General features: G+C 71.1%; 201 protein-coding genes, 5 tRNA genes, 4 pseudogenes and 1 riboswitch (2 of these 211 running past the window's edge). Of the genes and pseudogenes, 120 read left to right on the forward strand and 90 right to left on the reverse strand.

What is annotated here, in order from left to right; all coding sequences use genetic code 11:
- The 5 genes from pcaG to OG272_RS41450 form a co-directional block, all read right to left on the reverse strand.
- Positions 1-170 carry the beginning of a protocatechuate 3,4-dioxygenase subunit alpha gene (gene pcaG / locus OG272_RS41430; RefSeq protein WP_405895753.1) on the reverse strand. 436 nt of this gene lie to the left of the window's left edge, so the window shows 170 of its 606 coding nt (coding positions 1-170); its start codon is at positions 168-170; its stop codon lies off the left edge, out of view.
- A gap of 6 nt (positions 171-176) precedes the next feature.
- Positions 177-950: a protocatechuate 3,4-dioxygenase subunit beta gene (gene pcaH / locus OG272_RS41435; RefSeq protein ID WP_328224421.1), complete on the reverse strand. Its 774-nt coding sequence runs from the start codon at positions 948-950 to the stop codon at positions 177-179.
- A 139-nt stretch (positions 951-1,089) separates the two neighbouring features.
- Positions 1,090-2,316 (reverse strand): thiolase family protein, encoded by a 1,227-nt coding sequence (locus OG272_RS41440; RefSeq protein WP_326574589.1) that lies wholly within the window; start codon positions 2,314-2,316, stop codon positions 1,090-1,092.
- Positions 2,313-2,960 (reverse strand): CoA transferase subunit B, encoded by a 648-nt coding sequence (locus tag OG272_RS41445; RefSeq protein ID WP_328224423.1) that lies wholly within the window; start codon positions 2,958-2,960, stop codon positions 2,313-2,315. The genes OG272_RS41440 and OG272_RS41445 overlap by 4 nt, the downstream gene beginning before the upstream one ends.
- Complete coding sequence (locus OG272_RS41450; RefSeq protein ID WP_326574587.1) at positions 2,960-3,742, reverse strand: CoA transferase subunit A; 783 nt, start codon at positions 3,740-3,742, stop codon at positions 2,960-2,962. Before OG272_RS41450 ends, OG272_RS41445 begins: the two co-directional genes overlap by 1 nt.
- Positions 3,743-3,995: 253 nt before the next feature.
- Here OG272_RS41450 and OG272_RS41455 point away from each other — a divergent pair, with 253 nt between their 5' ends.
- Positions 3,996-4,457: a MarR family transcriptional regulator gene (locus tag OG272_RS41455; protein ID WP_326574586.1), complete on the forward strand. Its 462-nt coding sequence runs from the start codon at positions 3,996-3,998 to the stop codon at positions 4,455-4,457.
- Between the two features lie 130 nt (positions 4,458-4,587).
- Here OG272_RS41455 and OG272_RS41460 read toward each other — a convergent pair whose 3' ends face one another.
- A complete protein-coding gene (locus OG272_RS41460; protein WP_326585534.1) occupies positions 4,588-5,583 on the reverse strand; it encodes a DUF3048 domain-containing protein in 996 nt (331 codons plus the stop codon).
- 199 nt (positions 5,584-5,782) lie between these two features.
- On the opposite strand from OG272_RS41460, the gene OG272_RS41465 reads away from it, so the two are divergent.
- Positions 5,783-6,973: a zinc-dependent alcohol dehydrogenase gene (locus OG272_RS41465; protein WP_326574585.1), complete on the forward strand. Its 1,191-nt coding sequence runs from the start codon at positions 5,783-5,785 to the stop codon at positions 6,971-6,973.
- A gap of 128 nt (positions 6,974-7,101) precedes the next feature.
- On the opposite strand, the gene OG272_RS41470 is transcribed toward OG272_RS41465, so the two are convergent.
- On the reverse strand, positions 7,102-8,178 hold the full coding sequence (locus OG272_RS41470) for an ATP-dependent DNA ligase (RefSeq protein ID WP_327726801.1): 1,077 nt from the start codon (positions 8,176-8,178) through the stop codon (positions 7,102-7,104).
- A 74-nt stretch (positions 8,179-8,252) separates the two neighbouring features.
- Here OG272_RS41470 and ligD point away from each other — a divergent pair, with 74 nt between their 5' ends.
- Entirely contained in the window at positions 8,253-9,263 is a 1,011-nt protein-coding gene (ligD, locus tag OG272_RS41475) for a non-homologous end-joining DNA ligase (RefSeq protein WP_326574583.1), read from the forward strand.
- Positions 9,264-9,371: 108 nt separating this feature from the next.
- On the opposite strand, the gene OG272_RS41480 is transcribed toward ligD, so the two are convergent.
- A complete protein-coding gene (locus tag OG272_RS41480; protein WP_326574582.1) occupies positions 9,372-11,579 on the reverse strand; it encodes an OmpL47-type beta-barrel domain-containing protein in 2,208 nt (735 codons plus the stop codon).
- Positions 11,579-14,059 carry a ThuA domain-containing protein gene (locus OG272_RS41485; protein ID WP_327726800.1) on the reverse strand — a complete coding sequence of 827 codons (2,481 nt, stop codon included), beginning with the start codon at positions 14,057-14,059 and terminating at the stop codon, positions 11,579-11,581. Before OG272_RS41485 ends, OG272_RS41480 begins: the two co-directional genes overlap by 1 nt.
- Positions 14,060-14,258: 199 nt before the next feature.
- Between OG272_RS41485 and OG272_RS41490 the strand changes: the two genes are divergently transcribed.
- Positions 14,259-15,302, forward strand: coding sequence for a multicopper oxidase domain-containing protein (locus tag OG272_RS41490; RefSeq protein ID WP_405896124.1), 1,044 nt, complete (start codon positions 14,259-14,261; stop codon positions 15,300-15,302).
- A 144-nt stretch (positions 15,303-15,446) separates the two neighbouring features.
- Here OG272_RS41490 and OG272_RS41495 read toward each other — a convergent pair whose 3' ends face one another.
- Entirely contained in the window at positions 15,447-16,409 is a 963-nt protein-coding gene (locus OG272_RS41495) for an NAD(P)-dependent alcohol dehydrogenase (protein WP_328224427.1), read from the reverse strand.
- A gap of 95 nt (positions 16,410-16,504) precedes the next feature.
- The gene (locus OG272_RS41500) at positions 16,505-17,443 is read right to left on the reverse strand and encodes an NADP-dependent oxidoreductase (protein WP_327726798.1); all 939 of its coding nucleotides are present in this window, start codon (positions 17,441-17,443) and stop codon (positions 16,505-16,507) included.
- Positions 17,444-17,542: 99 nt separating this feature from the next.
- On the opposite strand from OG272_RS41500, the gene OG272_RS41505 reads away from it, so the two are divergent.
- Entirely contained in the window at positions 17,543-18,232 is a 690-nt protein-coding gene (locus OG272_RS41505; RefSeq protein WP_326574578.1) for a helix-turn-helix domain-containing protein, read from the forward strand.
- A 207-nt stretch (positions 18,233-18,439) separates the two neighbouring features.
- Here the strand turns inward: OG272_RS41505 and OG272_RS41510 are convergent, their stop codons facing one another.
- Positions 18,440-19,537: a MerR family transcriptional regulator gene (locus OG272_RS41510; RefSeq protein ID WP_405895754.1), complete on the reverse strand. Its 1,098-nt coding sequence runs from the start codon at positions 19,535-19,537 to the stop codon at positions 18,440-18,442.
- 141 nt (positions 19,538-19,678) lie between these two features.
- Here OG272_RS41510 and OG272_RS41515 point away from each other — a divergent pair, with 141 nt between their 5' ends.
- Positions 19,679-20,698: a LacI family DNA-binding transcriptional regulator gene (locus OG272_RS41515; protein WP_327726795.1), complete on the forward strand. Its 1,020-nt coding sequence runs from the start codon at positions 19,679-19,681 to the stop codon at positions 20,696-20,698.
- 92 nt (positions 20,699-20,790) lie between these two features.
- Here OG272_RS41515 and OG272_RS41520 read toward each other — a convergent pair whose 3' ends face one another.
- Positions 20,791-22,008, reverse strand: a complete 1,218-nt coding sequence (locus tag OG272_RS41520; RefSeq protein WP_405895755.1) for a glycoside hydrolase family 64 protein — start codon at positions 22,006-22,008, stop codon at positions 20,791-20,793.
- A 195-nt stretch (positions 22,009-22,203) separates the two neighbouring features.
- Positions 22,204-22,995: a VOC family protein gene (locus OG272_RS41525; RefSeq protein ID WP_326574574.1), complete on the reverse strand. Its 792-nt coding sequence runs from the start codon at positions 22,993-22,995 to the stop codon at positions 22,204-22,206.
- A gap of 219 nt (positions 22,996-23,214) precedes the next feature.
- On the opposite strand from OG272_RS41525, the gene OG272_RS41530 reads away from it, so the two are divergent.
- The 4 genes from OG272_RS41530 (at position 23,215) to OG272_RS41545 (ending at position 25,314) form a co-directional block, all read left to right on the forward strand.
- Positions 23,215-23,463 carry a WhiB family transcriptional regulator gene (locus OG272_RS41530; RefSeq protein WP_326574573.1) on the forward strand — a complete coding sequence of 83 codons (249 nt, stop codon included), beginning with the start codon at positions 23,215-23,217 and terminating at the stop codon, positions 23,461-23,463.
- Positions 23,464-23,576: 113 nt separating this feature from the next.
- A tRNA-Asp gene (locus OG272_RS41535) sits at positions 23,577-23,648 on the forward strand.
- Positions 23,649-23,762: 114 nt separating this feature from the next.
- Complete coding sequence (locus tag OG272_RS41540; protein WP_328224432.1) at positions 23,763-25,115, forward strand: SDR family oxidoreductase; 1,353 nt, start codon at positions 23,763-23,765, stop codon at positions 25,113-25,115.
- 123 nt (positions 25,116-25,238) lie between these two features.
- Positions 25,239-25,314: transfer RNA gene (locus tag OG272_RS41545), tRNA-Trp, on the forward strand.
- Between the two features lie 31 nt (positions 25,315-25,345).
- Here the strand turns inward: OG272_RS41545 and OG272_RS41550 are convergent.
- The 4 genes from OG272_RS41550 to OG272_RS41565 form a co-directional block, all read right to left on the reverse strand.
- Positions 25,346-26,326: an acyl-ACP desaturase gene (locus OG272_RS41550; protein ID WP_326574571.1), complete on the reverse strand. Its 981-nt coding sequence runs from the start codon at positions 26,324-26,326 to the stop codon at positions 25,346-25,348.
- Positions 26,327-26,549: 223 nt separating this feature from the next.
- Complete coding sequence (gene ddaH / locus OG272_RS41555) at positions 26,550-27,326, reverse strand: dimethylargininase (protein WP_326574570.1); 777 nt, start codon at positions 27,324-27,326, stop codon at positions 26,550-26,552.
- Positions 27,327-27,497: 171 nt separating this feature from the next.
- On the reverse strand, positions 27,498-29,129 hold the full coding sequence (locus tag OG272_RS41560; RefSeq protein WP_405895756.1) for an ABC-F family ATP-binding cassette domain-containing protein: 1,632 nt from the start codon (positions 29,127-29,129) through the stop codon (positions 27,498-27,500).
- 378 nt (positions 29,130-29,507) lie between these two features.
- The gene (locus tag OG272_RS41565; RefSeq protein WP_326574568.1) at positions 29,508-29,924 is read right to left on the reverse strand and encodes an SsgA family sporulation/cell division regulator; all 417 of its coding nucleotides are present in this window, start codon (positions 29,922-29,924) and stop codon (positions 29,508-29,510) included.
- 295 nt (positions 29,925-30,219) lie between these two features.
- Here OG272_RS41565 and OG272_RS41570 point away from each other — a divergent pair, with 295 nt between their 5' ends.
- The 4 genes from OG272_RS41570 (at position 30,220) to mmpA (ending at position 32,687) form a co-directional block, all read left to right on the forward strand.
- The gene (locus OG272_RS41570; protein WP_327726791.1) at positions 30,220-31,266 is read left to right on the forward strand and encodes an oxidoreductase; all 1,047 of its coding nucleotides are present in this window, start codon (positions 30,220-30,222) and stop codon (positions 31,264-31,266) included.
- A 70-nt stretch (positions 31,267-31,336) separates the two neighbouring features.
- Positions 31,337-31,663, forward strand: a complete 327-nt coding sequence (locus OG272_RS41575) for a plasmid stabilization protein (RefSeq protein ID WP_327726790.1) — start codon at positions 31,337-31,339, stop codon at positions 31,661-31,663.
- 46 nt (positions 31,664-31,709) lie between these two features.
- The gene (locus OG272_RS41580; RefSeq protein WP_326574565.1) at positions 31,710-32,399 is read left to right on the forward strand and encodes an endonuclease V; all 690 of its coding nucleotides are present in this window, start codon (positions 31,710-31,712) and stop codon (positions 32,397-32,399) included.
- 141 nt (positions 32,400-32,540) lie between these two features.
- Positions 32,541-32,687 (forward strand): morphogenic membrane protein MmpA, encoded by a 147-nt coding sequence (gene mmpA, locus OG272_RS41585; protein WP_327732390.1) that lies wholly within the window; start codon positions 32,541-32,543, stop codon positions 32,685-32,687.
- Between the two features lie 33 nt (positions 32,688-32,720).
- On the opposite strand, the gene OG272_RS41590 is transcribed toward mmpA, so the two are convergent.
- Positions 32,721-33,902, reverse strand: a complete 1,182-nt coding sequence (locus tag OG272_RS41590) for a saccharopine dehydrogenase NADP-binding domain-containing protein (RefSeq protein WP_327726789.1) — start codon at positions 33,900-33,902, stop codon at positions 32,721-32,723.
- Between the two features lie 163 nt (positions 33,903-34,065).
- On the opposite strand from OG272_RS41590, the gene OG272_RS41595 reads away from it, so the two are divergent.
- From OG272_RS41595 to OG272_RS41610, 4 genes are all read left to right on the forward strand, one after another.
- The gene (locus OG272_RS41595) at positions 34,066-34,386 is read left to right on the forward strand and encodes an MmcQ/YjbR family DNA-binding protein (RefSeq protein ID WP_405896125.1); all 321 of its coding nucleotides are present in this window, start codon (positions 34,066-34,068) and stop codon (positions 34,384-34,386) included.
- 155 nt (positions 34,387-34,541) lie between these two features.
- Entirely contained in the window at positions 34,542-35,819 is a 1,278-nt protein-coding gene (locus OG272_RS41600) for a CaiB/BaiF CoA transferase family protein (RefSeq protein ID WP_405895757.1), read from the forward strand.
- Complete coding sequence (locus OG272_RS41605) at positions 35,816-37,030, forward strand: acetyl-CoA C-acetyltransferase (protein ID WP_326574561.1); 1,215 nt, start codon at positions 35,816-35,818, stop codon at positions 37,028-37,030. The genes OG272_RS41600 and OG272_RS41605 overlap by 4 nt, the downstream gene beginning before the upstream one ends.
- 46 nt (positions 37,031-37,076) lie before the next feature.
- Positions 37,077-39,251, forward strand: coding sequence for a 3-hydroxyacyl-CoA dehydrogenase NAD-binding domain-containing protein (locus OG272_RS41610; RefSeq protein WP_326574560.1), 2,175 nt, complete (start codon positions 37,077-37,079; stop codon positions 39,249-39,251).
- A 276-nt stretch (positions 39,252-39,527) separates the two neighbouring features.
- Here the strand turns inward: OG272_RS41610 and OG272_RS41615 are convergent, their stop codons facing one another.
- Positions 39,528-40,253 (reverse strand): MerR family transcriptional regulator, encoded by a 726-nt coding sequence (locus tag OG272_RS41615; protein WP_405895758.1) that lies wholly within the window; start codon positions 40,251-40,253, stop codon positions 39,528-39,530.
- Positions 40,254-40,333: 80 nt separating this feature from the next.
- On the opposite strand from OG272_RS41615, the gene OG272_RS41620 reads away from it, so the two are divergent.
- Together OG272_RS41620 and OG272_RS41625 are read left to right on the forward strand one after the other, a co-directional pair.
- Positions 40,334-40,813: a macro domain-containing protein gene (locus OG272_RS41620; RefSeq protein WP_327726786.1), complete on the forward strand. Its 480-nt coding sequence runs from the start codon at positions 40,334-40,336 to the stop codon at positions 40,811-40,813.
- 51 nt (positions 40,814-40,864) lie between these two features.
- Positions 40,865-41,341 (forward strand): hypothetical protein, encoded by a 477-nt coding sequence (locus tag OG272_RS41625; protein ID WP_327726785.1) that lies wholly within the window; start codon positions 40,865-40,867, stop codon positions 41,339-41,341.
- Positions 41,342-41,430: 89 nt separating this feature from the next.
- On the opposite strand, the gene OG272_RS41630 is transcribed toward OG272_RS41625, so the two are convergent.
- Positions 41,431-42,990, reverse strand: a complete 1,560-nt coding sequence (locus OG272_RS41630) for a M1 family metallopeptidase (protein ID WP_405895759.1) — start codon at positions 42,988-42,990, stop codon at positions 41,431-41,433.
- Positions 42,991-43,215: 225 nt separating this feature from the next.
- Between OG272_RS41630 and OG272_RS41635 the strand changes: the two genes are divergently transcribed.
- The 3 genes from OG272_RS41635 (at position 43,216) to OG272_RS41645 (ending at position 48,257) form a co-directional block, all read left to right on the forward strand.
- Positions 43,216-45,180 (forward strand): Xaa-Pro dipeptidyl-peptidase, encoded by a 1,965-nt coding sequence (locus tag OG272_RS41635; RefSeq protein WP_327726783.1) that lies wholly within the window; start codon positions 43,216-43,218, stop codon positions 45,178-45,180.
- Positions 45,177-46,448 (forward strand): M14 family metallocarboxypeptidase, encoded by a 1,272-nt coding sequence (locus OG272_RS41640; RefSeq protein ID WP_326574554.1) that lies wholly within the window; start codon positions 45,177-45,179, stop codon positions 46,446-46,448. Before OG272_RS41635 ends, OG272_RS41640 begins: the two co-directional genes overlap by 4 nt.
- An 84-nt stretch (positions 46,449-46,532) precedes the next feature.
- On the forward strand, positions 46,533-48,257 hold the full coding sequence (locus OG272_RS41645; RefSeq protein ID WP_326574553.1) for a BCCT family transporter: 1,725 nt from the start codon (positions 46,533-46,535) through the stop codon (positions 48,255-48,257).
- 150 nt (positions 48,258-48,407) lie between these two features.
- Here the strand turns inward: OG272_RS41645 and OG272_RS41650 are convergent, their stop codons facing one another.
- Positions 48,408-49,358, reverse strand: a complete 951-nt coding sequence (locus tag OG272_RS41650) for an FAD-dependent oxidoreductase (RefSeq protein ID WP_327726782.1) — start codon at positions 49,356-49,358, stop codon at positions 48,408-48,410.
- A gap of 66 nt (positions 49,359-49,424) precedes the next feature.
- Here OG272_RS41650 and OG272_RS41655 point away from each other — a divergent pair, with 66 nt between their 5' ends.
- On the forward strand, positions 49,425-50,453 hold the full coding sequence (locus tag OG272_RS41655) for an oxidoreductase (protein WP_326574551.1): 1,029 nt from the start codon (positions 49,425-49,427) through the stop codon (positions 50,451-50,453).
- A gap of 305 nt (positions 50,454-50,758) precedes the next feature.
- Positions 50,759-52,399 (forward strand): ABC-F family ATP-binding cassette domain-containing protein, encoded by a 1,641-nt coding sequence (locus OG272_RS41660; protein ID WP_326574550.1) that lies wholly within the window; start codon positions 50,759-50,761, stop codon positions 52,397-52,399.
- Between the two features lie 188 nt (positions 52,400-52,587).
- On the opposite strand, the gene OG272_RS41665 is transcribed toward OG272_RS41660, so the two are convergent.
- From OG272_RS41665 to OG272_RS41675, 3 genes are all read right to left on the reverse strand, one after another.
- Positions 52,588-54,981 carry a Tex family protein gene (locus OG272_RS41665; protein ID WP_327726781.1) on the reverse strand — a complete coding sequence of 798 codons (2,394 nt, stop codon included), beginning with the start codon at positions 54,979-54,981 and terminating at the stop codon, positions 52,588-52,590.
- Between the two features lie 157 nt (positions 54,982-55,138).
- Positions 55,139-55,282 (reverse strand): LPFR motif small protein, encoded by a 144-nt coding sequence (locus OG272_RS41670; protein WP_169800313.1) that lies wholly within the window; start codon positions 55,280-55,282, stop codon positions 55,139-55,141.
- An 85-nt stretch (positions 55,283-55,367) separates the two neighbouring features.
- Positions 55,368-56,234, reverse strand: a complete 867-nt coding sequence (locus OG272_RS41675) for an SCO6745 family protein (protein WP_405895760.1) — start codon at positions 56,232-56,234, stop codon at positions 55,368-55,370.
- A 158-nt stretch (positions 56,235-56,392) separates the two neighbouring features.
- Between OG272_RS41675 and OG272_RS41680 the strand changes: the two genes are divergently transcribed.
- A complete protein-coding gene (locus OG272_RS41680) occupies positions 56,393-57,346 on the forward strand; it encodes a GlxA family transcriptional regulator (protein WP_405895761.1) in 954 nt (317 codons plus the stop codon).
- Between the two features lie 42 nt (positions 57,347-57,388).
- Positions 57,389-58,024: a DJ-1/PfpI family protein gene (locus OG272_RS41685; RefSeq protein ID WP_405895762.1), complete on the forward strand. Its 636-nt coding sequence runs from the start codon at positions 57,389-57,391 to the stop codon at positions 58,022-58,024.
- 43 nt (positions 58,025-58,067) lie between these two features.
- On the opposite strand, the gene OG272_RS41690 is transcribed toward OG272_RS41685, so the two are convergent.
- A complete protein-coding gene (locus OG272_RS41690; protein ID WP_326574545.1) occupies positions 58,068-58,811 on the reverse strand; it encodes an enoyl-CoA hydratase-related protein in 744 nt (247 codons plus the stop codon).
- 293 nt (positions 58,812-59,104) lie between these two features.
- Between OG272_RS41690 and OG272_RS41695 the strand changes: the two genes are divergently transcribed.
- Positions 59,105-59,614 carry an ATP-binding protein gene (locus OG272_RS41695; protein WP_327732066.1) on the forward strand — a complete coding sequence of 170 codons (510 nt, stop codon included), beginning with the start codon at positions 59,105-59,107 and terminating at the stop codon, positions 59,612-59,614.
- Positions 59,615-59,662: 48 nt separating this feature from the next.
- Here the strand turns inward: OG272_RS41695 and idi are convergent, their stop codons facing one another.
- The 4 genes from idi to galE all read right to left on the reverse strand — a co-directional run bounded on the left by idi (position 59,663) and on the right by galE (position 62,957).
- Positions 59,663-60,256: an isopentenyl-diphosphate Delta-isomerase gene (gene idi / locus OG272_RS41700; protein ID WP_405895763.1), complete on the reverse strand. Its 594-nt coding sequence runs from the start codon at positions 60,254-60,256 to the stop codon at positions 59,663-59,665.
- A 124-nt stretch (positions 60,257-60,380) separates the two neighbouring features.
- The gene (locus OG272_RS41705; RefSeq protein ID WP_327726777.1) at positions 60,381-60,899 is read right to left on the reverse strand and encodes an N-acetyltransferase; all 519 of its coding nucleotides are present in this window, start codon (positions 60,897-60,899) and stop codon (positions 60,381-60,383) included.
- Positions 60,890-61,828 carry a cation diffusion facilitator family transporter gene (locus tag OG272_RS41710; protein WP_405895764.1) on the reverse strand — a complete coding sequence of 313 codons (939 nt, stop codon included), beginning with the start codon at positions 61,826-61,828 and terminating at the stop codon, positions 60,890-60,892. The genes OG272_RS41705 and OG272_RS41710 overlap by 10 nt, the downstream gene beginning before the upstream one ends.
- Before the next feature lie 157 nt (positions 61,829-61,985).
- Positions 61,986-62,957 (reverse strand): UDP-glucose 4-epimerase GalE, encoded by a 972-nt coding sequence (gene galE, locus OG272_RS41715; protein ID WP_326574541.1) that lies wholly within the window; start codon positions 62,955-62,957, stop codon positions 61,986-61,988.
- A 582-nt stretch (positions 62,958-63,539) separates the two neighbouring features.
- Here galE and OG272_RS41720 point away from each other — a divergent pair.
- From OG272_RS41720 to OG272_RS41815, 20 genes are all read left to right on the forward strand, one after another.
- Positions 63,540-65,360: a DUF5941 domain-containing protein gene (locus OG272_RS41720; protein ID WP_405896126.1), complete on the forward strand. Its 1,821-nt coding sequence runs from the start codon at positions 63,540-63,542 to the stop codon at positions 65,358-65,360.
- Positions 65,357-66,109: a phosphocholine cytidylyltransferase family protein gene (locus tag OG272_RS41725; protein WP_326574540.1), complete on the forward strand. Its 753-nt coding sequence runs from the start codon at positions 65,357-65,359 to the stop codon at positions 66,107-66,109. Before OG272_RS41720 ends, OG272_RS41725 begins: the two co-directional genes overlap by 4 nt.
- Entirely contained in the window at positions 66,097-67,161 is a 1,065-nt protein-coding gene (locus tag OG272_RS41730) for an iron-containing alcohol dehydrogenase family protein (protein WP_326574539.1), read from the forward strand. The genes OG272_RS41725 and OG272_RS41730 overlap by 13 nt, the downstream gene beginning before the upstream one ends.
- 28 nt (positions 67,162-67,189) lie before the next feature.
- On the forward strand, positions 67,190-67,918 hold the full coding sequence (locus tag OG272_RS41735; protein WP_405895765.1) for a CDP-alcohol phosphatidyltransferase family protein: 729 nt from the start codon (positions 67,190-67,192) through the stop codon (positions 67,916-67,918).
- Entirely contained in the window at positions 67,915-68,799 is an 885-nt protein-coding gene (locus tag OG272_RS41740) for a glycosyltransferase (RefSeq protein WP_327726774.1), read from the forward strand. Before OG272_RS41735 ends, OG272_RS41740 begins: the two co-directional genes overlap by 4 nt.
- Before the next feature lie 95 nt (positions 68,800-68,894).
- The gene (locus tag OG272_RS41745; protein ID WP_327726773.1) at positions 68,895-69,824 is read left to right on the forward strand and encodes an ABC transporter permease; all 930 of its coding nucleotides are present in this window, start codon (positions 68,895-68,897) and stop codon (positions 69,822-69,824) included.
- A complete protein-coding gene (locus OG272_RS41750) occupies positions 69,817-70,584 on the forward strand; it encodes an ABC transporter ATP-binding protein (protein WP_327726772.1) in 768 nt (255 codons plus the stop codon). Before OG272_RS41745 ends, OG272_RS41750 begins: the two co-directional genes overlap by 8 nt.
- 414 nt (positions 70,585-70,998) lie before the next feature.
- Positions 70,999-71,901, forward strand: coding sequence for a squalene synthase HpnC (gene hpnC, locus OG272_RS41755; RefSeq protein ID WP_326574534.1), 903 nt, complete (start codon positions 70,999-71,001; stop codon positions 71,899-71,901).
- A complete protein-coding gene (gene hpnD, locus OG272_RS41760) occupies positions 71,898-72,848 on the forward strand; it encodes a presqualene diphosphate synthase HpnD (protein WP_326574533.1) in 951 nt (316 codons plus the stop codon). Before hpnC ends, hpnD begins: the two co-directional genes overlap by 4 nt.
- The gene (locus tag OG272_RS41765) at positions 72,848-72,988 is read left to right on the forward strand and encodes a DUF6380 family protein (protein ID WP_405895766.1); all 141 of its coding nucleotides are present in this window, start codon (positions 72,848-72,850) and stop codon (positions 72,986-72,988) included. The genes hpnD and OG272_RS41765 overlap by 1 nt, the downstream gene beginning before the upstream one ends.
- Positions 72,985-74,412: a hydroxysqualene dehydroxylase HpnE gene (gene hpnE, locus OG272_RS41770; protein ID WP_326574532.1), complete on the forward strand. Its 1,428-nt coding sequence runs from the start codon at positions 72,985-72,987 to the stop codon at positions 74,410-74,412. Before OG272_RS41765 ends, hpnE begins: the two co-directional genes overlap by 4 nt.
- Before the next feature lie 89 nt (positions 74,413-74,501).
- On the forward strand, positions 74,502-75,554 hold the full coding sequence (locus tag OG272_RS41775) for a polyprenyl synthetase family protein (RefSeq protein ID WP_326585530.1): 1,053 nt from the start codon (positions 74,502-74,504) through the stop codon (positions 75,552-75,554).
- Positions 75,555-75,691: 137 nt separating this feature from the next.
- Entirely contained in the window at positions 75,692-77,686 is a 1,995-nt protein-coding gene (shc, locus tag OG272_RS41780) for a squalene--hopene cyclase (protein ID WP_327726771.1), read from the forward strand.
- Complete coding sequence (locus OG272_RS41785) at positions 77,686-78,330, forward strand: 1-hydroxy-2-methyl-2-butenyl 4-diphosphate reductase (protein ID WP_327726770.1); 645 nt, start codon at positions 77,686-77,688, stop codon at positions 78,328-78,330. The genes shc and OG272_RS41785 overlap by 1 nt, the downstream gene beginning before the upstream one ends.
- Positions 78,331-78,335: 5 nt before the next feature.
- Positions 78,336-79,376 carry an adenosyl-hopene transferase HpnH gene (gene hpnH, locus OG272_RS41790; protein WP_327726769.1) on the forward strand — a complete coding sequence of 347 codons (1,041 nt, stop codon included), beginning with the start codon at positions 78,336-78,338 and terminating at the stop codon, positions 79,374-79,376.
- 4 nt (positions 79,377-79,380) lie between these two features.
- Entirely contained in the window at positions 79,381-80,538 is a 1,158-nt protein-coding gene (gene ispG / locus OG272_RS41795) for a flavodoxin-dependent (E)-4-hydroxy-3-methylbut-2-enyl-diphosphate synthase (protein WP_327726768.1), read from the forward strand.
- A gap of 39 nt (positions 80,539-80,577) precedes the next feature.
- A complete protein-coding gene (gene dxs / locus OG272_RS41800; RefSeq protein WP_327726767.1) occupies positions 80,578-82,566 on the forward strand; it encodes a 1-deoxy-D-xylulose-5-phosphate synthase in 1,989 nt (662 codons plus the stop codon).
- A gap of 1 nt (position 82,567) precedes the next feature.
- Entirely contained in the window at positions 82,568-83,977 is a 1,410-nt protein-coding gene (locus tag OG272_RS41805) for an aspartate aminotransferase family protein (RefSeq protein ID WP_327726766.1), read from the forward strand.
- 96 nt (positions 83,978-84,073) lie between these two features.
- A complete protein-coding gene (locus OG272_RS41810) occupies positions 84,074-84,706 on the forward strand; it encodes a helix-turn-helix domain-containing protein (protein WP_405895767.1) in 633 nt (210 codons plus the stop codon).
- Positions 84,703-84,825: a DUF6126 family protein gene (locus OG272_RS41815; RefSeq protein WP_326574524.1), complete on the forward strand. Its 123-nt coding sequence runs from the start codon at positions 84,703-84,705 to the stop codon at positions 84,823-84,825. Before OG272_RS41810 ends, OG272_RS41815 begins: the two co-directional genes overlap by 4 nt.
- An 86-nt stretch (positions 84,826-84,911) precedes the next feature.
- Here OG272_RS41815 and OG272_RS41820 read toward each other — a convergent pair whose 3' ends face one another.
- On the reverse strand, positions 84,912-85,709 hold the full coding sequence (locus tag OG272_RS41820) for a tyrosine-protein phosphatase (protein WP_327726764.1): 798 nt from the start codon (positions 85,707-85,709) through the stop codon (positions 84,912-84,914).
- 257 nt (positions 85,710-85,966) lie between these two features.
- On the opposite strand from OG272_RS41820, the gene OG272_RS41825 reads away from it, so the two are divergent.
- From OG272_RS41825 to OG272_RS41840, 4 genes are all read left to right on the forward strand, one after another.
- Positions 85,967-88,042 carry an alpha-galactosidase gene (locus OG272_RS41825; protein WP_328224444.1) on the forward strand — a complete coding sequence of 692 codons (2,076 nt, stop codon included), beginning with the start codon at positions 85,967-85,969 and terminating at the stop codon, positions 88,040-88,042.
- A gap of 301 nt (positions 88,043-88,343) precedes the next feature.
- A riboswitch (cyclic di-AMP (ydaO/yuaA leader) is annotated at positions 88,344-88,502 on the forward strand.
- Between the two features lie 4 nt (positions 88,503-88,506).
- The gene (locus tag OG272_RS41830; protein WP_326574521.1) at positions 88,507-89,520 is read left to right on the forward strand and encodes a M23 family metallopeptidase; all 1,014 of its coding nucleotides are present in this window, start codon (positions 88,507-88,509) and stop codon (positions 89,518-89,520) included.
- A gap of 417 nt (positions 89,521-89,937) precedes the next feature.
- A complete protein-coding gene (locus tag OG272_RS41835) occupies positions 89,938-90,654 on the forward strand; it encodes a DUF6250 domain-containing protein (protein WP_405895768.1) in 717 nt (238 codons plus the stop codon).
- Between the two features lie 188 nt (positions 90,655-90,842).
- Entirely contained in the window at positions 90,843-91,628 is a 786-nt protein-coding gene (locus OG272_RS41840) for an SGNH/GDSL hydrolase family protein (protein ID WP_326574519.1), read from the forward strand.
- A gap of 35 nt (positions 91,629-91,663) precedes the next feature.
- Here the strand turns inward: OG272_RS41840 and OG272_RS41845 are convergent, their stop codons facing one another.
- A complete protein-coding gene (locus OG272_RS41845; RefSeq protein WP_327726761.1) occupies positions 91,664-92,284 on the reverse strand; it encodes a TetR family transcriptional regulator C-terminal domain-containing protein in 621 nt (206 codons plus the stop codon).
- Positions 92,285-92,388: 104 nt separating this feature from the next.
- On the reverse strand, positions 92,389-93,570 hold the full coding sequence (locus OG272_RS41850; RefSeq protein WP_327726760.1) for a Glu/Leu/Phe/Val dehydrogenase dimerization domain-containing protein: 1,182 nt from the start codon (positions 93,568-93,570) through the stop codon (positions 92,389-92,391).
- A 179-nt stretch (positions 93,571-93,749) separates the two neighbouring features.
- On the opposite strand from OG272_RS41850, the gene OG272_RS41855 reads away from it, so the two are divergent.
- The 17 genes from OG272_RS41855 to OG272_RS41935 all read left to right on the forward strand — a co-directional run bounded on the left by OG272_RS41855 (position 93,750) and on the right by OG272_RS41935 (position 109,716).
- Complete coding sequence (locus OG272_RS41855; protein WP_327726759.1) at positions 93,750-94,928, forward strand: MBL fold metallo-hydrolase; 1,179 nt, start codon at positions 93,750-93,752, stop codon at positions 94,926-94,928.
- Between the two features lie 530 nt (positions 94,929-95,458).
- Positions 95,459-97,609, forward strand: a complete 2,151-nt coding sequence (locus tag OG272_RS41860) for an ATP-binding protein (RefSeq protein WP_327726758.1) — start codon at positions 95,459-95,461, stop codon at positions 97,607-97,609.
- Between the two features lie 80 nt (positions 97,610-97,689).
- Positions 97,690-98,121: a roadblock/LC7 domain-containing protein gene (locus OG272_RS41865; protein WP_327726757.1), complete on the forward strand. Its 432-nt coding sequence runs from the start codon at positions 97,690-97,692 to the stop codon at positions 98,119-98,121.
- Between the two features lie 2 nt (positions 98,122-98,123).
- Positions 98,124-98,495, forward strand: a complete 372-nt coding sequence (locus OG272_RS41870) for a DUF742 domain-containing protein (RefSeq protein ID WP_326585529.1) — start codon at positions 98,124-98,126, stop codon at positions 98,493-98,495.
- Positions 98,473-99,072, forward strand: a complete 600-nt coding sequence (locus OG272_RS41875; protein ID WP_326574513.1) for an ATP/GTP-binding protein — start codon at positions 98,473-98,475, stop codon at positions 99,070-99,072. Before OG272_RS41870 ends, OG272_RS41875 begins: the two co-directional genes overlap by 23 nt.
- Positions 99,069-99,626, forward strand: coding sequence for a GAF domain-containing protein (locus tag OG272_RS41880; protein ID WP_327726756.1), 558 nt, complete (start codon positions 99,069-99,071; stop codon positions 99,624-99,626). Before OG272_RS41875 ends, OG272_RS41880 begins: the two co-directional genes overlap by 4 nt.
- A 205-nt stretch (positions 99,627-99,831) precedes the next feature.
- Positions 99,832-100,860, forward strand: a complete 1,029-nt coding sequence (tdh, locus tag OG272_RS41885) for an L-threonine 3-dehydrogenase (RefSeq protein ID WP_327726755.1) — start codon at positions 99,832-99,834, stop codon at positions 100,858-100,860.
- Between the two features lie 61 nt (positions 100,861-100,921).
- Positions 100,922-102,121, forward strand: coding sequence for a glycine C-acetyltransferase (locus OG272_RS41890; protein WP_327726754.1), 1,200 nt, complete (start codon positions 100,922-100,924; stop codon positions 102,119-102,121).
- 47 nt (positions 102,122-102,168) lie between these two features.
- On the forward strand, positions 102,169-103,068 hold the full coding sequence (locus OG272_RS41895) for a LysR family transcriptional regulator (protein WP_327726753.1): 900 nt from the start codon (positions 102,169-102,171) through the stop codon (positions 103,066-103,068).
- Between the two features lie 51 nt (positions 103,069-103,119).
- Entirely contained in the window at positions 103,120-103,704 is a 585-nt protein-coding gene (locus OG272_RS41900) for a helix-turn-helix domain-containing protein (RefSeq protein WP_405895769.1), read from the forward strand.
- 110 nt (positions 103,705-103,814) lie between these two features.
- The gene (locus OG272_RS41905; protein ID WP_405895770.1) at positions 103,815-104,345 is read left to right on the forward strand and encodes a GNAT family N-acetyltransferase; all 531 of its coding nucleotides are present in this window, start codon (positions 103,815-103,817) and stop codon (positions 104,343-104,345) included.
- A 30-nt stretch (positions 104,346-104,375) separates the two neighbouring features.
- Complete coding sequence (locus tag OG272_RS41910; RefSeq protein WP_327726750.1) at positions 104,376-104,735, forward strand: MmcQ/YjbR family DNA-binding protein; 360 nt, start codon at positions 104,376-104,378, stop codon at positions 104,733-104,735.
- Between the two features lie 212 nt (positions 104,736-104,947).
- Positions 104,948-105,021, forward strand: a tRNA-Pro gene (locus OG272_RS41915).
- Between the two features lie 397 nt (positions 105,022-105,418).
- Positions 105,419-106,639 (forward strand): ABC transporter substrate-binding protein, encoded by a 1,221-nt coding sequence (locus tag OG272_RS41920; protein ID WP_326574506.1) that lies wholly within the window; start codon positions 105,419-105,421, stop codon positions 106,637-106,639.
- A gap of 70 nt (positions 106,640-106,709) precedes the next feature.
- The gene (locus tag OG272_RS41925; protein ID WP_328224448.1) at positions 106,710-107,669 is read left to right on the forward strand and encodes a sugar ABC transporter permease; all 960 of its coding nucleotides are present in this window, start codon (positions 106,710-106,712) and stop codon (positions 107,667-107,669) included.
- A complete protein-coding gene (locus OG272_RS41930; protein WP_326574504.1) occupies positions 107,669-108,502 on the forward strand; it encodes a carbohydrate ABC transporter permease in 834 nt (277 codons plus the stop codon). The genes OG272_RS41925 and OG272_RS41930 overlap by 1 nt, the downstream gene beginning before the upstream one ends.
- Before the next feature lie 26 nt (positions 108,503-108,528).
- Complete coding sequence (locus OG272_RS41935; RefSeq protein ID WP_326574503.1) at positions 108,529-109,716, forward strand: sn-glycerol-3-phosphate ABC transporter ATP-binding protein UgpC; 1,188 nt, start codon at positions 108,529-108,531, stop codon at positions 109,714-109,716.
- Between the two features lie 10 nt (positions 109,717-109,726).
- Here OG272_RS41935 and OG272_RS41940 read toward each other — a convergent pair whose 3' ends face one another.
- The 4 genes from OG272_RS41940 to OG272_RS41955 form a co-directional block, all read right to left on the reverse strand.
- Complete coding sequence (locus OG272_RS41940; protein ID WP_327726748.1) at positions 109,727-110,431, reverse strand: winged helix-turn-helix domain-containing protein; 705 nt, start codon at positions 110,429-110,431, stop codon at positions 109,727-109,729.
- A gap of 497 nt (positions 110,432-110,928) precedes the next feature.
- Positions 110,929-111,720 (reverse strand): peptidoglycan recognition family protein, encoded by a 792-nt coding sequence (locus OG272_RS41945; RefSeq protein WP_327726747.1) that lies wholly within the window; start codon positions 111,718-111,720, stop codon positions 110,929-110,931.
- Between the two features lie 124 nt (positions 111,721-111,844).
- Positions 111,845-112,222: a peptidoglycan-binding protein gene (locus OG272_RS41950; protein WP_405895771.1), complete on the reverse strand. Its 378-nt coding sequence runs from the start codon at positions 112,220-112,222 to the stop codon at positions 111,845-111,847.
- A gap of 186 nt (positions 112,223-112,408) precedes the next feature.
- Positions 112,409-113,302, reverse strand: a complete 894-nt coding sequence (locus OG272_RS41955; protein ID WP_326574501.1) for a LysR family transcriptional regulator — start codon at positions 113,300-113,302, stop codon at positions 112,409-112,411.
- Positions 113,303-113,430: 128 nt separating this feature from the next.
- On the opposite strand from OG272_RS41955, the gene OG272_RS41960 reads away from it, so the two are divergent.
- Together OG272_RS41960 and OG272_RS41965 are read left to right on the forward strand one after the other, a co-directional pair.
- Positions 113,431-114,546: an MBL fold metallo-hydrolase gene (locus tag OG272_RS41960; RefSeq protein WP_405895772.1), complete on the forward strand. Its 1,116-nt coding sequence runs from the start codon at positions 113,431-113,433 to the stop codon at positions 114,544-114,546.
- Positions 114,547-114,683: 137 nt separating this feature from the next.
- Positions 114,684-116,144, forward strand: a complete 1,461-nt coding sequence (locus tag OG272_RS41965) for a tetratricopeptide repeat protein (protein ID WP_327726744.1) — start codon at positions 114,684-114,686, stop codon at positions 116,142-116,144.
- A 27-nt stretch (positions 116,145-116,171) separates the two neighbouring features.
- Here OG272_RS41965 and OG272_RS41970 read toward each other — a convergent pair whose 3' ends face one another.
- The 8 genes from OG272_RS41970 to OG272_RS42005 form a co-directional block, all read right to left on the reverse strand.
- Positions 116,172-117,263 carry an IS630 family transposase gene (locus OG272_RS41970; protein WP_327727918.1) on the reverse strand — a complete coding sequence of 364 codons (1,092 nt, stop codon included), beginning with the start codon at positions 117,261-117,263 and terminating at the stop codon, positions 116,172-116,174.
- A 43-nt stretch (positions 117,264-117,306) separates the two neighbouring features.
- Positions 117,307-117,834: an NUDIX hydrolase family protein gene (locus OG272_RS41975; RefSeq protein ID WP_405896127.1), complete on the reverse strand. Its 528-nt coding sequence runs from the start codon at positions 117,832-117,834 to the stop codon at positions 117,307-117,309.
- 143 nt (positions 117,835-117,977) lie between these two features.
- A complete protein-coding gene (locus tag OG272_RS41980) occupies positions 117,978-118,697 on the reverse strand; it encodes a GntR family transcriptional regulator (RefSeq protein ID WP_405896128.1) in 720 nt (239 codons plus the stop codon).
- 51 nt (positions 118,698-118,748) lie between these two features.
- Complete coding sequence (locus OG272_RS41985; protein WP_405895773.1) at positions 118,749-119,750, reverse strand: proline racemase family protein; 1,002 nt, start codon at positions 119,748-119,750, stop codon at positions 118,749-118,751.
- Positions 119,751-119,775: 25 nt separating this feature from the next.
- Positions 119,776-120,672, reverse strand: coding sequence for a dihydrodipicolinate synthase family protein (locus OG272_RS41990; RefSeq protein WP_326574497.1), 897 nt, complete (start codon positions 120,670-120,672; stop codon positions 119,776-119,778).
- Between the two features lie 78 nt (positions 120,673-120,750).
- On the reverse strand, positions 120,751-122,196 hold the full coding sequence (locus OG272_RS41995) for an NAD(P)/FAD-dependent oxidoreductase (protein WP_327726741.1): 1,446 nt from the start codon (positions 122,194-122,196) through the stop codon (positions 120,751-120,753).
- Entirely contained in the window at positions 122,186-122,485 is a 300-nt protein-coding gene (locus tag OG272_RS42000) for a (2Fe-2S)-binding protein (RefSeq protein WP_327726740.1), read from the reverse strand. Before OG272_RS42000 ends, OG272_RS41995 begins: the two co-directional genes overlap by 11 nt.
- On the reverse strand, positions 122,482-123,648 hold the full coding sequence (locus OG272_RS42005; protein WP_405895774.1) for an NAD(P)/FAD-dependent oxidoreductase: 1,167 nt from the start codon (positions 123,646-123,648) through the stop codon (positions 122,482-122,484). The genes OG272_RS42000 and OG272_RS42005 overlap by 4 nt, the downstream gene beginning before the upstream one ends.
- A gap of 172 nt (positions 123,649-123,820) precedes the next feature.
- Here OG272_RS42005 and OG272_RS42010 point away from each other — a divergent pair, with 172 nt between their 5' ends.
- Positions 123,821-124,783, forward strand: a complete 963-nt coding sequence (locus OG272_RS42010; protein WP_405895775.1) for a formylglycine-generating enzyme family protein — start codon at positions 123,821-123,823, stop codon at positions 124,781-124,783.
- A 103-nt stretch (positions 124,784-124,886) separates the two neighbouring features.
- Here OG272_RS42010 and OG272_RS42015 read toward each other — a convergent pair whose 3' ends face one another.
- Both OG272_RS42015 and OG272_RS42020 read right to left on the reverse strand, forming a co-directional pair.
- Entirely contained in the window at positions 124,887-125,735 is an 849-nt protein-coding gene (locus OG272_RS42015; protein ID WP_327726737.1) for an SDR family oxidoreductase, read from the reverse strand.
- 54 nt (positions 125,736-125,789) lie between these two features.
- Positions 125,790-126,059, reverse strand: a complete 270-nt coding sequence (locus tag OG272_RS42020; protein WP_327726736.1) for a hypothetical protein — start codon at positions 126,057-126,059, stop codon at positions 125,790-125,792.
- Between the two features lie 664 nt (positions 126,060-126,723).
- Here OG272_RS42020 and OG272_RS42025 point away from each other — a divergent pair.
- From OG272_RS42025 to OG272_RS42050, 6 genes and pseudogenes are all read left to right on the forward strand, one after another.
- Entirely contained in the window at positions 126,724-128,589 is a 1,866-nt protein-coding gene (locus tag OG272_RS42025) for a glycoside hydrolase family 15 protein (protein ID WP_327726735.1), read from the forward strand.
- A gap of 3 nt (positions 128,590-128,592) precedes the next feature.
- A pseudogene (locus OG272_RS42030) lies at positions 128,593-128,828 on the forward strand (ion channel); the annotation flags it as partial.
- A 390-nt stretch (positions 128,829-129,218) separates the two neighbouring features.
- On the forward strand, positions 129,219-130,133 hold the full coding sequence (locus OG272_RS42035) for a glutathione S-transferase C-terminal domain-containing protein (protein WP_327726734.1): 915 nt from the start codon (positions 129,219-129,221) through the stop codon (positions 130,131-130,133).
- 320 nt (positions 130,134-130,453) lie between these two features.
- Positions 130,454-131,122, forward strand: a pseudogene (locus tag OG272_RS42040) (LLM class flavin-dependent oxidoreductase); the annotation flags it as partial.
- Positions 131,123-131,317: 195 nt separating this feature from the next.
- Positions 131,318-132,541, forward strand: a pseudogene (locus OG272_RS42045) (NtaA/DmoA family FMN-dependent monooxygenase); the annotation flags it as partial.
- 310 nt (positions 132,542-132,851) lie between these two features.
- A complete protein-coding gene (locus OG272_RS42050; protein WP_405895776.1) occupies positions 132,852-134,213 on the forward strand; it encodes an amidohydrolase family protein in 1,362 nt (453 codons plus the stop codon).
- Between the two features lie 357 nt (positions 134,214-134,570).
- Here OG272_RS42050 and OG272_RS42055 read toward each other — a convergent pair whose 3' ends face one another.
- From OG272_RS42055 to OG272_RS42065, 3 genes are all read right to left on the reverse strand, one after another.
- Entirely contained in the window at positions 134,571-135,053 is a 483-nt protein-coding gene (locus tag OG272_RS42055) for a DNA starvation/stationary phase protection protein (RefSeq protein ID WP_326574482.1), read from the reverse strand.
- A 13-nt stretch (positions 135,054-135,066) separates the two neighbouring features.
- Entirely contained in the window at positions 135,067-135,342 is a 276-nt protein-coding gene (locus OG272_RS42060) for a WhiB family transcriptional regulator (protein ID WP_405896129.1), read from the reverse strand.
- 109 nt (positions 135,343-135,451) lie between these two features.
- Positions 135,452-136,261 carry a lysophospholipase gene (locus OG272_RS42065; RefSeq protein ID WP_326574481.1) on the reverse strand — a complete coding sequence of 270 codons (810 nt, stop codon included), beginning with the start codon at positions 136,259-136,261 and terminating at the stop codon, positions 135,452-135,454.
- 162 nt (positions 136,262-136,423) lie between these two features.
- Between OG272_RS42065 and OG272_RS42070 the strand changes: the two genes are divergently transcribed.
- Complete coding sequence (locus OG272_RS42070; RefSeq protein WP_326574480.1) at positions 136,424-137,197, forward strand: sulfite exporter TauE/SafE family protein; 774 nt, start codon at positions 136,424-136,426, stop codon at positions 137,195-137,197.
- Positions 137,198-137,330: 133 nt separating this feature from the next.
- On the opposite strand, the gene OG272_RS42075 is transcribed toward OG272_RS42070, so the two are convergent.
- Positions 137,331-137,849, reverse strand: a complete 519-nt coding sequence (locus OG272_RS42075; RefSeq protein WP_327726732.1) for a DUF309 domain-containing protein — start codon at positions 137,847-137,849, stop codon at positions 137,331-137,333.
- A 99-nt stretch (positions 137,850-137,948) separates the two neighbouring features.
- Between OG272_RS42075 and OG272_RS42080 the strand changes: the two genes are divergently transcribed.
- Positions 137,949-138,022, forward strand: a tRNA-Pro gene (locus OG272_RS42080).
- A 66-nt stretch (positions 138,023-138,088) separates the two neighbouring features.
- On the opposite strand, the gene OG272_RS42085 is transcribed toward OG272_RS42080, so the two are convergent.
- Together OG272_RS42085 and OG272_RS42090 are read right to left on the reverse strand one after the other, a co-directional pair.
- Entirely contained in the window at positions 138,089-138,922 is an 834-nt protein-coding gene (locus OG272_RS42085) for a class II glutamine amidotransferase (RefSeq protein WP_328224454.1), read from the reverse strand.
- 178 nt (positions 138,923-139,100) lie between these two features.
- Positions 139,101-141,128: a helix-turn-helix domain-containing protein gene (locus OG272_RS42090; RefSeq protein ID WP_405895777.1), complete on the reverse strand. Its 2,028-nt coding sequence runs from the start codon at positions 141,126-141,128 to the stop codon at positions 139,101-139,103.
- Between the two features lie 278 nt (positions 141,129-141,406).
- Between OG272_RS42090 and OG272_RS42095 the strand changes: the two genes are divergently transcribed.
- The 6 genes from OG272_RS42095 (at position 141,407) to OG272_RS42120 (ending at position 147,318) form a co-directional block, all read left to right on the forward strand.
- Entirely contained in the window at positions 141,407-143,164 is a 1,758-nt protein-coding gene (locus OG272_RS42095; protein ID WP_326574476.1) for an FAD-dependent monooxygenase, read from the forward strand.
- Between the two features lie 18 nt (positions 143,165-143,182).
- Positions 143,183-144,079 carry an intradiol ring-cleavage dioxygenase gene (locus OG272_RS42100; RefSeq protein ID WP_327726729.1) on the forward strand — a complete coding sequence of 299 codons (897 nt, stop codon included), beginning with the start codon at positions 143,183-143,185 and terminating at the stop codon, positions 144,077-144,079.
- Positions 144,079-145,146, forward strand: a complete 1,068-nt coding sequence (locus tag OG272_RS42105) for a maleylacetate reductase (protein ID WP_326574474.1) — start codon at positions 144,079-144,081, stop codon at positions 145,144-145,146. Before OG272_RS42100 ends, OG272_RS42105 begins: the two co-directional genes overlap by 1 nt.
- Positions 145,147-145,288: 142 nt before the next feature.
- Positions 145,289-146,200 carry a YceI family protein gene (locus tag OG272_RS42110; protein ID WP_326574473.1) on the forward strand — a complete coding sequence of 304 codons (912 nt, stop codon included), beginning with the start codon at positions 145,289-145,291 and terminating at the stop codon, positions 146,198-146,200.
- Positions 146,201-146,800: 600 nt separating this feature from the next.
- A complete protein-coding gene (locus OG272_RS42115) occupies positions 146,801-147,202 on the forward strand; it encodes a hypothetical protein (protein ID WP_405895778.1) in 402 nt (133 codons plus the stop codon).
- 42 nt (positions 147,203-147,244) lie between these two features.
- Positions 147,245-147,318 (forward strand) — tRNA-Pro (locus OG272_RS42120).
- A gap of 96 nt (positions 147,319-147,414) precedes the next feature.
- On the opposite strand, the gene OG272_RS42125 is transcribed toward OG272_RS42120, so the two are convergent.
- Both OG272_RS42125 and OG272_RS42130 read right to left on the reverse strand, forming a co-directional pair.
- A complete protein-coding gene (locus OG272_RS42125; protein WP_405895779.1) occupies positions 147,415-147,663 on the reverse strand; it encodes a hypothetical protein in 249 nt (82 codons plus the stop codon).
- Positions 147,664-147,882: 219 nt separating this feature from the next.
- On the reverse strand, positions 147,883-148,917 hold the full coding sequence (locus OG272_RS42130) for a glycoside hydrolase family 43 protein (protein WP_326574470.1): 1,035 nt from the start codon (positions 148,915-148,917) through the stop codon (positions 147,883-147,885).
- Positions 148,918-149,016: 99 nt separating this feature from the next.
- Between OG272_RS42130 and OG272_RS42135 the strand changes: the two genes are divergently transcribed.
- Positions 149,017-150,000: an aldo/keto reductase gene (locus OG272_RS42135; protein WP_327726727.1), complete on the forward strand. Its 984-nt coding sequence runs from the start codon at positions 149,017-149,019 to the stop codon at positions 149,998-150,000.
- A 31-nt stretch (positions 150,001-150,031) separates the two neighbouring features.
- Here the strand turns inward: OG272_RS42135 and OG272_RS42140 are convergent, their stop codons facing one another.
- The gene (locus OG272_RS42140; protein WP_326585523.1) at positions 150,032-150,451 is read right to left on the reverse strand and encodes a transcriptional regulator, SarA/Rot family; all 420 of its coding nucleotides are present in this window, start codon (positions 150,449-150,451) and stop codon (positions 150,032-150,034) included.
- Positions 150,452-150,738: 287 nt separating this feature from the next.
- Between OG272_RS42140 and OG272_RS42145 the strand changes: the two genes are divergently transcribed.
- Positions 150,739-151,710, forward strand: a complete 972-nt coding sequence (locus OG272_RS42145; RefSeq protein ID WP_326574468.1) for an alpha/beta hydrolase — start codon at positions 150,739-150,741, stop codon at positions 151,708-151,710.
- Between the two features lie 103 nt (positions 151,711-151,813).
- Here the strand turns inward: OG272_RS42145 and OG272_RS42150 are convergent, their stop codons facing one another.
- From OG272_RS42150 to OG272_RS42160, 3 genes are all read right to left on the reverse strand, one after another.
- Positions 151,814-154,033: an NADP-dependent isocitrate dehydrogenase gene (locus OG272_RS42150; RefSeq protein WP_326574467.1), complete on the reverse strand. Its 2,220-nt coding sequence runs from the start codon at positions 154,031-154,033 to the stop codon at positions 151,814-151,816.
- 350 nt (positions 154,034-154,383) lie between these two features.
- Positions 154,384-155,466: a mechanosensitive ion channel family protein gene (locus OG272_RS42155; RefSeq protein WP_326574466.1), complete on the reverse strand. Its 1,083-nt coding sequence runs from the start codon at positions 155,464-155,466 to the stop codon at positions 154,384-154,386.
- A 286-nt stretch (positions 155,467-155,752) separates the two neighbouring features.
- Entirely contained in the window at positions 155,753-156,670 is a 918-nt protein-coding gene (locus OG272_RS42160; RefSeq protein WP_328224785.1) for a lysylphosphatidylglycerol synthase transmembrane domain-containing protein, read from the reverse strand.
- A gap of 283 nt (positions 156,671-156,953) precedes the next feature.
- Here OG272_RS42160 and OG272_RS42165 point away from each other — a divergent pair, with 283 nt between their 5' ends.
- Positions 156,954-158,852, forward strand: coding sequence for an ABC transporter ATP-binding protein (locus OG272_RS42165; protein WP_326585521.1), 1,899 nt, complete (start codon positions 156,954-156,956; stop codon positions 158,850-158,852).
- Between the two features lie 98 nt (positions 158,853-158,950).
- Here the strand turns inward: OG272_RS42165 and OG272_RS42170 are convergent, their stop codons facing one another.
- The 7 genes from OG272_RS42170 to OG272_RS42200 form a co-directional block, all read right to left on the reverse strand.
- A complete protein-coding gene (locus OG272_RS42170; RefSeq protein ID WP_327726725.1) occupies positions 158,951-159,706 on the reverse strand; it encodes a metallophosphoesterase in 756 nt (251 codons plus the stop codon).
- The gene (locus OG272_RS42175; protein WP_328224460.1) at positions 159,703-160,026 is read right to left on the reverse strand and encodes a BON domain-containing protein; all 324 of its coding nucleotides are present in this window, start codon (positions 160,024-160,026) and stop codon (positions 159,703-159,705) included. The genes OG272_RS42170 and OG272_RS42175 overlap by 4 nt, the downstream gene beginning before the upstream one ends.
- A complete protein-coding gene (locus OG272_RS42180; protein WP_326574463.1) occupies positions 160,010-160,627 on the reverse strand; it encodes a nucleotidyltransferase family protein in 618 nt (205 codons plus the stop codon). Before OG272_RS42180 ends, OG272_RS42175 begins: the two co-directional genes overlap by 17 nt.
- A gap of 244 nt (positions 160,628-160,871) precedes the next feature.
- A complete protein-coding gene (locus OG272_RS42185; protein WP_328224461.1) occupies positions 160,872-161,921 on the reverse strand; it encodes an NAD(P)/FAD-dependent oxidoreductase in 1,050 nt (349 codons plus the stop codon).
- 11 nt (positions 161,922-161,932) lie between these two features.
- The gene (locus tag OG272_RS42190; protein ID WP_326574461.1) at positions 161,933-162,451 is read right to left on the reverse strand and encodes an isoprenylcysteine carboxylmethyltransferase family protein; all 519 of its coding nucleotides are present in this window, start codon (positions 162,449-162,451) and stop codon (positions 161,933-161,935) included.
- Positions 162,448-163,536: a 3-oxoacyl-[acyl-carrier-protein] synthase III C-terminal domain-containing protein gene (locus OG272_RS42195; protein WP_328224462.1), complete on the reverse strand. Its 1,089-nt coding sequence runs from the start codon at positions 163,534-163,536 to the stop codon at positions 162,448-162,450. The genes OG272_RS42190 and OG272_RS42195 overlap by 4 nt, the downstream gene beginning before the upstream one ends.
- Before the next feature lie 338 nt (positions 163,537-163,874).
- On the reverse strand, positions 163,875-164,717 hold the full coding sequence (locus OG272_RS42200) for a UbiA family prenyltransferase (RefSeq protein WP_328224463.1): 843 nt from the start codon (positions 164,715-164,717) through the stop codon (positions 163,875-163,877).
- 393 nt (positions 164,718-165,110) lie between these two features.
- On the opposite strand from OG272_RS42200, the gene OG272_RS42205 reads away from it, so the two are divergent.
- The gene (locus OG272_RS42205) at positions 165,111-166,763 is read left to right on the forward strand and encodes an N-6 DNA methylase (RefSeq protein WP_405895780.1); all 1,653 of its coding nucleotides are present in this window, start codon (positions 165,111-165,113) and stop codon (positions 166,761-166,763) included.
- Positions 166,764-166,969: 206 nt separating this feature from the next.
- Entirely contained in the window at positions 166,970-167,539 is a 570-nt protein-coding gene (locus OG272_RS42210; protein WP_327726719.1) for a hypothetical protein, read from the forward strand.
- A gap of 159 nt (positions 167,540-167,698) precedes the next feature.
- Here the strand turns inward: OG272_RS42210 and OG272_RS42215 are convergent, their stop codons facing one another.
- Genes OG272_RS42215 through OG272_RS42225 form a run of 3 tightly spaced genes read right to left on the reverse strand, consistent with a single transcriptional unit; the run spans position 167,699 to position 172,185 of the window.
- Positions 167,699-169,336, reverse strand: coding sequence for a hypothetical protein (locus OG272_RS42215; RefSeq protein WP_327726718.1), 1,638 nt, complete (start codon positions 169,334-169,336; stop codon positions 167,699-167,701).
- Between the two features lie 39 nt (positions 169,337-169,375).
- A complete protein-coding gene (locus tag OG272_RS42220; protein ID WP_405895781.1) occupies positions 169,376-169,786 on the reverse strand; it encodes a hypothetical protein in 411 nt (136 codons plus the stop codon).
- A complete protein-coding gene (locus OG272_RS42225; RefSeq protein ID WP_405895782.1) occupies positions 169,783-172,185 on the reverse strand; it encodes an AAA family ATPase in 2,403 nt (800 codons plus the stop codon). Before OG272_RS42225 ends, OG272_RS42220 begins: the two co-directional genes overlap by 4 nt.
- 511 nt (positions 172,186-172,696) lie before the next feature.
- Between OG272_RS42225 and OG272_RS42230 the strand changes: the two genes are divergently transcribed.
- Positions 172,697-174,616, forward strand: coding sequence for an ABC transporter ATP-binding protein (locus OG272_RS42230; RefSeq protein ID WP_327726715.1), 1,920 nt, complete (start codon positions 172,697-172,699; stop codon positions 174,614-174,616).
- 542 nt (positions 174,617-175,158) lie between these two features.
- Here the strand turns inward: OG272_RS42230 and OG272_RS42235 are convergent.
- From OG272_RS42235 to OG272_RS42245, 3 genes are all read right to left on the reverse strand, one after another.
- Entirely contained in the window at positions 175,159-175,752 is a 594-nt protein-coding gene (locus OG272_RS42235) for a peptidase inhibitor family I36 protein (RefSeq protein WP_327726714.1), read from the reverse strand.
- A gap of 55 nt (positions 175,753-175,807) precedes the next feature.
- A complete protein-coding gene (locus tag OG272_RS42240) occupies positions 175,808-176,008 on the reverse strand; it encodes a hypothetical protein (RefSeq protein WP_327726713.1) in 201 nt (66 codons plus the stop codon).
- A 122-nt stretch (positions 176,009-176,130) separates the two neighbouring features.
- Positions 176,131-176,265, reverse strand: coding sequence for a hypothetical protein (locus tag OG272_RS42245; protein WP_326574450.1), 135 nt, complete (start codon positions 176,263-176,265; stop codon positions 176,131-176,133).
- Here OG272_RS42245 and OG272_RS42250 point away from each other — a divergent pair.
- Both OG272_RS42250 and OG272_RS42255 read left to right on the forward strand, forming a co-directional pair.
- On the forward strand, positions 176,264-176,848 hold the full coding sequence (locus tag OG272_RS42250; protein WP_327726712.1) for a DinB family protein: 585 nt from the start codon (positions 176,264-176,266) through the stop codon (positions 176,846-176,848). The two genes, OG272_RS42245 and OG272_RS42250, sit on opposite strands and share 2 nt — an antisense overlap.
- 250 nt (positions 176,849-177,098) lie before the next feature.
- Entirely contained in the window at positions 177,099-177,812 is a 714-nt protein-coding gene (locus OG272_RS42255) for a DUF4232 domain-containing protein (protein WP_327726711.1), read from the forward strand.
- Between the two features lie 199 nt (positions 177,813-178,011).
- Here OG272_RS42255 and OG272_RS42260 read toward each other — a convergent pair whose 3' ends face one another.
- Together OG272_RS42260 and OG272_RS42265 are read right to left on the reverse strand one after the other, a co-directional pair.
- Positions 178,012-180,321, reverse strand: a complete 2,310-nt coding sequence (locus OG272_RS42260) for a family 43 glycosylhydrolase (RefSeq protein WP_405895783.1) — start codon at positions 180,319-180,321, stop codon at positions 178,012-178,014.
- A 193-nt stretch (positions 180,322-180,514) separates the two neighbouring features.
- Entirely contained in the window at positions 180,515-181,945 is a 1,431-nt protein-coding gene (locus OG272_RS42265; protein ID WP_327726710.1) for a glycoside hydrolase family 43 protein, read from the reverse strand.
- A 476-nt stretch (positions 181,946-182,421) separates the two neighbouring features.
- Here OG272_RS42265 and OG272_RS42270 point away from each other — a divergent pair.
- The 4 genes and pseudogenes from OG272_RS42270 to OG272_RS42285 all read left to right on the forward strand — a co-directional run.
- Positions 182,422-183,080, forward strand: a pseudogene (locus tag OG272_RS42270) (serine/threonine-protein kinase); the annotation flags it as partial.
- Positions 183,081-183,182: 102 nt separating this feature from the next.
- Positions 183,183-185,246 (forward strand): SpoIIE family protein phosphatase, encoded by a 2,064-nt coding sequence (locus OG272_RS42275; protein ID WP_327726708.1) that lies wholly within the window; start codon positions 183,183-183,185, stop codon positions 185,244-185,246.
- A gap of 331 nt (positions 185,247-185,577) precedes the next feature.
- Positions 185,578-185,997, forward strand: a complete 420-nt coding sequence (gene panD / locus OG272_RS42280; RefSeq protein ID WP_326574446.1) for an aspartate 1-decarboxylase — start codon at positions 185,578-185,580, stop codon at positions 185,995-185,997.
- A gap of 47 nt (positions 185,998-186,044) precedes the next feature.
- Entirely contained in the window at positions 186,045-186,389 is a 345-nt protein-coding gene (locus OG272_RS42285) for a GNAT family N-acetyltransferase (RefSeq protein ID WP_326574445.1), read from the forward strand.
- A gap of 460 nt (positions 186,390-186,849) precedes the next feature.
- Here OG272_RS42285 and gndA read toward each other — a convergent pair whose 3' ends face one another.
- Positions 186,850-188,289, reverse strand: a complete 1,440-nt coding sequence (gndA, locus tag OG272_RS42290; RefSeq protein ID WP_326574444.1) for an NADP-dependent phosphogluconate dehydrogenase — start codon at positions 188,287-188,289, stop codon at positions 186,850-186,852.
- A 337-nt stretch (positions 188,290-188,626) separates the two neighbouring features.
- On the opposite strand from gndA, the gene OG272_RS42295 reads away from it, so the two are divergent.
- A complete protein-coding gene (locus OG272_RS42295; RefSeq protein WP_327726706.1) occupies positions 188,627-189,745 on the forward strand; it encodes a transglycosylase family protein in 1,119 nt (372 codons plus the stop codon).
- Positions 189,746-189,778: 33 nt separating this feature from the next.
- Here OG272_RS42295 and OG272_RS42300 read toward each other — a convergent pair whose 3' ends face one another.
- Entirely contained in the window at positions 189,779-190,927 is a 1,149-nt protein-coding gene (locus OG272_RS42300) for a DMT family transporter (protein ID WP_405895784.1), read from the reverse strand.
- A gap of 229 nt (positions 190,928-191,156) precedes the next feature.
- Here OG272_RS42300 and OG272_RS42305 point away from each other — a divergent pair, with 229 nt between their 5' ends.
- From OG272_RS42305 to OG272_RS42325, 5 genes are all read left to right on the forward strand, one after another.
- Positions 191,157-191,897: a (2Fe-2S)-binding protein gene (locus OG272_RS42305; protein WP_405895785.1), complete on the forward strand. Its 741-nt coding sequence runs from the start codon at positions 191,157-191,159 to the stop codon at positions 191,895-191,897.
- A 107-nt stretch (positions 191,898-192,004) separates the two neighbouring features.
- Complete coding sequence (gene glgA / locus OG272_RS42310) at positions 192,005-193,156, forward strand: glycogen synthase (RefSeq protein ID WP_405895786.1); 1,152 nt, start codon at positions 192,005-192,007, stop codon at positions 193,154-193,156.
- Between the two features lie 62 nt (positions 193,157-193,218).
- On the forward strand, positions 193,219-194,439 hold the full coding sequence (gene glgC, locus OG272_RS42315; protein WP_326574439.1) for a glucose-1-phosphate adenylyltransferase: 1,221 nt from the start codon (positions 193,219-193,221) through the stop codon (positions 194,437-194,439).
- 165 nt (positions 194,440-194,604) lie between these two features.
- Complete coding sequence (locus OG272_RS42320) at positions 194,605-195,951, forward strand: wax ester/triacylglycerol synthase family O-acyltransferase (RefSeq protein WP_405895787.1); 1,347 nt, start codon at positions 194,605-194,607, stop codon at positions 195,949-195,951.
- Positions 195,952-196,297: 346 nt separating this feature from the next.
- Entirely contained in the window at positions 196,298-197,791 is a 1,494-nt protein-coding gene (locus OG272_RS42325) for an SDR family NAD(P)-dependent oxidoreductase (protein ID WP_327726700.1), read from the forward strand.
- Here the strand turns inward: OG272_RS42325 and OG272_RS42330 are convergent.
- Positions 197,770-198,267 (reverse strand): hypothetical protein, encoded by a 498-nt coding sequence (locus OG272_RS42330; protein WP_327726699.1) that lies wholly within the window; start codon positions 198,265-198,267, stop codon positions 197,770-197,772. The two genes, OG272_RS42325 and OG272_RS42330, sit on opposite strands and share 22 nt — an antisense overlap.
- A 495-nt stretch (positions 198,268-198,762) precedes the next feature.
- Here OG272_RS42330 and OG272_RS42335 point away from each other — a divergent pair, with 495 nt between their 5' ends.
- A complete protein-coding gene (locus OG272_RS42335) occupies positions 198,763-198,936 on the forward strand; it encodes a hypothetical protein (RefSeq protein WP_326574435.1) in 174 nt (57 codons plus the stop codon).
- Positions 198,937-199,251: 315 nt separating this feature from the next.
- Here the strand turns inward: OG272_RS42335 and OG272_RS42340 are convergent, their stop codons facing one another.
- On the reverse strand, positions 199,252-200,601 hold the full coding sequence (locus tag OG272_RS42340; RefSeq protein ID WP_405895788.1) for an amidase: 1,350 nt from the start codon (positions 200,599-200,601) through the stop codon (positions 199,252-199,254).
- A gap of 150 nt (positions 200,602-200,751) precedes the next feature.
- Entirely contained in the window at positions 200,752-202,176 is a 1,425-nt protein-coding gene (locus OG272_RS42345) for a lipase maturation factor family protein (RefSeq protein WP_326574434.1), read from the reverse strand.
- 76 nt (positions 202,177-202,252) lie between these two features.
- Here OG272_RS42345 and OG272_RS42350 point away from each other — a divergent pair, with 76 nt between their 5' ends.
- Positions 202,253-204,343, forward strand: coding sequence for a SpoIIE family protein phosphatase (locus OG272_RS42350; protein WP_327726697.1), 2,091 nt, complete (start codon positions 202,253-202,255; stop codon positions 204,341-204,343).
- Positions 204,344-204,475: 132 nt separating this feature from the next.
- The gene (locus OG272_RS42355; RefSeq protein ID WP_327726696.1) at positions 204,476-205,345 is read left to right on the forward strand and encodes a DNA-formamidopyrimidine glycosylase family protein; all 870 of its coding nucleotides are present in this window, start codon (positions 204,476-204,478) and stop codon (positions 205,343-205,345) included.
- A gap of 142 nt (positions 205,346-205,487) precedes the next feature.
- Here OG272_RS42355 and OG272_RS42360 read toward each other — a convergent pair whose 3' ends face one another.
- From OG272_RS42360 to OG272_RS42370, 3 genes are all read right to left on the reverse strand, one after another.
- Complete coding sequence (locus tag OG272_RS42360) at positions 205,488-206,147, reverse strand: hypothetical protein (RefSeq protein ID WP_326574431.1); 660 nt, start codon at positions 206,145-206,147, stop codon at positions 205,488-205,490.
- A gap of 206 nt (positions 206,148-206,353) precedes the next feature.
- Positions 206,354-206,869, reverse strand: a complete 516-nt coding sequence (locus OG272_RS42365) for a hypothetical protein (protein WP_327726695.1) — start codon at positions 206,867-206,869, stop codon at positions 206,354-206,356.
- A 154-nt stretch (positions 206,870-207,023) separates the two neighbouring features.
- Positions 207,024-207,569 (reverse strand): sigma-70 family RNA polymerase sigma factor, encoded by a 546-nt coding sequence (locus OG272_RS42370; RefSeq protein ID WP_326574429.1) that lies wholly within the window; start codon positions 207,567-207,569, stop codon positions 207,024-207,026.
- A gap of 171 nt (positions 207,570-207,740) precedes the next feature.
- On the opposite strand from OG272_RS42370, the gene OG272_RS42375 reads away from it, so the two are divergent.
- On the forward strand, positions 207,741-207,899 hold the full coding sequence (locus OG272_RS42375) for a hypothetical protein (RefSeq protein ID WP_326574428.1): 159 nt from the start codon (positions 207,741-207,743) through the stop codon (positions 207,897-207,899).
- Between the two features lie 207 nt (positions 207,900-208,106).
- On the opposite strand, the gene OG272_RS42380 is transcribed toward OG272_RS42375, so the two are convergent.
- Complete coding sequence (locus OG272_RS42380) at positions 208,107-208,568, reverse strand: universal stress protein (protein ID WP_326574427.1); 462 nt, start codon at positions 208,566-208,568, stop codon at positions 208,107-208,109.
- Positions 208,569-208,736: 168 nt separating this feature from the next.
- Between OG272_RS42380 and OG272_RS42385 the strand changes: the two genes are divergently transcribed.
- A complete protein-coding gene (locus tag OG272_RS42385) occupies positions 208,737-209,591 on the forward strand; it encodes a polysaccharide deacetylase family protein (protein WP_327726694.1) in 855 nt (284 codons plus the stop codon).
- Positions 209,592-209,692: 101 nt separating this feature from the next.
- The gene (locus OG272_RS42390; RefSeq protein ID WP_405895789.1) at positions 209,693-210,778 is read left to right on the forward strand and encodes an IS630 family transposase; all 1,086 of its coding nucleotides are present in this window, start codon (positions 209,693-209,695) and stop codon (positions 210,776-210,778) included.
- 64 nt (positions 210,779-210,842) lie between these two features.
- Here OG272_RS42390 and OG272_RS42395 read toward each other — a convergent pair whose 3' ends face one another.
- The gene (locus OG272_RS42395; protein ID WP_327726692.1) at positions 210,843-211,514 is read right to left on the reverse strand and encodes a class F sortase; all 672 of its coding nucleotides are present in this window, start codon (positions 211,512-211,514) and stop codon (positions 210,843-210,845) included.
- Between the two features lie 333 nt (positions 211,515-211,847).
- Between OG272_RS42395 and OG272_RS42400 the strand changes: the two genes are divergently transcribed.
- Positions 211,848-212,339, forward strand: coding sequence for a hypothetical protein (locus tag OG272_RS42400; RefSeq protein WP_326574424.1), 492 nt, complete (start codon positions 211,848-211,850; stop codon positions 212,337-212,339).
- Positions 212,340-212,534: 195 nt separating this feature from the next.
- Here OG272_RS42400 and OG272_RS42405 read toward each other — a convergent pair whose 3' ends face one another.
- The 3 genes from OG272_RS42405 to OG272_RS42415 all read right to left on the reverse strand — a co-directional run bounded on the left by OG272_RS42405 (position 212,535) and on the right by OG272_RS42415 (position 214,622).
- Entirely contained in the window at positions 212,535-213,047 is a 513-nt protein-coding gene (locus tag OG272_RS42405; protein WP_405895790.1) for a hypothetical protein, read from the reverse strand.
- A gap of 182 nt (positions 213,048-213,229) precedes the next feature.
- Positions 213,230-213,994, reverse strand: a complete 765-nt coding sequence (locus tag OG272_RS42410; RefSeq protein ID WP_326574422.1) for a hypothetical protein — start codon at positions 213,992-213,994, stop codon at positions 213,230-213,232.
- Positions 213,995-214,010: 16 nt separating this feature from the next.
- Entirely contained in the window at positions 214,011-214,622 is a 612-nt protein-coding gene (locus OG272_RS42415; protein WP_328224468.1) for a hypothetical protein, read from the reverse strand.
- A 274-nt stretch (positions 214,623-214,896) separates the two neighbouring features.
- Here OG272_RS42415 and OG272_RS42420 point away from each other — a divergent pair, with 274 nt between their 5' ends.
- From OG272_RS42420 to OG272_RS42430, 3 genes are all read left to right on the forward strand, one after another.
- Complete coding sequence (locus OG272_RS42420; RefSeq protein WP_326574420.1) at positions 214,897-215,910, forward strand: SCO0930 family lipoprotein; 1,014 nt, start codon at positions 214,897-214,899, stop codon at positions 215,908-215,910.
- Positions 215,911-216,291: 381 nt separating this feature from the next.
- A complete protein-coding gene (locus OG272_RS42425; protein WP_326574419.1) occupies positions 216,292-217,104 on the forward strand; it encodes an SAM-dependent methyltransferase in 813 nt (270 codons plus the stop codon).
- A complete protein-coding gene (locus tag OG272_RS42430) occupies positions 217,101-219,245 on the forward strand; it encodes an EAL domain-containing protein (RefSeq protein WP_326574418.1) in 2,145 nt (714 codons plus the stop codon). Before OG272_RS42425 ends, OG272_RS42430 begins: the two co-directional genes overlap by 4 nt.
- A 135-nt stretch (positions 219,246-219,380) precedes the next feature.
- On the opposite strand, the gene OG272_RS42435 is transcribed toward OG272_RS42430, so the two are convergent.
- Positions 219,381-220,265, reverse strand: a complete 885-nt coding sequence (locus OG272_RS42435; RefSeq protein WP_326574417.1) for a LysR substrate-binding domain-containing protein — start codon at positions 220,263-220,265, stop codon at positions 219,381-219,383.
- A 93-nt stretch (positions 220,266-220,358) separates the two neighbouring features.
- Here OG272_RS42435 and OG272_RS42440 point away from each other — a divergent pair, with 93 nt between their 5' ends.
- The 6 genes from OG272_RS42440 to OG272_RS42465 all read left to right on the forward strand — a co-directional run bounded on the left by OG272_RS42440 (position 220,359) and on the right by OG272_RS42465 (position 226,832).
- Positions 220,359-221,066: a succinate dehydrogenase gene (locus OG272_RS42440; RefSeq protein WP_326574416.1), complete on the forward strand. Its 708-nt coding sequence runs from the start codon at positions 220,359-220,361 to the stop codon at positions 221,064-221,066.
- A 2-nt stretch (positions 221,067-221,068) separates the two neighbouring features.
- Positions 221,069-223,027, forward strand: coding sequence for a fumarate reductase/succinate dehydrogenase flavoprotein subunit (locus OG272_RS42445; protein ID WP_326574415.1), 1,959 nt, complete (start codon positions 221,069-221,071; stop codon positions 223,025-223,027).
- Entirely contained in the window at positions 223,024-223,773 is a 750-nt protein-coding gene (locus tag OG272_RS42450; protein WP_405895791.1) for a succinate dehydrogenase/fumarate reductase iron-sulfur subunit, read from the forward strand. The genes OG272_RS42445 and OG272_RS42450 overlap by 4 nt, the downstream gene beginning before the upstream one ends.
- A 175-nt stretch (positions 223,774-223,948) precedes the next feature.
- Positions 223,949-224,974: a hypothetical protein gene (locus tag OG272_RS42455; RefSeq protein WP_327726687.1), complete on the forward strand. Its 1,026-nt coding sequence runs from the start codon at positions 223,949-223,951 to the stop codon at positions 224,972-224,974.
- A gap of 159 nt (positions 224,975-225,133) precedes the next feature.
- Positions 225,134-225,916: a GNAT family N-acyltransferase gene (locus OG272_RS42460; RefSeq protein ID WP_327726686.1), complete on the forward strand. Its 783-nt coding sequence runs from the start codon at positions 225,134-225,136 to the stop codon at positions 225,914-225,916.
- 4 nt (positions 225,917-225,920) lie between these two features.
- On the forward strand, positions 225,921-226,832 hold the full coding sequence (locus tag OG272_RS42465) for a lysophospholipid acyltransferase family protein (RefSeq protein ID WP_327726685.1): 912 nt from the start codon (positions 225,921-225,923) through the stop codon (positions 226,830-226,832).
- A gap of 325 nt (positions 226,833-227,157) precedes the next feature.
- Here the strand turns inward: OG272_RS42465 and OG272_RS42470 are convergent, their stop codons facing one another.
- Both OG272_RS42470 and OG272_RS42475 read right to left on the reverse strand, forming a co-directional pair.
- Positions 227,158-228,159, reverse strand: a complete 1,002-nt coding sequence (locus OG272_RS42470) for an LLM class flavin-dependent oxidoreductase (protein ID WP_405895792.1) — start codon at positions 228,157-228,159, stop codon at positions 227,158-227,160.
- Positions 228,160-228,438: 279 nt separating this feature from the next.
- Positions 228,439-230,686: the 3' portion of a family 43 glycosylhydrolase gene (locus OG272_RS42475; RefSeq protein WP_405895793.1), read on the reverse strand. The gene runs 2,945 nt beyond the window's last position; 2,248 of the gene's 5,193 nt are visible here — the last part of the coding sequence; its start codon lies beyond the right edge, outside the window; the stop codon is at positions 228,439-228,441.

Raw genomic sequence — 230,686 nt, forward strand, 5'->3', positions numbered from 1 at the left:
TTGCCCTCGCCGTCGAGGATGTAGCCCTGGAGGGAGAGGGCGTCGGGGTGGCCGACGGGGGCGATGTCGCCGCCGCCGGGGAAGGGCAGGGCGTGGCCGTAGAAGGGGCCGACGGTGTGCGACGGGGTCGGGAGCACCGTCTCCGGGCGGCTCGTGTCGATCTTCGTCATGGCAGGTCAGCGTCCTTCTTCGATCCAGGTGGCCTTGGGGCCGTCGAGCACGATGTCCCAGACGTACCCCATCGAGAACTCCGGCACGGACAGGTTGTGGTCGTAGGTCGCGACCAGCCGCTGCCGGGCCGCGTCGTCCGTCACCGACTGGATGATCGGGTCGTACGGGAACAGCGGGTCGCTCGGGAAGTACATCTGGGTCACGAGCCGCTGGGTGAAAGCCGAGCCGAAGAGCGAGAAGTGGATGTGGGCCGGGCGCCAGGCGTTGAGGTGCTGCCGCCACGGGTACGGGCCCGGCTGGATCGTCGTGAAGTGGTAGTGGCCGTCGGCGTCGGTCAGGGTGCGGCCGACGCCGGTGAAGTTCGGGTCCAGCGGCGCGTCGTGCTGTTCTCGCTGGTGGGCGTAGCGGCCGGCCGCGTTGGACTGCCAGATCTCGACCAGCTGGCCGCGCAGCGGGCGTCCGTCGCGGTCGAGGAGCCGGCCGGAGACGGTGATGCGCTCACCGATCGGCTCGCCGTTGTGCTGCCGGGTCAGGTCGTTGTCGATCTCGGTGATGTCCCGCTCGCCGAAGGCGGGGGAGGCCAGCTCGACCAGCTCCGGGTCCTTGGTGACGTCGATTCCGATGAGGGGCTGCTTCGGGTGCCGCAGCACCGAGGACCGGTACGGGGCGTAGTCACGGCGCGGCTGATGCTCGACCGGCGCACCGTCGGCCACGCGCTTTTCGTAGGCGGCGTGCTCGGCCGCGATTTCCTGGTCGATGTCGTGCTGGGTGAGTGTCATGGGGATTCCTGAGGGTTCTGACGGTGTCGTCGAAGTCGGGCTCGAATCGCGCCCCGGCAGGGGCGCGGGCCGTGGTCCATGTGAGGCTCCGCCGCGCGGGCGCGACCAGCCACGGACGGCCGGCGGTCTCAAACAGTGCTCAGCGTTCCAGGACGAGTGCGAGTCCTTGCCCCACCCCGATGCACAGCGTGGCGACGCCGACGCCACCACCCCTGCGCGCGAGCTGATGGGCGACCGTGCCGGCCAGCCTCGCACCCGAGGCGCCCAGCGGATGGCCAAGGGCGATCGCGCCGCCCTGCGGGTTGAGGATCGCCGGGTCGAACTCGGGCCACTCGGCGACACAGCCGAGCACCTGCGCGGCGAACGCCTCGTTCAGCTCCAGGACGTCCAGGTCGCCGAACCCCTTGCCCGCCTTCGCGAGCGCGCGGTTGACGGCCTCGACGGGGGCGAGCCCGAAGTAGTGCGGGTCGATCGCGGAGACCCCGGACGCCGAGACCCGGGCGAGCGGTTCGCGCCCGGTGGCCGCGAGCCCCTCCTCGTCCACCAGCAGCAGGGCGGCGGCCCCGTCGTTGAGCGGCGAGGCGTTGCCCGCCGTTACCGTCCCCCCGGAGGTACGGAACGACGGCTTCAGCTTGGCCATGGCGGCGAGGGACGCGTCGGCCCGTACGCACTCGTCCGCGCCGAAGACAACGGGGTCGCCCTTGCGCTGGGGAATCGTGACCGGCGCGATCTCGCCGTCGAACAGCCCCTCGGTCCGCGCCTCGGCGGCCTTCCGGTGGGAGGCGAGGGCGAACTCGTCCTGCTGCTCCCGGCTGATCTTGTGCTTGTCGGCGATGAGTTCGGCCGACTCGCCCAGCGGGATGGTCCACTGCGGGTCCATCCTCGGGTTGACCATGCGCCAGCCCAGCGTGGTCGAGTACAGCTCGGTGTGTCCGGCGGGGAAGGGCCTGTCGCTCTTGGGCAGCACGTACGGGGCGCGGGTCATGGACTCGACACCGCCGGCGACGGCGATCGAGGCGTCGCCGAGCGCGATGGCACGGGCCGCCTGGATGACGGCCTCCAGACCGGAGGCGCACAGCCGGTTGACGGTCACGCCCGGGACGGAGGTGGGGAGTCCGGCCAGCAGTGCGGCCATGCGCCCGACGTTGCGGTTCTCCTCGCCGGCGCCGTTGGCGTTGCCGAAGTACACGTCCTCGATCCGCGCCGGGTCCAGGTCCGGCGTACGGGCCAGCAGCTCACGGATGGCGTGTGCGGCCAGGTCGTCGGGGCGCAGGCCCGCCAGACCGCCGTTGTAGCGGCCGATCGGGGTACGGACCGCGTCGACGAGGTAGACGTCCTTCGGACCGTTGCTCGGACCCTTGCTCATGACGGGATCTCCTCGGGGATGCGAACCTTGGCGGCGGTCCTGGCGACGATCTCCTCGACGGCCACGCCGGGCGCGGTCTCCACCAGCACCAGGCCCTCGTCGGTCACGTCGAGCACGCCCAGATCGGTGATGATCCGGTTCACGCACGCCTTTCCGGTCAGCGGCAGCGCGCACTCCTGAAGGATCTTCGCCGAGCCGTCCTTGGCGGTGTGGGTCATGACCACGATGACCGTACGCGCGCCGTGCACCAGGTCCATGGCACCGCCGATGCCGGTGATCATCTTGCCGGGGACGGCCCAGTTGGCGAGGTCACCGCCGGCGGAGACCTGCATCGCGCCGAGGACGGCCACATCGATGTGGCCGCCGCGGATCATCGAGAAGGACAGCGCCGAGTCGAAGTACGCGGCCCCGGGCAGGACCGTGACGGTCTCCTTGCCGGCGTTGATCAGATCGGGGTCGACCTGGTCCTCGGTCGGGTACGGGCCGGTGCCGAGGATGCCGTTCTCCGACTCCAGGATCACCTCGACGTCGTCCGGGAGGTAGTTCGGGATCAGCGTCGGCAGGCCGATGCCGAGGTTGACGTACTGGCCGTCCTGCAGCTCACGCGCGGCGCGCGCGGCCATCTGCTCGCGGGTCCAGGCCATCACTCGCTCACCGTCTCCCGTGCCGCAGGCGCGGAGACCGTGCGCCGCTCGATCTTCTTGTCGGCCGCCTGCTCGGGGGTGAGGGCGACGACCCGCTGCACGAAGATGCCCGGGAGGTGCACCGCGTCGGGGTCGATCTCGCCGGGCTCGACCAGCTCCTCGACCTCGGCGATGGTCACCTTGCCGGCCATCGCGGAGAGGGGGTTGAAGTTGCGGGAGGACTTGTTGAAGACCAGGTTGCCGTGCCGGTCGCCCCTGGCCGCACGGACGAGCGCGTAGTCGGTGCGGATGCCGCGCTCCAGCACGTACTCGACGCCGTCGAACTCGCGGACCTCCTTCGGCGGCGAGGCGAGCGAGACGCCGCCGTCGCCGTCGTAGCGCCAGGGCAGCCCGCCCTCGGCGACCTGGGTGCCCACGCCGGCCGGGGTGAAGAACGCCGGGATTCCCGCGCCGCCCGCGCGCAGCCGCTCGGCGAGCGTGCCCTGCGGGATCATCTCGACCTCCAGCTCACCGGCGAGGTACTGACGCGCGAACTCCTTGTTCGCCCCGATGTACGAACCGGTCACCCGGGCGATCCGGCCCGCCGCGAGGAGCACCGCGAGGCCGGACTCCATGGCCCCACAGTTGTTCGACACCACGCCGAGGCCCGAGACCCCGCGCTCGTACAGCGCCTGGATCAGTACGTTCGGCACACCGCTCAGCCCGAACCCGCCGACGGCGAGTGTCGCGCCGTCCGGCACATCGGCCACCGCCTCCACGGCCGTGGCGACCACCTTGTCCATGCGTGAGGCCCCATCTCGTCCGAGCACCCGGTGACCAGTTAATCAGGGCACTGAGCATTTCAGTGAAGTTTCCTTCACGCTGCCACTCGTCGGCTTCCTCGTCAAGACCCACGAGAAGGGCGAGGTCAGCTGCGTACGTGGATACCGTGGGTATGGACACGCCGCGGTGGATGGCGCGTATTGTTCAGTGCACGAACGAATCGCCGACGAATCGCCGGCCACGTCCGACACTGTGCCGAGCCGAGGAGCGAACATGACCGCGGTGGACCTCTCCACCCACCCCGGGCACCTGGCCCGACGGCTGCAGCAGGCCCACTACCTGCTGTGGAACGTGATGGTCTCCGAGGAGATCACCTCGCCGCAGTTCGCGGTCCTCAACACGCTCGTCGCCGAGCCGGGGCTCGACCAGCGCACGGTGGGGGAGCGGGTGGGGCTCGACCGGTCGACCATGTCCGAGGTCATCAGCCGGCTCGGGCGCCGGGGGCTCCTCGACAAGGTGCGTGATCCGCAGGACGGCCGACGGTTTCTGCTGCGGCTCACGGAGGACGGGGTGCGGACGCATCGCAGGCTCACGGTGCGGACGGCTCGGATGAACCAGGTGTTCCTCGCGCCCTTGTCGGCGGAGGAACAGGGGGTGTTCTTCGAGTTGATACGGCGGGTCGCCGACGCGGCGGAAGAACTGCGCAGCCCGGCCGAGTCTCTGGGCGCCCGGTAGCTTCGTCGGCGGGTCGTCGTTCGAGGCGGGTCGTCGGCGGTCGTCGCTCGGCCGCGGGTCGTCCGTGGCCGGTCGCGGACGACCCCGCGTCCCTGAGTGGGTGCCCACTTCGGGGCGGGCGGAGGCACGCTCACGCCTTCGCGTACACCACCCATACCTGGCCCTCCGCGAAGTTCATCGGTGTGCCGTCCGTCGTCGTGAAGGCCGTGCCGTCCGTGGGTGTGGGGCGTTTCCAGTTCCCGTCGTAGACCCGGCCGTCCCGTAGGACCTCCGCGCGGCCCGAGCCGACCGTCTCCGTGTACGGGGTGTTGTTGCCCAGGTAGTCGTGGAACCGGGACGCGCGGATGGTCACGTACTGGACGACCACCGTGGCCGGGGCGACTCGGGTGTCGTCGGTGGTGATCGTCGGGGTGCCGTCCATGGAGACCTGCCAGCGGCGGCTGTCGTCGGACCAGGTGAAGGTGAAGCGGGCGGCCGGGTAGCGGACGGTGCGGGAGTCCTCGGGAGTGCCGCCGGCCGGGGCGGCGCCGTAGCGGAAGCCGGTGGTCAGGGCGTCGGCGCCGGGCGGGGAGCCGATCAGTTTCCCGGGGCGCAGGTACAGGTTGTGCGGGGCGGGCTTCTCGTCGCCGCGGAAGTACGCGTCGTCGGCGTCCTCGGGGGTCTTCGCGTGCAGGGGCGCGTTGCCTATCAGCGGAAGGAGCTTGCCCTGCGCGCCGGAGAAGGCGAGGGTCGGCTCGTCGAACTGACGCAGTAGCTCCAGGTCGGACTCGCGGGCGCTGCGCACCGGGCCCACCGTCTCCGGGAACTTCGTCGCGTACACGGCCATCAGCCGGCTGAGACCGCCCTCGACCTGCTCTGCGTAGACGACGTCCGCGGCGTCGAGGCCGGTCTGGGGGCGGGCGGCGGAGACGTTGTCGATCTTCACGGCGAGCACGGATCCGGTGGGCGGCGCACTGCCCCGGTCGTCCCGGCGGCCGTCGCCCCGCCCCCGTTCGTCGTCGCCGTCCGAGCCGGTCACCGTGCAGCCCGCCAGGAGGGCCGCCGCGGTGAGAGCGGCGAGCAGCGCGGTCGTCCTCCCGCGGTGTCGCGCCCGTCGCACCGTCGGTCCCCTGCGTGGCCTGGTCATCTCGTCCATGTGTCTTTGATTGTGCGCTTATAAGTCCATAGATGGCCACACCCGTTTGTTTCTGATCGCGTCCGTTCTGCTGGACCGATCGGGGCGGCGGCCGGTCCCGGGCCCCGGTGGGCCGGGTGGTTCGGGGGTGGGGTGCCGGGTACTCGTGCGGCTCCTGCCGGCCGAGGCGAGGGAACGGAGTGTGGGCGCGATGAAGGCAGTGACATGGCAGGGCAAGCGGGACGTGCGCGTGGAGACCGTGCCCGATCCGGTGATCCAGGAGCCGACGGACGCGGTCATCCGCATCACCTCCACCGGGCTCTGTGGCTCCGACCTGCACCTCTACGAGGTGCTCACGCCGTTCATGACACCGGGCGACATCCTCGGTCACGAACCCATGGGCATCGTCGAGGAGGTCGGCGCCGGGGTGCCCGACCTGGCGGCCGGCGACCGGGTCGTCGTACCGTTCCAGATCGCCTGCGGCAACTGCTGGATGTGTCTCACCGGACTCCCCACCCAGTGCGAGACCACCCAGTGCACCGGCGAGGGCATGGGCGCGGCCCTCTTCGGCTACACCCGGCTGTACGGCGCGGTCCCGGGCGCCCAGGCCGAGTATCTGCGCGTGCCCCAGGCACAGTTCGGGCCGATCAAGGTGCCGGAAGGGCCGCCCGACGACCGGTTCCTCTACCTCTCCGACGTACTCCCCACCGCCTGGCAGGCGGTCGAGTACGCGCACATCCCGCCCGGCGGCAGTGTCGCCGTGCTCGGCCTCGGCCCCATCGGAGACATGGCCTGCCGGGTGGCCCGGCAGCATGGCGCCGAGCAGGTGTTCGGGATCGACCTGGTGCCCGAGCGGTTGCGCCGGGCGCGCGAGCGGGGTGTCGAGACGTTCGACCTCAGGGACTTCGACAGTGAGAAAGAGCTGGTCAGCGCGGTCCAGGACCGGACAGTCGGCCGGGGGCCCGACTCGGTGATCGACGCCGTCGGCACCGAGGCCCACGGCAGTGCGGCCGCCCGGCTCGTCCAGAACGCGGCCGGTCATCTGCCCCGGGCGGTCAGCGCGCGGTTCGCCGAGCACTTCAGCGTGGACCGGCTGGCCGCTCTCCACACGGCCATCGACCTCGTACGACGCGGCGGCACCCTCTCCCTCTCCGGCGTCTACGGCGGCAAGGTCGACCCGCTGCCCCTGCTCACCATGTTCGACAAGCAGATCCGGCTGCGCATGGGCCAGGCCAACGTCCGCACCTGGAGCGACGACATCCTGCCCCTCCTCACGGACGACGACCCCCTGGGCGTCGACGACTTCGCCACGCACCGGGTGCCGCTCACCGAGGCCCCGCACGCCTACGAGATGTTCCAGCGGAAGGAGGACGGGGCGGTCAAGGTGCTGATGGAGCCCTGACCGTCACCGTCCGGATTCCTCGCCGTTCGGCCCTTCACCGGTCGACCGGCCGGATCCCTCACCGTTCGGCCCTTCACCGTACGATCCCTGGCCTGTCCACCGGCCGGATCGCTCACCGGCCGGATCGCTCACCTGCCGCCGGCGGGGCCGAGGATCTCCGCCAGGTCGTAGGTCACCGGCTCCTCCAGTTGCGCGTAGGTGCAGCTCTCCGCCGTGCGGTCCGGGCGCCAGCGGCGGAAGCGGGCCGTGTGGCGGAAGCGGACGCCGTTCTCCATGTGGTCGTAGGCCACCTCGGCGACCTGCTCGGGTCGCAACGGCACCCAGGAGAAGTCCTTCTTCGTCGACCACCGGCTCGGCGCGCCCGGCAGCCGCGCCGTCTCGTGCGCCGCCTCGTCGGACCAGGCCGCCCAGGGATGCTCCCCGACGTCCTCCATCCGCAGCGGCTCCAGCTCCTCCATCAGTTCCGCGCGCCGCTTCATGGGAAAGGCCGCGCACACACCGATGTGCTGGAGGGTGCCCCCGTCGTCGTACAGGCCCAGCAGCAGGGAGCCGACCACCGGCCCGCTCTTGTGGAGGCGGTACCCGGCGACCACCACGTCCGCCGTCCGCTCGTGCTTGATCTTGAACATGGCCCGCTCGTCCTGCCGGTAGAGCAGCTGGAGCGGCTTGGCGATCACCCCGTCCAGGCCCGCCCCCTCGTACTGCTCGAACCACTGCTCGGCCAGTTCGCGATCCGTGGTCGCCGGGGCGATGTGCACCGGGGCCGTGACCTCGGACAGGGCCAGCTCCAGAAGCGCGCGCCGATCGGTGAGCGGGACGTCGAGCAGCGACTCGTCGTTCAGGGCGAGCATGTCGAAGGCGACGAAGGAGGCGGGGGTCGTCCGCGCCAGCATCCGGACGCGGGAGTCGGCGGGGTGGATGCGCTCGGTCAGGGCGTCGAAGTCCAGCCGTCCGTCCCGGACGATCACGACCTCGCCGTCCATCACGCAGCGCTCCGGCAGCCGCTCCCGCAGCGCCTCGGCCAGCTCGGGGAAGTACCTGGTCAGCGTCTTGCCGGTACGGCTGCCGATCTCCACCTCGGGCCCGTCCCGGAACACGATCGCCCGGAACCCGTCCCACTTCGCCTCGTAGTGCATGTCCGGCGGGATCTTGGCCACGGACTTGGCGAGCATCGGTTTCACGGGCGGCATCACCGGAAGATCCATGCTCCGATTCTGCGACCGTGCGCCCGGATTCGCCCGGTGTGCGGCATAAGGGCGTTCCGCCTACCGTGGCTCGCATGGGTGAAGCGGTGGAACTGGAGGCGGCGGGGCGGACGGTACGGCTGTCCAGCCCGGGCAAGGTCTTCTTCCCGGAGCGTGGCTTCACCAAGCTGGACCTCGCCCGGTACTACATCGCCGTCGGCCCCGGCATCCTGCGGGCCCTGCGCGACCGGCCCACCACGCTGGAGCGCTACCCGGAGGGCGTGACCGGTGAGAACTTCTTCCAGAAGCGGGCCCCCAAGAACATGCCCGACTGGATCCCCACCGCCCACATCACCTTCCCCAGCGGCCGCAGCGCCGACGAGATGTGCCCCACCGAGGTCGCCGCCGTCGTATGGGCCGCCCAGTTCGGCACGCTCACCTTCCATCCCTGGCCGGTCCGTCGAGGCGACGTCGACCGCCCCGACGAACTCCGCATCGACCTCGATCCCCAGCCCGGCACCGACTACCACGACGCGGTCCGCGCCGCGCACGAGCTCCGTGAGGTCCTGCACGAGTACGGCGGTCTGCGGGGCTGGCCCAAGACCTCCGGCGGCCGTGGCCTGCACGTCTTCGTGCCGATCCGGCCCGACTGGACCTTCACCCAGGTGCGCCGGGCGGCCATCGCCGTCGCCCGCGAGCTGGAGCGCCGGATGCCGGAGCAGGTGACCACGGCCTGGTGGAAGGAGGAACGGGGCGCGAAGATCTTCGTCGACTACAACCAGACCGCCCGCGACCGCACCATCGCCTCCGCCTACTCCGTGCGACCCCGCCCGCACGCACCCGTCTCCGCGCCCCTCACCTGGGACGAGGTGGGCGTCGCCGTGCCGCGCGACTTCGACCTGGGGACGATGCCGCCGCGCTTCGCCGAGGTCGGTGACGTGCACGCCGACATGGACGACCACGCGTTCTCCCTGGAGGCGCTGCTGGAGCTGGCCGCGCGGGACGAACACGACCATGGGCTCGGTGATCTGCCGTATCCGCCGGAGTATCCGAAGATGCCGGGTGAGCCGAAGCGGGTGCAGCCGAGCCGGGCGAAGAAGGAGTAGCGCTCCGCCGGGTGCGCCACGACGAGACGTGGTGATGACGCCGCGCGCCGGTGGGGCTTGTCGCGCAGTTCCCCGCGCCCCTTTCGGGGCGCGGGGATGCCGGCGGCCCTACAGTTCCTTGATCCGGATGTCCCGGTAGGAGACGACATCCGTCGTGCCGTGCACCTGGAGTCCGACATGGCCGGAGGCGAACCGTCGCCCGTCCGTGCCCGGGTCGTCCGAGCGGGGCGGGGTGAAGTCCTGGCCGCCGATGTTGTCGAACTCGTTGATCAGGACGCCGTTGCGGTAGACCGAGTAGTGCTGGTCGACCACGCGGATCTCGTAGTCGTTCCAGGTGCCCTTCTGGGTGACGCCCGCACCGGCGAGCCCCACCCGGTCGAAGCCGTAGACCGACCCCGTCTTGTACATGTCGCCGTCGGGTCGGTCGAGGACCTGCACCTCATGGCCGTACTTGATGGCCACCCACTCCGGCCGCGACTCCTCCGGGTGGTCGTGGACCCCGGGGAAGCGTACGAACACACCGGAGTTGGCGTTGGACGTGCCGGGCGCGTCGTCACGCCACTGCAGGCGCAGCGAGAAGTCGCCGTACTTCCGCTCGGGGAACCACAGCATGCCGAGCCCGGCCTTCGTCGTACCGGAGGTGATCGAGCCGTCGGGGTTCAGCCCGAACGAACCGCCGCCCACCTGCTGCCACTTGGCGAACGACTCGGCGGTGCCGTCGAGGATCGTCCGGTAGCCCTCCGTCTGCCCGGGCCTGCCGATGCCCGACTCCGCCGCCGCTTCCCGCACGGCGTTGTACTCGCGCAGGTCGACGACCCCTTCCCTGAACAGCTTGTCGAGGACGGTGTCCACGTGCTTCAGGAACAGCGCGTGGGACGTCCATTCCTTCTCGTCCTCGATCAACTCGTTGATGCGGCACCGGTTGTTGGTGACCCGGTTCGGCACACCCGAGTCGACCGTCCCGACGAAGACCGTCAACCGCTCGTCGTACTCGGCGCAGTTGGGCGCGGGAACGCCGCCGCCCGAGACGACCGTGAAGCTGACGGAACGGGCCGCGGCGGTGTTCCCCGCCTTGTCGCTCGCCCGGTACGTCACCGTGTGCGTGCCCGCGCGGTCCACCGACACGGGTGCGGTGTAGGCGAGATAGGGGCCGCCGTCCAGTGAGTACTCGATCGCGGCGACACCCGAGCCGCCGTGGTCCGTGGCGCTGACGGTGACCTTCGCGCTCCTGAGGTACGCGCCGGCGGAGTTCCGGTCGCCCTCGACGGTCACGCCGGTCACCGGGGGAGTCGTGTCGTCGGCCGGCGGGGCGACGACGGTGAAGCCGACGCTCTTCTCGGCCGCGACGTTCCCCGCCTTGTCCGTGGCCCGGTACCGCACCTTGTGGGAGCCGACCTCGTGCACCATCACGGGCGAGGTGTACGGCTGCCAGGCACCCGAGTCACCGAGCGCGTACTCGACGGTGTTGACCCCCGAGCCGGTGTCCGACGCGGAGACGGTGACCGTCGCCATGGACACGTAGTCGCCCTGCGGGTTCCGCTCCCCGGCCACCGTCGCCGAGGTCTCCGGAGCCGTCGTGTCGTCCGTCGGCGGGGCGACGACGGTGAACCCGACGCTCTTCTCGGCCGCCGTGTTGCCCGCCTTGTCGACCGCGCGGTAGCGGACCTTGTGGGCGCCGACCTGATCGATCACCACGGGCGTGGTGTACGGCAGCCAGGCGCCGGTGTCGCCGATCGCGTACTCGATCCGCTCGACACCCGAGCCGCCCGTGTCGGTCGCGCTCACCGCCACGGACGCCGAACCGACGTACGCCCCCTGGGAGTTCTGCACCCCGCTGACCTGGGCCGCCGTCTGAGGCGCGGTGGTGTCCTCGCCGGTGCCCTCGTTCACCACGAGGATGCCCTGCATCTGACCGTGCCCGGGGATCGTGCAGTAGAACCGGTAGCGGCCCGGGGTGAGCGTGACCTCGGCGGTGTGGCGGCCGCCCTGGTCGTCGCCGGGGTTGGCCAGGATGTTGAGCGGGACGTCGTTGTTGTACTCCGGATCGGAGACGTCGAACGTCAACGTGTGCGGCATCCCCATGGTGTTGCCGGTCGCCGTGCTGTTCTCGAAGACGATGGTGGTCGGGCCCGCCACCGCGGTCCGCGGGGCGGTCAGGTACTTGGTGATGTCGTCGCCGGCGGTCCAGGTCAGTACCTGGGCGGCGGCGGCCGGGTCCCGCGCCCCCTCCGTACGGCCGGACGCGGGCGTCGACGTGAGCCCGAGCACCATCAGCAGGGCCGCCAACAAGGCCGCCCACAAGCGTCTCTCCCGCATCACTCCGCCTTCCTCGCCAGCTCGTCGGCGGCCGGCGTCGGACCGCCGCCCGTGTAAGTGACGCGCCACAACGCCGACTTGGCGTCCGAGGTGAAGAAGCCGCGCCCGTAGTCCAGGACGTACAGCGCGCCGTCCGGCCCGAACTTCCAGTCCATGAGGTTCCTGATGCCGTCGGTCCCGACGGGCACGATCTTCTTCAGCGACTCCGCGTGGATCGGGAGACCGCCGCTGCCCTGGTTCTTCGGGTCGGTGAGCACCGCGTGGCGCGGCTGGTCGGCGTCGTAGAAGTCGCCGACGAACCACTTGCCGTCCCAGTAGGCGGGCCACCGGCCGGAGTCGGAACCGGACGCGGAGTACCGGTAGACCGGGCCGTTCATCGTGGCCTGGCCGCCGCCCTTGAGCCACGGCAGCAGGTACGTGGCCTCCTCGTTCTTGTACGAGGGGATGCCGTCCGCGTCCCGGGGGAAGTCGGGGGCGCCGCCCTGCGGGGAGTACCAGATGTTGTTGCCGGTCACCGGGGGCAGGTTGACGAGGCCGTCGTTGTTCGGGGACTCGTTCTTCGGGTGGTCGCAGTCGTACCAGCCCAGCGGCTTCGACGGGTCCGGCAGGTTGCGGTCCCGGTAGGGCTGCTTGTTGCCCATGCAGTACGGCCAACCCCGGTTGCCCGCCTCGGTGATGGCGGCGAACGTGTCGTACTTCGCCGGGCCCCAGGTCGTCGACGGCGCGCTCGCGTCCGGGCCGACCCAGCCGGCGTAGAGGACGTCGGTCTGCCGGTCGACGAAGATCCGTGCGGGGTTCCTGACGCCCATCACATAGATCTCGCCGCGTGTCTTGCCGCCGCCCTCGTCCGTTTCCTCGCCGGTGAAGAGGTTGCCCGCGGGCAGGGTGTAGGTGCCGTCGGGCTCCGGGTGGATGCGCAGGATCTTGCCGTTGAGGTTGTTGGTGTTGCCGGCGGTGCGACGGGCGTCGGCGAACGAGACGCCCTTGTAGTGGGGCTCCGGGTTGTTGCCCGAGTAACCACCGCTGAAGCCACTGGAGTTGTTGTCGCCGGTCGCGATGTACAGATTGCCCCGGGAGTCCCAGGTCATCCCGCCGCCCGCATGGCAGCAACTGTGGATCTGCACCGGCCACTTGAGCAGCACCTTCTCGCTGCCCAGGTCCAGCCTGTTGGTCGCGAGGTCGAGGGTGAAGCGGGAGACCCGGCGCTCGGCCATCCGGGTGTCACGGTTGATCCGCGAGTGCGGTGTGTAGTGCAGGTACACCCAGCCGTTCTGCTGGAAACCCGGATCCAACTCGATCCCCAGCAGGCCCTCTTCGACCTTGATCAGCTCGTCGCCGCCGCCCTTGTTGCCGAAGACCGTGAGCGCGCCCGCGAGAGTGACCCTCTTCGTCCTCGGGTCATAGACGTGGACCTCGCCCTTGCCCTTGCCGATGTCCGGACTGTTCCAGTCGGTGACCACGGGCTGGGACGAGTCGGCGCCGCCCCGGCCGATGTAGAGGACCCGCCCGTCGGGTGCGGTGACCAGGCCGTGCGGCTCGCCGATCTGGTCGTTCTGCCCCGGCTGGTTGGGCTGGGTCAGCCGCTCCGCCTTGTAGTTGGCGTCGATCGTCGCCTTGCAGTCCGCCCGGGTCAGGCGGGACGTCCACAACAGGGCGCCACGCAGATGCGTACGGAAGTCCGTCTCGTCGTACGCCGAGACCGTCCCGCCCATGCCTGTGTAGAAGGAACGCCCGCCGTCGTAGTCTCGGCACCAACTCACCGGGTGGTCCCACCCGTTGGCGCTCGTTCCCGGCTGGTACGTCGACTCGCGCACCCGGGCCACGGTGTGGACGGTGCCGGACGGGTTCTTCGTCCAGTTGAACCACTTGTCGGGCCGCTTCCACTGCACCGGCAGGTCCTTGGTGGCCGGATGCCGCCGGTCACCGACCTCAACGGTCGCACGCTGTACGGTCGTCGGGCTGGACGCGGCCGGGCGGGCACCGATCAGGCCCGTGAACCAGTCCGAGTACGGCTCGGCGCGGGCCGCGTCATGGACACCGACGAAACCGCCCCCCGCCTCCATGTAGGCCTCGAGTCCCGCCTCCTGCTCGGGATCCAGGACGTCACCGCCGCCGGTGAGGAAGACGACGGCGTTGAAGCCGCTCAGCCGGGTCTCGTCGGTGAAGACGGAGGCGTCGCCGGTGGCGACGACCCCGAAGCGTTCGGAAGCCGGCCCGGACAGCCCGATCCGCTCGATCGCCTCGATCCCGGCGTTCACGACGGGCGACTCGTCCCCGGCCGCCGCGGAGCCGTGGAAGATCAGCACCTGAGGACCGGAGCCGCCCGGCGGCGACTTGATCGACATCGTTGTCAGCGGTGGTTCCGGCGCCGGGCGCGCCTGGGCCGCGGGGCCCGACAGCAGTCCCGCCGTGACGACCGAGGCGGTCAGGGTGGCCGCCCAGGCCCGTCTCCTCGCGTCGCTCAACCCTCGTAAGTACATGGGCACCTCCTCGGTCACAGCAACAGCGCCAAGGAAGCTAGCCCCCTTTGATGCGGCTCGCCAATACCTATGACCTGAATGGTCTGAACTTTGTCCTGGGTGTGGATAAACAGTCGGGCGGCCGCTACCGTCTCACAGGTTGATCACAGGTGCGTCTCCGCAAGATCCGTATCAGGGTGGGGAGTTCCGCATGGACGGGATGGACAGACGAGGGTTCAACCGGAGGGTGCTGCTGGGCGGCGCGGCCGCCGCGACATCGTTGTCCGTGGCCATCGAGACCGTCGGTACTCCTGAGGCCGCGAGTGCCGCCACGCGGGCGAGGACGGCCCCGGCGGGCGGCGAGGTCAAGCACCTCAAGATGTACGCCGAGAAGCTGCCCGGCGGGCAGATGGGCTACGGCCTCGAGAAGGGCAAGGCCTCGATCCCGGGCCCGTTGATCGAGCTCAACGAGGGCGACACGCTGCACATCGAGTTCGAGAACACGATGGACGTGGCGGCGAGCCTGCACGTCCACGGCCTCGACTACGAGACCTCCAGCGACGGCACCAGGCTGAACAAGAGCGACGTGGAGCCGGGCGGCACCCGCACCTACACCTGGCGCACCCACGCCCCCGGCGCCCGCAAGGACGGCACCTGGCGCGCCGGCAGCGCCGGCTACTGGCACTACCACGACCATGTCGTCGGCACCGAACACGGCACGGGCGGCCTCCGCAAGGGTCTCTACGGCCCGGTCGTCGTCCGCCGCAAGGGCGATGTCCTCCCCGACAAGACCGTCACCGTCGTCTTCAACGACCTGCTCATCAACAACAAGCCCGCCCACTCCGGCCCCGACTTCGACGCCACCGTGGGCGACCGTGTCGAGTTCGTCGTCATCACGCACGGCGAGTACTACCACACCTTCCACATGCACGGTCATCGCTGGGCCGACAACCGCACCGGCATGCTCACCGGCCCCGACGACCCCAGCCAGGTCGTCGACAACAAGATCGTCGGCCCCGCCGACTCCTTCGGTTTCCAGGTCATCGCGGGCGAGGGCGTCGGAGCCGGCGCCTGGATGTACCACTGCCACGTCCAGAGCCACTCCGACATGGGCATGGTGGGCCTGTTCCTGGTACGCAGGACGGACGGGACGATTCCCGGGTACGAGCCGCATGCGCCGCACGGCTCCGCCGACCCGGACGCGTCCGGCGCGTCCGGCACGTCCGGCACGTCCGGCACGTCCGGGGCGTCCCACGAGCACTGAAGGTCCGATGGTGAGCCCGCGTCCCGGGAAAGCTTCGCGGGGACGGGTGGAACCCCGCGTCAGGGACAGAGCTTGATGTTGCCCGTTGCCCGTTGCCCGTTGCCCGCTGCCCGCTGTCCACGACGCGCGGGCGAGCCCTCGGCGCTACACGAGGCGGATGACGCGCTTGCCGCGGGCGTGGCCGGTTTCGGTGGCTCGGTGGGCGTCCTGGATCTCGTCCAGGGGATACACGCGCTCGATGACCGGGCGCAGGTCTGCCTTGTCGACGTGATCGGCGAGGGTTTTCAGGTCCGCGCGTCGGGGGAGGGCCGCGAGCAGGCGTACGCGGGGGCCGGGCAGGACGACGGACAGCAGGGCGAACGGTATGGCGCTGGAGGACGTCGTGGCGATGCGACCGCCGGGGCGGAGGGCTCGGCGGTAGTCGCGGAGCGAGGAGCCGTGGCAGTCGAGGATGGCGTCGAACTCCTTCTTGAGGGCGTTCGGTGGGGTGGTGGCGTAGTCCAGGGCGACGTCGGCGCCGAGTTCGCGGCAGAACGGGGCGTTGGCGGCGCCGGCGATGGTGGTGACGTGGGCTCCCCGGGCGTGGGCCAGTTGGATCGCCGTGCTGCCGACGCCGCCGCTCGCGCCGACCACGAGCAGTCGTTGGCCCGAGCGCAGGCGCAGGGTGTCCCGCAGGGCGCGCAGTGCGGTGACGCCGACCGAGGGCAGGGCGGCGGCGGCCACCAGGTCGGTGCCGCTGGGTGCCGCGCTGATGGCCTGGGCTTTGGCCAGGATGTACGCGCCGGCCGCGCCCTCCCGTCCGGAGAAGTCGCCGAGAATGCCCCACACGTGTTCGCCCACCGTGAGGTCGGTGACCTCGCTGCCGAGTTCGACCACCTCCCCGGCGAAGTCGAGGCCGGTGCGTTTGGGGAAGCGTCGTCCGGTGATCAGACGCATCGCGCCGGAGCGGATCTTCACGTCGATCGGGTTGACGCTGGTCGCGTGGACCCGAACGAGCACCTGGCCCGGCCCGGGGGACGGACGGGGGACGGTACGGACGGAGAGCACTTCGGGGCCTCCGTAACGGTCGTACTGGACGGCGCGCATCATCAACGGGTCAGGCGACATGGGAGGGCTCCTGGGCCGGGGATTCGGTGGAGTTGAAGGCGGCGAACAGGCCGATGGTGGGCACGATCAGGTCTCTTTCCGTCAGGCGACGGATGTCAGGAGCAGGAGACGGCGACCTTGCCCGGGGTGCTCGCGCCGAAGGCGGCGAACGCCTCCGTGGCCCGCTCCAGCGGGTAGGCGGCGGTGACCGGCACGCGCAGCGCGCCCGAGACGACCTGCTCGGCCAGGAAGGTCAGGGTCTGGGCGTTGGGGCCGGCCATGATCGTGTGGACGGTGATGTCCTGGCCCTTGACGTCGTCCTGGGTCAGGCCGGTGGCGGAGGCGAGCTGTCCGCCCGGCCGCAGCAGACCCGCCAGCGCCGCGCCGTCGCCCGCCAGGTGCAGCACCGCGTCCACGCCGCCCGGGGCGACCGCGCGGACTTGGGCTTCCAGGTCGCCGGTGAAGTCGACCACGTGGACATCGGCGTCGGTCAGGCCGGTGACGAAGTCGGTCTGTGTGCCGGGGCGGGCGGTCGCGATCACCTTCACGCCGCGGGCGGCGGCGAGCTGCACCGCCAGCGCGCCCACCCCGCCGGAGGCTCCCGAGATCAGCAGCGTCCCGCCCTCGGCCGGGGCCACGGCGTTCAGGCTCTCCAGGGCGGTCGCCCCGGCCACGGCCAGCGCACCCGCGTCCTCCGCCTTCAGGCCCGCGGGGATGTGGGCGACGCCGTGTCCCGCGGGCACGGTGACGTACTGGGCCAGCGACCCGGCGCCCAGGTACGGCTTCATCACCGCGCCGAAGACCGCGTCACCGACCGCGAAGCCGTCCGCGTCCTCACCGACGGCCTCGACGGTGCCCGCGAAGTCCTGGCCGAGCACGAGCGGGAACCGATGCTCCATAAACGCTTGCGTGTAGCCGGCGGCGGTGGCGGCGTCGATGCCGTTCAGTGAGGCGGCGGCCACCTTCACCAGTAGTTCCCCGGCCTCCGGGCGAGGCATGTCCACCTCGGTCACGGCCGGGGTCGAGGGAACGGATTCGAGCGTGACAGCGCGCATGACGGCACCCTTCGGTAAGTGAAACGGCCTCCCCGTTTCCACCGCGCACAGCGTAACAACAAAAATGGGGAACACGTTCCACTTGGATAGAGTGAAGGCATGACTTCTTCCCCGACTCCCGGCGACACCCCGGACCGGCAGCCCGGAGCGGGACTGCGCGCCGACGCCGAACGCAACCGCTGCCGCATCCTGGCCGCCGCCCGCAGCCTCTACGCCCGTGCCGGACTCGGCGTGTCCATGGCCTCCATCGCCCGCGAGGCCGGCGTCGGCCAAGCCACCCTCTCCCGCCGCTTCCCCTCCAAGGACGACCTGGTCGCCGCCGTCTTCGCCGAACGCATGGACGCCTACGCCGCCGCCGTCACCGCCGCCCTGGACGACCCCGACCCCTGGCACGGCTTCACCGGCTACCTCCACGCCATCTGCGCCATGCAGGCCGCCGACCGCGGCTTCGCCGACGTCCTGACCATGACCTTCCCCACCGCCAAGACCCTGGAGATCCGCCGCGCCGAGGCGTACGACCGGCTGCTCGAACTCATCACCCGCGCCAAGGACACCGGGCACCTGCGCGACGACTTCACCCACCAGGACGTCGTCATCCTGCTCATCGCCAACGCCGGAGTCGTCACCGCCACCGGAGACGCCGCCCCCGACACCTGGCGCCGCCTCGTCGCCCACATGGTCCGCTCCTACGCCGCGCCCGGCGCCCCGGTCCCCCCGCTGCCCGAAGCGCCCCCGCCCGCCGCCCTCCACCGCGCCATGATCCGCCTCACCCGGGACACCACCGTGTGAGCCTCAGTCCGCCGGGCGCGGTACCGCCCGCCCTGCGGGAAGCAGGCGCCGGGGCGCTTCACCCCCGGCGGCGGCTCCGTGGACCCCGTGCCGATGTTCGGCGACGTCGACGCGGTCGCAGCGGCCCCGCGCTACCGGGTCATCAACCTGCACACGATGCCGGCCGGCACCGGAGTGACGGCGCCCACGGGGCGATCAGCGGCTGGATCAAGGGGCGGTTCCTTGTCGTCGTTGCTCGGACGGGGGATTCGGATGGACGGGCATGACCGAGGTGGTGAGGTCGCCGCGATCGGCCGAGCGGATCGTGACGGGCAGGTCGGGCCCCCGCAGATCGAGCATCACGTCGGGCCCGACGGCGGTGCTCACGGCCGGATAGAGCGTGGTCACCTCGAACCAGATGTCGAGGGCCCGTCCCGTCACGGCGGCCGGCAGCGGCATCGCGGGCTGCTCGTCACCGCCCACCAGGATCTCCGTCCCGTGATCGGCCACGTGCAGGGCGACCTGTTCGCCACCGCACGCCTCCAGCGCCCGCAGGGCCCCGTCCTTCGAGAGCGTCACGCGGGTGGTGACCTCGGGCAGCGACGCGAGCATCAGCCGGAAGTCAGGGAACTCCTGCGGAAGCAACCGGCAGTACTGGTCCTCACGGTCCGCCCTGCGCAGCCAGATCCCGTGCGCCGTCGCTTCGACGCGCACCAGAGCGCTGCGGCGGACCTCGGCGACCGCGGCCCGCAGTTCGTCGCCGCTGACCGTGCCCGCCCACGTGGTCGTCGGCGGCTCGGGCGGCATCAGCGTCCGGGTCGAGAGCCGGTAGCGATCGGTCGCGGTCAGGGTGACCGCCTCGTGATCCGTCTCGATGCGCACACCGCCGAGTACCGGCAGGTCCGGCTCCCGCGTGGTCGCGGTCAGTACCTGCTCGACCGCGTCGGCCAGCACGGGCCCCTTCAGCGTGGCGATCGGCAGCCCCGGCACGTCACCGAGGGACGACTTGATGAGAACGGCCGTACGCCGCGCGGCCGCAGCGTCCCCGAGAACCCGGGCGACATGGTCGTCGATCAGCCGCGTCGCCTCCTCGGGCCCGGCATCGAGGACCGCCTCGACAGTGGTGAGCGGCATGGAGATCTCCCGCAGCCGGCGCAGGGCGGTGGCCCGGTTCACCTGGTCGGCGGTGTAGTAGCGATAACCCGAGGCCGGGTCGACCTCGGCGGGATGCAGCAGCCCGGAGTCGGCGTAGAACCGCAGCGCGCTGGAGGTCAGGCCACTGCGTCGCGCGAAGTCACCGATCGGCATCAGTTCGGAATCTGGCATCCGGCCATCCTTGGGCTTCGACCAACTCGAAGGTCAACACCCACAGCCGGGTCGGCCGCCCGCCGCCGATCCGGGAGCGCTCTCAACGCCGTCGCCCACGGGGCTATCCTGATCGAAACCGCCCCGGAGGAGTGTTCCGAAGTGACCGAGACAGCGTCGCGTCCCACGCTGGAGGCCGTGGCCGCGCGGGCCGGGGTGTCCAGGGCGACGGTCTCGCGGGTCGTCAACGGGGGCGAGGGCGTTCGGGAGCCGCTGGTCGAGCGGGTGCGCAGGGCGGTCGAGGAGCTCGGATACGTGCCGAACCAGGCCGCCCGCAGTCTCGTCACCCGACGGCATGACGCCGTGGCCGTGGTGATCGCCGAGCCGGAGACCAGGGTCTTCGCGGATCCCTTCTTCGCCCTCCAACTCCGGGGAATCAGCAAGGAGTTGACCGCGCACGACTCACAGCTCGTGCTGCTGCTCACCGAAGGGCCCGAGGACTACGCGCGGGTGGGCCGGTATCTCGCCGGCGGGCACGTCGACGGGGCGCTCGTGTTCTCGCTGCACCTCGACGACCCTCTGCCGGGACTGATCCGGGGGGCCGGCGTCCCGACCGTGTTCGGCGGCCGGCCCGGCTGGGCCGACGGCATGCGCGGCGACACGCCCACCGTCTATGTCGACAGCGACAACCGGGGTGGCGCGCGGGACGCCGTACGCCATCTCGTCGGCCTCGGCCGCACCCGGATCGCCCACATCACCGGGCCCCTCGACCAGACCTCCGCCGTGGACCGGCTCGACGGGTTCCGGGACGTCATGGTGGACGCCGATCCCCGGCTGATCGTGGAGGGCGACTTCACCCCGGCGGGCGGGGAGCGCGCCATGCGGGAACTGCTCGACCTCTGCCCGGAGTTGGACGCGGTGTTCGCCGCCAACGACGTATCCGCGTCCGGCGCGCTGAGGGTGCTGCGGGAGAGCGGGCGGCGGATTCCCGAGGACGTCGCCGTGGTGGGCTTCGACGACATGCTGCCGGTGGCCGAGCAGTCCGATCCGCCCCTGACGACGGTCCGTCAGGACATAGAGGAGATGGGGCGGTTGATGGCCCGACTGCTGCTCCGGGGGCTCGCCGACGCGCCGTCCAGTGTCGTCCTGCCGACCACACTGGTACGACGCGCCTCCGCGTAGAACCAGCGCCCCGTAAGGGGCGCGGGGAACTGCGCGACCAGCCACGACGCTGGTGGTGCGGACGGCGATCGCGGCTTTTTTCAGCGGAGCGCTCAGGCGCCCACCGTCACCGTGAACCGGCGAGGGTTGCCGTCGTGGGCCGCCCCGGACACGTCAGGCTGACCGTCGGGGCGTACGTCGTCGTACGGAAAGGCGTACCCGATGGGCGAGTTGGCGTGCACCACGCGCGACCAGTGGTTCGTCACGGTCCCCCGGTAGTAGTCGGCCGCCGTCGCCCCGTTCGGCTGTGTGGGGTGGGTGAGCATGATCGAGCGGTTGAAGCCGGCGGCGAGACGGGCGAGGAGGGCCTTCTTGTCGTCGGGATCGCCGGGGTTGTTGGCGAACGGGCCGTGGTTGCAGGTGAAGATGTCCTTCGAGGTCGGCTTGGCGAAGGAGTGGCCGCCGGTGAAGGTGAGGGTGTCGCCGGAGACCCGGCCGGCGAGGACGCCCCGGCCGCCCTGGAGGTCGATCCTCAGGTCCGTCCCCCGGTACTTCTCCCACACCTGGTCGACGTACGCGTTCCAGTAGGCGCGGAACGGCATCCGGTCGGGCTGCCCGAAGTACGGCGCCATCAGGTTCTGCGGCGAGATGACCCGCAGCACCCTGCCGTCGCCGCCCCGGATGACGAGCTGGTCCCACGGCTGGCCGTCCCGCGCCGACTGCGCCACCAGGTCCGCGGCGATCCGGTCCACCGCCCCGTCGGGCAGCGGGGCGACCGTGTGCGTGGTGTCGCCCTCCAGCGTGAGCCCGATCGGCAGGGCCGTCACCAGGTCGACGTAACTGATGTTGGCGAACAGCTGGGTGGAGTTGAACGTGAATTCGCAGAACGACCACGTCTTGCCGTAGTTGCGGTCGGCGGGCGTCGCGAAGGCGGGCTCGACCAGCGCCGGGCCCGGGTTGAGGAAGAACTCCAGGGTGTTGTCCCGAACGAAGTAGACGCGGGCTCCGAACATATGAGGCAACGTCAGCACAATGGGCGCCGAACCGGCCGCGCCGAGCGGGATCGCGCAGTCGACCGGCAGCGGTGTCTGCGGCGCCGAGGGCGAGGCCGGCCGATAGACGCTTCCGTCGGCCCGCAGCAGCACCCAGGCGCCCGTCGACTCCTCGTGCCCGGTGACGTACGCCCGGACCGTGCCCGGCAACGAGGCGTTGTGGAGGGCGAGTTGACAGGTCGCCGGCGCGGCCTGGGCGGGAGCGCCGAGGGCACCCCCGACGGCGGTGGCGCCGACCGCGGCAGCGGTCGTGGACAGAAACGTACGGCGGGAGATCACGATGGCCTCCTGGGACGTGGGGGAGTGGAGGCACAGCGGATGGGGCCCCTGCTGTGGTGCCCCCACTGTTCCCAGGGGAGGTTGAGGCGTCAAGACTTATGACTGAGAGCGCTCTCAGGAATGTGCCGCGTTCATGAGGTGACGACAGGCCGAACGGCGTCCGGGCACGGCCCCGCGCCGTCGGCCGACTCGGCCTCAGCCCTCCGGCTGCTCGCTCCTGATCACCGCGAACCGCGCCCCGTAAGGGTCGGCGAGCTTGGCGAAGCGCCCCGCACCCGCGAGGTCGGTGGCGGGCAGCCGGACGCTGCCACCCAGCTCCCGCGCCCGGCTCACCACGGCGTCCGGGTCCGGGACCTCGAAGTACGGCAGCCAGTACGGCCCGGATCCGGTCTCGCTCGGGTCCTCGTCGATCGGGACGATGCCGCCGAACATGGACCTCGGTTCGGTCCCCGCCGGGTTCACACAGGTGTAGCTGCCGCCGGCGATGTCGATCGCGGAGGTCTCCCAGCCGAACACGGAGTTGAAGAACCCGGCGGCAGCGGGCAGATCCGGCGTGTACAGCTCCAGCCAGCACAGCGCTCCGGGGTCCGTGACGACGTCCAGGCCCGTGATGCGGTGGGGCTCCCAGACGCCGAAGGGCACGCCCGCCCGGTCGGCGAGGATCGCCATCCGGCCCTCGTCCGCCACGTCCATGGGCTGCGACAGCACCGAGCCGTGGGCCTGCTCGACGGCCTTGGCCGTGGCATCGGCGTCCGGTGTCCGGAAGTAGATGTTCCAGGACGGCGGACCCTGCTCCGGGGGGTTCTGCATGCCGGCCGCGGCCGTGCGGCCGTCGAGCTGGAAGAAGCCGTAGCCGCCCATCTCGGGGCCGGCGGACCGGAACTGCCAGCCGAAGAGGTGGTGGTAGAAGGAGGCGGCGCCTTCGATGTCGGGGGTGCCGAGGTCGATCCAGTTCGGGGCGCCGGTGACATAACGGGTGGTGAGCATTGCTGCGCTCCTCTGCAGGGGTCTGAGGGGCCCGTTGCCCGTACTGCCGAGTCTGGCACCGCCCACGGACCAGCGCCCGCGCATCGGCCGGACCCGGCCGCGCGCGCCGTCGTGCGTTGCCCACCGGCCCGGGGAACACTGAGGGCCGGAGGAGGACCGGGGCGCCGTGTTGATGTCGCGTTGATCGAACGTTTTTCGGCGCGCGGCACGATGCTGTGCATGCACAACGACACGATCACCCCAATCGACAGTGCCTGGCAGGCGCGGGCGCTGTGTGCGCAGACGGGGGCCGACTTCTTCTTTCCGGAGCCCGGCAGCTCGGTGCGTGAGGCGAAGCGCATCTGCGGCATGTGCGAGATGCGGACGGCTTGTCTCGAGTACGCCCTGTCCCACGACGAACGGTTCGGTGTCTGGGGCGGGCTGTCCGAGAAGGAGAGACTGCGGCTCCGGCGCACCGAGAACGGCTGACTCGACCGCGCGGACACCGCTGACCGACCGCGAACCGCCGTGCTCCGCAAGCCGGTTCGATGAAAATGCGTTAGGCGCCGTCCAGGGCGGGCGCATAGGATCCGGCAAGCGGTCCGGACGTAGCGCAGAGGCAGGCGCACCGCCTTGTCAGGGCGGAAACGCCGGTTCGAATCCGGTCGTCCGGACCGCGCTCGACGGTTGCGCACCGAGCACCACGCTCGGCGTTCCGCGGATCCGAAGGCCGCGTGGGTCGCTCGGAGCAGAGGTACACGGCACGGGACACGCGGGGCGGGGCACGTATGGGTGACGGCGGCGAGATCACCGAGAGGATCACCGAGGAAGAGCTGGCGGCCTTCCACCGTACGGTCGGCAGGCTGCGGGCGCTGCCCGTCGACGACCCCGTGCGGCTACGGGCCGAGCAGGTCGCCGCGTCGTTCGCGCGCGACAGCCGACTTCGTCGTCGTAAGGCCCTCGGCGCCGAGAAGTCCGCCGCGGACGCCGCCGTGATGGCCGCGACCGCCACCGGCGCCCTGGAGCGGCGCGAGGACGCGCCGCTGGCCGCCTCCGTGCCGGGCGGGGGCGGAGTCTTCCTGAAGCCGCGCACCTGTTATGTCTGCAAGACGCCCTATCGACAGGTCGACTCCTTCTATCACCGGCTGTGCCCGGAGTGCGCCGTCGACAACACCGCCCGCCGCGCCCTGAGCACCGACCTGAGCGGCCGCCGGGTGCTGCTCACCGGCGGCCGGGTGAAGATCGGCTTCCAGCTGGCGCTGATGATGCTGCGTGACGGCGCCGACCTGCTCGTCACCAGCCGATTCCCGCACGACACCGTGCGGCGCTTCCGCGCCGAGCCTGCCAGCGAGAAGTGGCTCGACCGGCTCACCGTCGTCGCCGTCGACCTGCGGGATCCGCGCCAAGTACTGGGCCTGTGCGAGCAGTTGCGGCAGGAGGGCGTACCGCTCGACATCCTGGTGAACAACGCGGCCCAGACGGTACGGCGGCCACCGGAGTCGTATGCGCTGCTGTCCGCCGGAGAGTACGAGGCGCTGCCCGAAGGGGCGCGGCAGGCACCCGGGTTCACGCCGATGCGGATGCTGGAGGACGGGGCCGCCGCCCTGCCGGTCGCGTTGCGCGAGGCCGACGAGGCAGGGCTGCTGCCCGACCCCTCACCGGAGAACTCCTGGTCGGCGCGGCTGGGCGAACTCGACCCGGCGGAGGTCCTGGAGACCCAGCTGGTCAACTCCCTCGCCCCGGCGCTCCTCTGCGACCGGCTGCTGCCGCTGCTGCTCGCCGCCCCGCATCCTCGCCGTTACGTGGTCAACGTGACCGCCGTCGAGGGCCGGTTCGCGGTGCGCAACAAGACGGCCGGGCATCCGCACACCAATATGGCCAAGGCCGCCCTCAACATGCTCACCCGGACCAGCGCCGCCGAACTCGCGGGCCAGGGTGTCCACATGTGCGCCGTGGACACCGGCTGGATCACCGACGAGAACCCCGCCCCGAAGAAACACCGCATGGCCGGCGCCGGCTTCCGCACCCCGCTCGACATCGTCGACGGCGCGGCCCGCGTCTACGACCCGATCGTGCGCGGTGAGGCGGGCGACCCGGTGTCGGGGGTGTTCCTGAAGGACTACAGGGAGGCGGAATGGTGAGGGGGACGATCGGCCGAAGCGCCGTCATCCAGGGCGCGGGGCTGTGTCGACCTGCGGCTCCGCCGCGTGGGCGCGACCGGCCCCCACGCACCCGCGGACGAACGACTAGGCTTGATTCCCAAGGCGGGGCCGTAGCGCAGAGGCAGGCGCGTCGGTCTCCAAAACCGGAACACGCTGGTTCGAATCCAGCCGCCCCGCCCCCTGCGCCTCACGCCACCCGCGATGAGCGGTTACGCCCCGGCGGCCCGCGCGGCCATCCGCGCCTTGCGCGCCGCGAGCTTCTCGTCGAACTTGCGGGCCTCCGCGTCGAGGCCGCCCATGTAGAGGCCGAGCTCCTCCTGGGCCTTCATGCCCTCGGGGCCGAGGCCGTCGATCTCCATGATCTTCAGGAAGCGGATGACGGGCGCGAGGACGTCGTCGTGGTGGATGCGCATGTTGTAGACCTCGCCGATGGCCATCTGCGCGGCGGCGCGCTCGAAGCCGGGCATGCCGTGGCCGGGCATGCGGAAGTCGACGACGACGTCGCGGACGGCCTGCATGGTGAGGTCGGGGGCGAACTCGAACGCGGCCTTCAGCAGGTTCCGGTAGAAGATCATGTGGAGGTTCTCGTCGGCCGCGATGCGCGCCAGCATGCGGTCGCACACGGGGTCACCGGAGTGGTGACCGGTGTTGCGGTGCGAGACACGGGTGGCGAGCTCCTGGAAGGCGACGTACGCGACCGTGTGGAGCATCGAGTGCCGGTTGTCCGACTCGAAGCCCTCGCCCATGTGGGACATGCGGAACTCTTCGAGCTTGTCCGGGTCCACGGCGCGCGAGGCGAGCAGGTAGTCGCGCATCACGATGCCGTGCCGGCCCTCCTCCGCGGTCCAGCGGTGCACCCAGGTGCCCCAGGCGCCGTCACGGCCGAAGAGGGTGGCGATCTCGTGGTGGTAGCTGGGCAGGTTGTCCTCGGTCAGGAGGTTCACCACGAGGGCGATCCGGCCGACCTCGGTGACCTTCGACTGCCCCTTCTCCCAGGCCTCGCCGTCCTCGAAGAAGCCGGGGAAGTTGCGGCCGTCGCTCCACGGCACGTACTCGTGCGGCATCCAGTCCTTGGTGACCTTCAGGTGCCGGTTGAGTTCCTTCTCGACGACTTCCTCCAGCGCGTACAGCAGCCGCGCGTCGGTCCACTCGTTGGACGGGCTGCCGAGGTGAGGAGAAGTGATCGACACAGACGCTCCAGGGGACAAACAGGGGGCAAGTTCTCGTGGGCGGTCACGGGCGGGTGACCTCAACCTACGGCATCGTAGGCTACGAACCCGTAGGTTACGATGCCGTAGGTTAAGTGCGCTGTAAAGAGCCCTGATCAGCGGGGTCCCGCCGACGATCGGCGGGCACGCCGAAGGCCCCGTTGACCCGCAGGTCCCGGGGTCGACAGGGCTGGGGGATCACCCGTCAGGCGTACAGCTCCCGCAGCCGCACCGAGAGGCATGTCACACAGCCCTCGAGCTTCTCGAACTCGCTGATGTCGACCACGACGGGCTCGTACCCGAGGTCGGAGTACAGCTCCGCCGTCTTCGGCGCGCTCGCCGCCATCAGCAGCTTGTCGCCGCCGAGGAGCACCACGTGCGCCCCGGCCTCCTCGGGCACCGGCAGGAAGCGCCCGAACAACGACGGCGTGTCCATCTTCGGGATGTGCCCGACCACCGTGCCGTCGGGCAGCGCGGTGATCGCCGACTTCAGATGCAGCACCTTGCTCACGGGCGCGGAGACCACCCGCGCCCCGAGAGGCTCGAACGCGGCCCGCAGCTGCTGGACCCCGGCCGCGTTGGTGCGCCCGCCCCGGCCCACGAACACGGTGTCGCCGACCTTGAGGACGTCGCCGCCCTCCAGCGTGCCCGGCGCCCAGACCCAGTTCACCGAGCAGCCGAGCGCGGCCACGGCCTCCTCGATCCCCTCGGTCTCGTCCCGCCGGGACTCGGCGCCGGGGCGCGCGATCAGGGCCACGTTCTTGTACATGACCACGGTGTCCTCGACGAACACCGAGTCCGGGCAGTCGTCGGCCGGGTCCACCTCGATCGTCTCCCAGCCGTGGTCGCGCAGGGCCTCCCCGTACGCCTCCCACTGCTCGACCGCGAGGTCGACGTCCACCTTCGTGCGTGCGACGTGCGTGACGAGGCCTTCGGCCAGGCGGGGGCTGGGGCGGCGGACGAGGGCCTTCTTGCTGGGCACGTGTGGGACTCCGAATCGAACGAGGGCTTTCCGGCGCCCGTGAAGCGACGCCGGTCCGCCATCATGCAGCCCCGGTCCACGCGGACAAAACCCCCGTGGGCAGGCTGTGGCCCTCCTGAGATACTCGGCGGTAGCCAAGCCGGCCCTGGGCGCCCCCGCCGGCCGGCCGGGTCAGCCGGTCGTTCCGATCTCCTCCGGCGTGGTCGCCCGCAGCTCTCCCTCCTCCATCAGCAGCCACCGGGTGATCCCGAGCGACTCCAGGAACGGCAGGTCGTGGCTGGCCACGATCAGCGCGCCCTCGTACGACTCCAGGGCGGTCGTCAGCTGCCGCACGCTCGCCATGTCCAGGTTGTTCGTCGGCTCGTCCAGCATCAGCAGCTGCGGGGCGGGCTCGGCGAGCATCAGGGCGGCCAGGGCCGCCCGGAAGCGCTCCCCGCCGGACAGCGTCGCCGCCGGCTGGTCGGCGCGGGCGCCCCGGAACAGGAAGCGGGCGAGGCGGGCCCGGACCCGGTTGTTGGTGGCGTCCGGCGCGAACCGGGCCACGTTCTCGGCGACCGTGAGCCCGTCGTCGAGGGCGTCGAGCCGCTGCGGCAGGAACCGCATCGGCACATGCGCCCTCGTCTCGCCGCTCACCGGCTGGAGCTCGCCCGCGATCGTCCGCAGCAGCGTGGTCTTGCCCGCGCCGTTGCGGCCGATCAGCGCGATCCGCTCCGGGCCGCGCAGGTCGAATCCACCCCTCACCCGGGCGCCGTACCTCAGCTCCAGGTCCAGCAGGGTCAGGACGGTACGGCCCGGCGGTACGGCCGTGCACGGCAGTTCCACGCGGATCTCGTCCTCGTCCCGTACGGCCTCCACCGCCTCGTCGAGCCGCTCCTTGGCCCCGGCGAGCCGTTCCTCGTGCAGGAGGCGGTGCTTGCCCGCGGACTCCTGGGCCGCGCGCTTGCGGGCCCCCATGACGATCTTCGGCTCGCGCTTCTGCTCGAACATCTTCTGCCCGTACCGCTTGCGTCGGGCCAACTTGACCTGAGCGTCGACGAGTTCACGCTTCTGCTTCTTCAGGTCGGACTCCGCGACCCGCACCATCCGCTCGGCGGCCTCCTGTTCGGCGGCGAGTGCCTCCTCGTACGCGGAGAAGTTGCCGCCGTACCAGGTGACCTCACCGGAGTGCAGATCCGCGATCTGGTCGACCAGGTCCAGGAGTTCACGGTCGTGGCTGACCACGATCATGACTCCGGACCAGGACTCGACGGCGTCGTACAGCCGGCGCCGCGCGTACAGGTCCAGGTTGTTGGTCGGCTCGTCCAGGAGGAGGACGTCGGGGCGGCGCAGCAGCAGCGCGGCCAGGCGCAGCAGTACCGACTCGCCGCCCGAGACCTCCCCGATCGTGCGGTCCAGATCGACGTGACCCAGGCCGAGTTGGCCGAGGGTCGCCAGCGCGCGCTCCTCGACGTCCCAGTCGTCGCCGACCGCCGTGAAGTGCTCCTCGGCCACGTCGCCCGCCTCGATGGCGTGCAGCGCGGAGCGGGCGGCGGCGATACCGAGTGCCTCGTCGACCTTCAGACCGGTGTCGAGCGTGACGTTCTGCGGGAGGTAGCCGACCTCGCCGGCCACGCGAACGGTGCCCTCGGACGGAGTGAGTTCACCGGCGATCAGCTTCAACAGGGTCGATTTTCCCGAGCCGTTGACGCCGACGAGCCCGGTCCGGCCGGGACCGAACGCGATCTGCAGATCGTCGAAGACGGGGGTGCCGTCGGGCCAGGCGAAGGCCAGGGACGTGCAGGTGAGGGAAAGGGGACTAGACATGAGGAACCTCGCGAGTGCGGGAAACGGCCAGGGGCGACGCGTTCGAAACACCGCGAGGGGCGACACGACGAGGGCAGACGGAGGCAAGAGAAAAGCCCGCTGCCGGAGGACGGCTCGTACGCCGAGGTCGCACGCTACGCACACAGCGATGCCGGGAAACGGCAGGGTGTGTGACGCGGTGTCTCAGGACCTCAGACGAGCAACGTCCTTCTCCAATCGACGGCAACAGGACCGTGGAACAACGTACGGACGGGGCCGGAAGGGTGTCAACGCATTAATGCGGCACCCGGCTCAGAGCGGCGCGGATCGGCGCCCGGGCCGGCCGCCCCCGGGCGGAGCCGGGCGGGGCGGAGCGGGGCGGCGTCTGGAGGCACGACCTCAGCAGGCGTCCCGCATCAGCTCCGCGAGGTCGTGGTCCAGGTCGACCTGGTGGTGTTCCAGGCCGAGCGGCACCAGCTCGGTGGAACGCTCCAGGAAGCGCCGTACCTCGGTGGCGTGGACGTGCACCACGGCGGTGCCCTCCGGGGCGTGGAACTCCAGGACCAGCCGCTCGTAGCCGTACGGGCGGACCCGTACGTCCCCGTAGCCGACCGATTCCTCCATGCCGGTCACGAGGAGTTCGCGGGCGAAGGTCCAGCAGACCTCGACACCCTCCAGCGTGGCCGGGGCGGGGAAGGTCATACGGACGGCGAAGGGATCGCGACGGTCGTAGTGGAGCGTTGCGGGAATGCTCGGCATCCGCGGCGCGGCGGCGACGAGACGGGCCTCTACGGGCTGCTCGATGACGGTGGACAACGCCTTGCTCCCTTGTGACGGGTGGACGGACTCCGGATGACTGGGGCCGGGCATTTCAGAAGACGCCGGATCGGGCCGATCCGTGCACATGAGGAGCGAGTGACCTCTGTCACCGAGCCCAATCACTGAGGTGATCCATTTCTCATCCCGTGTACCGGGATATGGGAGAGGACACCGGACACCGTCCGGCGGTTCCCGGCCGAGGGCATCTGGACGGCACCGGATCGGTGCACTAGCTTCGCCCGCCATGAGGGGCTTGGGGCAGTCGAGACGGATGAGTCGGACGAGTCGGACGATGACGACGGGCCTGGCCGCGGCGGCACTCGCCGCCGCCCTGGCGGTGCCCGCACAGGCGCACGGGGAGGGCCGTCCACCCCACTGGGAACTGAAGGAGACCGGCACGGACGTGCGCTTTCGCGGTCTCGCCGCCGTCAGCCGGAACAGCGCGTGGCTGGCGGGTTCCGCGGGGACCGTACTGCGCACCGGCGACGGGGGCAGGACCTGGCGCAACGTCTCACCTCCCGGCGCACAGGATCTGCAGTTCCGGGACATCGAGGCATTCGACGCACGCAGGGCGGTCGTGCTGGCCATCGGTGAGGGCGAGGCCTCCCGCGTGTACCGCACGGGCGACGGCGGCGCGACATGGACCGAGTCGTTCCGCAACACCGATCCGCGCGCCTTCTACGACTGCCTCACCTTCTTCGACCCCCGCCACGGACTCGCCATGAGCGACCCGGTGGACGGGAAGTTCCGCATCCTGTCCACCAAGGACGGCGGCCGCTCCTGGAAGGTCCTGCCGAACGAGGGCATGCCGCCGGCCCTGGAGGGCGAGGCGGGCTTCGCGGCGAGCGGGCAGTGCCTGGTCAACTCCGGCCCCCGTGACGTGTGGCTGGCGACCGGAGGCGCCGCCCGCGCGCGGGTGCTCCACTCCGCCGACCGAGGGCTGACCTGGACGGTCGCCGACACGACCGTCCCGGCAGGCGACCCGGCCCGGGGCGTCTTCGCGCTCGCCTTCCATGACCGGGCGCACGGCATCGCCGTCGGCGGCGACTACCGCGCCGACCAGCCGTCCCCGCGGGCCGCGGCCACCACCGGCGACGCCGGCCGCACCTGGACGACCGCCGCGCAGCCGCCGCCCGCCTACCGCTCCGGCGTCGCCTGGCTCCCGTACAGCCGTACGACCGCCCTCGCCGTCGGCCCCACGGGCACCGACCTCACCGCCGACGGCGGCCGCACCTGGCGCACGGTCGACACCGGCTCGTACGACACCGTCGACTGCACCCCGGACCGGGGCTGCTGGGCGGCGGGGGAGAAGGGGCGCGTGGCCCGCCTGGAGAACTGACCGGCACGGGGTTGGACCGGCCGAAACGGGTACTTGTGGCGTGTTCGAGTCACGAAGGGAGTGAGCGACCATGCCACGCGGTTCGAGCCCCAAGAGGGAACGCCAGTACGAGCACATCAAGGAGAGCGCCGAGGACCGCGGTGAGAGCGAGTCGCGCGCCAAGGAGATCGCCGCCCGGACCGTCAACAAGGAACGCGCCCGGTCCGGCGAGTCCAGGACCGCGAGCCGCACCTCCACGCAGGACATGTCGTCGGGCAGGCGCGGTGGTCAGCGCTCGCACAAGGGACCCGCGGGGCCCACGTACGACCAGCTCTACGAGGAGGCCAAGCGGCGGGGCGTCCAGGGCCGTTCGGGCATGAACAAGAGCCGGCTCAAGCGCGCCCTGGGCGACAAGTAGCCCCGGGCCGCGCCCGCGCGCCGGGATGCGTACGCTCGTCAGCACCATGACGACCGTACGCATCCCCGCGGGCTGGCCCGCCACCGAAGAGCAAGCCCTCGCCGTGCAGGACGAGTTGCGGGGGAGGACGGTCCTCGACGAGACCGGACCGCCGCCCGGTGGCGGGCACGTCACCGGCGTGGACGTGGCGTACGACGACGAGCGGGACGTCGTCGCGGCGGCGGCCGTGGTCCTGGACGCGGCCACGCTCGACGTGGTGGCGCAGGCCACGGCGATCGGGCAGGTCTCCTTCCCGTATGTCCCCGGCCTGCTCGCGTTCCGGGAGATCCCGACCGTGCTGGCCGCGCTCGACGCGCTGCCCTGCGACCCCGGTCTGGTCGTCTGCGACGGCTACGGCCTCGCGCATCCCCGCCGCTTCGGCCTCGCCTCGCACCTGGGCGTCCTCACCGGGCTCCCCACGATCGGCGTCGCCAAGAACCCCTTCACCTTCACGTACGACGACCCCGGCACCCCGCGCGGCAGCGCCTCCCCGCTTCTCGCGGGCTCGGAGGAGGTGGGGCGTGCCCTGCGCACCCGCGACGGCGTCAAGCCGGTCTTCGTCTCCGTCGGCCACCGCGTGAGCCTCGCCAACGCCTGCGCCCACACCCTCGCCCTCACCCCGGCCTACCGCCTGCCGGAAACCACCCGCCACGCCGACTCCCTCTGCCGCCGGGCTCTGAAGGACACGACCGACTGAACCTCCGGGCCGAACGGTCCGCAGGAGGGGCTGTCGGGACGCTCCCGTACGGGCGGGCGGGCGTACCGACCACGTACCTGAGTACGAACTGAGTACGTGTACGGATGCCGGCGCGGCGTCATGATCGGCAGGCTGTGCCGTATGACGACGCACCGAGCCCCGAAGCCCGCCGCCAGCCACACCCAGTCCGTCGAGCGCGCCGTGACGACCGGACTGCTCCTCGCCGTGATCGCCGGACTGGCCTGGATCGCCGGCATGGTCTACACGGTGACGGGGTGGGCCCAGTAGGGCCCGCTCGCGTACGCCGAGCGGGCTCGTTCGTTACTGGGACGCCGCCACCCGGAACGTGATCCCCGCCGCGCGCAGCCGCTCGATCAGCGCGTCGCCCATCGCGACCGCCGTCGTGACCTGCCCCGCCGTGGCCGGGAGGTCGTCGAGGGCCAGGCACAGCGCGGACTCGGCGAACATCTTCGCCGTCTCGCCGTAGCCGGGGTCGCCGCCCGAGACCTCCGTGAAGACCCGGCGCCCGCCGCCCTCGCCGACGAACCGGACCGAGAACCAGCTCTTCGCCCGCTTCTCCGCGCTCGGCCCCTCACCCGGCTTGAGCCGGTCGCCCAACCACCGCCGTACGGGCGGCACTTGGGCTGCGGCGACGACCGCGCCGACGAACGCGACCCCGCCCACCGCGAAGGGGAGGGTCTTGACGGCCGCGTAGTGGCGGTAGCGGAAGTCCGGCCCGTAGCGCTGCAGGGCGCGCGCCGAGCGCTGCACCACCTGCGCGTCGATGGTCGGCAGCGGAAGCGCCCACGCCCCGACCTCCTTGGCGAACCGGGGCGCGCTCACCGGCGCGTACGCCCGTCGCCCCACCATGCGCGGTTCGTGCCGCTTGCGTTCCTGCGCGGCGGCCATCGTCTGCCGGGTGCGCGAGAACCCGGTGAGCGCGGAGTTGAACGTACCGCCGGAGAACATGCCCTCGGCGCGCACGAAGCCGTCCACGGTGATCGGCACGTCCTCCGGGAGCTGCCGCACCGTGAAGTACGCGCCCAGGTCGTGCGGTATCGAGTCGAAGCCCGCCGCGTGCACGATGCGGGCGCCGGTCTCACGCGCCCGGGCGTCGTGTCTGACGAACGTCAGGTCGACGAACTCGGGTTCGCCGGTGAGGTCCAGATAGTCGGTGCCCTCGTCGGCGCAGGCGGCCACCAATTCCTCGCCGTGGGTGATGTACGGGCCGACGGTCGTGGCCACCACCCGTGTCTGCCGGGCGAGTTCGCGCACGGCCCGCGCGTCGGAGCCGTCCGCCTGGAGCACGCCGATCTCCGTGCCGCCGGGCAGCCGCTCGCGCAGCGCCGCGAGCTTCTCCGCGTTGCGCCCGGCGATCGCCCAGCGCAGTCCGTCGGGCGCGTTCTCGGCGAGATACTCCGCGGTGAGCTCCCCGACGAACCCCGTGGCCCCGTAGAGCACGATGTCGTACGCCCGCTCGGCCTTGCCCTGCTCACTGCTCATGGAACCCCTCAGCACTCGCACACGACTCGTCCACGCGCCGTTGTCGGTGGCTGAGGCTAGCGTGAGGGACGAGCAGCCGAGCGCGCGGGATCCGGAGGTGGCCGTGACCGTACCGAAGAGCGCCCTGAAAAAGTGGGAGAAGGTGCGCGAGTTCGCCCTCGGGATGCCCGGTGCGGTGGAGGAGTTCCCGTGGGGCGAGAGCGTCGCGAAGGTCAACAAGAAGGTCTTCGTGTTCCTCGGCACCGATGACGGCGGCTATCCGCTGGGCGTCACCGTCAAGCTCAGGGACGAGGAGACCCATGCCCACGCCCTGACCTGCCCCGGCGCCGAGCCCGCGGGGTACGGCCTGGGCAAGGCCGGGTGGGTGCGCGTCCCGCTGGAGGAGAAGGGCGCTCCGGGCGCGGAGTTGCTGTGCGACTGGGTCGAGGAGAGCTACCGCGTGATCGCACCGAAGAAGCTGATAGCCGAGCTGGAGGCCCGCTGAGATCGGCGACGGAGGCCCGGTGAGGGCGGGCTGACATGTCCCGCGACTCCGGGCACAATGACTAAGCGTTTGCTCATTCGGGGCTTGTGCGGAGTGGAACGCGTTCTTAGCATCACTGGTGTTACATCGTTTGTGTCACAGAGCTTGGGGGCTCGATGGCAGTGGCGAAGACGCCCGGGCACGGTCCGCTCACCGGTGTGCGCGTGGTCGAACTCGCGGGCATCGGCCCGGGACCGTTCGCCGCCATGCTCCTCGGCGACCTCGGTGCCGACGTGGTCCGCGTCGACCGGCCGGGCGGTGCCGGCCTCGCCGTGAATCCCCTGTACGACGTCACCAACCGCAACAAGCGGTCGGTGATCGTCGACCTGAAGTCCCCGGACGGCCCGGACACCGTCCTCGACCTGGCGGAACGCGCCGACATCCTGATCGAGGGCTACCGGCCGGGCGTCGCCGAACGCCTCGGCGTCGGCCCCGAGACCTGCCACGCCCGCAACCCGAGGCTCGTCTACGGCCGGATGACCGGCTGGGGCCAGCAGGGCCCGCTCGCCCAGCGCGCCGGCCACGACATCGCGTACATCGCCCTGACCGGCACCCTCGGCATGACCGGCGCGCCCGGCACCCCGCCCGTCGCTCCCGCCAACCTTCTCGGCGACTACGCGGGCGGCTCCCTCTACCTGGTCGTCGGCGTCCTCGCCGCCCTCCACCACGCCCGCGCGACCGGCGCGGGCCAGGTCGTGGACGCGGCCATCGTCGACGGCACCGCGCACCTCTCCGCGATGATCCACGGCATGCTCGCCGCCGGCGGCTGGCAGGACCGCCGCGCCGCCAACCTCCTCGACGGCGGCTGCCCCTTCTACGGCACGTACGAGACGGCCGACGGCCGGTACATGGCCGTGGGCGCGCTGGAGCAGCAGTTCTACGCGGAGTTCGTCGACCTGCTCGGCATCGGGGACCGGGCCCCGGCCCGCAAGGACACGGCCGCCTGGGGCGAGCTGCGCGAGACGGTCACGGCCCGCTTCAAGACCCGTACGAGGGACGAGTGGACGGCCGTCTTCGAGGGCTCAGACGCCTGTGTGGCCCCCGTCCTCTCGTTGCGCGAGGCCCCGCAGCACCCGCATCTCGCGGCCCGGGGCACCTTCACCGACTTCGGCGGCATCACCCAGCCCGCCCCCGCGCCCCGCTTCTCCGCCACCCACACCTCGGTCCGCGGCGGACCCGCCCAGCCGGGCGCCGACACGGCTGACGTGGCACACGACTGGGGCATATCGGGCCTCCTGAAGGACGCCTCAGGCCAGGACGCCTCCGGCCAGGACGCCTCCCGAAAGGACGGCTTCTCGACAGGCGCACCCCCGCCGGACGCCTCCGTGCCGGACCCCGATCGACATCGGCCCCCGGGCCGCACCCTCCCGCCACTCGAAAGGCCAGACTCGTGAGCACCGAAGCGTACGTGTACGACGCGATCCGCACCCCGCGCGGCCGCGGCAAGGCGAACGGCTCCCTCCACGGCACCAAGCCCATCGACCTCGTCGTCGGGCTGATCCACGAGGTCCGAAGCCGCTTCCCCGGCCTCGACCCGGCCGCCGTCGACGACATCGTGCTCGGTGTGGTGGGCCCGGTGGGCGACCAGGGCTCCGACATCGCCCGGACGGCCGCGATCGCCGCCGGACTGCCGGACACGGTGGCCGGCGTACAGGAGAACCGCTTCTGCGCCTCCGGGCTGGAGGCCGTCAACCTGGCCGCCGCGAAGGTCCGCTCGGGCTGGGAGGACCTGGTGCTCGCGGGGGGCGTCGAGTCGATGTCGCGGGTGCCGATGGCCTCGGACGGCGGAGCCTGGTTCAACGACCCGATGACCAACCTGGCCGTCAACTTCGTGCCCCAGGGCATCGGCGCCGACCTCATCGCCACCGTCGAGGGCTTCTCCCGGCGTGATGTGGACGAGTACGCGGCGCTGTCCCAGGAACGGGCGGCGGCCGCCTGGAAGGACGGCCGGTTCGACAGGTCGGTCGTCCCCGTCAAGGACCGCTCCGGCCTCGTGGTCCTCGACCACGACGAGTACCTGCGGCCCGGTACGACCGCCGACTCGCTCGCCAAGCTGAAGCCGTCGTTCGCGGACATCGGCGAGCTGGGCGGGTTCGACGCGGTGGCGCTCCAGGAGTACCACTGGGTCGAGGAGATCGACCACGTCCACCACGCGGGCAACTCCTCCGGCATCGTGGACGGCGCGGCCCTCGTCGCCATCGGCACCAAGGAGATCGGCGAGCGCTACGGCCTGCGCCCGCGCGCCCGGATCGTCTCGGCCGCCGTTTCCGGATCCGAGCCCACCATCATGCTCACCGGCCCCGCCCCCGCGACCCGCAAGGCCCTCGCCAGGGCGGGGATGACCATCGACGACATCGACCTGGTCGAGATCAACGAGGCGTTCGCGGCCGTCGTCCTGCGTTTCGTGCGGGACATGGGCCTCTCGCTCGACCAGGTCAATGTCAACGGCGGCGCGATCGCGCTCGGCCACCCGCTGGGCGCGACCGGCGCGATGATCCTCGGCACCCTCATCGACGAACTGGAGCGGCAGCACAAGCGGTACGGGCTGGCCACGCTGTGCGTGGGCGGCGGCATGGGAATCGCGACGATCGTCGAACGCCTCTAGACGTTCCCGCAGCGGCACAGACTCTGACACTCACGGAGACCCTCACATGACCGAGAGCACCACCATCCGCTGGGAACAGGACCGCACGGGCCTCGTCACCCTCGTCATCGACGACCCGAACCAGTCCGCGAACACCATGAACCAGGCGTTCCGCGACTCCCTCGCGGTGATCACCGACCGCCTGGAGGCGGAGAAGGACACCGTCCGCGGCGTCATCATCACCTCCGCCAAGAAGACCTTCTTCGCCGGCGGCGACCTCCGCGACCTCATCAGGATCACCCCCGAGACCGCGCAGCAGCTGTTCGACGGCGGCCTGGAGATCAAGCGCAACCTGCGCCGCATCGAGACCCTCGGCAAGCCGGTCGTCGCGGCGATCAACGGCGCGGCCCTGGGCGGCGGTTACGAGCTGGCCCTCGCCTGCCACCACCGCATCGCCCTCGACGCCCCCGGCTCGAAGATCGGCTGCCCCGAGGTCACCCTCGGCCTGCTCCCCGGAGGCGGCGGCGTCGCCCGCACCGTACGGCTGCTGGGCATCGCCGACGCCCTGCTCAAGGTGCTGCTCCAGGGCACCCAGTACACCCCGCAGCGTGCCCTGCAGAACGGCCTCGTGCACGAAGTGGCGGCCACCCACGACGAGTTGATGGACAAGGCCCGCGCCTTCATCGACGCCAACCCCGAGTCGCAGCAGCCCTGGGACAAGCCCGGCTACCGCATCCCCGGCGGTACCCCGGCCAACCCGAAGTTCGCGGCGAACCTGCCCGCCTTCCCGGCGACCCTGCGCAAGCAGACGAACGGCGCGCCCTACCCGGCGCCCCGCAACATCCTCGCCGCCGCCGTCGAGGGCGCCCAGGTCGACTTCGAGACCGCCCAGGTCATCGAGGCCCGCTACTTCGTGGAGCTGGCCGCCGGGCAGACCTCGAAGAACATGATCCAGGCCTTCTTCTTCGACCTCCAGGCGGTCAACTCCGGTGCGAACCGCCCCAAGGGCATCGCACCCCGCCAGGTCCGCAAGGTCGCCGTCCTCGGCGCCGGGATGATGGGCGCGGGCATCGCGTACTCGTGCGCCCGCGCGGGCATCGACGTCGTCCTGAAGGACGTGACCGCCGAAGCGGCCGCGAAGGGCAGGAACTACTCGGAGAAACTCTGCGCCAAGGCGGTGTCCAAGGGCCGCACCACCCAGGAGAAGGCCGACGCCCTCCTCGCCCGCATCACCCCGACCGCGGACCCGGCCGACCTCGCGGGCTGCGACGCCGTCATCGAGGCCGTGTTCGAGAACACCGAGCTCAAGCACAAGGTCTTCCAGGAGATCGAGGGGGTCGTGGCACCGGACGCCCTGCTCTGCTCCAACACCTCCACCCTTCCCATCACCGAGCTGGCCGAGGGCGTCGTCCGCCGGTCCGACTTCATCGGCCTGCACTTCTTCTCGCCCGTCGACAAGATGCCGCTCGTCGAGATCATCAAGGGTGCGCAGACCGGCGACGAGGCCCTGGCCCGCGCCTTCGACCTCGTCCGGCAGATCAAGAAGACCCCCATCGTCGTCAACGACTCACGCGGCTTCTTCACCTCCCGTGTCATCGGCCACTTCATCAACGAGGGTGTCGCGATGGTGGGAGAGGGCATCGAGCCCGCGTCCGTCGAACAGGCGGCGGCCCAGGCGGGCTACCCCGCCAAGGTCCTCTCCCTCATGGACGAGCTGACCCTCACCCTGCCCCGCAAGATCCGCGCCGAGTCCCGACGGGCCGTGGAGGAGGCGGGCGGCACGTGGACCGTCCACCCCGCCGAGGCCGTCATCGACCGCATGGTCGACGAGTTCGGCCGCCCCGGCCGCAGCGGCGGCGCCGGCTTCTACCACTACGCCCCCGACGGCCGCCGCGCCAAGCTCTGGCCCGGCCTCCGCGAGCACTTCACCAAGCCGGGGTACCGGATCCCCTTCGAGGACATGCAGGAACGCATGCTCTTCTCGGAGGCCCTGGACACCGTGCGTCTGGTGGAGGAGGGCGTCCTCACGTCCGTTGCCGACGCCAACATCGGCTCCATCTTCGGCATCGGCTTCCCCGGCTGGACCGGCGGCGTCCTCCAGTACATCAACGGCTACGAGGGCGGACTGCCCGGCTTCGTCGCCCGGGCCCGCGAACTGTCCGCCCGCTACGGCGACCGCTTCACCCCGCCGGCCCTGCTGGTGGAGAAGGCGGAGAAGGGGGAGCGGTTCACGGACGCGTGAAGCCCCGGGCGAGCGGGGGACTTTCACTGGCCCCCGCCGCCCCTACCCGTCCCTTTCCCAGGGGTTGCGCCCCTTCGATCCCACCCGCGGGTCCGTCGTGGTTGCTCGCGCAGTTCCCCGCGCCCCTGAAAAGGGGCGCGGGGAACTGCGCGAGCAACCACGACGGACCCGCAGCCGAACAACTCACCTGGGCGGGGTCAAAGGGGCGACAGCCGGCGGCGGGGGCGAGCGAAGCGCGGGCCCGGGTCCCCGCACGCCGATGATCCGCACCGCCGCTCAGGACTCCGCCAGCCACTCCCTCAGCTCGTCCTTCAGCGACCGCTGAAAGGTCGTCAACAACGCCTGCACGACCAGGGGTTGCATATGGGCCGACAGGGACTTCACGGCCTGCGGATCGCGTTCCGCCATCGCGTCGCGGAAGAGCACCGACAGCTCGTGCGCCGCCGCACGCGAGTGCTCGATCAGTACGGTCCGCGCGGCGAGGATCGACTCCTCGGACAGCGGTACGTCGAGCAGTTCCACGCCGAGCCGCAGCAGCCCGGGGTCCACCCGAAGACCGTCGCCGTCCCGCTCGACCACGCCCATCGCCACGAGCCGTTCCACGTCCTCCTCGCCCAGGGACCGCCCCGCCCGCCGGTCGAGCTCCTCCCGTGTGACCGTCTCCACCGCGTCCGGCACCCAGGAGGCCACCACCGCACGCTGGAGCGCGAGGTCACGCGGGGTGAGGTCCGGCGGCAGTTGTCGCAGATACCGCTCGATGGCCGCGAGGGTCATGCCCTGCCGCTGCAACTCCTCGATCAGCGCGAGCCGCGCGAGATGAACCCGCCCGTAGTGACCGACCCGGCGCGGGCCGATCACCGGCGGCGGCAGCAGACCCCGGGTGCTGTAGAAGCGGACCGTACGCACCGTGACGCCCGCCCGCGCGGCCAGCTCGTCGACGGTGAGAACGATCTCCCCGGAGCCGGAGCCGGAGCCGGAGCTCTCTCCGATGTCGGTCGTCATGCACAGCAGTATCGCTGTCTCACCAGTGCTGTGACACCTCGGGCGAGGGGATTGTCAGTGCCGCCCCGTACGGTGGCGTCATGTCGGGGATCACCTACGTCCGGGGGGACGCCACCGTGCCGCTGGGCAAGGGCGTCAAGGTCATCGCCCATGTCAGCAACGACATGGGCGGCTGGGGCAAGGGCTTCGTCCTCGCGCTGTCCCGCCGCTGGCCGGAGCCGGAGACCGCCTACCGCGCCTGGCACCGCGACCGCGCGCACAACGACTTCGGACTCGGCGCCGCCCAGTTCGTCCGGGTCGGCACCTACCTCTGGGTCGCCAACCTGATAGGCCAGCACGGCACCCGCACCGGCAGCAAGGGCGTGCCCGTCCGCTACGAGGCCATCGACGCGGCCCTCGGCCTGCTCGCCGACAAGGCCCTGGAGCTGGACGCCTCGGTCCACATGCCCCGCATCGGCTGCGGACTCGCGGGCGGCAAGTGGTCCCGCGTGGAGCCCCTGATAGCCGACCGACTGATCCGGCGCGGGATAGCGGTGACGGTGTACGACCACGGGGACTGATCCCGGGCCGAAGCGCGGTACCTCGCGCGGGTGAGCGGGTAAGGCACCCTCATGGACCTTCTCCCGATGGACATCGGACCGTTGAACCCCGTCGTAGGGGAACTCGTCGTCGCGGCGGTGCTGTTCGCGCTCGTGTTCCTCTTCTTCGTCCGGCTCGTCCCCCGGATCCAGCGGGTCCTGGCGGAACGGGAGGCCGCGACCAAGGGAACCGAGGCACAAGCCGAAGCCCTGCGGGAGGAGGCCCGGATCAAGCGGGCCGAGGGGGCGGCGGCCCTGGCCGCCGCCCGCCACGAGGCCGCCCGCATCCGTCAGCGCGCCTTCGAGGAGGGCACCGCCCTGATCGCCGAGGCCCGCGCCGACGCCCACCGCGCGTACACCACCCTCCTCACCGAGGGCCATGCCCGCCTCGCCGCCGACCGCGCCACGGCCGAGGCCGAACTCCGCGTCCACGCAGCGGAGCTGGCCTCGAACCTGGCGAGCAGAATCATCGGCGAACCCATCGAGGCGAAGGTCCACCCGCGCCCCTGAAGGCCGCAGGCCTCCCCAGGGCCGCGGGGAACTGCGCGACAAGCCACGACGAACCCGCGGTCGGGAGCCGGAATCAACCTCCCGAGCTCTCAGCGCCCGTCCCCACCCTCACCCCCACCCTCATGCTCATGCTCATGAACGGAGTTCGTCGCGGCGATCTTCTTCCACGACCTGGGCGCCGCGGGAGCACCGCCCGCCGAAGCCAGGGCCCCCCGCCCCGCCGCGGCAGCACTCGGCTTGACCGGCCGGTACAGCCACGTATCGACCAACGTCCCCAACGACTCCCCGGACACCTTCTCGGCATACGCGACGAAGTCACCGACCGTCGCGTTCCCGTAGGCGTACTTCCCCGGCCACCCCTTCAAGATCTCGAAGAACGCCTCGTCCCCGATCTCGTTGCGCAACGCCTGAAGTGCCAGCGCTCCCCGGTCGTACACGGCGAGATGGAACTGGTTCTCCGGCCCGGGATCACCCGGCCTGACCGTCCAGAAGGGATCGTCGGCCGGATGCGACGCGTACACGTAGTCCGCGATCTCCTGCGCCGTCCCCTCGTTCTCGTGCTCGGACCACAGCCACTGCGCGTACCGCGCGAAACCCTCGTTGATCCAGATGTCCTTCCACCCGGTGACGGAGACGAGGTCGCCGTACCACTGGTGGGCCAGCTCATGGACGACGACGGACACGTTCGACCCGTTCGCGAACTGCCGCGGGCTGTAGAACGGCCGGGTCTGCGTCTCCAGCGCGTAGCCCACCTGGGGGGTGTTCGGCACATACCCGCCGAGCGCGTTGTACGGATACGGCCCGAAGAACTCCGCCAGCCAGTCGGCGACTTCGCCCGTGCGTTCGACGCTGGCCCGGGCAGCGCCGTAGCTGTCGCCGATGTCCTTGCTGTACGCGTTGATGATCGGGATGCCGTTCTCGGTCCGCCCGGTCGTGACGTCGAACCTGCCGACGGCGAGCGTGGCGAGATACGTGGCCTGCGGCTTGTCGGACCGCCAGTTGTAGCGGGTCCAGCCGGCGCGTGAACTCGTCGACTGGAGCGTGCCGTTGGAGATGGCCTGCGAGCCGTCCGGCACGAGCACGGACACGTCGTACGCGGCCTTGTCGAGCGGATGGTCGTTGCTGGGGAACCACCACCAGGCCGCCTCGGGCTCGCCCGCCGCGACACCGCCGTCGGGGGTCCGCAGCCAGCTCGTGAAGCCGTACGCCTCCTTCGACGACGGGACCCCGCTGTAGCGGACCACGACGGTGATCTCCGTACCCTTGGGCAGCGGGTTCCTCGGCGTGATCTCCAGCTCGTGCTCGCCGGAGGAGACGAACGTGGCCCTGGCGCCGTTGACCCGGACCTCGCTCACATCGAGCAGGAAGTCCAGATCGAAGCGGGAGAGGTCCTGGGTGGTCCTGGCGAGCAGGGTCGCCGTGCCCTCCAGTCTGTCGGTCTCCGGCTGGTACTTGAGCCGGAGGTCGTAGTGGGAGACGTCGTATCCGCCGTTGCCGTAGGCCGGGTAGTAGGGATCGCCGATCCCCGGCGCTCCGGGCGCGCTGTGCTGTGTGGGGGATTCCCCCGCACCCCCTGCGTCCGCCGAGGCCGGGATCGCCAGCAGCAGGGAGGCCACGAACGCGCCCGGGGCGATGAGTCTGCGGTGCACGAATCACTCCAAGTCGTCGGTGAACGGTTCCGCGAGAGTCTGTGCGGAGCCTATTCAGTCCCTGTGGACCCGGCCGTGTCCATGGCCGCCTCTGTCACACGATCGCCATTCGGCCGACACGAGTGACCCCGTCCCACACTCCTTTCAGGCCACACCGTGGCCGAAGCCCCGCGAGCCCCAAGAGGGCCTCTTCTCCACGGGAGTTGACCGCAGTACCGTCCGCGCATGCCGATACCTGTGCGACGCATGCGCTTCACGACCTGGAGACCGCTCGCGACGGCGGCCACGGCCGCCGCCCTCACGGCCGCGTTCCTGACCCCGGCGGTCGCCGGCACCCCGACCCCCCGGAAAAGTGAACCGGTCTACTCGTACGACGACGCCATCCGCGAGGCCGTCTGGGTGGACACCGGGCTCGACGGCGACCGCGACGGGAGGACGGACCGGGTCGCCGTCGACATCGTCCGTCCGAGCGAACCCGACCGACGGGGCCGCGAGATCCCCGTGATCATGGACGCCAGCCCGTACTACTCCTGCTGTGGACGGGGCAACGAGAGCCAGCGCAAGACGTACGACGCGAACGGCGACGTCGTCCAGATGCCGCTGTTCTACGACAACTACTTCGTGCCCCGCGGCTACGCCTTCGTCGCCGTCGACCTCGCCGGAACCAACCGCTCCGACGGCTGTGTGGACGTCGGCGGCCGCTCCGACATCCAGTCCGCCAAGGCGGTCGTCGACTGGCTCAACGGACGCGGCAGGGCGTACACCACCCGGACGGGCACCACGCGGGCCAAGGCCGGCTGGACCAACGGCAGGACCGGCATGATCGGCAAGAGCTACGACGGCACGATCGCCAACGGGGTGGCCGCCACCGGCGTCGAGGGCCTGGAGACCATCGTCCCGATCGCCGCGATCTCCTCCTGGTACGACTACTACTTCGCCAAGGGCGCCCCCCTCTACAACTCGGGCCCCGAGTGGCTCTCCGACTACGTCGAGAGTCCCGACGCCCGCGCCAAGTGCGGCCATGTGCAACAGAAACTGGTCGACGGTGCCCCGCGCACCGGCGACCGGACCCCGCTGTGGACCGAGCGCGACTACGTCAAGGACGCCCGGAAGATCGACGCCAGCGTCTTCGTCATCCACGGCCAGCAGGACCTGAACGTCCGCCCCAAGCACTTCGGGCAGTGGTGGGACGCCCTCGCGAAGCACGGCGTCGAGCGCAAAATCTGGCTCTCCCAGACCGGCCACGTGGACCCGTTCGACTTCCGCCGCGCCGAGTGGGTCGACACCCTGCACCGCTGGTTCGACCACGAACTCCTCGGCTACGACAACGGCATCGACGACGAGCCCATGGCCGACATCGAACGCCGTCCGGACCAGTGGGAGACGTCCCGGATCTGGCCGCCGCGCCCCACGCACGCCACGACCCTCCGCCCGGCCGGGGGCAGCGAGCCGGGCGTCGGCACCCTCGGCCTCCGCACGCGGTCCGGCACCGAGACCTTCACCGACGACCCGGCGCTGAACGAGACCGACTGGGCCGCGCACGTCGACCGGTCCACCCCCGACAAGGCGGGCTTCGTCACCCCGCCCCTCACCCAGGGCCTGCGGCTGTCCGGCTCCTCCAAGGTGACCGTCACCGCCACGCCCACCACCTCCACCGCCCACCTCTCGGCGGTCCTCGTGGACCTGGGCCCGGACACCATCCGCGACTACTCCACCGCGGGCGAGGGCATCACCACCCTCACCGAGCGCAGCTGCTGGGGCCCGAGCACCACCGGCGACAGCTCCTGCTTCCGGGAGACCGCGGCCAAGACGGCTGATGTCGACTACACGATCGTCAGCCGCGGCTGGGCCGACCTCGGCAACCACTCCTCCGACACGGGAGCCCCGCTCACACCGGGCACCCCGTACACGATCACCCTCGACCTGCACGCGAGCGACCACGTCGTCCCGGCGGGCCACCGGCTCGCCCTGATCATCGCGGGCACCGACGAGGACCTCATCGACCCGCCCTCCAGCACCCCCACGCTGACCATCGACCTCGCGCGCACCTCCGCGAAGGTCCCGCTGGTCGGCGGTGCCGAGGCCTTCAGGAAGGCGACCTCCGGCTCCATCGGTCACCCGGCGGCCTCGGTCCTCGACGGCGTACGCGACCCGAGCCGGGCCGCCCGCGTCCCGGGCGGTGCCGCATGAGGGCCCGTATCGCGGCGCTGATCGCCGTCGCGCTGGCCGCACCCCTGCTGTCGGCGCCCGCGTACGCGGCGGACACCACCGCGCCGCGCACCGGATTCGAGCGGTCGGGCGGCGCCCGCTGGACCAGTCAGCCGGAGGAGCAGGAGTTCCTCGCCGCCGTCGACCGGGCGAGCTCCCGTGTGTCGACGACGCGTATCGGCACGACCGAGCAGGACCGTCCGCTCCAGCTCGTCCGCATCGGCACCCGCCCCACCACGCGCACGGTCCTGCTCATCTGCAGCCAGCACGGCGACGAGCCCTCCGGCCGTGACGCCTGCCTCACCACGATCCGCGACCTCGCCTTCGCGCAGGACGAACGGACCGAGCGGCTGCTGAGGTCCACCACCGTGCTCGTCGTGCCCACCGCCAACCCCGACGGCCGGGCCGCCGACACCCGGGGCAACGGCGACGGCATCGACATCAACCGCGACCACCTCGCCCTGCGAACGGCAGAGGCGCGGGCGCTCGCCGCCGTCGTGCGCGACCGCAAGCCCGACGTCGTCTACGACCTGCACGAATACGGCGCCACGCCCCAGTACTACGACAAGGACCTCTTCGACCTCTGGCCGCGCAACCTCAACACCGACGCGGCCGTCCACACCGAGGCCCGCAACCTGTCCCTGGACCACGTCCGCCCGGCCGCGTCCGCCGCCGGCCACTCGACCGGCACGTACGGCATCTGGACCGACCCGGTCACCGGCGATCCCATCCGCCAGGTCGCCGGCGACGGCCAGGAACGCATCCTGCGGAACATGTCCGGAATCAAGCACTCTGTCGGGCTGCTGATCGAGAGCCGGGTGGAACCGCTGACGGCCGGCACCGAGGAACCGGCCAACAACCTGCGCCGGGTGAACTCCCAGCTCGCCGCTCTGAAAGGCCTGTTCCGCTTCGCGGGAGAACGCGGCCGGCAGGTCGACCGGGTGACCGGCGCGGCCCGGCTCGCCGGACTTCGCGACACCGGCCCCGTCTACGTGGGTGGCGCCGACAACGACCCGGCCGAACCCGCCGAGGTGATCCAGGACCCACCCTGCGGCTACCGGCTCACCGAACAGCAGTACGAGGAGTTCGCGGACGAGCTGGCCCTGCACGGCGTCCGCGTACGGGCCGGGAAGAACGGCGACGGCGTCCTCGTACCGCTGCGCCAACAGGTGCGCGCGCTCGTGCCGCTGCTGCTCGACGAGCGGGCGCCGTATCGCCTGACGGCGGGGGTGCCCGACACCGCCTGTTGAACAAGAAGGGGTCGGCGTCACATGCGGTAGGGGTTCCTGGGCAGGAGTAGGTCAGTTCCAGCCACCCGCGGAAAGGTTCCACCTGTGACGCACGATCATCGCACCACCCACCACGGGGGAGGCGCGCTTCCAGGATCGGAGGCGGGCCTCTCCGGCGGCGGGCGGCCCCGGACGGACCGCGTCGTGTTCGGCGTGACGGCGGCGCTCACCCTGGCCTTCGTGCTCTGGGGCGCCATCTGGACCGACTCGCTCGAAACCGCCTCCGGCAAGATGCTGAACGGCCTGATCCACAACGGTGGCTGGGCCTTCATGCTGGCCGCCTCCTGTTTCGTCGTCTTCGCCCTGTGGCTCGCGGTCAGCCGCTACGGCCGCATCCACCTCGGGGTCGAGGGCGAGAAGCCCGAGTTCCGCACGGTCTCCTGGGTCGCCATGATGTTCAGCGCCGGCATGGGCATCGGCCTGATGTTCTACGGCGTCAGCGAGCCCCTCGCCCACTACACCTCGCCCCCGCCGGGCACGAACCCCGGGGGCTCCGGCGAGCGCATGGAAACGGCGATGGCGACCACGCTGTTCCACTGGACGCTGCACCCCTGGGCGATCTACGCGGTGGTCGGCCTCGCCATCGCCTACAGCACGTTCCGCAAGCAGCGCCGCCAGACCATCAGCGCCGTCTTCACCCCGCTGATCGGCGAGAAGCACGCGAACGGCACCAGCGGCCGGATCATCGACATCCTGGCCATCGTCGCCACGATCTTCGGCTCGGCGGCCTCCCTCGGCCTCGGCGCCCTCCAGATCGGCTCCGGCTTCCAGGAGCTGGACTGGATGAACAAGGTGAGCACCGGTCTGCTCGTCGCCATCATCGCCGTCCTGACCCTGGCCTTCGTCGCCTCCGCCGTGTCCGGTGTGGAGAAGGGCATCCAGTGGCTGTCCAACACCAACATGGTGCTGGCCCTGGTGCTGGCGGTCTTCGTCTTCGTCGCCGGTCCGACCATCCTGGTCCTGGACCTGCTGCCCACCTCGGCCTTCGCCTACCTCGGCGACCTGCCCCAGCTCGCGGGCCGCACCGAGGCCTCCGGCGGGGAGGGCGTGGCCGACTGGCTCGGCAGCTGGACCGTCTTCTACTGGGCGTGGTGGATCTCCTGGACGCCCTTCGTCGGCATGTTCATCGCCCGCATCAGCCGCGGCCGCACCATCCGTCAGTTCATCGGCGGCGTCATCCTCGTCCCCAGCTCGGTCAGCCTCGTCTGGTTCGCGGTCTTCGGCGGGACGGCGATGAAGCTCCAGGAGCAGGGCCGGCTCGGTGAGGAGGCCACGCCGGAGGGCCAGCTCTTCGCGGTCCTCCACGAGTTCCCCATCGCCACGGTCTCCAGCCTGCTCGTGATGATCCTCGTCGGCATCTTCTTCGTCTCCGGTGCCGATGCCGCGTCCATCGTCATGGGCACGCTCTCCCAGCGCGGCGCCCTCGAACCCGGCCGCTTCGTCGTCGTCTTCTGGGGCGTCGTCACCGGGGCCGTGGCCGCGATCATGCTCCTCGTCGGCAGCGGGCAGGGCGACGCCCTCACGGGCCTGCAGAACCTCACGATCCTGGCGGCCGCGCCGTTCGTCATCGTCATGATCGGCATGTGCGTCGCCCTGATGCGCGACCTGCGTCGGGACCACGTGATCGTCCGCGAGGAGATGGCCTCCGAGGCGGTCGAACTCGCCGTCATCGAGGGCCACAAGCGCTACGACGGCGAGTTCGAGATCAGGGTCGGCCCGGGCCAGGGCACGGAGATCGAGGGAGACCCGATCGGCCAACGCCCCGAGTGAGAACTCCGCGGGGCCGGCGTGCGGCGCCCCCATGAGGGGCGCGGGGCTCTGCCGATGTGCGGCTCCGCCGCGGGGGCGCGACCAGCCCCCGCGCCCCCGCGGCCGACCGACGGCCCGGTCTCGCACAGCCGCGCTCGCACGGCGGCCGGCTCACACGGTGGCCAGTCGCGCAGCGACCCCCGCACACCCCCACGCCACCGTGACCCCGGCCCCGCCGTGACCGTAGTTGTGCACCAACACCCGCCCGCCCGGCAGGACTTCCCGCTCCAGACGGACTGCCGGGCGCGCGGGCCGCAGGCCCACCCGGTGCTCGATGATCCGCGCCCCCGCGATCTCGGGCCGTACCGCCGCACACCGCTTCACGATCCGCTCGGCGATCACGGGGTCCGGCGTCAACGACCACGCGTCCTCCTCCGCCGTACCGCCCAGGATCAACCCACCCGGCTGCGGGATGAAGTACGTGCTCTCGGAACCGGGGTGATCCACCGACGTGAGCCAGGTGGTGACCCCGGGGTTCTCCACGACGACCAACTGCCCCCGCACCGGACGTACGGAAGGATCCGGCACCAGCTCCCGCGCGCCGAGCCCCGTGCAGTTGACGACGACGGGAGCGTCGACCGCCGCGAGGTCCGTGACCGTACGCTCCTCGACCGTCCCGCCCGCCGCGACGAACCGCTCGCGCAGCCACCGCAGATGGACCGGCATGTCGATCAGCGGCAGGCGCGCCCACAGCCCGACTCCGGGATATTCCTCGGCCGTCGCCGGGCGCAGACCGGCCACCCGGGAGGCCCACGCGCCGAGCTCGTCCAGCGCGGTCCCGCCGTGTACGCCCTCGACCATGCGTACGCCCGTCTCGTCGGGCCGGGCCGCCAACTCCTCGTACACGGCCAGGCTGACGAGCGCCCACTCGCCGACGGCTTCCTCCGGCTCGATCCGGTAGGGCCACCACAGCCCGCCCGCGACGGCGGACGTCGTCCGCTCTCCCGGCTCCCGTGCCCAGATCCGGACCCGTCTGCCGCTCTCCGCCAGGACCACGGCCGTCGTCAGACCGACGACTCCGCCACCGACCACGATCAGGTCACTGTTCGATTCCTTGGTCACGCAGGGACGTTAACGGAAAATGTCATGCAGTGCTCACAAGTCTGCCTTTGTGGGGATACTCACACCATGTCTGCCGAGTACGCGACCTTCGGCCTGGCACCGGCGATGCGAGCCGGTGGCGTCCTCGCCGACGGTGCCTACCAAGTGCACCGGGACTTCGTGGACTTCATCGTCGACGGACGCCCGCTGCTGTTCCAGCTCTCCGACCTCGACGCCGTCTCCCCACTCGCCTCCGACGTCCCTCCCTCGATCTTCACCGCCCAGGTGCGCAGCCTGCTCCTGGAAGCCGAAGCACCACTGGCACACGGCCGCTACGTCATCTACGGCTGCCCCGAATGCGCCGACCTCGCCTGCGGTGCCGTGACCGCGGTGATCGAGCGGGACGGCGACGACTACGTGTGGCGGGACTTCGCCTGGCAGACGGAGGAGGAGGCCGACCTCAGACTCAACGGCTACACGGGCATCGGTCCTTTCCGGTTCCACGGTTCCGAGTACCGCGGCGCGCTGCGGTCCCTGCTGCGGGAGTCCGCCGCCGAGCCGTCGGCCCGCCGCCGGGTTCTCCTCATCGGTGCCCGCGTCGCCGTCCTCGCCAAACTCGCGGCAGCCCTGCGCGCCATCGGTATCGGCGCCGACATAGCGCACGACGCCACCGGCGTGCCCGTCGAGGAACTGCGCACCTACGGTGCCGTGGCCTTCGGACGGGCCGTCGGCGCGGCGGACCGCGAGGCCGTACGGCTGGCCTTCGACCGCGCGGGAGTCCAGGTCGCGTACGTCGACGGGCTCGCCCCGATCATCCCGCTCCTCGTCGCCCAGATCGAACACGCCCTCGACCGCAGCCCCGCGGAACAGCGTCGCCTCACCCGCCTCGTCGCCGCCGGGGGACAGGCCGGCATCGAGATCACCTCCACCTGCCGGGTGGAGCTCACCGCCTACCGCCTCGACCGGCTGTACCGCCCCCACACCTACCGCTTCTTCGACGGGATCCTCCCCGCGGGCCGGCACCGCATCGGCCTGGACCCGAAGGCCGTGAAGGGAGAATCGTTCATCGTGGCCCGCACGTCGGGGACCGTGCTGGTGGAGCCGATGGCGCGGTGAGTGACCGCTGCCCCTTCGCCCCCGAGGGACGCATGCGTCGGCTGCGGGCGGGTGGGGCTGCTCGCGCAGTTCCCCGCGCCCCTTCCGGGGGCGCGGGGAACCGCGCGAACGGGGTCCGGGGCGGAGCCCCAGGATGGGGGCACCTCCCGCTCGAGCGAAGCCGAGAGTGGGGGAGGGACGGGTAGGGGCGGCGGGGGCGAGAAAAAGAAGGACACGAACTGACCGGACGCGGCTCGATCGGTGGATGCGGCCCCCGCACGACGCCGCTAGGAGGACCCGCCCCCCTGTCGTTAGGATCGCCCCTCGTGACCGCCACCCTCGTCGTCAAGAATCTCGCCGCCGGCCACGGCGACCGCTCGCTCTTCTCCGGACTCGACCTCGTCGTGGCCCCCGGTGATGTGATCGGGCTGGTCGGTGCCAACGGCGCGGGCAAGTCCACGCTGCTCCGGCTGCTCGCCGGCCTGCTCCCGCCGGAGGAGGGCGAGCTACGGCTGTCCCCGCCCACGGCGACCGTGGGGCACCTGCCGCAGGAGCCGGAGCGCCGGGAGGGCGAGTCCGTACGGGAGTTCCTCGCCCGGCGTACGGGTGTCGCGGAGGCCCAGCGCGTCATGGACGAGGCCACCCAGGCGCTGGTGGACGGTGCGCCGGGCGCCGACGACGCGTACTCGGTGAGCCTGGAGCGCTGGCTCGACCTGGGCGGCGCCGACCTCGACGAGCGGGCGGAGGAGGTCGCCGACTCCCTCGGCCTCGGCGTCGACCTGGACCAGCCGATGACCGGCCTCTCCGGCGGCCAGGCGGCCCGCGCCGGACTCGCCTCCCTCCTCCTCTCCCGCTACGACGTCTTCCTCCTCGACGAGCCCACCAACGACCTCGACCTGGACGGCCTGGAACGACTCGAACGCTTCGTCTCCGGCCTGCGCGCGGGCACGGTCGTCGTCAGCCACGACCGCGAGTTCCTCACCCGCACCGTCACCAAGGTCCTCGAACTCGACCTCGCCCAGAACCAGATCAACCTCTACGGCGGCGGATACGAGGCCTACCTGGAGGAGCGCGAGACGGCGCGCCGGCACGCCCGCGACGACTACGAGGAGTACGCCGACAAGAAGTCCGCCCTCCAGGACCGAGCCCAGATGCAGCGCTCCTGGATGGACAAGGGCGTCAAGAACGCGCGGCGCAAGGCGAACAACGACAACGACAAGATCGGCCGCAAGTTCCGCAGCGAGGCGAGCGAGAAGCAGGCCGCGAAGGCCCGGCAGACCCAGCGCATGATCGAACGGCTGGACACCGTCGAGGAGCCGCGCAAGGAGTGGGAACTGCGGATGGAGATCGCGGCGGCCCCGCGCTCCGGTGCCGTGGTCGCCACGATGCGGGACGCCGAGGTGCGGCGGGGAGACTTCGCCTTCGGACCGGTGTCCCTGCAGATCGACTGGGCGGACCGCATCGCCATCACCGGCGCGAACGGCGCGGGCAAGTCGACGCTCCTGGGCGCGCTGCTCGGCCGGGTCCCCCTGGACGCGGGGCACGCCGCCCTCGGCTCAGGCGTCCTCGTCGGCGAGGTCGACCAGGCCCGCGGCCTCTTCCTCGGCCCCGAGTCGCTCCTCGACGCGTTCTGCGCGGCCGTCCCCGACACCGAACCCGCCGAGGTGCGCACCCTCCTCGCCAAGTTCGGCCTCAAGTCCACCCACGTCCTCCGCCCGGCCGTGACCCTCTCCCCGGGCGAACGCACCCGCGCGGCCCTCGCGCTGCTCCAGGGCCGAGGCGTCAACCTCCTGATCCTCGACGAGCCCACCAACCACCTGGACCTCCCGGCGATCGAACAACTCGAATCCGCCCTCGACTCCTACGAGGGCACACTCCTCCTGGTCACCCACGACCGCCGCATGCTGGACGCGGTACGGGTGACACGCCGCTTCGCGGTGGAGGCGGGCAAGATGACGGAGAGCTGAGAGAAGCGAACGACACCGCTCCGCGCGCCCCTGACGAAAGCAGGGGCGCAGCCCCCTGCTTTCGTCAGGGGCGCGCGGAACTGCGCGAGAAGCCCCACCGGACCCGCGGACGGGGGTCGAAGGGGCGCAGCCCCTGGGGGAGGGGACGGGTAGGGGCGGCGGGGGCGAGAAACCCCCGCCGCAGCGCCTCAGCGGCGCTTCTTGTCCACCAGCCCCGCCCGCCGCAACGCATCCGCCATCGCACTGTTCGAAGGCGCCGGCGCAGAAGCCCCCTGCCGGGAACCGCCCCCACCCCCACGCCCCTGCTGCCGAGGCGGCTGAGTCCCACGCGCCCCCCGCTGAGGCCGAGACCCCCCACCCGACTGCCCCTGCCCTTGTCCCTGCCCCTTGGGCGCGGCCTCGTCGTCCAGCCGCAGCGTCAGGGAGATCCGCTTCCGCGGAATGTCGACGTCGAGAACCTTCACCTTGACGATGTCCCCGGGCTTGACCACATCACGCGGGTCCTTGACGAACGTCTTGGACAGCGCGGAGACATGCGCCAGACCGTCCTGGTGGACACCGACGTCGATGAACGCCCCGAAGGCCGCCACGTTCGTCACGACCCCCTCCAGGATCATCCCGGACACCAGGTCGGAGATCTTCTCGACACCCTCCTTGAACGTGGCGGTCTTGAAGGCGGGCCGAGGGTCACGCCCCGGCTTCTCCAGCTCCTTCAGGATGTCCGACACGGTCGGCAGACCGAACGTCTCGTCCACGAAGTCCCCGGGCCTGAGCGACCGCAGCACCCCCGTGTTGCCGATGAGCGACGCCACCTCCTGACCGGAGGTCTTCACCATCCGCCGGACGACGGGATACGCCTCCGGGTGCACGCTGGACGCGTCCAGCGGGTCGGTGCCGCCCCGGATCCGCAGGAAGCCGGCGCACTGCTCGTACGCCTTGGGGCCGAGCCGCGCCACCCCCTTCAGCTCGGAGCGGGAGGTGAACGGCCCGTTGGCGTCGCGGTGGGTCACGATGTTCTCGGCGAGCCCGGAGGAGATGCCGGAGACACGGGCCAGCAGCGGCGCGGAGGCCGTGTTCACGTCGACGCCGACGCCGTTCACGCAGTCCTCGACCACCGCGTCCAGCGACCGCGACAGCTTCACCTCGGACAGGTCGTGCTGGTACTGCCCGACGCCGATCGACTTCGGGTCGATCTTCACCAGCTCGGCGAGGGGATCCTGCAGGCGGCGGGCGATCGAGACGGCGCCGCGCAGCGACACGTCCATGCCGGGCAGCTCCTGCGAGGCGAACGCGGAGGCCGAGTACACCGACGCGCCCGCCTCGGACACCATCACCTTGGTGAGCTTCAGCTCCGGGTGCTTGGTGATCAGTTCACCGGCGAGCTTGTCGGTCTCCCGGGACGCCGTGCCGTTGCCGATCGCGACCAGCTCGACCGCGTGCTCCCCGGCGAGGCGGGCGAGCTTGGCGACGGCCTCGTCCCACTTGTTGGCCGGGACGTGCGGGTAGATCACGTCGGTGGCGACGACCTTGCCCGTCGCGTCCACCACGGCCACCTTCACGCCCGTACGGAAGCCCGGGTCCAGCCCCAGCGTGGCGCGCGTACCGGCCGGGGCGGCGAGGAGCAGATCGCGCAGGTTCGCCGCGAACACGTTCACCGCCTCGTCCTCGGCGGCCGTCCGCAACCGCAGCCGCAGATCGATGCCGAGGTGGACGAGGATGCGGGTCCGCCAGGCCCAACGGACCGTGTCCGTCAGCCACTTGTCGGCGGGCCGGCCGCGGTCGGCGATCTGGAAGCGATGGGCGACGATCCCCTCGTACGACGAGGGGCCGGGCTGCTCGGAGGGCTCCTCCGGCTCCAGGACGAGATCGAGGACGTCCTCCTTCTCGCCGCGCAGCATGGCCAGGATGCGGTGGGAGGGCAGCTCGGTGAAGGGCTCGGCGAAGTCGAAGTAGTCGGCGAACTTGGCGCCCGCCTCCTCCTTGCCGTCCTTCACCTTGGCGGCCAGCCGGCCCCGCACCCACATACGCTCGCGCAGCTCGCCGATCAGGTCGGCGTCCTCCGAGAACCGCTCGGTGAGGATCGCCCGGGCACCGTCCAGCGCGGCCTGCGGATCGGCGACGCCCTTGTCGGCGTCCACGAACGCCGACGCGGCGGCCAGCGGCTCGACCGTCGGATCGCCGAGCAGGCCCTCGGCCAGCGGCTCCAGACCGGCCTCGCGGGCGATCTGCGCCTTCGTACGCCGCTTCGGCTTGAAGGGGAGGTAGATGTCCTCCAGCCGCGCCTTGGTCTCGGCACCACGGATCCGGGCCTCGACCTCGGGCGTCAACTTGCCCTGCTCGCGCACCGACTCGAGGATCGCCGTCCGCCGCTCCTCCAGCTCCCGCAGATAGCGCAGCCGTTCGTCGAGGGTGCGCAGCTGCGCGTCGTCGAGCATCTCGGTCGCTTCCTTGCGGTAGCGAGCGATGAAGGGCACGGTCGAACCGCCGTCGAGCAGCTCCACCGCGGCCCTGACCTGCCGCTCCCGTACGCCGAGCTCCTCGGCGATCCTGCCTTCGATGGACCCTACGAGGGGTGTCGTCACGATCCCGTACCGCCTTCTCCACTGGGGTTGCGCGGCAATTGTGGCAGGTGGCACCGACAGCGGGGGCCAGGGCGTGAGACTCGTACGGTCGGCTTCGGACAGACGGGGAGCCGGACGCGTGGTCGCGTCCGGCTCCGAAGGTCGCGGCCCGGAGTCCTCAGGCCCGACGGGCCCGTCCGGTGCGGCGCGTCGAACTCGACGCGCCCCCGAAGAGGCGGGCCACGGCCCGGAACGGCAGCGTGACCACGGTCGCGACGGCCCCACCGATCTGCCGCAACACGTCTGCGATCGCACGGAACACGTATTTCCCCTTTCGTCTCCCGGCTGGCTGGGCCAGGAACGATCGGGTACCGCGCCCCGCACCGTTCATACCTGAACCGATCCGATCAGCGCTTGCCGATCATCCCCGCCGGGAACGCCCCCGCGCCGACCATCGTCGTCACCAGGCCCGTCATCAGCTCGGTGAGGCGCTCCACCCCGGCCGAGCCCAGATGCTCGTACGGCGCCAGGTCGAGGCGGTCCGTCGCGTCCTCGATCTCCGCGCGAAGCGCGACACCGGCCCCGGTCAGCTCGCCCTCGGCGTCGAGCAGCCCGCGTGCCCGCAGCCGCGCCCGCGCCGCGTCCCACTCGTCCCGGTTCCAGCCCCGCGTGCCGAGGACCCACTTCGGGGACATGCCCTTGCCGGTCGCGGTGTGGCTGGCCAGCGCCTCGACCGGGTCGAGGCCGGCGTCGAGGAGCGCCGCGAGATGCCCGTCGCCCCGGTGCTCGCGCAGCAGCGTGGTCGCGTGCCAGAGCGCGAGATGGGGGCGCTCGGGTACGGGGAGATCGGAGTGCGCGGCGTACAGGGGGCGTGCGGTCCTCGTGCACGCCTCCGCGGCGCGCAGCGCCAGCTCCGCCGCCTCGGCGACCTCCTCGGAGGCGAGCAGCTCCTCGCCGAGCAAGCGTCGCAGCGTGGCGTCGACGGCCCGCTCCCGGGCCGCCAGCACCACCGACGGGGACGCCGCCTCCCACACGGCGGGCACATGCCTCGCCACCAGTTCGTACCGGAAGTTGAAGAACGTCGCCGTCACCACGCCCGGGCCGACCCCGCCCATCGGCGCGGCCCGCACCGCGAAGTACGCCGCCCCGGAGTCCTCCACCCCCACGGCGGCCAGCTCCGACCCGAGGTCCGGCGAGAAGTAGTGCGCGGAGTGGTACGGATTCAGGAAGCTGTAGCAGCGCCGCCCGGCGCGCTCCGGAAGAGAAGAGGTCATGCCCGGCACGTTACCGACTGGTCGGTTGGTGCGAGGAAGGCGGGCCCCGAGCCGAGCGGGAACCCAACCACCCCAGGCGGCGCCCCGTACGGCTCCGTGGCAGAAAAGGTGGGGTACTCGTCATTGCGGACACGGTCCGGCCGCCCAAGAATCGAGGCATGCGAACCGTCCTGGTCGTCCTCTTCGACGGCGTACAGAGCCTCGACGTCACGGGCCCGATGGAGGTCTTCGCCGGCGCGGAGCAGCACACACCGGGGACGTACCGCATCGGCACGGCCTCCCCGGACGGCTCTCCCGTGCGCACCTCCAGCGGCCTCACCCTCGTCCCGGACCACACCCTCGCCGGCGCCCCCGCCCCGCACACCCTGCTCGTCCCGGGCGGCCAGGGCACCAGGAACCCCGCCCCCGAGATCGTCGACTGGCTGCGTGAGCACGGCCCGCGCGCGGAGCGTCTGGTCTCGGTCTGCACCGGCGCGATCCTGCTCGCCGAGGCGGGCCTCCTGGACGGCCGCAGGGCGACCACGCACTGGGCGTACTGCGACACGCTGGCCCGCCACCACCCGGCGATCGAGGTCGACCCGGACCCGATCTTCATCCGCGACGGGCACATCGCCACCTCCGCCGGGGTCACCTCCGGCATCGACCTGGCCCTCGCGCTCGTCGAGGAGGACATCGGCCGCGAGGCCGCCCTCGCCCTCGCCCGCCATCTCGTCGTCTTCCTGCGCCGCCCGGGGAACCAGGCCCAGTTCAGTGCCCAGCTCGCCGCCCAGACCGCGCGGCGGCGGCCACTGCGCGAGGTCCAGCAGTGGATCACCGAGCACCCCGGCGACGACCTGAGCGTCGAGCACCTGGCAGCCCGCGCCCGGCTCTCGCCCCGCCACTTCGCACGCTCCTTCCAGGCCGAGACGGGCATGACGCCGGGCCGGTACGTCGACCGCGTCCGCCTCGAACACGCCCGCCGTCTCCTGGAGGACACCGCCGCCGGAGTCGAGGAGATCTCCCGCACCTGCGGCTACGGCACCTCCGAGGCCATGCGCCGCGCCTTCGTGAAGGCCCTCGCCACCTCCCCTGCGGAGTACCGCCGCCGCTTCCGCCCGGCTCCGACCCCGTAACACCCGGGCGCCCCGCGCGCCCCCTCCACGGAAGGGAACCCCATGCAGATCGCCGTCGTCCTCTTCGACCGCTTCACCGCCCTCGACGCGGTGGGCCCCTACGAGATCCTCGGCCGCGCCCCGGACGCGGAACTGGTCTTCGTCGCCGAGCGGACCGGCCCGGTCCGTACCGACCAGGGCGCCCTGGCGATCACCGCCGACAAGACCCTGACCGAGGTGCCGAGCCCCGACATCGTGATCGTCCCCGGTGGCCCCGGCCAGAGCGCGCAGATGGAGAACGAGGCCCTCCTGGGCTGGCTGCGCGCGGCCGACATCACCAGCACCTGGACGACCTCCGTGTGCACCGGCTCGCTTCTGCTCGCCTCCGCGGGCCTGCTGGAGGGCCGCCGCGCGACCTCGCACTGGCTGGCCCTCGACGAGCTGAAGCGGTTCGGCGCGGAGTCGACGGGCGAGCGGGTGGTGTTCGACGGCAAGTACGTCACCGCGGCCGGCGTCTCCTCCGGCATCGACATGGGCCTGACGCTGCTCGGCCGGATCGCGGGCGACGACCACGCCCGGGCGATCCAGCTGGCGACGGAGTACGACCCGCGGCCGCCGTACGACGCGGGCTCCCCGGAGAAGGCACCCGCCCACCTCGTCGAGTGGTTCCGCGAGAACAGCCGTTTCGTCCTGCGGTGATCCCTCCGGCCGACGGGCCGGATGTCCGGCCCGGCAAGGAGGTTCAGACGTTCCAGGTGAACTTCGGCTGTCTGCGTTCCAGGAACGCGGCGACGCCCTCCGCGGTGTCGCCGCTGCCGCGCGCCTGCTCGGCCCAGTGGACGTCACGGTCGGTCCGGCCGTTCGCGAACTCCTTGGCGGCCGCCTGTGTCAGCTGGGAGCGCGAGACCAGTACCCGGGTGAACTCCGCCACACGCTCGGCGAGTTCACCCGCGCGCAGCACCTCGTCCACCAGCCCCGTGCGCAGCGCCCGCTCCGCGTCGATCAACTCACCGGAGAACAACAGGTACTTGGCGGTACTCGGCCCCACCAGCGACACCAACCGCCGGGTGGAGGAGGCCGGGTAGACGAGCCCCAGCTTCGCGGGCGTGATCCCGAACAGCGACCCCTCCTCCGCGAACCGCAGATCGCAGGCCGCCGCCAACTGTGAGCCGCCGCCGACGCAGTGCCCGCGGATCGCCGCGAGGGTCGGCTTCGGGAAGGCGGCGAGGGCCTCCTCGGCGGTGCCCGCCCACCTCTGGGCCTCACCCGGGGACTCCCGGAGCGTGGAGATGTCGGCCCCCGCGCAGAACGTCCCGCCCTCCCCGGTGAGCACCAGCGCCCGTACGCCCGGGTCGGCGGCCAGCCGGTCGAGCAGCGGCGGCAGCGCCCGCCACATCCCGGCCGTCATGGCGTTGCGCTTGGCCGGGTGGTGGACGACGACGGTCGCGACCCCGTCGGCGACGGTGTCCAGCAGCTGAGGCTCCATGCACCGGATGCTAGCCACCCCGCGCGTCCCCACGATCAAGAAGGGTCCCGGAACACGGAGAGTGAGCGGCCGGCGGGGGCGGCGGGCGGGTCCGGCGTCAAACCCGTACAACCCGAATAGTTCCGAAAGCGGCACGCCCCGGACAAGGGCGGTCGTACGGCTGGCTGAATCCCTCACGGGCGATCCGAAAGTCGACGATACGCGCTGACTTCTGTTCAGTTCTCCGTGTGCGGAGCTGAGTTACCAACACTCGACATGTGGTGACAATCGAGCGCAAGGGTGGCGACCGGACAATGGACGACCAAGGGCGCGGGAGCGACCCACGCCCTGGAGGCGTCGGGCAGGGGCCCGACGACCCGAGGCCGCCGGAGCCACTGCCCTACGAGGGGGTCTGGCGGTTCACCGCCGCCGCCGTGGAGGCCTCGGTACCGCAGGCGCGGCGCGCCGTCCGGGACCTGCTCGCCCGACAGGGTGTGCCGATCTCGGACGACCTCGTCCAAGGACTTCTGCTGATCGTCTCCGAGCTGGTGACGAACGCCGTGAAACACGCGGCGCTCCTGTCGCCCACACTCGCCGTCGAGGTCGCTGTCGGAGCCGAGTGGGTGCGCGTCTCGGTGGAGGACAACCACCCCTACCGCCCGACCGCGCTGGAGACCGACCACGGCCGACTCGGTGGCCGAGGGCTGCTCCTGGTGCGCGAGATCACCCTGGAGGCGGGCGGGGTCTGCGACGTCGAGCACACCGCGAGCGGCGGCAAGGTGATCTGGGTCGCCCTGCCGCTCAAACCCGCACACCTGATCTGAGGGTGAGATGTCACCGGTCCCGGATCGGGACCACTGATCCGGGGGTCGTCACCAGCCCGCGGCCGGACCCGTCAGCTCCCTGACCGCCGGGCGGGCCGCGTCCAGGACCGTCATGAACCAGGCGGAGAAGGTGTCCCTGGCGTGCCGCTCCGTCAGCTCGGCCGGGGTGACGAACGCGGTGGCCCCGACCTCGTCCGGGTCCGGCCGGAGCGGGGACTGCAGCAGCCCGACGAACAGATGGTTGAACTCCTGCTCCACCAGGCCGGAGTCCGGGTCCGGATGGTTGTAGCGGACCGTGCCGGCCTCTCCGAGCAGCGCCGGGGAGACCCCCAGCTCCTCGTGCGTCCGCCGGGCGGCCGCCGCGAAGGGGGACTCGCCCGGATAGGGGTGGCCGCAGCAGGTGTTCGACCACACACCGGGGGAGTGGTACTTGCCGAGGGCGCGCTGCTGGAGCAGCAGCCGCCCGCGCTCGTCGAAGAGGAAGACGGAGAACGCCCGGTGCAGTCGACCGGGCGGTTGATGAGCGGCCAGCTTCTCCGCGGTGCCGATCGTGGTGCCGTCCTCGTCGACCAGCTCCAGCAGGATCGCTTCCGTGGTGCCGTTCTGCGGACTGTGCATCGCGGTGGCAGGTGTGATCGGCATGCCCATCCTTCGCCTCGTTCTTCGAGCCTCAAGTCTGCCGCACGAAACCGGCACTCCCGGCACTTCGCGCCAACCTGCATGTCCTACCCGGGCACCGCGCCGAGGGACACCCGCCGCTCGCGCGTCACACTCCGAAGGCGGCCGGATACCTGATGGTGCCGGGTGCCACCGACGCGGAACCGTCCAGTACAAGGGCCATCATCGCCGCGTCCGGCACGTCGAAATCCGGCCGGATGCCGTACTCGGATGCACGTACGAAGCCGAAGCGCGGGTAGTACTCGGGATGCCCCAGGACGAGGACGAGCCGCTCCCCACGCGCGCGTGCGGCCTCCAGTGCCGCGCGGACGACCGCGCCTCCCGCCCCTCGCCGCTGATGGTCCGGCAGCACCGCGACGGGTGCCAGCGCCAGCGCGGGGACCTCGTCCACATGACAGCGGGTGATCAGCGCGTACGCCGCGATCGTGCCGTCCGGTGCCTCGGCCACGTACGACAGCTCCGGCAGCCAGGCGTCGGGGTCCTCGCGCAGCGCGTCGACCAGTCTGGCCTCCGCGTCGGTCCCGAAGGCGGCGGCGTTGACGCCGTACACCCCCTCGCGGTCGGCGGACGTCTCCGGTCGCGTGATCCAGTCGGTCGTCAGTGGCACAGCTTCGCCTCGTGTTCCGCGTGGCCGACCGGCTCCAGCTGGAAGGTGCAGTGCTCGACGTCGAAGTGGTCGCCGACGCAGCCCTGGAGGTCGTGCAGCATCTTCTCGTGGCCTATGGAGTCCAGCGTGTCGGAGCTGACCACCACATGGGCGGAGAGCACCGGCATGCCGGAGGTGATGGTCCAGGCGTGCAGATCGTGGACGTCCTCCACGCCCGGCAGCGCCAGTATGTGGGCGCGCACCTCGGCCATGTCGACGTTCTTCGGGGCCGCCTCCAGCAGGACGTCGAGCGTCTCGCGCAGCAGCTTCACCGTGCGCGGGACGATCATCAGACCGATGATCAGCGAGGCGATCGGGTCGGCGGCCTGCCAGCCGGTGAGCAGGATGACCGTCGCGGAGATGATCACCGCCAACGAACCGAGCGCGTCCGCGGCCACCTCCAGGAAGGCGCCCCGTACGTTCAGGCTCTCCTTCTGGCCGCGCATCAGCAGGGTCAGCGAGATCATGTTCGCGACCAGGCCGATCGCGCCGAACACGACGGTCAGGCCGCCCTGGGTCCCGACCGGTGTGACGAACCGCTGGACCGCCTCGTACAGCACATAGCCGCCGACGCCGAGCAGCAGCAGACAGTTCGCCAGCGCCGCGAGTATCTCGGCGCGGGCGTAACCGAAGGTGCGGTTGCCGCTGGCCGGGCGGTTCGCGAAGTGGATCGCGAGGAGCGCCATGCCCAGGCCCACGGCGTCCGTCGCCATGTGCGCCGCGTCCGCGATGAGCGCCAGCGAATCGGCGAGGACACCGCCGACGATCTCGACCACCATGACGGTGAGCGTGATCGACAGCGCGATCCGCAGCCGCCCGTGGTACGCCGCTGCCGCCGTACCACTGGTCGGCGCGTGATGCGCGTGCCCGTGATCGTGCCCAGCCCCCATGGAATCCGCCTTCCAGATGCGTCCGTGTGTTCGGCTCCGGATCACAGTGAACTACGGGTGGGGGGTATCCGGCAACGCGGCACTGAACACCGTTGTCATGTGCTCTGACCTGCGGAAACGATGCGCAGGTCAGAGCGTTGCCATGATCGGGGGCGGGTCAGAGGCCGCGGTGCAGCCGCCAGCCCGCCCAGGCCGACTCGACCATCTCGCGTACCCCGCGCCGGGCCGTCCAGCCGAGCTCCCGCTCGGCCCGCGCGGCCGAGGCGACCGCGCGCGGCGCGTCGCCCGGGCGGCGCGGTTCGACGAGCGCGGGACGGCGGTCGCCGGTCACCTCGCCGACGAGATCGATGAGTTCGCGGACCGAAACGCCTTCGCCGCGGCCGATGTTCACGGTCAGGTCGCCGGTCACGTCACCGGAGGTGAGGCGTCGGGCCGCCGCGAGGTGGGCGTCGGCGAGGTCGGCGACATGGATGTAGTCCCGGACGCAGGTGCCGTCCGGGGTCGGATAGTCGTCGCCGAAGATCCGGGGGGCCTCGTCGCGGGTGAGACGGTCGAAGACCATCGGGATGACGTTGAAGATCCCGGTGTCGGCCAGGGCCGGGTCGGCGGCGCCGGCCACGTTGAAGTACCGCAGGCACACGGTCGCGATGCCGTGCGCCTGCCCCGCGGCCCGGACCAGCCATTCACCGGCGAGCTTGGTCTCGCCGTACGGGCTCATCGGGGCGCACGGGGTGTCCTCGGTGATGAGATCCACGTCCGGGTTGCCGTAGACCGCCGCGGAGGAGGAGAAGAGGAAGCGCTCGACTCCGGCTCCGGCCGCCGCCTCCAGGAGGGTGGCGAGACCGCCGATGTTCTCCTGGTAGTAGCGGGTGGGCTGGGCGACGGATTCGCCGACCTGCTTGCGGGCGGCGAGGTGGACCACGCCGGTCACCGCGTGCTCGGCGAGGACGCGCTTGAGGAGGCCGCCGTCGAGGGCGGAGCCGTGGATCAGGGGAATGCGTTCGGGGAGGCGGCCGCGGACCCCTGCGGAGAGGTCGTCCAGCGCGATGACGTGTTCGCCGGCGTCGGCCATGACCTTCGCCACGTGTGCGCCGATGTAGCCCGCCCCGCCTGTGATCAGCCATGTCATGGGGTCACCTTATTCGGGGTGCGTCGCGGGGGCTGTGTTGTGTCTGTTCGTCGTAGAGGACGTGCAGGGTTGGCGGGTGCGGCCGTGTTCGTGGCTGGTCGCGCGGTACCCCGCGCCCCTTCAGGAGGCGCGGATCGCACCCTCTTCGAAGAAGGCACACGCTCTCACTGTCCCCTATCAACCGATATGCGGACCGGAGTTTGTGGCGCGACCCCCAGATCCCCGATGATGATCGCGGCGGAGGGCCGACGGCTTGAGCAGGTCGAACCGATCAGGCCGTGAACGGGCGGTGAACGCCCGCTTCTCTTCATCCGATAACCTCTGCCGACACGCCGCCGGGCCCCAGGGCCTGTCGTCGGATTCCCGTCTGTCACGCGGCGCCATGCACGCACTCTCGCCGCACCGGGCGCAGACCCGAGTACATCCAGTACAAGGGTCCACGCCCGGCACGCCGAGAGCACGCGCCTGACGCCGCGAGGCCGCCCTCCGGGCGACGGGAGTTCGACGACGGCCCTGGACCTGGGCGTCCCCACCACGCACATGCCCGGCGCGGTCGCGTCGGCACCCAGGGAGTGAGTTCGTCTGTCGACCGCCATCCTCACCGGTCAGCCGGTGCCCGGATCGTCGCTGGAGGGCGATCTGCGGTCGCTCGGCTTCGACGTGCGGGTCGCCTCCGACGCCGGTGACGCCGAGACGTTCCTGGCGACGGTGCCCGCGGACCAGCGGGTCGCGATCGTCGACACCCGGTTCGTGGGCCATGCGCACGCGCTGCGCCTGGGACTCACCGACCCCCGCTTCGAGGCCGCCGCCCTGCCCGGCGCCGTGACCGTGCGGCCCGCCGCCCGCCAGGCGCTGACCCGGGCACTGGCCCGCGAGAGCTCCGCCGCGAGCGGCAGCACCGCGGTCGCCGTCGACAGCCTCGCCGACCGGGTCGTCGCCGCCCTCGACGCGGACGGCGTCAGCCTGTACCGGCCCGAGCTGGGCACCCTGGTCGCCGTCGTACCCGCCGACCCGCAGGCCCGCAACGAGGCCCGCCAGGCGGTCGACGCCGTCGACGACGAGGCCGTACGGCTGCGCACGGCGGTGAAGTCCCGCGACGGCTTCTTCACCACGTACTGCATCAGCCCGTACTCCCGCTACCTCGCCCGCTGGTGCGCACGCCGGGGCCTGACCCCGAACCAGGTCACCACGGCCTCGCTGATCACCGCCCTGATCGCGGCGGGCTGCGCGGCCACCGGCACGCGCGGCGGCTTCGTCGCGGCCGGCCTGCTCCTGATCTTCTCCTTCGTCCTCGACTGCACCGACGGCCAGCTGGCCCGCTACTCGCTGCAGTACTCGACGCTCGGCGCCTGGCTCGACGCCACCTTCGACCGCGCCAAGGAGTACGCCTACTACGCGGGCCTCGCCCTCGGCGCCGCCCGCGGCGGCGATGACGTCTGGGGGCTCGCCCTCGGCGCGATGGTCCTGCAGACCTGCCGCCACGTCGTCGACTTCTCCTTCAACGAGGCGAACCACGACGCCACCGCCAACACCAGCCCCACCGCCGCCCTTTCGGACAAGCTCGACAGCGTCGGCTGGACGGTCTGGATCCGCCGGATGATCGTCCTGCCCATCGGTGAGCGCTGGGCGATGATCGCGATCCTCACGGCGGCCACCACACCCCGTATCACCTTCTACGCGCTGCTCGTCGGCTGCGCCTTCGCCGCCACCTACACCACGGCGGGCCGCGTACTGCGCTCGCTCACGCGCAAGGCGCGGCGGACCGACCGGGCGGCGCTGGCGCTGGCGGACCTCGCGGACAGCGGACCGCTCGCGACGGGCGTGACGCGACTCCTCGGGAAGTTCAAGGCCCATCCTCCGTTCGGCTCCCGCGCTCTGGTCGCGCTGCCCGGCGTGGTGCTCCTCGTCGCGGCGGCCTGGCTCGCCCCGTACGGCAGTTGGTGGCCCGTCGCGGCCGCCGCGTTCTACGCGGTCGTCTCCGGTGCCACCGTCGCGCTGCCCCTCAAGGGCGCCCTCGACTGGCTCGTCCCCCCGTTCTTCCGCGCCGCCGAATACGGCACCGTGCTGTTGCTGGCAGCCAAAGCCGATGTGAACGGAGCCCTTCCCGCGGCTTTCGGGCTGGTGGCCGCGGTCGCCTACCATCACTACGACACGGTGTACCGCATCCGCGGCGACGCCGGCGCGCCACCGCAGTGGCTGGTGCGGGCGATCGGCGGACACGAAGGCAGGACCCTGCTGGTCACCGTCCTGGCCGCGCTGCTCGCGCCCACAGAGTTCAAGGTCGCGCTCACGGCTCTCGCCGTGGCCGTGGCACTGCTGGTGCTCGTCGAGAGCATCCGCTTCTGGGTGTCCGCCCATAAAACCGGCGCACCCGCCGTACACGATGAAGGAGAACCCGCATGATCGGCCTCGTGCTGGCGGCCGGCGCCGGACGGCGTCTTCGCCCCTACACCGACACCCTTCCCAAGGCACTGGTGCCGGTCGGCCCCGAAGGCGACGAGGAGAGCCTCACGGTTCTCGACCTCACCCTCGGCAACTTCGCCGAGATCGGCCTGACCGAGGTCGCGATCATCGTCGGGTACCGCAAGGAGGCCGTCTACGAGCGTCGTGAGGCGCTGGAGGCCAAGTACGGCCTCAAGATCACCCTCATCGACAACGACAAGGCCGAGGAGTGGAACAACGCCTACTCCCTGTGGTGCGGCCGTGACGCCATCAAGCACTCGGTGATCCTCGCCAACGGCGACACCGTGCACCCGGTCTCCGTCGAGAAGACCCTGCTCGCCGCCCGCGGCGACGGCAAGAAGATCATCCTCGCCCTCGACACGGTGAAGTCCCTCGCCGACGAGGAGATGAAGGTCGTCGTCGGCCCCGAGGGCGGCATGACGAAGATCACCAAGCTGATGGACCCCGCCGAGGCGACCGGTGAGTACATCGGCGTCACCCTCATCGAGGGCGAGGCCGCCGACGAGCTGGCCGACGCCCTGAAGACGGTCTTCGAGACGGACCCGCAGCAGTTCTACGAGCACGGCTACCAGGAGCTCGTGAACCGCGGCTTCCGCATCGACGTCGCGCCCATCGGTGACGTCAAGTGGGTCGAGATCGACAACCACGAGGACCTCGCCAAGGGACGTGAGATCGCGTGCCAGTACTGACGAGGCTCATCCCCTCGCCGGTCGTCGTGGACATCCGTCCCGGCGCGCTCGATGATCTGGCGACGATCCTGTCGGACCAGCGCATCGCGCCGTCGGGCCGGCTGGCCTTCGCGATCAGCTCCGGCTCCGGCGCGGCGCTGCGCGACCGGTTCGCCCCCGCCTTTCCGGAGGCGGACTGGTTCTGCGACGCCGACGGCACCATCGACGGAGCGGTACGGCTCGCCGACTCGATCAAGAAGGGCGGTCACTACGACGCCGTGGTCGGGCTCGGCGGCGGCAAGGTCATCGACTGCGCCAAGTACGCCGCCGCGCGCGTCGGTCTGCCGCTGGTCGCCGTGGCCACGAACCTGGCCAACGACGGTCTGTGCTCCCCGGTCGCCACGCTGGACAACGACGCGGGCCGCGGCTCCTACGGTGTGCCGAACCCGATCGGGATCGTCATCGACCTGGACGTCATCCGTGAGGCCCCGGTGCGCTTCGTGCGGGCCGGTATCGGCGATGTGATCTGCAAGATCTCCGCCGTGGCCGACTGGGAGCTGTCCAGCCGGGAGACCGGCGAGAAGGTCGACGGACTGGCCGCCGCCATGGCCCGCCAGGCCGCCGAGGCCGTCCTGCGCCACCCCGGCGGGGTCGGCGACGACGACTTCCTGACCACGCTCTCCGAGTCCCTCGTCCTGTGCGGGATCTCCATGTCCGTGGCCGGCGACAGCCGTCCCGCCTCGGGCGCCTGCCACGAGATCAGCCACGCGTTCGACCTCAGCTTCCCCAAGCGCAACGCCCTGCACGGCGAACAGTGCGGTCTCGGCGGCGCGTTCGCCACGTTCCTGCGGGGCAACCGCGAGGTCGCGGGCCAGATGGTCGAGGTCCTGCGCCACCACGGCCTGCCCGTCCTGCCGGACGAGATCGGCTTCACCGTGGACGAGTTCGTCCAGGTCGTGAACTTCGCCCCGCAGACCCGGCCGGGCCGCTACACCATCCTCGAGCACCTCGAACTGAGCACCGACCAGATCAAGGACGCATACGCCGACTATGCCAAAGCCATCGGTAGCTGAACTCCGCCCGGTCGTTCACCCCCCGGGTGTGAAGGACCGGCGGAGCGGCGAACACTGGGCCGGCCGGCTCTACATGCGCGAGATCTCCCTGCGCATCGACCGGCACCTGGTGAACACCCGGGTCACGCCCAACCAGCTGACCTACCTGATGACCGTCTTCGGCGTCCTCGCCGCCCCGGCGCTGCTGGTGCCGGGCATCACGGGCGCCGTCCTCGGTGTGCTGATGGTCCAGCTGTACCTGCTGTTCGACTGCGTCGACGGCGAGATCGCCCGCTGGCGCAAGCAGTACTCGATCGCCGGCGTCTACGTGGACCGGGTCGGCGCCTACCTGTGCGACGCGGCCGTGCTCGTCGGCTTCGGGCTGCGCGCCGCCGACCTGTGGGGCACCGGGCGGATCGACTGGCTGTGGGCCTTCCTCGGGACCCTGGCCGCCCTCGGCGCCATCCTGATCAAGGCCGAGACGGACCTCGTCGGGGTCGCCCGGCACCAGACCGGCAAGCCGCCGGTCCAGGAGTCGGCCTCCGAGCCGCGCTCCTCCGGCATGGCGCTGGCCCGCAAGGCCGCCGCCGCCCTGAAGTTCCACCGGCTCATCCTCGGCGTCGAGGCCTCCCTGCTGATCCTGGTCCTCGCGATCGTGGACCAGGCTCGGGGCGACCTGTTCTTCTCCCGCCTCGGTGTCGCCGTACTCGCCGGCATCGCGCTGCTCCAGACACTGCTGCACCTGGTGTCCATCCTCGTCTCCAGCAGGCTGAAGTGAGCGGCGGCATGAAGGTCGGCGCGGTGATCATCACCATGGGCAACCGCCCCGACGAACTCCGCGCCCTCCTCGACTCGGTCGCCAAGCAGGAGGGCGACCGGGTCGAGGCGGTCGTCGTCGGCAACGGCTCGCCCGTCCCGGACGTCCCCGAGGGCGTACGGACGGTCGAGCTGCCCGAGAACCTCGGCATCCCCGGCGGCCGCAACATAGGCATAGAGGCGTTCGGCCCCAGCGGCCGGGACGTCGACGTCCTCCTCTTCCTCGACGACGACGGCCTGCTCGCGCACCACGACACCGCCGAACTCTGCCGCCGGGCCTTCGAGGCCGATCCGAAGCTCGGCATAGTCAGCTTCCGCATCGCCGACCCCGACACCGGTGAGACCCAGCGGCGCCATGTGCCCCGGCTGCGGGCCGCCGACCCGATGCGCTCCTCCCGGGTCACCACCTTCCTCGGCGGCGCCAACGCCGTACGCACCCAGGTCTTCGCCGAAGTCGGCGCTCTCCCGGACGAATTCTTCTACGCACACGAGGAAACCGACCTGGCATGGCGGGCCCTCGACGCGGGCTGGATGATCGACTACCGGTCCGACATGGTGCTGTACCACCCCACGACCGCGCCCTCCCGGCACGCGGTCTACCACCGCATGGTCGCGCGCAACCGCGTCTGGCTCGCGCGCCGCAACCTCCCCGGCCTCCTCGTCCCGGTCTATCTGGGCGTCTGGCTGCTCCTGACCCTGCTCCGCAAGCCCTCCGGCCCGGCCCTGAAGGCCTGGTTCGGCGGCTTCAAGGAGGGCTGGACGAGCCCCTGCGGCCCCCGCCGGCCCATGAAGTGGCGTACGGTGTGGCGGCTGACCCGGCTGGGCCGACCGCCCGTCATCTGACAAGCTCGAAATCTGAGAGCATTCGGCCGTACCCGGTCCAGGTTTCCGCCTCGGCCCGACCAGGCTGCGCACTTTGAGGACGAAAGTTTCCATTTGTGAGTGAGACAACGCATGACGGCAGGGTTGTGGTGAGCGACCGTCCGTCGCCCGACGACGGGCTCTCCGCGACGGAACTGGCCACCAAGTACGGGCTCGCCGTGAGCGGCGCCCGGCCCGGACTCGTCGAGTACGTCCGCCAGATGTGGGGGCGGCGGCACTTCATCCTCGCCTTCTCCCAGGCGAAGCTCACCGCGCAGTACAGCCAGGCCAAGCTCGGCCAGCTGTGGCAGGTGGCCACCCCGCTGCTCAACGCGCTCGTGTACTTCCTCATCTTCGGCCTGATCCTCAACGCCGACCGGGGCATGTCGCGCGAGGTGTACATCCCGTTCCTGGTCACGGGTGTGTTCGTGTTCACCTTCACGCAGAGCTCGGTGATGGCGGGCGTGCGCGCGATCTCCGGCAACCTGGGCCTGGTGCGCGCCCTGCACTTCCCGCGTGCCTCGCTGCCCATCTCCTTCGCGCTTCAGCAGCTTCAGCAGCTGCTGTTCTCGATGATCGTGCTGTTCTGCGTGGCGGTCGGCTTCGGCAGCTATCCGCGGCTGTCCTGGCTGCTGATCCTCCCCGTGCTGGCGCTGCAGTTCCTGTTCAACACCGGCCTCGCGCTGATCATGGCCCGCGCGGGTGCCAAGACCCCGGACCTCGCGCAGCTGATGCCGTTCGTGATGCGGACCTGGATGTACGCCTCCGGCGTCATGTTCTCGATCCCGGTGATGCTCGACGGCCACCCCGAGTGGATCGCCGACGTCCTCCAGTGGAACCCGGCGGCGATCTACATGGACCTGATGCGCTTCGCGCTGATCGACGGCTACGGCTCCGAGAACCTGCCCCCGCACGTGTGGGCGGTCGCCGGCGGCTGGGCCGTACTGATCGCGCTCGGCGGCTTCGTGTACTTCTGGAAGGCCGAGGAGAGGTACGGCCGTGGCTGAGTCACTCATCCCCACCGTCATCGCGGACGAACTGCACATCGTCTACCGCGTCAACGGCGCCAAGACCGGCAAGGGCAGCGCGACCGCTGCCCTCAGCCGCATCGTCAAGCGCGGCGAGGAGCGTGGTGTGCGCAAGGTGCACGCCGTCAAGGGCGTCTCCTTCATCGCCTACCGGGGCGAGGCCATCGGCCTGATCGGCTCCAACGGCTCCGGCAAGTCCACCCTGCTGCGTGCGATCGCCGGTCTGCTCCCCGCGGAGCAGGGCAAGGTCTACACGGACGGCCAGCCCTCGCTGCTCGGCGTCAACGCCGCCCTGATGAACGACCTCACGGGCGAACGGAACGTCATATTGGGCGGCCTCGCGATGGGTATGTCCCGCGAGCAGATCAGGGAGCGCTACCAGGGGATCGTCGATTTCTCCGGCATCAACGAGAAGGGCGACTTCATCACCCTGCCGATGCGCACCTACTCCTCCGGCATGGCGGCCCGGCTGCGCTTCTCCATCGCGGCGGCCAAGGACCACGACGTGCTGATGATCGACGAGGCCCTCGCCACCGGTGACCGCGCGTTCCAGAAGCGCTCGGAGGCCCGCATCCGCGAACTGCGCAAGGAGGCCGGCACGGTCTTCCTGGTCAGCCACAACAACAAGTCCATCCGCGACACCTGCGACCGCGTCCTGTGGCTGGAACGCGGCGAACTGCGCATGGACGGCCCGACGGACGAGGTCCTGAAGGAATACGAGAAGTTCACGGGCAAGTAGGACAGGCCCTGTCCCGACATGACCGGCCCCACCGGAACTGTTCCGGTGGGGCCCGGCGTCTGCAAGGGATACCGGGGAGCGCGTCCGCAAAGAGAACGCCGACTTCGGCAGGGAAGCGTCAACTCCGGTTACCCCTGGGAAGCTTGGGTGCAATCGGTGCTTTCTTGTGATGTGCAGGACACCCCGACGGAGCATGGTGCGTTGTACAACGTAAGCTGTACCGGTGCCGAATCGCGGCAAGTGGGTCCATAATGCGCGACACCCGGCATCAGCCGCAGACGCCGCCCACTGGGCGGCGTGTCCGAAATAGTGCGTATTGGGTCGGCAGTGTAGAACGGGAGATGTGACGGCCATGGCTACGGAGACTCCCCAGCTCAACCACGCTTCTGCCGTTCCCGCGCCGGGTGACGAGCGGTGACCGAAGCCGGGACGGCGCGCGCCGGGGACCCGGAGCGCGACACCCTCGACAAGGCCGGGTCCGAGAACTTTCCCGTCGCCCCGTTCTTCCTGCCCAGGGCCTGGCGCGACGACCTCATGGCCGTGTACGGCTTCGCCCGCCTCGTCGACGACATCGGTGACGGCGACCTCGCCCCCGGCGGCGCCGACGCCCGTCTCCTGGGCGTCTCCCCGCAGGACGCCGACGACCGGCTGCTCCTCCTGGACGCCTTCGAGACCGACCTCGCCAAGGTCTTCGACGGCACCCCGAACCACCCGCTGCTGCGCCGACTCCAGCACACCGTCCGCAGCCGCTCCCTCACCCCCGAGCCGTTCCTCGCCCTGATCGCCGCCAACCGCCAGGACCAGCTGGTCAAGCGGTACGAGACCTACGACGACCTGCTCGCCTACTGCGCGCTGTCCGCCAACCCGGTCGGCCACCTGGTCCTCGCCGTCACGGGCGCCAGCACCCCCGAACGGGTCCGGCACTCCGACGCGATCTGCACCGCGCTGCAGATCGTCGAACACCTCCAGGACGTGGCCGAGGACCTGGGCCGCGACCGTGTCTATCTGCCCGCCGCGGACATGAAGCGCTTCCACGTCCAGGAGACGGACCTCGCCGCGCCCACCGCAGGCGCGTCGGTGCGCGCACTGGTCGCGTACGAGACGCGACGCGCCCGGAATCTCCTGAATGACGGCACCCCCCTCGTGGGTAGCGTCCGCGGCAGGCTGAGGCTGCTCCTCGCGGGGTTCGTGGCGGGAGGAAGGGCGGCCGTCCACGCGATCGCCGCCGCCGAATTCGACGTACTTCCCGGCCCGCCCAAGCCCGGCAAGCTCCGGCTGCTGCGCGAGGTGGGCGCGACCCTGCGAGGAGAGGGGTGATCCGGACCGTGGAGTCGGAACCACACGCGTCCGCGCCGGTACTCGCCGCCTACAGCTACTGCGAGGCCGTCACCGGACAGCAGGCCCGTAACTTCGCCTACGGCATCAGGCTGCTGCCGACGCCCAAGCGTCGCGCGATGTCCGCGCTGTACGCGTTCTCGCGGCGCGTCGACGACATCGGTGACGGCGCGCTCGCGGTCGAGGTCAAGGCGGCCCGGCTGGAGGAGACCAGAGCGCTGCTGGCCCGGGTCCGGGTCGGTTCCGTGGACGAGGACGACACGGACCCCGTCGCGGTCGCCCTCGCCCATGCCGCGACGGCCTTCCCGATCCCTCTCGACGCCCTCGACGAACTCATCGACGGCGTCCTCATGGACGTACACGGTGAGCACTACGAGGCCTGGGAGGACCTGAAGGTCTACTGCCGCTGTGTCGCCGGAGCCATCGGACGGCTCTCACTCGGTGTCTTCGGCACGGAACCGGGGGTGCGCGGTGCGGAACGAGCACCGGAGTACGCCGACACCCTCGGGCTCGCGCTCCAACTGACCAACATCCTCAGAGACGTTCGGGAGGACGCGGAGGGTGGGCGTACCTATCTGCCCGCCGACGACCTTGCGAAATTCGGCTGCTCGGCGGGGTTCTCCGGGCCTCTCCCGCCGGCCGACTCCGACTTCGCGGGTCTGGTGCACTTCGAGGTGCGCCGGGCCCGCGCCCTGTTCGCCGAGGGCTACCGGCTGCTGCCGATGCTCGACCGCCGCAGCGGCGCCTGTGTCGCCGCCATGGCCGGCATCTACCGGCGGCTGCTCGACCGCATCGAGCGCGAGCCGGATGCCGTGCTGCGCGGCCGGGTCTCGCTGCCGGGCCGCGAGAAGGCGTATGTCGCCGTACGCGGCCTCTCCGGTCTGGACGCCCGCCATGTGTCGCGCCGTACCGTCAGGAGGCGTGCCTGATGGACAATCCGGTCCAAGGTGAACCCATCGGGGAAAAGTGGTACGCAACCCTCCGCGGCACCAGGGCGTCCCTGACTGCAACGGCCGCCCGCGGACCAGTCCGGCGCCCCGGCGGGCCGGCAGGGGAGGGTGCACGATGACCGACGGCGCGCAGTCCGAGGGACTGCCGGACGCGGACCGTACGGGCCGCCGCCGGAGCACGGCCGTGGTGGTCGGCGGCGGGCTGGCGGGCATCGCCGCCGCGCTCTCGCTCGCCGACGCCGGCGTCCACGTCACCCTTCTGGAAGGGCGGCCCCGCCTCGGCGGACTCGCCTTCTCCTTCCAGCGCGGTGATCTGACCGTCGACAACGGACAGCACGTGTACCTGCGGTGCTGCACCGCCTACCGCTGGTTCCTCGACCGCGTCGACGGGGCCGCGCTCGCGCCGTTGCAGGATCGTCTCGACGTGCCGGTTCTCGACGCCGACGGCCGGCCCGGACGGCGGCTCGGCAGACTGCGGCGCGACGCGCTGCCCGTCCCCCTGCATCTGGGGCGCAGTCTGGCCACGTACACCCATCTCTCGCTCGCCGAGCGCGCCAAGGTGGGGCGCGCCGCACTGGCGCTCAAGGCCCTCGACCTCGCCGATCCCGCGCTGGACGAACGGGACTTCGGCGGCTGGCTGGCCGCGCACGGTCAGTCGGCGCGGGCCGTCGAGGCACTGTGGGACCTCGTGGGGGTCGCCACCCTCAACGCGGTGGCCCAGGACGCCTCTCTCGGGCTCGCCGCGATGGTGTTCAAGACGGGGCTGCTGTCCGACCCGGGCGCGGCCGACATCGGCTGGGCCCATGTCCCGCTGGGTGAACTGCACGACAAGCTGGCCCGCAAGGCGCTCGACTCGGCCGGGGTCCGCACTGGACTCCGCACCCGCGTCACCTCCATCTCCCCCTCGGAGAAGGGGAGTTGGCGGGTCGAGATGCCCGGCGAGAGCCTCGACGTCGACGCGGTCGTCCTCGCCGTACCGCAGCGCGAGACGTACGACCTGCTGCCCGAGGGGGCGCTCGACCGGCCCGGGCGGCTGCTGGAGATCGGCACCGCGCCGATCCTCAACGTCCATGTGGTCTACGACCGGAAGGTGCTGGGCAAGCCGTTCTTCGCGGCGCTCGGCTCGCCGGTGCAGTGGGTCTTCGACCGGACCGAGGCGTCCGGGCTGCGCGAGGGCCAGTACCTGGCGCTGTCGCAGTCGGCCGCGCGGGACGAGATCGACACGCCCGTGTCCGTGCTCCGCGAGCGCTATCTGCCCGAGCTGGAACGGCTGTTGCCCGGCGCGCGCGACGCCGAGGTGAAGGACTTCTTCGTGACCCGGGAGCGCACCGCGACCTTCGCTCCCACCCCCGGCGTCGGACGGCTCAGGCCCGGCGCCCGCACCAAGGCACCCGGCCTGTACCTGGCCGGAGCGTGGACCGCCACCGGGTGGCCCGCGACCATGGAGAGTGCGGTCCGCAGCGGCATCGGCGCGGCGGACGCCGCCCTCGCCGCGCTGGGCCGGCCCCGGGATCACCTCTTCGACTACGAGGAGGCCGCGTGACGCTCGAAGCGCACAGGACCGGTTCCCGCACTCTCGGTACCACGAACACATCGACATCTGGAGAGACTGTGCCCACTGTGCCCCCGGCCGTGACGGCCGCTGCGAGGACCGCGGTGGACGTGACCGCGCTCCTGGAGCGCGGGCGGACCCTGGCCACCCCCGTGCTGCGGGCGGCCGTCGATCGGCTGGCGCCCCCGATGGACACCGTCGCCGCCTACCACTTCGGCTGGATCGACGCCCACGGCAACCCGGCGGACGGCGACGGCGGCAAGGCCGTACGTCCCGCGCTCGCCGTCATGTCCGCCGAGGTCACCGGCGCCGCTCCCGAGGTCGGCATCCCCGGCGCGGTCGCGGTGGAACTGGTGCACAACTTCTCGCTGCTGCACGACGACCTGATGGACGGCGACGAACAGCGCCGCCACCGCGACACCGTCTGGAAGGTCCACGGCCCCGCCCAGGCCATCCTCGTCGGCGACGCCCTGATGGTCCTCGCCAACGAGATCCTCCTCGAACTGGGCACCGCCGAGGCGGCCCGCGCCACCCGCCGCGTCACCACGGCGACCCGCGCCCTCATCGACGGACAGGCCCAGGACATCTCCTACGAGCACCGCGAGCGGGTCACCGTCGAGGAGTGCCTGGAGATGGAGGGCAACAAGACCGGCGCCCTGCTCGCCTGCGCCTGCTCCATCGGCGCGGTCCTCGGCGGCGCGGACGACCGTACCGCCGACACGCTGGAGAAGTACGGCTACCACCTGGGCCTCGCCTTCCAGGCCGTCGACGATCTGCTGGGCATCTGGGGCGACCCGGTCTCCACCGGCAAGCAGACCTGGAGCGATCTGCGCCAGCGCAAGAAGTCCCTGCCGGTCGTGGCCGCGCTCGCCGCGGGCGGCCCGGCCTCCGAGCAACTCGGTGAGCTCCTCGCCGCCGACGCCAAGAGCAGCGACTTCGAGAGCTTCTCCGAGGAGGAGTTCGCCGTGCGCGCCGCCCTCATCGAGGAGGCGGGCGGCCGGGAGTGGACGGCCGAGGAGGCCCGCCGCCAGCACACGATCGCCATCGAGGCCCTGGACTCGATCCGGATGCCCGAACGGGTACGGGACCAGTTCGCGGCGCTCGCCGACTTCGTCGTCGTACGGAAGAGGTGATCGCCATCCCCCAGGAGTCGACCGCCATCGGTCGAATAGCCCTCGCGTAGTCGCCGGCCGGTGCTCGTCACCGGACACGCACCGGCCGACGGCTGACCCACCGCAGAGAGATCCGTCCACTGCACGAAGGGGAAGCCATGACAGCGACGACCGACGGAAGCACCGGGGCACTGCCGCCCCGCGCCCCCTCGGCCAGCGACTCCGACCACGACACCCCGGTGGCGGCCGGGGTCCAGGAAGCCGCCGCGCAGGCCATGGGGCGCGCCACCGACTTCCTGCTCTCCCTGCAGGACGCCCAGGGCTGGTGGAAGGGCGACCTGGAGACCAACGTCACCATGGACGCCGAGGACTTGCTGCTCCGTCAGTTCCTGGGCATCCGCGACGAGAAGACCACCCAGGCCGCCGCGCTCTTCATCAGAGGCGAGCAGCGGCCGGACGGAACCTGGGCCACCTTCCACGGCGGCCCGCCCGAACTCTCCGCCACCGTCGAGGCGTACGTCGCGCTGCGGCTGGCCGGCGACGACCCGGGCGAGCCGCACATGGCGCGGGCGTCCGCGTGGATCCGGGAGCGGGGCGGGATCGCCGCCGCCCGGGTGTTCACCCGGATCTGGCTGGCGTTGTTCGGCTGGTGGAAGTGGGACGACCTGCCGGCGATGCCGCCGGAGATCGTCTACTTCCCGAAGTGGATGCCGCTGAACATCTACGACTTCGGCTGCTGGGCACGCCAGACGATCGTGCCGCTGACCGTCGTCTCGGCCAAGCGTCCGGTGCGGCCCGCGCCGTTCCCGCTCGACGAGCTGCACACCGACCCCGGGCGACCGAACCCGACCAAGCCCCTTGATCCGCTGGGTAGTTGGGAAGGTGCCTTCCAGCGCCTCGACAAGGTCCTGCACGGCTACCACAAGGTGGCGCTGAAGCGGTTGCGCAGGGCCGCGATGAACAGCGCGGCCCGCTGGATCGTCGAGCGGCAGGAGAACGACGGCTGCTGGGGAGGCATCCAGCCCCCGGCCGTGTACTCGATCATCGCGCTGCACCTGCTCGGCTACGACCTCCGGCATCCCGTGATGCGGGCCGGGTTGGAGTCCCTCGACCGGTTCGCCGTGTGGCGTGAGGACGGGGCCCGGATGATCGAGGCGTGCCAGTCCCCGGTGTGGGACACCTGCCTCGCCACCATCGCGCTCGCCGACGCGGGCCTGCCCGCCGACCATCCCCAGCTCGTCAAGGCCGCCGACTGGATGCTCGGCGAGGAGATCGTCCGACCCGGCGACTGGTCGGTGAAACGGCCCCAACTTCCCCCGGGTGGCTGGGCGTTCGAGTTCCACAACGACAACTACCCTGACATCGACGACACCGCCGAGGTCGTCCTCGCGCTGCGCCGGGTCGGACACCACGACCCGGAGCGGGTGGAGAAGGCCGTCCGGCGCGGGGTGCGCTGGACCGTCGGCATGCAGTCGAGGAACGGGGCGTGGGGCGCCTTCGACGTCGACAACACCAGCCCGTTCCCCAACCGACTGCCGTTCTGCGACTTCGGCGAGGTCATCGACCCGCCGTCCGCCGACGTCACCGCGCACGTGGTGGAGATGCTCGCGGTCGAGGGCCTGTCCCGCGATCCGCGCACCCGGCGCGGCATCGAATGGCTGCTCGCCGAACAGAAGCCGAACGGCGCGTGGTTCGGCCGCTGGGGCGTCAACTACGTCTACGGCACCGGGTCGGTGGTCCCCGCGCTGGTCGCCGCCGGCCTGCCGGCCGCGCATCCGGCGATCCGCCGGGCCGTGGCCTGGCTGGAGACCGTGCAGAACGACGACGGCGGCTGGGGCGAGGACCTGCGCTCCTACCGTGACCCCGCCGAGTGGGGCGGCAAGGGCGCCTCCACCGCCTCCCAGACAGCCTGGGCGCTGCTCGCGCTGCTGGCGGCGGGGGAGCGGGACGCCAAGTCCACCGAGCGTGGCGTCGAGTGGCTGGCCCAGACCCAGCGGGAGGACGGGTCCTGGGACGAGCCGCACTTCACCGGGACCGGCTTCCCCTGGGACTTCTCGATCAACTACCACCTCTACCGGCAGGTCTTCCCGCTCACCGCGCTCGGCCGGTACGTGAACGGCGAGCCGGCCGTCCTGAAAGCCAAGGGAAGCTGATGAACACGCCCGCCGCCTCGGCCCCGCTGCTGATCGCCTGCGCGCTCGGCATCGAGCAGCTCGCCCTGCGCAGCGGCGACCGGGGCGGCGCCGGGGGGCCGGTCACCGTCCTGCGCACCGGCATGGGGCCACGGGCCGCCGAGCGGTCCGTCACCCGACTGCTCGCCGACCCGGGGCTGCGCGACGCGGCCGTGCTGGCCACCGGGTTCTGCGCCGGACTCGCCCCGGGCATGCATCCCGGCGACCTGGTCGTCGCCGAGGAGACCCGGGGGCCCGACGGCGTCGTCACACCCTGTGTGGGCACCGAACTGCTGGTCAAGGAGCTGGTGAGGGCCGTGCCCGGGCGTACGGTCCACACCGGCCCGCTCACCGGATCCGATCACGTCGTACGCGGTCAGGAACGGTCCGCCCTGTTCGCGACCGGCGCGCTCGCGGTCGACATGGAGTCCGCGGTCACGCTCCACTGCGCCGTGAGATCGGGCGGCCGCCCGGTTGCGGCCGTCCGGGTGGTCGTGGACGCTCCAGAACATGAACTGGTCCGGATCGGCACGGTACGCGGTGGAATATCAGCCTTCCGCGTCCTTCGTGCCGTCCTTCCCGCTTACTACGAATGGCACCGTTCCTTGCTGCTCCCCAGGAGGTGAGCCAGATGGCCATGCCGCTCCGCCAGTCCATCAAGGTGGCGACGTATCTCGCTGAACAGAAGCTCCGCAAGAGGGACAAGTTCCCGCTGATCGTCGAGCTGGAACCGCTCTACGCCTGCAATCTCAAGTGCGAGGGCTGCGGCAAGATCCAGCACCCGGCGGGCGTGCTCAAGCAGCGCATGCCGGTGGCGCAGGCCGTGGGCGCCGTCCTGGAGTCCGGTGCGCCGATGGTGTCGATCGCCGGGGGCGAGCCCCTGATGCACCCTCAGATCGACGAGATCGTGCGGCAGTTGGTGGCGAAGAAGAAGTACGTCTTCCTCTGCACCAACGCCATGCTGCTGCGCAAGAAGATGGACAAGTTCAAGCCCTCGCCGTACTTCGCGTTCGCCGTGCACATCGACGGGCTGCGGGAGCGGCACGACGAGTCGGTGGCGAAGGAAGGCGTGTTCGACGAGGCGGTGGCGGCCATCAAGGAGGCCAAGCGGCGCGGCTTCCGGGTGACCACCAACTCGACCTTCTTCAACACCGACACCCCGCAGACCATCATCGAGGTCCTCAACTACCTCAACGACGACCTCCAGGTCGACGAGATGATGATCTCGCCCGCCTACGCCTACGAGAAGGCGCCCGACCAGGAACACTTCCTCGGCGTCGAGCAGACCCGTGAGCTGTTCAAGAAGGCCTTCTCCGGCGGCAACCGGGGGCGCTGGCGGCTCAACCACTCGCCCCTGTTCCTCGACTTCCTGGAGGGCAAGGTCGACTTCCCGTGCACGGCGTGGGCGATCCCCAACTACTCGCTCTTCGGCTGGCAGCGGCCCTGCTACCTGATGAGCGACGGGTACGTCACGACGTACCGGGAGCTGATCGAGGACACCGACTGGGACGCGTACGGCCGGGGCAAGGACCCGCGCTGTGCCAACTGCATGGCGCACTGCGGTTACGAGCCGACCGCCGTCCTCGCCACCATGGGATCGCTGAAAGAGTCCCTGCGCGCGATGCGCGAGACCGTCTCCGGCAGCCACGGGAACCACGGGAAGCAGGGGTGATGTGATGACCGCCGTGTCGCTGGGCGTTCCGGAGATGCCCGTCCGACCGGTCGCGGAGCGCCGCCTCTCGCGGCGCATCCAGGTCGGTCCGGTGGCCGTGGGGGGCGGGGCCCCGGTGTCGGTGCAGTCCATGACGACGACCCGTACGTCGGACATCGGCGCCACCTTGCAGCAGATCGCCGAACTCACCGCGTCCGGCTGCCAGATCGTCCGCGTCGCCTGCCCCACGCAGGACGACGCGGACGCCCTCGCCACCATCGCCCGCAAGTCGCAGATCCCGGTGATCGCGGACATCCACTTCCAGCCGAAGTACGTGTTCGCGGCGATCGAGGCCGGCTGTGCGGCGGTGCGGGTGAACCCTGGCAACATCAAGCAGTTCGACGACAAGATCAAGGAGATCGCGCGGGCGGCGAAGGAACACGGGACCCCGATCCGGATCGGGGTCAACGCCGGCTCGCTCGACAAGCGGCTCCTGCAGAAGTACGGCAGGGCGACGCCCGAGGCGCTGGTCGAATCCGCGCTGTGGGAGGCGTCGCTGTTCGAGGAGCACGACTTCCGGGACATCAAGATCTCGGTCAAGCACAACGACCCGGTCGTGATGATCGAGGCGTACCGGCAGTTGGCGGCCCGGTGCGACTACCCGTTGCATCTGGGGGTGACCGAGGCCGGTCCGGCGTTCCAGGGCACGATCAAGTCCGCCGTGGCCTTCGGGGCGCTGCTCAGCGAGGGGATCGGCGACACGATCCGGGTCTCGCTGAGCGCCCCTCCCGTCGAGGAGATCAAGGTCGGCATCCAGATCCTGGAGTCGCTGAACCTGCGGCAACGGCGGCTGGAGATCGTCTCGTGCCCCTCGTGCGGACGGGCGCAGGTCGATGTGTACCGGCTGGCGGACGAGGTGACCGCCGGCCTCGAAGGCATGGAGGTGCCGTTGCGCGTGGCCGTCATGGGCTGCGTCGTCAACGGACCCGGGGAGGCGCGGGAGGCGGACCTGGGGGTCGCCTCCGGCAACGGCAAGGGGCAGATCTTCGTGAAGGGCGAGGTCATCAGGACCGTGCCCGAGTCGAAGATCGTGGAGACCCTCATCGACGAGGCGATGAAGATCGCCGAGCAGATGGAGAAGGACGGCGTCGCGTCGGGGGAGCCGGCGGTCACCGTGAGTTGACAACGGGCTGAGAGAGCACGGATCGAGAGGGGGCCCGACGTGACGATACTGGAGAGCATCCGGCAACCGCGCGACCTGAAGGCGCTGACCGAGGCGGAACTCGGTGAACTGGCCGAAGAGATCCGGGAGTTCCTGGTGCACGCGGTCGCCAGGACAGGTGGTCACCTGGGGCCCAATCTGGGGGTGGTGGAACTCTCCATCGCGCTCCACCGGGTCTTCGAGTCACCCGTCGACCGCATCGTCTGGGACACCGGTCATCAGAGCTATGTGCACAAGCTTCTGACAGGACGTCAGGACTTCTCCAAGCTGCGCGGCAAGGGCGGCCTGTCCGGCTACCCCTCGCGCGAGGAGTCCGAGCACGACATCGTCGAGAACAGCCACGCCTCCACCGCCCTCGGCTGGGCGGACGGCCTCGCCAAGGCCCGCCAGGTGCGGGGGGAGCAGGGCCATGTGGTCGCGGTCATCGGCGACGGCGCCCTGACCGGCGGCATGGCCTGGGAGGCGCTCAACAACATCGCGGCCGCCAAGGACCGGCCGCTGATCATCGTCGTCAACGACAACGAACGCTCGTACTCCCCGACCATAGGCGGCCTCGCCAACCACCTCGCGACCCTGCGCACCACCGACGGCTACGAGCAGGTCCTCGCCTGGGGCAAGGAGGTCCTGCTGCGCACCCCGGTCGTCGGCAGGGAGGTCTACGAGGCGCTGCACGGGGCGAAGAAGGGCTTCAAGGACGCCTTCGCGCCGCAGGGCATGTTCGAGGATCTGGGCCTGAAGTACGTCGGTCCGATCGACGGGCACGACACCAAGGCGGTCGAGTCGGCACTGCGCCGCGCCAAGCGCTTCCACGGGCCGGTCCTGGTGCACTGTCTGACGCAGAAGGGCCGCGGGTACGAGCCCGCGCTCGCCAACGAGGAGGACCACTTCCACACGGTCGGCGTCATGGACCCGCTGACCTGCGAGCCGCTCACCCCTGCCGGCGGACCCTCCTGGACGTCGGTCTTCGGCGACGAGATCGTACGCATCGGGGACGAGCGCGAGGACGTCGTGGCGATCACGGCGGCCATGCTGCACCCGGTGGGGCTCGGCAGGTTCGCGGAGAAGTTCCCGGACCGGGTGTGGGACGTGGGGATCGCCGAGCAGCACGCGGCGGTGTCGGCGGCCGGCCTCGCCACGGGCGGCCTCCACCCGGTCGTGGCGGTCTACGCGACCTTCCTCAACCGGGCCTTCGACCAACTGCTGATGGACGTGGCGCTGCACCGGTGCGGGGTCACCTTCGTCCTGGACCGGGCCGGTGTGACGGGTGTCGACGGAGCGTCGCACAACGGCATGTGGGACATGTCCATCCTCCAGGTCGTGCCGGGGCTGCGGATCGCCGCGCCCCGCGACGCCGACCAGCTGCGGGCCCAGCTGCGGGAGGCGGTCGCCGTGGACGACGCTCCCACGCTGATCCGGTTCCCGAAGGAGTCGGTGGGGCCGGAGATCCCGTCCCTGGAGCGGGTGGGCGGCATGGACGTCCTGCACCGCTCCCCGTCCTCGGAGTTCTCCCCGTCCTCCTCGGAGTCGTCTCCGACCTCGGCGTCCTCCCCGTCCCCGGACCGTCCGAAGGTGCTGCTGGTCGCCGTCGGCGTCATGGCCTCGGTGTGCCTGCAGGCCGCCGAGCTGCTTCAGGCGCGGGGCATCGGCTGCACCGTCGTCGACCCGCGCTGGGTCAAGCCGGTCGATCCGGCGCTGCCGTGGCTCGCCGACGAACACCGGCTGGTGGCCGTCGTGGAGGACAACAGCCGGGCGGCCGGGGTCGGTTCGGCGGTCGCACTGGCGTTGGGGGACGCCGAGGTCGACGTGCCCGTACGACGGTTCGGGATTCCGGAGCAGTTCCTCCCGCACGCCAAGCGCGGGGAAGTGCTGGCGGACATAGGTCTGACGCCGGTCGAGATCGCCGGACGGATCAGCGCGTGTCTGGCCGTCAAGGGCGAGCTCGCCGAGGACGACCTGTCCGAAGCCGTGCCTTCCGAGGGGACACCGTAAAATGACCACCGCGGAACCCGCCGCCGGTGCCGAGGAGTTCGACCTCGGCAGACTCCTGGCCGAGCGCGGCGCCGAGCGCTACGAACTCCACACCCGGCACCTCAACCACCAACTCCCGCGCATGCTGCACACCATCGGCTTCGACAAGGTCTACGAGCGGGCCGAGGGCGCGTACTTCTGGGACGCGGACGGCAACGACTACCTGGACATGCTCGCCGGGTTCGGGGTGATGGGGCTCGGCCGCCACCACCCCGTGGTCCGCAAGGCGCTGCACGACGTGCTCGACGCGCACCTCGCCGACCTGACCCGCTTCGACTGCCAGCCGCTGCCCGGGCTGCTCGCCGAGAAGCTGCTCGGCCACAGCCCGCACCTGGACCGGGTGTTCTTCGGCAACAGCGGCACGGAGGCAGTCGAGACCGCGCTGAAGTTCGCCCGGTACGCCACTGGCAGACCGCGCGTCCTGTACTGCGACCACGCCTTCCACGGGCTCACCACCGGCTCGCTCTCCGTGAACGGCGAGGACGGCTTCCGGGACGGCTTCGCACCGCTGCTGCCCGACACGGCCGTACCGCTCGGTGATCTCGACGCCCTGGCACGGGAGTTGAAGAAGGGGGACGTCGCCGCCCTCGTGGTCGAGCCCATCCAGGGCAAGGGCGTGCACGAGGCGCCGCCCGGCTATCTGCGCGCCGCCCAGGAGCTGCTGCACCGCCACAAGGCCCTGCTGATCGTCGACGAGGTGCAGACCGGGCTCGGGCGGACCGGGGACTTCTACGCCTATCAGCACGAGGACGGGGTCGAGCCGGACCTGGTGTGTGTGGCCAAGGCGCTCTCCGGCGGCTATGTCCCGGTCGGCGCGACCCTCGGCAAGGAGTGGATCTTCAAGAAGGTCTACTCGTCGATGGACCGCGTCCTCGTCCACTCGGCGAGCTTCGGCTCCAACGCCCAGGCCATGGCCGCCGGCCTCGCGGTTCTCTCGGTCATGGAGAACGAGGAGATCGTGGCCCATGCCCGGGCCACGGGGGATCTGCTGAAGGGCCGGCTCGCGGCACTGGTCGACAAGTACGAACTGCTCAGCGACGTACGCGGCCGGGGCCTGATGATCGGCATCGAGTTCGGCCGGCCCAAGTCGCTCAAGCTGCGCAGCCGTTGGGCGATGCTCCAGGCGGCCCGCAAGGGACTCTTCGCCCAGATGGTCGTCGTACCGCTGCTGCAGCGGCACCGCATCCTCACCCAGGTCTCCGGCGACCATCTGGAGGTGATCAAGCTGATCCCGCCGCTGGTCGTCGGGGAGCGGGAGGTGGACCGGTTCGTCGAGGCCTTCACCGAGGTGATGGACGACGCGCACAGCGGGGGCGGGCTGATGTGGGACTTCGGCAGGACGCTGGTGAAACAGGCGGTGGCCAACCGGTAGAGGGGCCTGTCGGGGAGCGACTCCGCGGGCACGGATGGCTTTGCCTCTGAGGCAAGAAATTTGCCGCAGAGGCAAACCTCCGGCTGAATGGAGGGCATGAGCCCCTCCGAGGGTACGGACCCTCCCGAGCCCCCGCTGAGCGGGGAGCTGCCCGCTGTCGCCCCGCAGTTGCGGGCCCTGCGGCGCAGGGCCGCCCTCACCCTGGAGGCCGCGGCCCGTGCCGCCGGGATGTCGCCCGCACACCTCTCCCGGTTGGAGACCGGGCAGCGCCAGCCCTCGCTGCCGATGCTGCTCGCGCTGGCCCGTATCTACGGTACGACCGTCTCCGAACTGCTCGGTGAGACCGTGGCCGAGCGGGACGCCGTGCTGCGCGCGCCCGACATGGAGCCCACCCGGGCCGGCGGCTGGACGTACTGGCAGGCGGGCGCGTCCGGGCGCGGGATGCAGGCGCTGCGCGTCCATGTGCCGTACGGCTCGCAGGGCGACATCGTGCGGGTGCATCCCGGCGAGGAGTGGCTCTACGTCCTCAAGGGGCGGCTGCGGCTGCGCCTCGGTGACACCACGCATCTGCTGGCGCCGGGGGACAGCGCGCACTTCGACTCGCTGACCCCGCACCGCATCGCCGCCGCCGACCACGACGGCGCCGACCTCCTGTTCGTCCACACCCTTCTGCAGAGCCCGACCGCCGCGCTGTGCCTCGGGCCGATCACCCCCGGAGAGACCCCATGACCGACCTGGAAGAGAAGTTCCCCCGCGCCCTGTGGGTGCGGCTCATCATCTACATCGCGGTCGGCCATGTCTTCGCGGCCTTCGTCTACCTGCTGTTCGAGGTGGGCGCCAAGCAGTAGCCGTATGACCGGCGGGTCGGTACTCCGGGTCGGTCCTCCGGGTCGGTCCTCCGGGTCGGCCCTCTGCCGGTCGGGCAGGCGGCGCCCTAGTCGAGCAGGCGGTCGCGCAACCGGCTCCGGACCTCAGGAGTCACCTTCAGGCCCTTGTCCAGATAGGTGTCCACGTCGCCCCAGGTCTCGTCGATCGTTTCGAAGGCCGCCTGGAGGTATTCGGCGCGGGCGTCGAAGAGCGGGCTCAGCAGATCCATGACCTCCGGGGAGTACGCGCTCGCGTGGCTGCTGCTGCGGTGCACCTTGTAGCGGCGGTGCTTGGCGTTCGACTCCAGGTAGTCGGCGACGACGGCCTCGCGCTCGACGCCCAGGGCGAGGAGCGTGATGGCGATGGACAGGCCCGCGCGGTCCTTGCCCGCGGCGCAGTGCATCAGCACGGGCACACTGTCCTCGGCCACCGCGTGCAGCACCCGGGAGTGTTCGGCCGTGCGGTGCTTGATGATCGTCCGGTAGGAGGCGATCATCCGGCCGGCCCCCTTGCCGCCGTCCAGCAGAGCACGCAGCTGGTCCAGGTCGCCGTCGCGGACCATCTTCCAGAACTCGGCGCCGTCCGCCGGGTCGCTCAGCGGCAGGTTCACATTGAGCGTGCCGGGCAACTCGACGTCCGGGCCCTCCAGCTTCTGGTCGGCCGCGTTGCGGAAGTCGAAGATCGTGTGCAGGCCCAGGGAGGTCAGGAACGCGGTGTCCTCGTCGGTCGCGTGCGCGAGATGGCCACTGCGGAACAGCACCCCATGACGCACCCGGCGGCCGTCCACGGTCGGCAGACCGCCCACATCGCGGAAATTGCGCACTCCGGTCAGATCGGGCTCGGTCGACGGGATCTGCTGCGTCACTGGGGCTCCCTCCCATCCGTCCGTCGGCGCCGAACGTCGACGGGCACGCACTCGACACCGAGGCGCGCACTCGACGATACGACATGGGTGCGTACGCCAATGAGTTGTCCACAGGAGGCGCGGTGGAGCCCGTGGTGCTTGTCCACAGGCGGTTCGGCCGACGCGTCGGCAGTTGTCCACAGGCGACACCGAGCGCCTGCGGCGACCTGCGATGATGTTGAAGCCCGATCGCACCTGTTCGAACCTGTGGGGGCTTGATGTTGGAAATCGGCGCAGACAGCCGGACCTGGCTTCTCACGGGGCCCCGGAGCAGCTATGCCCTGCGGCTCACGGAGAACGACGAGCTGCTGCACCTGCACTGGGGTCCCCGGATCGCGCTCGCCGACGCCGAGGACTTGGCCGCCAGGCAGCAGCTGCCGTACTGGCCGTTCGAGGCCCCGGTCGACGGACACGAGGAGTACCCCGTCGAGGGCGGTCCCCGCTTCACCCGTCCCGCTCTCTCCGTGCGCACGGACGAGCGGCGCGGCACCGAGTGGACCTTCCAGGCGTACGAGGCCGAAGGCGACGAGCTGCGGCTGCGGTTCACCGACGGCGGACTCGGGATCACGCTGCACTACCGGATGCGCGACGACGTGGTCGAGCGCTGGGTGACCCTCGCCAACGAAGGGCCGGCGGTGGAGCTGCTGCGGGCCGACTCGGCGACCTGGACGCTGCCGCCGCGCGCGGAGGAGGCCTGGCGGCTGTCCCAGCTGCACGGGCGGTGGGCGGCCGAGTCCCGGCTGGTGCACGGGGACCTCACGTACGGCGAGAAGGTCATCGGCAGCCGGCGCGGGCACACCGGGCACCAGCACCTGCCCTGGGTCGCCCTGGACACCGACGCCACCGAGGAGCGCGGCGAGGTCTACGGCTGTGCCCTCGGCTGGTCGGGGTCCTGGCGGATCGCGGTCGCCCAACTCCCGGACGCGCGCGTGCAGATCACCGGCGGCGCCGGATACGACGAGTCCGGTCTGCTGCGGCTGGAGACGGGCGGGACGTTCACGACGCCCGTCTTCGCCGGCCTGTGGAGCGACGGCGGCTTCGGCGGGGCGAGCCGTGCCTGGCACACGTATCAGCGGACGTACGTCATCCCGGACGCGGAGCAGGACCGGCCGGTGCTCTTCAACTCCTGGGAGGCCACCGAGTTCGACATCTCCGAGGAACAGCAGGGGACGCTCGCGCGGCGGGCGGCAGCCATCGGGGTCGAGCTGTTCGTCGTGGACGACGGCTGGTTCGGGGCGCGCACCAGTGACCGGGCCGGCCTCGGCGACTGGACGCCCAACCCGGACCGCTTCCCGAAGGGGCTGAAGCCGCTCGCCGACTACGTGCATGCCCTCGGGATGCAATTCGGCATCTGGGTCGAGCCCGAGATGATCAACCCGGACAGCGAGCTGTACCGGGCGCACCCCGAATGGGCGCAGTACCAACCGGGGCGAAAGCGGACGGAGCTGCGTAATCAGCTCGTCCTCAATCTCGCGCGCGAGGACGTCCAGGAATACCTCTGGGAGCGGCTCGACGCACTCCTGTCCAGCGCGCCGATCGACTATGTGAAGTGGGACTTCAATCGCTGCTTCACGGACGCCGGCTGGCCCGGTGAGCCGTATCCGCAGAAGCTGTGGGTCGAGCACGTGCACGCCTTCTACGCCCTGCTGGACCGGCTGCGGGCCGCGCACCCCGGGGTGGCGTTCGAGTCGTGCTCGGGTGGCGGCGGCCGTATCGACCTCGGAGTGATGGCGCGGACGGACCAGGTGTGGACGTCCGACAACACCGACCCGCTGGACCGGCTCGCCATCCAGCACGGCTTCAGTCAGGTCCACCCGGCCCGGATCATGGCCGCGTGGGTCACCGACAGCCCGAACAACCAGCTCAACGGCCGGGTCAGCTCGCTGCGGTTCCGGTTCGTCAGCGCCATGGCGGGTGTGCTGGGCGTCGGCGGCGACCTCACCGAGTGGACGGAGGAGGAGCTGGCCGAGGCGCGGGGCTGGGTCGAGCTGTACAAGGAGATCCGGCCGGTCGTGCAGCGCGGCGACCTCTACCGGCTGCGGCCGCCGACGGGCGGGCTGAGTGCCGTGCAGTACGTCCACGGTGACGAGGTCGTCGTCCTGGCCTGGCTCCAGGCCCAGCACTACGGCGAGCCGCTCGCCCCGCTCCGCCTGCGCGGGATCGACCCGACAGAAAAGTATGAATGCCGCGAAACGGGTGAAGTGCACCGGGGTGCCGTGCTGTTGCACCACGGATTGCGGACGGGGCTGCGCGGTGACTTCGATGCGAAGGTTATCCGCCTGCGTCGCACTTGAGTGAACTGTCCGAAATGGAGCTGTAATTCCAACAAGCCCTGGAATAAAGCCTACTGGGTCGTAGGCGCGTGAGCAGCGTCATATTCGTGACGTTCCGCTGTCGCCATGTCCACGTAATTCGTAGGCGATTCCAGGGCGCTTGGAAATACCCAAGACCTGTCTTTTACGGAGCGTGATGGTGGATTGATGTAAGGATCAGGTGGAAAGGCGCACAGGAAGTCCCAATGGTTGTCTCTGTGGGCACAAGTCGCTTACGTTCGGCGTCAATCCGGACGGACGCCCAATCCTGCCGCCGACCGGAGCCGCGTACCGACCTGATCCACGGCAGGAGCGGGGGACCCACAGGTATGACCGCCTGTTCCGGTCTCCGGAACGGCTAGGGGTATAGCCGTGCGTCAGCACGGCCGGACATCTCCAGTCCGCACCCGACAGCTCACCTCGCAGGCGCCGGAGAGGAATTCGCCATGCCCGCGAAGGGTAAGCACCGCCGTCCGAAGTCCCAGCGTTTCACCCGTTCGATCGCCGCCGCGGGGACCGGTGGCGCGGCGCTCGCGCTGCCGCTGATCGGAGCCGCCGGCGCCCATGCCGCGACCCCGACGGCCGCCGTTTCCGGTGTCTCCGAGAAGACGGCCTCGGTCGCCACCGAGAAGGCCGCGGCCGAGGCGGGCGCACGGATCGAGGCGGCCGAGAAGGCCGCGCAGGCGGAGAAGACCGCCACCAAGAAGGCGGCGACCAGGACCTACTCGGTGAAGGTCGGCGACTACCTCGCGAAGATCGCGGACGAGCAGGACGTCGAGGGCGGCTGGAAGCAACTGTACTCGGACAACCGTGAGGCGATCGGCTCCGACCCGTCGCTCATCCACCCGGGCCTCAAGCTCGGCATCGGTGGCCGGGCCACGTCGAGCGGTACGCCGCAGGCGTCGACGAAGCCGCAGCTGTCGCAGTCCTCGAAGTCCGAGGAGTCGTCCCAGTCGTCGAAGTCCTCCGGCTCGTCGACGCAGACGCAGGAGTCGAAGGACACCCAGGCGTCGACCTCCACGTCGAGCGGCCAGTCCTCGTCGTCCAACAGCTCCGGCTTCAGCCTGCCCATCCAGGGCGCCACCGTCGGCACCGCGTACAAGACCGCCGGCAGCATGTGGTCCAGCGGCTACCACACGGGCGTCGACTTCGTGGCCCCGACCGGCACCTCCCTCAAGGCCGTGGGTGCGGGCACCGTCGTCTCCGCCGGCTGGGGCGGCGCGTACGGCAACCAGGTCGTCATCAAGCTCGCCGACGGCTACTACGCCCAGTACGCCCACCTGTCCTCGATCTCCGTCTCCGCGGGCCAGTCCGTGAGCGGCGGCCAGCAGATCGGCCTCTCCGGCGCGACCGGCAACGTCACCGGGCCGCACCTCCACTTCGAGATCCGTACCACCCCCAACTACGGTGCGGACATCGACCCGCTGGCATACCTCCGCTCGAAGGGCGTCAGCGTCTGACGCACCGCCACCGCTCCGCACCGAAGGCCGGACCCCGACATCACGGGGGCCGGCCTTCGGCGTTCCCGGAGGGGGTCCCGATCGTGGCCGTCCACACTGGCAACGGCTCGAAGAGTGCGCCATCCGGCCAGGTTCTCTCCCGCCCCTCCCTCGCTCCCGCCCCGCTCCGGCTTTCGCTCCGCTCCGCTTTCGCTGCCCCCGCCCCCTGTCGATTCGTGATCACCGCATTGCGGTCTTGTGGCATGGCCGATCCAGGACTCGACAGCTGTACGAGGGCGAGTGCACAGTGATCTCAGCAAGCGCTTTCTGCACGTCGTAGGTCTCCGTGTCCGGCGTCCAGCGCCCCAGTTCGACATCCGTGGCGCCCACGCGGACCCCGCCGATGTGGGCCCGCACGGCAACCACAGAAGGAGCGTCATGACCACCCGCAGAGCTTTCGGAGCCCTCGCGGCCGGTGCCGCCCTCGCGGCGCTCGCCCCGGCGGGGACGGCGTCCGCGACCCCGCACCGGCGCCGCGGCCGGCTGATCGCCGCCGACGACTTCCGGCACGGCCTCGGCCAGTGGGCCGTGGAGTTGGAGAGGGGTGGTGCGGTCACGGCCTCGCGCGGTGCGCTGGAGGTCGATGTGCCGGCCGGGGCCACGGTCTGGTTCAAGCGGAAGCTGGCAGGGCCCTACGTCGTCCAGTACACGGCCACCCCGGTCTCCGCGGGTAGGGTCAACGATCGGGTCTCCGACCTCAACAACTTCTGGAACGCCGTCGACGTGCGCTCGCCCGGTGATCTTTTCGCCACTCCGCGTGGGGGTGCGCTCGCCGAGTACGACCATCTGAAGACGTATTACGTCGGGTACGGCGCCAACACCAATACGACGACACGGCTGCGTCGGTATGTCGGCGAGGCGGGTGTGCGGCCGCTGATCTACGACTACACGGCGCCGCTGCTCGTCGCGAACGAGCCGCACCGCGTCCGGATCGTCTCCGACGGGTCGAAGGTGCAGTGGTGGAACAACGGGCGGCTCGTGTTCGACTACATCGATCCCGAGCCGTACACAAGTGGGCATTTCGGTTTCCGGACCACCTGGAGTCACTTCCGGATCGAGGACTTCCGGGTGTGGAGATCCGTCGGCCGCCGCTGAGCGGTCGAGGGGAGAGGGAGGCCGGGGTGGTGGGGTGCCGCCAACCCGACCTGGCCTGTTCCGTGTTGACCAACACTTGACTCGTGGTCTATCTCACCGTCCGTCAACCTCTTATTACGGTCGCGTAGGTCACATCAGAAGGTGAATCATGGGGCGATGTGGCAGACGATTCGAATGACAGCAGAGCAATGATCGGGTCGTACGTGGCGGTGGGGGACAGCTTCACCGAGGGCGTCGGCGATCCAGGCCCCGACGGACGGTTCGTCGGCTGGGCCGACCGATTCGCGGTGCTCCTCGCGGACCGTGTGCCCGAGGGTGCCTTCGACTACACCAACCTGGCGGTACGGGGGAAGCTCCTCGACCAGATCGTGGAGGATCAGGTGCCGCGGGCTCTGGAGCTCGCGCCCGATCTGATCTCCTTCTGTGCGGGCGGCAACGACATCATCCGGCCGGGCACCGATCCCGACGAGGTCGCCGAGCGGTTCGAGCGGGCGGTGTCCCGGCTCACCTCGGCTGTCGGCACGGTCATGGTGACCACCGGCTTCGACACCCGTGACGTCCCGGTGCTGAAGCATCTGCGGGGGAAGATCGCCACGTACAACCTGCATGTGCGGGCCATCGCCGACCGGTACGGGTGTCCCGTGCTGGACCTGTGGTCCCTCAAGACGGTCCAGGACCGGCGGGCCTGGGACCTCGACCGGCTGCACCTGTCGGCGGAGGGGCACACACGGGTCGCGCTGCGGGCCGGGCAGGTGCTGGGCGTCGACGTCCCGGCCGACCCCGATCAGCCGTGGCCCCCGCTGCCGCCGCGCGGCACGCTGGAGATGCGTCGGGACAACATTCAGTGGGCGCGGGAGTATCTGGTGCCGTGGATCGGGCGGCGGCTGCGGGGGGAGTCGTCCGGGGACCATGTGTCGGCGAAGGGGCAACTGTCGCCGTACGACATCAAGCTGCGGATCGAGTCGGTGGCCTGACCGGGGCGCCCTCGGGTGTGCCGGGCGCCGGGCCGTCAGCGGGTTGCCGCTGTCAGGGTTTCGCGGGTCAGGCCCAGTTCGTGGGCCAGGGCCTCGTCGGCCCAGTCCTGGGCTCGGGCGCGGGAGACGGCTCCGTCGTAGGCCGTCATCTGTACGGCCAGGCCGTCCAGGAGGGCGGTGAGGCGGAGGGCGGTGGCCGGGGGATCCGGGCAGTGGAACTCGTCGGCCGCCACGCCTGCCTCGATGACCTCGGTGAGGGCGGCCTTCCACTGTCGGTCCAGGTCACGGGTGACCTCGCGCAGGGCGGGTTCGCGGAGGGAGGCGGCCCAGCCTTCGATCCACAGGCGCCAGCCCTTGGCCTGGCCGGTCGGGGCGTACCAGCGGACGGCCGCCCGGAGCCGGCGCAGGGCCGTGGTGCGGCGGCCCAGCAGTTTGCGGAGGCGGGCGAGGTCGTCCTCGGCGGCGTGGCGGAAGGCCTCGGCCACCAGTCTTTCCTTGGTCGAGAAGTGGTAGAGCACCAAGGCGCTGCTCACCCCGAGGACGGCGGCCACGTCGGAGATCCGTACCGCCGCGACGCCCCGCGCCTCGATCTGCTCGATGGCGGCCCGGAGCAGCTCCGCACGCCGCTCGGCCACACTCAACCGCACCCTGCCCACGCGGCAACCCTACCCAGGCCCACGGACAGCCACCGGAGTCTTCGAGCCACCTCGAATCGGGCCGGTATCCGCCGGATGTGGGATCGCGTGGGGCCGGTCGTCCGTCAGCGGTGCCAGCCGAAGCGCTCCGTGATCGCCGGCAGGCGGTCTGCGGCGAGGGCGTGGGCGGCGGTGCGGGGGGTCGTGCCGTCGGTCTCGGCCCGGGTGAGCATCAGGTCGACGAGGGCGCGCATGGAGTGACGGGTGTGGGTGAACGCCTCGTCGGCGGTGGGGCCGATGTCCCCGAACAGGGTCCACCACCACCAGGCGTTCGTACCGGAGTTGACGACGACGTCGGGCAGGACGGTGACGCCGCGAGCGGTGAGCAGTTCCTCGGCCGCCGGGAGGACGGGCATGTTCGCCGCCTCGGCGATCAGCCGGGCGGTGACGTGGTGGTGGTTGGTGGTGTCGATCGCGTACGAGACCGCCGCCGGGATCAGTACGTCGGCCTCGGTGGTGAGCCAGGCTTCGCCGGACGCCTCGTGGTCGTCGGGGCCGAGTGCGGACCGGTCGACCGTGCCGTGCCGGTCACGGGCGGCGAGCAGTGCTTCGACGTCCAGGCCGGTGGGGTTGGAGATGGTGCCCTTGATGTCGGCCACGGCCACGATCGTGAGTCCGGCACGGGCGAGAAAGCGGGCGGTCGCCCCGCCCATGGTGCCCAGGCCCTGTACGGCGACCCGCGTCCCGGCGTACGGCACCCCGGCCCGGTCCAGGGCCGTGAGCACGGACTCGGCGACGCCGCAGCCGCCGACCAGCTCGTCGAGGCCGATGCCGTCCACCTGGACCGCGAAGGCGTCCGCGAGCCGTCGCCGGGCCGTCCGCTCGTCGTCGAGGAGGGGGTACACCGCCTGGATCGTCGACACGAGGCCCGCCTCGGCCGCCGCGCGCTCCATCAGGTCCTGGGTGAGCCCCAGGTCCTCGCCGGTGGTCCAGAACGTCTCGATGTACGGGCGCATCGCGCGCAGGTAGCGCACCAGGACGCCGTACGCCTCCGGGTCACGGGGATCGCAGTCGATGCCGCCCTTGGCACCGCCGAGCGGGACGTAACGACCCTCGGGGGCATAGTGCAGCGCCTCCTTCATGGTCATGCCTCGGGCGAGTCCGGCCACCTCGTCGAGGGTGCAGCCCGGACGCATCCGCAGACCGCCGCTGGAGACCCCGCGCACCAGCCGGTCCACCACCAGGAAGCCCCGCTGACCTGTGACGTGGTCGGTCCAGGTGAGGGACACGAAGGGGGTGGTGGGCATGGGGCTCCTCGGGGTGGCCTGGGGAGGCCGAGGGGAGAGGCGGAGAGGGGCGAGAGCGGGAACAAGAAGAGCTACTGAAGAGTTGGTCAGTATTGCATCGTGCGGGGTGGGGTTGGACCCGGCGCTGTCGGAGGGGCGGACCATAATGGGATGCCTGAGCGAATCCACCAGGAGGTGCCGTGTCCGGTTCCGGATCCCGTTCTCTCAGCTCGGCGCTGCGCGCAGCGCGGCCCGCCGCCTTCGGCGCGGACCCGAGCGGTGCCCGTCTGGAGCGGATCCGCAGATCCCCGCACTTCGCCGACGGGGTCTTCGTGAATCCCGAGAGTGCCCAGGTCCGCCCCTCCGGCGGCGCCGCCATGGAGATGGCGAAGAGCTACTTCCGCAAGGACGAGCGAGCGCGGCGGGCACCGGCGGGGCTGATTCCCGTGCACTCCACGACCCTCGCCGACCTGGCCAGACCCCCGGTGAGCGGGCTGCGGATCACATGGATGGGCCATTCGAGTGCGCTCGCCGAGATCGACGGGCACCGGGTGCTCTTCGACCCCGTGTGGGGTGAGCGCTGCTCCCCGTTCGCCTTCGCCGGGCCCAAGCGGCTGCACCCCGTGCCGGTGCCGCTGGCCGCGCTCGGCCCGGTCGACGTCGTCGTCATCTCGCACGACCACTACGACCACCTGGACATGCCCTCGATCAAGGAGCTGGCCGGCACGGACACGGTCTTCGCCGTGCCCCTCGGCGTCGGCGCCCATCTGGAGCACTGGGGCGTCTCCGCGGACCGGATCCGCGAGCTGGACTGGCAGGAGGCGACGAAGGTCGGCGGCCTCACGCTGACCGCCACCCCCGCCCGGCACTTCTGCGGACGGGGTCTGCGCAACACCCAGCACACGCTGTGGGCCTCCTGGGTCGTCGCCGGTGACGAGCACCGGATCTACCACAGCGGCGACACCGGGTACTTCGGGGGCTTCAGGGAGATCGGCGCCGAGCACGGACCGTTCGACATCACCATGATCCAGGTCGGTGCCTATTCGGAGTTCTGGCCCGACATCCACATGACTCCCGACGAGGGGCTGCAGACGCACCTCGACCTCCAGGGCGGCGAGCCCGGCGGCGTGATGATGCCGATCCACTGGGCGACGTTCAACCTGGCGATGCACGCCTGGGCCGAGCCGGGCGAGCGCATGATGTGGGCCACGCACGACGCGGGGGTCGCCATGGCCGCACCGCAGCCGGGGGAGCCGTTCGAGCCGAAGAACACACCGCCGGTGAACCCGTGGTGGCGTGCCGTGTCCCAGCAGCCGGTCGGCGGCTGGGCCGCCTGGCCGCCGGTGGGGGAGCGGCTGGACCTGGTGGCGGAGAGCTGACGGGCGCCCACCGTCGGATTCCGGTGGCGGCGGAGACCTCGGGGCAGGGACACGTACTCGAACCGCTGCCTCCGCTGACCATGACCACGGTCGAAGGGAAGGAAGCCGCGGACACCCTCGTCGAGGTGGTGAGCGGCACCGTGAACGGGTCGAGAATTCTCCCGACAGGGTGATTTTTCGATTGACGTCGAGGGCCGGGGAGCGAATTGCTCCCCGGCCCTCGACGTTTGTTATCGACCTATTCTGACCAGCTCTGATCGAAATCCGGACGTAAAAAGAATCCGACAGGAACAAGCGTCCGAAGAATTATCGGACTGTCGCACGAAGCCTCATACCAGAGCGGGACGCAATACGGAGGTCTTTGTCAACTGCGCACCGCACATGACGCGTTGGCGACTACTGTGAGTTGCCGTCGGGCGACGCTGGGCTGAATTCTTCGACTCTCGCGACCGACACGCGAGGGCGCATGCCCAAGTCGCCCGGACGCGACACCCCCCCCACGCCCCAGACGGACCAGTACGAGGACGCTGATGTCTCACCTTCGCGCACCGGCCGCACGCGCAGACCGCCGTGAGGGCGGGCGGCACGGGCGATCGGCCACCCGTGCCGTCCCCTCGCTGCCCGAGATCCACATACGGCCACAACTGGTGCGCCTCGCGGTCCTGCCCCCCACAGCGGTCGCCCTCAGCGCCTGCGCCGCCGTGCTCTTCACCTTCCGCGCCGGCGGCGCCCGTCCCAGCCTCACCCTGTGGGCGGTGCTCGCCGGAGCCGCCGCGGTGGCCCTCACCGGCATCGCGATCGCCACCGTGGCCGCCGGCCGCACCGCCAAGTCCGTCCGCGAACGCCTCGGCGCCCTGCGGCAGGTCAGCACCAAGAGCGAGGACGACCTGCGGGCCCTCGTCGACGCGCTCCGGCGCGGCGACCAGCCGCCCGCGCGCGGGCCCCGCGCCGAACCCGCCGCGGACGCCGACGACTTCGAGCTGCTCACAGCCGACCTGGCCCGCGTCCACGACAGCGCCGTCACCGCCGTCGTCCAGGCCTCCCAGCTCTCCAGCCACGCAGGCAGCGAACAGAAGCTCGAAGTCTTCGTGAACCTGGCGCGCCGGCTCCAGTCCCTGGTCCAGCGGGAGATCTCCATCCTGGACGACCTGGAGAACGAGATCGAGGACCCGGATCTCCTCAAGGGCCTCTTCCACGTCGACCACCTCGCCACCCGCGTCCGCCGCCACGCCGAGAACCTCGCCGTCCTCGGCGGCGCCGTCTCCCGCCGTCAGTGGAGCAAACCCGTCTCCATGACCGAGGTACTGCGCTCCGCGATCGCCGAGGTCGAGCAGTACTCCCGGGTCAAGCTGGTCCCCCCGGTCGACGGCACCCTGCGCGGGCACGCCGTCGCCGACGTCATCCACCTCCTCGCCGAACTCGTCGAGAACGCCACGGTGTTCTCCGCCCCGCACACCCAGGTCCTGCTCCGCGCCAACCTCGTCACCTCCGGGCTCGCCGTCGAGGTCGAGGACCGGGGCCTCGGCATGCCCCTCACCGAGCAGAACAAGATGAACGCCCTGCTCGCCGACCCCGACCAGGTCAACGTCGCCAGCCTCCTCCAGGACGGCCGCATCGGCCTCTTCGTGGTCTCCCAGCTGGCCCGCCGCCACGGCATCCAGGTCCGTCTCCAGAGCAACATCTACGGCGGAGTCCAGGCCGCGTTCGTCGTCCCCCAGGGCCTGCTCGGCACCGAACCGGGCGACCTGCCGCAGACCCAGCCCCACGCCGAGTACACCACCGCCGTACGACGGCCCGCCGGGCCCCAGCACGCCCAACCCGCCGCACCCCGGCGGGCGTCCGCACCCGGGCCCGCCGACCGCCCGGCGACCGACAGGCCGGCACACGCCGGGATCGACCGGCCCGGCCGTCCGGCACCCGCGCAGCCCGCGCGCCCCGAGCCCGGCCACCGGTCCGCCCCGAGCCCGACGCGTGCCTCCGTGCCCCGCCAGCAGGGCCCCGGCCGGGGCAGCGGCCGGCAGGGTCCGGGCAGAGGCAGCGGCGGCCCGACCCCGCTGCCGGTGCGCGGCGCCCGGGACGAGCGGCCCAACCCGGCCGAGGCCGTGCCCGGCGTCCACCCTGACGACCGGGGGACGGTCGCGGAGAACCCCGGGACACCCCCGACCCCCCGCGTCGGCGGAGCCGTGCGCGGCACCATGGGCAAGCCCCAACTGCCCCGTCGCCGCGCCCAGCAGCACATCGTGCCCCAGCTCCGCGGCGGCCCCGCGCCCGCGCCCCGCCAGGACCCCGACCACTACATCGGCCACGACCCCGGGCTGATGGCCGCCTTCCAGCGCGGCATCGGACTCGCCGAGGCCCGCCAGATGGAGAACTCCGACTGGGACACCTCCACGCTGGACACGGCCTCCGCGGACTTCGCGCCCCCCGCCCCCGACGCCGCGTCCCGCATCGACACGGGACAGCCGCACCCGGGCCACCCGGCCCCGACACCGGCCGGCGGCACGGGCCGCATCGACGCACTCCGCATGGAACTGGCCCCCATGGACGCCCCTCACAAGGACGCCGCCCAGCCCCTGGGCGGACACCCCAGGGGCGTCGCCCCCACAGCCGTACCGCCGTCGGCCCTCGACGCGGCACACGACCTCACGCCCCGGCAGGACGGGAGCACACCGGCCGGATGACCAACCCCCTCACCACCCCCACCACGGTCCCCACCCCCTCCGCTCCCGCAGACCAACGCACCCCAAGGAGTCGATCCACCATGGCGAGCGATGCGCCGACCGGCCATGTATCCGATCTCGACTGGCTGATGAGCGGCCTAGTCCAGCGCGTACCGCACACCTCGAGCGCGGTGCTGCTCTCCTGCGACGGGCTCGTGAAGTCGGTCCACGGCCTCGATCCGGACAGCGCCGACCACATGGCGGCCCTGGCCTCCGGCCTGTACTCCCTCGGACGCAGCGCGGGCGTCCGCTTCGGCGACGGCGGCGACGTCCGCCAGGTCGTCGTCGAACTCGACTCGACCCTGCTGTTCGTCTCCACCGCGGGCTCCGGCACCTGTCTCGCCGTGCTCGCCGGCCGCGAGACCGACGCCGCGGTCCTCGGCTACGAGATGGCCATGCTCGTGAAGAGCGTCCGCCCCTACCTGGTCACCCAGCCCCGTCAAGCAGTCGAACCCTCCGCGATGAGGCCTTGAACGTGCCCACGGCCGGCGACGGACCTCTGTACGACGACGCCGCCGGGCGTCTGGTACGCCCCTACACCGTCATCAACGGCCGGACCCGGCCGACCACCGCGCTCGATCTCCTCTCACAGGTGATGGCCACCGGGGCGACCCCCCTCGGCTATCTCGGCCCCGAGCACGCAACCGCACTCGACCTGTGCCGGGCACCCGTCTCGGTCGCCGAGGTCGCCGCCCACCTCACGCTGCCGGCGGCGGTCACCAAGGTGCTGCTGTCCGACCTCGTCGACTGCGGCGCACTCACCACCAAGCCCCCGGTTTTCCACCACAACCCGACAGACCGGTCTCTTCTGGAGGCAGTGCTCGATGGACTACGACGACAGCTCTGACCCCTTTCCCACCGCACTCAAGATCCTGGTGGCGGGAGGGTTCGGGGTCGGCAAGACGACCTTCGTCGGCGCGGTGAGCGAGATCGCGCCGCTGAGCACGGAGGAACTGCTCACCACAGTGAGCGCCGCCACCGACCATCTCGACGGCATCGAGAACAAGGTCGAGACGACCGTCGCGATGGACTTCGGCCGCATCACCCTCGATCCGCGGCATGTGCTCTATCTGTTCGGCACCCCCGGACAACAGCGGTTCTGGTTCATGTGGGACGAACTCTCCGAGGGCGCCCTCGGCGCGGTCATCCTCGCCGACACCCGCCGGCTGGAGGACTGCTTCGCCGCCGTCGACTTCTTCGAGCAGCGCGGCCTCGGCTTCATCGTCGCCGTCAACGAGTTCGACGGGTCCTTCCGCTACGACGCCGACGAGGTGCGCGCCGCCCTCGACCTCGATCCCGAGATCCCCGTCGTCTGCTGCGACGCCCGCATCTCCAGCTCGGGCGTCCAGACCCTGCTCACCCTCGTCCGGCACCTCCTCGCCCACACCCCGGCCCAGCTCCCGAGCCACGGAGCCCACACGTGACGTACGACCCGCCGCGTCCGGTCAGCCGGCTGCTGCTCACCCCCGAGGACCGGGACGCACCCGAGCGCGTGGAACGGCTGCGGCTGCTGGGGCTCGGAGAGTACGCCGAAGCGGCCTTCGACGCCTTCGCGGACCGGCTCGCCGGGATCGCCGCGGTGCCGTACGCGATGGTCAACTTCATCGACGAGAAGCGGCAGTTCTTCGCCGGACTGCATGTCTCGGCGGCGCCGACGGCGGACACCACGGTCCTCGGGGTCGATCGCCACCTCGCCCGTGACCACGGCTTCTGCCCCTATGTGGTGGTCCGCCGCAAAGGGCTCGTCCTCGAAGACGTGAGCGAATACCCGAAGTTCGCCGGAAACCCCGTCGTCGACGACCACGGCATCCGCTCCTACCTCGGTGCCCCGCTGCTCGACCGCACGGGCATCGCCCTCGGCACGGTCTGCGTCCTCGACGTCCAGCCGCGCCCCTGGGGCAGGGCCGGACTGGAGACCATCAAGTCGATGGCGGCGGAACTGGCCGCCGGGATCGAGGGACGGGAGGCGTTCCCGTAACGCCCGCAGGGCCCGCGGGGGAGGGCACATCATGGCGGATCCCGTGGCCCGGCGGGGTGTGAAGGAAAGCTGCGGCCGAGGTTAAGAAAACCTCGATGGACCGGGGTGCCGCCGTAAGGCAGATTGATCGGCGAACCCACCCCTCTCCCCGGTACGGGCCTGTTCGTCATGCCCGGCGCCGGGGCGTACCCACAGGAGCCGTAGCGTGAAGGCGCTGGTCAAGGAGAAGGCGGAGCCAGGGCTGTGGCTCGTCGACGTCCCGGAGCCCGAGATCGGTCCCGGCGACGTACTGATCAAGGTTCTGCGGACCGGGATCTGCGGCACCGACCTGCACATCCGGGCCTGGGACGGCTGGGCCCGGCAGGCGATCCGCACCCCGCTCGTGGCCGGCCACGAGTTCGTCGGCCGGGTTGTGGAGACTGGCCGTGACGTCACCGAGATCCAGGCCGGCGACCGGGTCAGCGGTGAGGGCCACCTGGTGTGCGGCAAGTGCCGCAACTGTCTCGCCGGCCGCCGCCACCTGTGCCGTGCCACCGTCGGCCTCGGGGTCGGGCGCGACGGCGCCTTCGCCGAGTACGTGGCCCTGCCCGCGGCCAACGTCTGGGTGCACCGCGTTCCCGTCGACCTCGACGTGGCCGCGATCTTCGACCCGTTCGGCAACGCCGTGCACACCGCGCTGTCCTTCCCGCTCGTCGGCGAGGACGTCCTGATCACCGGCGCGGGCCCCATCGGCCTGATGGCGGCGGCGGTGGCCCGGCACGCGGGCGCCCGCAACGTCGTGATCACGGACGTCAGCGAGGAACGGCTGGAACTGGCCCGTAAGATCGGGGTCACCCTCGCCCTCGACGTGCGCGAGTCGACCATCTCCGACGGGCAGCGCACCCTCCGCCTGCGTGAGGGCTTCGACATCGGCCTGGAGATGTCCGGCAACCCCGTCGCGATGCGCGACATGGTCGCCAACATGACCCACGGCGGCCGGATCGCCATGCTCGGGCTGCCGTCCGAGGAGTTCTCCGTCGACTGGTCCCGGATCGTCACCTCCATGATCACCATCAAGGGGATCTACGGCCGTGAGATGTTCGAGACCTGGTACGCGATGTCGGTCCTCCTGGAAGGGGGCCTCGACCTCGCTCCCGTGATCACCGGCCGCTACGGCTACCGCGACCACGAGGCGGCCTTCGCCGACGCGGCGAGCGGCACCGGCGGCAAGGTCATCCTCGACTGGACCGCGTGAGCGTAAGCGTTCGCTCGACCGGCGCAACCCCCTTCCGCGTAAGCACTTTAGGAGCTTCCTGATGTTCGACTCCGTGCGCGACGACCTCCGCACCACCCTCGACGAGATCCGCGCCGCCGGTCTGCACAAGCCCGAGCGGGTCATCGGCAGCCCGCAGTCCGCGACCGTCGCCGTCACCGCCGGCGGCCGTCCCGGCGAGGTCCTCAACTTCTGCGCGAACAACTACCTCGGCCTCGCCGACCACCCCGAGGTCGTCACCGCCGCCCACGAGGCCCTCGACCGCTGGGGCTACGGCATGGCCTCCGTCCGCTTCATCTGCGGCACCCAGGAGGTGCACAAGGAGCTGGAGGCGCGGCTGTCCGCCTTCCTCGGCCAGGAGGACACGATCCTGTACTCCTCCTGCTTCGACGCCAACGGCGGTGTGTTCGAGACGCTGCTCGGCCCCGAGGACGCGGTGATCTCCGACGCCCTCAACCACGCCTCGATCATCGACGGCATCCGGCTGTCCAAGGCCCGCCGCTTCCGCTACGCCAACCGCGATCTGGCCGACCTGGAACGGCAGTTGAAGGAAGCCACGGAGGGCGGCGCCCGCCGGAAGCTGATCGTCACCGACGGTGTCTTCTCCATGGACGGCTATGTGGCCCCGCTCGGCGAGATCTGCGACCTCGCCGACCGCCACGACGCCATGGTGATGGTCGACGACTCCCACGCCGTCGGCTTCACCGGCCCCGGCGGCCGCGGCACCCCCGAACTGCACGGCGTGATGGACCGCGTCGACATCATCACCGGCACCCTCGGCAAGGCCCTCGGCGGCGCCTCCGGCGGCTACGTCGCCGCCCGCGCCGAGATCGTCGCCCTGCTGCGCCAGCGCTCCCGCCCGTACCTCTTCTCGAACACGCTCGCCCCGGTGATCGCGGCGGCCTCCCTGAAGGTGCTCGACCTCCTGGAGTCGGCCGACGACCTGCGCGTCCGCCTCGCCGAGAACACCGCGCTGTTCCGCCGCCGGATGACCGAGGAGGGCTTCGACCTCCTCCCCGGCGACCACCCCATCGCCCCCGTCATGATCGGCGACGCCGCGAAGGCCGGCCGCCTGGCCGAGCTGCTCCTGGAGCGCGGTGTCTATGTGATCGGATTCTCCTACCCGGTCGTCCCGCAGGGGCAGGCCCGCATCCGCGTCCAGCTCTCCGCGGCGCACTCGACGGCGGACGTGAACCGCGCGGTGGACGCGTTCGTGGCGGCGCGGGCCGAGCTGGAGGCCTGAGCCAGGACCTCAGCAGGGGAAAGCGCGCATTTGAGAGAATCGGTCACATGATCGAAGCGCGGCGGCTCCACATCCTTCGTGCGGTGGCCGACCACCGCACGGTGACGGCGGCTGCCGCCGCGCTGTACCTCACCCCGTCCGCGGTCTCCCAGCAGCTGACCGCGCTGGAACAGGAGACGGGCCATCGCCTGGTCGAGCGCGGCGCGAAGGGCGTACGGCTGACCCCGGCCGGCGAGATCCTGCTCGGCCACACCAACGTGGTCCTCGCCCAGCTGGAGCAGGCGGCGGCGGAACTGGCCGCGTACAGCTCGGGCCAGGCGGGCACCGTCACGGTCGCCTCCTTCGCCACCGGCATCGCCCAGGTCGTGGCGCCCGCGCTGGCCCGGCTCGCCGGTTCCGCGCCCGGCATCCGCCTCCGCGTCCAGGACGCCGAGGGGGACGCGAGCCTCCCGATGGTCCTGGACCGGCAGGTCGACATCGCCGTCGCGGTCGAGTACCGGGGTGCCCCGGCCGCGGACGACCCCCGCCTCACCCACGTCCCGCTGTACGCCGAGCCCTTCGACGCGGTCGTGCCCGTCAGTCACCGCCTCGCCGACGCGGCCGAGGTGCCGCTCGCCGAACTGGCCAAGGACCCCTGGATCGGCCCCTACCCCGGCAATCCCTGCCATGACGTCGTCGTCCTGGCCTGCGAGAACGCCGGCTTCCAGCCACGCCTCGAACACTCCTCCGACGACTTCCGTGCCGTCGTCGCCCTCGCCTCCGCCGACGCGGGCGTCGCCCTCGTACCCCGCTCGGCCCTGCGCGGCACGGACCTCACCGGCGTGGTCGTACGCCCCGTCGACGGCGTGGCCCCCACGCGCCGCGTCTTCGCCGCCGTACGCCGTGGCGCGGAAGGCCACCCGCTGATCCGGCCGGTGCTGGAGGCGCTGGGGGAGGCGGCGGAGTGAGACGGCGCACATCGTAAACCCGTGCCCCATATCCGGGATAGCATCCCGAATATGGGAAGCGTCGAAGACGTGGCGGCACCGGACCCCGTCGACCTCCGTCTGGCAGCCCGCCTGGCCGAGCTGCGGGCCGAACGCGGTTGGTCCCTAGGGGAGTTGGCGGACCGAAGCGGGGTGAGCCGCTCGACCCTCTCCCGGGCCGAGCGCGCGGAGACCAGCCCCACGGCCGCGCTGCTGAACCGCCTCTGCCGGGTGTACGGCCGGACGATGTCCCAGCTGCTCAGCGAGGTCGAGTCCGAGCCGGTCTCCGTGGTGCGCGCGGGGGAGCAGGCCGTCTGGGAGGACAGGGCCGCCGGATTCGTACGGCGGTCCGTGTCACCGCCGGCGGCCGGCCTGAGCGGTGAACTCGTCGAGGGCCGGCTCACGGCGGGCGCGGACATCGCCTACGACGGGCCGTCCGTCCCCGGCCTCGAACAGCACATCTGGGTCCTGAACGGCACCCTCCACGTCACCGACCGGGATGTGGAGCACCGGTTGGCGGGCGGGGACTGTCTGCGGATGCGGGTGTGGGGGGCGACGCGGTTCCGGTGCCCCGGGCCCGGGGACGTGCGGTACGCGCTGGTGGTGGTGAAGCCGTGAGCGGATCCGTGACCGATCCCGAGTCCGTGACCACATCCGAGTCCGGAGCCGGAGCCGGAGCCGAGACCGGGACTGGGGCCGGAAGCGGGACCGGGACCGGGACCGGGACCGTGATCTTTCGGCTCGTCGACGCGCAACTCCCCTCCCTGATCGAGGAGTTGGCGGACCTCCTGGTCGACACCGTGAACGGCGGGGCCTCGATCGGCTTCCTCGCGCCGCTCGAACGGGCGGCTGCCGTCACCTGGTGGAAGGCGCGCGTCGACGCGGTGCCGGCCGGTGGGCTCGACGTGTGGGTGGCGCGCGACGGCGACCGGGTGCTCGGCACGGTCGGTCTTGTCTTCCCGGACAAGCCCAACAGCCGTCACCGGGCCGAACTCGTCAAGCTGATGGTCCACCGGGACGCCCGAGGACAGGGCCTGGGCCGGACCCTCCTCGCGACCGCCGAGCGGGCCGCCGTCGACGCGGGCATCACCCTGCTCCACCTGGACACCGAGACAGACAGCCCCGCCGAGCGCCTCTACGGCAAGGCCGGCTGGACCCGGATCGGGACCATCCCGGACTACGCGGCGGACCCGCACGGGACGCTGCGCCCGACATCGATCCACTACAAGCAGGTGGGGCCCCTGACGCCCGCCCGCTGAGTGTCAGTGGTGGACGTTACGGTGCCTCTCATGCCGGATGCCGAAGACGTACGACGTGTCGCCCTCTCCCTGCCCGACACCACGGAGAAGGTCGCCTGGAACATGCCCACCTTCCGGGTGGCGGGAAAGATGTTCGCGACCCTGCCGGAGGACGAGACGTCCATCGCCGTGCGCTGCCCGAAGGAGGAGCGCGACGAGTTGGTCCTCGCCGAGCCGGGCAAGTTCTGGATCGCCGACCATGAGGCGGGGTTCGCGTGGGTGAGGGTGCGGCTCTCCGCCCTGGAGGACGAGCCCGAGCTGCGCGACATCCTGGCCGATTCCTGGCGCCAGGCCGCCTCGCCCGGACTCCTCGCCGCCCACCCGGAGTTGGGGCTCCCGGCCGCCGACTGACGAAGCTCGGCCGCCCACGCTGCGGCGCCCCTCGCGCGCGGTGCGGAACCGCTGGCCGCGCACCGGGAGGACCCACCCGCCGGGATGCCGGCACGTGCACGGTCCAGCCGCCGCCCTCTGCTCCCCGATAAACGTGTGCGCGACCACCGGCCCGAGTGCGGTATTGTTTCGGTGCACGTTCAGCCAGGGGAAACCCCAGGTCAGACGGGCAACGGGACGTGGCGCAGCTTGGTAGCGCACTTGACTGGGGGTCAAGGGGTCGCAGGTTCAAATCCTGTCGTCCCGACTTGCTGAGGAGCAGGTCGGAGGTCATTTCCGGGTCACCGGAAATGACCTCTTCGTCGTTCTGGCGCACGCGCGGGGTCCGCGAGAGGCGTGCCGCAACCACCCGACAGAGCCGAAGTCAGCCTGCCCTCCCTCCGCGCCCGCAGGATCCTGGAGTCGGCGAGTCGGCGAGTCGGCCCCGGCAGTCGATGGGTGATTCGGTGCGTTATGTGCTTGATGTTGCCTTATGTGGTCTTTAGTGTTCGCCAGGGAGAAACGCTGCCAGGTCCGAGTCCCGTGCCACCGTCCGGAAGCGAGGTGTGGAGCGCGTGCACGCGAGGTGCGGCTGCCGACCGGTTTCGGGTCGGAGAGGACGTCCCAGAGGGACGCGATGGCTGCGGGCGTTCGCCGTACTGCCGTTGCTGGCGTCGGTGCTCGCCGCCTGTGGCAGTGACGAGGGCTCCGGTAGACCCACCCTCAACTGGTACAACTTCCCGGACGACTCGGGTGCGCTCCAGAAGGCGGCCGACCGGTGCAGCCAGGCGTCGGGTGGCCGCTACAGGATCAGCTACAACAAGCTCCCGCGTGCCGCGGACGGCCAGCGCCAGCAGCTCGTCCGCAGACTCGCCGCCGAGGACGACTCGCTCGACATCCTGGGCCTGGACGTCACCTGGGCGGCGGAGTTCGCCGAGGCACGCTGGATCCGGGAATGGACCGGGGCCGCGAAGCGCCAGGCCGTCGAGGGCACCCTGCGCGTACCGCTGCAGACCTCGACCTGGAAGGGCAGGCTGTACGCCGTCCCGTACAACACCAACACCCAACTCCTCTGGTACCGCAAGGATTTGGTGCCCACCCCACCCAGGACCTGGGCCGAGATGCTGGACATGGCAGGCGCCCTCGCCCAGCAGGGCAAACCGCACTTCGTGGAGATCCAGGGCGCCCAGTACGAGGGCCTGACCGTCTGGTTCAACACGCTGATCAACAGCGCGGGCGGCTCCATCCTCAACGCGAGCGCGACCGAACCCTCCCTCGGTCCTCCGGCCGTACGGGCCGCCGGGGTCATGCGTGATCTGGCGAAGTCGCCGGCCGCGGACCCCTCCCTGCCCAACCAGATGGAGGACCAGAACCGCCTCGCCATGGAGTCGGGGACGGCGGCGTTCGAACTCAACTACCCGTTCGTCTATCCGTCGATGAAGGCGAACAACCCGGAGCTGTTCAAGAACTTCCGCTGGGCGCCGTACCCCCGGGTCGACCCGAACCGCCCGGCACGGCCCACCATCGGCGGCATCGATCTCGCGGTGAGCGCCTACTCGCGCCACCCCGACCTGGCCTTCGAGGCGGCACTGTGCCTGCGCAACCGGGAGAACCAGCTCAGCGCCGCGATCGAGGGCGGTCTGCCGCCCACCCTGCGCGCCCTGTACGACGAGCCCGCGTTCATGAAGGAGTACCCCTTCTCCCAGGACGTGCTGGCCGGCCTGGAGTCGGCGAGCGTGCGCCCGATCACTCCGGTCTACCAGAACGTGTCGATCGCGGTCTCCCACACGCTGTCTCCGCCGTCCGGGATCGAACCGGAGAGCTCCGTCAACACCATCAGGGAGCAGATCGACGATGCCCTGCGATCCGAGGGTGTGATCCCGTGAACCACCTCCTCCCGCACCACTTGGTCGGTCGGCGCCGCGGCGCGCGGGCCGCGTCCACGGACGGCCCGAGATGAGCACGCGGGCGCGACCGGCCGGAACCCCGCCGCCCTCCGACGCGCAGACGGAGCAGGCGGGGCCGGACCGGGCGGCACTCTCGGCGGGCGGCAGGCAGGAGCGGCGGCTCGGCTGGCTGCTCTGCGCACCCGCCGTCGTCGTCATGATCGCCGTGACCGCCTACCCCATCGGGTACGCCGTCTACCTGTCCCTCCAGCGGTACGACCTGCGCTTTCCCGGACGGGCCGAGTTCGTGGGCCTGAGCAACTACGGGGCGGTGCTGTCCTCCCCGTTCTGGTGGGACGCCTTCTGGGTGACGCTGTTCATCACCGCCGTGTCCGTGACGATCGAACTCGTCCTCGGCATGGGGCTCGCCCTGGTGATGCACCGCACGATCTTCTGGCGCGGCGTCGTCCGTACCTCGGTCCTCGTTCCCTATGGGATCGTCACCGTGGTCGCCGCCTTCTCCTGGCAGTACGCCTGGACCCCGGACCTCGGATACCTGGCCGAGTTGTTGCCCAGCGGAGAGGCCCCGTTGACCGAACAGTGGCCCGCCCTCTGGCTGATCATCCTCGCCGAGGTGTGGAAGACGACACCGTTCATGGCGCTGCTGCTGCTCGCGGGCCTCGCGCTGGTCCCCGAGGAGACCCTGAAAGCGGCCATGGTGGACGGTGCCACCGCCTGGCAGCGCTTCGTCAAGATCATGCTGCCGCTGATGAAACCGGCCATCCTGGTGGCACTGCTCTTCCGCACCCTGGACGCGTTCCGGATCTTCGACAACATCTACATCCTGACCGCGGGCGCCCAGGGGACCGGCTCTCTGTCGATCCTCGGGTACGACAACCTGTTCACCGCGCTGAACCTCGGCATCGGGTCGGCGATCTCGGTCCTGATCTTCATCTGCGTCGGGATCATCGCCTTCACCTTCGTCAAACTGTTCGGCGCCGCTGCACCCGGCGCGGAGGTGAAGCGCTGATGGCCGCCGTGGGAAGGACGCATGCCGCCCGCTGGGGTGTCATGAATGTGGTCGTGGTGCTGTACGCCCTGTTCCCGGTGTGGTGGATCGCCGCGCTGTCGTTCAAGGACCCCGCCACCCTGACGGACGGCAACTACATCCCCACGGACTGGACCTGGGAGAACTACCAGGGCATCTTCGAGACCGCCGAGTTCACCCGCGCGCTGGTCAACTCGATCGGTATCGCCCTGATCGCCACGGTGATCGCGGTGGCACTGGGCACCATGGCCGCCTACGCGGTGGCCCGGCTGCGTTTCCCCGGCAAGCGGGTCCTCATCGGCATGTCGCTGCTGATCGCCATGTTCCCCCCGATCTCCCTGGTCTCACCGCTGTTCAACATCGAGCGGATCATCGGGATCTTCGACACCTGGGTCGGGCTGATCATCCCGTACATGACCTTCTCCCTGCCGCTCGCGATCTACACGCTGTCGGCCTTCTTCCGGGAGATCCCCTGGGATCTGGAGAAGGCCGCCAAGGTCGACGGGGCGACGCCCGCGCAGGCCTTCCGGATGGTCATCGTGCCGCTGGCCGCGCCGGGCGTGTTCACCACGGCCATTCTCGTGTTCATCTTCTGCTGGAACGACTTCCTGTTCGCGATCTCGCTGACGTCCACCGAGTCCGCGCGCACCGTGCCCGCCGCGATCGCGTTCTTCACCGGGAGCTCCCAGTTCCAGCAGCCCACCGGGTCGATCGCCGCCGCCGCTGTGGTCATCACCATCCCGATCATCGTTTTCGTCCTGTTCTTCCAGCGGCGCATCGTCGCCGGACTGACCTCCGGGGCAGTCAAGGGCTGAACGGGGAAGGCAAGGAGGCACCATCCATGGCCGAGATCATCCTCGAGGGAGTCACCAAGCGCTTTCCCGACGGGGCCCTCGCCGTGAAGGACGTGGACCTCGAGATCGCCGACGGCGAGTTCGTGATCCTGGTCGGTCCGTCGGGATGCGGCAAGTCCACCACCCTGAACATGATCGCCGGGCTCGAGGACATCACCGAGGGCACCCTGCGCATCGGGGACCGGGTCGTCAACGACCTCGCCCCCAAGGAGCGCGACGTCGCCATGGTGTTCCAGAGCTATGCCCTGTACCCGCACATGAACGTCCGGGAGAACATGGGCTTCCCCCTGCGCCTGGCCAAGGTGGACAAGGCCACCATCGACGCCAAGGTGACGGAGGCCGCCCGGATCCTCGACCTCACCGAGCACCTGGACCGCAAGCCCGCCAACCTCTCGGGCGGTCAGCGCCAGCGGGTGGCCATGGGGCGGGCGATCGTCCGGGATCCCAAGGCGTTCCTGATGGACGAGCCGCTGTCCAACCTGGACGCGAAACTCCGGGTGCAGATGCGCACCCAGATCTCCCGGCTGCAGCGGCGCCTCGGCACGACCACCGTGTACGTCACCCACGACCAGACCGAGGCGATGACGCTCGGCGACCGGGTCGTGGTGATGAGGCAGGGCCTGGTCCAGCAGATCGGCACCCCCGCCGAGTTGTACGACCTGCCGCGCAACATCTTCGTCGCGGGCTTCATCGGCTCCCCGGCGATGAACTTCGTGAACGCCACTCTGGAGGACGGCGCCCTGCGCTCCTCCCTGGGCGACCTGACCCTCGACGACCGTACGAGGCAGGCGCTGGAACGACAGAACGCGCCCCGCGAGGTCATCGTCGGACTGCGGCCGGAGGCATTCGAGGACGCGGCCCTGGCACACGACCGGGACCGGACGGGCCCGGTCTTCACCGCCACCGTGGAGGTACTGGAGTCGCTGGGCTCCGACGTGTACATCTACTTCACCGCGGAGGGCGGGCCCGCGACGACCACCGAACTGGAGGAGCTCGCCAAGGACTCGGGCCTGCGCGACACCGGCGCCGACACCCACCACATCGTGGCCCGGCTGGACGCCGCCACACGTGCCCGCGAGGGCGAACCCGTGGATCTGCGGGTCGACATGGCCAAGGCCCACGTGTTCGACCCGACGACCGGAGCGAACCTCACCCATCCGGTGAGCGCGGCCTGACGACGGTGCGTCAGGCGACCGGGGACCGTCCGCGCCGGTCGGGGCGCAGCAGGGCCGCGCCGGTCGGGGTGAGAGTGTGCAGGACGGTGTTGGGGCGCCGGCTCTCGATGAGGCCCGCGTCGCGCAGGACGGTCGTGTGATGGGTCGCGGTGGCGGGGGAGACGCTGATGGCGCGGGCGAGTTCCGAGTTGGTGACCCCGTGGGCGACGATGCTCAGTACGGCGGCACGGGTACGCCCGAGCAGCGCGGTCAGGGACGCGTCGGACCGGCCGGGCGAGGTCTGGGCATCCGGCCTGCTCACGGGATAGACGAGGACCGGCGGCAGCCCGGGGTCCGCGAAGGAGACCGGGGTGCGCCAGCAGAAGTACGACGGGATGAACAGCAGACCGCGACCGTCGAGATGGAGCTCGCGCGCCTCGCAGTAGTCGACCTCCAGGACGGGAGGGCGCCGGCGCATCGGGGGCGGCAGGCCGCGGAGCATGCTGTCGGTCCCGCCGCTGAGGAAGGCTCGGGCCAGCCGGGCCCGTTCGGCGTCGACGCACGCCTGCATGCGGTCACGGTAGGGGGCGATGACCGCGTCGTCGTACGCTCTGAGAACCCGTACCAGCTCTTCGCGGGCAGCCCTGTCCACCAGGCCGTGGACGGCCGCCGGGGTGTCGGTGGTCTCGGCCAGTCTGCCGATCTCGTGCCGGACCCGCGCGTGGACGCGCAACATCTGTTCCCCCGGTACCGTTCCTGTGGACTGAGCGGGTGTGAGCCCGTTCAGCCGCGCGCCCCGAACGGTCTTGGGCGAGCTGGTCCCCGGCGTACTCGACCCGGGGGCGGCGACACGCATCCTGTGCGTGGTCCGGGCCCCGGAGGCCGGTTCCCTTACGACCTGGCCAATTGGGTACGGCCAGAGGCGACGGGGAGGCCCTGAACCATCCTCTGGTGGAGCAGGGGCCCCGCACGCTGACGCCGTACCCGGTGTCCCAGGTCGCACGATCACGTCAGCCCGATCAGCCCAGGGCACCGCAAGCCCGCAAGCGGACGATCACACGATCGAGCTCATTCGGCCGTGTGGGCACTCCTTGGTGAGCAGTTCCAACCCCCCGGAAGCAGCCGCCTCGTACGGCAGCCGCGTCACGGGTCCGACGATGCCGGACGGCCCCGGTCCGGACAACGCGAAGACCGGCCATGTGCAGGTCGGGAGAACTCAGGTGCGGTACGGCGTCACGCGATCAGGTCGGCGACGTCGGCGCGGATCGCCGGCAACTGCGCGTACAGCACGCCGCCGGGGCAGTCGGTGGCCGCCCAGTCGAGGTGGCCGGAGACGGCGGGCCCGTCCCAGATGGCGCCGTTGACCGGGTTGACGTAGACCACCTTCTCCCGCAGGGGGTCGATGGAGTGCCGTACGGCGAGCTCCGCGAGCAGCTGGACGAGTGCACCGCGCGCGGCGGCCGTGGGCGGGCCGGCGGTGAACGTCCCCAGCAGGGCGATCCCGACGTTGCCGGTGTTGTACGTGCCGATGTGCGCGCCGGTGACCAGCCGTCCTGCCGCGTTGTGCGCGGGATCCCCGTCGGTGCCGGACCAGCGTCCCTCGTAGACCAGTCCGCCCGCGTCGATCAGGTAGTGGTACCCGATGTCGCCCCAGCCGTGGGCGACCGTCTGGTCGCGGTAGATCGTACGGACCCGGGACGCGGGGTTGGCCTCGCCGTTCGCGCTGCCGGTGTGGTGCACCGACAGGGTCTGCACGGGGTGGTATTCGGGCGACCAGGTCTCGGTGCCGTCCGGGCCGAAGCGCAGGCTCTCGTCCGCGCCCCAGGCCTGCCGCGACAGCAGGACGTAGTCGGCGGCGGACCGGGAGCCGGCGGCCGCGGCCGGACGGGCGACGGCACCGGTCACGGCGACGGCGCCGAGAGCCCCCAGCAGCGTGCGCCGGGACAGTACCCCGTCACGACGGCCTGTGTCCGCGGAGCCGGCGGGAGCGGAGGAGCCGGCGGGAGCCGTGTGTCCGAAATTCATGTCAGCCCTTCTGGAGCGGTGGTGCTCGACGGACGAGAGCGGTGGTGCTCGACGGACGACAGTGACGCGCGTCCGTCGCGGGCGGGACCGCGAGGGACGCGCGTCGGCGGTGGTGGGCCGGCGATCAGGGCAGGTCGAGGTTGCAGATGTAGCCCGAGCTGTTCGCCCAGGAGCGGAGCCGCGGCCAGGTGTCCGGGCCTTTGTACCCGTCGTCGTCGATGCGGGCGCACTGCTGGAAGCGCACGGTCGCCCGGTTCGTGTCCGGTCCGAACCTGCCGTCGACCGTCAGGTTGTCGCCCGACATGGAGAGGTTCAGATAACACTGGGCGAGCATGACGGCGGAGGGGCTCGTCGTGTCGACGTCACCCTGATTGACCTCCGGCGGGGGCCGGCTCGTGCCCCAGTATCTGCCGCAGACACCGTCGATGGTGGGTGCGGCACTCGCGGTCTGGACACCGCCGATTCCCCCGGCCAGCAGCATGGCCACGGCGGCGCCGAGCACCGCGATACGGCAGTCCGCTCAGGCGGAGTCGTTCCGGTCTGACTTGATGTTCCGGCGGTCCGCGACGGCTGTCACGCTCGTTCGACCCTGCCGAAAAGACGCAGGCGGGAGCGGGTGAAGGCGGAGGAAGGGGATGCCGCGATTCCATATCGCGGGCCCGGAAGCGGGCCCGGAACCGGCCCTTGATCAGAAGCTGTCGCCTGGCCCCGGCCAGGCGGCCCCGGCCTTTGTCGGGTAGCCCGCCGTGGCGATCCGGACGAACGAGCGGACCAGGGGATCGGTGTCGGCGCTGTTCCAGGCGACCACCAGGCGGCTGGGTGGCATGTCGGTCAGGGGGACGCAGGTGAGGCCCTGGGGGAGGGCATCGACCAAGGGGGCCAGGCCGATCGTCCCGTTCCACAGGACGGCCTGGACACACTCGTGGACGGTGCGTACCACCGGGCCGTCCCGCACGTCGGCGGCGGGCGCCGGAGCGGTCCAGTAGGCGCGCCAGGCCGGGTCGGTTCCTTCGGGCAGGCGGAACCATCGACGGTCGGCGAGGTCGCGCGGGCGGAGGGACGCGCGTCCGGCGAGGGGGTCGTCGGCGCGCAGGACCACACCGACCGGGTCGGAGCGCAGTACGCGGGTACTGATCCCGGTGTCGTCGAACGGGGCCCGGGTGAGCGCCACATCGACGAGGCCGGCCCGCAGACCGGTCGTCGGGTCCGTCAGATCGGCTTCCCGGATGCGGACGTGGACATCGGGATGGCGCTCGCGGAACGTGGCGACCAGCCGCGTACCGGCCTGTTCGGCGAGGGTGCCGAGGACGAGCGTCGCGGTGCGGGCGGCGGCCGCGACCCGGGCGCGGGCCTGCTCGGCCTGCCGCAGCAGCGCCCGTGCCTCGTCGTAGAGCGCCCGGCCCGCCGTGGTGAGCGTGACCCCGGCGGAGGAGCGGTGCAGCAGGACGGCGCCGAGATCGGTCTCCAGCTGTTTGACGGCCCGGCTCAGCGGCGGCTGGGTCATGTGCAGCCGGGCGGCGGCCCGGCCGAAGTGCCGTTCCTCGGCGACGGCCACGAAGTAGCGCAGCGATCGTAAGTCCATGACCGGCGACGATACCCGCGCGGTATCGGGCGTACGGGATGGGTGTTGGACGGTCCGGGGGTGCTCGCACTGGACTGGGAACGATCCGAACCCCCACGCGGGACCGCCCAGTTCGAGGAGCCGTCGACATGCCCGAACGCACGATGTCAGAACGCACGATTCCCGAAATCATGATGTCCGAACGCGCGATGTCCGAACGCGCGATGTCCGAACGCGCGATGTCCGAACGCGCGATGTCCGAACGCGTGATGTCCGGACGCACGATGTCCGATCCCGTCGTGCAGACCGCCGGAGTACGGGAACTCGCCCGCGACCTGGTGGTGATCCCGAACCGTGGGGTGCAGCTGGTGCCCAACATCGGGATCATCGGCGGCACGCACTCCGTGCTCGTGGTCGAGACAGGTCTGGGGCCGGGCAACGCCGAGACCGTACTCGCGTTCGCCGCCGAGTACGCCGAGGGCCGCAAGCTCTATCTGACCACCACGCACTTCCATCCCGAACACGCCTTCGGTGCCCAGGTCTTCGCCGACGAGGCGACCTATCTCGTCAACGGGGCCCAGGCGGAGGACCTGGCCACCAAGGGCACCGGCTACCTGCACATGTTCCGTGGTCTGGGCGAACCGGTCGCGCGGCGACTGGAGGGGGTCGAGCCGGCTGTCCCGGACACGGTCTACGACGACGCCTTCGACCTCGACCTGGGCGGACGGGTGGTGCGAGTGCGGGCCACCGGCCGGGCGCACAGCAAGGGCGACCAGGTGGTGAGCGTTCCCGACGCCGGGGTGATGTTCACCGGCGATCTCGTCGAGGCGGGGCAGTTCGCGATCTTCCCGTGGTTCCCGCCGCACGACACCGACGTCTCCGGCATCCGCTGGATCGAGGTGATGAGGAGGCTGTCGGCGGAGCAGCCCCGGGTGGTCGTGCCCGGCCACGGCGAGGTCGGCGGCGCACGGCTGCTGGACGACGTCCGCGCCTGTCTGGAACTGCTGCGCGACGAGACCTGGCGGCGCCGTGACTCGGCCATGGGCGAGGCGACGATCGTCGAGGAGGTCAGGTCCCTGATGATCGCGCGTCATCCGGAGTGGGCCGGCGAGGAGTGGATCGAGCGGGGCGTCGGGTGCCTGTGCGCCGAGTATGCCGAGCACGCCGAGCACGCCGATCACGTCGGCGTCCCGGATTCCGAGTGGCCGACCGCGGTCGGCACGCGTGCGCCGGGAGGATCGGCTCCTCGCGGCGCACGGTGGTGATTCGGGGTGCGTCGGGGGTGCTCGGTGGACTGGGCGGAGTGCCGGTCGCTTTGATGGGGGGCGCGGGGTGATCCGTGCCGTCACGGGTCGACGACCGCGGGCCGACGACACCCGACACGCGCCGGAGATGAGCTGCCATGGTGACCGACCGGTACGGCAACCGCCTGTACGAGTGCACCGCCGAAGGGGCGGAGTACCTGGACCGGGCCGTGGAGGGGCTGTTGTTCTTCCGGCCCGACTTCCCGACCGCCGTCCAGGACGCCGTGGCCGCGAGCCCGGCGGCGCCGCTGGCCCAGGCGTTCGCGGCCTATCTGGGGGTGCTCGGGACAGAGTCGAGGGACGCCGACGAGGCGGGCCTCCGGTTCGCGGACTTCGGCGCAGGGCTGGACCGTGCCGCGCTGCCCCGGCGGGAGCGTATGCACATGGCGGCGGCGGAGGCCTGGCTCGGCGGTGATCTGGGGCGCGCCGGTCAGATCCTGGAAGAGCTGGTCGTGGAGTGCCCGCGTGATCCGCTCGCCCTGGCGGTGGGGCATCAGCTCGACTTCTTCACCGGCGACGCGACACGGCTGCGGGACCGGATCGGCGGAGCCCTGCCCGCGTGGGACACGGACGACCCCCACCGCGGGCCGCTGCTGGGCATGTACGCGTTCGGCCTGGAGGAGTCGGGACACTACGACCGGGCCCAGGAGGTGGGCCGGGCCGCCGTCGAGCGGAACTCCCGTGACATCTGGGCCATCCACGCCGTCGTCCACGTGCACGAGATGCAGGGGCGCTTCGCCGAGGGGCTCGACTTCCTCGGCGCACGTCTCGACGACTGGGCGAGCGGAAGTCTGCTGACGGTGCACAGCTGGTGGCACTACGCCCTGTACGCGCTGGAGGCGGGTGACACCGCGACGGCCCTGCGGATCTACGACGCCGTACTGCACCACAAGGACTCGACCGGGTTCGTCATGGAACTCCTCGACGCCGCCTCACTGTTGTGGCGGTTCCTCCTGGGCGACCTGGACCAGGAATCCCGCTGGCAGACCCTCGCCGACGCGTGGGCCGCGCGCGAGGACCCGCCGTTCTACGCCTTCAACGACGTGCACGCCGTCATGGCCTTCGCCGGAGCGGGGCGGCTGGATACGGCGGACGAGTTCGTCGCCGACCGGCGGCGCTGGCTGCGGGCGGCGCGGGACGACGGGCGCACCTGCACCAACCGTGTGATGACCGGCGAGGTCGGCCTGCCCGTGTGCGAGGCGCTGGTGGCGTACGTCCGCGAGGACTACGCGGCGGTGGTGGAGCTGCTGTGGCCGGTCCGCCGCCGACTGCACACCTTCGGCGGCAGCCACGCCCAGCGGGACGCGATCCAGCGGACCCTGCTGGAGGCGGCCCTCCGCGCGCGCCGGGCCGACCTGGCCAGGCTCCTGCTCGGCGAACGCGCCGGCCTGAGCCCGCACAGCCCCTACAACTGGCTCGGCCGGGCCCGGCTCGCCGACGCCCTCGGCGAAGCGGGCCGCGCCGCCGTCGCCCGCGACACGGCGGCCGGACTCGCGGCCCCCGCCGCGGCGAGGCTGAGCGGGAACCCGCACGACAGGTATCTCGCCCGCAGGCCCTGAGCCCCGGCCGGCCGGACCCGCTCCCGGCTAGTGTTCTGAGTCGGGAATTCTGTTCAGATAACTGGCGAGGCGTTCGAGGATCTCGTCTGCGGTCTTCGTCCAGACGTAGGGCTTCGGGTCGGTGTTCCAGGCGGCGATCCAGTTGCGGATGTCCTTCTCCAGGGCTTGGACGGACCTGTGAACGCCGCGCCGTATCTGCTTGTTGGTCAGTTCGGCGAACCATCGCTCGACGAGGTTCAGCCAGGACGAGCCGGTCGGTGTGAAGTGCAGGTGGAAGCGGGGGTGGGCCGGCAGCCACTTCTTGATGGCGGGGGTCTTGTGGGTGGCGTAGTTGTCGCAGATGAGGTGGACATCCAGGTCGGCGGGCACCTCTTTGTCGAGCTTGGTGAGGAACTTCTTGAACTCCTCAGCCCGATGTCTGCGGTGCAGGGAGCCGATCACTTTGCCGGTGGCGACCTCGAGGGCGGCGAACAGGGTGGTGGTGCCGGCGCGGACGTGGTCGTGGGTCACCCGCTCGGGAACCCCGGGCATCATTGGCAGCACGGGCTGGGATCGGTCCAGGGCCTGGATCTGCGACTTCTCGTCGACGCAGAACACCAGGGCCCGCTCGGGCGGGTCCAGGTAAAGGCCGACGACATCGTGGACCTTGTCGACGAAGTACGGATCGGTCGACAGTTTGAAGGTCTCCGACCGGTGCGGCTGCAGGCCGAAGGCCCGCCAGATCCGTGAAACCGACGACTGCGAGAGGCCCGTCTCCTTCGCCATCGACCGCGTCGACCAGTGCGTTGCGTTCTTCGGAGTGGATTCCAGCGTCTTGGTGACTACCGCGGCAACCTGCTCGTCCGTCACGGTCCTTGGGCCGCCCGGACGCGGCATGTCACCCAGACCGGCGATCCGGTACTGCACGAACCGGGCCCGCCAGCGGCCCACCGCATGGGGTGTGGAACCGAGCTGAGCAGCCACGTCCTTGTTCGAGGCGCCCTCGGCGCAGGCCAGGATGATCCGACACCGCAACGCCCATGCCTGCGGCGTGGAACGTCGCCGCACCCACTCCTCGAGTGCGGCCCGTTCTTCGTCCGACAGTGTCAACTCGGCCTTCGGCCGCCCCGTCCGTGCCATGGAGCAAGCCTATACATCTGAACAGAATTCCCGACTCAGAACACTAGGACAGACAGCCCACGTGCGCCAGGGCCTGCTTCAGCAGGACTCCCTGGCCGCCCGGCATCTCGTTCTGCACGGAGGCCGACGCCGCTTCCTGGGGGCTGAACCACACCAGGTCGAGCGCGTCCTGCCGGGGGCGGCAGTCGCCGGCCACGGGGACGATGTAGGCGAGGGACACCGCGTGCTGACGCGGGTCGTGGAACGGGGTGATGCCCTGCGTCGGGAAGTACTCGGCGACGGTGAAGGGCTGCAGGGCGGACGGGACGCGGGGCAGCGCCACCGGCCCGAGGTCCTTCTCCAGGTGGCGCAGGAGCGCGTCCCGCACCCGCTCGTGATGCATCACGCGGCCGGAGACCAGATTGCGGCTGACCGTCCCGTCCGGGCCGATGCGCAGCAGCAGCCCGATGCTGGTGACTTCGCCGCTGTCGTCGACGCGCACGGGCACCGCCTCGACGTACAGGATCGGCATCCGGGCGCGCGCCGACTCGAGCTCGTCGGACGGCAGCCAGCCGGGCGTGGTTTCGGTCATGTCAGACATTGGCCGATCATACTTTCAACGTCAGGCGGAGCGCGCGTCGCTCCGATCACACCTGTCAGAGATGCCCCCGTCGCTCCGCTCGCATGCGCCGCGTCGACGATCAGTCGTCCCGCTCGCTCGAGCCGCGTCGACGATCAGTCGTGCGCGGCCCACATTCCGCGCACATGACCGAGGTGGCGGGTCATCACCGCGTGTACGGCGGCCTCGTCGCGGGCGAGGAGGGCGTCCAGGAGTTCCAGGTGCTCCTGCGCCGAGGACAGCAGCCGGCCCGACTCGGCGAGCGCGGTCAGGCCGTAGAGACGGGAGCGTTTGCGCAGGTCGCCGACCACCTCGACGAGGTGCGCGTTGCCCGCGAGGGTGAGCAGACCGAGGTGGAAACGGGTGTCGGCCTCGACGTACGCGATGAGGTCCCCGGCGGCCGCGGCGGCGACGATCTCCCGGGCGGCGGGCCGCAGCGCCTCCAGGGAGACCGGATCGGCGGTCCGGGCCAGGCCGACGGTGGTCGGGATCTCGACGAGCGACCGGACATGGGTGTACTCGTCGAGCTGCTTCTCCGTGACGGCGGTGACCCGGAACCCCTTGTTGGGCACGGTGTCGACCAGGCCCTCCTTGGCCAGATCCAGCATGGCCTCGCGCACCGGCGTCGCCGAGACACCGAAGCGGGCGGCGAGCGCGGGCGCGGAGTACACCTCGCCCGGCCGCAGCTCTCCGGCGATCAGCGCGGCCCGCAACGCGTCCGCGACCCGCTCGCGGTAGCTGCCCTTCTTGCCGCCGAGCACCGGCAGGGCGGGGGCCGGGGGAGCGGCGGCGGAAGCGGCACGGGCGGACGGGCTGCCGGTGCGCTGCGAGGCCATGGGGGGCATGCGGTCTCTCCTGGAGTCCTGAGGTCCTGAAGTCCCGGGATCCTAGAGGACGAATCCGGACGGGAACGGGTCGGACGGGTCGAGCAGATACTGGGCCGTGCCGGTGATCCAGGCACGGCCGGTGAAGCTGGGCAGTACGGCCGGGACACCGGCCACCTCGGTCTCGCCGAGTAGTCGTCCCGTGAACCGGGTGCCGATGAAGGACTCGTTCACGAACTCGGTGTGCAGCGGCAGTTCGCCCCGCGCGTGCAGCTGCGCCATGCGCGCGCTGGTGCCCGTGCCGCAGGGCGAGCGGTCGAACCAGCCGGGATGGATGGCCATCGCGTGCCGCGAGTGCCGGGCGGTCGCGCCGGGCGCGTACAGGTGCACGTGGTGGAGGCCGTGGATCGACGGGTCCTCCGGGTGAACGGGCTCCTCCTCGGCGTTGACGGCCTCCATGAGGGCGAGGCCCGCCCGCAGGATGTCGTCCTTGCGGTCGCGGTCGAAGGGCAGCCCGAACCGCTCCAGCGGCAGGATGGCGTAGAAGTTGCCGCCGTATGCCAGGTCATATGTCACCGTCCGCCCGTCGGCCAGTGTGATCTTACGGTCGAGGCCGGCGGAGAACGACGGCACGTTCTGCAGGGTGACCGCCTTCGCCGCGCCGTCCTCCACCTCCACCTCGGCCACGACGGGACCCGCCGGGGTGTCCAGACGGATGGTGGTCACGGGCTCGACGACCTCGACCATGCCGGTCTCCACGAGCACGGTCGCGACGCCGATCGTGCCGTGGCCGCACATGGGCAGATAGCCCGAGACCTCGATGTAGACGACGCCGTAGTCGCAGTCGGGGCGGGTCGGCGGCTGCAGGATCGCGCCGCTCATCGCCGCGTGGCCGCGCGGCTCGTTCATCAGCAACTGCTTGACGTCGTCGCGGTGTTCACGGAACCACAGCCGGCGTTCGTTCATGGTGGCGCCGGGGATCGTGCCGATCCCGCCGGTGATCACCCGGGTGGGCATGCCCTCGGTGTGCGAGTCGACGGCGTGCAGGACGAGTTTGCTGCGCATGACCGGTCCTCCCTTTCTGAGGTGGTTACGCGAGGCCCGCCGCGACGGCCTTCTCGGTGGCCGCGCGGATCACGGCCTCCTGCTCCGGCAGCAGCTCCACCCGGGGCGGACGGCAGGGTCCGCCGTGCCGGCCCACGAGGTCCATGGACAGCTTGATGGCCTGGACGAACTCGACCTTCGAGTCCCAGCGCAGCAGCGGGTGCAACTGCCGGTACAGCCCCTTGGCCGTCGCGAGGTCGCCGTCCACCGCCGCGTGGTACAGCTCGACCGTCGCGGCGGGCAGCGCGTTCGGATAGCCGGCCACCCAGCCCTTGGCGCCCGCCGTCGCCAGCTCCAGCAGGACGTCGTCCGCGCCGATCAACAGGTCCAGTTCCGGCGCGAGTTCAGCGAGCTGGTAGGCCCGGCGGACATCGCCCGAGAACTCCTTCACGGCCCGGATGCAGCCCTCGCCGTGCAGCTTGGCGAGCAGTTCGGGGACGAGGTCGACCTTGGTGTCGATCGGGTTGTTGTACGCCACGATCGGGACGCCCGCCTTCGCGACCTCCGCGTAGTGCGCGAGCACCGACCGCTCGTCGGCGCGGTACGCGTTCGGCGGCAGCAGCATCACCGAGGCGCAGCCCGCGTCCCGCGCCTGCTCGGCCCAGCGCCGGGACTCGGCGGACCCGTACGCGGCGACCCCCGGCATCACACGCGCGCCGCCGATCGCGGCGACGGCCGTCTCGACGACCTTGGCGCGCTCCTCGGGCGTCAGTACCTGGTACTCGCCGAGCGAGCCGTTCGGCACGACACCGTCACAGCCGTTCTCGACCAGCCAGGCGCAGTGCTCGGCGTAGGTGTCGTGGTCGACGGAGAGGTCGTCGCGGAAGGGGAGTGCGGTGGCGACGAGGACGCCGCGCCAGGGACGGTTCTCGGTGACGGTCATGGTGGGTTCCCTCTCAGTGGGGTGTGACATATTACTGGTGGTCGCAGGGCGTCAGGTCGGCTTCTGGCAGGAGGGGTGTCACCCCGGTGGCGAGCCTTCAGGGCTCGCGGTCTCTCCCGCCCGGGCCAGCACGCCCAGCGGCACCGGTCGGGCGAACGGCCGCCGGGCCACGGCCTCGTCGCACCCGGCGAGCCCCGCGACCGCCGGCCCGCACATCCGGCCCTGGCACCAGCCCATCCCGGCACGGGTGAGCAGCTTCACCGTCCGCACGTCCCCGGCGCCCAGCTCCCCGACGGCCTCACGGACGGCCCCGGCGGTGACCTCCTCGCACCGGCAGACGACCGTGTCGTCGGTGACCTGCTCGGTCCAGTGCGCCGGCGGAACGTACACGTCGTCGAGCACATCGAAGAACTCCCGCAGTCTTCCACGGGACTTGGCGGCTGCCGCCCACTCGGCCGGGTCCGGAACCCGGCCCCGGAGCCGGGCGGCGGCCGACCGCCCGGCGATGTGCCCCTCGGCGAGGGAGAGGGCCGCGCCGCCGATCCCCGTGGTCTCGCCCGCCGCCCAGACCCCCGGCACATCGGTGCGCTGTTCGCCGTCGGCCCACACCCGTGACCTGGCGGACTCGACACGGCAGCCGAGCGTCTCGGCGAGGTCGGTGTGCGGCAGCATGCCGTGGCCGACGGCGAGCGTGTCGCAGGGGATGCGCCGCTCGGTGCCGGGCCGCACGCGCCCCTCGGTGTCGAGCGCGGCGACGGTCACGGCCGCCAACCGGTCGCCGCCCCGCGCCTCGACGACGGTATGGCGGACGAGGGTCCGCACCCGGCGGCGCAGCAACCCCACCGCGTATCCGGCCCCTTCGGCGAGCTTGTCCGCCCGGCCCGCCAGCGCTCCGGTCCGCCGCACCAGGGCCCTCGGGTCCGCGGACTCGACCAGCGCGGCCACCGTGACGCCCGCCGCCGCGAGCCCGGTCGCGACCGGCAGCAGCAGCGGACCGGTCCCGGCGACGACCGCCGTACGGCCGGACACCACGAGCCCGCCCTTCAGCATGGCCTGCGCGCCCCCGGCGGTGACCACGCCCGGCAGGGTCCAGCCGGGGAAGGGCAGCACCTTCTCGTAGCCGCCGGTCGCGAGCAGGACGGCGTCCGCGTGGACCTCGGCGGGCTGCTCCTGACCGGGGCCCAGCAGGGCGTGCACGGTGAAGCGCCCAGGGCCCTCGGGGTGCCGCTCCACGCACCACACGTGGTGGTCCGCGAGGTGGGTCACGCGCCCGGCGGCGACCTGCCGTTCGAGGCCGTCGCGCAGCCGCCGCCAGGTGCGCCACCCGTGGTGCAGGGCCTGCGGGCGCCGCGCGCCGAGCCCGGCCGCGGGCTGCCGGTAGAACTGGCCGCCGGGTGCCTGGGCGGCGTCGACCACCGTGACCCGGACGCCCTGACCGGCCGCCGCCAGCGCCGCGGCGAGCCCGGCCGGGCCCGCGCCGACGACCGCGAGGTGGGGGAGGGGTGGCGTGTGTTCAGTGCTCATGGCCCGTCCCCTCCTGGGTGCGGATCGTGTCGCCCGGTCGGACCGGAACCAGACAAGCCCGTTGATTGGGGCGGTCGTTGACGGTGACCAGGCAGTCGAAGCACACGCCGATGCCGCAGAAGATCCCGCGTGGCCGGCCCTCGCCCCGGGTGGTGCGCCAGGACGTCACCCCGGCGGCCCAGAGGGCGGCCGCGACCGTCTGGCCGGGCAGCGCCTCCATCTCCCGGCCGTCGAGGGTGACGGTGAAGGCGGGGCCCGGTACGGCCCGCGCCCACTCCAGCGGGTTCATGCCGCGTCCCCCTCGTACGCTTCGAACCGGTCCGGACGGAACGGTGTGAGGTCCAGATCGGGTGTCCCGCCCCCGAGCGCCTGGGCGATCAGCTGCCCGGTGCCGGTGGCGAGCCCGATCCCGGCGCCCTCGTGGCCGCAGGCGTGGAACAGGCCCGGGACCCGGGGATCGGGTCCGATCGCGGGCAGATGGTCGGGCATGTACGGCCGGAAGCCGACGTAGGTCCGCAGGGCGCGCACCCGCTCCAGGAACGGGAACAGCCGGGTCGCGCCCGCCGCCAGCGCCCGTACGACGGGCAGCGAGAACGACCGGTCGAAGCCGACCCGTTCGCGGCTCGCGCCGATCAGTACCGGCCCGGCGGCCGTGCCCTCGACGACCGGGGAGGTCTGGAGCGCCGCCGAGTCGCTGGCCACGTCGGCCACGTAGTCGGCGGCGTACACCTTGTGCCGCACCATCGGCGGCAGCGGCTCGGTGACGAGGACGAAGCCGCGCCGGGGGAGGACGGGAAGGGTGACTCCGGCGAGCGCGGCCAGTTCACCGCCCCAGGTGCCCCCGGCGTTCACCACCGCCGGAGCGTGGAGGTCGCCCCGGTCGGTCCGTACGCCGCGGACGGCACCGTCCGGTGTGCGCAGCACCTCGGTCACGGTCCGGCCGGTGAGCAGCCGGGCGCCGGAGGCCCGTACGAGATGGGCGGCGGCCAGGGTGGGCATCACCTGGGCGTCCTGGGGGTAGTGGATGCCGCCCGCGAGGCCGGGCGCCAAGTGCGGTTCCAGGTCGGGGAGTTGGTGCGCGGTGACGGCAATCGCCTTGACGCCGGCGGTGCGTTGCCCGGCCGCGAACCGCTCCAGCGCCGCGAGTCCTTCCGGCGCGGAGGCGACGACGACGCCGCCCTTCGGCTCGTACTCGATCGCCGCCGCCAGACCCGGCTCGGCGGCCAGCTCCGCCCACAAACGGTGGGACAGCAGGGCGAGTTCGAGCTCGGGGCCGGGCTCCTTGTCGGAGACCAGGAGGTTGCCCTCGCCGGCACCGGTCGTGCCGCCGGCCACCGGGCCACGGTCCACCACGACGACGCCCAGACCCGCCCGGGCCGCGTACAGGGCGCAGGCCGCGCCCACCATTCCCGCTCCGACAACCACGACGTCGCAGGTCAGTCGCTCGGTCACCTCAGTACTATGTCACATGGTGCTGAGTCGTGGAATACCTCGGCGAGGCGTTCGGGGCGAGTCGCGGGCTACTCTTCAGCCACCCCGACCCACCCCACCCCCAACCCACCTCGGTCCCACCGCAGTCTCATCCCGCCCACCCCCATCCCCCTTCCTTCCTGAGGACAGTGCGATGTCACACGACAGGTCTTGCTGCGCTCCAGGCCGCGAGCCGGTGGCCGGGGCGCCCGGTGGTCCGGTCGATGTTCCGTCGGACGTGACTCCGGCGGTGCCGACGCGGGACGGCGAACGGTTGACGGCACTGCCCGGCGGGGTGTTCCTGATGGGCACCGAGGACGAGGTGGGGTACCCGGCGGACGGTGAGGGCCCGGTCCGTGAGGTCGAGCTGAGGCCGTTCCGTATCGCCGCGACGACCGTCACCAACGAACAGTTCGCGGCCTTCGTGGACGCGACCGGATACATGACCGAGTCCGAACACTTCGACTTCTCCTTCGTATTCGAGGGCTTCCTCCCCGCCGGGCTGCTCGCCGTCTCCCCGCGCGTCCCGGGCACTCCGTGGTGGCGCGGCGTCCGGGGCGCCACCTGGCGAGAGCCGGCGGGCCCCGGTTCCTCCGTCGACGCGATCCTCGACCACCCGGTGGTGCACGTCTCCTGGAACGACGCGCGGGCCTACTGCGCCTGGTCGGGCACCCGGCTGCCCACCGAGGCGGAATGGGAGTACGCGGCCCGCGGCGGCCTGGAGCAGCGGCGTTATCCCTGGGGTGACGAACTCGCGCCCGACGGCCGTCACGCCTGCAACATCTGGCGCGGCACCTTCCCCACCGACAACACCGCCGCCGACGGCTACCGTGCGACGGCCCCGGCCGACGCCTTCGAGCCCAACGGCTTCGGCCTGTACAACACCGTCGGCAACGTGTGGGAGTGGTGTGCCGACCGGTTCAGCCCGGACTTCCACGTCACCGGGCCGCGCACCGACCCGACGGGGCCGTCCGACGGCCCGGCCCGGGTGATGCGCGGCGGCTCCCACCTGTGCCACGCCTCCTACTGCAACCGCTACCGCGTGGCCGCCCGCTCCTCCAACACCCCCGACAGCGCCGCCGGGAACATCGGCTTCCGGGTCGCGGCGGCGGCCTGAACCACCGGGCCCGGCCGATCCGTTCCGTCCTCGTCCGCTTTCGGCAGCGGAGGCAGCGGAGGCAGCGGAGGCAGTGGTGGGCCCGGTCGGCGGGCCGTCGCGGTCAGGTCCGCGGCGTCGACCGCTGGACCGCCCTGACCCGGCGGTCGAACTCACGGTTGAGCAGCGGCATGAGAACGCTGCCGAAGCGGGCCAGCGCGCGGGTGCCCGTGTCCGGGCAGATCGTGAAGCGCCGCTGATCGATGCCCTTCACGATCGCCGCCGCGACCTTCTCCGCCGTGAGGGGCTTGATGGTGCCGCCGACCACACGGGTCTCCTCCGGTTTCCACAGGTTCTCCTCGGCGAGCTGCGGGGTGTCCACGTCCGGCGGGAACACCACGCCGACATGCACGCCACGCGGGGTCAGCTCGGCCCGCACCGACTCCATCAGGCCGCGTACGGCGAACTTGGCCGGGCCGTACGCGCTGTAGCCGAAGATGCCGAGCAGCCCGGCGGCGGACGACACCGCGACCACGCTGCCGTACCCGCGCTCCACCATGCCGGGGGCGACGGCGCGCAGGGCGTGGAGGGTGCCGAAGTAGTCGACCTCGATCATCTGCCGGAAGACGTCGTCGGGCAGGTCGAGGAAGTGCCCCGGGCGGGCGAGCCCCGCCGAGGTGACCAGGATGTCGCAGGGCTGCGCCTGTTCGTCCTCCAGCTCGGCGATGGCCCTGGTGAGGGCCCGCTGATCGGCCACGTCGGCGGTCCGTGCGGCGACCGACGCTCGTCGTGCGGCGGCTGACACGTCCTTCGCCGCCTCCTCCAGGCGCTCCGCGCCCCGCGCGACGAGCGAGAGTTTCGCTCCGCGTGCAGCCAGCAGCCGGGCGGTGGCCAGACCGATGCCGCTCGACCCGCCGGTGACGATGACATGTGTCGAACCGATGTCCATGGGACGGGTGTTCCGCAGTCTCATGGCGGGGAGCGTAGCGGTCGTCACCGTGGGAGAAGAGGCCTCGGGCCCGGCCGGTCAGAGTCCGAGTCCCTGCACCATCTCGTCCACGACGACGCGGCATCGGGGCAACGGGCGCCGGTCCGCTCGCGAAGGAGCAGTGTCGTCGTCGGCCGCTCGGGCGGCTCGGTCCGTCGGCGCGGCCACCGGGATCTCCCGCAGCCACTGCTGGACCACGCGCAGCGGGAGGTCGTGGCGGCGCGCGGCGTCCCCTGCCGTGAGCCTGCCGGAGAGGATGTCCGCGAGGATGCGGATCCGCTCGGTCGGGGAGAACTCCGAGGCTTTCAAGGGCCGGTCCTTTCCGTGGGCGTTCACCGATGTCGCAGTCGAGCCGTCGGAACCCGGGACGAGGTCGTCGTCCCGTTCCCGGATGACCGTGCGCCGTGAGCAGCTTCGGACCGTGCGCGGGAGCGGCCCTGACCGTGGCGTTGCCCGCGGCCGTCAGGAAGGTGAAGAACCTCGGTCCCCGCCCTCGCTCCCACACCCGGTCACCCTCGCGGCCGAGTACCGGGGTGGCCCCCGGTCAGTCCTCCCGCGCACGGGTGCGACGGGCCCATGACCGATTCCGTCGCCCACCGCCCCGAGCCGCCGCCGCAGGCTCCCGGCCCGACCCCGGTCACCGAGCGGATCGCCGAGAAGCGGATCGCCGAGGAGAAGGCAGCGCCCGTCACCGGCGCGGGGAACCGCGCGATCAGCCACACACCGCCGGCACCGACAACGCGCCGACGCCCTCACCCCCCCACACGCACCCCCACACCCCCACACCCCCATGCCCCCATGCCCCCATGCCCCCATGCCCCCATGCCCCCATGCCCCCATGCCCCCATGCCCCCATGCCCCCATGCCCCCATGCCCCCATGCCCCCATGCCCCCATGCCCCCATGCCCCCATGCCGAGACTCGAACGCCCCACCCGGCATGCCCCCACCCCCCGACCCCCTGAAACTGACCCCATGCCAGGACCCGCCCCCGACCCCCGCACCAAACCCAGCCGCATCGAGGACTACGCCCTCATCGGCGACCTCCTCACCGCCGCCCTCGTCGGCAAGGACGGGAGCGTCGACTGGCTCTGTCTCCCCCGTTTCGACTCGCCCGCCTGCTTCGCCGCCCTGCTCGGCGACGAGGACAACGGCCGCTGGCGCATCGCCCCGGCGGACGAGAACGGTCCGTACGCCCGCCGCCGCTACCGGGACGACACGCTGATCCTGGAGACGGAGTGGGAGACGGCCGGCGGCCAGGTCCTGGTCACCGACTTCATGCCGTGCCGCCAGGGCGCCCCCTGCGTCGTACGGATCGTCGAAGGGCTCTCCGGCACCGTCGACATGCGCATGGACCTGCGGCTCCGCTTCGACTACGGCCGGGTCCTGCCCTGGATGCGCCGCCGGGACGGGCATCTGACGGGGACCGCGGGGCCCGAGTCGGTCTGGCTGCGCACCCCCGTGCGGCCGGTCGCCCACGGCACCGTCCACACCGCCGTCTTCCCCGTCACGGCAGGCGAACGGATCCCCTTCGTACTGACCTGGCACCCCTCCCACCTGCCCGCACCGGAAGAGGTGGACGCGTTCGAGGCGCTGCGCACCACGGAGGCGTACTGGCGCCGCTGGCTGCGCAAGCTGACGTACGACGGGCCGTACCGCGACGCCGTCGCCCGCTCCCTGATCACCCTCAAGGCCCTGACGTACCAGCCGACCGGCGGCATCGTGGCCGCCCCGACCACCTCCCTGCCCGAGGAGATCGGGGGCGTCCGGAACTGGGATTACCGCTTCTGCTGGCTGCGGGACGCGGGCATGACGCTGGAGGCGTTGCTGCGCAGCGGCTTCAAGGCCGAGGCGGACGCCTGGCGGGGCTGGCTGGAGCGGGCGGTGGCGGGGCGGCCCGAGGACGTGCAGATCATGTACGGCATCGCGGGGGAGCGGCGGCTCACCGAGTGGGAGGCCGACTGGCTGCCGGGCTACGAGGGGTCGCGCCCGGTGCGGATCGGCAACGCGGCCGCCGCGCAGCGGCAGCTCGACGTACCCGGTGAGGTGATGGACGCCATCCATCTGGCCATCGGCTGCGGACTGCGCCCACGCCAACACCTGGTCTCCCTGCAGGCGGTCTTCCTGGACCACCTGGAGCAGGTGTGGACCGAGCCGGACCAGGGGCTGTGGGAGATGCGCGGCGCCCCCCGCCACTACACGCACTCCAAGGTGATGTGCTGGGTCGCCTTCGACCGGGCGGTCAAGCTGGCCGAGGCGCACTCCCGCCCCGGCCCGGTGGAGAGATGGCGGGCGGTCCGCGACCGTATCCACCGAGAGGTCTGCGAGCAGGCCTTCGACCCGGCACGGAACACCTTCACCCAGTCGTACGGCTCCCGCGAACTCGACGCCGCGCTGTTGCAGATCCCGCAGACCGGGTTCCTGCCGCCGGACGACCCGCGGGTGATCGGCACCATCGAGGCCGTGCGGCGCGACCTCCTCAACGACGGGCTCGTGGCTCGCTACTCGGCGGGCACCGACGACTCCCCGGACGGCCTGACCGGCGGCGAGGGCGCCTTCCTCGCCTGCTCGTTCTGGCTCGCGGACGCCCTGCGGATGATCGGCCGGGAGGACGAGGCCCGCGCCCTGTACGAGCGGCTGCTGGAGCTGCGCAACGACGTCGGACTGCTCGCCGAGGAGTACGACCCCCGCGCCCGCCGCCAACTGGGCAACTTCCCGCAGGCGTTCACGCACGTCCCGCTGATCCGGGTCGCCTACGAGCTCGACCGTCACGCCTTCCACGCGCGCCGCGGCAACCCCAGGGCGGCGCCCGGGACGCCCCCCGGCACGAAGGAGGGATGAGGAGTGCTGTCCGGGTTCCTCGGCAGGGCCGTCGAGCTCCTGCTCGGCAGGGAAGCCGGGGCCGCCCCCTCCATCTCAAGGCGGCGGGCGGCGCCACCGCCGTACCGGTCGTGGTGATGCTCCTTGGCTCCTGGGCCGTGACCGCCGCCGAGCACGGCGCGCCGCGTGCCAACCTGCCCTCGTACCCGAAGGCCCTGTGGTGGTCCATCGAAACGGCGACCACCGTCGGGTACGGCGACTGACCGGTGTCCACGCCTCGGACGTCGCAACCATTCCTCGGACACCCTCTTGACGCACGGCGTGGGCAGCTCGACACTCCAGGTGGGGTATTTCCTAGTGAACAGGTAGGGAATGATGGGGCGTCTGGAGCCGGTGGTCACTCGTGTGCCGCGCACACGCCGGCAGTCCCTCCTTCTGACCTCCCGCCGTCACATCGATCTGCTGCGCGTCTGCAGCGCGAGAAGCCCCCTGAGCTGAGCTGACCTGAGCCGAGCCGAGCCGAGCCGAGCCGAGCCGAGCCGCGGCGTGGCGCGCCGCAGCGCTCGCGCGTCCGTGTACTCGCGTCATCGCGTCATCGCGTCATCGCCGCGTCATCGTGCAACCGTGCACCAGAACCCCCGGGGAGACACATGTCCGCCATGCCCGTCCACGCCCTGAACGCCGTTCCGTCGCCGCGGCCCCTGCCCTCCTTCCGGGGGCGGATCGGCTGCGACGCCCGCAGTGGCCACTACGCCGTGCCGCGCCGCTACCGGCTCCATCTCTCGCTGTCCTGTCCGGGAGCCCTGCGCATCGCCGTGGTGCACAGCCTCCTCGGGCTCGCCGACGCCTGTCCCGTGACCCTCCTGCCCGCCGTGCCCGACGGCCCGAACGGCGAGCACTCCGCGCTGCGCCCGCTGTACGAGGCGAGCGCCCACCGCTACTCCGGGGCGGCCGTGGCGCCGGTGCTCAGCGACGACTGGTCCGGACGCATCGTCAGCACCCATGCCCCCGACATCATGCGCGACCTCGCCCGACGCTTCGGCGGCGGCCGCCCCGAGCTGTACCCGGAGGGGGCGGAGGCCGAGATCGAGGGTGTCGCGCGCCTCTGCGAGCAGGGCATGGACGCCGCCGCGCAGCGCGCCGGCCGCGCCGACGCCGACGACCCGGAGCGCCGTGAGGCGCTCGGCTCCCTGCTGCGCACCCTGCGCTCGCTGGACGCCCGGCTCGCCGGACAGGAGTACCTCCTCGGCGACGAACTCACCGCTGCCGACGTCGAGTTGTGGGTGGCGCTGGTGCGGCTCGACACCGTGCATCGCTGGCATCTGGACGCCTCCGCCGTGCGCCGCGTCGCCGACCACCCGCACCTGTGGGCGTACGCGCGCCGACTCGCCGCCCACCCCGCCTTCGGCTCCCACCTCGACCTCGACGGCATCGCCCGCCGTCATCACGCGCACTGTCGGGGCCTGGAGGCGGCGGGTGCCGCCGTACAGATCCTGGACTGGGCCTCCCACGTCCCGGACCAGGCCGTATCGACAGGCGGACAGGCGTCCCATGTGCTGGACTGACGTTGACAGCGGCCCGCGGAGCCTGAGTTACTTACGGCCACCCGAAGAGCACGAGGCCCCCTGGGCCGGAAGAGCGATGGTGACGGACATGTACGCAACCCCGAGGCACGCCGCATGGCGCCGCCAAGGTTGCGTACCGCTCTGCGCCGACCGCGCCGTCGATCTGCTCCGGGTCAACAGCGCACTGTGTAGCGCACGCTAGCGCGGTCCGGGCCCGACCCGGCGCCGTGCTCCCGTCGAGGCTGACGGTTCCCCCGAACCTCTGAGGCGCCGCACCAGCGGTCCGTCCTCTTTCGCCAGCCCCGGTGTCGTGCGCATCCGTGTGTCTTCCGTGCCTCCGTACGGCGAGTGGTCCCCGCCCGCCGTACGACCGACGAGCGGTCCCGTCCGCCGTACGGCCGAAAGCGCCCGCGTCGCCTGGGGTTCTCGCCACCCTCGACTACGTGAGCTCCGGCCGCGCCGGCCTCCGGGTGCAGATCACCGCCCGGCCGAACGAGGCCGCCCACTTCGGCCGCCGTACCGTCCCGCGCATCGAGGCCTACGACAGCCCGGACGCGCAGGAGGTGGTGACCGAACTGTTCGACGAGGCCGCCGACTACGTCGAGGTCGTGCGCCGCCTCTGGGACAGCTGGGAGGACGACGCGGAGATCCGGGACGTGAGCACCGGCCGCTTCATCGACCGCGACAAGCTGCACTACATCGACTTCGAGGGCCGCCACTTCAGCGTCAAGGGCCCCTCGATCACGCCACGTCCTCCGCAGGGCCAGCCCGTCGTGAGCGCCCTCGCCCATGACACCGTCCCGTACCGGCTGGTGGCCCGCCAGGCCGACATCGGCTACGTCACCCCGCACGACACCGACCAGGCGCGTGCGATCGTCGCCGAGATCCGCGCGGAGCAGCGGGCCGCCGGGCGCGCCGACGAGCCGCTGCACGTCTTCGGCGACCTGGTGGTCTTCCTCGACGACGACCCGGCCGAGGCGGCGGCCCGACGCGAGCGCCTCGACGCGCTCGCGGGTGAGCCGTACACCGGTGACGCCCGGATCTTCACCGGAACACCGGCCCAACTAACCGTCCTGTTGCAGGAGTTGGCGGCTGTCGGTCTGACGGGCTTCCGGCTGCGGCCCGCCGTCGTGGGCCACGACCTCCCGGCGATCACCCGCGGTCTCGTGCCGGAACTGCAGCGCCGCGGCGTCTTCCGCCGCACCTACGAGGCCGAGACCCTGCGCGGACTGCTGGGCCTGCCCCGCCCCGCCGACCAAATATACGACTTGGATGTCGTCGGCCGTCCCGACACCTTCACCGTCCTCGCCGCGCTCGCCGCCGTCACCGAACGTCTGGGACTGACCGGCACCATCAACTCCACCTTCAACGAGCCGTACGAGGTGGCCCGCCAGTTCGCGAGCCTGGACCACCTCTCCGACGGGCGCGCCGCGTGGAACGTCGTCACCTCCTGGGACGCCTTCACCGGCGAGAACTTCCGCCGGGGCGGCTTCCTGCCGCAGGAGGAGCGTTACTCCCGCGCCAAGGAGTTCCTGGCCACGGCGAACGAACTCTTCGACTCCTGGAACGGGGACGAGATCGTCGCCGACCGGGAGACGGGCGTCTTCCTGCGGGACGCCAAGGCCGGAGCCTTCGTCCACACCGGGCGGCACTTCGACATCGAGGGCCGGTTCAACGTCCCGCGCTCACCGCAGGGCCGCCCGGTCGTCTTCCAGGCGGGCGACTCCGACGAGGGCCGCGAGTTCGCCGCGTCGAGCGCCGACGCCATCTTCAGCCGGTACGCGAGCCCGGACGCGGGCCGGGCCTTCTACACCGACGTCAAGAACCGGCTCGCCCGCTACGGCCGCCGCGACGACCAGCTGCTCATCCTGCCCGCCGCGAGCTTCATTCTTGGCGACACCGACGAGGAGGCGGAGGAGCTCGCCCACGACGTCCGCCGGCAGCAGGTCAGCGGCGCCACCGCGATCAAGCACCTGGAGTTCGTCTGGAACCGGGACCTGTCCTCCTACGACCCGGAAGGCCCGCTCCCCGACATCGACCCGGACGTCAGTGACACCCATATCTCCAAGGACCGTGCCCAGGTCCGCATGTACCGCGATCCGCTCGCCACCGCCCGTGAATGGCGGGAGCTCGCCGCCGCCCACAACTGGTCCATCCGCGACCTGGTCATCGAGACCGGCAACCGGCAGAACTTCATCGGCACCGCCGAGACCGTCGCCCACACCATCGACGCCTACGTCCAGTCCGACGCCGCCGACGGCTTCATCCTCGTCCCGCACATCACTCCCACCGGCCTGGACACCTTCGCCGACAAGGTCGTGCCGCTGCTCCAGGAACGGGGTGTCTTCCGCGCGGACTACGAAGGCACGACGCTCCGCGACCACCTGGGCCTGGACGCGCCTTCCTAGCCGCGCCCGGGTGGTCCCGTTCGGGCGAGGACGTCACCCTCGTGGCGCTCGCCGCCAAGTCCCGTTGCCCTCGAAGCCGCCCGGCGACCGGCCGAGGAGGGCGTCGACGTCGAGGTGATCGACTCGCGCGGCTGGTGCCCCTGGACACGGCCACCATGCTGCGCTCACGTCGTACGAGACCGACCGCCTCCAGCCGCTTGTGCAGCGGGTGCGCCCCACCGTCGGCCGAGTCATGAGGACGGTCCGCGACCTCGCCGCATACTGACTGCCCGTCAGCTTTCAAGCGGACCCACCTCTGGGAGGAACGGCGATGACCAAACGGATGCTCCTGCGCTCGGGCCATGTCGTCACGATGGATCCCGTCATCGGTGACCTGCCCAAGGGTGACGTCCTCGTCGAGGACGGCACGATCACGGCGGTCGAGCGCGAGATCGGCGCGCACGTGGACGCCGAGGTGCTCGACATGGCCGGCCGTATCGTCATCCCCGGCTTCGTCGACACCCACCGGCACACCTGGGAGGCGTCGATCCGCGGCTGCGCCCCCGACGCCACGCTCGACGACTACTTCGTCGATGTTCTCGACACCTTCGCCCCCGTCTACACCCCCGAGGACGTGTACGCCGGCAACCTGGCCGGCACCCTGGAGTGCCTCAACGCGGGCATCACCACCCTCGTCGACTGGTCGCACATCAACAACACGCCCGAGCACCCGGACGCCGCGATCCAGGCGCTGACGGAGACCGGCATCCGGGCCCAGTACGCGTACGGCAGCGCCAACACCTCACTCGCCGACTACTGGTTCGACAGCAGCATCGCGGTACCCGGTGACGACGTACGCCGGATCCGCGACCGTCACTTCGCCTCCGACGGCGGCCTCCTCACCATGGCCCTGGCCACCCGGGGCCCCGGCTTCTGCACCGACGACGTCGTCACCCAGGAGTGGGGACTCGCCCGCGAGCTGGGCATCCCGATCACCGTGCACGTCGCCATGGGGCGCCTGGCCGGACGCTTCGGCATGGTCAAGCAGTTGCACGGACTCGGGCTGCTCGGCTCCGACACGACCTACGTCCACTGCTGCCATCTCAGCGAGGACGAGTGGCGGATGGTGGCCGACAGCGGTGGCACGGTCTCCATCGCCGCCCAGGTGGAGACCCAGATGGGGCACGGCTGGCCGCCCGTGGCACAGGCGATCGAACACGGGCTGCGGCCGTCCTTGAGCATCGACGTCGTCACCACCGTGCCCGGCGACATGTTCACCCAGATCCGGGCGGCCTTCGCCGCCGAACGGGCCCGGGTCAACGCCGACTGCTGGACGGCCAACCTACCCGTACCGGCCACCATGTTGACGGCACGTCAGATGTTGGGGATCGCCACGCTCAACGGGGCCCATGTGGCCGGCGTGGAGGACCGTACCGGCTCCCTCACCCCCGGCAAGCGGGCCGACATCGTCGCTCTCGACGCCACCGCCGTCAACATGGCGCCCGTGCACGACGCGGCGGCGGCCGTGACCCTCAGCGCGGACGTCTCCAACGTGGACACCGTCATCGTCGACGGCGTGGTCCACAAGCGCGACGGCAGGCTGCTCGCGGACGTCGGCCGGGCCCGCCGTCTGGTCGAGGAGTCACGCGACCGGCTGCTGGCGGCCGCGGCGGCGAGGAAGCAGGACGCGTGACGAACCACGCGATACGACGAGCCGCCGAGATCCCCCGACTGCCGTACGGCAGTCGGGGGATCTCGGCGGCTCGCGATCAACGGCGAGGAGGACGGCGTCGTTTGCACCGGCTTCGGCATCCGAGAACTACGGCCGGACGGCGGCCGCTACTGGCTCGCCGCCGACGGCACGATCGGTGCCCCTCCCGGCCCCGCGAACTCGCCGGCGCCGGGAGGGGCGCCGACGGGCCGCCTCTCGACCATGCGGGACGCGGTCGGCGCCGTGGACTTCCTCCCCGGCAACCCGTTCGGTGGACGCGGTGAACGTGAATGCCGACGCGGGGGGCTGCTGCCCTGACACCGCGTGCCCGCCGCGCTCTCAGTCCTGGCGCGGCCAGTTCTCGGCCTCGAACATCCACCGCTGCTTCTCCAGCTCATAGGTCAGGGAGATCAGCAGGTCCTGCGTGACCTTGTCGGCTTCCTCCGTGGCGTCGATACGCTCGCGCAGCCGACCGATCGCCGTCTCCAGCGCCTCCACCAGCAGCCGTACGACCTCGTCGTCCCGCAGCCAGCCCTCCTTCGGCCCCTGCAGGGCGAACCGCGCCGCCACGGTCTCGGGCCGTCCGTCCGGGGCGACCCCGAGCGCCGCCGCGCGTTCGGCGACCTGATCGGCGAACGACCGTGCGGTGGACACCACCTCGTCGAGCTGGAGGTGGATCGAACGGAACCTCGGTCCCACGATGTTCCAGTGGGCCTGCTTCCCGATCAGCGAGAGTCCCAGCAGATCCACCAGGCTCTCCTGCAGCGCGTCGCCCGCGATCCGGCGGGCGGGCTCGGGAAGGGTGCTCCTCACTATCGTCATGACGCGTTACTCCTCATCGCTTCGTACCGGCGAACGCCTCGTGCCGGGCGGCGTCGGCGCTTCCCGCCCTGCGGAGCAGGTCGGTGCGTTCCTCCTCGCCCATGCCGCCCCACACGCCGGCCGTCTGCCCGCTGGCGAGCGCCCAGTTGAGGCACTCGCGGCGTACCGGGCAGCGGGCGCAGACGCGCTTGGCGGCGGCGACGTCGTCGAGCGCCGGTCCTGTAGTGCCCACGGGGAAGAACAGTTCGGGGTCCTCTCCCACGCAGGCCGCTCTCAGCAACCACTCCATGCGGGGCCGGGTGCCCCGGTCGGACAGGGGGAAACGCGGCATACCGCGCGCGTGGAACCAAACGCTCCGCGGACTCGGCGCGTATCGGCGGCCCCGGTGGGAGCGGGTCTCAGCGCCCCAGCACGTCGTCCACGAACTCCTTGACGTCCGCCAGCACTTCGCCCTTGTTCGTCTCGTTGAAGACCTCGTGCCGGGCGCCCGGATAGACGCGTTCGGTCCACTCGGTGCCGCGGAACTCCTCGATCCCCGTGCGGCTGCCGGGCAGCGGCACGATCCGGTCGTCGTCGCCGTGCAGCCACAACAGCGGAAGCGGACCGATGGACCCGCTCTTCGAGATCGTCTCCAGGGCGCGGTCGATGGCCTCCAGCGTCGGCCGTTTGAACGGGCCGTGCCACACCAGCGGATCGTTCGCGTACGTGGCGCCGACGGCCATGTCCCGGGAGAGCAGCTTCGGGTCGAGCGGGACGTCGGGCAGCTCCGGCGCTCCGAGCAGCACCCGCAGGGGCTCCCAGATCCCGATCAGCGGCCCGGACAGCACGACCGCGGCGAGCCCGGCGCCGTACCGCTGGGCGTAGCGCGCGGCGATCAGCCCGCCCATGGAGTGGCCGATCAGCACCAGCGGCAGACCCGGATACGCGGCCCGGGCCAGCCTTTCCACGGCGTGCACATCGGTGACCACGGCCTCGAAGTCCTCGATCAGCACCCGCTCGCCCGCCGATCTGCCGTGCCCCATGTGGTCGGGCCCGAAGACCGCCGCGCCGTGCCGCACCAGGGCGTCGGCGACGTGTTCGTACCGGCCGACGTGCTCGCCGTAGCCGTGCACCAGCAACACGACGTACCGCGCCCCCTCGCACGGCCATTCCCGTGCGGTGACACCGCCCCGCGTACCGGCGAAGCTGTGCTCGCGCGAGTCGGCCATGACTCCTCCAACCACGTCGGGGAAGGTACCCGGGGGATCTTGCCAGCCCGTCGGACGATGGTCCATGGGCCGTCCGGGGCGAAAGGCCGAACCGGACGGCAGGATCAACTGGCGAGACGGTCCTGTCGTGCGCAGATAGGTGCGCATAGCATCGGACCCCGCATGAACACGATGACTCTCTGGCACCTGTCCACGGCCGAGTTCGCGGCCCTCGCCTTCGCCGCCCTGCTCGTCGGCTTCTCGAAGACCGCCGTGAGCGGTGCCAACACGGTCAGCCTCGCGATCTTCGCGGCGGTCCTGCCGGCCCGCGCCTCGACCGGCGTCCTCCTGCCGATCCTCATCGTCGGGGACGTCCTCGCCGTACTCACCTACCGCCGGCACGCCCACTGGCCCACCCTGTGGAAGCTCTTCCCGGCGGTCGGCGCCGGCGTCGTCTTCGGCACCCTGTTCCTGATCTGGGCCGACGACCAGATCGTCCGCACCTCCATCGGCGCGATCCTGCTGCTGATGACGGCCGTCACGATCTGGCGCCGCCGCACGGTCGACAAGGACGACGAACCCGACGCGATCACCACCCGCGCGGGACGCGTGAAAGCCCGTTCGTACGGCGTCCTCGGCGGCTTCACCACGATGGTCGCCAACGCCGGCGGCCCCGTGATGTCCATGTACCTGCTCTCGGCGGGCTTCCGGAAGCTCGGCTTCCTGGGCACGTCGGCCTTCTTCTTCCTCATCGTCAACGTCTCCAAGGTCCCCTTCAGCGTGGGCCTCGGCCTCATCGACGCGCACTCCCTGCTGCTGGACGCCGCACTCGCCCTGTTCGTCGTGCCGGGCGCCTTCCTGGGCAAGTGGGCGGTGAACCGCATCAACCAGAAGCTGTTCGAACAGCTGGTGATCGTCGCGACGATCGCGGGCGGCCTGCAGCTCCTGCTCCGCTGAGGTCGCCGAACTTCCCCCTCCGTGTCCACCGCTGTCCGGCGTGTCGGTGCGCCCCCTCCGTATCCACCGGCGTCCCCACCGGTGTCCGGGACGAGCCGTCGCGTGGCCGCGCCGCCCCAGTCCCCGCGCCGCCCTAGTCCCCGCGCAACCGGGGAGCCCAGGCCTCCGCGTCCACCGCACGCCCGTCCCGCTCCACGACGCCCGCCAGCCGCCGTGCCCAGGCACCCACCCCGGCCAGATCGACGCCGTAGGGACGAGGCCGTCCGTTCCCGGCCCCCCACTCCTCGACGGCCCCCGCACCGCGCCGCAGCAGCCGCGCCCCGCCCCGTACGTTCCCGCGTGCCGAGTGCGTGAGCCCCACCGCGAGCTGGGCGAGCCCCCGCCACAGCGCGCGCTCCTCGTCGGGCCCGGACTTCCAGGCGTCCTCGAAGACCTCGTGCGCGTGGAACGGCTTCCCCGCGTCCAGCAGCGCCTGCGCCTCGACGACCGTGTCCCGGGGATCCCGCACGACTCCCTCGGGCTGCCGCTCCACACCCGGCGCCCCGTACGGCAGCGGGCGCCCCAGCCCGTCCCGGGGCCGTGCGCTCCGCGCCCGCCCCTCCTCGTCCCGGTCCCGCCCCTGCGCCGTCCCGTCATCCGCTGTCCCGCTCATGCCTCGATTGTCCCCCGCCGCTCACCGACTGCGGGGCAGGGGCCGACGTACGGTAAAGTTCTCAGTGCGCGATCACGCGGTTCACCGCGGACAGCGCACCGGGACGTGGCGCAGCTTGGTAGCGCACTTGACTGGGGGTCAAGGGGTCGCAGGTTCAAATCCTGTCGTCCCGACTCGAAGGAGTCGCAGCTCAGGGGCTGTTTCGGAGCTATCCGAGACGGCCCCTTCGCCGTGTGCGCTCACACGGGTTGCGGGGCGAAGGGACGCAGTTCGTCCGCTCCGGACCGGACGACGCCGTAGGTGCTCTCGGGGACCTCGTTCCAGGCGCCGGGCAGATCTCCCAGGGGTTCGGAGACGATGAGGCGGGTCTCGTCGGACACGTCCCGCAGGAACGCCAGGTCGGGGTGGAGCGAGCGCAGTGTCTCCACCCGGGTGCTGTAGAACAGCGAGCGTGACGTCTTCTGGCTGGAGTAGCGGAAGGCCCACAGCGCCTCTCCGTCCGTCACGGCGACCGTCATCTGCAGCGGGAACTCCACCCCGTGCTCGTGACCGGTCCGCTCCACCAGGCCCGCCATCCGCGCGACCGCGCCCGGAGGGTCCTCCTCCAGACCGAGCGTGAGCGCCAGGTAGAACATCAGCTCGGAGTCCGTCTGTCCTTCGATGTCGGCGAAGAGCTCCGGGGCGACGGCCATGGAGAGATCCCGCCGGAGCAGGTGGAAGTCGGTGATCGCGCCGTTGTGCATCCACATCCAGCGGCCGTGCCGGAACGGGTGGCTGTTGGTCTGCTGCACCGCCGTACCGGTCGAGGCCCGGATGTGGGCGAAGAACAGCGGGGAGCGGACGTGGTCGGCGATCTCCCGCAGATTGCGGTTGCTCCATGCCGGACCGGTGTCGCGGACGACCGCGGGCGTCTCCAGGTCACGTGAGTACCAGCCGATGCCGAAGCCGTCACCGTTGGTGGTCTCGACGCCGAGCCGGGAGTGCAGGCTCTGGTCGATCAGGGAGTGCGTCGGCCTGTAGAGGATGGTGTCGAGCAGGACGGGTGTTCCCGAGTAGGCGAGCCACCGGCACATCGGTTACCACCTTCCTGCCGAACGGGCCGTTGTGCACCTTCGGGCCGTTCGGGTCGAGGCGTGAATCGGCCTTCCCATGGTCGTCCGACAGCCCTTTGATCGCCACACGACGAGCACTCCGGTCGGCATCCGCGCAGACGCGCGTCCGTGTGCGAACAGGTACGAACATGTGCGACGGTCAGCTTCGATAACCCCGCAGCTTCCGGTACAGCGTGGCCCGGGCGATGCCCAGGGACGCCGCCGTACGGGCCTTGTTGCCGCCGTTGCGCTGGAGGGCCTCCAGGATGGCGGAGCGCTCGGCGTGCTCCATGGGGCTGAGGCGCCGGGTCGCGGGGCCCTCGCGCACGGGGTCCGGCAGTTCGGTGCGTCGGACGGGGCCGGAGGCCCGTCGGTGTTCGGCCAACGCCCGTACGAGATGGACGAGTTCGGTGACGTTGCCGGGCCACGGATGCCGTTCCAGGGCGCGCAGGGCGTCCAGTGTCCAGGTGAGCGGGGGCTGCCCGGGGACCGGCTTCGGAGCAAGGGCGGTCAGCAACTCCCTTATGTCCTCGGGTCGTTCACGCAGCGCGGGGAGGGTGACCGAGCGGGCGGCCAGGGTGTCCAGGAGCCGTTGGAGGCAGGGGCCCGGCGCTGCTCCGGGGGTGTAGGTGGCCAACAGGGGTGTGCCCGGATGCGTTTCGAGGAGTGAGTTGAGGGTCGCGGTGTCGGGCTGTGCGAGGCGTTCCACATGGCGGATGAGGAGCGCGTGGCCCTCCCTCAACACGTCGATGGAGGAGCCGAGTTCGCCCTCCGCCGCGTCGACGACCAGCAGTTCGGGGGCCAGTTCGTGTGCGAGCGCGGTCTTTCCGGTGCCGCGTTCGCCGACGAGCAGCAGCGGCTCGGACGACCGGGCCAGCTCCGTCGCACGGCCGACCGCGTGCCGCCACGGCACCGAGTGCCCGGCGAGTGTGACGACACCCCGCCCGACCGGCACGGCGGCGCCGGCTCCCAGCGGCTCCAGCACGGCGACCGCGCCGATGACCGACCCCTGGTGCGGCACCAGGGCGACCGTCGCGGAAAACCTCGCCCCGTCCGGCAGCCGGATGCGGTACGCGTGCGAAGCCACGTCGGTCACGGACACCGCTTCAGCCGCCGTCTCAGCTGCGATTTCAGTCACCGCTTCAGCCGCCACTTCAGCCACCGTTTCGGGTCCCGGCGCGGAATCGGCTCCGGTCGTACCCGAGACGCGACGGAACACGGCTTCCGCTTCCGTTCCCGGCTCACCGTCCGGCTCGGCCGTACCCGAGACCGTGTCGGACACCGCTTCGGGTGCCGACTCGGCGTCACGCCCGGCCGTCGTACCCGAGCAGCCAACGCCTTCGGGCCTCCCCTCGCCGTCCGCGTCCCGCAGCAGCGCGACCACGCTCCGCTCCAGGGCGTCCAGCCCCTCCAGTGACAACAGTCGCCCCGCGGCCTCGCTCACCAGACGGTTGCGGCCGTCCAGGGCGACGACGGCCTGCCCCTGCTCCCGCGCGGCCCGCAGATACGCGTCCAGCAGGACCCGCTCGGCCGGTTGTGACCGTGCCAGGAGCTCCGCCTCGACGGCACCGGCCGCGGCCTCGGCGAGGGAGGCCCACGGATGCGGAGCGCACTCGGCGCAGAGACCGGAGGTGACGGTGACGGTGACCGTGCCCAGGGTCCGCCCGGTCTCGGGCGCGAGCACGGGCACGCTGACCGCGGACACGTCCTGCCACAGATCGAGGAAGTGCTCCGGGCCGTGCACCTCGGCGCGGCGGCGGGTACGCAACGCGAGCGCCGCGCTGTTGTTGCCGACCACCTGCTCGGAGAGGTCCTCGCAACAGGGGGCGCCCGGCGCGCACCCGGTCGCCCACAGCACGCGCAGCCGCTCGTCGGTCAGCAGGAGTGCCGTCCGCCCGGTGCCGACGGCGGGAGCGAGCCGTTCGAGCACCGGCCGGGCCGCCGCCAACAGGGCGGACGCGTCCGGTCGTACGGCATCGCGGGGTGTGTCGGAGGAGGCCTGGTGCGGCGCGGCGGTCGCGGAGCCCGGCAGGTCGTGTCGTACGCCGAAGAACCGGGCACGCCGCCAGGCGGCGACGACCTCCTCCGGTACGCCCTCCGGCAGTCGGCGTCCTTCGAGGAACAACTCACGGGCCCTGCGCAGCGACGCCGGGGCAGGGTGGACGGGGAGACGCTCTGCGGTGGTCACGACACCACTCACCGTACCCGGCGAGGTTGAAGAAGCAACGACCACCCCGGGAGCCGTCGGCGGGCCGGTGAGCCCGCATCCACCCGTCCGCTTGAACGGGCCCCGTCCGCTTGAACGGGCCCGGCCCCGGCGCCGTATCCCGTACGACGCCCGCCCGGCAAACGGCGCGCACTGTCTCTTACCGTGCGCACTGTCTCTTATTGAGACACCCACGCTCCCGCGCGGCCCTCCATGATCTTGAACGGTCGGTGCCTGTTCTCATCCCTGGAGCGTCTGCCGTGCACACCGTCGAGCCGGATGTCGTGACCGATGTACTGATCGTGGGCAGTGGCCCCGCGGGCGCCTCCGCCGCGCTCGCCCTGAGCACGTACGGCGTCCCGAACATCGTGGTCACCCGCTACGCGCGTCTCGCCGACACGCCCCGGGCGCACATCACCAACCAGCGCACCATGGAGGTGCTGCGCGACCTCGGCGTCGAGGCCGAGGTCGTCGCGCAGGCCACGCCGCAGCGGCTGATGGGCGACACGACCTTCTGCACCAGCCTCGCGGGGGAGGAGCTGGGCCGGGTCCGCTCCTGGGGCAACGATCCGCTCGTCCAGGCCGCGCACGAACTGGCCAGTCCCACCCGTATGTGCGACATGCCGCAGCACCTCATGGAGCCCGTGCTCGTCGACGCGGCCGTCGCACGCGGCACCCAGCTGCGCTTCAGCACGGTCTACAAGTCCTTCGTCCAGGACGACGAGGGCGTCACGGTCACCGTCGAGGACCGGCTGCGCGGCGACGAGTACACCATCCGCGCCAAGTACCTCATCGGCGCCGACGGCGGCCGCTCCCAGGTCGCCGAGGACGCCGGGCTGCCGATGGGCGGCCAGATGGGCGTGGCCGGCAGCATCAACATCGTCTTCGACATGGACCTGTCCAAGTACACCGCGCACCGGCCGTCCACCCTCTACTGGGTGCTGGCTCCCGGCGCCACCGTCGGCGGCATCGGGGCGGGCCTGGTGCGGTGCGTGCGGCCCTGGAACGAGTGGCTGATCGTCTGGGGCTACGACGTCACCGCGGGCGCCCCCGACCTGACCACCGAGTACGCCGAGTCGATCGTCCGCAGGCTGGTCGGCGACGACGAGATCCCGGTGACCATCAAGTCGTCCGCGGCCTGGACCGTCAACGAGATGTACGCGGAGACCTACGCGAACGGGCGGGTCTTCTGCGCCGGCGACGCCACGCACCGCCACCCGCCGTCCAACGGCCTCGGCTCCAACACCTCCATCCAGGACGCCTACAACCTGGCCTGGAAACTCAAGCTCGTCCTCGACGGCACGGCGGCTCCCAAGCTGCTCGACACCTACACCACCGAACGCGCCCCGATCGGCAGGCAGATCGTCACCCGCGCCAACAAGTCCATCGGCGAGACCGCCCCCGTCTTCGAGGCGCTCGACGGGCTCTCCCCGCAGACCCCCGAGCAGTTGTGGGCCAACATCGCCGCCCGCAAGGACGACACCGAGGCCGCCGAGAAACAGCGGGCCAGGCTCCGCGAGGCGATCGCGTTCAAGGTGTACGAGTTCAACGCGCACGGCGTCGACCTCAACCAGCGGTACGTGTCGGAGGCGATCGTCCCCGACGGCACGCCCGACCCCGGCTTCGACCGCGACCCCGAGCTGTACCACCAGCCCACCTCCCGCCCCGGCGCCAGACTCCCGCACGCCTGGATCACCTCGGGCACCCGCACCCTGTCCACCCTCGACACCGTCGGCCGGGGCCGCTTCACCCTGCTCACCGGCATCGGCGGCGCCGACTGGATCCGGGCCGCCGGGGCCCAGGACCTGGAGATCGCCACCGCCGTCATCGGCCCCGGCCAGGAGTACGAGGACCCGTACGGCGACTGGGCACGGCTCAGCGAGGTGGCGGACGGCGGAGCCCTCCTCGTACGGCCGGACGGGTACGTCGCCTTCCGCCACGCGACGGCGACCGCGTCCCCGGAGGAGGCCGAGCGGTTGCTGACCGGGGCGGTGCGGCGGATCCTCGGCCATGGCTGACCGGAAGGGCCCCCAGACATGACCACCGAATTCACCACCCGTCTCACCGAGGCGGTCGTCGACAGCCTCGACGGCACGGCCGACCCGCGCCTGCGCGAGCTGCTCGCCGCTCTCACCCGCCACCTCCACGCCTTCGTCCGGGAGACCGAGCCCACGATGGCGGAGTGGGAGCGGGCGATCGACTTCCTCACGGCGACCGGACAGACCTGCACGGACACCCGGCAGGAGTTCGTCCTCCTGTCGGACGTCCTCGGCGTGTCGATGCTCGTCGAGACGATCAACAGCGACGAGCGCGCAGGCGTGACGGAGTCGACGGTCCTCGGGCCGTTCCACATGACCGAGTCCCCGGCCCGGGAACTCGGCGCGGACATCGACCTGGTCGGCGGCGGCGAGCCGTGCGTGGTCAGCGGGCGCGTACTGTCCCGGGACGGCACCGCACTGCCCGGCGCGGTCCTCGACGTCTGGCAGGCGAACGCCGAGGGCTACTACGACGTCCAGCAGCCCGACGTCCAGCCGGCGGGCAACGGCCGGGGACTGTTCACGGCGGACGCCGAGGGCCGCTTCTGGTTCCGCACCTGCGTGCCGAGCCCGTACCCCATCCCCACGGACGGCCCCGTCGGTGACCTGCTCCGGGCGACGGCCCGGCACCCCTACCGCCCGGCCCACATCCACTTCATCGCCTCGGCCGAGGGACACACTCCCGTCACCACCCACATCTTCGTGGCCGGCAGCGACCACCTCGACTCGGACGCGGTCTTCGCGGTCAAGGACAGCCTCGTCCAGGACTTCACGGAGACCGACGATCCTTCCCTGGCACGGCGGTTCGGCATCCCGAACCCCTTCCGCCACGCCCGCTTCGACCTCGTACTCAACGCGGCCGGCCCACTCGAACCGCACAACTCGGGGCGGTCGTGATGGAGTTCGTGTACGAGGCCCAGCCCATGCGGGTCGTCATGCGTCCCGGCGCGGCGGTGACGGCGGTGCCGGGGGAGGCCGAACGGCTGGGACTGCGGCGGCTGTTGGTGGTGTGCGGACCGAGGGGGGCCGAGACGGCCCGGGCTGTCGCGGACTCACTCGGTGACCTGTGTGCCGGACTGTTCGCGGAGGCTCGCCAGCACGTACCGGTGGAGGTGGCCGACCGAGCGGTGCGAGCGGCGCGGTCCGTGGACGCGGACGGCTGCGTGGCCGTCGGCGGGGGCTCGGCGATCGGGCTGGGCAAGGCGATCGCGCTCCGCACCGAACTGCCGTTGATCGCCGTGCCGTCGACGTACTCCGGCTCCGAGATGACCCCGGTCTGGGGCCTGACCGAGCACGGTGCCAAGCGCACCGGCCGCGCCCCTGCGGTCCTGCCGCGCAGTGTCGTCTACGACCCCGAACTCACCCTCTCCCTCCCGGTTCCCCTCTCCGTGACCAGCGGCATCAACGCGGTCGCCCACGCCGCCGAGGCCCTGTACGCGCCGGACGCCTCGCCGCTGGTGTCGCTGACGGCACAGGAGGGCGCCCGGGCCATGGTGGGCGCACTGCCCGGTGTGGCGGCCGACCCGGGGGACCTGGAGGCGCGCGGCCGTGCCCTCTACGGTGCCTGGCTCTGCGGTGCCGCGCTCGGCGCGACCACCATGGGCCTGCACCACAAGCTGTGCCACGTCCTCGGTGGCACCTTCGGCCTCCCCCACGCCGAGACCCACACGGTCGTCCTCCCGTACGCCCTCGCCTACAACGCCCCAGCCGCCCCCGACGCCCTGGCGGCACTCGGCCGAGCCCTCGCCACCGACCACGCCGCCCAGGCCCTGTGGGACCTGTCGGGCACCCTCGGCGCGCCCCGATCGCTGGCCGAACTCGGCCTCACACAGGCCGACTTGGCGGCGGCCGCAGCCGAGGTGGCGGGTCAGGCGTACCCCAACCCGCGCGAGATCACCGCGGCGGACGCCCTGGAGGTCCTGCGGGCGGCGTACGGCGGCGACCGGCCTCCGGCGTGGTCCTGAGCGACGCGAACGGAAGACGCGAACCGAAGACGCGAACGAGGACGTGAACCGACGGCGTGAACCGACGGCGTGAACCGACGGCGTGAACCGACGGCGCGAACCGACCACGCGAAGAGAAGACGAGAACCGAAAGGTGAACACCATGCCCCTCGGACTGCTCCGGCGGCGATTCAGGAATGCCCCCGGAGGCGCCGCGGGCGCCACGATTCCGGTCCCGGACGGCGCGGGTGTCGTCCTCCGCGAAGTACTGGACCCGGTGAACCAACCCATGGGCGCGGCCGATGTGATCGTGACGGAACTGCGCAGCCACCGCGTCGCGGCCCGCGGCGCCACGGACCCGTACGGCTTCTTCATGGCCGTGCTGCCGCCGGGCGCCTACAGCATGCTGATCATGGCCGAGGGACTGGAACCGCACCGCGAGACGGTCGAGATCGTCGCGGACGCCGGTGTCTCCCGGGAGCGGGTGTGGCTCCAGTCGGCCCGCGCCCTCGAACTCCCGCCCCCCGGGACCTGGCTCTTCGACCCGCCGCACACCGCGATCCGCTTCATCGCCAAGCACGTCGGAATGGCCCATGTGCACGGCCGTTTCGAACGCTTCGAGGGCGGCCTCGCGGTCGCCCAGGACATGACCCGGTCCCGCGTCCAGGTGCGCATCGACGCGTCCAGCATCAACACCGGCAACAACACCCGCGACACACACCTGCGCTCCGCCGACTTCCTCGACGTCGAACGCTTCCCGTACATCGACTTCACCAGCACCCGCTTCGCCTACCGCGGCGGCAGCAAGTGGACCCTCCAGGGCAGCCTCACCATGCACGGCGTCAGCCGCTCCGTGTCCCTGGACACCACCTACCTCGGCACCGTCAACGGCGGCTACGGCGAGGAACTCCGCTGCGCCGCCCTCGCCAAGTCCGAACTCCACCGCGAGGACTACACCCTCAACTGGCGTTCCATGCTCGCCCGTGGCATCGCGGTCGTCGGCCCGACCATTCAGCTGGAACTGGACGTCCAGGCGATGTACCGCACGCACGACACACCCACGCCGCCGGAGTAGCGGGCAAAGTCCGCGCGATATCCGCTCAATCCCCCTGTCCAAGACCGGCCGGCCATTTCCTGTCATCCACTGCCGAGAACTCGACGGTCATGTATGCCCATTGGGCCACGGTGGCAAGGAATGGCCGAGGGGGCTCCCTGACGCTCCGGAGGGAATACATCCGAGCGGGGCAGCTTCGCCGCGCCCATCGGCTCTCAGGGAGGCGGCAAGGCATGGACGCGCCTCGGAACAGCCACATCAGTACAGAGCTGGCCGACATCCGCGAAGTGTCGCCGGCTCTGCTGGAGGCGGAGGCCGGCAAGGACATGGCGTTCGGCCAGGCCGTACGGCGGCCCTGCTGGCCTCCCGCCCCCCGCGTCGATCTCCTGCTGCCGCACGGCACTTGGGACACCCCACCCCCTGGACTCGCGGATCGGTGGCACCGGATACCCCCCGCCCCGCCGGTGACCGCCCAGGGAACGCCGGCCCGCCCGGGGAAGGCGCCGTACGCCGACTGGCTGCGGCGGGTCTTCGACCGTTGGTACGACGCCCCCGCACGGGAAACGGGAAACGGGAGTCCGGCTCTTCGAAGAGCTGATGGTGGGCGTTCTCGGGAGCTCGATGCGCACCGAGTCCGTGGGGCCGGCCCCGGCCGTCATCGAGACCGACGGTTCCATCGAGCAGTCCGACTCCCTCAAGGTCGCGTACGAAGGCGCGCCGGAGACGGGACTCGACGTCTTCCGCCACAGCTTCGACGACGTTCTCGACGAGCCACTGATCCGTCAACGGCAGGCGGGCGCGGACGGGTTGGGGCCCGCCTGCGGGCGCTGCCCGCTGGTCGCCGTGTGCGGGGGTGGGCTCTTCGCCCACCGGTACGCCGCCGGGAGCGGCTTCCGTAACCCGTCCGGTCTACTGCGCCGACCTGGCCCCGCTCATCCTGCACATCCGGGCCTGGGTCCGGGCCGATCTCGCCGTACCACCGCAGGGCCTGCCCGAACTGGACGTCAGGGGTACGTAGGGTAGGGTTTACCTGCGCGTTCACACACGACATCGTGGACAGCGCGACGGGACGTGGCGCAGCTTGGTAGCGCACTTGACTGGGGGTCAAGGGGTCGCAGGTTCAAATCCTGTCGTCCCGACTTGCGGAGCAGCAGGTTGGAAGCCGTATCGGTGCATGCCGGTACGGCTTTTTCGTCGGTCGCCACGGCCGGGCGCGTCTCGGTGGAGCGACGCTCTCAAGATCTGGTCGGAATCGGAATCGGAATCGGGATCGGGATCGGGATCGGGGTCGGGGCCGGGGTCGCGCTCGTGCCGGGGGAGGGGGAGCCGTTGTACGCGCGCTCGCAGTACGGCCAGTCGTCGAAGTCGCCCGCGCGTTCCCACAGGCGGTGGGCCGCCTGGATGTTCCACTCAGGATCCAGTGCCTTGCGCGGGGTTCCGCCGAGCCTGCCCAGCCGGGCGTCGGAGATCTGGATGGCCACCACGCCGGCCGCCGCGAGTGGGACGTACAGCGGGCTCGCGTACGTCTACGGTGGCGACACCTACCGACGGGGACGGTGCCACGAGGCTCGCCGGCTACAACTACCGCACCTGCTCCTGACACCGCGCGCCCGCCACCGGCGGCGCGTCACGCGGCCGACGTTCCGCGCATGCCTCTCCACGGCCACGGGGAGGGGCATGCGCGGTGGCCGTTCCCGCCGCGCTCAGCCACCGCCGTCGAGGTCGGCCCGTCGGCGCAGCACGCTCAGCTCGTGGCCGAGGAGCCGCATCTCGTAGAGCTTGCCGCGCGCGTTCTCGAAGGGGCGGTGGAGGATCAGCATCAGGCGTCCGTCGAAGGTGTGGAAGAGCATGCCGTGGCCGCTGTCCTCCCGGACCAGGGGCCGCTGTTGCTCCCACGGCCCCGTCAGGTCGCCGGACCTGGAGACCGCGTAGGTCTGCACATAGCCGCCGCTGACGGTGCCGTCGTCGCCGGCCACGTTCTTCTCGTATGTCGACCACAGCATGAGCAGGGAGCCGTCGGGCGTGCGGTACAGCTGGGGGCCGTCGGTGATGTAGGGCGCGAGCTGGTGCGGCACCCCGGCGGGGATCTGCTCGGTGAGCCAGTTCGCGTCCGAGGCCTTGAACAGGAAGACCGGGTCGCCGATGGTCCGGGTCAGGTCCGGGGCCAGCCGGATCGCCTCCATGGTTCCGTCGACGGTCTGCAGCCACTCGTGCGCGTACACCATCCAGGGCTGCCCGGACGGATCGACGTGGAGGGTGCCGTCGAGGGTCATGAGGTTCTCGGGCGGAGTGGGGCGTGCGGGGTCCACGACGGTGAAGGGGCCCAACAGCGAATCGGAGACGGCCGTGATCGTGCCGCGCATGTGGTTCGGGAGCTGGAAGGGCGAGCCCCACCTGTTGGCCGGCGGTACCTTGAGCGGCTTGTCCTGGTCGTGCAGCGTGGTGAACAGGTAGTGCCTGCCGTCCCAGGAGTGCACCTCCGGCGCCCACGCCCCGTCGGTCGCCCAGATCCCCTGCTGCTCGGCCGTCCGGAAGACCACGACCGGGCGCGTCCAGTCCCGCAGGTCGGCGCTGCGGTAGACCATCGTGCCGGTGCCGTCCACGCCCGAGACGGTCGGGTCGTTGGACGTGTAGAGGTAGTAGGTGCGGGTCTCGTCGTCGGCGACTATGAACGGATCATGCAGCGGCATGTCGGGGAGCCGCATGTCGGGTAGCCGTATCGGTTCGGTCTCGGTCACCGTCGAAGAATAGTGAGCGAAGAGCGTTGACTTCGCGTGCACTTCAAGTTGAAGACTGCCGTTCAGGCCCGGGAGCCGGGCGGAACGGGAGGCAACGGCATGAAGTACCGCACGATGGGCAGTGACCCGGCGACCCGTCGCGAGGTGAGCGTGCTCGCGCTCGGCGCGATGCTGTTCGGCTCGCGGACGGACGAGAGGACCTCCTTCGCGATACTCGACCGCTACGTCGAAGCGGGCGGGAACTTCATCGACACGTCCGACAACTACGCCTTCTGGCTCGACGCGGGGCAGGGCGGCCAGAGCGAGGAACTGCTCGGACGGTGGCGGCGCAGCCGGGGCGTCGGGGACGAGATCGTCATGGCCACCAAGCTCGGTGCCCGGCCCCTCGCGCCCGGCACCAGCTATGTCGACAACGCCGAGGGGCTGTCGGCGAAGGTGATCCGGGAGTCGGCGGAGCGCAGCCGCGAGCGGCTCGGGGTGGAGCGGCTCGACCTGCTCTACGCGCACATCGAGGACCGTACGGTGTCGGCGCGGGAGACCGTCGAGGGGTTCGCGGAACTCGTCGCGGAGGGCACGGTCGGACTGCTCGGCGTGAGCAACCACGCCGTGTGGCGGGTGGAGCGGGCCCGCGCCCTCGCCGCCGCGGCGGGGCTGCCCGGCTACGAGGTGCTCCAGTACCACCACAGCTATCTGCGCCCGCGCACCGACGTCCCGAGCGACCTCTGGGCGGACGGCACCCTGGGCGCGGCCACGGCGGACCTGCTGAGCTACCTGGAGGCGGAGCCCGACCTCACCCTGGTCGCCTACTCCCCGCTGCTCAAGGGCGGGTACGTACGGCCGGCGGAGCTGCCCTCCGACTACGACCACCCGGGCACCCCCGCCCGGACGAAGGTGCTGGGCGAGGTGGCGCGGGAGACCGGGGCCACCGTCAACCAGGTGGTCCTCGCCTGGCAGTTGGGCGGGCGGTTCCCGATCGTTCCGCTGGCCGGGGTGTCGTCGGTGGCGCAACTGGAGGAGAACCTGGGTGCGGTGGAGCTGGAGCTGACGGAGGATCAGCGGGCCAGGCTGGACGCCGCGCACTGAACCGCGCGGGTCCGGCGCGCCCGCGCTCGGGTCAGGCCTGACCGACGTTCGTCGTGAGGAGCCGCAGCAACTGCTTGGTCATGGTGTGCTGTTCGGGCGTCAGCCCCATGGCCTCGCCGATGTCCACGGGGACGGTCCGGGCCCGCTCCTCGAGCTGGGCGCCGGACTCGGTGAGCCGGATGGCGACGGAGCGCTCGTCGTCCGTGCGGCGCTCGCGGCGGAGCAGGCCGCCGGCCTCCAGGCGCTTGAGCAGGGGGGAGAGGGTGCTGGACTCCAGCTGGAGCGCGGCGCCCAGGTCGCGTACGGAGATCGAGTCCTGCTCCCAGAGCGCGAGCATGACCAGGTACTGCGGATAGGTCAGCCCCAGCTCGTCGAGCAGCGGCCGGTAGCGGGCCGTGACCGCGCGCGAGGCGGCGTACAGGGCGAAACAGAGCTGGTCGTCCAGGAGCAGGCTGTGTCCCGGTGCCGCCGCCGGGTCCTGTGTCGTCCCGGTCGTGCTCGCGATGTCGCCGGCTGTGCTCACGGTGTCGCTCCTCGGTCCCGCGCTCTGGATGACGATCTCCCACCCTACCTTCGAGTCTCCTCGATTATATCGACCACATAATAATCGGACGTTAGATAGTCGGGCAATAATTAGTTGTGCACGACCTAGTCGCACGCTACTGTTGTGCTGTGCCGCCGACCCGGCGAACGACGCCGAACGAGCCTGCCCGCGGTACCGGATCCGAGGAGATCGCCATGTCCGAGACCACCACCGGCCCCCGTCCCGTCCTGGAACCCGCCGCCGCGGAGTTCGCGGCGGCGACCGCGAATCCGCCGTACCTCTTCGACCTCGGCCCGGTGGAGGGCCGTAAGACCGTCGACGAGGTGCAGTCGGGCGACATCGGGAAGCCGGCCGTGGACGAGGAATGGGTGACCGTGCCGGGCGGCCCCACCGGTGAGGTCAAGGCCCGTATCGTCCGCCCGGTGGGTGCCAAAGGTGTTCTTCCGGTGATCCTCTACATCCACGGGGCCGGCTGGGTCTTCGGCAACGCCCACACCCACGACCGGCTGGTGCGCGAGCTGGCCGTGGGCGCCCGGGCCGCGGTTGTCTTCCCCGAGTACGACCTTTCGCCCGAGGCCCGCTACCCGGTGGCCGTCGAGCAGAACTACGCGGTGGCCCGCTGGATCGTCGCCGAGGGCGCCGGCCACTACCTGGACGCCACCCGCATCGCCGTGGCCGGCGACTCCGTCGGCGGCAACATGGCCGCCGCGCTGACCCTGATGGCCAAGGAGCGGGGTGACGTCCCCCTGGTCCAGCAGGTGCTCTTCTACCCGGTCACCGACGCCGCCTTCGACACCGGTTCCTACCGCCAGTTCGGCGAGGGCTACTTCCTGCGGCGGGACGGCATGCAGTGGTTCTGGGACCAGTACACGACCAGTGAGAAGGAGCGCGCCGAGATCACCGTCTCACCGCTGCGCGCCACCCCCGGGCAGCTCAAGGGCCTGCCCCCGGCCCTCGTGATCACCGCCGAGGCCGATGTCCTGCGCGACGAGGGCGAGGCGTACGCCGCCAAACTGCGGGAGGCCGGGGTGCCGGTGACCGCCGTGCGTTACCAGGGCATCATCCACGACTTCGTCATGCTCGACGCCCTGCGGGGGACGCGTGCCGCCGAGGCCGCGATCGGGCAGGCGGTCGCCACCCTGCGCACGGCCCTCGGCACCGACTGACCGTACGACCCGGGGAAAAGCGCGCCGCCCCGGCCGGGAGTGATCCCGGCCGGGGCGGTGGTGTGCGGGCGTGCGGGCCCGCACGGGGTGTGTGGGGTCAGGCTCAGGCGAAGTTCGCCAGCGCCTCGTTCCACGTGGCCGACGGGCGCATGACCGCGGCGGCCTTGGCGGGGTCGGGCTGGTAGTAGCCGCCGATGTCGGCGGGCTTGCCCTGGACGGCGATCAGCTCGTCGACGATGGTCTGCTCGTTCGCCGAGAGGGTCTCGGCGAGCGGGGCGAAGGCCTTGGCCAGGTCGGCGTCGTCGGTCTGGGCGGCCAGCTCCTGGGCCCAGTACAGGGACAGGTAGAAGTGGCTGCCGCGGTTGTCGATGCCGCCGACGCGACGCGAGGGGGACTTGTCCTCGTTGAGGAAGGTCGCCGTGGCGCGGTCGAGGGTGTCGGCGAGGACCTTGGCGCGGGCGTTGCCGGTGACCGTCGCGTACTGCTCCAGGGACGGGACCAGGGCGAAGAACTCGCCCAGGGAGTCCCAGCGCAGGTAGTCCTCCTTGACCAGCTGCTGGACGTGCTTCGGGGCGGAGCCGCCCGCGCCCGTCTCGAACAGGCCGCCGCCCGCCATCAGCGGGACGACCGACAGCATCTTGGCGCTGGTGCCCAGCTCCAGGATCGGGAACAGGTCGGTGAGGTAGTCACGCAGCACGTTGCCGGTCACCGAGATCGTGTCCTCGCCGCGGCGGATGCGTTCCACCGACAGCTTGGTGGCCTCGACCGGGGCGAGGATACGGATGTCCAGGCCCTCGGTGTCGTGCTCCGCCAGGTACGCGTTGACCTTGGCGATCAGGTTGGCGTCGTGCGCGCGGGTCTCGTCCAGCCAGAACACCGCCGGGTCGCCGGTGGCGCGGGCGCGGGTGACGGCCAGCTTCACCCAGTCGCGGATCGGGGCGTCCTTGGTCTGGCAGGCGCGGAAGATGTCACCGGCGGAGACCGTCTGCTCCAGCACCACGTCGCCGGCCTGGTCGACGAGGCGGACCGTGCCGGTGACCGGGATCTCGAAGGTCTTGTCGTGGGAGCCGTACTCCTCGGCCTTCTGCGCCATGAGGCCGACGTTCGGGACCGAGCCCATCGTCGACGGGTCGTAGGCGCCGTTGGCGCGGCAGTCGTCGACGACGACCTGGTAGACACCGGAGTACGAGGAGTCCGGGAGCACCGCGAGGGTGTCGGCCTCCTGGCCGTCCGGGCCCCACATGTGGCCGGAGGTGCGGATCATGGCCGGCATCGAGGCGTCGACGATGACGTCGGACGGCACGTGCAGGTTGGTGATGCCCTTGTCGGAGTCGACCATCGCCAGCGCCGGGCCCTCGGCGAGCTCGGCGTCGAAGGAGGCCTTGATCTCGGCGCCCTCCGGCAGGGCCTCCAGGCCCTTGTGGATGCCGCCCAGACCGTCGTTCGGGGACAGACCGGCCGCGGCCAGCGTCTCGCCGTACTTCGCGAAGGTCTTCGGGAAGAAGGCGCGCACCACGTGACCGAAGACGATCGGGTCGGAGACCTTCATCATCGTGGCCTTGAGGTGCACCGAGAACAGCACGTCCTCGGCCTTGGCGCGGGCGACCTGCGCGGTCAGGAACTCGCGCAGCGGGGCGACGCGCATGACGGAGGCGTCGACGACCTCGCCGGCCAGGACCGGTACGGACTCGCGCAGCACGGTGGTCGAGCCGTCGTCGCCGACCAGCTCGATCTTCAGCGCGCCGTCCTCGGCGATGACCGCGGACTTCTCGGTGGAGCGGAAGTCGTCCTCACCCATGGTCGCGACGTTCGTCTTCGAGTCGGCGGACCAGGCGCCCATGCGGTGCGGGTGGTTCTTGGCGTAGTTCTTGACCGAGGCGGGGGCGCGGCGGTCGGAGTTGCCCTCACGCAGGACCGGGTTCACGGCGGAACCCTTGATCTTGTCGTAGCGGGCGCGGATCTCGCGCTCCTCGTCGGACTTCGGGTCGTCCGGGTAGTCCGGCAGCGCGTAGCCCTGGCTCTGCAGCTCGGCGACCGCGGCCTTCAGCTGCGGGATCGACGCCGAGATGTTCGGCAGCTTGATGATGTTCGCCGCGGGCGTCTTGGCCAGCTCGCCCAGCTCCGAGAGGGCGTCGGGGATGCGCTGGCCCTCCTCCAGGTACTCCGGGAAGACCGCGATGATGCGCCCGGCCAGCGAGATGTCACGGGTCTCGACGGAGACACCGGCCTGCGAGGCGTACGCCTTGATCACGGGCAGGAACGAGTGGGTCGCCAGGGCGGGCGCCTCGTCAGTGTGCGTGTAGATGATGGTCGAGTCAGTCACCGGGTGCTCCGCTCCACGTCTGCAACATTGCTCGACATCAAGATATCTCGTGACGGGGCCGGACTCGACAGGGGCCGGGGTGTGGGTGTGCGTGGCACCACGGATGTTCTTCGCCCCCGCCGCCCCTACCCGTCCCATCCCCAGGGGGCTGCGCGCCCCTTCGACCCCCGTCCCGTCCTCGGGGCTCCGCCCCGGACCCCGTTCGCGCAGTTCCCCGCGCCCCTGAAAAGGGGCGCGGGGAACTGCGCGAGAAGCCCCACCCACCCGCAGCCGAAGAACCGGCCCGCGCGGGGTCGAAGGGGCGGCAGACCCTGGGGAGGGGACGGGTAGGGGCGGCGGGGGCGAAAATCCTAGGGCGTGACCTCGACCGACGCCTCCCGCTGGTGCGGGATCTCCACGCCGGCCCCGCCGGTCTGGAGCGTGATCGCCCGCCGCGGCACCGGAACACTGATGCCCTCGGCCCGGTACCGCCTGTGCAGCCGCTTGATGAACTCGTGCTTGATCCGGTACTGGTCGCTGAACTCCCCGACCCCGAGGATCACGGTCATCCCGATGCGGGAGTCGCCGAAGGTGTGGAACCGCACGGCGGGCTCGTGGTCGGGGACCGCGCCCTCGACCTCCTTCATGGTCTCGGCGATGACCTCGTTGGTCACCCGCTCGACATGCTCCAGGTCGCTGTCGTAGCCGACACCCACCTGCACGAGCAGGGTCATGTCCTGCTCGGGCTGGTTGAAGTTGGTCATGTTCGTGCCGGCGAGCTGACCGTTGGGGATGATCACCAGGTTGTTGGAGAGTGACTTGATCGTCGTCTGCCGCCAGTTGATGTCGACGACATAGCCCTCCTCGCCGCTGCTCAGCTTGATGTAGTCGCCCGGCTGGACGGTCTTCGAGGCGAGGATGTGGATGCCCGCGAAGAGGTTGGCGAGGGTGTCCTGGAGGGCGAGGGCCACCGCGAGACCGCCGACGCCCAGTGCGGTGACCAGCGGGGCGACCGGAATGCCCAGCGTCTGCAGGATCACCAGACAGCCGATGGCGAGGACCGTGACCCGGGTGATGTTCACGAAGATCGTGACCGAGCCCGCGACCCCGGCCCGGGACTGGGCGAGCGTGCGCACCAGACCGGCGATCACCCTGGCCGCCGTGACCGTGGCGACGAGGATGAACAGCACCGTCAGGGACTGGTTCACGTTGTGCTGCACGGTCTTCGTCAGCGGCAGCACCGCCGCCGCGGCCGCCGCGCCGCCGACGAACGCGCTCCACGGCACCAGGGAGCGCAGCGTGTCGACGATGAAGTCGTCACCGCCCCAGCGGGTCTTCGTCGCGTGGCCGCCGAGCCACCGCAGCAGCAGCCGCAGCAGGAACGCGGCCAACAGGCCCGCGGCCAGAGTGATTCCGGCCACGAGGTAGTCGTCGAGGGTGAGGGCCCGGGTCATCGGTCGCCTCCCGAGGGACGGGGGGAGCGACCGGCGGGCCGTATGTCAGCTCCCGTGGGCCGTATGTGATGTGTCGTCACCTTGCCACCTGCTCGAATCCGGAATGCACGATCACGCCTGCCGGACGTGTGTACGACGTCGGGCGCGACCGCTCATCCTGCCGCATCCGTACGGCTGATCGGCACCGGACCTGCGTGGATCGGCCGACGACCGGCCCCGCGCCCACGGGAATGTCCGGATGTGCACCGCCGGGACGGCTCCCCCGCCCCGACGCCCGACTCCGAGGTCAGATCACCTTCAGCCGGACCAGCGCGCCGAGCGTCAACGCGCCCGGCAGCAGCGGCAGCCAGACCGTGATGATCCGGAACGCCAGCACCACCGCGGTCGCCACGGCCGCCGGACCGCCCGCCGCCACCAGGGCGACCACGAGCGCGGCCTCCACCGACCCGAACCCGCCCGGTGTCGGTACCAGGGCGACCGCGACCGTGGCGGCGAGATAGGCGAGCGCCATGTGCGTCACCGGGATGTCGAGCCCCAACGCCAGCCCCACGGTGACCAGTACGCCCGCCTGGAGCGCCGGGAACGCCAGCGAACCGCCCCAGAGCGCCAGGACCCGCGCCGGCCGCGCGTGCACCGAGCGGGCCTCGCCCAGCGCCGTGCGCACGAAGCCGAACACGGCCGTACGCAGCCGCCGTACGAGGAGAACCACGGCCACGCCCCCGCAGGCGACGGCGACGGCCGTGACCAGCAAGGGCGTTGACGCGCCGTCGGGGAGGAGGGGGCCCGGTCGCAGCGCCCGGGGGAACGCGAGCAGCAGGGCCAGCAGCAGGCCGACCCGGGCGACGGACTCCGCGAGCAGATACAGCGCGAGCGCCGCCGACGAACGGGACAGCGACACCCCGCACACCGTCATGAACCGCAGGTTCACCGCGCTCGCGCCCAGCCCGGTCGGCAGCAGGTGGTTCGCCGCGCCCGCCGCGAACTGGGTGGCCAGCAGCCGCCCCGCCGGCAGCCGCTCCACGAGCGCCCCCTGCCGGGTCACGGCCGCCGCGACCCAGGTCAGACAGGTGACGCCGATCGCCGCGACCAGCCAGGGCCACCGCGCGGTCGCGAGACGGGCGAAGCCCTCGACGAGCACGGAGCGGTGCCGCACGGCGACCACCAGGACCAGGACGAGGGGAAGCAGACAGAGGATCCGCCGCACCGGAACACACCGGCCGAGCCCCCGCCCCCGGCCGTCCCGCTCCGGGACCGGGCCCCGGCCCTCCGCCGCGCCCGGCTCCCGGCTTTCGCCCCGCTCCTGTGTCCGGCTCGCGGGCAGTCGTATCGCGCTCACACCGGGAGAGGTTCTCCGGGCCCGGCCAACGGGGGGTTGCGGGCGCGGGGCGGGCGGTTGACCGGGGAGCGGACTTCACCGCGCCCGGGCGTACGCCGTCTCGCGCCTTGACCTCAAGCTTGGTCGAGGTTCTAACGTCCTCCGCATGAGTATGGAGACCACCGCCTGGACCCAGCTGCAGGGTCTGATGACCGCCCGGCAGCAGAGCCGTCCCTTCGCCCGCGCGACGCTACGCCGTATCGGCGCCTTCGCCCGTCCACATCGTCGCCGTATCGCATGGTTCGTCGCCCTCAGTGTCGTCACCGCGCTGCTCGCCGTGGCGACGCCGGTGCTCGCGGGGCACGTCGTGGACGTGATCGTGTCGGACGGGGACGAGGCGGTCGTCGTCCGCCTTGCCGTGCTCATCGCCCTCATCGCGGTCGCCGAAGCGGCGCTCGGGCTGCTGGGCCGACGCCTGTCTGCGACGCTCGGTGAGGGACTCATCCTCGATCTGCGGACCGCCGTCTTCGATCATGTGCAGCGCATGCCGGTCGCGTTCTTCACACGTACTCGTACGGGAGCGCTCGTCAGTCGTCTCAACAACGACGTCATCGGCGCTCAACGGGCGTTCAGCAACACCCTGTCCGGAGTGGTGAGCAACCTGGTCACCCTGCTGCTCACCCTCGCCGTCATGCTGACCCTCTCCTGGCAGATCACCCTCCTCTCGCTCGTCCTGCTGCCCGTCTTCGTGATCCCCGCCCGGCGCATGGGCAGCCGTATGGCCCGGCTTCAGCGGGAGGCGGCCGACCTCAACGCGGCGATGGGCACCCGGATGACCGAGCGCTTCTCGGCGCCCGGCGCCACCCTGGTCAAGCTCTTCGGACGGCCCGACGACGAGTCCGCCGAGTTCGCCGAACGGGCCCGCCGGGTGCGGGACATCGGCGTCCGTACGGCGATGGCGCAGTCGGCGTTCATCACCGCCCTCACCCTCGTCTCGGCCCTCGCGCTCGCCCTGGTGTACGGCCTCGGCGGCTGGTTCGCGCTGCGCGGCACTCTGGAGGCGGGCGCGGTCGTGTCCCTGGCGCTGCTGCTGACCCGGCTGTACGCACCGCTGACCGCGCTGGCCGGCGCGCGCGTGGAGGTCATGAGCGCCCTGGTGAGCTTCGAGCGCGTCTTCGAGGTGCTGGACCTGAAGCCGCTCATCGAGGAGAAACCGGACGCCCGCGAGGTCCCCGAGGGCCCGGTGGCCGTGGAGTTCGACGACGTCCGCTTCGGCTACCCGTCCGCGGACAAGGTCTCCCTCGCCTCCCTGGAGGAGGTGGCCTCCCTCGACACCCGTGGCGGCACCGAGGTCCTGCACGGTGTCTCCTTCCGCGCCGAACCCGGCCAGACCGTCGCCCTCGTCGGCTCCTCCGGCGCCGGCAAGTCGACCGTCGCCCAACTGCTGCCCCGGCTGTACGACACGGACACGGGCACCGTGCGTATCGGCGGCGTCGACGTGCGCGACCTGAGCGCGGCGTCGCTGCGCGGCACCCTCGGCATGGTCACCCAGGACGGCCACCTCTTCCACGACACCGTCCGCGCCAACCTGCTCCTCGCCCGCCCCGGCGCCACGGACGACGATCTGTGGGACGTCCTGCGCCGGGCCCGCCTGGACGACCTCGTCCGCTCCCTGCCCGACGGCCTCGACACCGTCGTCGGCGAGCGCGGCTACCGCCTCTCCGGCGGCGAACGCCAGCGCATGACCATCGCCCGCCTGCTCCTGGCCCGCCAGCGCGTCGTCATCCTCGACGAGGCCACCGCCCACCTCGACAACACCTCGGAGGCCGCCGTCCAGGAGGCCCTCGCGGAGGCGCTGGAGGGCAGGACCGCCGTGGTCATCGCCCACCGCCTGTCGACCGTACGGACCGCCGACCAGATCCTCGTCGTCGAGGCCGGCCGGATCGTGGAACGCGGCCGGCACGAGGAACTGCTGGCGGCAGGCGGACGGTACGCGGAGCTGTACCGGACCCAGTTCGAGAAGTCGGGGACCGACGAGCCGGCGGTGGCAGCGCCGGTGGCGGCGGTGTAGGAGCCGAGCGGTCCCCGGGGTTCAGTGCTCGACGCCGGTTCCCGGGGTTCAGCCCTCGACGCCGGTCGCCGGGTGGGCGGCTCCGACCCCACCGGGCGCTACGCGCCGCCCACCCCTGAACCGTGGCCCCGGTTCACCGGCAGCTCGTACACCGCGAAGGCACGCCGGATGACGGGCTGGGCGACATTGCGCACCCGCACACCACCGCTCGTGATGCCGTGCTCGGTACCCAGATGGGCGTGGCCGTGGACGGCGAGGTCGGCGCCGGACTCGTCCATCGCCTCCGCCAGGAGGTAGCTGCCGAGGAAGGGGTAGATCTCCAGCGGCTCACCGACGAGTGTGTCCGGTACGGGGGCGAAGTGGGTGAGCGCGATACGGACCGCGCAGCCGTCCTCCGCCAACTCGTCGAGGGCGCGACGCAGTCCGTCCGCGAGCCCCCGGGTGTGACGGACGAAGGCCTTCATCTCGGGTTCGCCGAACTCGCTGCCGCTGCGCCCGGCGAAGCCGCCGCCGAACCCCTTCGTCCCGGCGACCCCGACCCGTACCCCGTCGACCCGGACGACGGTGCCCTCACCCTCCAGGACGGTCACGCCCGCGTCCCGCAGCACGGCCGTCACGTCCTCGGGGCGCTCGGCGTGGTGGTCGTGGTTCCCGAGGACGGCGATCACCGGCACCGGCAGCCCCGCCACCTCCTCGGCGACGACCCGGGCCTCCTCCGGTGTGCCGTGGCGGGTGAGGTCCCCGGCGAGCAGCAGCAGGTCGGCGTGGTCGGGCAGCGTGTCGAACGCCGGGCGGAGCAGACCTCGGCTGTCCGGCCCCAGATGGATGTCCCCGACGGCCGCGACCCGGATCACGACAACTCCTCGGAACGGTCCGGGGCGGTGACGTCGGCCAGCGCGATGTCCGCCCGGACGGCCACGCCCGGCAGTTCCTTCGCCGCGATCCGCAGGATCGCCTCGCGATCGGCCGCCGAGGACGCCGTGCCGGTGATGTGCACGGCGTCGCCGCGCGCCTCGATCCGCATCCCGAGCTCGGCCAGATCGCTCCGGGCGAGCCGCTCTTCGAGGTGGGCTATGCGGTACTCGGTGTGCGCCGACGCCGGCGGGCGGGAGGCGCCGCCGCCCGGTCCGGTCCGCGGTCCGTTCTCATGTTCTGTCTCATGTCCTGTCGCCATCGCCGGTCTCCTCCGGCTCGATCACATGAAGGCGCTCCAGCAGAAAGAGGAAGGCCGCGGGCATCGGTTCGGCTCCGCACTCGTGCCGCACCCGGCTCCAGTCGATCTTCTCGCGCAGGGTGCGGGCGATCGGCAGCACGGCACCGAAGTCGCAGTAGTGCTCGGAGAACGCCAGGAGCCGCCCGACGAGCAGATCCGTCGCCGCGAGCACGGGCATCCACACGGACTGGACCGACAGCACCTCCGCCCGGTCCAGCAGGTCGCGGCTGACCGGCGCCCGGGACGGCCGGAAGATCAGGTCGACCTCCTGGCCCTGGCTCCGGGTCTTCAGCAGCCAGTCCTCGGGCGGTTGGACCACCTTCAGCCCCGCGGCCTCCAGCGTGGAGGTGACCGCGTCGATGTCCTCCGGCAGCACACAGAAGTCGACGTCGTGCTGGAGCGTGCCCGGGCCGCCGTGGGCGTACACCGCGACGCCGCCCGCCAGCGCGAAGGAGTGCCCACCGGCCTTGAGCAGCGAAGCGACCTCCTTGGCCGCTTCGAGGATGGCCTGGGTCCGATCGGGAGGGAGCCCGTCGTCGTCCGGGCCGGCGAGATCGCCCATGCCTTCCACGATAGTGCGGCCCCGGCCGATGGCCAGACGTGCACCGCAGCTCACAGTGACCGGCGAGCGACCCTCAGTAGCGTGGGCAACAGCCCTTGACCTGCAAGAACGCAGGCAGGGAGCCTGGTTTTCGGGAGTGCCCCATGCCGCGCGTCACCAACGACGGATCGAGGACGCCCGCCGCGCCGACCGGGGTGGCGGCTACGCCGCCCACCAGGTGGAGGCACACGTGATCCTGCGCGAACTACGCACGCTGAGCCTCGCGATGCTGCCCGGCCGGGCGGGCCAGCGCGTCGACGGTCGCGGAGAACAGCCACGGCAGCCGCTGTGCCAGAGGAACCAGCGCCGCGCGAACCGGCGGCACCCGCGTCGCGCCGAGCAGCGCGTGGGTCAGCCAGCGGTAGCGCCGTGTGAGCTGCCGCCACTCCCGCTCGTAGCCCGTCACGTCACCGCTGGTGACGGCCCGGACGGCCGCCGGCGCCTGCGCGAGCGCCAGCGCGATGCCCTCACCGGTCAGCGCGTCGACGTAGCCGGCGGCATCGCCGACGAGCAGCACTCGGCCGGCGGTGCGCGCGCTCGTGTCCTGGCGGAGCGGGCCCGCCCCACGCACCGGTCCGGCGTGCCGGGCCCCGGCCAGCCGCTCCCGCAGCTCGGGGAAGTCGGCGAGGTGGTCGTCGAACGATCCGCGGGCCCCGGTGAGCACCGCGACGCCCACGAGGTCGCCGGCGACCGGGGTCACGTAGGCCTCCGCGCGGCGGGCCCAGTGCACCTCGACGTGGTCGCTCCAGGGGGCGAGCTCGTAGTGGCGCCGCAGCCCGTGCCGCGCGCGGGCCCGGCGCGGCCGGTCGAGGCCCAGGGCCCGGCGGATCGGCGAATGCAGGCCGTCGGCCGCGACGAGGTGGCCGGCCCGGGTGCCGTCGACCGACACACCGTCCTCGTCCTGCTGGACGTGGTGCGCCGTGCGCCGCTCGATCGGTACGCCCGCGGCCAGCACCGTCTCGCGCAGAGCCGCGTGCAGTGTCGTGCGGCGTACCCCCCGGCCCGGGCCCGCCCCGAAGTCGGCATCGACCCGGCGCGGTCCGGCGACGTAGCGGATGCCGCGCAGGTCGTGACCCGGCGGGCGCACACCGAGTGCCGTCAGGGCGGTGACGGCACCCGGCATCAGTCCCTCGCCGCAGGCCTTGTCGACGGTACCGGCGCGTCGCTCCCACACGGCGACGTCGAGCCCCGCCCGGGCCGCGTGCAGGGCCGTGGCCAGGCCCGCCGGCCCTCCGCCGACGACGAGCAGGTCCATGTGCGCCTCCTTCAGGCCAGTTGTGCCAGGGCGGTGTCCTCGGTGCGGATGCGAGTGGCGAGCAGGAACCCGTTCAGCGCGGTGAAGACGACCGCCGTGACCCAGGCCGAGTGCACCAGGGGCAGCGCGAGCCCCTCCGCGACGACGGCGACGTAGTTGGGGTGCGGGATCCAGCGGTAGGGGCCGCCCGTCACGCGCGCGGCACCCGGCACGACGATCACCCGGGTGTTCCACTGCCGTCCCAGGGTCGCGATGCACCACCAGCGCAACGCCTGCGAGGCCGCGACGAGGGCGAGCATGCCCCAGGCGAGGACCACTGCCGTGTCCGGTCGGCGCATCCACACCTCCACGACCGCGCCGACGAGCAGGCCGGTGTGCAGCACCACCATGAACGGGTAGTGCCCCCGCCCGGACTCCACGCCGCCCCGCGCGAGGCTGAGGGCGGCGTTGCGCCGGGACACGGCCAGCTCGGCGACCCGCTCCAGACCGACGGCCAGGACCAGGACGGTGAACAGAACCTCGCTGCTCACCGCTCACCACCCGGAGCGCGCAGGAGCACGAACTCCGAACAGAAGCCCGGGCCCATGGCGAGCATGAGCCCGTAGGAGCCGGGCGGGGGCGGACGGTCGGCGAGCGTGTCCGCCAGGACGTGCAGCACCGAGGATGAGGACAGGTTGCCGATCCGGCGCAGCGAGTCCCAGGTCATGCCCAGGGCGTCCCGCTCGACCCCGAGGGCGTCCTGCAGCGCTTCGAGGACCTTGGGGCCGCCGGGGTGCGCGACGTACCAGCCCAGGTCGTCGCGGGTCAGGCGGTGGTCGGCGAGGAAGCCGCGGACGTCGTCGCCGATGTGACGGCGCACCAGGTCGGGGACCGAGGGGTCGAGAACGATCCGCAGCCCGCCGGAGCCGACGTCCCAGCCCATCATGTGTTCCGAGTCGGGGTAGAGACGGCTGCGCGACGCGAGCACCTCGGGACGAGCCGGGTCGTCGGACTGGGCGAGCGCGTGCTCGGGTCCGACGGCGACCACCGCCGCGGCGCCGTCCCCGAACAGGCCGCTGGCCACGAGGTTGGCGGCCGAGGTGTCGTCGCGCTGCAGCGTGAGCGAGCACAGCTCGACCGACATCAGCACCGCGACCCCGTCCGGGCGGCCGCGCAGCAGGTCGTGCAGACGGGCGATACCGGCCACGCCCGCCACGCAGCCGAGGCCGACGAGGGGAAGGCGCACCACATCGGGCCGCAGCCCGATCTCCGCCGCGACGCGAGCCTCGAGGGAGGGGACGGCCAGGCCGGTCACCGTGCACGACACGATGTAGTCGACGTCGGCCGGTGTCAGGCCGACGCCCTTGAGCGCGTCGACGACCGCGCGAGCGCCCAGCTCGACGCCGGCCCGGATGAAGACGTCGTTCGCCTGGCCGAAGCTCTTGAGCCGGGGGTACTCCTCCAGCGGGAGCACGGTGTGCCGGGTCTCGACGCAGACGTTGCGGTGGAACCGTTCCACGATGCCGCGGTTGACCGTGTCCCCGACCAGCGTGGTGGTGAAGGACTCGGTGATCTCCTCCTGCCGATGGCGGTGCTCGGGCAGGGCGCCGCGAACGCTGAGGACGCGCATGGTCATGCTGGCTCCTGTGGTCGGCTGGGCGAGCGGGTGGGCGCGACGAGCGCCCGACCGAGGTCGAGCGCGACGGTCGGGGTGAGCCGACCCCGGGCGAGCCCGAGCCCGGCGAAGCCGTCGAGGACACGCCGGTCGGCGGCCGAGGCGCGCAGTCCGGCCCCCAGGCCCCGCGTGTTGCGGGCGGGGCGGGCAGGGTTGGCGGAGAGAACGGCGTGGCACGACCGGGCAGCGAAGTCCGCCAGGTCCAGGAGGGCGACGTGCGGCCTCGGCGCGGCGCACCTGGCCCAGATCGGTGGCGGCGCCGGCCACCGAGAGGCCCGAGGGGTGAGATGAGGGTGCCATCAGCCGGCCGCCACGAGCAGGACGACGTCGAGCAGGGCGATGGCCACCGCGGCCCGGAAGGGAGCACGACCGCGGGCGACCAGTGAGAGCAGTGCGAGGACGGTCACCAGCGCGACAACCGCCCACGCCCACACCGGGGGCGTTCCCGCGGGGCCGAGCACGGCGAGCAGCGAGGCGGCGGGCAGCAGCACGGCGGCAAGCACGCGCGAGCGGCGTTCGCCGATCCGGTGCGGGAGGCCGCGGACGCCGGTCCGTTCGTCGTCGGCGAGGTCGGGCAGCGTGTTGAGCAGGTGTGCCCCGACACCGAGCGTGGCGCCGGCGCAGGTCATCCACCAGGGTGCCCAGCCCTGGGCGGGGCCGGCGAGGGTGACGACCGAGGGCAGCGTCCCGAAGGCGCAGGCGTACGGCGCCCAGGACCACGCGGTCGCCTTGAGCCCGAGGTTGTAGGCGTGGCCCGCACCGGTGGCAAGGGTGGCGTTGACCAGCGCGCTGCGCCAGCCGGCGAGCGCCGAGAGCACGAGGCAGGCGACCGCGGCCACGACCAGGGCCCGCACTACGAGGCTGACCGGGAGGACCCCGATGGCCAACGGCTTGTCGGTGCGGCCGACGACGCGGTCACGACGGAGGTCCAGCAGGTCGTTGCCCCAGCCGATCGTCAGCTGGCCGGTGAACACCGCCGCCGTGACGGCGACGGCGTCGAACGGGAGCAGGCCGGCGCGGAGGGCGAGCAGGCCCGTGACGGCGGTGACCGCGAGGGTGGGACCGCCGTGGGCGGTGGCGAGCAGCGCGGGCAGGGGCGGCGGTCCGGGGCGCGCCGGGACCGCGCGGGTGGTCACGGGCATCGCCCCACCTCGACCGGCCTACGACGGGTCGTGGCGCCGAGCGCACAGGGCGCGCCGAGCGCCGTGCGCGGGCGCGGCACGGGCGTTCTGCCGTACGCGGCGTCCCTCAGGCGTCGTACGACCGTGGAGCCGGTACTCCCCGTCGCACCTGTGACCACGATGGACATGCAGGATCGCTGCCACGTTGCCCGCCTGCTCACACGAGGCACTCCGGCATCCGGAGGAACGCCGGTGCGCAGCAGATCGGAACGCGCACGGAGCGGGGACGCCTCGGGCGCATGGGAAGGCAGCCATGACAATTCAGTACACGGGCCCCTTGGCCACATCTAGCGTTAACTCCGTCAACGAATGCATGCATTGATAGGGGGGTGGGCCCTGTGTACGGTTGCCCGTATGACGGACACGCCCGCCCCCATGGCCACCCCGCTGGTCACCGGCTCCGAGATCGCCAGGCTCGCGGGCGTCACCCGCGCCGCCGTCTCGAACTGGCGGCGCCGTTACGACGACTTCCCCACGCCGACCGGCGGGGGTGCCAACAGTCCGCTGTTCGACCTGGCTGAGGTGCAGGCCTGGCTGGACAGGCAGCGCAAGGGGCAGGAAGTCTCCGTGGAGGTGCAGCTGTGGCAGGCGCTGCGCGGCGTGTACGGCGACGACATGCTGGGCGGGCTCGTGGATGTGGCCCGTCTCCTCACCGAGGGAGAGGCACCTGAGGAGCTTCCGGCGGAAGTCGCCCGGCTGGCGCGGGATCTGGCCGAGAGCGGTGGCGCGGCAGACGTGGTGAGCGTCCTCGCTGAGCGCTTCACCGACTCCGTGCGCCGGGCCGGATCGGACCAGGTCACCTCACCGCGCGTCATCCGGGCCGTACGCCACTTCGCCGGTGAGGTGGCACCTGACGCGACCCTCTTCGACCCGGCCTGCGGCATCGGCTCCCTCCTGCTCGCCGTCGGTCCGGAGCGAGGCCCTGGGCGCCACGGGCAGGAGTCCGATGCCCGCCGGGCCAAGTTCGCGCAGCTGAGGGCCGACCTCACCGGGCGAATCGGTGTCGGCATCGTCACGGGGGACTCCCTGCGGGACGACCAGTGGACGGACCTCAAGGCCGACCTGGTCGTCTGTGATCCGCCCGTCGGCGAACCCGACTGGGGGCGTGAGGATCTGTTGCTCGACTCGCGCTGGGAGTTCGGCACCCCGTCTCGTGCCGAAGGCGAACTCGCCTGGCTGCAGCACGCCTATGCGCACACCACGCCCGGCGGTCGTGTCCTCATGGTCCTGCCCGCCTCGGTCGCCTACCGCAAGGCCGGCCGCCGTATCCGCGCCGAGCTCGTACGACGGGGCATCCTCACCCAGGTCACCGCCCTTCCGTCCGGCACGGCGGCCTCGCACGCGCTTCCGGTCCACCTGTGGCAGCTGCGTCGCCCGCGGACCCCGGGGGATGCCGTCACCAGTGTCCGCATGGTCGATCTGACGGCGGGCGATCCGGACGGCTCACTGGAACCGGACCCCGAGCAGATGGCGGAAGTCCCCCTGATCGATCTGCTGGACGATGCCGTGGACCTCACGCCCGGCCGTCATGTCGAGGATTCCCATCGCGACTACGCGGTCGAATATCAGACCTTGCGACGGGAGTTGACGGAGCAGGTGAGGCTGTTGGCGGAGTTGCTGCCCGCGTTGGTCGCGGGCGACGGCCCCAGCTCTCTGGACGGACCTACCGTCGGCGTCGCCGACCTCGCGCGTGCCGGGCTCGTCGAGTACGGCGATCCGGAACCGGTCTCGATCAGCGACCAGCTCGACACCGACTACCTCCAGGGCTTCCTGCGCAGCGCGGCCAACACCCGGCGCTCCACGAGCGCCAGCGGCACCTTCCGCCTCGACGGCAAGGGCGCCCGCATCCCGCAGATGGACATCACCGAGCAACGGCGGTACGGGGCAGCCTTCCGCGCGCTTCAGGAGTTCGAGGAGCGAGCGCGGAGAGTGGTGGAGCTGAGCCGGGACGCGGCGACCCTGGCCAGGGACGGGCTCGGCAACGGCGCGCTCGCTCCCGACAGCTGACGGGGAGCGTCACCCTGCCGGTGTCACCTCGCGGGCGAACGGCACCGCGCTCGCCGTCACTCCCAGGACACTGACGCAGCGGAACTCCAGCCCTTCTTGGCATGCATGGGAAGAGGTCATCGCTGCCGGGTGCCACCGCGCCGCGCAGGGCACGCCACCGCGCGGGGTGCGGATCCTGCGCCTCGTCGACCACGACGTGGTCGTGCGTGGGTGCCGACCCGGCCAACGGGAACGTCTGCATCGCCTCGCGTACGCCTGCCGTGCCGGGCTTCTCCAGGACGCTGGACGCCTGGCGGGACGAACGGCTCGGCGCGGATGTCGCACAGCAGGCGCGGGAACGCCATGAACGGGGCGAGACCACCTGGCACGGCATGCTCGGCACGGTCCCCGTCCGGTACCGCGTCGTCACCTCCCGGGAGGAGCGGGCCGCCGCGCCGGCCTACTCCGGGAAGCCGTCGACGTCCGTCGTCCGGGTCAGGACCGGCGCGGCGACCCACAGCCTGCTGACCACCGGTGCCGCCCAGCGGACCGCGAGCGCCGCCGCCGAGAAGGGAAACGAAGCGGACCGGACGGGTGGCCGCAGTGTCGCTCTGGTCCTCGCCGACCGGACGACGGTGGAGGCGCGGCTCGCCGCCCAGTACCCGAAGCTGCACAAGACCCGTCCGACGAGGTTCAAGGGCACCGGCTACTGGCAAGGGGTCTCCGACGGGCGGGGCGCGGACATCGGTGGTCCGGCCTTCGACGAGGAGGCCGAGGCTGCCCGGCTCATCCACTGAGCTCACGGGTGGACGGATGTGGGACGTCGGTGTGGGCCGGGGAGATCCCGGCCCACACCGTCTCGCCGACTGGTCCGGGCCCGGTCCGGGCCTGGACTCGTATGGGCTGGGGGGCGGACTGTCGGCCGGGATGCGGCGGTCGCTGTGGGTGTGGACGCCTCAGGTCATGGTGTTGGTCAGATGCGGGCCCATGTAGCCGACGTAGATTCCGTGATCGGTACAGGCGCCGTCGTAGTAGTGCAGGCGTGGCGCGATGGTGTTGCCTCCGCCGATCCGCAGGTGGGCACCCATGAACAGCCTGCCGTCCGGATGCACGTGGCGGGGTACGGGGAAGGTGCGTGCCCGGCTCCAGTCGCCGTTCGCCTTCACGGACTTCGACTCGTCCCTGACGACCTTGCGGGGCGAGATGACGTGCGCTCCGTCGGGCGCGTCCGCACACCACTGCTTGAAGTCGCTGTTCGCCTTGCCGCTCGCGACGGCTTCCGCGAAGTCCTGGAGTGCCAGCAGGGCGTCCCAGGCCATCCGGACCCAGGACGAGCCGTAGGCCTGGTCGTCGAGTTCCAGGGTGTACTTGCGTCGGCCGCTGAAGTGGACGCGTCGCATGTCGCCGATCCGGTCCAGGATCTCGGCGAAGGACGTGGGCGCGTTCACGGAGGGGTCCACCATCGCGTAGGCCTGCTCGGCGGCGCCCAGCTTCAGGAGTTCTCGCTGCAGTTCCCGTATCTGCGCCTTGGCCCGGTGGAGTTCCTTGTACTGCTCGTCGTAGTCGACGACGACCTGGGCCTCGTTGCTCTCCGCCTGACGCAGTTCCCGCTTGAGGTCACGGATCTCGTCGGCTCTGACGCGCTGTTCGCGTGCCGCCTCCTCCAGGATCTCGTGCAGGGCGTCGTTCTCGTCGCGCAGTCGTTCCTGTTCGGAGCCGCCGACCCCGTCCCTGGCCCGTGTGCGCATGAGCGGCACGGAATCCAGGGCGTCGGGCAGCGGCAGTCGGGTGGCGAGTCCCTGGGGGAGCTGGTTCAGGATGCGGGCGGCCAGTCGGGGGTTCTCAATGATCAGCCGTTTCGACATCACACGGTGCCGCTGGCCGTCGGCGGGCCAGGCCGGGTCGACGCCGGGCAGGTAGGTGCGGATCCCCCCGTTGTACACGCGGTGGTGTTCCAACGCCCGGTTGAAGACCGACTCGGCTCCCGGGGTGAGCACGTAGAGGATCGCCAACCCGACCAGGGGACGGACGAGAGGGTCGACCGTTCCCTCGAGCCAGGCGTCGAAGTCGACGTCGTTCGGTGTGCTCGCCATGACGACGGGAAGGCGTCGGTCGGCGTCGCACAGTTCGTCTATGACCGCCTCGACATCATCCGCCTCGACGACTTGGGGCATGGCCGTCACGTCCGCCAGGCCGTCGTGTGCGTCGAGCGCCTCCAGCAGGTGTTTCGCGAGCCGGGGTGTCTTGGCGGGCACGGGGGCCGCCTCGGCGTCGTCGGGGAGGTGCTCGACGTCGAGCTGGACCCAGGTCGGCCTGTCGGAGATCTGCCGCGTCACGACGGTGGTCTGCCAGGTGCCGCCGGGCGCGGTCTCCCGCAGCCGCCATCGTCCGTAGGCGCCGGTGACACCGGTGACCGAGTCGTGGTCGAGGGTGACTCCGCGGGCTATCTCGTTGCGGCCCTCGGCGAAGGCGTCGACGTTGTAGCGCTTGGGTGGTTGGGCGAGCCAGTGGCGCAGCTGCTCGTCGACGAGTGCACCGGTCCGTACGTAATCGGTCCGGCTGGTGACCACCATGCGGTAGCGGCGGGTGTCCATCGTGCTGTTCCTCACGTGTACGGGGAAGGGCGGCGTGGTTCAGGCGGTGGCGGTGGCGGTGGCGGCGGCCAGGACGCGGAGCAGTTCACTCACGTCCTGGTGCCAGGCCCGTACCTCGGCGGGGGTCGGAGGCAGGTCGTACGTGTGGTGGTGACAGGCGGCGCTGAGGCCGGACCAGACGGTGTACCACTGGCGTGCGACGGAGGGGGTGACGTACCACTGCAGGCAGAGCATGCGGGTGCGGCCGGTGCTGCGGGTCATGCGAGGGCTGACCGACCGCCAGAAGGCGTCGAGGGTCTCGTCGAGGGCCAGCCGGAGCAGGGTGGCCGCGGCGCGCGCCCGGACGCCGGGGGAGAGTGCGGTGTCGTCCGAGGGATTGAGCAACTGGTCTGCTGACGCCAGGAGTTCTTTCGTGGGGAGAACGCGGGTGGAGCGCGGGGGAGTGGTCACCGGGCCAGCACCTCCTTGGCGAGGCGCTGCGTACGGTCGACCAGGGCCACGCGGTCACCGACGGGCGTGGTCGGCGCCTGGTGCGCTGCCTGGTTCAGCCCCTGGATCAACTCCCTGGCCCACGGGCCGTGGTCACGGGCGACGGCGTCCAGCACCTCGCGCCCCTCCTTGCCCCGCATGCCCATCGCGAGGGCCGCGAGGCCGGTGAGAGGTCCCGGCCGGGTGACCCGCTCCTGGATGTCGCGCTGCCCCATGCCGGCCTCGCGCAGGGCACGCCGCGCGGTGTCCTGGTAGGCGGCCTCCAGCGCCAGACGGCACATCGAGGGGAGCACCCGGTCGGCGACCTCCGGCGGCAGGTGCGGATCGAGGGCGACGGCCCGTGCCTCCGCCAGGGCCTGGCTCACCGGGTCGCTGACGGAGGAGACGCGGACGACCGAGTCGGTCTGCCGGGACACCCGCATGACCGTCGCCCGCAGACCGAGGCGCTGGATGGCCTCTTCGAGCCGGGTGTCGTGGGTGAAGACGACGACCTGCCGGTGCCGCGCGTACAGGTCGAGAACCTTGGCGAGGCCGTCGACCTTCTCCGGGTCCATGGACTGCACCGGGTCGTCGATGACCAGGAAACCGAAGGGACTGTCCTGGTGGGTGGCCCGCGGGATGAACAGGGAGAGGGCGAGTGAGTGCAGTTCGCCCTGGCTCATGACGCCGAATGCGGGCGCGTCGGCATCGTCCACGGAGACGGGAAGACTGACCTGCCGCTGCGGACCGACACCGGTGAGTCCGATCGCACCCAGCGAGACGCTGCTGCGCTCGCACAACAGTCGCCAGATCTGCCCGGACTGGTCGGCGAACGGCTGGAACCGGGCGTCCCGCAACTCGTCGGTGAGCGCTCGCACCCAGTCACGTACGGCCTTGACCTGCTTGCGGGCGGGCTTCGCCGCCTGCGCGGCCTCCGCCTGGCCCAACCACCCGGACAGGCGTACGGCCACGGGCTGCCAGCGTCCGTCCTGCGCTGTGACGCGTCGGCGGGCGTCCTCACGGACCTGATCACAGGCATCACCGAGGACCGCCTCGGCACGTTCCGCACGGTCGGCCAGCTCACGCGGGTCACGTACCGTGCGGCAGGCGACCAGATCCCGCCAGAGCGCGGCGAGGGAGGGCTCGTCGGCCTGGAGCCGGGCGGGGGCCGGACGCATCAGGTCGTGCGCCTCCCGCACCGCGTTCACGAGTTCGTGGTGTGCCGCCTCGGCCTCGGCGGCCTCCGTCTGGAGCCTTTCGACCTGCGCGCGCGTCCGTTCCGCCCAGGAGCGGTCCAAGAGATCCGTGCTGCCGCATACGGGGCAGTCGGAGACTTCGGGATGGCGGCGGTGCTGCTCCAGCGCGGCGTCGAGCAGTGTGATCAACTGCCGGGCGTCCTCGGCGGACCCGTGGCGTGCGTCGTCCGCCGCGGCGGACGCCGAGCGCAGCCGGGTCACGGCCTTCGCGATCAACGGCCGGTCCGGGCGCTCCAGATCGGCCAGCCGGCGCAGCCGTGCGAGGTGTGCCGCGTCGGCGGCGCCGTGGCCCTGCAACAGGGCCCGGACGGCGTCCAGGTCGGGGGTCCTGCCGGAGAGAACCGTGATCGCCTCCTCGGCGCGCGGGTCGTCCACCTCCGACAACTCCCGGATCACCGTGGCTGTGAGGGCCTTGGCGGCGTTCTCGGTGTCGGTCAGGGTCTTGGCCCGAGCCCGCGCCGCGGCGTCGGTGTCGCTGAGCAGTTCGAGGCCGAGAATCCGGGAGATCTCGTCGTGCAAGGTGGTCAGCGGCCCGTTGATCAACGCACCGAGCTGGGTGTACGGGAGGAACGGCCGGTACAGCGACAGTTGCTCGGCGTCGATCACCTCGTGCACGGCTTCGCCGGTGGCCTGTCCGGCTTCCTCCACGACGGTGCGGGACTCCTCGAGCCCTTCGCCGTACCAGATCCGGCGTACGGTCACGGGCTCCTTGGCGCCCTCACCGTCACTGCCGGCGTCGAAGCAGAGCTCCACCGCGACCTCGGGGGCGGAGTGCTCGTGGAGGTTGCGCCAGCCCTTCTTCCATACCTGAGTGCGCCCCTGCCAGCGGAAGTTGTCGCCCGTCAAGGCCATCTCCGCGGCCTCGGCGAAGCTCGACTTGCCGGAGCCGTTGCGGCCCGCCACCAGCGTCAGACCGGGGCCGGGATTCAGCCGGACAGTGGCGGCGGGCCCGATACCGCGCCAGCCGGAGGCCGTGATGGACCGCATGTACACGGCCCCGGAACGGCCACCGCTCCGGGGCCGGGCCGCAGGCAGCAGATCGCGCAGCAGCGCCTGCTCCTCGACGGAGAGCCCTGATCCGGGCAACCGGGCGAGGAGCAGGTCACGGAGGCTGGTGTCGCTCATGGCTCGGATTCCTTGGGTGCTCTGGATGGCTGCGGCGGGCGTGCCCAAGGCGACGCGAGGGGACGATGAGCCGTTGTCAAGCCGAGCATGACGGAAGCGTGTTAGCGTCGTCAACAGACTTCAATGAATTCACGAGGCTGGATTTTGTGTACACATGTTCTAGTGTCCTGCCCGGCACGGAAATGTGTTCGGCCAGCGGATCCGCGGGGCGCCGCGGGTGGGTCGGGGCCTGCGGAAAGGTGTCGGTGGCGCCGTGCGGAGCGCGCGAGGTCGGGGCTGGCGGTCAGGGTGAGCGCCGCCTTCGGCGCGCTTCCCGGGTCCGCCGTGCGCTGGGCCCTGAACGGCGACGACGGCTGCACCAGCCGCCGCAAGCGCACCACTGCACCACTGGATACGTCCGCTGCGCACCCTGAATGCGGCGGTGTCCGGTTATCGCCGTTCCGCGTTAAATGCCTGGACTGAGGACTTCCCCGGACGGGACACTTCCGACTTCCGAACCTCCGGGAGTGTGATGGGGACAACAGATACGCAAGGGCCGACGCCGGGCAGGAGCGCGGTCGTTCTGGCACTGCGCCGCTACGGCCGGGAACTACTGCGACTACGACGGCTGGCCCTGCCCGCACTGCTGCTGCCGGCCGTGGGCAACATCGGCATCCGCTACGTCGCCCCCCTCCTGATCGCCAAACTGGCAGGCCAGGCCGCCGACGACGGCGGTCTCACCCTCAGCTCGGCGCTGCCGTACGTGCTGGGCTTCGGCGTCACGCTGCTGCTCGCCGAGGCCGTGTGGCGGGTCGGGCAGCACTGCCTGAACCGCGTGGACGCCCTCGGCATGGAACACCTGTACGTGAGTGGCATGGACGAACTCCTCGCCAAGGACGCGGCGTTCTTCCACGACAACTTCGCCGGCTCTCTGACCAAACGGGTGCTGAGCTTCGGCAAGCGCTTCGAGGACTTCGTCGACACCGTGACGTACCGGATCGTGGGCAGCCTCGTCCCCCTGGTGTTCGGTGCCGTGGTGCTGTGGAGCTACGAACCGATGCTCGTCGCCGGCCTTCTCGTGATGATCGCGCTGACCGTCGTGGCCGCCACGCCTCTGATCCGTCGCCGGCAGCGGCTCGTCAACGCCCGTGAGGCGGCGATCGCCCGGGTCTCCGGCCACGTCGCCGACAGCCTCACGAACATGGAGACCATCCGGGCGTTCGCGGCCGAGGGGCGGGAGGCCGACGAACACCGCAGCCGTGTCGCGGATTCCCGGCGCCTGACGCTGAGGTCGTGGGACTACGGCAACCTGCGCGTCGACACCCTGATCGCCCCCCTGTCCGTGCTGACCAACGTGCTGGGTCTGTTGGTCGCCATCGCCTTCGGTGGCCCGGGCCAGGGAGTGGAGGAGGTCGTCGTCGCTTTCACCTACTACTCCAACGCGACCCAGATCATGTTCGAGTTCAACCAGATCTACCGGCGTCTGGAAAGCTCGATGACCGAGGCCGCGCAGTTCACGGAGCTGCTGCTGGATCCGCCCACCGTGCTCGACCCGACGGAGCCCGAACCGCTCGCACCGCGGGACACCGGCATCCGCTTCGAGGCGGTGACCTTCGCCCACGCGGGCGCGAAGCCGATCTTCCAGGGACTCGACCTGGACGTGCCCGCGGGCGCGCGGATCGGTCTGGTCGGCAGGTCCGGCGGCGGCAAGACCACACTCACCCGGCTCCTGCTGCGGATGTCGGACATCGACGACGGACGCATCCTGATCGGCGGTCAGGACATCAGCCGGCTGCGCCAGACCGACCTGCGCTCACTGATCGCCTACGTCCCGCAGGAACCCGCCATGTTCCACCGCAGCCTGCGGGACAACATCGCCTTCGCCCGGCCCGGCGCCACCGACGAGGAGATCCACGCCGCGGCCGCGGCCGCGCACGTCACGGAGTTCGCCCACCAACTCCCCGACGGCTTCGGCACTCTGGTGGGGGAGCGGGGAGTGAAACTCTCGGGCGGCCAGCGCCAGCGCGTCGCCCTCGCCAGGGCCATCCTGCGCGACGCCCCGATCCTGCTGCTCGACGAGGCCACCAGCGCGCTGGACTCGGAGAGCGAGCTCCTCGTCCAGGACGCCCTGTGGCGGTTGATGGACGGGCGTACGGCCCTCGTGGTCGCCCACCGTCTGAGCACCGTCGCCGGCATGGACCGCCTCGTCGTCCTCGACCACGGAACCGTCGTCGAACAGGGCACCCACGAGGAACTGCTCACGGCGAACGGCGCCTACGCCAAGCTGTGGCAGCACCAGTCGGGCGGCTTCCTCGGCGAGAGCGCCGAGTCGGCCCTCGGACGCCCGCTCCCGGAAGCCGGTCCCAGCGGGCTGCCCGGACCGACCGACCCGGCGCCGGACGGGGACCGCAGGACGTCGTCGCATGTGCGTACGAGCACCGGGTCCGCATGATCGAGTCGGTTTCCGGACATCCTCGACCGCGGGCGGCGTCACGCTGATACGTCCGTCGGATGCGGCAAACCGCGAAGCGTCGGGGGACACGACCGCTGTTTCCCGGACCGGCTGACGCGGTCCGGGAACGGACGGGAGGAAGACCCATCCCTCCCAGTCGATCGGTAGGTCAGGGATCAGGCCGGGGCCCGGTCGGGCGTCACGCCCTCGTACCTTCGGTCATCGACGCATGCGACGTGGGTCGAGAAGCCGTCCCTGCTGGGCGAGGTGAACCAATCCGGTCACAGCCCAGTCCCGCGGCTGAGCTCCTCCCGACGGCGCCGCTCCTGCTCGCCACGGTGAGCCGGCAGATCCCGGTTGATCTGCCGGCTCTTCGCGTACTGCTCGACGAACGTCTCGTCGACGTCGTCGATGCCTTGTCGTCGATGCCTTGCGCATGCCGCCTGTCGAGGGCGGGCCGGAGATCCTGGTGTCGCAGCGGCCCAACGACCCGTCAGCAGGTCGTGGTCACGCCGACCGTCGTCCCCGCACCCGCTCCTCGGCTACGCGTAGAGCTGGATCACATCGGCCTGATTGTCGGCGGCCACCTGCGCCTCGTACGTCCCACCCGGGCCGCCGAAGATCCACTCCAGTTGGCCGCCGCCGCCCGAGGTGACCCAGTTCTTGCCGACCATCCAGGCGCCGCCGGTCTGCGCGTTGTAGTAGGAGCTGACCCGGTCCTGCCAACTGGAGCCGTCGGACAGCGTGTAGTTGGACAGGGTGTAGGAGCCGTAGTAGTAGAAGTCCAGGCGGTAGCCGGTCGCGTCGCGGTACTGCCACACACAGGCATAGCCGGTCCGGCAGTCGCCCGTGCCGGCGGCCCCCGCACGGGCGGACGGTACGACCGACATCTCCACGCCCGGCTCCAACCGCACCCGATCCTTCCCCACCCGCTCCGCACCCTCGTTGTGCCGCAGCAGGCCCTCGATCTGCCGCTCCAGCCGCGTGTCCGCCGTCCGGGCCGACGAGGCGGCCTCCGCCGGCGCGGCGGACGACGGGGTGGCCAGAGCCGTCGTGAGCACGGATGCGGCGACCAGTCCGAGTGCGAGGGAAGTAGGGCGCGTTCTCAGCGGATTCAGCAGCTTCAGCGGATTCATGCGTCTCTCCCGTTGGTGTGTGGCCGGAACCGTTGCTCCTGCGACCACCCCAGGATCAGCGGCGTCGCTCGGCCCGCGCCACGCGTTTCGAGCACGGCCGAATACCGCTGGTCACCCCGCACATCGGCAGGTGTTCGCCGTTGGTCGGTGACCGAGTGCGGGACGGCACCGCCGATCCCACCCACACATCCGGAAGACACCCCTCCCACTCAGGGTCGAAGAAGCCCTTCACTTCATCCCACAGCAGTTCAGACACCAGGCAATGCTGACCGCGGCCCGAACACACAGCACCCGGATTTCCTTGACCCAAACGCATCGGGGGCCCCGCAGAACTGGATTCGCATCGCCGATGTGGACCTGGACCACTATGAGGTTGTCTCACGTGGCAAGTTTCGCGAACTTCTTGTAGCAGGTCAGGGCGGCGGCCATGGCCAGGCCTCGGCTCTGCCAGTCGTTGCGGACCACGTACGGATCTTGAGACCACGAGCAGCCCATGGCAGGCTCATGCCGCATGATCGATGAATTCGCGAAAGTCAACCTGCACGGGAGACTGCGGCGGGACCGCAAGGCGCTGCTCTGGAAACTCGACGGCTTGTCCGAATACGACGCACGCCGACCTTTGACAGCGACCGGGACCAACCTCCTCGGCCTGGTCAAACACGTGGCCACCGTCGAGGCCAGGTACTTCGGCGAGGTCTTCGACCGCCCTTCCCCGGAACGGCTGCCCCGGTGGCAGGACTACAACGGCAGCGATCTGTGGGCGACCGAGGACGAGACCCAAGATCAGATCATCGGGTTCTATCGGCGCACGTGGGAACACTCGGACGCGACGATCAACGAGCTTCCCCTCGACGCCCCCGGCCACGTGCCGTGGTGGCCGGAGCCTTATCCCAACATGAACCTGTTCGCCATCATGGTCCATGTCCTCGGCGAGTCCATCCGGCATGCCGGGCACGCCGATATCCTGCGCGAGGGCCTCGACGGCCGGACCGGGGTGCGCGCCGAAAACGAGAAGCAGATCGACGAGGAAGCCCGTGCAGCCTACTGCGCGAAGATCGAGCAGGCCGCCAGGTCGGCCGCACCAATCAAGGCCTAGAGGCCTCTAAGCACCTCTAAGCAGGGAAAAGCAATGACTACTCAATTCACGTGCTGTGACTGAGTACTTCAGTGGGCCGTTGAGCTGATCAGGCGGCCGCGTCTGCCGTCGTCTGGCGGAACCGTCCCTTCCTCGTGCGCGATCCGTAACAGACGTACGAGGCATACGCGCCCAGGGCGATTCCTGCTGCAGACTCTGCTCGCAATCGAGAGTCGAGCGCGGACGCGTTCGGCCGACCACGGGGGAAACGATGAATGCTGCCGTCCGCAAGAACCACCAGAGCCCCAGGGGCTGGAAGTCCTACGTCCTCGGGACCGCGGCGGTCGCCGCGCTGCTCGCGTCCACGGCGTGCGAGCCCGGCTCGGCCGGGGGCTCGGATGACGCCAAGGGTTCGGACCAGCCCAGCGCGACGAGTTCGGCGAAGCCGGGGGAGACGGCTTCGCCGAAGCCGGGCGGCGGTTCGAGCGCGACCGGCGGAAGCGACGACGACGGCGGCGGGAACGGCGACAGCGGCACCATCGCCGCCTGCACCGCGGACGAACTCGGGGTCTCCGCCACGCTGGAGCAGGCGGACAGCGAGGACGCGAGGCACGTCCTCATCACCGTCCAGAACGCCGGCGACAAGAAGTGCAACGTCTACCACTATCCCTACATAGAGATCGGTGATGCCCAGGCCCCGGCCCCGGTGATCGAGGACAGCCGCGGCCCGGACCCGGTGGAGCCCACGACCATCGCTCCGGGTGAGGAGGCGCACGCCGCCCTGCTCGTCGCCGGCGGCGCCAGGGATGACTACGAGGCGAAGAGCATCACCCTCACGCTCCAGGGCGGCAAGCTCGGCAGCAAGGCGGGCGAGCCGATCGACGTTCCCATGCCCGTCGACACGTTGTACGCGGACGACGGTCAACTTGTCACCTACTGGACGACGGCTTCCGGCGTTGCCCTGGACTTCATCATGTCGAAGTGACGGACCTTGATCGGGACCACGTCCTCGGCCACGTGCGTGCCCTCATGGGGAACTCGCCCTCATGGGGAAGGGAAGAGGACCGGAGTGCTCGTGACGCGGCTGACCGGCCGACGTGAGGCCCGGTGCGCCACGATGCCAGGTGCCCCGCCCGGTGAACCGGTAAAGCCGTGCGGGGCACCTGGCCGGTGAGGGACCGCGGTCAGGCCCAGGGGCTGACCGCCTTGAAGGAACTGTCGGCGCGGAAGGTGGCGGTGTCCTGGAAGGGGTCGACGCGCAGTTCGAAGTTGTAGTGGCGGAGGTAGCGGCCGGGGTAGTTGTAGGACTCCAGGCTGACCGAGCCGGTGGCCGAGCCCGGCCGGGCGCAGTAGGTGGCGTCCTTGTTGAAGACCGCCGTGCCGTTGTTCGCGTCGAAGCGGATCCGGTAGTCCTTGTGGCGCAGGTAGCGGCCGGTCGAGTCACGGAACGAGTAGCAGGTGGAGTCGGCCAGGCCGGGGACGACGGTGAAGGTGGCGCTCTGCTTGACCGCCGTGGTGCTGGAGGAGGTCACCGGGTCGAGGTAGCCGAGGCTGTCGGAGCGGACGGCGGCGTAGCGGCCGGTGAAGTTGACCGACTGGAGCGAGCGGGTGGTGTTCGTCGGCAGAGTGGGGAGCGGGGCGATGCTGCTCAGGGTGGGCACGACCTTCTTCAGCAGGCCGTCGGCGTCGAACTCCAGCTTGTCGATGGTGGTTTCGCGGTGGGTGCCGTCGCCGCCGGGGATGGCGAAGCGGTGGTAGACGATGTACCAGTCGTCGGTGTTCGGGACGTGGACCACCGAGTGGTGGCCGGGGCCCTTGATGCCGAGGGCGAGGTCCTTCTCCAGGATCACGCCTCGCTTGGTCCAGGGGCCGGTGGGCGAGGAGCCGGTGGCGTAGGCGACGCGGTAGTTCTCGTCCCGTGTGTCGTTCTCCGACCACATGAAGTAGTAGGTGCCGTTGCGCTTGATGACGAAGGTGCCCTCGTTGTAGCCGCTCGGGGTGATGTCGGTGACCTTGGAGGCGTCGAAGGAGACCATGTCGTCGTTCAGCGGCACGACGTACGCCCTGCCGTTGCCCCAGTAGAGGTACGTCTTGCCGTCGTCGTCGGTGAAGACCGCCGGGTCGATCATCTGGCCGGTGAAGGCGCCGCGGGCGATCAGCGGCTTGCCCAGGGGGTCCGTGAAGGGGCCGGTGGGAGAGTCGGAGACCGCGACGCCGATGTTCGTGTCGGCGGAGTAGTAGAAGTAGTACTTCCCGTTCCTCTCGGCCGCCGTCGGGGCCCAGGCCCGGGCGTCGGCCCAGCTGACGTCGGGTCCGAGGTCCAGGATGACGCCGTGGTCCGTCCAGTGGACCAGGTCCTTGGAGGAGTACGCCTTGAACTTCGTGCCGCTCCAGCCCGCGAAGCCGTCGGTGGTCGGGTACATGTAGAAGGTGTCGCCGAACCGGACGATGTTCGGGTCGGCGGTGAGCCCCGGAAGCACCGGGCTCCTCATCTCCAGCGCCTCCACCGTCCAGGTGCGCTTCTCGCCGTCCGGGCCGGTCACCTCGTACGTCACGGGCCGGGTGAAGTCGCGTGGGGTGCCGGAGGCGGGACTGATGGCCGCGCCCTGGGCGATGGTGAACTGCGGGGCGAGCGTGGTGAGGTCGGTGCCCTCGGTCAGGGGGAGGGTGACCTTGCTGTTCGCGTCGTCGACGATGGCGTCGATCTTCAGCTTGGGGTGGGTGGCCGCGCCGATGCCCGTGGTGTTCCCGCTGAGATCGAGAACCTCGCCGGGTGCCAGTGCGCGGTCGTAGACCCGGAAGTCGCGGATCTTGCCCTTGAAGAGCTTGTCACTGGTGTAGACCGACTTGCCGATGTAGTTGGCCGTGGTGATGCCGGACCCGATGGAACCGGGGGTGAGGGTGACCGAGGTGTTACGGGCCCTTTCCACGCCGTCCTCGTAGAGGACTCCCGTGTTGCCGGTCTGGGTGTAGGTGACGTGCTTCCAGACCGAGCGCTGCAGCGCGGCGGAGGTCCGGGTGTTCTGTTCGGTGGACGAGTTCCCGGAGGCGATGGCGGCCCGGAACGAGTTGCCGGTGGTGAACAGGTACCCGTTGCCGGTGCCGCTGCTCGCGGTGTTGCCGAAGCCGTAGAGGAAGTAGGGCGTGGCCTGGGTGGCGTCGATCTGCACGTCCATCGAGACGGTGATCGCGTTCATGCCGCTCATGATGTTGTCCGGCACCTTGACGTAGGTGCTGGACCCGTTGAACGTGAGCCCCTCACCGTTGCCCGACCAGCCCGCGGTGCCGTTGACGGTGCCGTTCCGGCCGTGGCCGGAGGAGTCCACCGCCACGGTGCCCGAGGAGGCGTCGAGTTTGTACCAGAGAGCCAGGCCGTCGGTGATCTCCGCCGCCTGGACGGGGGCCGCCGGGCCGACGACGCCGACCATGAACGAGGCGGCGGCCACGACGGCCAGAGCGCCCTGCCGGTATCTCCGGCGGCACTGAAGTCTCACGCTGTGCATGGTTCACATCCCTGAAGAAGACATGCCTGAGGAGGGGGACGCGACGCCTCGGCCGAGGTGCCGCGTGCCGCCCGAATGACATCTGGTGTCGCGTTGCGCTCGCGGGTGGGATGCCGACGCCTTCCTCGCTTGAGGGCGGGCGGCAGCCGGGGCGTCGCCCGAGGGCGCCGGCATCCCCGTCAGGTCAGCTCGTCAGACGGAAGGTCGCGTCGCTGCGTCCCGTCGCGGTGGTGATCGTTTCGAGCTTCAGTTCGTACGCGTAGTGCCGGATGTACCGGTCGGGGTAGTTGTACGACTGGAACGAGGACCAGGCCGAGTCGGCGAGCCCGGCCACCTGACGGAACGTGGCGTCCGCGGCGAACTGGGTGGTGCCGTCATTGTGGACCAGCTGGAAATCGAATCCGGCGTGCCGCAGGTAGTAGCCGGGGAAGTTGACCGACTCGAAGGAGACGGTGCCGGACCCGGCCAGGCCCGGTCGCGGCCGGAACTTGGCGTCGTCGTTGGTGATGTTCTGGTCGATGCGCACGTCGAAGTTGGCGTGCCGCACGTAGCGGTCCTGGAAGTTGAAGGACTGCAGCCGCTTGGCCGGGGTGTTGGCCCAGCGGGCCTGGATCCGGGCGTCCTCGGCGGCCGTCAGGTTCAGGATCGAGCCGTGGCGCTTCTTGGTACCGCCCAGGGAGTAGGTTCCGGACGTCGGGAGCTTGTAGGTGCCGGTGGCGGACGGGTTGGTCGTCGTGACCGGCATGTATCCCTTTCCGGCCGCGTACTGGTCGAGGTAGAGGGTCCATTCGTTGCGGTCCCGGAACTTCATCCACATCGGGCCCTCGACCTGGGAGCCGGTCAGGCCGATGCCGGAGAGGTTGCCGAGGTTGGTCCAGGTGCCGAGGATCGAGTTGCTGCCCTCGAGGGTGATCTGGCCGTCGCCGGAGGCCCGTACGTAGCGGTAGTCGCCGACGCCGGAAGGGACCTCGACGATCTGGGTGTCGATGATTTCCTGGGTGCCGGGGCGGTCGATGTAGAGCTGCGGCGTGGTGATCGTGCGGAAGTCCGTGGTGCGGGCGTAGTAGATGCGGTGCTTCGTCGCGCCGTTGAGGGGCTTGTTCGTCGCCCAGTACAGGACGTAGTCGTTGCTGGCCGGATCCCAGATCGCTTCCGGCGCCCAGGCGTTGCGCCCGTCGGGGATCGCGCCGGCGACGTTGAGCAGCCACGGCGCCGACCAGGTGACCAGGTCACTCGACTCCCACACCACAAGGCTGCGGCTGCCGTCGTTGATGGACGAACTCCACGTCTGGCCGCAGTCGATGCACAGGTCGGTCGCGATGATCCAGTACTTGCTGCCGTCGGGTGAGCGCACCAGCGCGGGGTCGCGCACCCCGCGGGTGCCCACGGTGGAACGCAGGGTCATGCCGCCGCCGTTGAGATCGGTCCAGTTCAGTCCGTCCGCGCTGTACGAGAAGTACATCTGCTGACCGGTCGCCCCCTCCCCGATGAAGTGCGTCATCAGGTAGCCCGGGTCGGCGGCGGCGGCCCGCTGAGGTGTGGTCACGGCTTGGGCTGTGAAGAGCAGGCAGGCGGCGACGAATACCGCCGCCAGCCGGGAGAGAACCGCGGGCATATGCGTTCCTGTCTTTCTGGAGTGCCATGATCAGGTGCAAGTGAGGCCGAGGGTGAGGCCCGGCCTCCGAACCGTTGAGGCAGGACCGGTTCCCGCGCGACGTGGGACGCCGCGTCATGCCAGGTCAGCGGCCGAAGAGCCGCGGTTTCCGCGTGCACATGGCAGCTGTCGGAGACCCCGCGGCGGCGGGCCGGGTGACGAAGGCAGCGGAGAGGGCCGACAGAGCCGGCTCGGGAGTGCGCCGGAGGCGAGTGCGCGACACGGGCTGTCCCCTTTGACGGCCATGGTTCGAAAAATCGAACATTGTTCGCAAGTTCGAGCAGAAGATAGATGTCGGCCAGGAGCACGTCAATGGAACTGGCCAGTTCGATCCCGGACGAGATCGGCATCAAGGAGCACGCCGAGGCCCTTCGGCGGGCGCGAACGATCCTGTGCAGGCGGTCCAACTCCCCTGCCTCTGTGCGAAGACCGCAGCCATGCAGCCACTGGTCCCCGAGGACCCCTCGCACATCGGCCCGTACCGTCTCATCGCCCGTCTGGGCTTGGGTGGGATGGGGCGGGTCTACCTGGCCCGCTCGCAAGGGGGCCGTACGGTCGCGGTGAAGCCGGTGCACGCCGAGTCCGCGCTGCACCCGGCGTTCCGGCGGCGTTTCGCCCGCGAGGTGGCCGCCGCGCGGAGGGTCGGCGGTGAGTGGACCGCGCCCGTGCTGGACGCCGACACCGAGGTCGAGCACCCATGGGTGGCCACCGGTTACGTGCCCGGGCCGCCGCTCGACAAGGTGGTGGACGGGGACTTCGGCCCGCTGCCGCCGGCCTCGGTGCACGTCCTGGCACACCGTCTGACACTCGCGCTGCAGGCGATCCACGAGGAGGGCCTGGTCCACCGGGACCTCAAGCCGGCGAACATCCTGCTGACCGTCGACGGCCCCCGCGTCATCGGCTTCGGCCTCGCCCGCGGCTACACACGGCCTGCCTCGGCGGCAGCCTCACCGAGCCCGGAACGGTGCTCGGCACCCCGGCGTTCATGTCGCCCGAGCAGGTGCGCGGCGAGACGGTGACCAGAGCGAGCGACCTCTTCTCCCTCGGGTCCGTCCTCACGTACGCGGCGACCGGACGGCTCGCATTTCGTGGTACACGCGGCCATGGCGTGCGGTGTTCCGCCGACAGAGGTATGACTGAGGAGTCCGGCGGAAGGGGCAGGAGTGGATCTTGCGCTGCCGCCGGAAGGAGCCCCGGTATGCCTGAGCGAGAGACCCGGACTGGGAACGGCCGGCAGGACCGCATCACTGCTGCGCCTGGTGGGCTGCTGGACGTGCTGCGGGTGGCGGCCCTGGTCCTGGGCAGCGACGGCCGGATCGCGCTGTGGAGCCCCGAAGCCGAGTCGTTGCTCGGGTTCTCCGCCGCGGAAGCGCTGGGCCAGGACGCGGGCGCACTGCTCGTGGCCCCGGAGAACCGGGCACGGGCTCACGAGCTGTTCGATCGCGTGCGCACGGGTGCGCGCTGGGCGGGGGTCTTTCCGGTGCGGCACAAGGACGGCTCCACGCGCCGGGTGGAGTTCCGCACCATGCCACTGCGCGATGCCCGTGGCGACATCCACGCCCTCGGTCTGGGCACCGACGCCGAGACCGTACGGAACGTGGAGCGGGACCTGGCCCTGTCCCACATCCTGGTCAGCCAGTCGCCGGTGGGCATCGCGGTCTTCGACACCGACCTGCGGTGGGTGCGTGTCAATGCGTCACTGGAACGCATCAACGGCGTCCCCGAGGAGGCCGTGCTGGGCCGCCGCGTCGGTGAGGTGCTGCCGGCCCTCGACGTGGAGGCCATCGAGTCGCGGATGCGGCGGGTCCTCCGGACCGGTGAGCCGCTACTGGATCAGCAGACGGTCGGCCGAACGGCCGCCGACAGCGAGGATCACGCGTACTCGGAGTCGTACCACCGGATCGAGGACGCGAACGGGCGTGTGCTGGGCCTGGCGATTTCGGTACTCGACGTCTCCGAGCGGCAGCGGGCGGCGGCCGAGGTCGCGAAAGCGCGGGAGCGTCTGGCGGTGATAGCCGACGCCGGCGTCCGCATCGGTACCACGCTCGACCTGAGCCAGACGGCACATGAGCTCGCGGACGTGGCTGTTCCGGAGCTTGCCGACCTCGCGGCCGTCGACGTACTCGACTCGGTGGCCAACCCCGGAGGCACGGCCCCGGTGCGGGCGGACGACTCCCTCGGCTTCCAGGCGCTCGCCCTCAAAACAAGCCGTCCCACCGATGCGATCAAGGCCGCGGAGCCAGTGGACGCGTCCGCCCTGTACAGCTCCTTCCGGATGATCACCCAGTGTGTACGAGAGGCACGGCCGATCCTGCTGGAACACGTGACCGGCACGGAGATACGGCGTATCGCCGGGGACGACTCGGCCGCCGAGACGCTGCGGCGCGCAGGCGTCCACTCCTATCTGGCCGCTCCCCTCATGGCCCGCGGCGAGGTGCTGGGCACGCTCAGCCTGTGCCGCACGGTGAACCCCCGGCCGTTCGACGACCAGGACCTCACCCTTGCCACCGAACTGGCCGCGCGCGCCGCCATCTGCATCGACAACGCGCGGCTGTACGGACGCGAACGCAACACCGCACTCACTCTCCAGCGCAGCCTGCTGCCCCAGGACCCACCGCACTACGGCGACATCGAGATCGCCTCCCGCTATCTGCCCGCGATCAGCGAGGTCGGCGGGGACTGGTTCGATGTGCTTCCCCTCAAGGACGGCAAGGTCGGCCTCGTCGTCGGCGACGTGATGGGCAAGGGCGTGCACGCCGCGGCGATCATGGGCCAGCTCCGCACCGCCACCCGCGCCCTCGCCCGGCTCGACCTGCCTCCGGCCGAGCTGCTGCACCACCTCGACGACCTCACCGCCTCCCTCGGCGACTCCGACATGCTGGCCACCTGTATCTACGTCGTCTGCGACCCGAGGCACGGCCGATGCGAAGTCTCCCGCGCGGGCCACCTGCCACCGGTACTGGTGGAACCGGACGGGAAAGCCGCGTTCCTCGACATCGCCGGCGGGGTGCCGCTCGGGGTGGGCGGCGTGCCGTTCACCGTCGAGGAGCGCGAACTCGGCGAAGGCGCACTGCTCGCACTGTTCACGGACGGCCTGGTGGAAAGCCACGCAATGCCCGTCGACGTAGGGCTGCAGAACCTGCTACGCCTGCTGGACGGCACCCGCCTCCCCCTGGAAGAGACCTGCGACATGCTGCTCGGCGCCCTGAACCGCGAGCCGGAGGACGACGTGGCGCTGCTCCTCGCCCGGCGCAGGAGTTGACACCCTTCAGGGACAGGTTCCACTCGGCGGTGGTCGGCCCGCGGAACGGGATCGGAGGTCGGCCTCGCTGTGGCGATCGTCACGGAGGTCTTCGGGGGCTGTTGCGTACGCTGATCCCGGTCGTCGGTGAAGGGCGGTCCGGGGGAGTGAAGACGATCCCCGGCGCCCCTCACCCACGTCTGATGCACCGTCGGAAAAGTCGGCAATCGGTCAGCACGAGTCCTGGGGAACCTGAGCGAAGCTGCCCGAACACGCGACTCGCCGACGGTGTGGAAACCGCCCTTGACCCGCAACAACGCGGGCAGGGAGCCTACTTTCCGGGAGTGCACCGATGCTGCGTACCATGTTCAAGTCCAAGATCCACCGTGCCACGGTCACCCAGGCCGACCTGCACTATGTCGGATCCGTGACCATCGACGCCGACCTGCTCGACGCCGCCGACCTGCTGCCGGGCGAGCTCGTGCACATCGTGGACATCACCAACGGCGCCCGGCTGGAGACGTACGTCATCGAGGGCGAGCGCGGCTCGGGGGTCGTCGGGATCAACGGTGCCGCGGCCCATCTCGTGCACCCCGGAGACCTGGTGATCATCATCAGTTACGCTCAGGTCTCCGACGCCGAGGCCCGCACCCTGGAGCCCAGGGTCGTGCACGTGGACCGCGACAACCGGATCGTGGCCCTGGGCTCGGACGCGTCCGAGCCGGTCCCGGGTTCGGACCAGCGGCGCAGCCCGCAGGCCGCCACCGTCTGAGGCCACGCGCGGCCGCCCGGCGTCCCGATCCGCACGCGAGGAGTGCCATGAGCGACGTACAGATCCGCGACGACCGGGCGGCCGGCCGGCTGGAGGCCCTCACCGGCGACGAACTGGCCGGTCACATCCAGTACTTCGTCCTCGAATCCCCGCGGGGCGCGCTCGTACCGGTCCACACGATCGTCGAGCCCGCGCACGAGGGCAAGGGTGTCGCGGGCTCGCTGGCCCGGGAGTTGTACGGCATCGCGGCCCGCGAGGGCATCGTCGTCGCGCCCCTGTGCCCGTACGTCGTCAGGTGGGCCGAACGCCACCCCGAGGAGGCGCCGGCCGCCGATCCGGAGCTGCTGCGGGCCGCGAAGGACTGGCTTCTCGCCCATCCCGAGGGGTTCTGAGGAACCCGTCGCCGAGATGGTCGGTGCAGGCTCGGCCGACCGGGTGACTGCCCGCGCGGGCGACGGGTACCCGTGGCACAAGTCCATGGCCGACGTACCCACTGGCTGGAGGACGCGATGACGCATCCCGACCCGGACCCCGTGAAGCCGGGCCCCACCCCGGGGCCGGGCCCCGACCGCCCGGAACCCTTCCCGCCGACCCCGTTCCCCGACCCCGTCCCCACCCCCGAGCCCCGTCCCACCCCGACCCCGGACCCGGTCCCGAACCCCCCGGGCCCGGACCCGGTGCCGGGGGAGCCGAGGCCGGGACCCTTGTCGTAGCAAGTGGTCAGGTGGCAGAAGAAAGGCCCGGCATGGACGTTTCCATGCCGGGCCACATCTCCAACCTCAGGGGCGCGGGGAACTGCGCGACCAGCCACGAACGACCCGCAGCCGCCAATCGATCCGCACCCCCACCCCTTTAGGCTTCGACCTCACCGCGGCCCTGCCCCCACAGCGTGTGGAACGACCCCTCCCGGTCCACCCGCCGGTACGTGTGCGCCCCGAAGAAGTCCCGCTGCCCCTGCGTGAGCGCCGCAGGCAGCCGCTCGGCACGGAGCGCGTCGTAGTACGCCAGCGCCGCCGCGAACCCGGGCGTCGGGACACCCTGGCGGGTCGCGGCCACCAGCACCTCACGCCAGTCGTCCTGCGCCGCCGCGATCTCCTGGGCGAACGTCTCGTCGGAGAGCAGGCTCGGCAGGTCGGGCCGGGCGTCGTACGCGGCGCGGATGCGGTCGAGGAAGGCCGCCCGGATGATGCAGCCGCCGCGCCAGATCGAGGCGACCTTGCCCAGGTCGATGTTCCAGTCGTACTCGTCGCGGGCCGCGTCGATCTCGTGGAAGCCCTGGGTGTACGACACGATCTTGGAGGCGTACAGCGCCTGCTCGACCCGGTCGGCGAAGGCACCCGCCTCGGCCGCGCTGAGCGGGGTGGCCTTCGGGCCGGCCAGCGAGCGGGAGGCCTCGCGCAGCGACGCGTGGCCGGACAGGGAGCGCGCGAAGACGGCCTCGGCGATGCCGGACACCGGAACGCCCAGGTCCAGCGCGATCTGGACGGTCCAGCGGCCGGTGCCCTTCTGCTCCGCCTGGTCGACGACCACGTCCACGAACGGCTTGCCCGTGGCCTCGTCCACGTGCGCCAGCACCTCGGCCGTGATCTCGATCAGATACGAGTCGAGCCGGCCGGTGTTCCAGGTGCGGAAGATCTCGGCGATCTGCGCGGGGGTGTAACCGGCCACGTCGCGCAGCAGCTGGTAGGCCTCGCCGATCAGCTGCATGTCGGCGTACTCGATGCCGTTGTGGACCATCTTCACGAAGTGCCCGGCTCCGTCCGGCCCCACGTGCGTGACGCACGGCGCGCCGTCGGAGGCCTTCGCGGAGATCTTCTCCAGCATCGGGCCGAGGGAGTCGTAGGACTCGACCGGACCGCCCGGCATGATGCTCGGCCCGTTGAGCGCGCCCTCCTCGCCGCCGGAGATGCCCGCGCCGACGAAGTGGATGCCCTGCTCGCGCAGCGCGGCCTCGCGGCGGCGGGTGTCGGCGAAGTGCGCGTTGCCACCGTCGATGATCATGTCGCCGGGCTCCAGGAGCGGCGCGAACTCCTCGATCACCGCGTCCGTCGGTCCGCCCGCCTTCACCATGACGACCAGGCGCCGGGGCCGCTCCAGTGCCTGTACGAAGTCCTTGGCGGTCTCGGCCGCGATGAAGTCGCCCTCGTGCCCGTGCTCCTTGATCAGCGCGTGGGTCTTCGCCGCGGAGCGGTTGTGGACGGCGACCGTGTAGCCGTTGCGGGCGAAGTTGCGGGCGAGGTTGCTCCCCATGACCGCGAGGCCGGTGACGCCGATCTGGGCTGAAGTGCTCATACGGTTGGCTCCTATGGATCCTGATATCGGTGGTGCCGTTCCTGCCCGCCAGTATTGTCCTTCCGGCCATCCTGACGTGCACCGGCCCCGTCCGCACTGCGCGGCCTGCCGGGCTTGAGTACGCAGGAAGGGCCCTACCTGCCTCAATGGGGCGCGCAACCCGAGGCCTTGCGCGCCGTCCCTGGTCACTCGAGCGCCGGACGGGGGCACTTACGCGCCGGAGCAGGTCGCATACCCGCCACGCGCGGGACGGGAGCGGCTGATTTTTCGTCTTGTCATGGCCGGTTCGCGGCACTTACTTTTGCGGCTCATGGCATAGGGCGAGGGGGGCTTTTCCATGGCCGTACGCGGTCGGCACCGCCGGTACCAGCCGAACAGGATCAACCGCGCCTCACTCACCGTCACGGCGGGCGGCGCGGGAATGGCGCTCCCGCTGATCGGCACCGGGGTCGCGGAGGCGGCCGATGCCGAGACCTGGGACAAGGTCGCGGCCTGCGAGTCCACCAGCGACTGGAACATCAACACCGGGAACGGCTACTACGGCGGCCTGCAGTTCAGCCAGTCCACCTGGGAGGCCTTCGGCGGTACGGCCTACGCCGCCCGCGCGGACCTGGCCACCAAGGAACAGCAGATCGCGATCGCCGAGAAGGTCCTCGACGGACAGGGCCCCGACGCCTGGCCCGTGTGCTCGGCCCGCGCGGGCCTCACGATCGAGGACGTGAAGCCGCAGACCACGCCCCAGTCGCAGGCCGGCAAGGTCGAGATGTACACGGTGGTCCGGGGCGACACCCTCTCCGAGATCGCCGACTCCCGCGAGGTCAGGGGCGGTTGGCGCAAGCTCTACGAGGCCAACCGCAGGACCATCGGCTCCGATCCGGACGTGATAGTCCCCGGACAGAGGCTCAGCCTGAACACGGCGGGCCAGAAGAAGGACCCGAAGAAGGAACAGAAGAAAGAGCAACGGAAAGAGCAGCAGAAAGAACAGCAGAAAGAACAGAAGAAGGTCCAGAAGGAGCAGAAGGAGCAGACGTCCGAGCGGCGGCAGGAGTCGGCGTCCTTCGTCGCCCCCGTCAGCGCCTCCCTCGGCACGCCCTACCGCGCCTCGGGCTCCTCCTGGTCGAAGGGCTACCACACGGGCGTCGACTTCCCCGTGGCGACCGGCAGCACCGTGAAGTCCGTGGCCGCCGGGGAGGTCGTCAGCTCGGGCTGGGGCGGTTCCTTCGGCTACCAGGTGGTGATCCGCCACGGCGACGGCCGCTACACGCAGTACGCCCATCTGTCGGCGATCTCCGTGAAGACCGGCCAGAACGTGGGCGCGGGCCAGCGCATAGGCCGCTCGGGCTCCACGGGCAACAGCTCGGGCCCGCATCTGCACTTCGAGGTGCGGACGGGGCCCGGCTTCGGCAGCGACATCGATCCGATCGCCTATCTGCGGGCGGGAGGGGTTCGGATCTGACGCGGTGCGGGAGGCCCGCTCGGGGCCTCCCGCTCAGGATTTCACGCGGTCGCGGTGCCGGTCGCGATGCCGGTCGAGGAGCGCCCTCGGCACATACAGCTCGTCGTGGAACGGCCGCAGCAGCAGTCCGGGCGGAGCGTCGTCCCCGTCCGTGGCGCCGCTTCCCAGGAACGGGGCCGGGACGACCACGCGCTCGTCCAGGTCGATCGCGTCGCCGACGGTGTCCGGCACCTCGGTGTCCGGCACCTCGGCGGACTGCCGCGGCAGCCCCGCGAGCAGCTTTTCCAGGGCGAGCGACTCCCGGTCGGCGGCCGTGACCGTGACGTCCTCGTCGGTCCGCTCCGCCTGGACCTCGACGCCGAGGCGCTCGGTGGTCAGCAGGATCAGACCGCCCGCCGCGACGACTCCGCAGCCCAGTGCGAGGAGGGTGCCGGTCGTGCCGTAGCGGAACGTCTCGCCGAACATCGTGATGCCGACGGCGGCCGCCACCACCGGGTTCACCACGGTCAGCGTGGCGAGCGGGGCCGCGAGGCCGCCGCCCCGGTAGGCGGCCTGGGACAGCAGCAGACCGGCCGCGGCGAAGACACCGATGACGGCGAGGGTCGGCACGTCGGAGAGGGCGACGCCGTCCGTCCAGTCCACGGCGACCGTCTTCGTGAAGACCGAGGCCATGCCGAACGCGACACCGGAGGCGACCGCCAGCAGGATGCTGCGCACCGCCGGGTGCCGGTGCGCCGCGCGCGCCGTCACCATCAGCGCGGCCACCGCACCGGCGCTGACCACGGCCACCAGCACCCGCTGGGCGTTGTCCAGCGACTGCACGTCGGCCGAGCCGACCAGGGAGAGCAGGCCCGCCAGACCCACCGTCGCCATGATCGCGCCCCGCCAGGCCGTGGCGCCGGCCCTGCGGCCCACGAAGAGCGCCGCCATGGGCAGGGCGAAGACGATGGTCAGCGCGCCCAGCGGCTGCACCAGGCTCAGCGGGCCGTAGGCCAGGGCCACCACGTGCAGCAGCCCGCCGAGGCCGTTCAGCCCGACGGCGGCCCACCAGCCCGGCCGGCGCAGCGGCGCGTAGACCCGGCCGGGGGAGGACACCGCGACTCGCTCCTGGACGATCGCCCCGCCCGCATACGCGACGGCGGAGACGAACGACAGGAGTACGGACAACGCGAGGGCGCTCATATTCGGCTCCTCAGCGCAGCGCGGGGGCTCCTGGCCCGGCGCGGTGAACGCTCGGCTTTCATAATGACCACGATGCCTCGGATGTGCATGCGCCGTCGTCGTCCCTGAGCACTCAATGGGTCCTACTGCCGATGGAGTACGACGGGCCCGCCGTCATACCCAGGGTGGGCGACACGGAGTGCAGGCCTCCAGGTGAGTGCGCCCACCGGCCCTGGTACTACTCGTCCTCGTGGACCACGACCCGGGCCTCTCCGCCCTCTCGGCACTCGGCGGCTTCTTCGTCCTACGCACGGGCGAACCGCCGCACGGGCCGCCGCCCACGCTGGCGGAAGCGTATGCGGCACGCGATGCCGATGTGGAACCGGAGGTTTACGCGAATCCCGTGATTTTCCGTGTCCGGAAAGTCGCGAGGAGTGTGCGGGCTCCCGAGCCGCGGGTGGCCGCCTCCCTCGCCCACCTCGGCTTCGCCGCCCGCCTGTGGTCGGTGGCTCTCGGGGCGGCCGCCCTGTACGGCCGCGTCCCCGATCTCGACCCGCGCCTCCTGCGCTGGGACGCGGACGCGAGCGCCCCGGACGACCTGTGGCTGACCGAGGTGCGGAGCCTGCCCGCAGAGCGGATCGGCGAGGTCGTACGGGACGGCCATCTCGTACCGCTGGCGGCGGCTCTGCGCGCTCAACTGCCCCTGTCCGAGCGCCTGTTGTGGGGCAACGCGGCATCCGCGCTGATGGGTGCCGTGCGCCAGATCGACCGCTGGGCCGCCGCCAACGGCCGCACGCGGGAGGCGAGTCGGGCCCGCGCGCTGGCCGCCGACCTGTTCGCGCAGCCCGACCTGGCCGGCACGCTCGACCCGGCGACCTACCGCCGCCGCAGCTGCTGTCTCTACTACCGACTGCCCGGCGGCGGGCTGTGCGGCGACTGCTGCTTCGACCGGCCGCCCGGCGCGCCACCCTCCCACGGTCCGCGCGCCTGACACCGCGCCCGACACCGGGCGTGCCTCCGCGGGAAAATCGTGGTCTTCCCCATCGGACCCTTCTGGGTGACCATGTGGGAACCAGCCGCTGAGACAGGGGGTTCCGGGTGCGAGTCGGCCTGCTGACCCGGGAGTATCCGCCCGACGTCTACGGTGGCGCGGGCGTCCATGTCGAGTTCCTCGCCCACGAGTTGAGAGCCCTCGTCGACCTGGACGTGCACTGCTGGGGCGAGGGCGCGGGCGGCGGCGTCGTACGCCACCGGCCCTGGTCCACGCTCGACGCCGCCAACGACGCGCTGCGCACCTTCTCCGTGGACCTCTCCATCGCGGCCGGTCTCGAAGGCCGCGAACTGGTCCACTCGCACACCTGGTACGCCAACCTCGCCGGCCACTTCGGCAAGCTGCTGCACGGCATCCCGCATGTGATGACCGCCCACTCGCTGGAGCCGCTGCGCCCCTGGAAGGCCGAGCAGCTGGGCGGCGGCTACGCCCTGTCCAGCTGGGCCGAGCGCACCGCGATCGAGTCCGCCGACGCGGTGATCGCCGTCTCCGGTGCCATGCGCGACGACATCCTCGGCTGCTATCCCGCGCTGGACCCGGCGAAGCTCCACGTCGTGCACAACGGCATCGACACCTCCCTCTACCAGCCGGACCACGGCACGGCCGTCCTCGACCGCCTCGGCGTCGACACCGCCCGGCCGTACGTCCTCTTCGTCGGCCGCATCACCCGGCAGAAGGGCGTGCCCCACCTGCTGCGCGCCGTGCGGGACATCGATCCGGCGGTGCAGGTCGTGCTCTGCGCGGGGGCGCCCGACACTCCGGAGATAGACCAGGAGTTCCGCGATCTGTTCGCGGAGCTGAGCCGTGCGCGCGAGGGCCTGTTCTGGATCCCGCAGATGCTCCCGCGCCCGGACGTGATCCAGCTCCTCACGCACGCCGCCGTGTTCGTCTGTCCGTCGGTGTACGAGCCGCTGGGTATCGTCAACCTGGAGGCCATGGCCTGCGGCACGGCCGTGGTGGCCTCGCGGGTCGGCGGTATCCCGGAGGTGGTGGAGGACGGCGTCACGGGCCTCCTCGTGTCGACGGAGGACGACTTCGAGGCTCAGCTGGCCCGCGCCCTCGACGCGGTGCTCGCCGACCCCGGTGCGGCCGCCCGGATGGGCCAGGCCGGGCGGGAGCGCGCGGTGCGCGAGTTCGGCTGGGACGCGGTCGCCCGGCGGACGGCCCAGCTTTACGAGGAAGTCCTCAAACAGGGGTAGTCGAGACGCAGGGTTCGGCACAACCAGGTGTAGAGCACAAGCAGGTGTAGAGGGGCGGCGGCATGCGGCGCGGTGGACCTTCGGTGCTGGGAATCGTACTGGCGGGCGGTGAGGGCAAGAGGCTGATGCCCCTGACCGCCGACCGCGCGAAACCAGCGGTGACTTTCGGCGGAACATACCGCCTGGTGGACTTCGTCCTCTCCAACCTCGTCAACGCGGACATCCTGCGCATCTGCGTGCTCACGCAGTACAAGTCGCACTCGCTGGACCGGCACATCACCACGACCTGGCGGATGTCGAGCCTGCTGGGCAACTACGTCACGCCGGTCCCGGCCCAGCAGCGGCTCGGCCCGCGCTGGTATCTGGGCAGTGCGGACGCGCTCCTGCAGTCCCTGAACCTGGTGCACGACGAACAGCCGGAGTACGTCGCCGTGTTCGGCGCCGATCACGTCTACCGCATGGACCCCCGCCAGATGCTGACGCAGCACATCGAGGGCGGCGCGGGCGTGACGGTGGCCGGCATCCGCGTACCGCGCACGGAGTCGTCGTCCTTCGGCGTGATCACCCCCGGCTCCGACGGCCGGACCGTGGAGCGCTTCCTGGAGAAGCCGGCCGACCCGCCGGGCCTGGTCGACGACCCCGAAACCGTGTTCGCCTCGATGGGCAACTACCTCTTCACCACCAAGGCCCTGGTGGAGGCGCTCCAGCGGGACGCCGAGGACGAGGACTCCGTCCACGACATGGGCGGCTCGATCCTGCCCCAGCTCACCGAACGGGGCGAGGCCCAGCTCTACGACTTCAGCGCCAACCACGTGCCCGGCGAGACCACCCGCGACCAGGGCTACTGGCGGGACGTCGGCACGCTCGACGCCTACTACGACGCCCATATGGACCTCATCGCCGAGCGCCCCGCCTTCAACCTCTTCAACCGCAGCTGGCCCATCTACACCAGCTCCGGCCAGCTCTCCCCGGCCCGGTTCAACGCGGGCGGCATCGCCAGCGAGTCGATCATCAGTGCGGGCTGTCTGATCCGCGGCCAGGTGACGAGGTCCGTGCTGTCCCCGGGAGTCGTCGTCGACCCGGGCGCCGTCGTCCAGGGCTCGGTCCTGCACGACAACGTCCACATCGGGCGGGGCGCGGTCGTACGGGGCGCCGTGCTCGACAAGAACGTCCAGGTGCCCCCGGGTGCGACCATCGGAGTCAATCCCGAGCGGGACGCCGAGCTCTACACCGTCTCCCGGGGCGGAGTGATCGCCCTGGGCAAGGGGCAGCAGGTGCCGTAGGCCTTCAGGGTGACCACGGTGAACACGGATGTCGCATGAGTCCCGCTTTCGTCATGTGGCGGGACTTAATCTGCTGTTAACTATGCGTAGCTTGATCGTACTTGACCGTAATCGGCCAACAGCGATTGACTGCTGACTCACCCGTCGTCGACGCGAGGCAAGCCATTGAATTCTGACCCGCTCGCCCCACTCGACCTTGCGTTCTGGAACATCGAGACCGCCGAACATCCCATGCACCTGGCCGCCCTCGGCGTCTTCACGGCGAACTCGCCCACCGCGGGAGCGCACGCCGCCGAGCTGCTCGCCACGCGGGCCGCCGCGGTGCCCGGGCTGCGGATGCGGATCCGGGACGTCTGGCTCCCGGACGTACGGCTGCCGCTGGCCTTCGGCGGTGCGACCCGTGAGCCCGTCGCCGACTTCGAGCCCTTCGACCACGTACGGCTGCACGCGCCGACCGCGGACTTCCACGAGGTGGCGGGGCGGCTGATGGAACGCCCGCTGGAGCGCGGCCGACCGCCGTGGGAGGCGCGTGTGCTCCCCGGGGAGGACGGCACGACCTTCGCCGTGCTGTTCAAGTTCCACCACGCCCTCGCCGACGGGCTGCGGGCGCTGACGCTCGCCGCCGCCGTCATGGACCCCATGGACCTGCCCGCGCCCCGGCCGCGCCCCGCGGAGCCGCCGCGCGGCCTCCTCGACGAGGTGCGCAAACTGCCCGACCTGGTCCGGGGCACCTTCTCCGACCTCGGCCGCGCCCTCGACATCGGCGCCTCCGTCGCCCGCACCACGCTCGACGCGACCCTCGGCGCCCGCTCCTCGACCGCGCTCACCTCCGAGGCCAGCGGCACCCGTCGTACCGCCGGGGTGCTCGTGGACCTCGACGACGTGCACCGGATCCGCAAGACCGTCGGCGGCACCGTCAACGACGTCCTCATCGCCGTCGTGGCGGGCGCGCTGCGCCGGTGGCTGGACGAGCGCGGGGACGGCAGCGAGGGGGTCGCGCCCCGGGCGCTGATCCCCGTCTCCAGGCGCCGCCCGCGCACCGCGTACCCCCAGGGCAACCGGCTCTCCGGGTATCTGATGAAACTGCCGGTGGACGACCCGGACCCGCTCGGCCGACTGCGTACGGTGCGCATGGCGATGGACCGCAACAAGGACGCCGGGCCCAACCGGGGCGCCGGCGCGGTCGCCCTCCTCGCCGATCACGTACTGCCCCTCGGCCATCGGCTCGGCGGTCCGCTTGTCAGCCAGGCCGCCCGCCTCTGGTTCGACATCCTCGTCACCAGCGTCCCGCTCCCCAGCCTCGGCCTCCGCCTCGGTGGCTGCCCCCTCGAGGAGATCTATCCGCTGGCCCCGCTCGCCCACGGCCAGTCCCTCGCCGTGGCCGTCTCGACGTACCGGGGGAGCGTCCACTACGGCCTCGTCGCCGACGCGGAGGCCGTGCCGGATCTGGAACTGCTCTCCCGGGCGGTCACCCGGGAGGTCCAGGACCTGCTGGCGGCGTGTGAGCTCTGACACCAGCGGTGACGCCCGACTTTCCTCGCCCCCGCCGCCCCTACCCGTCCCGTCCTCCAGGGGCCGCGCGCCCCTTCGACCCCCGTCACAGACTCGGGGCTCCGCCCCGGACCCCGTTCGCGCAGTTCCCCGCGCCCCTGAAAAGGGGCGCGGGGAACTGCGCGAGAAGCCCCACCGGACCCGCGGATGGGGGTCGAAGGGGCGCAGCCCCTGGAGGACGGGACGGGTAGGGGCGGCGGGGGCGAGGCCTGGTTTTTTGGTGACCGGGGCCGTCGCTCCGTAGAATTCCGCGTTCGGTGGCGGACGCGGTCGGCGTGCCGCGGGTGATCAGGGAAACGGCAGCGCGATGACGGTGACAGAGGACGGCCCGGCGACCACGGACGAGGTCGCGTACGGCCCCGGCATCGACCCGGAGCGGCTCGCCGTGTGTCTCGGCGTGCTGGAAGAGCTGGACAAGCTGGAGGTCGACCACCCCGACGCGATCGCGGTGCGCCGGGCGACCGCCGGTGTCTACCGCACGGTGAAGCAGCGCCGCCGCCAGGAGCGCCGGGCCGCCAAGACCGCGCACGACAAGGCGGTCACGGAGTCCACGGCCACCGGCTCCGCCCAGCGGATCGACGACGAGACCGAGGGCATCCTGCCGTCGTCCGTGACCGAGGAGGGGAAGATCGCGGGGATACTCCAGCGCCCGCGCTCCTGCTACACCTGCAAGGCCCGGTACGTGGAAGTCGACTACTTCTACCACCAGCTCTGTGCCGACTGCGCCCGCCTGAACCGCGGCAAGCGCGACGCCCGCGCCGACCTCACCGGCAAGCGCGCCCTGCTCACCGGCGGCCGCGCCAAGATCGGCATGTACATCGCCCTGCGGCTGCTGCGCGACGGCGCGCACACCACCATCACCACGCGCTTCCCCAAGGACGCCATCCGCCGTTTCAAGGCCATGGACGACTCGGCGGACTGGTTGCACCGCCTGGAGGTCGTCGGCATCGACCTGCGCGACCCGGCCCAGGCCGTCGCCCTCGCCGACCAGGTCGCGGAGGCGGGCCCCCTCGACATCCTGATCAACAACGCCACCCAGACCGTTCGCCGTCTGCCCTCCGCCTACGCCGCCCTGGTCGAGGGGGAGAGCGCCCCGCTGCCCGCCGGCGAGCTCCCCCCGCACCGCGTCATCGGCGCCTTCAACTCCGGCGCGGTCGACGGTCTGACCGCACTGCCCGCGGGCATCAGCGGCCTCGACGCGCAGCAGGTCGCCGACCTCGCCCTGGTCGCGGGCAACGCCAGCGTCGCCCGACACCTCGACGGCACCGCCATCGACGCGGGCGGCCTCGTCCCCGACGTGGTCGACAGCAACACGTGGGTGCAGACCATCGAGCAGATCTCCCCGGTGGAGCTCCTCGAGACCCAGCTGTGCAACTACACGGCGCCCTTCATCCTGATCAGCAAGCTCCGCCCGGCCATGGCCGAGGCCGCGCGGAAGGCGGCCAGCGGCCGCGCGTACGTCGTGAACGTCTCGGCGATGGAAGGTGTCTTCGGCCGCGGGTACAAGGGCGCGGGCCACCCGAACACGAACGCCGCCAAGGCCGCGATGAACATGGTCACGCGGACCAGCGCCCAGGAGATGTTCCAGACCGACGGCATCCTCATGACCTCGGTCGACACCGGCTGGATCACCGACGAGCGCCCCCACTTCGACAAGCTGCGCCTGGCCGACGAGGGATTCCACGCCCCGCTCGACCTCGTCGACGGCGCGGCCCGCGTCTACGACCCCGTGGTGCTCGGCGAGCAGGGCGAGGACCTGTACGGCGTCTTCCTGAAGGACTACGCGCCCGGCAAGTGGTGATCCGCCCTGGCCCGGTCCGACACCAACTCCAGTACCGTCCGCCAGTCCTCCAGGACCCCGGCGTCCACGCCGGGGGTCCGGCCCGCCTCGTCCGCGTGCCGCAGGGCCAGCACGTCCTCGACGAGCGTGGCGTCCGCCCAGCCGCCCGCGTGCAGGCGCACGAGATCGTCCGCGCCGAGGGCGTGCAGCCGTACGAGACGGGCGACCCGCTCGCCGAGCAGCGGGCGTACCGTGTCGGCGGCCAGGTCGGCATGGCTGGTGTCGTCACCCGGACGGAGTAGATGCCCGAGGGTGTGCACCAGGCCGGCCACCTGGAGCTCCTTGTCGGCCGGCCGCCCTCGGCGCAACAGCGCGGCGGTCCGCAGCGCGTGTTCGTACGGATCGACCGGAGTGCCCCCGTGGTGGTCCGCCGCCCCGCCGCCGCCCCGGCGGGCGTGCAGCAGGTCCATCAGCTCCTCGACGCCGCGCAGTTCCATCCGCCGGTCCTCCCGAGTCCGCCCGCGAGAAATGCCGTTGCGACACATGAGCAGATCATGGTCGGCTTGCGATTCGGCCAACGGGACCTGAACTACATGCCGAGGGCAGCGATCCGATGGGTCGTCGGCTCGGTGCGTGGTGCGAGTGCTGAGCCGAACGGGTGATGACAGATCGGGTAAATGGGTCAAATTGCCCTAGGGTGAGGCCTGCTGGGCGCTGAACGACTCAAGACAGTTACCTCTTGTTTTCAGCCCCATCGAGCGGCTGCCCGCTCATTTGGTTACTCTGTACCGGACGGACAGCCTTATATGGGTCCCACCCACACCCACGGTCCGTCCCGGGACAAGCCGGTCACCACGGCCTGCTCTCACATCCAGGTAAACCGGCGCCACCGCGTCCGAACTGACATCGACTCAGACCCGAGCGGACGTCAGGCGCACAGCGGCAGGCTGGGCCGATGTCCCGAGGGTGACCCGACACATAAGGAGTGCGCGGTGACACCAGAGAAGACGAATCGCGATCAACGCCCCGAGGAACACACCGAGGGCGGTGGCCGGTCGAAGAAGGAACTCGGCAGCCTGGACGTGTGGGCCAGGTCCGCCCCGATCCGACTGGCGGGCTACGAGGACGACCTCGCCGAGCCCCACATCCTGCCCAGCGTGGACTGACGGCAGGATCTTCGCGATCGCCCTCTGCATGGGCGTGCCGGACTCGCGCCCATGCAGACCGGAGAAGCCGCGGCCCACGACCGGCCCGGCTCCGGCCGCTCTGGCGCCCCACCGCGGTGGCCCTGCCGCCCGCATCGAGACCCGTACCGCCGTACGGCTGCTGGGCCTCCCTCGGCCTCACCGTCCGCGCACGCCCCGGACCCGTTCGAGCTCCCGAAGGACGGCCGGGTGGGGCAGCACCTCATGGACGAGGCGCTCCGGAAGGGCGCGTCGGCGGTGCGTCGCCGACCGGAGGAGGCCGTCGGTCGTCCCGGGTCAGCCGATCGGCGCCGTCCGGCGCCACGGGTTCAGCTCCTCCAACCGGCCCGCCACCTCCAGGAGTTCGAGCTCCGAACCCGGACGGCCCACCAGTTGCACCGCGCAGGGCACGCCCGACGCGAGCGTGCCGAACGGCACCGACATCGCCGGCCAGCCCGTGAGATTCCACGGCGGGGTCAGCGGCGAGTAGGTGGTGTTCACCAGCAGATTGCGCAGCCACCCCCGCTCGTGCCAGTTCGTGGCGGCGGGCCCGCGCCGGGCGAGCGCCGGGGTGAGGAGCACATCGTGCTCGGCGAAGAACGGCTCCAGGCGTCGGCGCAGTTGCTCCCGGCGGTCGCCCGCGCGGACCCCCTTCACGAAACGTCGCCCCACGGCCGCGTGCACCCGCGTGCGCCGGGTGAGCAGCTCCGGATCGAGGCCCTCCGCGTCCACCGCCGTCCCCGCCGTCCAGTGCGCCAGCGAGGTCGTGCCCAGCCAGACGGGATACGGCGGATCGGCCGGCCGGACCCGAAGGCCGGACCCGGCCAGCGACTCGGCCGCCCGGCGCGCGGCATCGGCGTACGGGCGGGTGACGGTCACGCCGAGAAGGGGGCTGCGTACGGACAGGGCGATGTCCGGTGAGCGCGGGGTGGTCCCGGAGGGTTGTCCGGCGTCCGTTCCCGCCAGTATCCGGAACATCAGCCGGGCGTCCTCGACGGTCGTGGCGAGCGGGCCGTTCTCGGACATGCCGAACCAGTCGCCGTGCCCGATGTCCGCCGGGACGACCCCGAAGCCCGGCTTGAGGCCGAGCAGACCGCAGTTGGCGGCCGGTATGCGCAGCGAGCCCATGCCGTCGTTGCCGAGGGCCAGCGGCACCAGCCCGGCGGCGACCGCGGCGGCGCTGCCGCCCGAGGACCCGCCGGTCGTGCGCGAGGTGTCCCACGGGTTGCGGGCCGTGCCGTGCACGCCGTCCGTGGTGCCGAAGACACACAGCTCGGGCACGTTCGTGAGCCCCACGACCACCGCGCCGGCCGCCCGCAGCCGGGCCACCGTCACATGGTCGTCCCCGGCCGGCGTGTCCGGGGTCGCGGCGGACCCGTTCCGGGTGGACTCGCCCCGCACGGCGAGGTTGTCCTTGATCGCCACCGGCACGCCCGCCAGGGGCAGTTCCGCCAGATCGGTCCGGCCGGCCACCTCGTCGGCCTCCGCCAGGGCGGCCTCCGCCCGGACCTTGCGGAACGCTCCGACCCGCCCGTCCAGCGCCTCGATCCGAGCGAGATGCCCGGCCACGACCTCACGCGGCGTGACCCGCTTCTCCCGCACGGCGGCGGCTATCTCGGCGGCGGTCCGGCCGACCCAGCTGGTCACGGGCGCTCCCTGGCGATGTCGTGCGCGTCGGTGTCGTACGCGACGGAGGGGCGTACTCGTGAGTAACGATCGAGTACGGGAGCACTGTGCCCTGTGTGACGGCCCCGCGTCGAGAGGCCGCCGTGAGGAGACGCGTCCGCGGCCGCCCGGCTACGACGTCCTCGCGGGCGACGTGGCCAGCCGCGTCGGCGGCATGAACTCCCGTACGTACGTCCGCTCCCAGCACGCCCCGGTCTCCCGCAGCTCGCGCCAGGTCGTATAGCGGTAGCGGAAGAGGCGGGCGCGGACGTACCGGGGCGGGGCGTCGGCGGGGAAGGGGGAGCGGCGGAGCAGTCGGAGGGTGTCGCGGTCGTTCTCCAGGAGGCGCTCCATCATGGCCCCGAACCAGGAACCGGCGTACGCGGGGGAGAGCGCGGCGAACCACATCAGCCAGTCGAGCCGCAGATGGTAGGGGGCGAACTGGCGCGGCCAGCGCCTCGGATCGCCCGGCTTGCCCTTGAACTCGTACTCCCGCCACCGCGAGTCCTCGCGCGGCACGTCGTCCGCCGTCCCCTCCACCACCACCTCGTACCGCACCCGGCTGACGCTGCCGAACGCCCCGTAGGTGTTGACCAGGTGCAGCGGGTCGAAGGAGCGGTTCATGACCTGGCGGCGGGAGATCATGTTGCGGACCGGGTGGTAGCTGAGCCAGAGGACCAGCGCGGCGACGGCGAGCACGACGATCGAGTACCAGAGGGGTGCGTCGGGGGTGTCCGGTGCCGCCGTCCCGAAGTCGACCGCCGACAGGGCCAGCACGATCGTGATCCAGTTCAGCCAGGAGAAGTTGCCCGACAGGACCAGCCACAGCTGCGTCAGGATCATCAGCGAGGCGGCGGCCGTGGCGATCGGCTGCGGTGTGAACAGCAGGAACGGGACCACGAGCTGGGTGACGTGGTTGGCGGCCACCTCGACGCGGTGCAACGGCTTCGGGAGGTGGTGGAAGAACCAGCTGAGCGGGCCGGGCATCGGCTGGGTCTCGTGGTGATGGTCGAGGCAGGTCAGCCTCCGCCAGCATTCGTCGCCGCGCAGCTTGATCAGCCCGGCGCCGAACTCGACCCGGAACAGCACCCAGCGCAGCAGGAACAGCACGACGACCGGCGGTGCCACCTCGTCGTTGCCGAGGAAGACGGCCAGGAAGCCGACCTCCAGGAGCAGCGACTCCCAGCCGAACGCGTACCAGGTCTGACCGACGTTCACGATCGACAGGTACATCGCCCACGGCACGAGCCACATCACCAGGCCGGCCCACAGGGGCAGCAGCGAGTCCAGCCCCGCGACGAGCGCCACCGACACCGCGCAGCCCGCCCAGGCCCACACCGCGAAGAAACGGTCCGAGTAGTGGTGGTGGAACACGCTCGGCGACCGCCGGAACGGCACCCGCTCGACGAAGCGGGGCACCGGGAGCATGCCGCGCTCGCCGATCAGCGCCCGGAACTGCAGAGCGGCCCCCAGAAAGGCGACCAGATAGAGGGCGGCCAGGGACCGCTGGAAGAGCAGTCGGCCGAGCCAGTAGTCGGGTGCGGTGAACCAGTCCACGGTACCGACGATAGTGAGCGGATCGACGGCCGTCCCTCCACTCGATTAATCGGGCAATTGCTGGCAAAGTGGCCCCATGGTTGATCGGGGAGCGAGCGGCTCGGACGTCCCGGACGACTGGCTCGCCCACCCGGACCCGGTCCTGGCGCTCAACCTCATGGGCACCTTCGACTGGGACCTCGACGCCGGTGCGTTCCACATGGACGCCACCGCCCACGAGATCTTCGACGTGCGCCCGGACGAATACGACGGCACCCCGGAGAGCCTGTCGCTGCGGGTGCCCCCGATGGAGGGCCGCAGACTCGACACCCTCGTCTCGCAGGCCCTCAAGGACGGCAGCGAGAACTACGGCGCCTACTTCCGCATCCGTATGCGCGACGGCACCATGCGCTGGACCCACACCCAGGGCTACATCCGCCGCGACGAGACGGGCCGCCCGTACCGTGTCATCGGCATCGTCCGCGACGCCACCCGGGAACTCCGCGAGATCCGCTCCCGCACCCAGCGGACCGCGGGCGGCGAGGCCCGCCGCCGGCAGGCCAACGTCGTCCAGATCATCACCGCCGCCCTGGCCCACGCCCGGACCGTCCAGGACGTGATCGACGTCCTGGAGGACACCGACGGCCTCACCCACCTCGGTGCCACCAGCCTGGTCATGGGCCTGGTGGAGGCCGGACGCATCCGGATGGTCGCCGCCGGCCCCCAGGACAGCTACGTGCCCGGCACCCGGATCACCCGCCTCGACGTGAAGTACCCGATGAACGAGGTCGTACGGCAGCTCGTCCCGCACTTCATCGAGTCGCCGGAGGAGTTCGCCGAGTCGTATCCGCTGCTGTGGCCGCACATCACCGACCTCAAGATCACCTCGGCCGCGTATCTGCCGCTGATCGTGCAGGCCCGCCCCATCGGCGCGATGGGGCTCCTGTACAACGACCGGCGGGGCTTCACCTCCGAGGAACGCGACGTCCTCATCGCGCTCGGCAGCAGCATCGCCCAGAGCCTGCAGCGGGCCATGTTCTACGAGCAGGAGAAGGACCTCGCCGAGGGCCTCCAGCAGGCGATGCTGCCCCGGTCCATCCCCAGCTTCCCTGGCGCCGACATCGCCGTCCGCTACCGGGCCGCCTCCTTCGGCGGCTCGCTCGGCCGGGACATCGGCGGCGACTGGTACGACCTCATCCCGCTGCCCGGCGGGCGCGTCGGCGCGGTCATCGGAGACGTCCAGGGCCACGACACGCACGCGGCGGCCGTCATGGGCCAGCTCCGTATCGTCCTCAAGGCCTACGCCACCGAGGGCCACACCCCGGCCACGGTGATGGCCCGCGCCTCCGCCTTCCTCCACGAACTCGACACCGACCGCTTCGCGACCTGCCTGTACGCGGAGGTCGACCTGTCCACCGGAGTGGTCCAGATGGTCCGGGCCGGGCACATCGACCCGCTGATCCGGCACACCGACGGCTCCTGCCACCGGGTGACCGTGGAGGGGGGCCTGCCGCTCGGGCTGTCGGCCGAGTTCGGCGGCCTGGAGTATCCGGTGACCGCCGTCGAGCTGGACTCCGGGCAGACACTGCTCCTGTGCACCGACGGCCTCATCGAGGAGCCGGGCGCCGACCTGGACGACGGCCTGCGGACCCTGCGGGCGCTGATCGCCACCGGGCCGGACGACGTCGACGATCTCGCCGACCGGCTCATCGACGTGGCGGAGGAGAGGGGCGGCGACGACGATGTGGCCCTCCTCCTGCTGCGGCGCCGCAGCAGCAGTGCCGAGCAGCCCGGCGGGCGGCTCCAGCAGCACGTCGGGGCGGGCGACCCGGAGGCACTCACCGAGGCGCGGCACATGATCGGCGCGGCGGTGCGCACGTGGGGCGCGCGGGACCGGGCCGACGAGATCGAGCTCGTCGCCGATGAACTGATCACCAACGCGCTCATGCACACGGAGGGGTCCGCGATCGTGACGCTGCGGGCGCTGGCCGGGTCCGACCGGCGGTTGCGGGTCGAGGTCGAGGACTCCTCCAGCGCGCTGCCGCGACGGCGGGAGGCGGGGGAGGCGGGGGTGTCGGGGCGGGGGTTGCTGCTGGTCGATCGGCTGACGGACGTGTGGGGGGTGGAGGCGCGGGGCGGGGGGAAGTGCGTGTGGTGCGAGTTCGTGCTGCCGGGCGCGCGCCCCTGAAGAGCAGGGGCCGCGCCCCCTGCTTTCGGCCCGTGGGGCCGTGTCGTCGAGGGGCGCGGGGAACTGCTCGACCAGCCCCCACGCACCCGCACTCACCCACCGGCCCGAAGTGCCCCGTGGCACTCTGGATGTATGCCTGAATTGCCCGAAGTGGAGGCGTTGCGGGACTTCCTGGTCGGGAGCCTCGTCGGTCACGAAGTCGTCCGCGTGCTGCCCGTGGCGATCAGTGTGCTGAAGACGTACGACCCCCCGGTCACCGCCTTGGAGGGGCGGCAGGTCACGGGCGTGCGGCGGTACGGCAAGTTTCTGGACATCGAGGCGGACGGCGGGGAACTGCACCTCGTGACGCATCTGGCCCGGGCCGGGTGGCTGCACTGGAAGGACCGGCTGCCGGACGGTCCGCCGAAGCCGGGCGGCAAGAGCCCGCTCGCGCTGCGGGTCGCCCTGGAGACCGGCGAGGGCTTCGACCTCACCGAGGCCGGGACGCAGAAGCGGCTGGCGGTGTACGTCGTACGGGACCCGGCGGAGGTGTCCGGCATCGCCCGGCTCGGCCCGGACCCTCTCGCCGACGAGTTCGACGTGACCCGCTTCGCCGGGCTGCTCGCGGGCGAGCGGCGGCAGATCAAGGGGGCGCTGCGGGACCAGAGCCTGATCGCGGGGATCGGGAACGCGTACAGCGACGAGATCCTGCACGCCGCGAAGATGTCGCCCTTCAAGCTGGCCTCGTCGCTGAAGCCGGAGGAGACCCGGCATCTCCACGAGGCGCTGCGCGCCACGCTCACCGAGGCCGTCGAGCGCTCCCGGGGGCTGGCGGCCGGGAGGCTGAAGGCGGAGAAGAAGAGCGGGCTCCGTGTCCACGGTCGCACCGGCGAGCCCTGCCCGGTGTGCGGCGACACCGTCCGGGAGGTCTCCTTCAGCGACTCCTCGCTGCAGTACTGCCCGACCTGCCAGACGGGTGGCAAACCGCTCGCCGACCGACGGCTGTCGCGGTTGCTCAAGTAGTGCGTCCGCGTGGCCCGGGAGCACCGGAAGCGGCCCGGAACCGAGCCCGACCATGATCCGCAACCATTGAAGGTACGGACCAATCGGGTGGCCGCCTCGGTGTGGAACGGGCGGCGTATCCGGCGGACCTGTTCAGCCCGATTCAGCGCCAGGCCGGGGCTTTGAGGGTCACCAGAAGCTCGCCCTCCTGGCTGCGCACCTCGAAGCGGCTGATGTCCTCGCGCTGCATGGCGGTGCCGCCCACCATCTCGGAGGCCTTGTCGGCGCCCTCGGGAGACTTCCAGTTGGCGACCGTCTCCTCGGAGCCGTCCTTGCCGATGGCGACGAGCCGGCAGGCGTGAGCGCCGTCCGCCTCCTTGACCTTCAGCACGATGTCGCTGCCCCAGTCGTGGTCCTCGGCCTTGACCTCGGCCCACACGCCCGTCTTGGCGTCGGTGGCGGCGACGGTGTCCGGAGCCTCGCCCGGACCTGCGAGAACGGCCACGGCGGGGCCGCCCACGGCGATGACCACGGAGGCGGCCAGCGCGAACAGCCAGCGCCTGCGCTTCGCCCGGTGCCGGGCGGCCACCTCGTCGAGCAGCCGTCCCAGCATGCGGGGACCGGGCGCCGCGAACGGGTGCACGGCACGCGGGGTCGCGTTGCGGTACAGCATCAGCTGCCGGGCTGCCGGACGGAACTCGGTGACCTGTACCGCGCACTGGGGGCAGCCGCGGACATGGTCCTCGAAGTGGAACGAATCCACCTCGTCCAGCACGCCCAGCGCGTACGCGCCGACGTCGTGATGACGATCCTGGGACCACATGGCAATTCCTCGGGCCGGTGTGCGGTGGGGGTTGCTTCCTGCCCCCACCGGTACGGACCAGACCGGCGAATCACTCAAGCCCCACGACCAATGCCAACCAAAAGATTCGGAGCCCTCCACCGCACGGATTGGTCCGGCACCGAAAAAGATGGTTCACCAAGGCCGTGACAGGTGGATGGCCGACACCTGAACACGGGGTGGCGGGGCTAGAAGAGGTGGATCGCCAAGTGTCCCAACGGCAGACCGAGCCGCCAGGCCGGCGTCCAGACCTTTGGGCCGTCGTCCTCACCGAGGACCGCGCCGCCGCCCGGCACCGCGTCCAGGTCGGGTGCGAGCAGCTCCGTCTCCTCCAGCCAGCGCCAGGCCGCGTCCGCCAGCTCCAGGTCCGGCGACGGGTCGCCCGTCTCCAGCGCCTCGGCGGCCAGGTGCGCCATGCGCTCGGACACCCAGTCCTGCCACGGCTGGTCGTACGCGGTCAGCGACAGCCAGGTCTCCAGCTGGGTCACGACCCGGATGCCGGAGAGCTCACCGCCCGCGTCCGAGAGGAAGATGGTCAGCGCCAGGGCGTCCCGCCCCGCACGGAACTCGAAGGACGTCGGCGGCATCAGGTCACCCGTCCGCAGCAGCTCCTCGGCGATGTACTCGGCGTAGAACCACGCCATCGGGACGGCCAGTTCGCCGCCGCCGGCGCCGTCCGTGCTCTCTTGACCTCTGTGCAGCATCCCTTCCTGCCTTCCTCCGGTGCGTGCGCGTCGCCCGACCCCGGGCCTGGAGACCAGGCCCCGGCCCCCATCCGGAACACGGATAGAAGACAGCTGATTGCTCAACTGGGGTCTTAGCAAGGCGCTTTACGGAGGTTTGACTCGGCCATGGGTTTCACCGCAGGTCGGCCGCGTATCCCGGAAGCACCCGGCGTAGGGCGCGCAGCGCGTAGTACGCGCGGGACTTCACCGTACCGGGCGGGATTCCGAGGGCTTGGGCTGCTTCCGCCACACTCGCCCCCTGGAAGTACACCTGCACCAGTACTTCGCGGTGCTCGGGAGTGAGTGTCTTCACAGCTTCCCGCACATCGAGGGTCGCCACCGACCGTTCGGCGTGATCGGCCATCACACGCGCGTTCTCCAGCACCGCGTCCCCCACCTCGGCGGGACGCGCCTGCCGGGCCCGCCGCGCGTCTATGGCGAGCCGCCGCCCGACGGTGAGCAGCCAGGGGCGTACGGAGTCGAAGTCGTCGGCGCGTAGCGCCTCGGGGTGTTGCCAGGCGCGCACGAAGGTCTCCTGCACCAGGTCCTCGGCGCGATGGCGGTCCCCGTCGGAGAGCCGCAGCAGCAGGGCGAAGAGGGGGCGGCCGTGTTCGCGCTGGAGCTCGGCCAGCTCGTGTTCGGCGGTCGTCCCGTGGGTGATCGTGGTTCCGGCCGTCATGGCCGTATGGGAACGCGGGGCGTGTCGCGTGGACAGAGGCCGGTCACGGATGTGCGGCGGGCGGTCGAACCTGTCGACGAACGGTGCGACGAACGGTCTGCCGGTGGCCGGGGGCTCTGCCCTCGGGCCCCCCGCTTCCCCCTCGTCGCCTCCGGCGATGTGTTCCCGCACGTGTCGATCACCGAGAAGCAGCACGGGTACGACGCGTGCTCCGCGGCCTCCGGCCCCACGCTGGACGACGGCGCGCCCGGTATCCGCCGCACGCCGGACGTGCCGCCGTGCGGCCGTCCTGGGCCCGCCCTCGGCCCCGTCCGGCGGCCGGGGGTCTAGGGCGTGTTTCGGAAGTCCCTTCTGCTCTGCGACGCCCGGCACGCTCCCCCACTATCGGCTCCGCTCGAGCGGGAGGGACCCCCACCGCCGCACCGGACGAAAGGCCAAGTACGCCCAGTACGAGGCCTTTCGTCCGGCGCGCCGAGAGCACGCACCGGACGCCGCAGAGCCGCCCTTCGGGCGACGAAGGGACTTCCGAAACACGCCCTACGGGACCACTGTCACCGGCCAGCGGCCCGCCTTCACCAGGCGCAGGGCCACCGAGCCGACGATGCGGTGGCCGGCCTGCTGGGAGGCGCCGACCACGACCGCATCGGCCTTGAGCTGGTCCGCCGCCGTCACGAGGCCGTTGTACGGGTCGCCGCGGAAGGTGTGGAACTCCCAGCGCACCTCGAAGATGCCCTTCACCTGCTCGGCGGCCTGCCGGATCTCCGCGACCAGTTGCGCGGCGATCTCGTCGGTCGTCCCGGCGACGGGCACCCCGAGCGCCGCGCCGGCCGCCAGCACGGGCTGCACGTACACGATGGCCAGCAGCGCGTGCTGGCGGCGGGCGAGGCCCGCGGCGTAGGCCACGGCGCGCAGGGAGGTGTCGGAGCCGTCCAGTCCGACGAGGACGACCTTGGGGCCGTCGGTACCTCGTTCGAACCGGTGTGCTTGCTGATCGGTCACGGTCGCGAGGCTATCCGAGCGCCTTGGCTCCGGCGTGCTCCGGGTTTACTCCGGGCGTGCGCCGGGAGAGCGTCGGGGGCGCGGAGAACTACTCCCATCGAGTGGTTCCCAGCCGCCGCACCGGTGTCGTGGTGGTGCGCCGTCCCCGCCTTGGTCGACTGATCAGTCATGACGAAGGATCAGATGTTCACGCGTCGCCACCTGTTGACCGGCGCCGCCGCCCTGCTGGGCGCGGCCGGTACGGCGGGCACCGCCGCTCTGCTCATCGGCGACGGGGCCTCCGGTCCGGCACCGGGCGCCCTCGCCCCGGCAGGCGGTCCGGGGGCGCGTCCGGCGCTCAAGCCTTCCACGTACCGGCTGCGGCCCATCGCCGGGTACGGCCAACCCGTCAGGCGTCGCACCCTTGTCCCGGCCGCCGTCCGGCGCGAGCCGTTCCTGCGGGTCGACGGGCGCGGCCGGAGCATGGTGCTGAGCTTCGACGACGGCCCCGACCCCCGCTACACCCCGGACATCCTGCGCATCCTCCGCCACCACGACGTCCGGGCGATCTTCTTCGTGTGCGGCGAGATGGCGGTCCAACACAGGGACCTGCTGCGGGAGATGGCCGACGACGGCCATGTGGTCGGCAACCACACCTGGTCCCATCCGCTGCTCACCACCCTGTCAAGGCCGAGGATCCATGCGGAGATGGCCCGCACCAGCGAGATCATCGAGAAGGAGTACGGCGAACCGCCGCTGTGGTTCCGCGCTCCGTACGGAGCCTGGAACCGGGCCGCGTTCCGGTTCGGCGCCGCACTCGGCATGGAGCCGCTGGGGTGGACCGTGGACACCCTGGACTGGCGGACGCCGGGCGCGCGCACCATCGCCGAGCGCGTGGAGGACGGCGCGGGCCCCGGTGTCGTCGTGCTCTCCCACGACGCGGGCGGCGACCGGTCACAGAGCGTGGAGGCCCTGCGCGACTATCTGCCCGAGCTGCTGGAGTCCGGCTATCGCATCACCGTGCCCCAGCGGCGATACGCCTAGTGAGCCGGTCTTGAGGTCTGGTCTCGCCACGTGAGTCGTGTTCCGTTTCAGATCACGGTTCAGCCGGTGACAGTCACTGTGGTCTGCGGTCTGCTGTTGCCATGGGGGACAACAGGCTGGAGCCGCTGGTGTTGTCCGAAGCCGAGCGGCTGACGTTGCAGAGGTGGGCCAAGCGCCGAACTACAGCGCAGGGCCTGGCGAAGCGGGCACGGATCGTGCTCGCGTGTGCCGACGGGCTGAGCAATACCGCGGTGGCCGCCCGGCTGGAGACCGACCGCAAGACGGTGGCCCGGTGGCGGGCCCGGTTCCTGCGTGACCGGCTGGACGGTCTGAGCGACGAGCCGCGCCCGGGGGTGCCACGCACCATCACCGATGCCCAGGTGGAACAAGTGGTGGTGCGCACCTTGGAAGAGGTCCCGGCCGGGGCGACGCACTGGTCGAAGCGTGAGCTGGCCAGGCGGGTGGGGATCTCGCCGTCAAGTGTGCTGCGGATCTGGCGGGCATTCGGGCTACAGCCGTGGCGCACGGAGAACTTCAAGATCTCCCCGGATCCGCTGTTGATCGACAAGATCCGGGACGTGGTGGGCCTGTATCTGGCGCCGCCGGCGAACGCGGTGGTGTTCGCGGTGGACGAGAAGCCGCAGATCCAGGCCCTGGAACGGACAGCGCCTGTGCTGCCGATGGTGCCCGGCACGCCGGAGCGGCGCAGCTTCGACTACGTCCGGCACGGCACCATCGACCTGTTCGCGGCGCTGAACATCGCCACGGGGAAGGTGATCGGGAAGCTGTCCGCACAGCACCGGGCGGTCGACTTCCGCGGCTTCCTCGACGAGATCGACCGCCAGACCGAGCACGGCCTGACGGTCCACGTGATCTGCGACAACCTCTCTGCCCACAAGGCGCCGGCGGTGCACGAGTGGCTGCTCGCGCACCCACGGTTCCATCTGCACTTCACACCCACGTACTCGTCGTGGATCAATCAGGTCGAGCGATGGTTCGCCGAACTGGAGCGGCGCTGCCTCGAACGAGGTGTGTTCTGCTCCCTCGACGAACTCAAGACCGCGCTCGAAGACTGGATCAAGACCTGGAACGAAGACGCCAGGCCGTTCAAGTGGACCAAGACCGCCGACCAGATCATCGACCGGATCTGCCGCTACTGCGACAGGATCTCCGGACCAGCTCACTAGCCCCCATGGACGCCCATCCGGAGCGGCACTCCCGTGGGCTTTCGCCCGCCCGGCCGGGGAACGCTCAGCGAACCTCGACCAGGCGGGCGAACACGACGACGTTGCCGTCGTAGCCGTTCTGCTGGGAGAAACCGCCCCCGCAGGTGATGACCCGCAGTTCGGGAACTCCGCTGTTCCCGTAGACCCGGTCGCCGGGGAAGTCGTTCTTCTCGAACACCTCGATGCCGTAGATCTCGAACACGGCGGTCTTTCGGTCCGCGCGCCGGATCTCGACCTTGGCGCCCTTCTTCAGCGCCCCGAGTCCGTAGAACACGGCGGGTCCCTGGTCGTTGTCGACATGGCCGACGACGACGGCGGTGCCCTTCTCGCCGGGGGAGACCGCTCCGGTGAACCAGCCCGCGAGGTTCGGGTGCCGGGCGGGCGGCGCGTCCACCCAGCCCTGCGCGTCCAGCCCGACGGCCATGGCCGGCGCGTCGACCCGGATCGAGGGGATCCGCACCCGGTCGACCATGGCGTACGGCAGCGGGTCCGGGACATCGGCGAAGGTGCCGCGGGGTGTGCTGCGGCTGTCGGCGGCCGCCGCCGACGCGGGCTGTGGCGGTCCCACGTCGAACTCGCCCGAGCCGTTCCGGATGAGAGCGAGGCCGGTCAGCAGAACAAGCGCTATCACGCCCCACGGAGCGCGCTTCTTGCGCCGCTCCTCCCATTCGGCCTCGGCCGGTCCGGACGAAGACATTCGCCATCCCCTCTCGACCCGGCCGTCGCCGTGTCCGTCGCGCATACGACGAACGCTAAGCGTGCCGCACGGCGACGGCGACGGGGCAGGTGCGAACGGGTGGCGGCGAAGGGGAGTCCTGCGCCATCCGAGTTGCGGACCACAGGAATTTTCTGACGGTGCGTGACCTGCGGCGATATCCGATCATGCGGAGATATCCCGGCGTGTCCCCTCACCAGGACGGACCATCGCCGAAATGCGGCCCCGCGCACGGCATCTGAGGGTCTTTCTGGGAGGCGCTTTCTCGCCGATCGACCGGGGACGGGACCCGGGGCGCCTTCCGCGGAGGATCACATGCGTACTACTCGTGTCCTGGCGGCCTCGGCCGCCGCGGTCGCCCTGGTCGGTGTCGCCGCGCCGACGGCCGCCGCCTGGGACCAACCGAGCTCGGTCACGGCCGCCCCCAATGCCATCGCCCGTGGCGGGCAGCTCGTCCTCACCGTCAGCGGTGGTGACGCGTGCGCGATCGCCGGCAGCACGATCAGCTCGAACGCCTTCCCCACCACCAACCTCACCTCCATGGGCGGCACGACCGCCACGGCCAGGGTGCGGGTCAACTCCGACGCCAGCCCCGGCTCGTACAGCGTCACCACCCACTGCGAGGGCAAGCGGAAGACGTTCACCAGCACCTTCACCGTCATCGGCGGTGTCCGTGGCGGCCTCGGCGGCAGCAGCGCCACCGGGGCCACGACCACCGACATCGCGATCGGCGGCGGACTGGTGACGGCGGCGGTCGTCGGCGGTGGCGTCTTCTGGATGCGCCGCCGCTCCGAGAACAAGATCTGAGCCCGAGAACACGATCTGCCCGAGAACCGGATCCGAGTCCCGAGAAACAGATCAGCGCCCGACAACGGATCAGCGCCCGAGAACGCGATGTGGCCCGCCCCGCGGAGCGCGGATCGTACCCCGCACAGCCCTTCGCCCCGGAACCCGTGAGGGCCCGGGGCGAAGGGCTGTCGACGGTGGCGTGCGGAACGGCGGTCAGGTCTGGCTGCCGTCCTCGGGGCGGCGGCGCGACCAGCGCCAGGCCGCGCACAGCGAACCCGCGACGAGCGCGGCACCCAGGCCGATCTCCTGGAGGTCGAAGCCCGCGAGGGCGCCGCCGGCCCCGGCGTGGGAGCCGCGGGTGGGGTAGTGCGTGGGGTGATGGGTCGGGTGGGCGATGGTGAGATCGGTCCGGCCGCTCTCGTCGCCGCACTGGAACGTCACCTCGTACACCGTGCCGGGCCTGGCGTCCCGGTCGACGGTCGCCGTGGCCGAGGACTGGCCCCTGGAGAGGGTGACGGTGTCGAAGACGCCCGAGGAGACGGTCGTCCTGCGGTGGCATCCGTCGACGCGCAGGGTCACCTGCCCGCCGGGGGCGACCGTCGAGGGCATGACACTGAAACCGAACGACGTGATGTCGCCGGCCCGTGCCGCGTGCGCGGCCGGAGCGGTGAGGGAGAGGGCGGTCACGCCCAGCAGAGCGGCCGAAGCGACGCGTATCGCGCGCATGGATGAGCCTCCGGGTCCCCGAGGAGCTCGCTGCGGACCGTTTCCGCCTGCGCCTGAAATGCACCTCGATGACGGAAACGCTAGGAAGGTGAGCCCGGTGGCGCGATCGCAGTCGCGCGAATGGGGCAAGCGTGTGCTCCGTACGGGGGACCGGCATGCGTACGGCCGGGCTTGAGCGACCGTCACCCGCCCGCGTTCGGGAACAGGGTCAGGAACGGATCCGCCGTGGCTGAGAGCCCCCGGCTGTAGGGCGCGTCGAAGTCCCAGACGAGGAACAGCAGGAACGCGATGAGGGCGGAGAACAGACCGGCGAGGATCAGCTCACGTGGCGTACGCCGGATCTGCAGGGCGAACACCATGCCGACCGTCACGACGGCACCGGTGATCAGGCCGAACCACACCACACCGGGCATCGTCTCGCCGGTGGAGTCGGCGCGGCTGCCGCGCGCGGCGTCGGCCGTGGCCACCTGGTCGAGCAGCGGCTGGTAGGCCTGCGCCTCGAAGTCGTCGCGCGGCTCGTAGTCGGTGACGTCGTGCCGGACCGTCTCGAACAGTTCGGTGCCGCGCTCGGTCACCTCGCCCTTCTCGGCCATGACCTTCCACTCGGTGGTCACGACGTGGCCGACATACGCGTCGATGTCGCCGCGGATGCGGTCGCGCACGTCCTCGGGGTACACCCGCACCCGTTCGCTGATCTCGTGCAGGGCCTGCGCCTCCGTCTGGACCTGGTCCTGGGCGGCGCTGCGGGCCTCCCAGACACCGGCGATGGCCAGACCCAGCACGATGGCGTACACCACGCCGATCATCATGGTGATGTACTCGATGACGTCCGGGGTCTCGGACGGGTCCTCGTCCGCCGGTGCGGCGTGATGCCGTACTACGGCCACGATGAGGACGACCAGACAGGCCGCCCCCATCGCGAGGGTGAGAACAAGCCATTCCGACAAGAGGTTCCTCCAGAGGTCAGCGCGGACGCAGGGCGGCGGCGGCGAACACCGCGGGCACGGTGACGAGCAGGGCGAGCGAGACGAGGGACGGGCCGGAGCGCTTGGCCGCCGAGTGGGACGGGGCCCGGTACGGCGGGTAGCTCACCGGGGTCGGTGACGCCTCCGGACGTGGGCTCGGCGTGGGCGTCGGTTTCGGCCTGGGCGTGGGCGTCGGGGTGGGGGCGGGCCGGGGCGCCTCCGTGACGGGCGGCGGCGGTGGGGCGGGCCTCGGGGGCGGGGTGGGCGTCGGCTTCGGAGTGGGAGTGGGGTCCGGGGTGGGGGTGGGCGCCGGCGGCTTCGGCCGCGGTGGGGGAGTCGGGGTGGGCGTCGGCTCCGGGGGGCACGAAGGAGTCGGTGCGGGTGTGGGCGTGGGGGTGGGTGACGGAGTGGTCTCCGGAACCGGCTCGCAGGAGTCGGTACCCCCGACCGCCACGGCGACCGCGCCGCCGCTGTCCGGGCCGACGGTGGCGTACGCGCAGGCGTCGGCGACCGCCGTGCCGCTCGGCGTTCCGGTGAGGAACCAGGTCAGTGCGAGCAGGGCCGACAGCCGCAGGGCGAGAGCGGATCGGGTCCGCTGGGGTCCTTGCACGTCGGAGATCATCCGTGGCCGCGCGCCCGCGTACGCGGGAGCACCTGGGGATTGCTCCGAACGAGGGAAGAACGGGCCCTGAAGGTTTGAGTGCGGGTGCCCGACGCTGACGCCTCGTTCGATGCCTCCGCAGGCCGGCGCCGCGCACCGCGTCACAGACTTCGGAAAGAAATTCGCGCAGCGTTGAACACATCAGCCACTCCCGCCCGTACCTAGGACCAGCAAGCGGCGCAGTAGGGCGCTGCAACACCCACCGGATACACGGGGAGTTGGAATGAAGACCTCCTGGCGGAGCGCCTCACTCGTAGCGACAGCTGCGGCTGTACTGGTGCTGACGACGGCGTGCGGTCAGGAACAGGGGTCGACGTCCTCGCAGAACGTGGGCGCCGCTTCCACGCCGACGCTCGGTGCCGGCACGATCGCGGGCACCGGGGCCGGTACGGCCGGCGCCGGCGCGGCCGGTTCCGGTACATCGGACCAGGCCCAGTCCACCACGGCGGCCTCCGCGGGCCAGCTGACGGTGTGGAACAGCGACGAGTACGGCAAGGTCCTCACGGACAGCGCCGGACGCACCCTGTACCGCTTCGACAAGGACTCCTTCGAGCCGCCGAAGACGACCTGCGAGGGCGAGTGCGCCACCACCTGGCCGCCGGTGCCCGCCTCGGGCGCCACCGCCGCCCAGGGTGTCGACAAGGCGCTGCTCGGCGAGGTCAGCCGCCCCGACGGGACCAAGCAGCTGACGGTCGGCGGCTGGCCCATGTACTACTTCGCCAAGGACACCAAGGCCGGTGACATCAAGGGCCAGGGCCTCAAGGGCACCTGGTTCGCCTCCGCCCCCAACGGCAAGAAGGCCTCCACCAAGGGCGGCGGCGCAGCCACCGGCGGCACGGGTGGCGCGGGCGACACCGGTGGCGGGGCGGTCGAGCAGGCCGGCCTGACCACGCGCAAGGACGCCAAGCTCGGCGAGATCGTCGTCGACAAGAACGGCATGACGGTCTACCGGTTCCTCAAGGACACCCAGTGGCCGATGTCGACCAAGTGCACCGGCGCCTGCCTCGACAAGTGGCCCGTCGTCGCCCCGGTCGACAAGAACGACACCGAGGGCATCCTGCTGAAGGGCTACACGGTCTTCGACCGGCCCGACGGATTCAAGCAGCAGACCATCAACTGCATCCCGCTCTACACCTTCGCCAACGACAAGTCCCCCGGCGACACCAACGGCCAGGGTGTCGGCGGTACCTGGTTCGCCATCAACGGCGACGGAGAGCCGATCGGCGCGCAGAAGTAAGGATCACCTTCCCCAGGGTAGATCGCCTCGCCATTCAGAAAACCGCACGCGGAAGGGAGTGGACGAGAAAAAGAGTGCCGGACGCACCCCATCAGCGCGGCCGATCCAGGTCCGCCCCCTCCGCACCGCACGGAGGGGGCGGGCCCTTTGGCATGCCCGGGTGTGGCCGAACAGGTGTGCCTGGGCGCGGTGTTGTCGGGCCGGTGTCAACGTCCTGAGCCGAACAGGCATGGTCGGGGCGGCGGTTGGGCATGTGCCATCGGCAGCGGCATTGAACGGACGGTCAATTTCCGTTTTCGCTCGCTCCTTCGGCGGACGATCAGTAGCCTCAGCTCGAACACCGGATCGCCTACGCCACCCCCGACGCGTTGGAGAGCACAGATGGAGCGTCCCGCCTGGGCGCCGCGGAGCATCGACATCTCGATGCCGTCCGTGGCCCGCATGTACGACTACTACCTGGGCGGTTCGCACAACTTCGAGGTCGACCGGGAAGCGGCGCGCAAGGCCATGGAGTTCATGCCGGGCCTGCCCAAGATCATGCAGGCGAACCGGGCGTTCATGCGCCGCGCGGTGCGGTACGCCGCCGGTTCGGGCATCACCCAGTTCCTGGACATCGGATCCGGGATCCCCACCTTCGGGAACGTGCACGAGGTCGCCCAGGACGCCAGCCCCGGCGCACGGGTCGTCTACGTCGACCACGACCCGGTCGCCGTAGCACACAGCCAGGCCGTTCTGAAGGGGAACGACGACACGGACGTGGTCGCGGCCGACCTCCGCAAGCCCCGCGAGATCCTCACGAGCCCCCACGTCGAGCGACTGATCGACCTGAACCGGCCGGTGGCCCTGCTCCTGGTTGCCATACTGCATTTCGTGGAGGACACGGACGACCCGTACGGAGCGGTGGCCGAGCTGCGTGACGCGCTCGCGCCCGGCAGCGTACTCGTCGTCTCGCACGCCTCCTACGAGGGGATTCCGCTTCCCCAGGAGCGGGCCGAGGGCGCGGTGGACGTGTACAAGGACATTCGCAATCCGCTGATCATGCGCTCTCGAGGTGAGATCGCGCGGTTCTTCGAGGGGTACGACATGGTGGAACCCGGAGTGGTGCCGATGGCGAAGTGGCGGCCCGACACGGCTCCCGAGGACGAGGATCCGTACGCCTTCTCGGCGTTCGTCGGCGTGGGGACCAAGGCGTGAGGGCGGAGCCGGACGGGCCGGAGGACAGACTCCGCCGGTTCGCGACGATCTGGAGCCGCGCCGTCTTCCCCGCCACCTCCACGTCGCTGACCCGGCCCGAGTTCGAGGAACAACTCCTGCCGCTGGCCCGCAGACTCAGCGAGGCGCTGCGCGCCAGGACGTACGACGCCGGGGAGGGCAGGGCCGTCGGTGCCGCCCTCGTCGGGGCGCACTGCACCGAGCCCGAGGCGCTCGGCCGGACCCTGGACTGCGTCGACGCCTACCTGGTGCTCTACTGCGGCGGCGACGGACTCCAGGAGGATCTGCGGGCGCGTGCCGCGCGGCTGCAGTCCGCGATGGCCGCCGGATACGCCGAGGCGCTGCGGCAGCGGACCCTGGCCGAACAGGAGGCGATCGCCCGCGCGGCGCTGGAGGCCCAGGGCGTGGTCGCCCGCGCGCTGCACGCGACCGAGGCCCGCTTCCGCGCGGTGTTCGAAGGCGCCGCCATAGGCATCGGCATCGCCGACCTCGAAGGCAACATCCTGCAGGTCAACGGTGCTCTGCTGCGTATGTTCGGCGTCACCGAGCAGGCGATGCGCGGGCGCAGCGTCACCGAGTGGACGCACCCCGACGACGCGCCCCAGGTCTGGCGCCTGTACGACGAACTGGTCGGCGGTGAGCGCGAGCACTACCACACCGAAAAGGCGTTCTCCCGACCTGACGGAACCGTCCTGTGGACCAACCTGACGGTGTCCCTGCTGCGGGACGCGGACGGCCGGCCCCAGTACCAGCTGGCCCTCATGGAGGACACCACCGAGCGCCGGCTGCTCAACCTCCGCCTGCGCTACGAGGCCACCCACGACGCGCTCACCGGACTGCCGAACCGCACCCTGTTCTTCGAGCGCCTGGAGAAGGCCCTCGCGGCGGGCGACGGCCAGCGCTTCGGCCTCTGCTACCTCGACCTCGACGGCTTCAAGACCATCAACGACAGCCTCGGCCACGCGGCCGGCGACCGCCTGCTCGTCGAGGTCGCCGACCGGCTGCAGTCCTGCGCGACCGCGCCCGGCGAGATGGTCGCCCGGCTCGGCGGCGACGAGTTCGTGGCGCTGACCACCGGCACCGACACCGAACGCGAGGTCGACGACCTGGCCGACCGCATCATGAACGCGCTGGTCACCCCCGTACGCATCGAGGGCAGGGAACTCCTCGTCCGCGGCAGCATCGGCATCGTCGAGGGGCCGGCGGGGGAGCGGGGCCCGGCGGAGGTGCTGCGCAGCGCCGACATCACGATGTACCGGGCCAAGTCGGCGGGCGGCAACCGCTACGAGATGGCCGACGCGGAGGCCGACGCCCGCGCCATCACCCGGCACGGGCTCACCACCGCGCTGCCCGCCGCGCTCGACCGGGGCGAGTTCTTCATCGAGTACCAGCCGCTGGTCCACCTCGGTGACGGGACCGTGCGCGGGGCCGAGGCCCTGGTCCGCTGGCTGCACCCGCAGCACGGCGTCCTCGGCCCGGACCGCTTCATCCCGCTCGCCGAGCGCACCGGGCTGATCGTGCCGCTCGGCCGCTGGGTCCTGGAGCAGTCGGTGCGTCAGGCCCGCGCGTGGCAGGAACGGCACGGTGGCACGGGCGCCACCGGCCCGCTGCGGGTCAACGTCAACCTCTCCCCGTGCCAGCTGACCCATCCCGGACTGGTCCAGGACACGGTGGACATCCTGGAGCGCGCCGGACTCCCACCGGACGCCCTCTGCCTGGAGGTCACCGAGTCGGCCCTGATCGGAGCCGACGACGACCTGCTCAAACCCCTGCGCAGGCTCTCCGAGATGGGGGTCGACATCGCCCTCGACGACTTCGGCACCGGCTACTCCAACCTCGCCAACCTCCGCCGACTGCCGGTCCGCGTCCTGAAGTTGGACCGGTCATTCACCCAGAGCATGCAGCAGTTCCCGGCCGACCCCGTCGACCTGAAGATCGTCGAGGGAATCGTCGCCCTCGCCCACAGCCTCGACCTCGCGGTCACCGTGGAGGGCGTCGAAACCGGCGCCCAGGCCGAACAGTTGCGCATTCTCGGCTGCGACACGGCCCAGGGCTGGTACTACGCCCGCCCGGGCCCGCCGGAGCGGCTGCACGAACTGGCGCTGGTGGACGCGACGGGATAGGGGTTCTTCTCAGCCGACGGGGCGTGCAGCGCGCCCTTGAGGGGCGCGGGGAACTGCGCGCTCAGCCACAGTGAACCCGCAGACCCCAGAGCGGCGCTCACGACCAACGGCGCGACCGGGACCACCGATACACGCTCACCGCTCGACCAACATCCGCTGCAACTCCCTCGCGGCCCTCGGCGGAGCCACGTCGCTGCGGTGGGCCAGGGCGATCGTGCGGTGGAGACCCGGGCGGGCCAGGGGAGTGACACGCAGGCCCCGCCCGGAGCGGGTGGCGACCATGCGGGGGACGACGGCGACGCCCAGGCCGGCCCGGACGAAGCCCAGGACCGCGTCCATCTCGCCGCCCTCGACCGCGAAGTCCGGCTCGAACCCCTCGGAGCGGCACGCGGCGACGGTGAGTTCGCGCAGGTCGTAGCCGTGGCGGAACATGACCAGCCGCTCGCTCTCCAGATCGAGGACGCGGACGGTACGGCGCCCCTCGCCGGGCTGGGGGGCGTCGGGGGAGGAGACCACCACCAGGTCCTCGCGCAGCAGCTCCACCGTGGTCAGGGCCGGGGACGGCGTGGGGAGGGGCAGGACGACCAGGGCCAGGTCGAGGGCGCCCCGGGCCAGCTGGCGGACCAGGTCGTGGGAGCCGCCCTCCTCGATCATCAGCCGGATGCCGGGGTAGCGGTCGTGGAAGGCACGCAGGACGTCGGGCAGCAGGCCCGTGCACAGGCTCGGGGTCGCGCCGAGCCGGACCCGGCCCCGCCGCAGCTGCACCAGCTCCTGCACCTCGTGCCGGGCGGTGTCCGTGTCCGCGAGGATGCGGCGGGCCAGCGGCAGCAGCGCCTCACCGGCGTCGGTCAGCGTGATGTTGCCGCGCGCCCGCTGGAAGAGGTCCGCCCCCAACTCCCGTTCCAGCGCCTTGATCTGCTGTGAGAGCGACGGTTGCGCCACATGGACCAGCTCGGCGGCCCGGGTGAAATGCCTGGTCTCGGCCACCGCCACGAAGTACTGGAGCTGCTGGAACTGCATTCCTCCACGATACGGGACGATAGTCTCCGGCTATCGAATCAAGCCGTTTCATGTCTTGGACCGATGAGGTGACGCGGCTCTAGCGTCGTGGGCATGGCTCTGGCAACGCGGACGGAACGAAAACCGTCCATGGCACGCACGGTGTGGGACAGCTCCGTCGGCAAGAAGACGGTGATGGCCGTCAGCGGACTGATCATGCTGGCGTACCTGGTCGTCCACATGCTGGGCAACCTCAAGATCTTCTTCGGTTCGGACGAGTTCAACGGCTACGCGCACTGGCTGCGCACCCTCGGCGAGCCCTTCCTGCACCAGGAGTGGGCCCTGTGGATCGTCCGCGTGGTCCTCGTCGCCGCGGTCGTCGCCCACGCCACGGCCGCCTACCAGCTCAGCCGCCGCGACATCAGGGCCCGGCCGGACAAGTACGTCCACCGGAAGCGCCGGGCGAGCTACGCGACCCGCACCATGCGCTGGGGCGGCGTCATCCTCGGCCTGTTCATCGTCTGGCACATCCTCGACCTGACGACCGGCACCGTCCACCCGAACGGCTTCGAGGCCGGACACCCCTACCAGAACGTGATCGACACCTTCTCCACCTGGTACGGCAACGTCATCTACCTCGTCGCGATGCTCGCGCTCGGCCTGCACGTCCGGCACGGCTTCTGGAGCGCCGCACAGACCCTCGGCGCCGGCAGCCGCACCCGTGACCGCGCCCTGAAGACCACGGCGAACGTCCTGGCCCTGGTGCTGACCCTGGGCTTCGTCTCCGTACCCCTCGCCGTCATGACCGGAGTGGTGAGCTGAACATGACTACGTCCTCCGAGTACGCGGACTACGTGACCGGTGAACCGGTCGTCGACGGCAAGGCGCCCGAGGGCCCGGTCGGCGAGCGCTGGGACAGGCGCCGCTTCGAGGCCAAGCTGGTCAACCCCGCCAACCGCCGCAAGCACACCGTCATCGTCGTCGGCACGGGCCTCGCCGGCGGCTCGGCCGGCGCCACACTCGCCGAACAGGGCTACCACGTCGTCCAGTTCTGCTACCAGGACTCCCCGCGCCGCGCCCACTCGATCGCCGCGCAGGGCGGCATCAACGCCGCGAAGAACTACCGCAACGACGGCGACTCGGTCCACCGGCTGTTCTACGACACCGTCAAGGGCGGCGACTTCCGGGCGCGTGAGTCGAACGTGCACCGGCTCGCACAGATCTCGGTGGAGATCATCGACCAGTGCGTGGCGCAGGGGGTGCCGTTCGCGCGGGAGTACGGTGGTCTGCTCGACACCCGCTCCTTCGGCGGCGTACAGGTGTCCAGGACCTTCTACGCCCGGGGGCAGACGGGGCAGCAGCTCCTGCTGGGCGCCTATCAGGCGCTGTCGCGGCAGATCGCGGCCGGGAACGTGGAGATGCACCCGCGGACCGAGATGCTCGACCTGATCGTGATCGACGGGCGGGCGCGCGGGATCGTGGCACGCGACCTGATCACGGGGAAGATCGACACCTACTTCGCCGACGCGGTGGTGCTGGCGAGCGGCGGGTACGGGAACGTCTTCTACCTCTCGACCAACGCCATGAACTCGAACGCGACGGCCGTGTGGCGGGCGCATCGGCGGGGCGCCCTGTTCGCGAATCCGTGCTTCACGCAGATCCATCCGACGTGCATTCCGCGCACCGGCGACCATCAGTCCAAGCTGACGCTGATGAGCGAGTCGCTGCGCAACGACGGGCGGATCTGGGTGCCGAAGGCGCAGGGGGACCAGCGGCCCGCGAACCGGATTCCCGAGGAAGAGCGCGACTACTACCTGGAGCGGATCTACCCCTCCTTCGGCAACCTGGTTCCGCGTGACATCGCCTCCCGTGCCGCGAAGAACGTCTGCGACGAAGGACGGGGCGTCGGGCCCGGCGGGCAGGGCGTCTACCTGGACTTCGCCGACGCCATCGCGCGGATGGGACGGGGGGCCGTCGAGGCCAAGTACGGCAACCTCTTCGACATGTACCACCGGATCACCGACGAGGATCCGTACGAGGTGCCGATGCGGATCTACCCGGCCGTGCACTACACGATGGGCGGGTTGTGGGTGGACTACGACCTCCAGACCACCGTCCCCGGCCTGTTCGCGATCGGCGAGGCCAACTTCTCCGACCACGGGGCCAACCGGCTCGGCGCGTCCGCACTGATGCAGGGCCTCGCCGACGGGTACTTCGTGCTGCCGGCGACCATCAACGACTACCTCGCCCGGCATCCGAAGCCGAGCGGGATCGGCCCCGAACACCCCGTCGTCCAGGAGGTGCTGGCCGAGACCGAGGACCGGCTGAACCTGCTGCTCGCCGTCGACGGCGACCGTACGCCCGACTCCTTCCACCGTGAACTCGGCGAGCTGATGTGGGAGTTCTGCGGAATGGCCCGTACCGACAGCGGGCTCCGGAAAGCCCTGGAGCGGATTCCGCAGATCCGCGCGGAGTTCTGGCGGCGGATCAAGGTCCCGGGTACGGGCGAGGAGTTCAACCAGTCCCTGGAGAAGGCCAACCGGGTCGTCGACTACCTCGAACTCGCCGAGCTGATGTGCCTCGACGCGCTGCACCGCGGCGAGTCGTGCGGCGGTCACTTCCGTGAGGAGTCCCAGACGGCGGACGGTGAGGCGGAGCGCCGCGACGAGGAGTTCTCGTACGCCGCCGCCTGGGAGTTCACGGGGACCGGAGCGGCCCCCGTGCTGCACAAGGAAGACCTGGTCTTCGAGTACGTCCACCCCACCCAGCGGAGCTACGCATGAAGCTCACCCTGCGCGTATGGCGGCAGCGGGCCGCCGACGCCGACGGCGCCATGTCCACGTACGAGGTGGACGACATCTCGCCCGACATGTCCTTCCTGGAGATGCTCGACACGCTCAACGAGGAACTCATCCTGCGCGGTGACGACCCGGTGGCCTTCGACCACGACTGCCGGGAGGGGATCTGCGGGGCGTGCTCGCTGGTCATCAACGGGGACGCGCACGGGCCCGAGCGGACGACGACCTGCCAACTGCACATGCGGTCCTTCTCGGACGGCGACACGATCGACGTGGAGCCGTGGCGGGCGTCGGCGTTCCCGGTGATCAAGGACCTGGTGGTGGACCGGTCGGCGTTCGACCGGATCATCCAGGCCGGGGGATACATCACGGCGCCCACGGGGGCCGCGCCGGAGGCGCATGCCACGGCGGTGCCGAAGCCGGACGCGGACTTCGCGTTCGAGCACGCGGAGTGCATCGGGTGCGGGGCCTGCGTGGCCGCCTGTCCCAACGGGGCGGCGATGTTGTTCACGTCGGCCAAGATCAACCATCTGAACGTGCTGCCGCAGGGGGCGCCCGAGCGGGAGACGCGGGTGCTGGACATGGTGGAGCGGATGGACGAGGAGGGGTTCGGGGGGTGCACGCTGGCCGGTGAGTGCGCGACCGCTTGTCCCAAGGGGATTCCGCTGGTCTCCATCACGAGCATGAACAAGGAGTGGCTGCGGGCCGCTCGCAAGGCCGGTAAGCGGTAGCGCTCCGCTGAGTGCCCGTCTGTTTCGGGGTGCGGGCCGTATGTGGCTGGTCGCGCAGTTCCCCGCGCCCCTGAAGGGGCGCTGATCGTTCGCCGAATCGTGCGGACGGGCGGGGCCGGGAGTGGTGCTCATCCCCGGCCCCGTCTGGATTTCCGGGCGTCGGTAGGCTGCGCGCATGATTTTCGGGCGCAGGGGGAGGGATCGGTTCCTCGAGGCTGTCGCCTGCTTCGATGCCGCCGTGCGGGAGCGGGACGGTGCCCGGCTCCAGCGTGCGTACCAACAGATGCGCCGGCGGTTCGAGGGAGCGGGGGAGCAGGAGATCGCCCAGGCGGCGCCCCGGCTGGCCGCGTTGCTGCCGGAGCTGCCCGCGGGGCCCGACACCATGGTCGCCATCGTGATCGGTGCCTGTGTCGAGCGGGGCGCGGACCCGGCCGACTGCGCGCCGGCGATCTTCCACGGGCTCGAGTGGGCACTCGGCGCCGCCGGGGAGTTCTGCGAGCGCTGGTCGGCGACGGGCGGCGGCGACTTCCCCGAGCCGGACGACGGGGATCCCGATCCCGCGGTCGTCGAACGGGTCGGCATGGAGGCGGCCCTCGGCTGGTGGCTGCTTCCGCGCTGGGAGATGGCGGCCGTCGCCCAGCTCAACCACGCCGCCGTACGGACCGGGCTGGGCGCCGGGCCGCGTGCGCGGCTGTTCCGGGCCCTGCGGACCGTGGAAGAGGCGTCCGGACACGACTTCAAGTGCCTCGCCTACGCCCTGCTCGTGCTCGACGACGAGCCGCTGGTCGTGCTGCACCGGCCGAGCGGCACCGGCTACGCGATGCGGATGAGCGGGATCGGGGACAACTTCCAGCTGCACACGCTGCTCGCCGGGGTTCTCGTCGGGGGCGGTCGGGTGGACGGCCGGGCGCCGTCCGCACAGGAGGTCGCCGTGTGCCGGGACGCGCCGGGGCGGGTGCCGACGACCGGGTCGTTCAATCTCGTGACGCCCGGCGGGGAGTGGGTGTGGAACGAGGGGACGCCCAGCGACATACCCGTGGTCGACGGCGTACGGCTGCTGGTGCTCGATCCCCCGCCGTACGAGCGGAGCTGGGCCGCCGGGCGGTTCTTCCCCCGGATGACGGGCGATCTCGTCCTGGAGCGGGTCCTCGACGCCGATGAAACCCGCACGTGGCTCGGGGGTTGCGTTCCGGCCAAGTGACCGACACCGGGACCGTTCCGTTCAGCAAGCGCACATCCGGGCTCCCGCCACCGGTCACGCGAAGGCCAGACGGCGTCGGAAGAACAGGTACGCGCAGGCCGCACCCGACCTGCCTGTCCTTCCGCTCAGGCCGAACCGGCCCGTGACCTGGAGTGAGCCATGACCGCCGTATCCGCTCTGGACACCCCTCCCCTGCCGTCCCCGTCAGCGGTCCCCACCCGCTACTCCGTCACCCTCGCCTGCGACGAAGCCGACGTCCGTGCCGCCCAGCGGCTGCGGCACGACGTGTTCGCCGGAGAGATGGGCGCCCTGCTGGCCGGCCCGCGGCCGGGGCTCGACGTCGACCCGTTCGACGCGTACTGCGACCACCTCCTCGTCCGGGAGACGCTGACCGGGGACGTGGTGGGAACCTACCGGCTGCTGCCGCCGGAGCGGGCCGCCGTCGCCGGACGGCTGTACTCCGAGGGCGAGTTCGACCTCACCAACCTCGACGCCGTCCGGCCCGGCCTCGTCGAGGTCGGCCGCTCCTGCGTCCACCCCGGCCACCGGGACGGCGCGGTCATCGGCCTCATCTGGGCGGGCATCGCCCGCTACATGCTCGACCGGGGCCACGAGTGGCTGGCCGGCTGCTGCTCGATCCCCCTCGCCGACGGCGGCACGCTCGCCTCCGCGACCTGGGACCGGGTGCGGGACAGGCACCTGGCGCCGGAGGAGTACCGGGTACGGCCGCTGCTGCCCTGGGTCCCGCAGGACGAGGCCCCGGCGGCCCGAAGGGAACTGCCGCCGCTGCTGCGCGGCTATCTGCGGCTCGGTGCCTGGGTCTGCGGCGAGCCCGCGCACGACCCCGACTTCGGTGTCGCCGACCTGTACGTGCTGCTGTCGATGCGCCGGGTCGACGCCCGCTACCTGCGGCACTTCCTCTCCCTCGTACCGGCGGCGTGACCCGGTGAGCGGGTGGCTGCCCAGCGCGCCCTGCAGCCCGCAGGCGTGTGTGGAGGCGACCGGGCCGGTCGCCGCCCTGCCCCGGGCCGCCGCGCGGTTCACGGCGGTCGTGGCCCTGGTCGCCGTCGGGGTCCTGGTGCGTCTCGTCGGCCTGCGGGTGCCGCCCGGAGTCGTGCGGCGGTGGTGCCGGTGGACCGTGCGGGCCTCGGGGGTCCGCATACGGATCTCCGGCGCCGCACCGTCCACCGGCGGGCTGCTGCTCGTCGCCAACCACGTCTCCTGGCTGGACATACCGCTGCTCGGCGCGGTGCGTCCCGCGCGGATGCTCGCCAAATCGGATATCCGGCGGTGGCCGGTGCTGGGCGCGCTCGTCGCGCGGGGCGGGACGCTGTTCATCGAGCGGGACCGGATCCGCGCGCTGCCGGAGACGGTCGCGCGCGTCGCCGAGGTCCTGCGCGGCGGCGCGGCCGTCGTCGCCTTCCCCGAGGGGAGCACCTGGTGCGGCCGCGCCCAGGGCCGCTTCCGGCGGGCCGTGTTCCAGGCCGCGCTCGACGCCGGCGTGCCCGTGCAGCCGGTCCGCCTCCGCTACCGGTTCACCGGGGGCGGGGCGAGCACCGCCCCCGCCTACGTCGGTGACGACTCGCTGCTCGCGTCGGTGTGGCGGGTGGTGTCGGCGCGCGGGGTCGTCGCCGAGGTGGACGTACGGCCCGTCATCGACCCGGCCGGCCCTCGCGACCGGCGGGCCCTGGCGGGAGCCGCGCAGACGGCGGTCGTCGACGTGGAGGCCATGGTCGAGCACGTACCGGGTCCGCGCGGCGGTTGCCGGGGCGCACGGCCGCGCTCCGCGACGGGGTCTCGGCCCCGGCCCGCACCGGCGACCGAGATCGCTTCCGCTCCGCGACCGGGGGTTGGCTGAGGTCCGTGACGGGGGCTGGTCGCGGTCTGTCGGCTGGGGGTTGGCTGAGGTCCGTGACGGGGGCTGGTCGCGGTCTGTCGGCTGGGGGTTGGCTGAGGTCCGTGACGGGGGCTGGTCGCGGTTTGTCGGCTGGGGGGCAGTCCAGGGCCGCGACATGGGCTGGTCGCGGTTTGTCGGCTGGGGGGCAGTCCAGGGCCGCGACATGGGCTCGTCCCGGTCTGTCGCCCGGGGTCGGCTGAGGTCCGTGACAGGGGCTCGTCCTGGTCTGTCGGCCGGGATCAGTTCAGGCTCGCGGCAGGGGCACGCCCCAGCCGTCCGAGCGGGATCAGCCCAGGCCCGCGATCCGGGCCAGACCCCGGTAGGACTCCAGCAGCGCCTCGCGGTCGTACGTGCTCGTCGTGACCAGGATCTCCTGGGCACCCGTCTCCTTGATCACCGACTCCAGCTCGTGCGCGACCTGCTCCTCCGTGCCGTACACCTGGCCGGTCAGCCCGGACTCGTAGAAGCCCCGCTCCTTGGCCGTCATCGTCCGCCGCTCGACCTCGTCCGCCGGGGCGAGCGGCGGGAACGTACCGTGGGTGCGGGAGTACGCCATGGCCCAGGCCTCCGGAAGGAGGACGCGGTGGGCCTGCTCCGGGGTGTCGGCCACGGCGACCGTGCCGGAGACGACGACGTACGGCTCCTCGGCCCAGGCGGACGGGCGGAACCCGGCGCGGTAGCGGTCGATGCCGCGCCGCATCCTGTCGCGGTCGCGGAGGTCGCCGATCACCATCGGCAGGCCGGCCCGCGCGGCGATCTCGGCACCCTCGCCCATGGCGAGGACGAACGGGGGTACGGCCAGGCCCTCCGGCGGGCGCGCGTGCACCCCGGTCGGGGACGTCCCGCCGAACCAGCCGAGCAGCTCGTCGAGCTGGCCCGCGAAGTCGTCGGCATCGTCCTTGTCCCGGCCCAGAGCCCGGCGTACGCCGTCCGTGAAGCCGACGGACCGGCCGAGCCCCATGTCGATCCGCCCCGGGAACAGGGACTCCAGGACGCCGAACTGCTCGGCCACGACCAGGGGGCGGTGGTTGGGGAGCATGACCCCGCCGGTGCCCACCCGGATGGTTCGCGTGGCCGCGGCGACGGCTGCGGCCAGGACGGTGGGGGCGGAGCCGGCCACGCCGGGTACGCCGTGGTGTTCCGACACCCAGAAGCGGTGGAAGCCGAGGCGCTCCGCTTGCTGGGCCAGGCGCACGGTGTCCCGGAGAGCCTCGGGGGCGGTGTGGCCCTCGCGGGTGCGGGAACGGTCGAGGACGGAGAAGCGGGTGGAGGAGAGGGCCGGGCTCATATGGGGTTCAACGTTCTGGGGGCTGGGCGATTCCCTGACGTTGCGGGCTGCGGGTCCGGTGGGGGCTGGTCGCGCAGTTCCCCGCGCCCCTGAAAAAGCCGGGGCTGCGCCCCTTGCTTTTTCGGCCCGAGAGGGCCGCAAGGCCCTTAAGGGGCGCGGGAACTGCGCGACCAGCCCCCACCGGAGCCGTGGATGGCCACCCGCCCCACACCCCTCAAACCGAACCGCGCCCGGAAGGGATCCGGACGCGGCTCGGTTCAGGTGTCGCTGGACTCGGTGTTACTTGCGGCCGATGGTGACGCCCTTCGTCTTCGCGGCCGTCTTGTTCTCGTAGACGACCGTGCCGGTGGACTTCTTCCAGATCTTGATCTTGAAGGTGTCGGGGCCGTCGGTGGCGGTGATGCGGAAGGCGTAGCCGCTCTTGCCGTTGACCGTGCCGGAGCCCTGGTAGACGGCCTTGGAACCGGTGACCACGAACCAGTCGGAGCCGGTGGAGCGGAACTTCAGCTTGGCCCGGGCGAAGTCGAGCGAGGCCTTCCCGGACGGCTTGGTGTCGCGCTTGCCGTACTTGGCGGTGAAGGAGAAGCTCGTCGTGCCGGTCAGCTTCGGGCCTGCCGGGAAGGCCCCGGCGGGCGAGGTGAAGCTGCTGATGCCCGTCGCGGAACCGGCCGGGTCGTAGACGATCAGCTCGGGGAGCGTGCTGCTCGCCGAGGCGCCGTCGTCGTCGGTGACGGTGATCACCGGGCGGAAGACGCCGGCCTTGCGGTAGGTGTGCTCGGCCTTGCAGCCACCGGCCGCGACCTTGCCGGCCGTCGGCTTGGTGCCGTCCTTCCAGTCGACCGTGCAGGTGTGCGTGTCACGGGTGCCCGGGTCGGTGAACCTGGCCGTGACCGACGTGCCCTTGCCCACCGCCACCGGGGACTTCGGGCCGGTCGCGGAGGTGATCTTCGGGGCCGCGTTGGTGACGGTCACGGTCGCCGAGTCGGTGCTCCGGCCACCGGTCAGGGTGACCTCGTAGGTGCCGTTGTCGGTGCAGGTGAGGGTGGTCTTCGCTGACTTGGCGTCCGCGAAGGCGCACGGCGCGCCCTTCTCGGTCGTCCACTTGGCGGTGCCCGCACCCGAGATCGTGCCGTTCAGCTCGATCTTGGCGCCCTCCTTGCCGGAGGCGTCCGGGCCGGCGCGGACGATGGTGACCGGGTCGATGCTCTCCAGGGTGGGCACGACCTTCTTCAGCAGGCCGTCGGCGTCGAACTCCAGCTTGTCGATGGTGGTTTCGCGGTGGGTGCCGTCACCGCCGGGGATGGCGAAGCGGTGGTAGACGATGTACCAGTCGTCGGTGTTCGGGACGTGGACCACCGAGTGGTGGCCGGGGCCCTTGATGCCGAGCGAGAGGTCCTTCTCCAGGACCACGCCCTGCTTGGTCCAGGGCCCGGTGGGCGAGGAGCCGGTGGCGTAGGCGACGCGGTAGTTCTCGTCACGTGTGTCGTTCTCCGACCACATGAAGTAGTAGGTGCCGTTGCGCTTGATGACGAAGGTGCCCTCGTTGTAGCCGCTCGGGGTGATGTCGGTGACCTTGGAGGCGTCGAAGGAGACCATGTCGTCGTTCAGCGGCACGACGTACGCCCTGCCGTTGCCCCAGTAGAGGTACGTCTTGCCGTCGTCGTCGGTGAAGACCGCCGGGTCGATCATCTGGCCGCTGTACGCGCCCGCCTTGAGCAGCGGCTTGCCCAGGGCGTCCGTGAACGGGCCGGTGGGGGAGTCGGAGACCGCGACACCGATGTTCGCGTCGGCGCAGAAGTAGAAGTAGTACTTGCCGTTCCGCTCCTCCATCGCCGGCGCCCAGGCCCTGCTGTCCGCCCAGGAGACGTCCGGACCGAGGTCCAGGATGACGCCGTGGTCCTTCCAGTGGACCAGGTCGGTCGAGGAGTACGCCTTGAACTGCGTACCGCTCCAGCCCTCGAAGCCGTCGGTGGTCGGGTAGATGTAGAAGGTGTCACCGAAGCGGACGATGTTCGGGTCCGCGTTGAGGCCGGGGATGACCGGGCTCTTCAGTTCCCGCGCCGACACCGTCCAGGTGCGCTTCTTCCCGTCCGAACCGGTGACCTCGTACGTCACCGGCTTGCTGAAGTCCTGCACGCTGCCGGAGGCGGGGCTGATCGCCGCGCCGTGGGCGAGGGTGAACTCCGGTGCCAGCTTGGTGAGATCCGTGCCCGGCTTCATCGGCAGGGTGATCCGGCTGTCGGCGTCGCCGATGATCGCGTCGGTCTTCAGGTCCGGGTGGGTGACCTTCGCGATGCCCGTGGTGTTGCCGCTGATCTCCAGGACCTCGGCGGCCGTCAGGGCCCGGTTGTAGATCCGGAAGTCGTCGACCTCACCGCCGAAGTACGGGTCGGGGGAGTACATGGACCGGCCGATGTAGCCGCTGTAGTCCTTGTTCGCGTCGTACAGCTCGGACGGCTTGACGACGACGTCGGTCGCGCGGGACACCTCGATGCCGTCCGCGTAGAGGACCGCGGTCTTGGAGCCG

The organism is Streptomyces sp. NBC_00104 (assembly GCF_045160825.1).
In the GTDB taxonomy this organism is placed as follows: Bacteria; Actinomycetota; Actinomycetes; order Streptomycetales; family Streptomycetaceae; genus Streptomyces.

What these genes read in the sequence shown, in the direction of transcription:
- pcaH (WP_328224421.1), bottom strand. Translation starts at nt 950, where the DNA reads ATGACACTCACCCAGCACGACATCGACCAGGAAATCGCGGCCGAGCAC.
- OG272_RS41440 (WP_326574589.1), bottom strand. Translation starts at nt 2,316, where the DNA reads ATGAGCAAGGGTCCGAGCAACGGTCCGAAGGACGTCTACCTCGTCGAC.
- OG272_RS41445 (WP_328224423.1), bottom strand. Translation starts at nt 2,960, where the DNA reads ATGGCCTGGACCCGCGAGCAGATGGCCGCGCGCGCCGCGCGTGAGCTG.
- OG272_RS41450 (WP_326574587.1), bottom strand. Translation starts at nt 3,742, where the DNA reads ATGGACAAGGTGGTCGCCACGGCCGTGGAGGCGGTGGCCGATGTGCCG.
- OG272_RS41455 (WP_326574586.1), top strand. Translation starts at nt 3,996, where the DNA reads ATGACCGCGGTGGACCTCTCCACCCACCCCGGGCACCTGGCCCGACGG.
- OG272_RS41460 (WP_326585534.1), bottom strand. Translation starts at nt 5,583, where the DNA reads ATGACCAGGCCACGCAGGGGACCGACGGTGCGACGGGCGCGACACCGC.
- OG272_RS41465 (WP_326574585.1), top strand. Translation starts at nt 5,783, where the DNA reads ATGAAGGCAGTGACATGGCAGGGCAAGCGGGACGTGCGCGTGGAGACC.
- OG272_RS41470 (WP_327726801.1), bottom strand. Translation starts at nt 8,178, where the DNA reads ATGGATCTTCCGGTGATGCCGCCCGTGAAACCGATGCTCGCCAAGTCC.
- ligD (WP_326574583.1), top strand. Translation starts at nt 8,253, where the DNA reads ATGGGTGAAGCGGTGGAACTGGAGGCGGCGGGGCGGACGGTACGGCTG.
- OG272_RS41480 (WP_326574582.1), bottom strand. Translation starts at nt 11,579, where the DNA reads ATGCGGGAGAGACGCTTGTGGGCGGCCTTGTTGGCGGCCCTGCTGATG.
- OG272_RS41485 (WP_327726800.1), bottom strand. Translation starts at nt 14,059, where the DNA reads ATGTACTTACGAGGGTTGAGCGACGCGAGGAGACGGGCCTGGGCGGCC.
- OG272_RS41490 (WP_405896124.1), top strand. Translation starts at nt 14,259, where the DNA reads ATGGACAGACGAGGGTTCAACCGGAGGGTGCTGCTGGGCGGCGCGGCC.
- OG272_RS41495 (WP_328224427.1), bottom strand. Translation starts at nt 16,409, where the DNA reads ATGTCGCCTGACCCGTTGATGATGCGCGCCGTCCAGTACGACCGTTAC.
- OG272_RS41500 (WP_327726798.1), bottom strand. Translation starts at nt 17,443, where the DNA reads ATGCGCGCTGTCACGCTCGAATCCGTTCCCTCGACCCCGGCCGTGACC.
- OG272_RS41505 (WP_326574578.1), top strand. Translation starts at nt 17,543, where the DNA reads ATGACTTCTTCCCCGACTCCCGGCGACACCCCGGACCGGCAGCCCGGA.
- OG272_RS41510 (WP_405895754.1), bottom strand. Translation starts at nt 19,537, where the DNA reads ATGCCAGATTCCGAACTGATGCCGATCGGTGACTTCGCGCGACGCAGT.
- OG272_RS41525 (WP_326574574.1), bottom strand. Translation starts at nt 22,995, where the DNA reads ATGCTCACCACCCGTTATGTCACCGGCGCCCCGAACTGGATCGACCTC.
- OG272_RS41530 (WP_326574573.1), top strand. Translation starts at nt 23,215, where the DNA reads ATGCACAACGACACGATCACCCCAATCGACAGTGCCTGGCAGGCGCGG.
- OG272_RS41540 (WP_328224432.1), top strand. Translation starts at nt 23,763, where the DNA reads ATGGGTGACGGCGGCGAGATCACCGAGAGGATCACCGAGGAAGAGCTG.
- OG272_RS41560 (WP_405895756.1), bottom strand. Translation starts at nt 29,129, where the DNA reads ATGTCTAGTCCCCTTTCCCTCACCTGCACGTCCCTGGCCTTCGCCTGG.
- OG272_RS41570 (WP_327726791.1), top strand. Translation starts at nt 30,220, where the DNA reads ATGACGACGGGCCTGGCCGCGGCGGCACTCGCCGCCGCCCTGGCGGTG.
- OG272_RS41575 (WP_327726790.1), top strand. Translation starts at nt 31,337, where the DNA reads ATGCCACGCGGTTCGAGCCCCAAGAGGGAACGCCAGTACGAGCACATC.
- OG272_RS41580 (WP_326574565.1), top strand. Translation starts at nt 31,710, where the DNA reads ATGACGACCGTACGCATCCCCGCGGGCTGGCCCGCCACCGAAGAGCAA.
- mmpA (WP_327732390.1), top strand. Translation starts at nt 32,541, where the DNA reads ATGACGACGCACCGAGCCCCGAAGCCCGCCGCCAGCCACACCCAGTCC.
- OG272_RS41590 (WP_327726789.1), bottom strand. Translation starts at nt 33,902, where the DNA reads ATGAGCAGTGAGCAGGGCAAGGCCGAGCGGGCGTACGACATCGTGCTC.
- OG272_RS41595 (WP_405896125.1), top strand. Translation starts at nt 34,066, where the DNA reads ATGCCCGGTGCGGTGGAGGAGTTCCCGTGGGGCGAGAGCGTCGCGAAG.
- OG272_RS41600 (WP_405895757.1), top strand. Translation starts at nt 34,542, where the DNA reads ATGGCAGTGGCGAAGACGCCCGGGCACGGTCCGCTCACCGGTGTGCGC.
- OG272_RS41610 (WP_326574560.1), top strand. Translation starts at nt 37,077, where the DNA reads ATGACCGAGAGCACCACCATCCGCTGGGAACAGGACCGCACGGGCCTC.
- OG272_RS41615 (WP_405895758.1), bottom strand. Translation starts at nt 40,253, where the DNA reads ATGACGACCGACATCGGAGAGAGCTCCGGCTCCGGCTCCGGCTCCGGG.
- OG272_RS41620 (WP_327726786.1), top strand. Translation starts at nt 40,334, where the DNA reads ATGTCGGGGATCACCTACGTCCGGGGGGACGCCACCGTGCCGCTGGGC.
- OG272_RS41625 (WP_327726785.1), top strand. Translation starts at nt 40,865, where the DNA reads ATGGACCTTCTCCCGATGGACATCGGACCGTTGAACCCCGTCGTAGGG.
- OG272_RS41635 (WP_327726783.1), top strand. Translation starts at nt 43,216, where the DNA reads ATGCCGATACCTGTGCGACGCATGCGCTTCACGACCTGGAGACCGCTC.
- OG272_RS41640 (WP_326574554.1), top strand. Translation starts at nt 45,177, where the DNA reads ATGAGGGCCCGTATCGCGGCGCTGATCGCCGTCGCGCTGGCCGCACCC.
- OG272_RS41655 (WP_326574551.1), top strand. Translation starts at nt 49,425, where the DNA reads ATGTCTGCCGAGTACGCGACCTTCGGCCTGGCACCGGCGATGCGAGCC.
- OG272_RS41675 (WP_405895760.1), bottom strand. Translation starts at nt 56,234, where the DNA reads ATGACCTCTTCTCTTCCGGAGCGCGCCGGGCGGCGCTGCTACAGCTTC.
- OG272_RS41680 (WP_405895761.1), top strand. Translation starts at nt 56,393, where the DNA reads ATGCGAACCGTCCTGGTCGTCCTCTTCGACGGCGTACAGAGCCTCGAC.
- OG272_RS41685 (WP_405895762.1), top strand. Translation starts at nt 57,389, where the DNA reads ATGCAGATCGCCGTCGTCCTCTTCGACCGCTTCACCGCCCTCGACGCG.
- OG272_RS41690 (WP_326574545.1), bottom strand. Translation starts at nt 58,811, where the DNA reads ATGGAGCCTCAGCTGCTGGACACCGTCGCCGACGGGGTCGCGACCGTC.
- OG272_RS41695 (WP_327732066.1), top strand. Translation starts at nt 59,105, where the DNA reads ATGGACGACCAAGGGCGCGGGAGCGACCCACGCCCTGGAGGCGTCGGG.
- idi (WP_405895763.1), bottom strand. Translation starts at nt 60,256, where the DNA reads ATGCCGATCACACCTGCCACCGCGATGCACAGTCCGCAGAACGGCACC.
- OG272_RS41710 (WP_405895764.1), bottom strand. Translation starts at nt 61,828, where the DNA reads ATGGGGGCTGGGCACGATCACGGGCACGCGCATCACGCGCCGACCAGT.
- galE (WP_326574541.1), bottom strand. Translation starts at nt 62,957, where the DNA reads ATGACATGGCTGATCACAGGCGGGGCGGGCTACATCGGCGCACACGTG.
- OG272_RS41725 (WP_326574540.1), top strand. Translation starts at nt 65,357, where the DNA reads ATGATCGGCCTCGTGCTGGCGGCCGGCGCCGGACGGCGTCTTCGCCCC.
- OG272_RS41765 (WP_405895766.1), top strand. Translation starts at nt 72,848, where the DNA reads ATGGACAATCCGGTCCAAGGTGAACCCATCGGGGAAAAGTGGTACGCA.
- hpnE (WP_326574532.1), top strand. Translation starts at nt 72,985, where the DNA reads ATGACCGACGGCGCGCAGTCCGAGGGACTGCCGGACGCGGACCGTACG.
- shc (WP_327726771.1), top strand. Translation starts at nt 75,692, where the DNA reads ATGACAGCGACGACCGACGGAAGCACCGGGGCACTGCCGCCCCGCGCC.
- OG272_RS41785 (WP_327726770.1), top strand. Translation starts at nt 77,686, where the DNA reads ATGAACACGCCCGCCGCCTCGGCCCCGCTGCTGATCGCCTGCGCGCTC.
- hpnH (WP_327726769.1), top strand. Translation starts at nt 78,336, where the DNA reads ATGGCCATGCCGCTCCGCCAGTCCATCAAGGTGGCGACGTATCTCGCT.
- ispG (WP_327726768.1), top strand. Translation starts at nt 79,381, where the DNA reads ATGACCGCCGTGTCGCTGGGCGTTCCGGAGATGCCCGTCCGACCGGTC.
- OG272_RS41805 (WP_327726766.1), top strand. Translation starts at nt 82,568, where the DNA reads ATGACCACCGCGGAACCCGCCGCCGGTGCCGAGGAGTTCGACCTCGGC.
- OG272_RS41810 (WP_405895767.1), top strand. Translation starts at nt 84,074, where the DNA reads ATGAGCCCCTCCGAGGGTACGGACCCTCCCGAGCCCCCGCTGAGCGGG.
- OG272_RS41815 (WP_326574524.1), top strand. Translation starts at nt 84,703, where the DNA reads ATGACCGACCTGGAAGAGAAGTTCCCCCGCGCCCTGTGGGTGCGGCTC.
- OG272_RS41825 (WP_328224444.1), top strand. Translation starts at nt 85,967, where the DNA reads ATGTTGGAAATCGGCGCAGACAGCCGGACCTGGCTTCTCACGGGGCCC.
- OG272_RS41830 (WP_326574521.1), top strand. Translation starts at nt 88,507, where the DNA reads ATGCCCGCGAAGGGTAAGCACCGCCGTCCGAAGTCCCAGCGTTTCACC.
- OG272_RS41835 (WP_405895768.1), top strand. Translation starts at nt 89,938, where the DNA reads ATGACCACCCGCAGAGCTTTCGGAGCCCTCGCGGCCGGTGCCGCCCTC.
- OG272_RS41840 (WP_326574519.1), top strand. Translation starts at nt 90,843, where the DNA reads ATGATCGGGTCGTACGTGGCGGTGGGGGACAGCTTCACCGAGGGCGTC.
- OG272_RS41850 (WP_327726760.1), bottom strand. Translation starts at nt 93,570, where the DNA reads ATGCCCACCACCCCCTTCGTGTCCCTCACCTGGACCGACCACGTCACA.
- OG272_RS41860 (WP_327726758.1), top strand. Translation starts at nt 95,459, where the DNA reads ATGTCTCACCTTCGCGCACCGGCCGCACGCGCAGACCGCCGTGAGGGC.
- OG272_RS41865 (WP_327726757.1), top strand. Translation starts at nt 97,690, where the DNA reads ATGGCGAGCGATGCGCCGACCGGCCATGTATCCGATCTCGACTGGCTG.
- OG272_RS41875 (WP_326574513.1), top strand. Translation starts at nt 98,473, where the DNA reads ATGGACTACGACGACAGCTCTGACCCCTTTCCCACCGCACTCAAGATC.
- OG272_RS41890 (WP_327726754.1), top strand. Translation starts at nt 100,922, where the DNA reads ATGTTCGACTCCGTGCGCGACGACCTCCGCACCACCCTCGACGAGATC.
- OG272_RS41895 (WP_327726753.1), top strand. Translation starts at nt 102,169, where the DNA reads ATGATCGAAGCGCGGCGGCTCCACATCCTTCGTGCGGTGGCCGACCAC.
- OG272_RS41900 (WP_405895769.1), top strand. Translation starts at nt 103,120, where the DNA reads ATGGGAAGCGTCGAAGACGTGGCGGCACCGGACCCCGTCGACCTCCGT.
- OG272_RS41910 (WP_327726750.1), top strand. Translation starts at nt 104,376, where the DNA reads ATGCCGGATGCCGAAGACGTACGACGTGTCGCCCTCTCCCTGCCCGAC.
- OG272_RS41925 (WP_328224448.1), top strand. Translation starts at nt 106,710, where the DNA reads ATGAGCACGCGGGCGCGACCGGCCGGAACCCCGCCGCCCTCCGACGCG.
- OG272_RS41930 (WP_326574504.1), top strand. Translation starts at nt 107,669, where the DNA reads ATGGCCGCCGTGGGAAGGACGCATGCCGCCCGCTGGGGTGTCATGAAT.
- OG272_RS41935 (WP_326574503.1), top strand. Translation starts at nt 108,529, where the DNA reads ATGGCCGAGATCATCCTCGAGGGAGTCACCAAGCGCTTTCCCGACGGG.
- OG272_RS41940 (WP_327726748.1), bottom strand. Translation starts at nt 110,431, where the DNA reads ATGTTGCGCGTCCACGCGCGGGTCCGGCACGAGATCGGCAGACTGGCC.
- OG272_RS41945 (WP_327726747.1), bottom strand. Translation starts at nt 111,720, where the DNA reads ATGAATTTCGGACACACGGCTCCCGCCGGCTCCTCCGCTCCCGCCGGC.
- OG272_RS41955 (WP_326574501.1), bottom strand. Translation starts at nt 113,302, where the DNA reads ATGGACTTACGATCGCTGCGCTACTTCGTGGCCGTCGCCGAGGAACGG.
- OG272_RS41960 (WP_405895772.1), top strand. Translation starts at nt 113,431, where the DNA reads ATGCCCGAACGCACGATGTCAGAACGCACGATTCCCGAAATCATGATG.
- OG272_RS41965 (WP_327726744.1), top strand. Translation starts at nt 114,684, where the DNA reads ATGGTGACCGACCGGTACGGCAACCGCCTGTACGAGTGCACCGCCGAA.
- OG272_RS41970 (WP_327727918.1), bottom strand. Translation starts at nt 117,263, where the DNA reads ATGGCACGGACGGGGCGGCCGAAGGCCGAGTTGACACTGTCGGACGAA.
- OG272_RS41975 (WP_405896127.1), bottom strand. Translation starts at nt 117,834, where the DNA reads ATGACCGAAACCACGCCCGGCTGGCTGCCGTCCGACGAGCTCGAGTCG.
- OG272_RS41980 (WP_405896128.1), bottom strand. Translation starts at nt 118,697, where the DNA reads ATGGCCTCGCAGCGCACCGGCAGCCCGTCCGCCCGTGCCGCTTCCGCC.
- OG272_RS41985 (WP_405895773.1), bottom strand. Translation starts at nt 119,750, where the DNA reads ATGCGCAGCAAACTCGTCCTGCACGCCGTCGACTCGCACACCGAGGGC.
- OG272_RS41990 (WP_326574497.1), bottom strand. Translation starts at nt 120,672, where the DNA reads ATGACCGTCACCGAGAACCGTCCCTGGCGCGGCGTCCTCGTCGCCACC.
- OG272_RS41995 (WP_327726741.1), bottom strand. Translation starts at nt 122,196, where the DNA reads ATGAGCACTGAACACACGCCACCCCTCCCCCACCTCGCGGTCGTCGGC.
- OG272_RS42000 (WP_327726740.1), bottom strand. Translation starts at nt 122,485, where the DNA reads ATGAACCCGCTGGAGTGGGCGCGGGCCGTACCGGGCCCCGCCTTCACC.
- OG272_RS42010 (WP_405895775.1), top strand. Translation starts at nt 123,821, where the DNA reads ATGTCACACGACAGGTCTTGCTGCGCTCCAGGCCGCGAGCCGGTGGCC.
- OG272_RS42015 (WP_327726737.1), bottom strand. Translation starts at nt 125,735, where the DNA reads ATGAGACTGCGGAACACCCGTCCCATGGACATCGGTTCGACACATGTC.
- OG272_RS42025 (WP_327726735.1), top strand. Translation starts at nt 126,724, where the DNA reads ATGCCAGGACCCGCCCCCGACCCCCGCACCAAACCCAGCCGCATCGAG.
- OG272_RS42035 (WP_327726734.1), top strand. Translation starts at nt 129,219, where the DNA reads ATGTCCGCCATGCCCGTCCACGCCCTGAACGCCGTTCCGTCGCCGCGG.
- OG272_RS42050 (WP_405895776.1), top strand. Translation starts at nt 132,852, where the DNA reads ATGACCAAACGGATGCTCCTGCGCTCGGGCCATGTCGTCACGATGGAT.
- OG272_RS42055 (WP_326574482.1), bottom strand. Translation starts at nt 135,053, where the DNA reads ATGACGATAGTGAGGAGCACCCTTCCCGAGCCCGCCCGCCGGATCGCG.
- OG272_RS42060 (WP_405896129.1), bottom strand. Translation starts at nt 135,342, where the DNA reads ATGGAGTGGTTGCTGAGAGCGGCCTGCGTGGGAGAGGACCCCGAACTG.
- OG272_RS42065 (WP_326574481.1), bottom strand. Translation starts at nt 136,261, where the DNA reads ATGGCCGACTCGCGCGAGCACAGCTTCGCCGGTACGCGGGGCGGTGTC.
- OG272_RS42070 (WP_326574480.1), top strand. Translation starts at nt 136,424, where the DNA reads ATGAACACGATGACTCTCTGGCACCTGTCCACGGCCGAGTTCGCGGCC.
- OG272_RS42075 (WP_327726732.1), bottom strand. Translation starts at nt 137,849, where the DNA reads ATGAGCGGGACAGCGGATGACGGGACGGCGCAGGGGCGGGACCGGGAC.
- OG272_RS42085 (WP_328224454.1), bottom strand. Translation starts at nt 138,922, where the DNA reads ATGTGCCGGTGGCTCGCCTACTCGGGAACACCCGTCCTGCTCGACACC.
- OG272_RS42100 (WP_327726729.1), top strand. Translation starts at nt 143,183, where the DNA reads ATGACCACCGAATTCACCACCCGTCTCACCGAGGCGGTCGTCGACAGC.
- OG272_RS42105 (WP_326574474.1), top strand. Translation starts at nt 144,079, where the DNA reads ATGGAGTTCGTGTACGAGGCCCAGCCCATGCGGGTCGTCATGCGTCCC.
- OG272_RS42110 (WP_326574473.1), top strand. Translation starts at nt 145,289, where the DNA reads ATGCCCCTCGGACTGCTCCGGCGGCGATTCAGGAATGCCCCCGGAGGC.
- OG272_RS42115 (WP_405895778.1), top strand. Translation starts at nt 146,801, where the DNA reads ATGCGCACCGAGTCCGTGGGGCCGGCCCCGGCCGTCATCGAGACCGAC.
- OG272_RS42135 (WP_327726727.1), top strand. Translation starts at nt 149,017, where the DNA reads ATGAAGTACCGCACGATGGGCAGTGACCCGGCGACCCGTCGCGAGGTG.
- OG272_RS42145 (WP_326574468.1), top strand. Translation starts at nt 150,739, where the DNA reads ATGTCCGAGACCACCACCGGCCCCCGTCCCGTCCTGGAACCCGCCGCC.
- OG272_RS42155 (WP_326574466.1), bottom strand. Translation starts at nt 155,466, where the DNA reads ATGACCCGGGCCCTCACCCTCGACGACTACCTCGTGGCCGGAATCACT.
- OG272_RS42165 (WP_326585521.1), top strand. Translation starts at nt 156,954, where the DNA reads ATGGAGACCACCGCCTGGACCCAGCTGCAGGGTCTGATGACCGCCCGG.
- OG272_RS42175 (WP_328224460.1), bottom strand. Translation starts at nt 160,026, where the DNA reads ATGGCGACAGGACATGAGACAGAACATGAGAACGGACCGCGGACCGGA.
- OG272_RS42180 (WP_326574463.1), bottom strand. Translation starts at nt 160,627, where the DNA reads ATGGGCGATCTCGCCGGCCCGGACGACGACGGGCTCCCTCCCGATCGG.
- OG272_RS42185 (WP_328224461.1), bottom strand. Translation starts at nt 161,921, where the DNA reads ATGGACCTGCTCGTCGTCGGCGGAGGGCCGGCGGGCCTGGCCACGGCC.
- OG272_RS42195 (WP_328224462.1), bottom strand. Translation starts at nt 163,536, where the DNA reads ATGACCATGCGCGTCCTCAGCGTTCGCGGCGCCCTGCCCGAGCACCGC.
- OG272_RS42200 (WP_328224463.1), bottom strand. Translation starts at nt 164,717, where the DNA reads ATGCCCGTGACCACCCGCGCGGTCCCGGCGCGCCCCGGACCGCCGCCC.
- OG272_RS42205 (WP_405895780.1), top strand. Translation starts at nt 165,111, where the DNA reads ATGACGGACACGCCCGCCCCCATGGCCACCCCGCTGGTCACCGGCTCC.
- OG272_RS42215 (WP_327726718.1), bottom strand. Translation starts at nt 169,336, where the DNA reads ATGGACACCCGCCGCTACCGCATGGTGGTCACCAGCCGGACCGATTAC.
- OG272_RS42225 (WP_405895782.1), bottom strand. Translation starts at nt 172,185, where the DNA reads ATGAGCGACACCAGCCTCCGTGACCTGCTCCTCGCCCGGTTGCCCGGA.
- OG272_RS42230 (WP_327726715.1), top strand. Translation starts at nt 172,697, where the DNA reads ATGGGGACAACAGATACGCAAGGGCCGACGCCGGGCAGGAGCGCGGTC.
- OG272_RS42235 (WP_327726714.1), bottom strand. Translation starts at nt 175,752, where the DNA reads ATGAATCCGCTGAAGCTGCTGAATCCGCTGAGAACGCGCCCTACTTCC.
- OG272_RS42250 (WP_327726712.1), top strand. Translation starts at nt 176,264, where the DNA reads ATGATCGATGAATTCGCGAAAGTCAACCTGCACGGGAGACTGCGGCGG.
- OG272_RS42245 (WP_326574450.1), bottom strand. Translation starts at nt 176,265, where the DNA reads ATGCGGCATGAGCCTGCCATGGGCTGCTCGTGGTCTCAAGATCCGTAC.
- OG272_RS42255 (WP_327726711.1), top strand. Translation starts at nt 177,099, where the DNA reads ATGAATGCTGCCGTCCGCAAGAACCACCAGAGCCCCAGGGGCTGGAAG.
- OG272_RS42265 (WP_327726710.1), bottom strand. Translation starts at nt 181,945, where the DNA reads ATGCCCGCGGTTCTCTCCCGGCTGGCGGCGGTATTCGTCGCCGCCTGC.
- OG272_RS42275 (WP_327726708.1), top strand. Translation starts at nt 183,183, where the DNA reads ATGCCTGAGCGAGAGACCCGGACTGGGAACGGCCGGCAGGACCGCATC.
- panD (WP_326574446.1), top strand. Translation starts at nt 185,578, where the DNA reads ATGCTGCGTACCATGTTCAAGTCCAAGATCCACCGTGCCACGGTCACC.
- OG272_RS42285 (WP_326574445.1), top strand. Translation starts at nt 186,045, where the DNA reads ATGAGCGACGTACAGATCCGCGACGACCGGGCGGCCGGCCGGCTGGAG.
- gndA (WP_326574444.1), bottom strand. Translation starts at nt 188,289, where the DNA reads ATGAGCACTTCAGCCCAGATCGGCGTCACCGGCCTCGCGGTCATGGGG.
- OG272_RS42295 (WP_327726706.1), top strand. Translation starts at nt 188,627, where the DNA reads ATGGCCGTACGCGGTCGGCACCGCCGGTACCAGCCGAACAGGATCAAC.
- OG272_RS42300 (WP_405895784.1), bottom strand. Translation starts at nt 190,927, where the DNA reads ATGAGCGCCCTCGCGTTGTCCGTACTCCTGTCGTTCGTCTCCGCCGTC.
- glgC (WP_326574439.1), top strand. Translation starts at nt 193,219, where the DNA reads ATGCGGCGCGGTGGACCTTCGGTGCTGGGAATCGTACTGGCGGGCGGT.
- OG272_RS42325 (WP_327726700.1), top strand. Translation starts at nt 196,298, where the DNA reads ATGACGGTGACAGAGGACGGCCCGGCGACCACGGACGAGGTCGCGTAC.
- OG272_RS42330 (WP_327726699.1), bottom strand. Translation starts at nt 198,267, where the DNA reads ATGGAACTGCGCGGCGTCGAGGAGCTGATGGACCTGCTGCACGCCCGC.
- OG272_RS42350 (WP_327726697.1), top strand. Translation starts at nt 202,253, where the DNA reads ATGGTTGATCGGGGAGCGAGCGGCTCGGACGTCCCGGACGACTGGCTC.
- OG272_RS42355 (WP_327726696.1), top strand. Translation starts at nt 204,476, where the DNA reads ATGCCTGAATTGCCCGAAGTGGAGGCGTTGCGGGACTTCCTGGTCGGG.
- OG272_RS42360 (WP_326574431.1), bottom strand. Translation starts at nt 206,147, where the DNA reads ATGTGGTCCCAGGATCGTCATCACGACGTCGGCGCGTACGCGCTGGGC.
- OG272_RS42365 (WP_327726695.1), bottom strand. Translation starts at nt 206,869, where the DNA reads ATGCTGCACAGAGGTCAAGAGAGCACGGACGGCGCCGGCGGCGGCGAA.
- OG272_RS42370 (WP_326574429.1), bottom strand. Translation starts at nt 207,569, where the DNA reads ATGACGGCCGGAACCACGATCACCCACGGGACGACCGCCGAACACGAG.
- OG272_RS42385 (WP_327726694.1), top strand. Translation starts at nt 208,737, where the DNA reads ATGACGAAGGATCAGATGTTCACGCGTCGCCACCTGTTGACCGGCGCC.
- OG272_RS42390 (WP_405895789.1), top strand. Translation starts at nt 209,693, where the DNA reads ATGGGGGACAACAGGCTGGAGCCGCTGGTGTTGTCCGAAGCCGAGCGG.
- OG272_RS42395 (WP_327726692.1), bottom strand. Translation starts at nt 211,514, where the DNA reads ATGTCTTCGTCCGGACCGGCCGAGGCCGAATGGGAGGAGCGGCGCAAG.
- OG272_RS42400 (WP_326574424.1), top strand. Translation starts at nt 211,848, where the DNA reads ATGCGTACTACTCGTGTCCTGGCGGCCTCGGCCGCCGCGGTCGCCCTG.
- OG272_RS42405 (WP_405895790.1), bottom strand. Translation starts at nt 213,047, where the DNA reads ATGCGCGCGATACGCGTCGCTTCGGCCGCTCTGCTGGGCGTGACCGCC.
- OG272_RS42420 (WP_326574420.1), top strand. Translation starts at nt 214,897, where the DNA reads ATGAAGACCTCCTGGCGGAGCGCCTCACTCGTAGCGACAGCTGCGGCT.
- OG272_RS42425 (WP_326574419.1), top strand. Translation starts at nt 216,292, where the DNA reads ATGGAGCGTCCCGCCTGGGCGCCGCGGAGCATCGACATCTCGATGCCG.
- OG272_RS42435 (WP_326574417.1), bottom strand. Translation starts at nt 220,265, where the DNA reads ATGCAGTTCCAGCAGCTCCAGTACTTCGTGGCGGTGGCCGAGACCAGG.
- OG272_RS42440 (WP_326574416.1), top strand. Translation starts at nt 220,359, where the DNA reads ATGGCTCTGGCAACGCGGACGGAACGAAAACCGTCCATGGCACGCACG.
- OG272_RS42445 (WP_326574415.1), top strand. Translation starts at nt 221,069, where the DNA reads ATGACTACGTCCTCCGAGTACGCGGACTACGTGACCGGTGAACCGGTC.
- OG272_RS42450 (WP_405895791.1), top strand. Translation starts at nt 223,024, where the DNA reads ATGAAGCTCACCCTGCGCGTATGGCGGCAGCGGGCCGCCGACGCCGAC.
- OG272_RS42455 (WP_327726687.1), top strand. Translation starts at nt 223,949, where the DNA reads ATGATTTTCGGGCGCAGGGGGAGGGATCGGTTCCTCGAGGCTGTCGCC.
- OG272_RS42460 (WP_327726686.1), top strand. Translation starts at nt 225,134, where the DNA reads ATGACCGCCGTATCCGCTCTGGACACCCCTCCCCTGCCGTCCCCGTCA.
- OG272_RS42470 (WP_405895792.1), bottom strand. Translation starts at nt 228,159, where the DNA reads ATGAGCCCGGCCCTCTCCTCCACCCGCTTCTCCGTCCTCGACCGTTCC.